The sequence below is a fragment of the Streptomyces sp. NBC_01635 genome (genome assembly GCF_045209715.1).
Classification (GTDB): Bacteria; Actinomycetota; Actinomycetes; order Streptomycetales; family Streptomycetaceae; genus Streptomyces; species Streptomyces hirsutus.
Window position 1 is genome coordinate 57672 of the sequence record NZ_CP109277.1, and the last position, 229833, is coordinate 287504.

The window sequence follows — 229833 nt, forward strand, 5'->3', positions numbered from 1 at the left end:
AGACGTTCGTTGCGGTCGCTGTTGCGGCACGTTCCACGCGTTCTGGTGAAGGACGTTATGGCTGCTTGCAACTCCGCAAGTGTGTGAGGTAGTTGTGTGAACTGACGAAGTGCCGGGGGTGGGCAACGGGGGAGCAGTTCACATGGTCGAGGTCGCGTCCGTGCACTTGGTGGTGCTGGAGGCGTGGAACATCACACGTTTTCTCTCCGTGACTAACAAGCGCCGGGAGATCGCGGGCGCCTCCGAGTTGATCACGTATCTCGACCGGCGGTGGGTGGGTGAGGCGTTGGAGCGTCTTCACCCGGGTTTCACCAAGGAGTGGCGGATCGAGACGCACCCGGTCGAGGTGCTGGAGACCGGCGCCGGCACCGCCAAGATCCTGGTGCGGAGTGCGGAGCAGGCGCGTGTTCTGGTGGCCGATGTGACGCTGGCGGCGCTGCGGCAGGCCCCGGGGCTGGAGGTGACCGGGGTAGTCGGGGAGCCTTTCGACTGGGACGTGCCCGGTGCGCTGCACGAGGCGTTGCGTGAGGCCCAGAGTGAGCTGGAGCCGGTCCGTACTTCTCTGCCGGGTCCGGACGCCCGGTTCCTGCGGCTGCCGATGGTCGACGAGTGTGCCTCCACCGGACTGCCCGCCGCCTCTCTCAGTCGTCTGCATCCTGGTGAGCGGGAGCCGCGTTCGGCGGAGAGCCTCGCCAAGTTGCGGGCGTACGGCAAGGTGGACGAGGGTGATGGGCTGGGCCGGCTCGCGGCGTTGGCGGGTATCGAGCCGCAGGCGCTCAAGAGTGTCGTACGGCATCTGGCGGAGAAGGCGGAGTGGGTGGGTGTCGTCTACGCGGACGGCAACGGCCTCGGGGATGTTTTCGGCTGTCTGGACGCCTGCGTCACCGATCCCGGCAACCGCTGCTATGCCGACACTCTCCGTTCGTTCTCCGCGGCCGTGCAGGACGCCGCACGGGCGGCGTTCACGGAGGCGGTGAACGGCCTGCGCGGGCAAGGGGCGGGCCTAGGGCAGGAGGCCGAGGGGCCGGTACCGGTGCTGCCGCTGATCCTGGGGGGCGACGACCTGGTGGCGATCTGCGAAGGCGCGTGGGCGCTGCCGTTCACCGCCGCGTATCTCCGTGCGTTCGAACGCTACACGGCCCGTTCCCCGCAGATCGCCGACGCGCTGGCACGTAGAAGGAAGGGGCCGGGGCTGTCGGCCTGCGCGGGGGTGGCGATCGTCAAGGCGCACTTCCCGTTCGCCGTCGCCCACACTCTCGCCTACGACCTGATGACCAAGGAGGCCAAGCAGGTCAAGGAGCGGGTGCCTGGGGTATCGTGCTCGGCGCTCTCCTTCCATGTGCTGTACGACAGTTCGAGCGCCGACCTGGCCCGTATCCGTCTGCGACAGACCGTTCCCGGTCCCGAGGAGGTGCGTCTGACCGCTCAGCCGTACGTGGTCAGCGACCTTGGGCCAGAGCAGGCGTGGGTGGAGGGCCGGCACTGGCGCGATCTGCTGCGCCGGGTGGGCGCGGTGGCGGCCCGGAACGAGGAAGGGGAGCGGTTGCTACCGGGGTCCCAGCTCCATGACCTGCGGGAGGCGCTCTTCCAGGGGCGCGAGGTGGCGGACGGCCGCCTGGGCAATCTGCGTGCCCGCTACGGCCGGCGGGGAGTCGACGGCCTTCTGAGTGGCCGGGGCAGCCTGTTCTGGCGTCCTTCGGAGGAGGACCCCTGGACGACAGGGCTGCTGGACGCGACGGACGCTGAGCAGTTCCTTCCCGCCGAAGCGTACGAAGCGTCTGGGGTGTCCGAGGCATCCGGAGTGAGTAGATGACCGGGCTGACCGTTACCGTGACCATGCTCGGTGACTGGCACGTCGGGACCGGGGCCGGACGCCACGGACTGGTGGACCGGAGCGTGCAGCGCGACGCCGACGGCCTGCCGTACATCCCGGCCAAGACTCTCGCCGGTGTCTGGCGCGACGGCTGTGAGGCCGCAGCCCACGCGCTGGATGGCGGTACACCGGGACCGTGGCACGCCTGGGTGGAATATCTCTTCGGCAGCCAACCGGCGTTGGAGGCACGAGGAGTGCTCCCTCCGTCCGGGGACGGCGCCCCGCGGTCGGCGGCCTTGCAGGTCGACAGCCTGCACTATTCACCCGCCGTCGTTGCCGCCCTCCGTGGGCCGGTACGGCACGGGCTGCGCGCGGCGGCGGTCTTCCTCAAGCCCGGCGTGGCTCTCGACCCGCACACCGGGCACGTGAGGGAGGGGATGCTGCGTTTCGAGGAGATGGCGCGTGGCGGCGTGCGCCTTGTGGGCCGAGCCGAGCTCACCGGCTTCGAGGATCTGGACGCACACCGGCGTGGCTGCGCCGCCGCCCTGCTGGCGGCCGGCGCCCGGCTGGTGGAGGGCCTGGGCGGCAAGCGGCGGCGCGGCGCGGGCCGCTGTCGGATCGACTTCACCGGAGTCGACGTCGACCTGGACCTGCTCGGCGAACCCGACCCGCCGTCGCCGTCCGGCCCCGCTGCGTCGCCCGCTCCTGCGCCCCTCGGGCAGCAGGGTGCCGCCGAGGCCGTCACCGAGTGGGAGGTGGCCGGCCTGCGGTTCGTCCTGCGCCGCCCGCTGATCGCTCACGCACGGACCGTGGGCAACACCGTACGCAGCTCCGGCCAGGTCCCCGGCGGCACCCTGCTGCCCGAGGTACTGCGTCGGCTCGGCGGCCCGCGCACTGCCCGGGCGGCCCGCGACGGAGACTTGATCGTCACGGACGCCACCGTGGAAGTGGCCGGACAGCGCGGACTGCCGGTGCCCCTGGTCCTCACCCACACCAAAGCGGACCGCACCCGTGCCACCAACCGCCTCCTCGACCCGGAAGCCTCCGGCGGCCTCCCTTACGAAGAACAGTGGGCCGCCCCGTACACGCCCGGGGCCGCGCTGGCGGTCGCCGGCTGCCCTCGCAGCGAGCACACTCACAACACGATCCTGGACGAGCACCAGCGCCCCACCGAAGAGGTCGGCGGCCTGTACGTGTACGAGGCGATCGCCGCCGGCGCCGTGCTGCGCGCCGAGGTCCGTGTGCCGCGCGGACTGCTGCCGCAGGGCTGGGAACGCCGCCTGGAGGGGGAGTGGCGGCTTGGACGCGCCCGCAAGGACGGCTACGGCCTCACGGACGTGACCGCCCACCGCACCATCGTGCCCCCGGCACCCGCGACCCGACCCGCTCCGGAGGGTCGGCTGCGGGTGTGGCTGCTCTCCCCGGTCCTGGTCCCCGACAGCAGGCTGCGCCCCAGCACCGACCCGGCGGACCTCGCCGCAGTGCTCGGGCGAACGCTGGGGGCCGAGCTGCGCCCCGTACCGGATGAGCGGGCGACCGAACCACAGCGGTCCGACCCCTGGCACAGCCGCTGGGGACTGCCGCGTGCCAGCCTGCTCGGGCTGCGGGCCGGAAGCTGCCTGACCTTCACCGTGACGGCCGGCACCGTCACCGCCGAGGCCGTACGCCGGGTCGAGCTCTCCGGCATCGGACTGCGTCGAGCAGAGGGCTTCGGCCAGCTCCGTATCGACGACCCCCTCCTGCACACACCGGAACTGGAGACCGTGGATCACGGAACCTCCCCGGATACAGGCTTGGCATCCGAGGACGCCTCGGGCGTGGACCTGGCGTCCGGCACGGCCTCGGCCTCCCCGGACATCGCGCTCACGGCCGAGGACGACACGGTCCTGGCGGTTGTCGAGGAGGGCGCCTGGCGCGCTGCGATCCGCCGCCACTGCGAGACCCTGGCCGCCGACCCGAGGAGCCGCACGGCAGTCCTGGGCGCAGGCCACGCGTCCGTACCCGCCACCCAGCTCGGCGCGTTGCTCACCCTCGTCACCGACCTCGACGAACCCGGCGGCGTACGGGTGGGGCACTGGCTCGCACGGCTGAAGCGGATGCGCGGAATCGAACGCAGGAAGCCCTGGCCGACCGCCGTGACCGAAGCGGTCGAAAAGCTCCTGACCACGCCCGACCGCGTCTGGGACCTTCTCGCCCTTCCCGAAGGGGAGCTGACCGCGCACACGGGCCAGACGGCGCACAGGAAGCGGAGGGCCGCACTGCGCGAACGGCTGTGGGGCGAGGCCGTCCGCACCCTGGTGGAGGACTGCCTCACCGCCCACCGCCGTGCCGCCGAGGACAAGGAGGGGCCCGCGTGACCCGGCCCACGACCCACCGGCTGCGGGTACGCGGCTGGCTCCAGGCCCTCGCCCCGCTCCGCGTGGGCGGCGCCGGAGGCGACCCAAACGGCGCTCTCACGGTCGCCGTCGACGGACAGGGCCGCCCCTACGTCCCCGGGACGAGCCTCGCCGGCGCCCTGCGGACCCTCCTCCACCCCGTGTCCGGACCGGATGGCGGACCTGGCGGCGAGCGGGCCAACAGCCTGTGGGGCTACGCCGAAACCGGCACCCAGGAAGGAACGGTCAGCCGCTTCGTCGTCCACGACGGTCTCCTCGCCACCACCACCGACCTCACCGACGACGCACAGGCCGCCGCGCCCCTGCCGACCGGCCGCCTGGAAAAGCGCCACTCTGTGGGCATCGACCGCCACACCGGCATCGCAGCCCCCGGCATCCTCCACAGCCGCACCGTCGTCCCCCAGGGAACCTTCCTGAGACTGGAGCTGGACCTCGGGTCCACCACGACGCAACTGGCCGACGACCGGGCGGTCGTTCGGCGCCTCCTGGCGCTCCTGCGCGACGGACAGCTGCGCATCGGGGCCGCCAGGACCCGTGGCCTGGGTCGGCTGACCCTGGTCGAGGACCACACCGACGTCCACGAACAGGACCACTCCACCCCGGACGGTCTCCTCCGGGCCCTGACCGCGCCGGGAGGCGGCACCCTTTGGCCCCGCGGCGACTGGGCGAGGGAGGAAGCACCGGCCGACGGGCTGCTGCACATCCGTGTCGACTGGAGCCCGTCCGCCCCCGTCATGGTGCGCTCTGGCATCGACGGGTTCACCGTGGACGCCGTCCCCCTCGCCACGGCCACCACACCCGACCGGGTCGCGCTCGCCCTGCCGGGCTCCGCCCTCAAGGGAGCCCTGCGCTCCCACGCCGAACGGATCGAACGCACCGCCCGCGCCCTGGACGCCCCCACCGCCGGACCGGAAGGCGGCATCCCCGACCAGACAGCAGCCTTCCGTCGGCAGCTCGACCAACTCCCCGCGATCCGCCTGCTGTTCGGTACTGCACCCGCCACCGGACCGGGCGGCATCGGCGCGCTGACCGTCGACGACTGCACCACCGAGCAGACCGTTCCCGCCGCCGACTGGCAGCGGGTCTACGACCCACCCGGCGAGGACGGCTCCGCCGAACACCTGACGGCCCTGCGGCCGTACGGGCTGGAACGCGCCGACCACGTGGCCGTCGACCGCTGGGCCGGAGGTGCCGCCGACGGACGCCTCTACAGTGTCCTGGAACCCCACGGCCTGACCTGGCAGCCCCTCACCCTCACCGTCGACCTCGGCCGCCTCACCCTACGCGACGCCGAGCGCGAGGACGCCGCCCAGGCCCTGCTCCTGCTCCTGCTGCGCGACCTGGAAGCCGGCCGTATCCCGCTCGGCTACGCCACCAACCGCGGACTCGGCGACATCACCGTCCACCGCATCACCCTCACGTTCCCCACCGAACCCGGCCCCGTGGAACTCGCCGACTTCCTCACCGGCCCCCGCGCCAAGGAGCTCACCCGCGCATGGCGCGCCTACCTCGACGGGACGCTGTGATGACCACGCTCCACGCCCGCGCCGCACAGGGCGTCACCCTGCCCGAGGCCCTCGCCGCCACCGCCTTCCCCACGGGAATCGCCCTGCTCTCCGCCCCACACGCACACACCGTCGCCCGCGTCACCGACGGCCACTGCCGGACCCGGGAGGCCGACCCGTACGACCTGTCCGCCGTCTTCGAGGCGCGCGTCTTCGACGGCGAACGGGAACTGCGCTGGCTGTGCGACACCGGCGATCGTGGACGCGCGGTCCTCCTCACCGAGGACGAGACCCTTCTCCCTGCCACCTTCCCCGAACCCGTCACCCCTCTGTCGGCCACAGCCGCCCTCACGGCCCACTACCTGCTGTGGGGCCGCCCCGCAGGCGGCGACGAGGAGTGGACCGTGCTGCACACCCCCCGAATCGGCACCCTCACCGTCCCCCACCCCCGGCCCGGCCCCGAACTCCGGCTGCGTCTCGTCGCCCGCGAATACATCTCCACCGACCCACGCCACGGCAACTCCCACGTCAGCGAGGAACGCCTCCTGCGCATCGAAACCGTGCCGGCGGATCCGCAGGAGGACACCCATGTCTGAGGGACAGAACCGCACCGGAACCCTGACCTGGAACGCCGACACGGGCAGGCTGACCGTGGCCGTCGAGGAGGAGAAGGGCCGTCGCCGCCGGGTGAGACTCCCCCACGACCTGGCCGACGAGCTCCGCGATCGCGAGCCCGCTCAACTCGACGGCATGCGCGTGGAATTCCTCTGGCACAAGAGCAATATCCGCGACCTGCGCCCGTACGGTGCACCCCCGGCACCGCCCCCACCGAAGAAGGTCGCCAAGCGCCAGTTCATCAACCCCTACACCTTCCTCCCCGCCACCCCCCGCAACACGGCCGATCCCCACCTGGGCGACCGCACACCGACGGGCCACGACCGCCTCCGCCCCGGACACTGGACGGGCACCCTGCGGGTACGCCTCACCACCGTCACCCCGCTGCTCCTGCTCGACCCCTCCCGCGCCGAACCGGTCCCGGGAACGAACGACCACTTCAGCCACCCCGTCCTGCTGCGCTCCGGTACCGTCCACCTCCCCGCCACCTCGGTCAAAGGCATGCTCCGCGCCGCCTACGAGGCCGTCACCAACTCCCGCATGGGAGTCTTCACCGGTCACCGCGACCGCCTCGGCCACCGCATGCCGGCCAGCGCGAGCCAGAAGATGGTGCCCGCCCGGATCTCCGACGACGGCACCCACGTGATCCTCCTGCCGGGCGACACACCCCCCGGCAGCGGGGCAAAACCCGCCAGGGGGCCGCTCCACGCGGCCTGGCTGCCCCGCTACCTCACACAGGCCGTCTCCTACCCCGACGGAACAGCACCGTCCCACGGAGACGAGGTCACCGCCCTGGTCGAACGCGTGGAGCATTACACCGGAGGCGGAAGCCACACCTTCGACTTCTGGCAGGTCCGCACGATCACCCGCGCCGGCACCCCGCTCCCACAGTTGCCGCCCTCGTCCTGCCCCCAGCCAGAAACGGCTCGGCACAAGCCCACCGGCGAGACGAAGACGATCCGCGGCTGGGTGTGCATCACCAACCAGAACATCAACAACAAACACGACGAACGCGTCTTCTTTGCCGACCGCGAGGCCCCCCGCCCTCACCCCCTCAGACCCGAACTCGCCGACCAATGGCACCAGGTCATCGCCGACTACCGTGCCGCCCACCGGCACACCGACATCCACGAGCGACGCAACAAGCAAGGCGACAAGGCAGCGCCGCACGACTACCTCGGCCCGAAGATCGGCGACACGGCCTGGAGCCCCCACCAGTACGACGACTCCTACCTCGAACTGGGACCGAACGCCCTGTGCTACGCCTGGGTGGAGAACGGGACGAGGATCAAGGGCCTCTACCCGGTACAGATCGCCCGCGACCTCTTCGCCGCCGGCCCCGAACAGCTCCTCCACCCCACCCTGCGCCCCGCCCCCGCACGGGACACCCTCTCCCCGGCCGACCGCGTCTTCGGCTGGGTCGCCCCCGCCGGCCCCGGAGCCCACCGAGGACAGCTGCGCATCGGCCCGGTCACCCCCGAAGGCGAGGTGACACCCGAGGACTTCGGAAACCCCGGCCTTCCCCTGCCGATCCTCGGCCGGCCCAACCCCCAGCAGGGCCGCTTCTACCTCGGCACCCACGAGAAGGACGGACCCGCCGAGCTGCAGGAGGGCCTGGAACGCGCCCGCTGGTACACCCCCGGCCAGACGCTGCGCGGACGCAAGGCGTACTGGCATCACCGCGGCCTTCCGGACACCTACTGGGACGACCCCCTCAAGGACAACACCCAGAAACCGGACCCGACCGGCCGCTTCCAGGAATACCGTCGCCCCGACAAGGACGGCAAACCGCAGCGCGACAACCAGAACCGCAGCGTCCGCGGCTGGATCCCGCCCGGCTCCGCCTTCACCTTCACCATCGGCGTCACCAACCTCACCGACACCGAACTCGGCGCCCTCCTCTGGCTCCTCCGCCTCCCCGAGGGCCACCACCGCCTCGGCTACGGCAAGCCCCTCGGTTTCGGCAGCGTCCGCCTGGAACTCGCCGGACCCGACGCCACCGACCTGCGTGACGGCGCCCGATGGAGCGAGACCTACCGCGACCTCGACCCCGCCGCCGACGCCGCTCCAACCGGCCAGGACGAGACGCTGGAACGCGCCATCCGCGCCTTCGAGGACGCCGTGGCACAGACCGGCACCGGCGAACACCTCACGGCATTCCATGAAGTCGCCCAGGGGAACGAGGAAGCAGCCGTGCACTACCCGCGGGTGTACGACGAGGACCATCACGATGCCGGCACACCCGTTCCCCCCGACCCCGAGGGAAAGTCCTACGCCTGGTTCGTCTCCAACGAACAGGAGGAAGACCGGAAGATCAGGCCCGGCCGGGGACGCAGCCTCCCCCTGTGGAACAGCCCCCTGCTCCCCCTCCACCCCGACAAGAAGAGCGACAGGGGCCGCCCCACGCAGCAGCCCCCGTACCGAAAGGGCACCCGCCGATGACGGCCGCCGCCGAACCGTCTCCCACCCCCTCGCCCATTCCCCGGCGACAGGACGAGGAGGACCTTGTCGAACTGCGCGCGGCAGCCCGCATCGCCCACAACCAGGCCGACGCCATCCGCCTGAACCGGACCATCGGGACGATCGGACTCGCCGTCCTGGCCCCCGTGTTCACCCTCATCCTCCCCGGCGCGAGCGTGCCCCTCGCCGTCGTTGCCGCACTCTGGCTCATCGTCGCGCGCATCTATCTCAAGGGCCGGGAAAAGACCCAGCGTGCGAAGGCGACCGCCTACCAGGAGCTGTACGACACCCAGCTCTTCGACCTTCCCTGGGACACGGTCCTGGTCGGAGACCGGCAAGCGGTCCAGCAGGAGATCGACGACGCCGCCCCACGCCCCCGCGTCGACCGCGACTACAAGTGGTACGAGAACGTCCCCGCCGTCCCCTGGCCGGTCGACGCCCTCGCCTGCCAGGCCCAGAACCTCCTCTGGGGACGCAAAAACCACCAGGGCTACGCGCGCTTCCTCACCGGTCTGCTCGTCGCCCTGATCGCCCTGGCGCTCCTGGAGGGCTACCTGATGGACCTCTCGCTCGCCGACTTCGCCCTCCAACTGTTCGCCCCCCTGGTCCCCGCACTCCTGGACCTGGCCGAACTGCCCCAGGCACACCGCGCCGCACAGAAGAACAAGAACGAGCTGGAACACACCATCCAGACACTCATCCGGAACCACGTGACCGGCCGCCCAGCTGGCCGAGAAGACTGCCGAAGCGTCCAGGACAAGATCTTCGAACTCCGCAACAACGATCCGACCGTCCCCACCTGGTTCCACACGATCCGCCGCACCACGACCTCCCGGCACAACGCGGAGGCGATGGAGGACCTGAAGACCACCGTCAACGCCCTTCCCCGACCCCGCTCCCCGCAGGACCAGGACTCATAACCCCCGATGCCCACGCTCTGGCACCTCACCCTCCGCGCCGCACACCCCGTACGCCGCCAGGTCACCCCCGCCCAACTCCACGGCCTGGCCTCCACCCTCCTGGAGGAACCAGGGCACAACCACCACACGGCGGACAAACCCTGGTCGGTCTCCCCGCTCTTCGCGGCCCCCGAACCGCAGACCGCCGTCCTGCGCATCGGCTGGCTCGACGACACACACCACCTGCAGGACGTCTTCAAGGAAGGCCGGGAACTCCGCCTCGGCACCCAGCACTTCGTCCTCACCGAAGCCACAGCCGAACACGCTCCCTACGAAGCCCTCCTCGCCGCAGGCCCCGCCACCCACGCCGAACTCCACGCCGTCACCCCCACCTACTTCTCCCGCAACGGCACCCAATACCCCCTCCCCGACCCCCACCTCCTCTACGGCAGCCTCGCCCGCCGCTGGAACACCCACGCCCCCCAGCACCTGAACATTCCCGACACCGCCCTACGCGAGATGCGCACCCACCTCGCCCTCAGCTCCCACGACATCGCCACCCAACCCGTCCACCTGACCACCACCGCCCTCCGCACCGGCTACACGGGCCACTGCACCTTCACTCTCACCGGCACCCCACCCCCCGCCGTCTTCGCCACCTTCACCGCCCTCAGCCTCTACGCCCACACCGCCGGCATCGGCGCCCAGACCACCCACGGCTGCGGCCACACCCAAGTCGCCGTCACTGCCCAGCCACGCCGACCACCCCGGCTCCCGATTCCCGCGCGACGCGTTTCCCCAGGTCAACGACAGGAGGAAGATGCTGAGTGACCCGCGCCACACCTCTTTCGAACCGCTGGCGCCCGATCCTGCGCAACGTGCATCATCACGGCAGGTCAGGAACGCCAGCCTGAGAGAAGAGTTCCGAGGGAAAGCCCGACACGAGGGCATGGAAACGCTCAATCCGAGCCACTAGGTTTTTTTTTAAGTTTCGAGGTAAAGCCCGACATGAGGGCATGGAAACGCGACCGCCTCACCTCAGTGCCACAACTCGCGCTCCAGCAGAAAGCCCGACATGAGGGCATGGAAACATCGCACGACCGAAGCAGTATCCCTTGCACGTTCCGAGGAAAAGCCCGACACGAGGGCATGGAAACGTCCTACCCTTGGGGGCATTCCAGATGATGCTTCGTTCCGAGGTAAGGCCCGACACGAGGGCATGGAAACTCAGAGCCTTGACGTCGTTCTGGATGAACGCGTCCACGTTTCGAGGAAAAGCCCGACGCGAGGGCATGGGCTCAGGCGGGGAGGAGGAACTCAGCCCAGTAGTGGACGACGTACGGCTCGTTGACGACCCGGATCGACAGTTGATCTTCCTCGGGTCGGACGTGGACGATGCCCAGGGAGTGCTCGGAGAGGCCGCCGATCTTGCAGCATGCAAGGAAGACCGCGGTCCCCAGCTGCGCCTGCTCAGGGTGACGGGCTGCGGGGATAGGGGGCGCTTGGCCGCTTTCCCCGAGGAGTGTGCAGAGGGCCTGGTGGGATTCGCCGGTGCTGCGGCGGCGGTCTTCGGTGAAGGCCAGGGCGGCCAGAGGGGGCATGATCGCTTTTCCGCGCCGGACCGGCCCTCGGCGGCGAGCGCTTTGTACGGTGGTCCTGTCGGTGTGGTGCGAGCGGTGAGACTTCTGGCCGGTCCTCGGCGAAGGAGCTGTGGGGGCTTCTTCCATCGCGCGGCCGGGCGTTCACGTTGCCCAAGCTGATGACATCGGGAGCCCGGCGTCCAGTCAAGGAGGCGCAACGGCCGGTGCCTGTACCGCTCGGAAAGTCATCGCTGCAGGTGCGTACCCATGTCCTGGAGCGTCGGTAGCAGCTGGGATGCTGTCGTGGTGATCGTCTCGCTGCTGTACAGGGTGACCCGGAAGCTGCTGGCCGTCCCCGGCATACTGCTGCGCCGCGACACCACGAAGGAAGCTGAACTGTTCGTGCTGCGGCACGAGAACACGGTCCTGCGCCGCCAACTCGCAGGACCGGTGCGCTACGAGTTGGCCGACCGGTTCTGGTTTGCTGCCCTGTCCTCGCTGATACCGCGCCGTCGCTGGGCGCAGGTCTTCCAGGTCCAGCCCGGCACCGTACTGGCCTGGCACCGCAGGCTGATCGCGAAGAAGTGGGACTATTCCAAGCGCCGCGGCCGCACCGGCCGACCCCCGACCCCGGCCGCGCTGAAGAAGCTCGTCCTGCGCCTGGCCGAGGAGAATCCGAGGTGGGGCCATCGCCGGATTCAGGGCGAGCTGGCCCGGCTGGGGCACCCGATCTCACCGGCCACCGTCTGGCAGATCCTCAATGCTGCGGGCATCGACCCGGCCCCACGCCGCTCCGGCCCCGGCTGGCGCGCGTTCCTCACTGCCCAGGCCGAGGGGATCATTGCCGCGGACTTCTTCCACCTCGACACCGTCCTGGGCAAGCGCCTGTATGTGCCGGCGTTCCTCGAGCACGGCACCCGGCGCCTGCACCTGACCGGCGTTACCGCCCACCCGACCGGCCAGTGGGCGGTGCAGCAGGCGCGCAACCTCGCCGCTGACTTCGGCACACGGATGGAGTCCCTGCGTTTCATGCTGCGTGACCGCGACACCAAGTACACCGAGACCTTCGACGCCGTCTTCCAGTCAGAGGACGTGGACGTGCTGCTCAGCGCGCCCCGGGCGCCGCGAATGAACGCCCACTGCGAGCGCGTGATCGGCACGATCCGCCGGGAAGCCCTGGACCACGTGCTGATCGTGAACGAGGCCCATGCGCGTCGCGTCCTCGGCCGGTACCAAGATCACTACAACGGGCACCGGCCTCACCAGGCCCGGGACCAACTCCCGCCCGACGTGAGCGAGGAACCCGCCGCCGAACGCCAGCACGGCCATCCCGGCAAACTCCTACGCACCCGCATCCTCGGCGGAGCGATCAACGAGTACCGATATGCGGCTTGACCAGCAGCGATGACTTTCCAAGCGGCACAGGCACGATGAGAACCCGCCCGGGCGACAGGACCGGGCGGAGGCGGTCACGCGCGGCCGGACTCCGGCCCTTCGGCCGTGTCCGGCCGCGCGGTGTCTCCTCGTATCACCGCGTACCGCACCGCGTCCCGCCACTGCCCGTCGCGGAACCCCACGGCGCGCATCACGCCTTCGCGGGTGAACCCGGCCTTCTCCAGGGATCGTTGCTCGGCGACGTTGCCAGTCTCGGTGTCCGCTTCGAGCCGTACGACGGGAGAGTGCGCGAATAGGTAGTCGACCAGGAGGCGCTGCGCGGCGGTGCCGATGCCCCGGCCGCGCGACGGCCGCAGTTGCGCGCCGACGTTCCAGTACGGGGTGCGCCCCGCGCTGGTCCGGCGCCAGGCGACGACGCCGAGCGCGCCGCCGCTGAACATGCCGGCACCTCAGAAGATCTGAATAGATGTGATGTTCGGTGGCCGGTTGGGGTAGGTCACGATGTTCCAGCGACTGATCCTGATGGGAGTGCCGTTGGCGTCGTTCATCTGGATGTCGTTGTTCCCAGTGGAGATCTTGTCCACCCAGGCGCCAGCTCCGAGTCCCATGGTTCCCGCGTTGGCGGCGCAGAATTCGAAGGGCCCGGAAGGGCCGACAATGAGCGGACGACTGTAATGGCCCCACATGTGCAACAAGTCGCCAGTAGTGCAAGGTGTCTGATTCATGGCGAGCGCGGTATTCGCCGGAGTTGCAAGGTTGAGGCCTGCGGTCAGTAACGCTACAGCGAACAGGCGCTGGGCGGTTTTCCTGATGGTGGGCACGATGTGATATCTCCTTGAGGGTTGGGGCCACACTGCGTGAGCCAGGGTTGCTTCCGAACGATGAGGCAACTGCCCGGTCGGGCCTGGCAGTCGGCCCTTCTGCGTTTCAATCCTGGCGCAGCGCTGTGTCGGCCAGGAACGACGCGCGGGGTTTGTTGTCTTCCCGTTACACGGACCCTGTGCCGCTCGAAAAGTCATCGTCGCCGGTCAAGCGATATAGCGGTACTCGCTGGTCACGCCGCCGAGGATCCTGGTCCGCAGCACTCGGCGGGCGTTGAGGTCGTGCACTGTGGCATCGGGCCGTTCCTTGGCATCAGGCGGTAGTTGCTGTCGGGCTTGGTGAGGTCGGTGGGTGTTGTAGTGCCGCCGGTAGGCGGCCAGGACCTGGCGGGCGTGGGCCTCGTTCACGATCAGGACGTGGTCGAGCATCTCGCGCCGGATGCTGCCAATGATCCTCTCGCAGTGGGCGTTCATCCGAGGAACCCGCGGGGCACTCAAGATCACCTCCAGCTCCTCGGCCTCGAAGACCGCGTCGAACGCCGCACCGTACTTGCCGTCGCGGTCACGCAGCAGGAACCGCAGAGACTCCATGCGCATGCCCAGGTCGGCGGCGAGATTCCGCGCCTGCTGCACGGCCCACTCCCGGGTGGGCTGGGCGGTGACCTGCGGTGATGTGCAGGCGCCTCGTGCCGTGCTCGAGGAACACCAGTGCGGACAGCCTCGTGCCGAGCGCGGTGCCGGTGGTGGAAGAAGTCCGCCGCGATGATCCCCTCGGCCTGGGCGGCCAGGAATTCGCGCCAAGTCGGACCGGCACGACGCGGCGCCGGGCCGGTGCCCGCGGCGTTGAGGATCTCCCAGACCGTCGAGGCAGCGATCCGATGCCCGAGTCGAGCCAACTCCCCTTGGATCCGCCTGTGCCCCCATCGCGGGTTCTCCTGGGCCAGCCGCAGAACGAGCGTCTTGATCGCCGCTCGGGTGGGCGGGCGTCCGGTGCGTCGGCGTGCGGTGTAATCCCACCTGACAGCGACGAACCTGCGGTGCCAGGCGAGCAAGGTGCCTGGGGTGACCGGGAAGACCTCGTGCCAGCGTCGCCGGGGTATCAGCCCGGAGAGGGCAGCGAACCAGAACCAGTCGGCCGGCTCGTAGCGAACCGGGCCGGCAATCTGCCGGCGCAGGACTGCGTTCTCATGCCGCAGCACGAGCAGCTCGGCGTCCTTCGCGGTGTCACGGCGCAGCAGCACCGACGGGACGGACAGCAGCCTCCGGGCCACCCTGTACAGCAGAGACACGATCACGCGGACATGATCCCAGGGCCGAACCGCATCACTCCCACCTGCGCCGATGACTTTTCGAGCGGCACAGGACCAGGACGGCACCGTGCTGGACATCCTGGTGCGGTCCCGGCGCAACGCGACGGCCGCGAAGCGGCTCCTGGCCAAGCCGATGAAGAAGCAATGCCGGGTGCTCCGGGTGCTGGTCACCTACAGGCTCCGCACTTACGGCCTCGCCCACCGGGAGCTGATGCCCTTGGTCGGACACCGGCAGTCGAAGTACCTCAACAACCGGGCGGAGAACTCCCGCCAGCCCACCCGGCAGCGCGAACGCCCGATGAAGGGCTTTCTGCTCCGCCACCGGGACACGGCGGTTCCTGTCCGTGTTCGGCGTGATCTCACCGCACTTCAGGCCCCGACGCCACCGCCTCACCGCCCCTCAGTACCGCGCCGAGATGCACCGCCGCTTCGAGACCTGGAACCAGATCACCGGTAGCACCGGCCTGCCCACCGAGACCTGACCCGGCCCCGGCACCCGGCTCACCACACCCTGACATCCCATCAGCCAGACACGTCATGGACAACTTGACAACGCCGCTCAGCTGTCTGGGCCTACTGCCGTGCGGGCTGCCTGCTGCGGCTCCACCGCCCTCCTCGGCACCAAGACGGCAAGGGTGCTGCGTGCTTCACGCCGCAGCGTGCGGCGCCGAGCAAAGGTCGCAGTCAGAGCGAGGATCGAGACCGTACCCCCGTAGAACACAGCAGCAATCGTGGAGAGGAGCCCGACCGTCATCGGGCACGCACCTTTCTTCCCCCGTTCGGCCCGCCCGGCTCACAGCCCGGGGTGGGCGTTGATGCGTTTCCTCCCCACCATACGTGAGCCGTCAACTCTCCCTGCGTCCAAACTCATCACTGTCCGGGAGCCGTCTATGGCTACGGCCGCGTGCCGATTCCCGCCGAGGGGCGCGTCGGGCGGACGCCTCTCGGCGGCGCTGGCGGCGAATCGTCAGAGCTGGCCGGACTCGGCGATAGTGATCTTCGCGGAGGTACGGCCGCTGGAGGAGCCAAGGGCCTCGATCTTCTTGACGAGGTCCATGCTCTCGGTGTCGGCGACCTCGCCGAACACCACGTGCTTGCCGTCCAGCCAGCCCGTCACGATGGTCGTGATGAAGAACTGCGAGCCGTTGCTGTTCGGGCCCGCGTTGGCCATGGACAGCAGGCCCGGCCGGTCGTGCTTGAGGGTGAGGTTCTCGTCGGCGAACTTCTCGCCGTAGATGCTCCTGCCTCCGGTGCCGTTGCCCCGGGTGAAGTCGCCGCCCTGGAGCATGAAATCGGGGATGACACGGTGGAACGACGAGCCCGCGTAGCCGAAGCCCTTCTCGCCGGTCGCGAGGGCGCGGAAGTTCTCCGCCGTCTTGGGAACCACGTCGTCGAACAGGTTGAAGACGATCCGCCCGGCGGGCTCGTCGTTGATGGTGATATCGAAGTAAACCTTGGTCGTCATGCCCCCATCCTGACATTCCGCCGGGTACCGCTCGCCTACTACCCTGCCGTCGCCCGGGCCCGGCGGTAAGACCGCTGTGCAGACCTGTGCAGTGGCCCTGACCCGGTGTACAGCATGAGCGCATCAGTCACCGAACGAGCGCGGACACGCCCGCTGGCCCGTCGCCGACCCGCGCTGCCCGGTCTGCTCCCAGGCCGTCCTGCCCGGCAGGGCGTGCGGGAACAGGCTGTGCACCGTGCCGGTCGAGCAAAGGGGCTTCTCCCGCGTCGACACCGTAGCCGTGTACTCCGGAGCCCTCCGCGACAAGATCCACCGACTCAAGTACGCCGGGGCATACGGCTGGGCGATCATCTTCGGCCGGCTCCTCGTCGGCTGGATGGAGACCCCCGAGCAGATGGAGGGTGTCGACCACGTCGTCGGCAACCCGACCCAAGCCGGCCGCCAACCCTTCCAGCACACCGAGGTGATCATGGACGCGGCCTACACCAAGAACGTCCCCCGAGCATTTCCGCTCAGCCCGCCGGGCGCGCATCGCCTGGTCAAGCAGACCGAGACGCTGCCCCTGCCGAAAACCTCATCCACCCTGGTGGGAGACGGTGCGCGGGGTCTCGCGCGCGGGCGCTGGAGGGGGTGCTCTCGCGTACCTGGTGGTTGTCCCGACATGATGGTCGGTCGTGCTGCTGCGACTGGCTTACCCGACCGGACCCAAGCGTTCGCCATGGTCCGCCTGTTACCGATGAGCGACCGGGACAAGGACGCGGAGCTCCTCGCCCTGCGCCATCAGATCACGGTGCTTCAGCGTCAACTCGGCAAAGACAGGGTGCGGTTCGCCCCGGGCGACCGGGCGTTCCTGGCGGCGTTGCTGCACCGGCTGCCGCCGGAGGTGCTGCGCCGGATACGGCTGGTGGTGCGGCCGGATACGGTGTTGTGCCGGCACCGCGATCTGGGCGCACGCCGCCACGCTGCCGCTTCCCGGCCGAAGCGCTCGGGAAGGCCGCGGACCGTGCGCTCCATCCGGCTCTTGGTGTTGCGGCTTGCGCGGGAGAATCCTGGTTGGGGGTATCGCCGCATCCACGGCGAACTCCTCGTTCTCGGGATCAAGGTGGCCGCCTCCACCGTCTGGGAGATCCTCCAGGAAGCTGGGATCGACCCGGCACCAAAACGTGCTTCCCGCACGTGGGCGGACTTCCTGCGCTCCCAGGCCGACGCCCTGCCGGCGTGCGACTTCCTGGAGACGGTCACGCTGTCCGGGGCGCGCCTGTACGTGTTCGCGGTGATCGAGCATGCCGGCCGACGGATCCGGATCCTCGGCGCCACCGCGCACCCGAGCGCCTCCTGGGTGACGCAGACCGCGAAGAATCTCGTCATGGACCTCGAAGACGCCCGCTGCCGGGCACGGTTCCTGATCCGGGACCGCGACGGGAAGCTCCCCTCGCTGTTCGACGCGGTCCTCGCTGAGGTGGGGATTGAGGTGGTGCCCAGCGGGGTGCGGATGCCGCGCATGAACTCGATCATGGAACGGGGGGATGCAGACCTGTCGGCGCGAGCTGCTGGACCGCATGTTGAGCTGGAACCAGCGGCATCTGCTGCACGCGCTACGCGAGCTCGAGGACTTCTCCAACTCCCATCGGCTCCATCAGGACATCGACAACGCCCGCCCTCTGCACCCGTTGCCGGTCCCGGACAGCGATCCGGAGCAGATCGCTCGCCTCGGCATACGGAGACGTGAACGGCTCGGCGGCATCCTCCACGCGTACCAATATGCCGCATGACCTGCGCGGATGAGGTTTTCGGCAGGCGCACGGCCGGCTCGTAGCGGATCGGGCCGGTCGGCTGCCGGCGCAGCACGGCGTGCTCGTGCCGCAGCACGAGCGGCTCGGCGTCCTTGGTGGTGTCGCGGCGCGGCAGCACCGACGGGACAAAGAGCGGCTTCCGGACCATCGTGTCCGTCGGTGAGACGATCACGCGGACATGCTCCCAGCGGCCGACCCACACCACTCCCACCTGGGGCAATGACTTTTCGAGCGGCACAGGCTGGACGTGGCAAGAGGCCCGGCTGACGCCGGGCCCCTCGTTCTCGTAGCGGGGACAGGATTTGAACCTGCGACCTCTGGGTTATGAGCCCAGCGAGCTACCGAGCTGCTCCACCCCGCGTCGGTGATGCCACTCTACACAGTCACTCTCGCGGGGCAGTGCGCAGTTGCCTTCGTCAGCCGCGCACGATGTTCTCGGCCTGGGGACCCTTCTGGCCCTGGGCCACGTCGAAGGTGACCGGCTCACCCTCGACCAGCTCCCGGTAGCCGTTGCCGGTGATGTTGGAGTAGTGGGCGAAGACGTCCGGGCCGCCGCCGTCCTGGGCGATGAACCCGAAGCCCTTTTCGGCGTTGAACCACTTCACGGTGCCGCTGGCCATGCTGCTTGTCCTTCGATATCGCCGAGAGGTCCCGGCTGGTCTGTGGGCAGGGCCGTCCGTAGCCGAAAGGCACCCGGCGTCCGTTCTACCCCGTCGGCGCGCGGTTATCCGACCTCTCCGCCGGTCACAGCGTGCCGGGTGCCAGCGCCCGGGACGGTGCAGCGCGCCACGACGGGCGGCACGACCCTCACCAGGCCTGCGCCGGCACCTTCTCGGTCTCCTCGGCGCCGGCCGTCTCGGTCGTCGGGGACGCTTCTGCGGCTGCGTCGTCCGCGGCGGGCGCGGACTCGGTCACGGCGGTGTACAGCACGGTGTTCTTCTGCTTCATCCGCTCGACGCGGCTCTTGGCGACCAGCCGCTCCAGGGTGTTGCGCACGGTGTTGATGTCCCGGGCCCGCTCGGGGTACTCCCGCTCCAGGTCGCCGGCGACCTCGCCCGCGGTGCGCGGCTGCCCCGCCTGCTTGCCGAGAACGGTCAACAGCAGCTCACCCAGGGCCGGTTCACCGGCCTTGGACGCCGTCGTCTTCTTCGCCGCAGGCGCCTGCTTCGCTGCTGTCTTCTTCGCCCCCGGCTTTTTCGCCGTGGCCTTCTTGGCCGTCGTCTTCTTCGCGGCCGTCTTCTTGGCCGTGGTCTTCTTCGCGGGTGCCTCGGCCGGCTTGTCCTGCCGCTGCTTCGGCACAGCCGCGGAAGCCTCAACATCGGTCGCTTCGGACGGCTCGGCCAACTCGGCCGCTTCCGCCGGCTCGGTGGGCCCGGACGTGTTGTCCTGCGGCGGTGCCGGCTCGCCCTCGGGCGCCTGGGCGCCGGCACCGGCCTCGGCCGGGGCGGACACCGTCTCCAGCGCCTTGATCAGCCAGGCTTCGTCCGCCTCGAGCTGCTCAAGACGCTTGCGCAGACGGGCCTGTTCCTCCCGATTGTCCGCGAGGTGGTCGGCGAACTGGGCCGCGTACTGGCTCTGCAGGCTCTGGGTGGTGGGCTCTTCCGGCTCGGCGGCCACGCGGCACGCTCCTTCATACGGGGGTTGTTGCTGCCGGATGCTACTCACCCAAACGGGACCGTCGCCGCTGTCCCGGGCAAACATCACCCTTGCGGACAGCCGCCCATGGCCTGCCGCACCTCCCGGCACCGGTCCGCAGGAAGGGACACCGGACGCGAAACCACCTCACCGGCTCCCGCCCCACGGTCCGCCCGGATCCGGCCCGCACAGACGCCCTGCCCACGCAGGCGACACTGCCGTGACCGCCGGTACGCGCCGTTTCGTGCCGCCGCGACGCACAGGCTGAGGTGGGAAAGAGCTTGAGATCGGAGTGGTCGTGATGCGTGAGGCGTACGACGGGTACCAAGCAGCGGGTCGGCTGAAGGCGCCGGTTGCGGCCTGGCGGTGGGCGGTGGCCTCGAACCTGGTCCCGGCCACCGAAGCCGGAGTGGGTCTGTGGGCGCGCGCAGTCGTCGAAGCCACAAATGCCGAGGCGATGCGGGCGGCGCTGCGGAGACCGGCCGTTAGCCTGTCGGTATGTCAGAGCGTGTCATCCCGGGCCGCACGGGCGGCCTGATCACTCTGGGCGCCGCGGACGCTTTGTGGGCCGGCTTGACGGCCAGCAGCGCTGTGCCGACGGCTTCTGCGGCGTTCACCTGCTCTCTTGCCAATGCCCAGGCGGGCTACGTCCTGCTCGGCGGCTATGTGGTGGCGACGGTGAAGGTAGGCGGCGGCCAGTGGAGTGTTCCGGAGACTGGGGTGCGCCAGGCGGCAGCGGAACTGAACGCGGTTGAGATGGACCGCCAGGACCTGGTCCGCATCGGTCCGTTCCGTGACGGGTCGAAGCAGGAGCACAACGAGAACACGCCGCTGCGATGGCGCCAGCGCATCGCCCGGGAACTGCAGGAACTGGACGAGCCCGAGCGGGCAGCACGATGTGATGGCGGCCGGCCGTACCATCTGGCGGGGATCGACTGGCGGCGGATCCTCGTGGAGAACACCCGCGACCGGACGGCGCGGACCTGGTGGCTGCCGCGCGCCGTGGTCAGGCTGCTGGATGTGGCCGAGCACACCGAAACGCGGTGGCTGAAAGCCGCGCGGACCTGCCAGGCAAGCGCAACCGTCACCGAGCCGCCCTCCCACCACCGGCAGGCCCGAGCCGCCGACGGCCCGCAGACGACGAGCCCCGACTGCCCAACCGCCCCACTGCGCCCGTACAACGAGGAACTGAAAGGCCACTTGTACTCGGTACTCAGCAGGAAACCCGGCACCTCCCGCAAGGTGGCCGGGTGGACGTGCGCCATCTGCCGCACCGCACCCGCCGCCGTACTCGACCATTGCCACGAACATGGCTACGTCCGCGCCCCCGTCTGCCACTCCTGCAACACACAAGAACGACCCGACCACCTCTACAGCAACGACATCCGCGTGGCCAACCACTACACACGTCTCTTCCACACCCACACCGCCGACTGGCTCCGCCACTGGCACCGCTGCCCCGGCTGCCGCACCCGCACCACCCTGCCACTACCCCACCTCGCCGCATGGACCGCCCACATAGCCTGCCGATCACTGCGCCCGACCCACCGCGACCCCAGCGGCTCCCGCGGGCGCACACCCTGCGGTGCGCTGCGCGTGTCCTGGACCGGCAGCCACCATGCGCCCGGTTCCTGCCTGCTCACTGTCGCCGTCGACCTGTGCCCCTCCGGCGAGCACCGTGTCCTGGCGCAAGTCCCCTACCGCGAAGCCGCCGAGCGGTTCCGTACCTGGCTGGCCGAGACCGCCCCCGCCGTGGCCGCCGCGGCCGGACCCGACCGCCTGGACGGCCTCCCAGCCCGGTCCCGGCCAGTCATCGCGGACACCAGCGGTGAGGGCCTGGCGCTTTTCTGAGCGAACAGCGAGAGACCCGACACCAACGCCGACCGGATGATGACGAGATGACGAGTGCCATGATGACAAAGCCGAAGGGCAGGGCTGTCAGGCGCCGACGCAGAGCGGCGCTGTCGGCGGCTGGTAGAAAATCCCCACGCACGGCCGGCTCGATTCCCCCTCTGGCAGTCACACTCAGTAGCCTCGGTGCCGGCTCGCGGACCTGGCGTATGAAGGGGTTGTGATCGTGGCACGTACCTGGCTGTCCATCCGGGTGGAGTTGGTCTCCGGGCACGGTGCGGACCTGTGGCCGCGCCCCGGCCGGATCTTCGCCGCCGCGCGATCGCACTCCTTCGCCCAGTTCGCCACGGCCATCGATCTCGCCTTCGGCCGTTGGGACCTGGCCCACCTGCACCTGTTCACGTTGTCCGACGGCACCCGGGTCAGCCCCCTGGACTGGTGGGACGACGAGGCCCCGGACGGCACCGTGGACGGCCATGCCACCAAGCTGAGCAGGCTGCAGGCCGGCGAGCAGTTCGCCTATGTCTTCGACATGGGCGACGACTGGGCCCACCTGTGCACGGTGGCGGACAAGCGCATCGACCCCCTCGACGAACTCGGCGAGGCACCCGGCCGCCCGGTTCCCTACTGGGGCTGGGGCAGCCTCCCGGACCAGTACGCACGCCGCTGGGACGGGGACGACGGGGAGTCGTCGATGCCCAAGCGGCCGGCGCGCGGGCTCAGCGACCTGCCTCCGCTCCTGCCGTGGTGGGGCGAGCACCGCCGAGGATGATCTCACGCTGCGTACACGAAGTGGCCGCCAGCGGGGAATCGAGGTGGCCACAGTGGGGAGCGGAAGTGGCCACGAGCGGGGAAATCTAACATGCCGCTGACAGTCGGCCTTCGCTTCGGCCATGGTGCTATCCACCCCGACCGTTCGGGAGCCCTAAGGGCCTGTGCGAGGGCACGTCCCCCGTCGTGGCGGACAGCCGGGTGCCGGTTCTTCGAACTCAGCGGCCGACCGGGGCCGGGTCGGGACGGCTTCGGTGTACTGGCTGGAGGGGCCTTCCCTCAAGGCCGGGTAGTTAGCGTTTCTGCAGGTCACGCAAGGGGCGTTGAGGGGTTCTTGACGTGGAGCAACGGAGCTCGTTGGTACAGGCAGTCGTCCAAGACAGTTTGTCCCGCAAGAAGCTCCGTTGCCCGTTCATTGTGTCTCGCCGTCGGCGCTGACGGCCATCACCCGTACGGTGACTGTGGCCGCGGGCCGGTTTGCTCCCGGACATCTGGGAGAACTGACGCCGTTCGAGCTGGTCGACGCGGTCTTGTCCGAGACCAGGACCGTGCAGCGACGGTTGCGTGATCTGCCCTCGCGGGTCGGCGTCTACTTCCTGGTGGCGATGTGCCTGTTTCCCGAGATCGGCTACCGACTGGTCTGGGACAAGCTGACCGCCGGCCTGTCGGGGATGCCGATCGTCTGCCCGAGCACGAAAGCGCTCCGTGATCTGCGCCGCAGAATCGGCAGCGCGCCGGTGCGGGCGTTGTTCGAGGTGCTGGCCGGGCCGTTGGCCCAACCGACCACGCCGGGGGTGCGCTTCGGCCCGTATCGGACGGTGTCGTTCGACGGCTGCAGCTCGATCAAGGTGCCCGACAGCGAGCGCAACCGGGGCCGGCTGGGGCGGTGCCCGCACAGCGGCTATCCCCAGGTCGAGCTGATGACACTGGTCGAGACCGGAACCCGGGCCGTGATCTGAGCGGTCTTCGGCCCCACCCGGGAGGGCGAAACCTCCTACGCCACCAGGCGGCACTGTCACGTTGGCTGATCGGGTGGGATGGTCTTCGGGTTGATCACGGTGTAGGGGGTTGTCCGTGAGCAGTACGCCGTCGTACCAGGGGCACCGGTACCCGGCCGAGGTGATCTCCCACTGCGTGTGGCGGTACTTCCACTTCCCGTTGTCATTCCGTGAGGTCGAGGAGCTGATGCTCGAGCGCGGCGTCATCGTGTCCTACGAGACGATCCGCCGCTGGTGCGCGAAGTTCGGGCAGGTCTACGCCAACGCGCTGCGTCGCCGTCGGCCCCGGCCCGGTGATAAGTGGTACCTGGACGAGGTCTTCATCAAGATCAACGGCGAGCTGAAGTATCTGTGGCGGGCCGTGGACGCCGACGGCACCGTGCTGGACATCCTCGTGCAGAACCGGCGGGACACCACTGCGGCCCGGCGGTTCTTCCGCACACTGCTCAAGAAGACCTGCTCGGTGCCGAGGGCGGTGGTCACCGACAAACTGCGCTCCTACGGCGCGGCCCACCGCGAGGTCATGCCCTCGGTCGAGCACCGCTCCCACAAGGGCCTGAACAACCGGGCCGAGAACAGCCACCAGCCCACCCGGCAACGCGAACGCGCCATGAAAGGCTTCCGTTCCGTCGGCGGAGCCCAGCGGTTCCTGTCCGCGTTCAGCGGCATCTCGCCCCACTTCCGGCCTCACCGCCACCAGATGACCGCCTCCGACCACCGCGCCGAGATGACCATCCGCTTCGCGATCTGGGAGCAGATCACCGGCGTCGCCGGCCTGTCTGCCGCGGCCTGAGCACGGAGCGGAAGCTGGCCCCACCACACCCGACACACCGTCAGGCACTCACACCCTCAACAACGTGACAACGCCGTCCGTTCGCATAGGCCTGGCCGAACTTCATACACCAGCGGCGGACCGTCTCGTGGGAGACGATGACGCCGCGCTGCAGCATCAGCTCCTCCACCTCACGGAACGACAACGGGAAGCGGAAGTACAGCCACACGCAGTGGGAGATCACCTCGACCGGGTACCGGTGCCCCTTGTACGACGGCAACGCGGACGACACGAGCGACCCCCTCCCCGGCACGACCAACTCCAAGATCATCCCAGGCTAGTCAGCCAACGTGACAATGTCTCTCCGACAACGACGCCGGCAAGCAGCTCCTCACCCGCATCGCCGCCGACCACCCCACGATCAGCAAGGCCTGGGTCGACACCGGCTACAAGAAACAGGCGATCGAGCACGGTGCCGTCCTGGGCATAGACGTTGACGTTGTCCCTCGGAATTCGCAGGTCAAGGGCTTCTCGGTGATCCCGCGCCGCTGGGTGGTCGAGCGTAGCTTCGGCTGGATCATGATGCACCGTCGCCTTGCTCGCGACTACGAGACCAAACCCGCCCACTCCGAAAGCATGATCCGCCTCGCGATGATCTCCAACCTCGCGAAACGAGCCACCGGAGAAACAGTCATAACCTGGCACAAACCATGAACTACCACTTCTTCAATCCGAACGTCCTCTGAGAGCACGACGAAGCCCCCTACGGTCACCTGGGATTCCTGGGCGGTCGTAGGGGGCTTCCTGGCGTTTGGCGGAGCCGCGCCTACGGCTTCATGTCGCGCACGGCCGTGCCGATATCCCGCCCGGCTTCGGCGTACCGGGCAACCGTGCCGTCAGCGTTCACGGCTCGCATGGCAATGGGCAGCACTTCGCCCAGCGCTTCCACCACGCGCGCCAACACGAAGTTGGCTTCGTCTGCGCTGAGTTGGGGACCGTCGGTCATGGCTCCGGCAAGCGTGTGCCACACGGTGGCAGTCTCCAGCGCTGCGACGTCGGCCATGGCGTCGAGGAAGCCGCCTGGCTCCGTGCGCGCGTATGCCGTCTTGCCGGTTGCAGCGTCGTACCCCAGTCGGCGAAATCCAGCGTTCATGCCGCACGCCCCTGGGGACCGTACGGGTAGTCAATGCCGAACGTTGCGAGTGCTGCCGCTGTGCGCCGTTCCCGCTGCCGTTCCCGTTCCCGCTGCCGTTCGTGCGCGATGACGAAGGGGCGTACGAGGGGAAGCCGGTCAGCGTCGATCACGTCGGCCGGTCGGGGCGCCCTGGGCGTCGGCAGTGGGCGGGGAACACGGCGGACGACAGGGGTCGGCGTAGCGCGGCGCTTTCCACGGGCGGGCAGGAACCACGCAATGAGCGCAGCGATAAGGTTCCGCATTAGGTCGACTCCTAGTCAGTCGGCTCAGCCCCAGGTGTCGACCCTTGCCCGGTCGCCCTGGGGCGCTTTCGTCCCGGCAGGATTGCCGGGCCACCCAGGTTACGCGACCTTGCTATAGCTCGCTATCCCTAGCAGTACTTTGCCGCAGCGCGGAGCATTGATCTTGTGGAGCTAGACCCGACCCGCGCGAAGTGGGTACAGATCAGCGCTGAGATTGAGCGGCGCATTGACGCTGGCGTGTACCCGACGGGGTCGAAGCTGCCCGGCATCCTGGCGTTGTGCGCTGAGTTCGGCGTAGCCCAGGTGACCGCGCGAAAGGCGCTAGCTGATCTACGTGAGCGCGGACTGATCCGCATTGAGAACGGCATCGGGTCGTTCGTTGCCGACGGCGCCAACTGACGCTTACTGTACGGGAGTTGAGGAATTGGGCGAAGCTGCCGCGCACCCGCTGACCTGGGAGTATCCTCAGAACTGCTAGTCTTCTGAGTCAGGAATTCTGTTCAGATAGCCGGCGAGGCGTTCGAGGATCTCGTCCGCGGTCTTGGTCCACACGTAGGGCTTGGGATCGGTGTTCCAGGCGGCGATCCAGGTACGGATGTCCTTCTCCAGCGCCTGGACGCTCTTGTGGAGGCCTCGCCGTATCTGCTTGTTGGTCAGCTCGGCGAACCACCGCTCGACCAGGTTCAGCCAGGACGAGCCGGTGGGGGTGAAGTGCAGGTGGAAGCGGGGATGGGCGACCAGCCAGGTCTTGATGGCCGGCGTCTTGTGGGTGGCGTAGTTGTCCAGCACCAGATGCACGTCCAGGCCCGCCGGCACCTCCCGGTCGAGTTTGATCAGGAACTTCTTGAACTCCTCGGCCCGGTGCCGGCGGTGCAGCGAGCCGATCACCTTGCCGGTGGCCACCTCCAGGGCGGCGAACAAGGTGGTGGTGCCCGCCCGCACGTAGTCGTGGGTGATCCGCTGCGGGACGCCGGGCATCATCGGCAGCACCGGCTGGGAGCGGTCCAGGGCCTGGATCTGGCTCTTCTCGTCCATGCAGAACACCAGGGCCCGCTCGGGCGGGTCCAGGTAGAGGCCGACCACGTCGTGGACCTTGTCGACGAAGTACAGGTCCGTCGACAGCTTGAACGTCTCGGTGCGGTGCGGTTGCAGGCCGAACGCCCGCCAGATCCGCGACACGGTCGACTGCGACAGGCCCATCTCCTGGGCCATCGCCCGCGTCGACCAGTGCGTGGCGTTCTTCGGCGTCGACTCCAGCGTCTTGGTGACCACCGCGGCCACCTGCTCGTCGGTGACCGTCCGGGGGCCACCCGGGCGCGGCATGTCGCCCAGCCCGGCGATCCGGTGCTCGACGAGCCGCTTCCGCCACCGGCCCACCGCATGCGGTGTGGAGCCCAACTGCGCCGCCACGTCCTTGTTCGACGCGCCGGTGGCGCAGGCCAGGATGATCCGGCAGCGCAGCGCCCAGGCCTGCGGCGTGGAACGGCGTCGCACCCATCCCTCCAGCGCAGCCCGTTCCTCGTCCGACAGGATCAACTCGGCCTTCGGCCGCCCAGTACGTGCCACCAGGCAACCCTACACATCTGAACGGAATTCCTGACTCAGAAGACTAGGGTCCGTCTTCAAACGGATCTTGCCCAGAGCAGGAACGATGCGAGTGTGACCGCCGCTTCGTAGGAGGTGGCGGTCTTCTCGTATCTCGTGGCGATGCCGCGGAAGCCCTTGAGCTGGTTGAAGCAGCGTTCGACGGTGTTGCGCCGACGGTAGGTCTGCCGGTCGAACCCGGGTGGCCTGCCGCCCCGGCGGCCGCGGTTCAGCCGGTGGCGCTGCTAGTCGACCTTCTCCGGGATGGTGTGTGCGATGCCGCGTTTGCGCAGGTAGGCGCGGAGGCCGCGGGATCTGTAGGCCTTGTCGGCGATGACCTGGTCGGGTCTGCAGCGCGGCCGGCCGAGGCCGGCGCGGGGGACGCGGATACGTTCGAGCAGGGTCTGTGCGCAGATGCTGTCATGGCGTTGGCCTGGGGTCAGCAGGATCGCGAGGGGGCGGCCGCGGCCGTCGCAGGCGAGGTGGATCTTGGTGGTCAGTCCGCCTCGGGATCGGCCGAGGGCGTGATCGTCCGGTTCGTCCGACCGGTGCCGCCCCCTTTTCGCCCGGTCGCGGCGGCGTGCTGGTGGGCGCGGACGACGGTGGAGTCGATCTGCACCAGCCAGTCGATGTCCCCGGCCGCGTCCGCCCGAGCCTGAATCTGCTGCAGGGCCCGGGTGAACACGCCGTCCAGGGCGTAGCGGCGGAAACGGGTGTAGACCGTCTGCCACGGCCCGTAGCGTTCCGGCAGGTCGCGCCACGAGATCCCGGTCCGGATCTTGTAGACCATGCTGTTGACGACCTGCCGGTCGTCCACGCGTGGCCGGCCCGTGGCGGCTCTCGGTATCAGCGGAGCGAGCAATTCCCACTCCTGATCGGTGAGTTCATGACGACGTACCACCCTGCCATGATCCACCACCTGCTGATCTTTGAAGACGGACCCTAGCGCCGGGTCAGGCGTCAGCCAGCCGTCATGCCCGCGTCGACCGGCAGGGCGTGCCCGGTGACGTGCTTCGACACGTCGGAGGCCAGGTACAGGAACGTCTGGGCGACGTCCTCGGGATTGATCAGCACACCGGTCGGGTGCAGCGCGGCCGCCTCCGGTTCGGTGAACATGCCGGCGTTGATTGCCTGGTCGAGCAGCGCGGTGCGGACGACACCCGGGCACACGGCGTTGATGCGGATGCCCTGCTTGACGTACTCGATGGCCGCCGTGCGCGTCAGCGCGACCACGCCACCCTTGGCCGCCGAGTAGTCAGCGATGCCCAGCGGCAGGCCGACCATCCCGGCGATGGAAGCCATGTTTACGATCGTGCCCCCGCCCTGGGCCAGCATCTGGGTGATCTCGGCCTTCATGGACAGCCAGACGCCCTTGAGGTTCACCGAAACCGACTTGTCCCACGCCTCTTCGGTGAGCTCGTGCAGCGGCGCGCCGCCCTGTTCCTCGATGCCCGCGTTGTTGATCGCGATGTCCAGCCTGCCGTAGGCGGCAACGGTGGCCCGGACCGCCGCCTCGAGGTCGGCCGCCGAGGTGACGTCGGCCCGAACGAACTGCGCTTCCCCGCTGTCCTTGGTGATCGTGGCGGCCGTTTCCTTCCCGCCGTCCTCGTTGATGTCGGCGATCACGACCTTGGCGCCCTGCGCGGCGAACAACTGTGCGATCGCGGCGCCGATGCCCTGCGCCGCACCGGTGATGAGCGCGCTCTTGCCCGCCAGCAATGAATCCACCATGTGCCCTTCGCCTCCTTGTCGGGGATGAGGGGCACCTCGCATACCCCTCTGGAAGAGAGAAATTCCGGTCAGCGAACCGGACGCGCCACCGGCCGGGGGCGCGCGTATCCACGAAGGTAACCTCGCCACTGACCATCCTGCGCCTCCAAGCCCGTGACGTGGCAACAGAGTTGGGACTTTCACGCAAGCCACCGCAGGTCAGGCCAGGGGGTAACAGTCACGCCGGGTAGAGCATGAACGCCTCCCCGCGCCGAGTACGCACCACAGTGAAGTGGCGCTGGTCGAGCGTGGCGACGCGCAGCGTCTTGACCGGCGCTGTCACGTTGGTTGACCGGGTGGGATGCTCTTCGGGTTGATCATGCTGGGAGGGGTCGTCCGTGGAGGGCACGTCGCCGTCGTACAGGGGGCACCGGTACCCGGTCGAGGTGATCTCCCACTGCGTGTGGCTGTACCACCGATCCCGCTCAGCTTCCGTGAGGTCGAGGAGCTCATGCTCCAGCGCGGCGTCATCGTCTCCTGCGAGACCATCCGTCGCTGGTGCGCCAAGTTCGGCCAAGCCTACGCGAACGGACTACGTCGTCACCGGCCCCGGACCGGCGACAAATGGCACCTGGACGAAGTCTTCATCAAGATCAACAGTGGGCTGAAGTACCTGTGGCGGGCCGTCGACCAGGACGGCAACGTCCTGGACATCCTCGTCCAGTCCCGGCGCGATGCCAGGGTCGCGAAGCGGTTCCTGGCCAGGCTGATGAAGAAACAGCGCCGGGTCCCGCGAGTGATGGTCACCGACAAGCTGAAGAGCTACGGCACCGCCCATCGCACACTGATGCCCTCGGTCGAGCACCGCTCCCCCAAGGGCCTCAACAACCGGGCGGAGAACTCCCACCGGCCCACACGACAGCGCGAACGCGCCAGGAAGGGCTTCCGGTCGCCTCGGGCAGCCCAGCGGTTCCTGGCCGCGTTCAGCGGCATCTCACCGCACTTCCGGCCCGTCGGCACCTGATGACCGCCCCCGAGTACCGCACGGAAATGCACCACCGCTTCGCCACCTGGAACGAGACCACCGGCACGACCGCCATGCCCACCACGGCCTGACCCGGGGCCGGCAACCGCCCCCACCACACCCCGCCACCCGCTCAGCCAGCCATCCTCAGACAACTTGACAACGCCGCCCCACTCCCCCACCCACTCCGTGAGCTTGTCGCGCGCCGTCGCCTCCGACGCCCACCATCCGTGCATCGCCGCACGGCCAGCCGTAGTGAGGGTGAGGTGGTAGCGGTCGGGGTTCATACGGCCAGCCGGCCGGGCGCTCGGGGTTCGGCGATCGCGTCAGACCATCGCCACTGGGCACCCGGAGGCGCGTCAGGTGGGGCCGTCCGGAGTCTTACCGCCTCGCGATGGTCTGCCTACTGGACGCCCGCCAGTCGCTGCGACAGAGCAGCGAACAGCCCCGCACCCCCAGGATGCCAGACCAGACCTACGGTGCGGGTTCATATTCGACGGTCTGCCCGTCGCAGTCGGCGGCCAACTCCTCGAGGGCGATCCGTTCCGTGTCGTCGACGGTGAGCTGCCAGCGAAGCTTCGTCGCGACCCAGTCGACGGCGTAAGTGCAGTGGGCTCCGGCAGCCGGCGGCAACCACTCGGCCGGGTCCTGGTCTGACTTGGACCGGTTGGTGCGGGCGGTGACCGCGACCAGGCTGCGCTCGGCGGTGAGGTCGTTGGCATAAGCCTCCCTGCGCTCGGGCGTCCAGGCGGAGGCGCCGGAGTCCCACGATTCAGCGAGCGGGACCATGTGGTCGATGTCCAAGCCGCCCGGCTCGATAACGGTCACCTCGTCGTAGTACGACCACCACTCCCCCGCCGTCACCCGACATCCAGCTTCGACGGTCGGCTCGACCAGGGACTCGGCGATCAGTACCTCCATGCGGGTGTTGCAGGAGTCGCGGTCGGCGTCCACCCAGTGCCGGAACGCGACGCGGGTGTAGCCGTCGCGGGACTCCACTCCGGCCGGCAGGGCAGCGACCGCGTCGGCGAGCGGCAGCACCTCTGCGGGGGCGGCGGCGGCCGGCGTAGTGAGGGGCAGGGCGAAGAGGGCAGCGGCGAGTAGACCGCGCAGAGTTGGTTTGATCACGCCCTGGTGATACCGGAGCCCGGCATGTCTGCGGGCTCGAACTGCGGGTGGGTCACTCGGCTGCCGGAATCCTCACACCGGGGCCGCGATCAGACGTTCCGTCACGGTTTCACATTTCCTTTACATGCGGCTATGGTCGGCGCTTCCGCGATCATCCACAGGGGGGCACCATGACCAACCCGTACATCCCGCCCGCAGCCAACCCCGCGCCGAAGTGGGCGCGCAAGAGGTTCGTCCTGCCAGCGATCGGCCTGGCGTTCATCATCGGCCTCGGGTCCGGATCCGGCGACAGTCAGCCCCCGAAGGACGACGCCAAGCCCGCCGCTGCCAGCGCGCTGCCGTCCGCCACGGTCACCGAAACCGTGACCGCCACCCCCGAGCCGGCGCCCACCGTCACCAAGACCAAGGAAGTCGAAGTCGAGGTAACCAAGACCAAGGAAGTCGAGGTGGAGGTGACGAAGACCGTCACCGCGCAGCCCGCTGGCGGTAGCGGCGGCGGTGGGGGCAGCGTCTACTACCAGAACTGTGCCGCCGCCCGAGCCGCAGGAGCCGCGCCCGTCCACCGCGGCGAACCCGGTTACGGCAGCCACCTCGACCGCGACAACGACGGCACCGGCTGCGACTGGGGATAGAAGCCCACCGCCGCTGCCTTGGACACGCGAGCGTCCGGCCGACAGGAACTCGGCCGGGCGCTCGCCGCGGTCAGGCACCCCGCAGGCAGGGTGCCTGACCTACAACCTCAGCGGAGCCCTTAGCGGTGCGCTTCCCGGCGGATCCACGCCGCATGCTGGCCGGCGCGCTCCGCCCGTTCCCGAGCCTTGCCCATCAGGTGGTCCGGGACGGGCTTCGGTTCGCCATTCGGCTTCAGCAGCAGATCGGCTTTGAGGGTGAGCGGCAGGATGTTCGCGCCGTCGTAGCAGTCCGTCCAACCGATGCTGTGACCCGACGGCGGGCACTGCGGGTGCCGATAAATCATCCGCTCAGGCCACGGCCTTGATCGGCCTTCTCTGATGCGACGTCGGCCGCCCCGCTGTCTTCACCTGGGCAGGGGAAGACGGCATCATGACCGGTCGTGCTGCTGCGCCTGGCCTACCTCGCCACGACCAACACCCTGGCACTCCTGCGCCTGCTGCCGATGAGCGACCGCGACAAGGACATCGAAATCCTTGCGCTCCGACACCAACTGCTGGTCCTGCAACGCCAGGTTGGCAAGCCCGCCTTCACCGACACCGATCGCGCCATCCTCGCCGGCCTGCTCCACCACCTCCCAAGGGAGAAGCTGCGCCACCTCCTGCTGCTGGTACGCCCGGACACGATCCTGCGGTGGCACCGCAACCTGCTCAAGCGACGCCACGCCGCGACCTGTGCGCCGAAGCGGCGTGGGCGCCCGCCCACCGTCCGCTCGATCCGCGTCCTGGTCCTGCGTCTGGCCAGGGAGAACGCGTCGTGGGGGTATCGCCGGATCCACGGCGAGCTCGCGGCTCTCGGTATCGAGGTCGCCGCCTCGACCGTCTGGGAGATCCTCCGCGAGCACGGCATCCCACCCTCACCCGAACGGCAGAGCACCATCTGGGCCGAGTTCCTGCGCAGCCAGGCGGCCGCACTGCTCGCCTGCGACCTCTTCGAGACCCGCACCCTGACCGGGGCGCGCCTGTACGTCTTCGCCGTCATCGAGCACTCCAGCCGGCGCGTCCGGATCCTGGGCGCCACCGCGCACCCGACCGCGGAGTGGATCGTGCAGCTCGGCCGCAACCTCGCCATGGACCTGGAGGACGCGGGCAGCAGGGCCAGGTTCCTGATCCGGGACCGAGGGACCTGTCCCCGAGTGGTGGACACCTCTGATACCGGCCCCGGCAGGGGCCGGGCAGGAGGTATCTTTTATGGTGATGAAGGTCTACTCGCCCGAGTTCAAGGCGGACGCGGTCGCGCTGTACCTGTCGGACCCGAGCCACACCCTCGAGGGCATCGGCAAGGATCTGGGGATCAGCCGGGAGACGCTGCGCAACTGGGTGCGGGCCGAGCGGGCCCGCCGCGGTGAAAGCGGCACGACGAACGGCAACACGAAGGACATCCCGGTGAGCGAGGCCACCAAGCAGGAGCTGGAGGGCGAGATCGCGGCTCTGCGCGCGGAGCTGAAGGCGGTGCGCAAGGAGAACCAGAAGCTCGCGGTCGAGCGGGACATCCTGCGCAAGGCGACGAAGTTTTTCGCCGCCGAGATGAACTAGGGCGTGTTGCGAAAGTGCTGGTCACAGCCACTCATTGATGGCTGCGACCAGCACGGTCGCTTCGTAGCGGACGGCGAGTTTCTCGTACCGGGTGGCCACGGCTCGGTGGCGCTTGAGGCGATTGATCCCGCACTCCACCGCGTGGCGCTCCTTGTAATCGGCCTTGTCGAACTTCGGCGGACGGCCGCCGCGAGAGCCGAGCTTCTTGCGGTTGCGGACCTGGTCAGCCTTCTCCGGGATGGTGCAGCCGATGCCACGTCTGCGCAGATAGGCGCGGTTCCCGCGGGAGCCGTACGCCTTGTCGGCGCGGACCTTGTCCGGCCGGGTTCGCGGCCGGCCCCGACCGATGCGGGGCACCCGGATGCCCTCCAGGACCGGCTGGAACTGCGGACTGTCGTGTCGCTGGCCGGCGGTGACAAGCAGCGACAGCGGCTTTTGCCCCTGCTCGACCGCCAGGTGCAGTTTGGTGGTCAACCCGCCGCGCGAGCGTCCGAGGCCATGGTCGTCGGGTTCGGTGTCGACGCCGCCGGGAGGCTCCTTCTGCAGTGCCCCTTTTTACGCGCCCCGGCGGCATGCTGGTGGGCCCGGGCGGTTGTGGAGTCCACGCTGACGTCCCACGTGATCAGGCCCTTCGCGTCGGCCTCGGCCTGCAGCTGCTCGAAGATCCGCTTCCAGGTGCCGTCGCGCTGCCAGCGCCGGAACAGGTCGTAGGCCCGGTCCCACGGTCCGTACCGCTCCGGCACGTCGCGCCACGGGGCACCGGTCCTGGTCCGCCACCGTATGCCGTCTATCAACTGCCGCCGGGTCCACACCGGCGGACGGCCCGGCTTTTTGCCCAGTGGCAGCAACGGTTCAAGCCGGGCCCACTGGTCGTTTGTCAGATCACCACGCCCCACGGCAGGTGATCATTCACGATCAAGATCGACTTTCGCAACACGCCCTAATACTCCAGCCGGACTTCTGTATTTACCCTGGTCAACGGCCTGGCAGCGGGGAGTGTAGCGGGTGCGCTGTGGTCGTGGGACGGTCTTGCCGGGGCCGTCCCACCAACGTGTGCCCGCGCCGCATGTAATGACAGCGCGACGAGCAGTCCGTTGTCGTGATCCACGACGTACCGACGAACGCCTGGGACCTGGAACTCGAAGAACTCTTCCTGCGGATCGGTGGACGCTTCTCCCGTGTGGAACCACGCCGGCGGATGCGGGACTACGTCCGCGGGCTGCTCGGCCCGGTCGGCCGCAAGAACAGCTGGCAGCTCGCCGAGTACGCCGGCCACGCCACCCCACACGGCCTGCAGCACCTGCTCTCCCACAGCCGGTGGGACGCCGACGGCCTGCGCGACGACCTGCAAACCTACGTCGCCGAACAACTCGGCATGCCAGGCGGTGTGTTGATTGTCGACGACACCGGATTCGTGAAGAAGGGCACCACCTCTGCCGGAGTGCAGCGCCAATATTCCGGCACAGCCGGCCGCACCGAAAACTGCCAGATCGGGGTGTTTGCCGCCTATGCCACCACCCGCGGCCACGCCCTGGTCGACCGCGAGCTCTACCTGCCCAAGTCCTGGACCGGTGACCGCGAGCGCTGCCGAGCGGCCCGCGTCCCCGACGACCGCACCTTCGCCACCAAGGGCGACCTCGCCCGCGACATGATCGAGCGCGCCCTGGCCTCTCCGCTCCCTTTCACCTGGGTCACCGCCGATTCCGCCTACGGCCAGGACTCCCACTTCCGTCGTTTCCTGGAAGACCGCGGCCTCTTCTACGTCGTGGCCGTGCCCAAGTCCCAGCAGGTGAACGGCCCGCGCATCGACCATCTCATCGAGCAGGCCCCGCTCGAGGCGTGGCAGCGTCTGTCGGCGGGGCAGGGAGCCAAGGGCGAGCGCTCCTACGACTGGGCCGCCGCCCGTCTGCCCGCCGTGGCCGAGCCCGACGGCGGCGAGCCGACCCGGCAGCGATGGATGCTGGCCCGCCGCAGCATCAGCAAACCCGACGAGATCGCCTACTACCTCGCCTGCGCCCCGCTCGAGGCCACCGCCGCCGACCTGGTCCGCGTCGCCGGTTGCCGCTGGAAGATAGAGGAGTGTTTCCAGAGCGCGAAGAACGAGTGCGGCCTGGACCAGTACGAGGTCCGCCGCTACGTGGGCTGGTACCGGCACATCACGCTCGCCATGCTCGCCCACGCGTTCCTCGCGGCGATGGCCGCCCAGGAACGCGAAAAGGGTGACACGGCCGACACGCCCGACCTCGTGGACCTCACACCGGCTGAAATCCGCCGTCTGCTGGCAACTGAACCCCGCCGCTATCCTGCAGGCCGCGACCACGCGGTGAACTGGTCCCGCTGGAGACGCCGCCACCAAGCACGAGCCCGACGCTGTCATTACATGCGGCGCGGGCACCCGTTGGTGGGACGGCCCCGGCAAGACCGTCCCACGACCACAGCGCACCCGCTACACTCCCCGCTGCCAGGCCGTTGACCAGGGTAAATACAGAAGTCCGGCTGGAGTACTAATACTCCAGTCAGAATTCGTGTCCTGAGCTGGTTCTTCTTCGATAGTGACATCGTCGGGCGGTGGCTTGGTGGCGTCGTCGCCAGCGGGACCAGGTCAGGGCATGCCGGTGACGGTCGAGTTCGGGGCGGGGGTGGGGCAGGAGAGTGTCCAACAGTCGCCGGATCTCCGCCACGGTGAGAGGAACGATGCTGGTCGGTTCGTTTCTGCGGTTTCCCGGTGGGAGGCTTGGACGGCCAGAACGGTGAGGAAGGCATGGGCGAGCATGGCCAGGGTGATGTGCCGGTACCAGCCGATGTAGCGGCGGACCTCGTACTCGTCCAGGCCGCATTCGTTCTTCGCGGCCTGGAAGCATTCCTCGATCGCCCACCGGCTGCCCGCGATCCGGGCCAGTTCGTCGATCTCGACGCCGACGGGTGCGTGGGCGAGGTAGTAGGCGATCTCGGAAGGGTCGGACAGGCTGCGGCGGGCCATCACCCAGCGGTGATGGGTCGGCGGATCCGGGTCGAAGACGAGGTTGGCGGGCAGTTTGGCCGCGGCCCAGTCGTAGACGCGCGGTCCCTTGGCGCCGTCGCCGCAGGACAGTCGCTGCCAGGCGTCGGCGGGGGCTTCGTCGATGAGCTGGTCGATGCGCCAGGCGCCGGCCAGGGACTTGATCTGCTGGGACTTGGGCACCGCCACCACGTAACCGAGGCCGAGTTGCTCGAGCAGGCGGCGGAAGTTCCAGTCCTGCCCGTAGGCCTCGTCCGCGGTGACCCAGGCGGCCGGCAGGCCGGCGGCCAGGCAGCGGCGCACGATCTCCCGGGCCGGCTCGCCCTTGGTCGCAAAGCCGCGTTCGTCAGGGATTTTCGCCGTCCGGCACCGCTCGCGGTCGGACGTCCAGGCTTTCGGCAGGTAGAGCTCCCGGTCGACCAGGGCCCGGCCCGAACTGGTGGCGTAGGCGGCGAACACACCGATCTGACAATTGTCGATCTTCCCCGAGGTGCCGGTGTACTGCCGGCCCACCCCGGCCGAGGCGGTGCCTTTCTTGACGAACCCGGTGTCGTCGATGATCAGCACACCGCCCGGGCCGAGCCGTTCGGCGGCGTAGTCCCGCACGTCGTCGCGGACCGCGTCGGCGTCCCAGCGGGCGCCGTTCAGCAGGTGCTGCAGGCCCGCCGGGTCACGGTGGCCGGCCCATTCGGCCAGCTGCCAGCCGTTCTTCCGCCCGACCGGCGCCAGCAGGCCGCGGACGTAGTCACGCATCCGCCACCGCAGATCCGCCCGAGCGAACCGGCCCGCCACCCGAGCGAACACCGACTCCAACTCGGCCTTCCAGTAATCGACTTCAGGTATCGCGTCCATACCCGGACAACGACAACCAGCAGCTCAGGACACGAATTCTGACTGGAGTATTAGTACTCCAGCCGGACTTCTGTATTTACCCTGGTCAACGGCCTGGCAGCGGGGAGTGTAGCGGGTGCGCTGTGGTCGTGGGACGGTCTTGCCGGGGCCGTCCCACCAACGGGTGCCCGCGCCGCATGTAATGACAGCGTCGGGCTCGTGCTTGGTGGCGGCGTCTCCAGCGGGACCAGTTCACCGCGTGGTCGCGGCCTGCAGGATAGCGGCGGGGTTCAGTTGCCAGCAGACGGCGGATTTCAGCCGGTGTGAGGTCCACGAGGTCGGGCGTGTCGGCCGTGTCACCCTTTTCGCGTTCCTGGGCGGCCATCGCCGCGAGGAACGCGTGGGCGAGCATGGCGAGCGTGATGTGCCGGTACCAGCCCACGTAGCGGCGGACCTCGTACTGGTCCAGGCCGCACTCGTTCTTCGCGCTCTGGAAACACTCCTCTATCTTCCAGCGGCAACCGGCGACGCGGACCAGGTCGGCGGCGGTGGCCTCGAGCGGGGCGCAGGCGAGGTAGTAGGCGATCTCGTCGGGTTTGCTGATGCTGCGGCGGGCCAGCATCCATCGCTGCCGGGTCGGCTCGCCGCCGTCGGGCTCGGCCACGGCGGGCAGACGGGCGGCGGCCCAGTCGTAGGAGCGCTCGCCCTTGGCTCCCTGCCCCGCCGACAGACGCTGCCACGCCTCGAGCGGGGCCTGCTCGATGAGATGGTCGATGCGCGGGCCGTTCACCTGCTGGGACTTGGGCACGGCCACGACGTAGAAGAGGCCGCGGTCTTCCAGGAAACGACGGAAGTGGGAGTCCTGGCCGTAGGCGGAATCGGCGGTGACCCAGGTGAAAGGGAGCGGAGAGGCCAGGGCGCGCTCGATCATGTCGCGGGCGAGGTCGCCCTTGGTGGCGAAGGTGCGGTCGTCGGGGACGCGGGCCGCTCGGCAGCGCTCGCGGTCACCGGTCCAGGACTTGGGCAGGTAGAGCTCGCGGTCGACCAGGGCGTGGCCGCGGGTGGTGGCATAGGCGGCAAACACCCCGATCTGGCAGTTTTCGGTGCGGCCGGCTGTGCCGGAATATTGGCGCTGCACTCCGGCAGAGGTGGTGCCCTTCTTCACGAATCCGGTGTCGTCGACAATCAACACACCGCCTGGCATGCCGAGTTGTTCGGCGACGTAGGTTTGCAGGTCGTCGCGCAGGCCGTCGGCGTCCCACCGGCTGTGGGAGAGCAGGTGCTGCAGGCCGTGTGGGGTGGCGTGGCCGGCGTACTCGGCGAGCTGCCAGCTGTTCTTGCGGCCGACCGGGCCGAGCAGCCCGCGGACGTAGTCCCGCATCCGCCGGCGTGGTTCCACACGGGAGAAGCGTCCACCGATCCGCAGGAAGAGTTCTTCGAGTTCCAGGTCCCAGGCGTTCGTCGGTACGTCGTGGATCACGACAACGGACTGCTCGTCGCGCTGTCATTACATGCGGCGCGGGCACACGTTGGTGGGACGGCCCCGGCAAGACCGTCCCACGACCACAGCGCACCCGCTACACTCCCCGCTGCCAGGCCGTTGACCAGGGTAAATACAGAAGTCCGGCTGGAGTACTAATACTCCAGCTGTAGATCGTGATCTTCATGTCTGATTCACGGCTTGTCGGCGGTAATGGCCGGCCCGGGCTCGGGCCTGATGGCGGCGCCGCCAGTCGGACCAGCGAAGCCGGTGGGCCACGTCGCGCATGGGCCGGACGAATGCTGTGAACAGTCGCTGGATCTCGTTGCAGGTGAGCGGGATCAGACTGTCCGGGGCGGGCCGGCGAGTGTGTTCGTCGGCGCGGACAACGGCGAGAAAGGCGTGAGCGAGCATGGCCAGGGTGACCCAGCGAGACCACGAGGTGAAGCGGCGGACCTGGTGCTCGTCCAGTCCGGCCAGGCCCTTTCCGGACTGGAAGGTCTCCTCCACCCGCCACCGCGATCCGGCGACGCGGACCAGCGTGGCCAGCGGCACCGAGGCGGGCGACCAACAGCGGTAGTAGGCGAGTTCACCGGTGGTGCGGTTCCGGCGGATCAGCAGCCGGTGGCTGCCGGACCTGGGTTCGGCCAGGTCAATGACGGCCCAGTCGTAGAAGCGATGCCCCCTGGCGCCGGCCCCCGCCGACAGCTTCTGCCAGGCCCGCTTCGGCACCTTCGCAGCCAGGATATCCGCGCGGAACTTCCCGGCACTGGTGCTGACTTCGGCCGAGCAGGCGATGGCGAGCACGTAGCCGATCCCGCGCTCTTCCAGCGCGGACCGCAGCTTCGGATTGCCGCCGTAGACCTCGTCGCCGGCGACCCAGCCCACGCGGTGCCCGGCGTCCAGGTACCGGCCGATCATGCGGGCGGCCAGCTCCGGCTTGGTCGCGAAAGCGGTGTCCTCGCCCAGGCCCGCGGCCCGGCAGCGGTCCGGGTCGCACGTCCAGGAGCGCGGGACGTACAGCTCACGGTCGACCGCCGCATGCCCGCGCAGTCCCGCGTAGACCAGGTAGACGGCGACCTAGGCACTGTTTCTCGGATCATGTGCGGAGCCAGATGGCGAGGGCTGCGAGTGTGACGGTGCCGAGGTAGATGTAGGCGCGTTTCTCGTAGCGGGTGGCGACGGCGCGGAAGCCTTTGAGGCGGTTGATGGTGCGCTCGACGGTGTTGCGTTTCTTGTAGCGCTCGCTGTCGAAGCCGGTGGGACGACCACCTCGGGAACCTCGGTTCTTGCGATGTCTCTGCTGGTCGAGACGTTCGGGGATGGTGTGCCGGATTCCGCGCCGTCGCAGGTAGCGGCGGTTCGTCCGGGACGTGTAGGCCTTGTCCGCCAGGACACGGTCGGGCCGCGTGCGAGGCCGGCCGACCCCGGTGCGAGGCACAGAAATCAGCTCCAGCACCCGCTCGAGCTGGGGCCCGTCACCGTAGTGTCCGGGTGTCAGGGTGAGGGCGAGGGGCCGGCATCGCCCCTCGGCTGCGAGATGGATCTTGGTGGTGAAGCCGCCGCGGGACCGTCCCAGGCATTCGCCGATCTGACCACCTCCTCCAGCCGGACGACCAGTTTCCGCAGTACCGGATCGACCTGGTTCGTCCCCCGCCCGGCCCCCCTTTGAGGAACGGCGGCCGGGGGCGCCTTCCTCGCGCCGGCGGCGTGCTGGTGGGCCCGCACGGCTGTCGAGTCCACCGATACCTCCCAGTCGATCCGGCCCGCGGCATCCTCGGCTGCCTGGATGCGAGACAGCAGCATCTTCCAGGTTCCATCTGCTGACCAGCGACGATGCCGTTTATAGACCGTCTCCCACGGCCCGAACCGCTCCGGCAGGTCCCGCCACTGCACACCGGTCCGCACCCGGTAGAGGACCCCGTTGATCACCCGACGGTGATCGCTCCACCGACCTCCACGCGCACCACCGGGAGGTAAGAACGACTCCAGCCGATCCCACTCCGCATTCGTCAGATCCCCACGTCCCATGACGCCAGCCTGCCCCCAACACCCCGCTCAGGTCAGGAGATCCGAGAAACAGTGCCTAGTGGCGGACTTCGGAACGTGCGGCGCGGATCGCCGTCAGCGCCTTCCCGTCCGAGGCGGCGAGGGTGCCGATCAGGCGGGAGACCGTCGGGTCGGAGGCGACCGGCCCGAACACGGCCGGCTCCGACCGCAGCAGGGCGATGTCGGCGAGGCAGTCCCCGCCGAGCGCGACCGCCTGTGCGAGGTCCACGAGGATCTTGCCGGGATCGTGGACGGCCCGCGACTTCCGCCACGGGGCCAGGGCCGCGGATATGGCCCGGTCAAGACCGGTCTTGCGGACGGTCTCGATCAGCAGGACCGAACCGGCCTGTGAGACCACGGCCCGGCCGTCCCCCTGGACGCGGACATGGGGGTAGGAGCCGGTAGGCTGCTTCACCTGGAAAGTGCCTCTGGATTCAGTGGGAACAAGGACCTAGACAATCCTCATTCTTGCTGGTCAGAGCAATGCCGGTGATTTAGGGCGTTTCCGCAGGTGAGGGCAGGTATCCCGGGTTCCGCGTGACTATGAGTGAGTAGCTGACGCGGCTGGGCGGGCGGGGCTCGTCCCGGCGTTTGGCTTCGAACGTGTTCCGCGGTGGTTTCTTCAGTCGCTGGCAGCGGCGGTCGCGGCGCGGGGGCAGGCGGTCGTTGAGGAGTTCCTGGACGACTTCGAGGCGGACGGCGTGCAGGGCCTGCGGGTTCGCTGCGGTCTGTCCAGCGGTGGTGAGCCGGGCGAGCCGCACGGTCGTGGTGAAGGAGATCCGGTCAGGATCGATCTTGCCCTGTTCGGCTGCGTGGACTTTGAGCGCGCACAGTGCCTGGCAGACGGTGAGCAGTGCGTAGATTTCCTGGCAGATGAGCTCGGGGGTCTTGGAACGCAGGATGAAGCCGGCGCCGCGCAGGCGGTTTTTGAGTTCGGCGAAGCCGTTCTCGATCTCCCAGCGCTGGTGGTAGAGCTGGGCCAACTGCCGTGCGGGTGCTTGCCGGTGGTCGAGCAGGCTGGTCGCGAGGCGGAACTTCTCCACCTGCACCGGCCCGTGCTGGGGCCGGACCGTGACGGTGTAGTCGATGATGCGCACGAGGTGTCCGTCGGGCAGCCCTGTCGGGGTGCGGCCCTGGAAGCGGGCGTTGCCCAGGCGCTGGCCCTCGGCGGGGGTGGGCATGACGGACACGTACGAGCCGTCGGGCAGGACCCACAGCGGCGGCAGGACGAGGTTCTTCTTGATCCGCCAGGCGAGGTGGCAGCCGGTCGCCTCGACCAGGCCCCACAGCTCGTGGCCGGCGAAGTTGCGGTCGGCCAGCAGCAGTATGCCGGGCCGCAGGGAGGCGAGCAGGCGGCGGGCAAGCTTGTGCTCGCTGAACCTGGCGATCGAGTCGAAGGCCGCGTCGATGACGGCGTGGGTGCCGCACTCGATCAGAGCCATCAGTCTGACCTGCGGATTTCCGCTCTTGTTGGTGCCGTCGCGGCCGGTGAATCCGAACGTGGCGGCGTTCTCGGGGCTGTCCGGAACGTCCAGCGCGGTGCCGTCCCAGGCGACCAGCCGCAAACCGAAGGCGAATGCTCCCGGGGTCGTGGGTGTCGCCTGTGCGCCGCACCGGCGTTCGAAGAGGGCCTGCAACGGCTTGTCTCCCAGGCGCTGGCGGGCTCGGGTGAGGGCCGAACTGGTGGGCAGGCGCTGCACGAGCCCGCCCGGCAGGTGCCGCAGTTTCTCGGTCAGGGTCCGCAGGACCGCCCGGTATCCCGGCGGCCCGGCGCTGTCGGAGCTGCTGAACAGGCACAGGGCCAGGACGAAGTAGACCACCGCGCGGGCCGGAAGAAGCCTGCGGCGGCGCTCGATCCTTCCGGTCAACTCCAGTACTTCGTCGACTACTTCGGGTGTGATCTCCTCGGTGAGTACACCGAGCCGGATCCGGTCGCCGAACTGCGGCTGCGACCGCCTTCGGGGACTTCGGGATGGCACCGGACGGATTGCCGTGGTGACGGCTGGGGCAACAGCGATGGCAGACTGAGCGCCCAACGGGGCTCCCTCGCAGGCAGTCGGATCTTGGTCGATCTCCTGTCCTACCGGGAGCCCCGTTGCCCTGTCCCGAGATCACCTGGCGCATCATCAGTCCGTGGCGGACCGCCTGTGCATCCCAGGGTTCTACTCACCCAGAACACTCGTCATCGCGCGCTCTACCTGCACTGATGCCCTAAATCACCGGCATTGCTGGTCAGAGGCACTTTCTGCTTACCTGACCGCCTGTCGGACAGCCCGCTTCATGAAAGCGCGAGGCTAGAAGAACAACGCCCCGGGCAAAGGCTCCGGGGCGTTGTGACGACAGGTTCTGACTGAGGCGCGCAAGCCAGTTTTAGGGCCCGGACCGCGCCCGCGGGGGACGCGGGCCGGAACCCTCAATGGCCGTCGGTCACCTGTCGATGATCCTCCAGAGCTGGTTGTCCGAGTCGTCGCAAGTGAATTGGGCAGCCTGCGCGCCATTCGCGGTACTGGCTCCCGAGATTCCCAGGCACAGCTTGCTCTTGCTATTCTTCAGCGCATACCACCCGCTGGGGTAAGAAGACTTCGTAATGAACTGCCAGTCCTGATTGGCGTCGCCGGCCGGATTCGCTTGGATGGCTGCTGCGCCGACGGCGGTGCTGGCGCCGTCGATACCGAGATTCTTGTGTGAGAGAGAGTTCTCAAAGCTGGTGAGGTCGCCGCCCGAATTGAAAGCGTTCCAGTTCTGGACGGCTGAATAGTCACTACCTGACAGGGATTCGGACTGCTGGACAATTTTGGCACCGTTGGCGGTGCTGGCACCTGCGGGCTGCAGGAACTTCTTGGACTTGTAGTTCTGAACCCCGTACTTGCCGTCGCCCACGGCCAGTATGCTCGCCACCGGCAAGGGCACGTCATCGCTCTTCGGCGACTGAGCGTGAGCGATCGCCGGACTGGCCACCGCTATCAGCGCTCCGGTCAGAACTGCCGCGACGGTGTTCCTGGTGCGTGCGCGCATGGTGTATCTCCTGACGTTTGATGTGACGTTTGGTGCGGTTGGTGTCGCTGGGAATACCCAAGCAGGTCGCTGGGGGGATCAGCTAGATCATGCAAGCACTTTGACCTGAGGAGCGTTCTTGACAGGGCCATGGTGGTCTGCTGTCAGAACGCAGGTGTACCTGGATCGCCGTAAATACCGAACGAAGTCGGTCTGGACCACCAGCAAGTACTCCAGCACTTGGCCCGATATCGGCAGATCGCCCTGGCCATGCCGTAACTCACCCGACCGCCGTCCGGACGTCACCAGCGAAAGGGCCGCAGAACCTATGCGGTCACGGAGCGTTTTCCAACCTGCCGGTCGAGTTGGATGGTTGGGCCGACAGATAGGTGAAGCCCCTGGTTGAAGCTTCCCCTTGATCGTGGACACCTGGAGACTGGGATCTTGAGGTTCCAGAGGAAGTAGCACCAGGTGGGAAGCAAGTACACGAAGCGGTACACCTGGGCATACCCGCCATCCGCTCGAGGCGCGGTCCCCGCAGACGCCGCCCCGGCAGGCTCCGCGCCGACAAGGCGTACCACTCCGCCGAGAGGCTGAAGTGGCTGCGCGAGCGGGGCGTCGTCCCGCGCATCGCCAGGCCCGGCATCGAGTCCAGCAAGCGTCTCGGCCGGCACCGCTGGAAGATCGAACGGTCGATCTCCTGGCTCTTCGGCTACCGCCGCCTGACCGTCCGATACGAGCGAAAGGGCAGCCACTTCCTGGCCTTTCTCGGACTCGCGGCGGCCCTGACCTGCTACAAGAAGCTCGCAAAACTCACCACGTGAGACATCCTCTTCATCTCCTGGGTTCCTGAAGGCAGTTCCAGGCGAAAGAACTTCCGCCTGCGACCTCGGCCCACACCGGACAACAGCTGCGACGCGTGGAGCTGGAGTTGCGGGTGTCGGGCGATCTGCAAGACGACCTCGAAACCGCGCTCAAGGCCGCCGCGGTCCCCGCCAGATCACCCCTTGAGGGTGAAGGCACAAGCTGGCTGGTGTCGAGCCACAGTTACTCGTACACCGACAACGAGCGGCCGCTCGTATACACCCACCGACTAGCCTCGCGCTTTCACGAGGTGGGGTGTCCGATACTTGATCAAATATGCGGAAAGTGCTCCTGACCTGCAACGATGGGACTTGTCTAAGAACGCCTAACACAATGAGGTGGATCAGTCCTGGTGGTCGTGTCCGGTCGGTGGGTTAGGCGTTGTCCGTGCCATGGGGGCTTCGCCATGGATCGTGTCGGATGACCTGTGGGAGCGGATCGAGCCGCTCCTGCCGAAGAGGGAGAGGCGGTTCAGGTACCCGGGCCGCAAGCCGGTCCCGGACCGGCAGGTGCTGTGCGGAATCTTGTTCGTACTGCATACCGGGATCCAGTGGGAGCACCTGCCACAGAACCTCGGGTTCGGGTCCGGTATGACGTGCTGGCGTCGGCTGCGGGACTGGAACGAGGCCGGAGTCTGGCAACAGCTGCACGAGGTGCTGCTGGCCGAGCTGAACGCCGCTGCCCGCCTCGACTGGTCGAGAGCGGTTGTCGACTCCAGCCACGTCAGGGCGCTAAAAGGGGGCTCCAGACAGGCCCGTCGCCGGTCGACCGGGGACGGGCCGGCTCCAAGCATCACCTGATCACCGACGGTCACGGCACCCCGCTCGCGGTCATTCTCACCGGCGGCAACCGCAACGATGTCACCCAGCTCATGCCCCTGCTCGACGCCGTCCCACCAGTCCGAGGCAGGCCGGGACGGCCTCGCCGCAAGCCCGATTCGGTATTCGCCGACCGCGGCTACGACCACGACGTCTACCGCGCCCAGGTCCGGGCCCGCCGGATCCTCCCCGTCATCGCCCGACGCGGCACCCCCCACGGCAGCGGTCTGGGCGTCTACAGGTGGGTGGTCGAGCGCACCTTCGCTTGGCTCCACGGCTTCAAACGCCTCCGCGTCCGCTGGGAACGACGGGCTGACATCCACGAAGCCTTCCTCAGTCTCGCTTGCTGCCTGATCACGCATCGACAGGTGCTGTCCTTGACCTGACCGGCACTCACCCCACGTCTATAGACCGACCCGGCAGACTGATCGCATGAACCGAGACGCCCTGCAATCCGCTCTGTCCCAGGATGGCTGCGTCTCTGCACGCGCAGCTCTGGCCGAGCTGGAGGCAGGCGCGGACTTCGAGGTCCACATAAACCAAACGGCTTCTGCGCAACAGCTCTGGGACATCTGGTCCTGGCGGCACGAAGTCATGCTCGACACGGGCGTGACACCTCGGCCCGGACTTGCCGAAGCCATCGCCGGACTCCAAGCTGCAGGAACAGCTCGGGTCTACATGGCGACAGTCACCGGATCGCAGAGACGTTTCACGATCTTCCTGTCGGAAGACCTCACCCAGTGTGTCGCCTGCTGGTGACACCACCTCATTGTGTTAGGACCTCTAATACTCCAGCCGGACTTCTGTATTTACCCTGGTCAACGGCCTGGCAGCGGGGAGTGTAGCGGGTGCGCTGTGGTCGTGGGACGGTCTTGCCGGGGCCGTCCCACCAACGGGTGCCCGCGCCGCATGTAATGACAGCGTCGGGCTCGTGCTTGGTGGCGGCGTCTCCAGCGGGACCAGTTCACCGCGTGGTCGCGGCCTGCAGGATAGCGGCGGGGTTCAGTTGCCAGCAGACGGCGGATTTCAGCCGGTGTGAGGTCCACGAGGTCGGGCGTGTCGGCCGTGTCACCCTTTTCGCGTTCCTGGGCGGCCATCGCCGCGAGGAACGCGTGGGCGAGCATGGCGAGCGTGATGTGCCGGTACCAGCCCACGTAGCGGCGGACCTCGTACTGGTCCAGGCCGCACTCGTTCTTCGCGCTCTGGAAACACTCCTCTATCTTCCAGCGGCAACCGGCGACGCGGACCAGGTCGGCGGCGGTGGCCTCGAGCGGGGCGCAGGCGAGGTAGTAGGCGATCTCGTCGGGTTTGCTGATGCTGCGGCGGGCCAGCATCCATCGCTGCCGGGTCGGCTCGCCGCCGTCGGGCTCGGCCACGGCGGGCAGACGGGCGGCGGCCCAGTCGTAGGAGCGCTCGCCCTTGGCTCCCTGCCCCGCCGACAGACGCTGCCACGCCTCGAGCGGGGCCTGCTCGATGAGATGGTCGATGCGCGGGCCGTTCACCTGCTGGGACTTGGGCACGGCCACGACGTAGAAGAGGCCGCGGTCTTCCAGGAAACGACGGAAGTGGGAGTCCTGGCCGTAGGCGGAATCGGCGGTGACCCAGGTGAAAGGGAGCGGAGAGGCCAGGGCGCGCTCGATCATGTCGCGGGCGAGGTCGCCCTTGGTGGCGAAGGTGCGGTCGTCGGGGACGCGGGCCGCTCGGCAGCGCTCGCGGTCACCGGTCCAGGACTTGGGCAGGTAGAGCTCGCGGTCGACCAGGGCGTGGCCGCGGGTGGTGGCATAGGCGGCAAACACCCCGATCTGGCAGTTTTCGGTGCGGCCGGCTGTGCCGGAATATTGGCGCTGCACTCCGGCAGAGGTGGTGCCCTTCTTCACGAATCCGGTGTCGTCGACAATCAACACACCGCCTGGCATGCCGAGTTGTTCGGCGACGTAGGTTTGCAGGTCGTCGCGCAGGCCGTCGGCGTCCCACCGGCTGTGGGAGAGCAGGTGCTGCAGGCCGTGTGGGGTGGCGTGGCCGGCGTACTCGGCGAGCTGCCAGCTGTTCTTGCGGCCGACCGGGCCGAGCAGCCCGCGGACGTAGTCCCGCATCCGCCGGCGTGGTTCCACACGGGAGAAGCGTCCACCGATCCGCAGGAAGAGTTCTTCGAGTTCCAGGTCCCAGGCGTTCGTCGGTACGTCGTGGATCACGACAACGGACTGCTCGTCGCGCTGTCATTACATGCGGCGCGGGCACACGTTGGTGGGACGGCCCCGGCAAGACCGTCCCACGACCACAGCGCACCCGCTACACTCCCCGCTGCCAGGCCGTTGACCAGGGTAAATACAGAAGTCCGGCTGGAGTACTAAGCCTCATCGGTCTGGGGCGTCGTGTGCTGCGGTATGGGTCCTCGTCACGGTGGCTGAACGCGGCGTGCCAGCTTCCGTCCCCATGCCTGGCCCGGCGCTTCGATGTAACGGTAGGTCAGTACACACAGGGGAAGCAGCACGGCATAAAAAGCGACTTCCAGCATGGGGTTGTCCTGCCGCCACCGGCCGATGGTGCCGTCGGTCACCGCCAGCAGCACCGGATGCACCAGATAAACCGAGTAGCTGATCGTTCCGAGCCCGGTCAGCCACCGCGGAATGCGTCGCCGACGCAACACCAGTCCGATACCGAAGGTGAGCACGGCCAGCAGAAATGCCAAGATCCAGCCACGCCGAGTGAAGTGGGACCCGTCGCCGTACCGGTACGCACTCCCCACAGCGCAGGCCACCACGACGGCGGCAGTGCAGGCCGCATACCGCCAGGTGCTCTGACCGCTTTCGGCCCGGTAGACGGCAGTGCCGAGGAACATCACGGCAAGGATCACCAGGCCCTCCCACATGGGGACCGTGCCGTTGAAAGCGACCAGTGCGAGCGCCAGCGCCCCGCCCAGCATCGCCCCGAACACGCGGCGCACAGGTGACCTGGCACTCGCACAGTAGATGGCGACCACCATGGTGATCGCGGCGACGGCTACCAGCGGGCCGGTCCCGATCGCGCCGGAAAGGGCGGAAACGGGCAGCACGGTCCCTACCGCTACGCTCCCAGCGGCGAGCGCTGCCAGGGTGATGGCGACCGTCGCTGACCGCTGATGGAGCCGGACCGAGAACAGAGCGACGACCAGCAGGTAGAAGGCCATCTCATAGGAGAGTGTCCACAGGACAAGAAGGAGATTGGGCGTTCCCAGCAGCTCTTGGAGCGAGGTGACGTGGGCGACGGCTACCGTCGCAACGCTCTGTCCACCGAAGTCGCGAATCTCAGCAAATCCCAGCAGGCCGGCCGCAAGGACCGCGGTGACAACAGCCCCCCACAGCGGGTAGATGCGGAAGAGACGCCCGACCCAGAAGGTCCGGACGCATCCTCGCCGCTCGAGCGAGGCGGGGATGATGTAGCCGCTCACGAGGAAGAACACCATGATGCCGTACCGACTGGTGTTGAATTCCGGCATCAGCTCCCGCCGGAACTCCGCCATAAAAGCGTACGACGAGTGGTCGAAGACCACGACGAGTGCCGCGATGCCACGCAACGCGTCCAGCCATCCCAGCCGCGATGGACGGGCCGACGCCCCGGATGCGGGTAGTCGTGTCGGCGCAGAAGGTAATTGCCGCAGCGCAGGCTCGGCGCGGTGGGGGGCTTCCATACTCATCTTCACGTTCAGTGCCTCGCCGATGTTCAACCGCACACCGATCATCCATTGATGCGCACGATTCGATGAAGCGGGCCGACAGAGCGTTGGGAGGCTGACGGTGCCGTGGTTGGCGTGTGCCGCTTGGAAAGTCATCGCTGCTGGTCAAGCCGCATATCGATACTCGTTGATCGCTCCGCCGAGGATGCGGGTGCGTAGGAGTTTGCCGGGATGGCCGTGCTGGCGTTCGGCGGCGGGTTCCTCGCTCACGTCGGGCGGGAGTTGGTCCCGGGCCTGGTGAGGCCGGTACCCGTTGTAGTGATCTTGGTACCGGCCGAGAACGCGACGCGCATGGGCCCCGTTCACGATCAGCACGCGGTCCAGGGCTTCCCGGCGGATCGTGCCGATCACGCGCTCGCAGTGGGCGTTCATTCGCGGCGCCCGGGGCGCGCTGAGCAGCACGTCCACGTCCTCTGACTGGAAGACGGCATCGAAGGCCTCGGTGTACTTGGTGTCGCGGTCACGCAGCATGAAACGCAGGGACTCCATCCGTGTGCCGAAGTCAGCGGCGAGGTTGCGCGCCTGCTGCACCGCCCACTGGCCGGTCGGGTGGGCGGTAACGCCGGTCAGGTGCAGGCGCCGGGTGCCGTGCTCGAGGAACGCCGGCACATACAGGCGCTTGCCCAGGACGGTGTCGAGGTGGAAGAAGTCCGCGGCAATGATCCCCTCGGCCTGGGCAGTGAGGAACGCGCGCCAGCCGGGGCCGGAGCGGCGTGGGGCCGGGTCGATGCCCGCAGCATTGAGGATCTGCCAGACGGTGGCCGGTGAGATCGGGTGCCCCAGCCGGGCCAGCTCGCCCTGAATCCGGCGATGGCCCCACCTCGGATTCTCCTCGGCCAGGCGCAGGACGAGCTTCTTCAGCGCGGCCGGGGTCGGGGGTCGGCCGGTGCGGCCGCGGCGCTTGGAATAGTCCCACTTCTTCGCGATCAGCCTGCGGTGCCAGGCCAGTACGGTGCCGGGCTGGACCTGGAAGACCTGCGCCCAGCGACGGCGCGGTATCAGCGAGGACAGGGCAGCAAACCAGAACCGGTCGGCCGGCTCGTAGCGCACCGGTCCTGCGAGTTGGCGGCGCAGGACCGTGTTCTCGTGCCGCAGCACGAACAGTTCAGCTTCCTTCGTGGTGTCGCGGCGCAGCAGTATGCCGGGGACGGCCAGCAGCTTCCGGGTCACCCTGTACAGCAGCGAGACGATCACCACGACAGCATCCCAGCTGCTACCGACGCTCCAGGACATGGGTACGCACCTGCAGCGATGACTTTCCGAGCGGTACAGGATACGACAGGGCGTCTTCGCCCGGCTCAACCAGATCGCGCTGGAGTCCTACGACCGGATCGTCGGCCTCGTCCTCGACCAGATCGCCGTCGACGGCTCCATCACCAAGGCGCCCGGAGGCGGCGAGGTGGCCGGTCGCTCCCCGGTCGACCGCGGCAAACAGGGCCTGAAACGCTCGGGCATGACCGACGGATACGGCATTCCACTGGGCCGCGTCCTGGCCGGCGCCAACCGCCACGACTCCCCGCTGCTCGCCCCGACCCTGGACCGCCTGAATGACCTGGGCCCGCTGCCCGACGACATCACCGTGCACCTGGACGCCGGCTACGACTCGGACACCAACCGCACTCTGCTCAACGAACGCGGTCTGCGCGGCCGCATCGCGCACAAGGGCGAGAAGGCACCCATCCAGGCCAGCCAGCGCTGGCACGTGGAGCGCACCCACGCCTGGCAGAACTCCTTCCACCGGCTCGCCCGCTGCTACGAGCGGCGTGCCACCGTCGTCAACGCCTTCTTCGACCTCGCCGACACGATCATCACCGTGCGCAGCCTGATCCGGCGGGCATGGACGACTCACCGCTGGGACGAACGCCCGAACCGCCGGCCATGACCGCACCATCATCCGCGCCACATCTAAACGTCGCGCACCGCGAGCAGTTCGACCGCCGCCCCAGACGACTCCAGCAGTGGTGCAGCGGCAGAACGCCGGGGATCCGCCCGGTAGGCAGCGAGATCCTCGTTGGTGGGAAAGGTTATGAGGTGGGCCTCGACCTGATCGTCCAGAGTGCGCAGTCGGCGCTCAAGCCGCCCTCCATACTCGGCAAGGAGGGGCAGGACAGCGCCTTCATAAGCGTCGAAGGCGCCCAAGCCCCCTTCAGGTAGCCGCGCGAGCATCAAGTAGGTGACGGCCATGGCCCCCCTCATAGCGGTCTGTAACCGGTGATCTTCTGAGCCTAGCTGGAGTACACGCCCTCAACGCCGCCTATCTGCGCGACCTCTAAGATGCACATCCTGTCGGATTGGAATGGACCACGCTGGCTGGGCGGGTATCTGTAGAGCATGGTCGTGCTGCTGGTGCGACGACCGGTGTAGGCCCTTGCGTAAACCACTCACAGCGGGTGACGAAGGCTTGCCAACCAGCCTGCTGCACCTTTGCCAACTACGCAGCTACACATCCTTCGGACCAGCGACTGACGTGCACTGGTTCAGTTCGAGTGAGCATCCACGGAAAGCCTGCCTATATGCCGCCCACCCCGGGTCGGGGCTGGGAATCACCACCCGGAGGGCTTCACGGTTCCCATGACGCGGCTGACGGTGATCTCGATGACGACCCGGTTCGGGTTGACCCGCGGGGTCTTGTACCGCTCGGCGTACCGGCGCTCGGCATCGGCGACGGAGGCGGGATCGTCCTTGATCACGGCTGTGCCTTCGAGAGTGCACCAGCGCCGGCCTTCGACCTGCCCCACGGACACGCGTGCCTCGGTGCCGACGGCCAGGGCGGCGCGGACGTTGCGCGCCTTCTTGCTGCCGCCGTCGGTGATGACGCGGGCAATCCGTGCCTCGGGGTCGTACGTGACGCCGACTGGGGTGAGGTGCGGCGTGCCGTCAGGCCTGAGCGTGGTCAGGAAGCACGTGCGGCGCTCCCGCCAGAACACGTCGTCCCCCTCAGCAGGCTGCGGTGCCCTGATGTCCAACGTCGGTCTCCTCGGTGCAAACGGCTCAGCGCGACGTCCACGAGCCCGAAGAGGCGGGGAGGCCGACGGTTCAACCGTAACGGGCCGCCCCGGCCGGGCCCCGCTTCCCCCGGCCCGCCCGGACACAGGCCAGCAGATGGCCAAGGCCGAGGGAGATTCCCGCCCGCTGCACCCACCGAGCCACACCCAGCCCCACCACCACAACCCTGACCAGCAACAACACACTCCATGCTGTACCGACCGGCAACAAACCGACCAGGCAAGATACCAAAAACGTCTGCGCTAAATCGGCATCCGTGTCACCACCCGAAACCCCCACCACAGCACACCGAACAGCAGAAACCCGATACCAACCGCACTGACATCACCATGCCAAACCACCACCGACAAAAACATACAGATCATCAGAGGCGGTGGACTGAAACTACCGCCTCGCGGGGCCGCCGGATCCGGTACTGGTGGCCAATGCGCGGTGGCTGGCCGGTTACCGGCACTGCGGGTGCCGATAAATCATCCGCTCAGGCCACGGCCTTGATCGGCCTTCTCTGATGCGACGTCGGCCGCCCCGCTGTCTTCACCTGGGCAGGGGAAGACGGCATCATGACCGGTCGTGCTGCTGCGCCTGGCCTACCTCGCCACGACCAACACCCTGGCACTCCTGCGCCTGCTGCCGATGAGCGACCGCGACAAGGACATCGAAATCCTTGCGCTCCGACACCAACTGCTGGTCCTGCAACGCCAGGTTGGCAAGCCCGCCTTCACCGACACCGATCGCGCCATCCTCGCCGGCCTGCTCCACCACCTCCCAAGGAGAAGCTGCGCCACCTCCTGCTGCTGGTACGCCCGGACACGATCCTGCGGTGGCACCGCAACCTGCTCAAGCGACGCCACGCCGCGACCTGTGCGCCGAAGCGGCGTGGGCGCCCGCCCACCGTCCGCTCGATCCGCGTCCTGGTCCTGCGTCTGGCCAGGGAGAACGCGTCGTGGGGGTATCGCCGGATCCACGGCGAGCTCGCGGCTCTCGGTATCGAGGTCGCCGCCTCGACCGTCTGGGAGATCCTCCGCGAGCACGGCATCCCACCCTCACCCGAACGGCAGAGCACCATCTGGGCCGAGTTCCTGCGCAGCCAGGCGGCCGCACTGCTCGCCTGCGATCTCTTCGAGACCCGCACCTTGACCGGGGCGCGCCTGTACGTCTTCGCCGTCATCGAGCACTCCAGCCGGCGCGTCCGGATCCTGGGCGCCACCGCGCACCCGACCGCGGAGTGGATCGTGCAGCTCGGCCGCAACCTCGCCATGGACCTGGAGGACGCGGGCAGCAGGGCCAGGTTCCTGATCCGGGACCGAGACGCGAAGTTCACAGCCGCCTTCGACGCCCTGCTGGCCGACGCCGGCCTGAAGGTCGTCACCACCGGCATCCGGATACCCCGGATGAACTCCCTCATGGAGCGCTGGATACAGACCTGCCGGCGCGAGCTCCTCGACCGCACGTTGATCTGGAACCAGAGCCACCTCCTGCACGCGCTCCGCGAGTTCGAAACCTTCTACAACGAGCACCGCCCGCACCGAGCCCTGGGGCAAGCGGCTCCGCTCCGCCAACTCCCCGAACCGATCGCCGATCCCAGACAGATCAACCCCCTGGAAGTCCATCGACGAGATCGACTCGGCGGACCCCTTCACGAGTACCAACATGCTGCGTGACCAGGATGGATGAATAATCGGCACCCGCAGTGTTCGGGGTGGGGTGCTGCAAGGGGACCCCGGCCCGATTCCAGCGGGCCGGGGGCTTCATGGTGTGCCGGGGTGGCGGTTCGGTCAGCGTCCGCCGTGTTCGTTGTTTCCGCCGTGTCCGCGGAAGTGGTGGATGACTCGGAAGCTGCCGACCACTCCGTTCTTGACGAAGACGCCGCCCTCGACGTGGCGGGGGTGCACGCCGTCACTTGAGCTGTGCGGTCCGACGGTGGCGATGGGGGCGCCGTTGTCGCAGGTGGCTCCGCGGAAGACCTCGACGCTCCTGCGGCTGTCGTTGCGGATGTTGAGACTTCGGGAGCCCAGGCCGCTCACGACGGTGACGCAGCCGCCCGGGTCGTCCGAGTAGGAACGCTCGTTGATGTGGATCCGGCCTTCGTGGTCCTTGCCTTCGCTGTCCTTGCCGAAGTCGCCGCCCTCGTTGTCCTTGCCTTCGCTGTCCTTGCCGGAATCGCCGCCCTCGTTGTCCTTGCCTTCGCTGTCCTTGCCGGAATCGCCGCCCTCGTTGTCCTTGCCTTCGCTGTCCTTGCCGGAATCGCCGCCCTCGTTGTCCTTGCCTTCGCTGTCCTTGCCGGAATCGCCGCCCTCGTTGTCCTTGCCTTCGCTGTCCTTGCCGGAATCGCCGCCTGTGGGGGCCGAGACGGGGGCGGCTGCCTGCTGGACCGCGGGAGCGGCCTGGGCCGGCTCGTAGGCGGACGCCGAGGCGTAGGTGATACCGGTGGCGGCCAGGGCCGCGACGGCCGCGACGGCCGCGGTAACGACGTTGGGACGGGTCTTCATCACGCGCTTCTCCTGTCTCGGGAAATCGGCCGGCCAGCCGACTCGTGATGAACGTACTGACAGATTCCTATATCCGCCATCTCGGGACATAAGGGAAAGTCTGCAAATTGACTCCAATCGAGTTATAGGGGGGCACCTATGTGCCGTGTCACGGCGCGCTGACGGGTAACCAGATGATTTTTCCTGTAGTGGCCTTTATTTCCCGATACGCTGTCCGGGGGACTTTTTTGGCGCCTGCTCACCCGCAGTCGCGGCGTGCCGTTCGTTGACACATCAGGTGAAACCTGTATTCCCGTTGTGCTGCCGGGCGGTGGGTGGGGCGCGCGGGCGGGCCTGTGACGTGACGTGGTGTCGTCCGCAGGGTTCGGCAGTCCCGACTTGCCGATGGGGTGAGCTGGCGAGCCGAAGTGATGGGCAGGATTTGGCTCTGTCCGTTGTCCGCCGTCGGGGCCGCACCGCGTGCCCTGGTTGGTCACCGGTTGGTCGGGGCAGCCGGTGAAGGCTTCGATGAGGGTCCAGATGGCCAGTGCGGCCATGCAGGCGCCGCCGATGCGCTGCACGGTCTTCAGGGGTACGCGTTTGGCGATGAACTTGCCGACGAGGAGGACGAGGGCAGAAACGGACATCAGGGCGGCGGGGCCGATGGCGGTGGGGAGCCAGCCGTTGGTGGCGGCGAGGTTGGCGGTGGTGATCTGGGTGAGGTCGCCCCATTCGCTGATGAAGACGGCCATGAAGGCGGTGGTGTAGACGGGCCAGAAGCCGGTGACGGTCTTGGTGCCGGCTTCGTCGTCCTCGTCGTCGCTTCCGCTGCGCAGGAGAACGAAGGCGCCGAAGGCGAACAGGGCGGCCGAGACGAGTTTGACGGCCAGGTCAGGCAGGAGGCCGAGGAGGCTGCCGGCGCCGACGGCGATGGCGACGTGGACGATGAATGCGGTGGCGGCTTCCCAGGCGGGCTGACGGCCTGCAGGAAAGCGGCCCGGGAGCAGGGGCGGTTTGCCCAGGGCGGCGAGGAGGTCGTGGGCGAGGCCGGTTTCGCTGGTGGTGCCCGCGCCGGGGCGCAGGGTGATCCGGCCGGACGGCGGATGGTGGGCGGCCAGGGCGGGGTGGGTGTGGATCGCGTCGTCGCCTGGGTCGAGGACCACAGTGACGGACGGCGGTAGCACGGTAAGCGGCATGGCGGTGGGGCGGTGGGGCGGTCAGCCAAGGCGTGTCCCGCTCGGAAATACGATTCGGGTTTGGCCTGCAGCTTCTCCGTGTGGGGCAAGGGCCTCCGCGGCGCCTGGGATGATCCTTCGATGCCACCGTCGATCGTCACCGCGCTGGTCCGGAATCTGATCAAGGTGCCCGCTGCCGTGCTGCGCAGTCAGGTGGCCAAAGATGCGGAGGTGCTGGCGCTGCGACACGAGAACGCGGTGCTGCGCCGCCAGATCGCCCGGGTCTGCTATGAGTCCGCCGACCGGATCTGGCTGGCCGTCCTTCCCCGGCTGGTCCCGCGGGAACGCTGGCGTCAGGTCTTCGCAGTCACGCCGACCACGCTGCTGGCCTGTCACCGACGCCTGGTCTCCCGGAAGTGAACATTCACCGAGCGCCGCCACCCGGGACGGCCCCCGACTGCGCCCACCGTCAAGCAGCTCATCCTGCGTCTGGCGCGCGAGAACAGCACCTGGGGCCACCGCCGCATACAGGGCGAGCTCGCCCGCCTCGGCTACTCCATCGCCCCGTCCACCGTATGGGAGGTCCTGCAGTCCTCGGGAGTTGACCCCGCCCCGCATCGCTCCGGCCCTACCTGGCGCCAGTTCCTCACCACCCAGGCCCACGGCATCATCGCCGCCGACTTCCTGCACCTCGACACCGTGGCGCTGGGGCGCCTGTACGCCCTGATCTTCATCAAGCACGGCACTCGCCGATTACACCTCGCCGGCGTCACCGTCCACCCCACCGCGCAGTGGACCATCCAGCAGGCGAGGAATCTCGCCATGACGTTGGGGTGCCGGATGGACTTGCTGCGCTTTCTGCTGCGGGACCGGGATGCGAAGTACACCGACGCCTTCGACGCCGTCTTCCAGGCCGACGACGTACAGATCCTGCTCGGCCCGCCGCAGGCACCGAGAGCGAACGCGATCGGCGAGAGAGCCGTGGGCACCCTCCGGCGCGAACTCCTCGACCGGATCCTGATCTACAACGAGGCCCACGCTCAAGCGGTCCTGGCCGAGTACATCCGGCACTACAACCAGCACCGCCCCCACCAGTCCCGACGGCAACTGCCCCCGGACAGCACCAAACCGCCCGCTCCAGCCACCGTCACCGACCTCCAGGCCCAGCGAATCCGGCGACACCCCCTCCTCGGCGGCCTGATCAACCAGTACCGGAGAACCGCCTGACCGAACGGCCTCTCCGCAGCTCACAGCACCGAATCGCATTTTCGAGCGACACAGGGTGTGCCGACTTAACGGCTGATCTTGGTTTTTGACCTCGATCTTGCATGAGGGTCTCGATCTCGCATGAGGGTCTCGATCTCGCATGAGGGTCCGGCAGCTTGCTGACGGACCCCTTCTGCTCGCTCAGGGCGGAGATTTCTGCGTGTGGGCAGGGTGATGGTCCGGCTGTCGCGTCGGGTGGGCGCCAGGTTCCACGGCTCGGGTTCTGGTGGTGCTGCTCGTAGGGACCACATGCTGCCGGCCAGCCGGGGCTCGGGAGAGTGTCGAGCCGGTCGAGGGCGTCTGTGATGATGCCGGTCCAAGGCCATTGGGCCGCGAGGCGGAGGATGCGGCACCGTCCGGTGATCACGATCTGGGCGGCGGCGGAGAACAGCCGCAGACGGCGGGGCTCCCACAGCCGGGAGCCGCCGGTGAGAGCGAGCATCGGCATCCAGGCCAGCAGGTCCATGCCGATCTGGACGATCTCCAGCCAGACCTGGTTCTGCGCGGTGTCGTGCAGGGGGAGGTTGCGCAGTCCGGTGGCGCGGGCGGCACGGATGCGTCCTCGGCGCGGGCCCGCTGGCGGTGTCGCAGTTCCAGCTCGGCGATCGGGGTGTTCTTGCTGTTCGTGGCGAAGCAGGTCGAGCGCATTCCGTCGGCGTCGGTGAAGCACAGTTGGGCGCCGAGGTGCGGGCATTCCTTGCGGACGATCAGCCGTATCCCCTTCGACCGGCCGGTCAGGCAGTCGCTGTCGACGTCGAGCTCGGCGACCTAAGCGCCGTCACGGACCACCTGCCGCCACCCGAGTTCCGAATTCATCTTGCGCGCTGCACTGCCAACTGGACCGCCTGGCCTGCGCAGCACAAGCGGCGAGTTCAGCCCGTGCATCGCTCGCGCCATCCCACTCAGCGCCGAGCAAGCCCTCCCCCGCCACGGGCCGAACGCGCCGCCCAGTGCAGCGGAGCAACGGCAGGCCGCGATCAAGATCAATGAGTCGGTACCTCATGGGGACCGGCTGGTGTCGATGTATCAAAGAGCCTGCGTAGCCGCAGGTGCAGTCGCTGTTCGCACTGGTACGCATACGTGGTCAGGTCCAGCTCAGTCGCGACGGTGGGAGCTCCGGGGAGGGGTTGAGCCTCCGACCGCCCCTGCTTCAGCACAGCCCGACGCAGAAGCCTGGGCTGCTTCCGGCCTTGGCCGCAGCGAACAGCTTTGGTGCCCAGCCAGGGCTGGAACGGTGCGCGGCGGCCGGGTCGGTGCACGAGAGGAGTGGGTCCACCGGCGAGATCGCAGCGAGCACGATGATCGCCTCACGCCCATGCACCGTGTCCGGGAGACGGGCCGGGCGGGCGAGCGCTACCGCGGGCACTCCCGCAGACGGGGTCCGCTCCGGCCGAGGGCTGGTGGGGTCAGCTGCGTTGTGGGGTGTGGCGGGTGGTGGGGTCGATGCGGCTGAGTACCCAGCGGATGAGGTCCTTGCTGAGGGTGAGGTCGGGGTTCTCCTCGAGTGCGTCGTGGAGGAGGAGGGTGATCCTTGCCCAGTTCCGGAACGATCCGTGGCCGGCCATGTCGTCGGTGTAGAGGATCAGTTCGGGCTGCGCCCCGGCCCAGGTCCGCTGGTAGGCGGGGATGATGGCCTGGACTTCGGTCGGTGTGAGAGGGCTGAACTGGTACCAGTCGAGGATCCTGGAGTGCAGGGCCGGGTTGTTGAGGATCTTCTGCCGGGCGTTGCCGCTGCCGACGAAGATGATGGCCGCTCGGCGGGCGTCGTCGCCCCACAGCGTGCGGAAGTACTCCAGTGCCTTCGTCCCGAGTCCTTGCACTTCGTCGACGAGCAGGACGCGTGGCTCTGCTTCGAGTGCGTCTTGGATTTGCTGGTCGCAGGGGCCGACGGACTGCGGCGGTTCTCCCGGCAGGTCGAGGCGGCGCCAGAGCTGAGTTCGGATTTCGTTCATGTTGGCGCCGTTGTTGTAGCGCAGCCGCACGGTGATTTCGGGGGCGCGGCGGCGTAGGACGGTGTGGACGGCGAAGGTTTTGCCGAGGCCGACGTGGCCGTGGATGCAGACCATGGCGTTGTGTTTGATGGCCTTGAGGATGCGGGCTTCGGTTTCGGCTACGGCTTTGGTGGCCATGGCGTTGGCTCCGGTGAGACCTAGGTAGTGGTCCTGGCTGGGTGGCGGGAGCTGGCTGGGGCGGGGCGAGGGGGTGGGGGTGCTCACGGCTGGTCCTTGGGGTGTGTCGGAGGCTGGGGTGAGGGTGCGGTGTTGGGGTTGAGGGGCAGGGTCCATTCGGCGTCGGGTTCGGGCAGTTGGATGAGGTCGGGCAGTGCTTCTGCGGCCGGGTCGAAGCCGTCGAGGGCGCGCAGGTGCTCGAGGGCTTCTTCCTCGGGCATCACGTCCAGGGGTTCGGGCGGGGCGGGGCGGGTTGCGGCCGCGTAGCGGGTGTTGCGGTTTTTCTCGGCCTTCTTCAGCTGGGCGCGCAGGCGGTCGGCTTCGCGGCGCCGGGCTCGTTTGAGGCTGAGGGCCTGTTCCCGGGTGGCTTGTTGGGCCATGACTGCGGCGCCGAGGTGGCGGCCGGTGTGCGGGTCGTAGAGCTCGACGCGGTGATCGTGGTGCGGGAGGTAGCGCAGGTTCACCTTTTCGCCGACGCGGCCGTGCATCCAGTCGGCGATGTAGTTGCGCTTGCGCCAGCGGACACCGCCGTTGTTGATGGTCAGGGGCTTTCCGTGGCGTTCGAGGGTGTAGGTGTGGAGGTCTTCGGCGGTGACGGTGTCGATGAGCGCGGGGTCGGCGTCCCAGGCTTCGCAGGGAGTCCGGCCTTTCAGGCTCTTGGGGGTGTTCTCGTGGTTCCAGTGGTGGACCCATTCGAGGACCCGGTCGACGAACGCTTCGAAGTGGAGCAGTGGTTGGTCGGGGTCGACGGGTTTGCCGCCGTGGAGGGTGGGGGCGTGGGTGTAGCCGGGCATGCCGGGGAACAGGGTCTTTTTGATGGCTCCGTTGACTGCTTCGACGTTGCCTTTACCTTCGGGGTCGAAGGGGGGCAGTTCGATGATTTCGGATCCCAGGGCGCCGAGTGCTTCCTTGACCGTGGGGCACAGGAATTCTCTGCCGCCGTCGACGCGCACGTACGTGGGGATGCCGCCGAACGGTCCGTGGTGTTCGTCGATCAGGATGGCGTCGCGGATGGCGACGAGGACGCCTTCGCGGCTGGGGCGTTGCGGGCTGATGGCGAGGCCGCAGATGGCTGAGGTGGCGCAGTCGATGAAGAAGGTGATCCATGGTTTGCGGATGTGGCCTTCGATGCGGACTTTGACGCTGGCTTCGACGTGGTCGGTTTCCCAGGCGTAGTTGCGGTGGTGGCGTTCGCGTTCACCGGCCACGTCGAAGCGTCGGCGGGCCTTCTCGCCGCCGCGGAGGCCGGCCCGTATCCCGGGTGTGAGGGCTCTGTTGGCGGCGCGGTGGAAGGTGGGGAGGGACGGGACGGGGTGGCCTTCGGCGCGTAGTTCCCTCCACGCGGCGGTGGCGTTGCCGCGCCAGCGGGCCACCGCGTCGAGCATGTGGGGGGTGAGGACGAAGCAGGGGCGGCCCTGGGGTTGGTAGGTGCCGTTGTTGGCTCGGGCGTTGGCGAGCCAGCGGTCGACGGTGCGGGGGTCGACGCCGAAGGCGTCGGCAACGCCGATGATCCGGGAGCGGGTGAGCCGTTCTGACTGTTCGAGGGTGTAGAGGCGGTGGATGGCGGCGGCGCGCAGGGCGTTCTGGTCAGGGCTTTGTGTCGTCACGGTTGTGTTTTCTGGTTGGGGTCAGGCGGGGGCGAGTGAGAGAAGGCCGGCTCCGTAGGTTTTTGCTTTGCCGATGCCGGTCTTCAGTGCGTGGGTGAGGAGGCCGGTGTCGGTGATACGGGCGAGGCCGTCGAACTGGGTCAGCGTGAAGTAGGGGGCCGAGCGTGCGAGGCGGGTGCGGGGGAAGGGACGGGGGAGGCCGGAGACGGTGACGGGTTCGAGTCCGACGGCCGCGGCGCGGCGTTGCCACCAGGCGATGGCGTCGTCGCCGGTGAGGTGGGTGATCTTGCCGCGGCGTTTTCCGGTGACGGGGTGGCGGGTGGGATTGCCTGCGGAGCGTGCGACGGTGGGGGCGGCGGTGATGCGGTAGCGCATGGTGCGCCCGGGGGTGAGGGAGTTGAGCAGGGGGGTGAGGTCGAGGGTCCGGGCTGTGCCGTAGTGGGTGGGCAGGGCGGTGAGGTCGGGCGTGGGGGCCGTCTGCACGAGCAGGGTGGGGTCGGGTCCGGGTTCGGTGCGGAACAGCAGGCCGGCGGTGGCCCGGGGGGTGGGGCCGATGTGGTCGGGGACCAGGCGCATGAGGGTCTTGTGGAGACTGTCGACGTCGGCGAGGTCGGCTCTGGCCGCTGCGTTGTGGGGGTTGAGAACGATGCGGGTGAGGCTAGTCATGCGGGTTCTCCGTGCACGTACGCGGTGAGGGCGTCGATCGGTCGGGGTCCCGCATGGAGGTGGGCGGGCAGGTGTTCGGTGGTCATCCACAGAGGGCGTGGCAGGTGACGTCGGGCGTGACGGGTGAGGTTGACAGGTTCGCTGGTGCTTTCCCGGTCGGGCGGAGTGCTGGGGTCGGTGTCGGGGGGTGGGTGTTCCCAGACGAATGTGGTGGGCAGGTGCGTGTCGGTGGGGGCGGGGGGCCGGTTGCGGGTGAGGGGGGTGCGGGTGAGGAGTTCGTCGACGGGGTCGGGGCTGCCCGCGGTGAGGACGAGGGGTTCGTCGGGCAGGCAGACGCGGCGGCCGAGGAACAGTCCGAAGCGGGGGCGTTCCAGGGTTTCGGCTATGTGGTTGATGAGGGAGGCGGGGCCTTGGACGGCGATGGTGAAGACGGCGCCGGTCAGGTAGTCGCGGTGGGAGACGAGCGTGGCCTTTGCGCGTTCTCGTCGGGTGCCCTTGCCGGTGAGGAGGCCTTGTTCGCGGGGGTAGCCGCCGCCGACGGTGTGGAAGTCGCGGTAGAGGGTGCCGGGCTGGTCGATGCGGATGGTGAAGGTCAGATCGCGGTGGCTGGGGGCGGTGGTGTCATCGGGTGACTGCAGGTGGGGGTAGGGGTCGAGGGCGTGTTCGCGGGGACGGCCCTGGGCCGCGGCGAACATGCCGATGAGTGAGGAGCGGGTGGGGAAGGCGCACGTGTCGCGGTAGTGGAAGACGCCGCGTTCGCCGGAGGACTGGAGAAGGCCTGCCAGGCGCAGGACAAGCCCGGTCACGGCCGGCCCGCGGGGGTGAGGGCGTTGGTTGCTGCGGTGGCGCAGGCGGCGGCGAGGTCGTCGAAGGACGTGTGGTGGGTGCCGAGGGCCTTGATGGGCTTGGTGGTGGTGGTGTGTCCGTGGGCGACGAGGTGGCGGGTACCGAGCAGGCGGCTGATGGTGGCGGCATAGTCGGTGAGCGCCTGGCGGGCAGGGTCGGTGTAACCGCCCTGGGGGGCTGCTTTGACGGGCTGTTCGAAGGCGGCGCCGTAGGAGACGGAGCGGCGGTCGCGGACGGCGTAGTGGACGAGGTCGGGGACGGTGTGCGGTGCGGTGGACGTCTTCTTGCCGCCCGGCATGCTCAGGATGAAGTGCCGAACGAAGAGCTCGACGAGATCGTTGACCGTGCCGGCGGGGGCGCCGGATCCGAGGTTGTGGTGGAGGTCGGTGATGTTGATGGTCGCGAAACGGTAGAAGACGCTGGTGGTCAGAAACGCGGTCTGGAGATGGGCGCTGCCAGGGTCTCCGTCCTGGGGCAGGTCTTCCACCGCGGTGAAGAAATCGGGCTGCGGATCACTTTGGTGTACGGAGAAGGCGGGGGCCATCTGCACGGCTGCTTCGACGTGGCCGGCGGGAAGTTCGGCGAACATCCGCCCGAACAGGTTGATGCTCGCGGTGCGGCGGGTCAGGTGCGCGGCGAGGTCTTTGGCGGGCAGAACGGAGTCGATCTTCTTCTTGGGGGTGTGGGCGGCGAGTGCTTCTTCGAGTTCGGTGCGGTGCTTTTCGCACAGGGCGACGAGGTCGTCGATGACGTCCGTCGGGAGGTAGAGCATGGCTTGGGTGCGGTAGCCCTCCTTGGCGTTGTGCTGCAGGCCGCCCTTCTTGGCCGAGTGGACGATCTGTGCCGAGGCGAACGCGGCGAGGGCCGCGGGCCACTGGGCTTCTTGCAGTTTCCGGGCGACGAGGGGCGGCACCATGCGGGTGCGGGCGGCGTGCTCGCCCAGGTCCTGTTCGACGTTGAGGCGGATGGGGCGCTTCCATGCCTGGGGCGAGACGAGGGCCCGGATCGCGTTCCCGAAGGAGATGGTCTTGGGGTCGTTGTCCGCGTCGCGGTTGAGGTTCGCGGCAGTGACGGGGTGGAGGATGTGCAGGTCGAGGAAGCGTGCCGGGGTGTGCATGAGTGTGCTTCTTTCACTGGGGCGGCGGGCATGCCGGTGATACGGCCCGCGGGGTACGGGGTGCCGTGGGCTGCGGGAAGGGTCGGGATCGGTCTGTACCGCCGGCCGGTCTGGGCGGTCGGGCGGGGGCCCAGGTGCGCCGGACGGTTCCGGGACGTGAGCTGCCGGGCGACCTGCCCCGAGGTGGTGTCCCGGTGGGGAGCGCCGGCAGGGAGGGGCGGAGCCGGTTGGGGCGGGGGTGTCAGGGGCGCCGGGGCTCGGGGGTGGCGAGGTAGAAGGCGTCGCGCCAGCGCAAGCCGACCTGGTCACGCTGGTGGGGGCGTTGCACCAGGTCGTGGAGGAGGACACCCCAGTCGGGGGTGATGCCGTCCTTCAGGAGCCGTGTGACAGGTGCGGGCAGGCGGCGGTGCAACTGGTCATCGCTGAGGCGGGTCAGGACGCTCAGGAGGTCCTCGGTGCGCTCCGCTCCGTGGCCGGCTTTGCGTACGGCGGTGGCGAGGGTGGCGCCGAGGTTCGGCCGGGCGAACCAGGCCGCCGGATCCGGCGGTGATGGGGCGGGGTCGGCGGGGGCGACGAGGAGGAGGCCGGGATCGTCTTCCAGGCTGAGGAGGCTGGTGTGGTCGTTCGGGTCGGGGCGCACGCCCGGGGTGTGGGCCTGGGGCCCGGCCGCCGCGATGAGGCTCGCGACGGTGTAGTAGGCGCGGCGCCCGGTGCGGTGCGCGGTGCGCCGGGACAGGTAGCGGTCCATGGGGGCGCATTCCTCGACGGGCCGGCCCCGTCCTCGGCTGAGGCGGGCGCGGACGCCCGGCTCGGCGCACAGGAGGTGGATGTGGGCGACGAACGCGTCGCAGGAGGCGCGGTGTTCGGCTGCGGTGGGCATCAGGCGGCCTTCCGGGGTGCTGAGGGCCGGCGGTAGAGGTCTTTGACGGCATGGGCGACGGCGCGGGCTGCGGAGGTGTGGCGGATCCGGGCGGCTTCGGTGACCTCGCGCAGGGCGGATGCGGCCGCGTCCGCGAACGCGGTGGGTGCACCGGTGTCGGGTTCGTCCAGGAGCCGCCAGAACACCGTTTCGGCCTTCGGCCAGTACCGGGTCAGGGCCTTGCCGGTCCAGGGGGGCCGCTGACTCTTGGCGGGGCTACTGCCGGTGGCGGCCTTCCAGGCCGCCTTGGCGACGGTCGCCAGCCGGCGCGCGGCCCCTTCGGCCTCGCGGCAGCACTCGGCGATGCGCTGGGCTTTGACCGGGTCGTGTTCCTGGGTCCAGTTCAGCAGCGGCGGGGTGAGGGCGGTGTACCACTGCCGGTCGATGACCTTGCCGTCCTGGTCGAATCCGTGAACGCGGATCCGCAGGCTGCGCCGCACGGATTCGGGAAGGTCGTTGAGGGTGTCGAAGATGGCCGGCCGGCGGTGCGTGCCGTGTTCGTCCGGGGCCAGGAGCAGCGTCTCCAGGTCGCGCCACCAGGCGCGGGACGCATCGGCACGGTGGGTAGTGCGGCGCCGAGCGACGTTCTTGCGTTCGGGGATGAAGCGGTAGGCGAGGTAGGGGTCGGTGGTGAGCGGCTTGGGCTGCTGGGCGGCCCAGGTGATGTAGGCGTCGGTGACGGTGGCGCCGCCCTGGCCGGGCACGAGGAGGATCGCGTGCCGGCTCAGCCCGGTCAGCTGTCGGCCGGGCCAGGTCAGCGGGCGGGGCGGGGCCTGCGGGTCGGGTGGTGCGGGTTCTTCCCAGGGGCAGGCGTCGGTGCCGGGGGGCTGTTCGTCGCCGGTGAAGGCAGGCACACCGGTGAGGAGCGTTTCGTGCAGGGTGCGGCCCAGGGGGTGGAAGGAGACGCTGGAGCGCAGGGGCCCGCTGGTCTGCTTCATGCTGGTGGCGCCGTCGATGGTGCGGGGGGTGCCTCTGCCGGAGCGCCCGTAGTAGTGGTGGATGAGCAGGATCTGCAGAGCCTCGGCGGTGGGCACGGGTTCGGTGGTGTGGTGGCTGTGCGGGCTGAACCAGGCCAGGTTGTTGCCGGCGGGGCGGCCGGTCACGAAGGCGTTGATGCCGGTGCTGTGGGGGCACTGGGTGCTCAGCGAGGGTGCCTGCAGCCAGGGTCTGATCGGGTCGAAGACGGCCCATGCGTGCTGGTCGAAGTAGGCGTGGACGGCGTCCGGGGCGAAGCGGCCCTGGTTGAGGCAGGCGCGGCGCAGGGTGTTCCACTGGGAGGCGGTGAGCTCGGGGTCGTCGAGGCCGGTGATCCGGGCGGTGATGGCGACCGCGATCCGCAGGAGTGCCGAGGCTGCCGGCGGGTGGGGCAGGGCGAGGTCGTCGATGCGGTGAGCGTCCAGGAACAGGGTTCGCAGGCCCACGTGGTCGTAGTGGGGGCCGGTGCGGATGTCGATCCAGGGGCTGTCGGCTGCGCTGAACGTGGCGGGCGGGGATAACGAAGGCAAGGGGATGGTTCTTTCGGGACTGGGGAGGGGCGTGCGGAGGTGCCCGGGGTGCGGGCAAGGCGTGGCCGGGGCGGTGTTCTCGGGCGGTTTGTTGCTGTGGGGCAAGGCGGCGGCCGGGGCCGGCAGAGTGCGGCCAGTGCTGCGCAGGGGACATCGCCGCGCCCTTGTGGGGCGGAGCGGTGTGCGATGTGCGGCCAGGCGTTCGGTGGTGTGCGGGCACAGCGAATCATGTCGCCGCGGCGCTTCACGACCGGTGAGAAAGTCTGACTATCGAAGGGTGGCGTGATGCTTTCGGCCCTGAGCTTTACGTGCAGTGATCGCTAGTGGTCTTTGCGGTGCAGGAGGCCGAGTTCTTCGTCCATGCGGAGCCAGTGATGGCCAAAACACTGTTCACTCTTCCGTGTTGAAGAATCAGTGGGCAGCAGCACGGTGTCGGCGAGAAGGGGGTGCTGTTTCCAGCTTGCGGGCGGATGATGCCGGGCGGAAGCGCGGGCGACCCAGGCGGCCGGGACGGGCAGCGTGTGTTCCAGGATGTTGCGCAGGTGGCGCGGGCTGAGGTGTTCCTGGTCCGGGAGCGGGAGAAGGCCGGCTTCGTCGAGGGTCAGGGTGCCGTCGGGGCTGCGGTAGCAGGGCAGCAGGCGGCGGGGCAGGACACCGGGCCGGGTGGCCGCCTGGGCGGTGGTGAGGTGCTGGCGGTGCAGGTCGGCCAGGGAGGAGACCCGTTTCGCCGGGGGTATCAGGTGGATCGCGCTGAGCTGCTGCTGACGGCCGGTGCGGGCCTGGTGGGTGGCAGCCATCTGCTGCAGGCGCGTCGTTTCTGCCGCGAAACCGGAGGTGACGCCGTGGACCCGTTCGACGAGGGCCTGGACATCATCGGGTACAACAAGGGGTTCTTCCTCCAGGGCCGGGAGGAGCCGGGCGGTTTCGTGGAGGGTGACGGCGGGCTCGACCGTCCCCCACCCGGGCGGTAGGGCGGTCGCGCCGCGGGAGTTGACCGGGTGCAGCACCGTCAGCGTCGGGCTATTGTCACGCTCCCACCAGGCGGGGCGGCGGTCCTGCCCGGCCCACAGGCGGGTGAAGCGGCCCAGGCGCCCCAGGCGCTGCAGCAGCCGGGGCAGAGAAGCGAGATCGCTGACCATCAGGTCGACGTCGATGTCCAGGCTCGTATCGAGGAGGCTGGTGGTGACGAAGACGAGGCGGGCCGGACGCGGGCCGGTGGGCCCCAGCCGGTGGCGAAGGTCGCCCAGCGTGTTCTGCCGTCGCCGCCCCCGGACCCGGGCGTGGACGAGGACCAGGTCGTGGGGTGGGCCGGTCCACGTGCGGCGCAGGTACTGGTAGGTGTCCTGTGCCTCAGCGACGGTCGCGCACACCACGGCCGCGCATCCGCCGTGGCGGGCCACCGGCTGGAGCGTGTCGGCGATCACGGCCAGGCGCTCCCCCGCCTCGACGCTGCGGCCGGCCTGTCCCAGGCGCCGGTAGGTAACCGGGCGGATGCGGATGCGAGCGGTCCTGCGCTGGGCGGCCCGTTGCCGGTCCTGGGCCGGTTCGGACATGCGGTGGGCGGTGGCGGTTGCCGCGTCCGCGAACAGCCACCCCGGGTAGCCGGGGGCGAACGAGGCATCGTGGAGACCGGTGCGTCCGGCTCCGGACAGGTAGGCCCGCACCAGCTCGGTGGCGGTGGACGCGGGCATCGTCGCCGACAGCAGGACGACCGGACAGTTCAGGGCACCCAGCCAGTGCAGCAGGCGCAGCAACTGGATCTGGCTGAACGGGTCCAGTGCGTGGGCCTCGTCGACCACGACGGTCTTGCCCGACAGGGCCAGCATGCGCTGCGCGCTGTTACGGACGGGAAGGACGGCCATCTGCGCCTGATCGGTGGTGGAGACGGTGTACTGGGCCAGGAGCGCCTTGTCCCCTCCGTGCAGCCACCGGTCAGGGCCGGCGGTGCCCGGGCCGCACTCCGTCTCGTCGTCCGAGAGGTCGTACGGGTCGTCAGTGAACGGGGCGTCGGATGGTCCGTCCCGGACGGACGTGTCCGCCGGGGACAGGCGCCGGCCGGTGTAGGCCTCGTTGAGTTCGCTGTGGTGGTGCACCAGCGCCACGAGGGCGTACTCGGGCTGGTGGGCGCGCACGTACCGGTCCAGGACCTCGTAGGCCTGGTCGGCGGCGGCCGTGGCCGGCAGCAGCCACATCACCCCCTGAGTACCGCAGTGCTCGTTGAAGATCCGCGCCATCTCCAGGGCGGCCACGCTCTTGCCCGCCCCCATGGCATCCGTGACCACCGCGATGCCACTCCCCCGCTCGGCGACCAGGTGCGGCAACTCCTCCATCACGGAAGCTTGAAGAGCGTTGGGTTCCTTAAGTCCCGGGTGAGCGATGGTGAACGGGACCTGGTTCAGTGCGAAGCGGGCCAGTCCGAGCCGCTCGACTTCCTCCTCGGCCTGCCAGCGGGCGTGACTGTGGTGCTCTGCGGCGCCGAAGGACGGAGTGTCCGCGTTGGGCACCCAGTACCGGCGCTGGCTGGCGACCCGGTCGGCGACCATCGTCAGCCCCGTGATCAGCACCGCAGCCTCGGCCGACACCCGCTTGGGAGCCTCGTCGACGCCGAACAGGTGCCACAGCAGCCGGGTGTAGCGGCGGCGCAGGTCCTGCCACGCGGGTCCGCCCAGGGTGGCCTGCACCCGCTGGGCGGATGCCGCCCCGTCCACGTCGAGTTGCAGGAACCGGCCATGGTGCCCGCCCAGAGACTGAGCGGCGCGTACGGCGGGGCTGTCGTTCCCGCCGACGGCGAATCCCAGCTCGCCCAACAGATGCAGCCCCGCATGCATCGACGCACGCGCGTGCGGCACGTGCACCACCGGGCCCGCATCCGCCAGCAGGTCCTCCCCCAGCCGTATGTACGCTGAGGGCTCAAAGGACTGCCAGTACGGGATCAGCTTCCCGATGTCATGCATGGCAGCCAGGAAACACACCAGCGAACGCGCCTGCTCCTGCGAGACGTCGAGCCCGGCGCTAATGACCTTGCGTTGACTCGGGGTCAGGAACCGGTCCCACAGCACCCCGGCCACCGCACCCACGTCGATCAAGTGGAACAGCAGCGAATACACCCTCAGCGGCGTACGATCGAACTTCCCGTACGGACGAAGGTCAACACCGCCGTTCCGGGCATCCTCAACAGCTCCCATCCCCCCCACACTGCCACCCGCGAAACTTGCGAGAGCTTGATTGCCCAGAAGGCAGCGCAACCAGCCTTGCACGCACTAAAATCCACGCTCTGTACATCGATCCCCTACAGACTCAACCGCTGATGTGACATCATTTCCCTAGCCGGTCGCGAGCAAATGACAGGCAAAGCCAATCAGAATGACCAGGTCAGAGAGGGTAGAGCCCGCGCGAGCGGGAGTGACTCGTTCTCGTACATCCGGCGTGCCTTGATCCTGTCGTAGAGCCCGCGCGAGCGGGAGTGACTCGGCCTCCTCCAGTTGCGCGCACCAGCGGTGCACGTAGAGCCCGCGCGAGCGGGAGTGACTCGGTCTTCAGGATGACCTCACCGGCCTCGCTGTCGTAAGAGCCCGCGCGAGCGGGAGTGACTCGTCGTCGATCGGTTTAGGGTGCAGCACACGCGAGCGACGGTCGCCAGTGCTATACGCATCGGCCATCGGACAGCCTGTTGATAGGCCTGCGAGTTCGGGCGGTACACGCGGTCAGCATGGAGCCGTGTGGAGGTCACCTCACTGAACACCTTCAGGGTGAAACAGCAGGTCACAGCCATCTTCGTATTGTGATTCTCAGTGGAATGAACAGGCAATTCTCAGATGCCTGCATCAACAGTTCTCATTTCATGTCTGAAGCAATCCCGTGTCTCTCCTGCATCTAGCGGGCCATGGAGCCATCTCATATGACATCGGAATGATGATCGCCTATGGCAGGGAGGTGAGAGTCAGCACACAGCCGGGTTCCGCGAACCGTGGACCACGGAGGGCGGAGTACCCGGAGTTGAACTGGGTGCTGACCGAGTGCTGCCCTGGGGCAGCGGATGTAACGCAAACGAACCCGGTTGGCTGATGACCGGACCGAACCCCGACCAATGGCCTGTGATCGTCTGGAGAGGGCACGGCAATCCCCGCTGGGCCCTGTTCAACTGTGGTAGGGCCGAGTTCCTGCGGCGCCTCGTGACTGCTGAATTCGACGCGTGCCCCCTGAGCGACCTCTCGCTGTGGGGACGAGTGGGCGCCTTCGTCCATCACGAGGAGCAGGAACGCCGGTTCCACGCGGGCCTGGATCCGATGACTGGCGAACCGGACCCCTACGCGGGCATGTTCGACTGACAGACAGCCAGTATCTTCACTCAAGAAGACAGGTCCTAGACGTCTGCGGTCGACCCAGGCGGACCGGTCCCTTGCCGGGCCCTGGAGGGGCGGCGGAGTCCGGGCCAGCTGCTCGTCGCTGCGAGTCACCGTGAGGGTGAGGGCGGTGCCGTCGATGAGTGCGGCGGCGAGAACCCCGTGGCCACGACGCGCCAGGCAAAAGGACACAAGGCGACGGACAAACCGTCTGTCCGGGCCACCGAGTTACGCCGGGACACGAGAGCACGGGGACGCCCACCGGGAGCAGCAGCACCGTCGACCACGACCTGTTCTGGCAACGCTTGACCACCCGCTGACACACACCGCCGCCGTTCGCGGCCCCAGCACACCGGCCGACAACCTCCGCGTGCCTACACGCGCATCACCCACACTGTGCAAAAGCCGCCGCCTCGCTCAGCTCATTGCGCAGCACGAACGGCCAGCTCAGCCCACATGGCACCGCTCGCCCACGCCTCCGCGCCGCGTGACCCTCCCCCGGGGAACAGAAATACCGCCCAGTACAGCTGAGTAACAGCAGGTCACAACCAAGATCAATACGCAAGTGCAACAGCCACATCACAGCCGGGGGCAAGCTCGCGGGTGATCTCGCCCATCGCGGCGGAGAGCACATGACCGATCGCCGTGAACGTCTTCGCTCCGGTGACGACAGCGGAGAACGCGATCAGCAGTACTGCCACGAACGGGTGACGCTTCCCGCGTCGGCGCCGCAGATCGGCCGTGTCAGCGGCCGCTCGGCCAGCGGACCGGTCGCGCGGTGCCGATGAGTGGGCGACTTGACCAGGCAGATGGTGGAAGACTGACGGCACATCGAAGCTCCTTTGAGCGAAGGGGACTCGGGAAGGTCACCTCCGCAACGGAGCTTCATTGCGTACGGTTGCGCACCCACCCGGCATCGTCACACCGCCATGACCTGCACACCTACATGATCGCTCCGGCTTTGAAATCGCCCTGAGTGCGCCGGCGTGGTGGGGCTGGGCCGGCAGGGCTTCGTTGTCCGGATTTGTGATGAGGTGCCCGGGCGGGTGCGTGAAAGCGGGGTGTCCGGGGTGGGATGTTACGGGGGACCCCGGCCCGATTCCAGCGGGCCGGGGTCTTCATGTTGTGCTGGGGTGGCGGCTTGGTCAGCGTCCGTTGTTTCCGCCGTGTCCGTTGTTTCCGCCGTGTCCGTTGTTTCCGCCGTGTCCGCCGAAGTAGTGGTCGATGACCCGGAAGCTGCCTACCACTCCGTTCTTGACGAAGACGCCGCCCTGGACGTGGCCGGGGTGCACGCCGGTGCTGGAGCTGTGCGGTCCGACGGTGGCGATGGGGGCGCCGTTGTCGCAGGTGGCTCCGCGGAAGACCTCGACGCTCCTGCGGCTGTCGTTGCGGATGTTGAGGCTTCGGGAGCCCAGGCCGCTCACGATGGTGATGCAGCCGCCCGGGTCGTCCGAGTAGGAACGCTCGTTGATGTGGATCCGGCCTTCGAAGCCTCGGTCTTCGTGGTCCCTGCCTTCGTTGCCCCTGCCTTCGTTGCCCCTGCCTTCGTTGCCCTTGCCGGAGTCGCCGCCCATGAGGGCCGAGGCGGGGGCGGCCGCCTGCTGGAATGCGGGGGCAGCCGCCTGCTGGACTGCCGGGGCGGCCGCCTGCTGGACTGCGGGGGCAGCCTGGGCCGACCCGTAGACAGACGCCGAGGCATAGGTGATACCGGCAACGGCCAGGCCCGCGGCGGCCGCGACGGCCACGGTAACGACGGTGGGACGGGCATTCATCACGCGCTTCTCCTGTCTCGGGAGGTCGGCTGGCCAGCCGACTCGTGATGAACGTACTGACCGATTCCCATGTCTGCCATATCGAGAGATAAAGGGAAGTCGGCAGATTGACCCCAATCGGGTACAGAGGCGACTTGCATGCTGTTTCATGGCGCACTGATGGACAATCAGATTGCTTTTCCTGTAATGGGCTTGATACCCCGATACGCTGTCCGGGGGACTTTGCCGGTGCCTGTTCACCCGCGGCCGCAGCGTGTCGTTCGTTGACACGGCAGGTGAAACCGGTATTCCCGTTGCGCTGCTGGGCGGCGGGTGGGGCCTTCGAGCACGTGGGCGGGCCGGTGACGTGGCGTCTTGCCGTCCGCGGGGTGCAGTTTCTGCAGAGCGTCTCGATGAGGGCGAGGACCTGACGTTGGCCCAGGTCCTCATCACTGTGCACCTGCGGCCGGCGGGTCCACGTGAGCGTCCTGGACGCGTGCCCGCCGCCCGCGACGGGCTGTGGTTCATGGTGACGGGGGCGGCTCGTCGGGCGAACCGGAACCCGGGTCGTCGGGCCGGAGGCCGGGTGTCACCGACTTCGCCTCCTGGACGAGGTGGCCCGGCCGTAGCGGGGCGGGCCCGCTCAGCGCCACGGCGGCCATGACGACGACGATGCCCTGGATGACCAACGAGCAGACGCCCAGGGGTTCCAGCCAGTTGCCGTAGTCGTCCTCGTCGGTGGGAACGGGCGTGGCACGGGTGATGATGTAGCCGATGGTGGTCAGCAACGCGGTGAGCCCTCCCACGACCCAGCCCAGCCGCGGTCCGCGGGTCAGAAGAAGAAGGGCGCCCGTAGCGGTGCCGACCGCGGTGGCGATGAAACCGCCGATGAGGAAGGGCACGTCCGCGTCGATGGCCTCGTAGGCGTGGATCCCGGCATCGGCCAGGAGAAGGACTGCGGCCACAACGCGCGCCCCGCCGTGCTCCGCACGGCCTCGCGGGGTGGAGGCGGGACTGTCCAGCATGATCCATCCCGTGTTCGAGTCCTGGGTCAACAGGTCCCACGCGCCACCGCGCGAGCAGGCCAAGGACATGATGCCTGTCGCCGCGGGCGAATCGCGGACACACGGGGTCGGCGTGTCCGGTGCCGGGCCCCTTTCACGCTTGCCTGCTCACCCGTCCGCCCCCCTTCGCCGGCCTCTGCACCGGCCGGCGAGTGGACGGCGTGGACATGCCGCCCTCCACGCCGTCGACTGCAGGCGGCACGCTGTCGTAGGTCTTGGTGAGCGGCCGCAGAAGCCGCCCACCGACCTCCTCACCGAAGCCTGGAGCACCAGACCCGCCGTACCCACGCCCAGGCCGGAGCCGACCCCGACCGCCGATCCGGCCGGCACCACCACCGCGGCGACGTCGCCGGCGAACGCGGCCCCGGCCGGCGACGACCAGGCGGTAGGGCTGCGCGAGGCCCACGAACACCACCTGCGAAGTGCCGTCACCTTTCGTCGAGATTCACGAGGCGAGTGATCACCAATTGCCTCCAAAACCTACCGACCACCGCGCCGAGACGACCATCCGCTTCGCCCTCTGGGACCAGGCCACCGGAGCCGCCGGCCGGCCCGCCGAGGCCTGAGCACCGGCCCGGAACCCGGCCCCGCCGCACCTCGATGCGCCGGCAGGGACCCACGCCCTCAACCACGTGAGAGCGCCGCCGCAAGCCCTCGAGCAGAGGCGGCCCGACCGCGCATGCGCGGTCGGGCCGCCTCTGCTCGAGGGTCCGGGTGGGTGGCGCAGGCGAAGTTCACCGCCTGGTGCAGGATCCGCTGGTGGCAGGAGAGGAGCCAAAACGCCCGCTTTCCGAGCTCGTCGAAGCCGTCGTCGATGAACAGTCGGCTCAGGCGCGCGTTGAGCCTGTGGTAGACGGAGATCTGTTCCCCGCCGGTCTGCGTCACCGCGCCGGACACCGGCCCCGGCCGGCCGCGTGCGGCCACCACGCGGTCGGCGACGGGCTGGGCTGGAACGGCCTCGTCCACGATCGCCAGCAGCGCATCCTCGGCCACCCGTAGGACAGGGCGATCGCGGCCCGTCGCGGCAGCCCCGGAGGGGCGGCGGTGCGCGGTGAGAAATGCCCGGCAGCGGGCACGCGCACGGTTCCTCCTGGTCGTGTGCACGACCAGGGGCCGCCGGCGGCGTCCGCCGCGGTGCGCGCCGAGCCCCATCACCGGCGCGCTCGGCGCGCACTTCCCGGGTGCCGCCCGGGCCGATCGGCACGATCCGCCCGGACGGATCAGCACGCCGCCACCTCGCTCACCTGACGTAGGCAAGCCGGCTCACCCATTGGGACAGCGTCAGCGAGGCGGCCAGGGCCCCCCGGGCCGCACCGTGCCGACGGCCCCGGTGCCGCGAACCATGGCGGCACCCGAAGCCGGGCAGGTAGGACGGCTGCCGCCGGCCGGGGTCGTGCGCCAGGGCCGTGCGCAGAGCGGACAGGTGGGCGGCCACGACCGCGAGGCAGTGATGCTCGTCCCGGCAGTCGGGGCAGGTCACCAGGTGGGCGCGGACCGCGCTCGCCTCGCCGGGGTCCAGGACGTTGAGGGCGTGTCCTTCGAGCAGGTCGCCGATGGTGCGGCAATCCTGGGAGGCAGTGAACATGGCGGGTCCCTTCGTGCGGGGTGAGAATCGCGCCGTCGACGGGGCCGGTGTACGGCTGGTGCACCGGTACACGGCTCCGTTTCCTGACCCCACCATCGCCCGGGAACGGCCCCTTGCGCGTCGTCCCCGCGCAGCAATTCCCGGATACCACGGCCGCGGTATCCGGCAGGCCGGCCTACGACAGGGCCACGACGCGCCCCGCGGCCACGCCGGCCTTCACCCGGCCCCCGGGGGACGAGTCGCCGGCGTCGCCGGGCTGACCACGCCGCACTGGTAGGCGATGACCACCAGCTGGGCCCGGTCGCGGGCGGCCAGCTTGCTCATCGCCCGGTTGACGTGGGTCTTGGCCGTCAGCGGGCTGACGAACAGACGCTCGGCGATCTCGTCGTTCGACAGCCCCAGCGCGACAAGCCCCAGGACATCGCGTTCCCGCCGCGTCAGGCATTCCAGCCGCTCGTGCACGGCTGCCGTGCACGGTTTTGGCTGCGCCAGGAAGCGCCTGATCAGCCCCCGGGTCGCCGAGGGGGACAGCAGCGCGTCTCCTGCGGCGACCGTGCGGACGGCGTCGAGCAGCTCCTCGGGCCGGGCGCCCTTGCCGAGAAAGCCGCTCGCACCTGCCCGCAGGGCCTCCGCGACGTACTCGTCGTTCTCGAAGGTGGTCAGGATCAGGACCTTCACCGCCGAGAGGTCCTCGGCCTCGCCGATCAGCCGCGTGGCGACGAGGCCGTCCATCTCAGGCATGCGGATGTCCATCAGGATCACATCGGGCTGCTGCGTCCTCGCCAGCTCCACCGCCTCGCGGCCGTTGGACGCCTCGCCCACGGTTTCCATGTCGTCGGCGGAATCGAACAGCATCCTGAAGGTGCCCCGCAGCAGGGCCTGGTCATCGGCGAGCAGTACGCGGATCGTCATGCCCATCTCTCCTCGGCGTCCCGCCCGATCGGTGCCACGATTGCCGCGCCCGGCCGCAGCGGCAGTTCGGCGGTCACGGTGAAGCCCCCGTCGGGGCGCGCCGCGGCCTCCAGCTTTCCCCCGACGCTGGCCGCACGCTCGCGCATCCCGATCAGCCCGTGGCCGGTCCCGGGGCGGGGCTTGTGCGGTCGGGCGCGCCCGTCGTCCTCGACCGTGATCGTCAGCCATTGGGGCCGGTAGTGCAGGTAGAGGCGGGCGTGATCGGCCCCGGCGTGCTTGCGTACATTCGTCAGGGCCTCCTGCACGATGCGGTATGCGGCCAGGTCCACCGCCGGCGCCAGCGGCTCGGCCATGCCGTGCCGCATGTGCCTGACGGACAGGCCGACACGCTCGAAGGACACCAGAAGCTCCGGGACCTGCGCCAGGCCCGGCATCGGATCCCGCGGCGCTTTTGGATCATCGGACTGCCGCAGGAGGCCCACGGTCACCCGGAGTTCCTCCAGCGCGGACCGACTGGTGTCCCGGATGCCCTCCAGAGCGGTGACCAACTGCTCCGGCCGCCGCTCCACCAGGTGAACAGCGACACCGGCCTGCGCGTTGATCAAGGCGATGTGGTGCGCGACCACATCGTGCAACTCGCGCGCGATCCGGATCCGCTCGGCCGCCACCCGCTGCCGTGCCTCCTGCTCACGGGTCCGCTCCGCGTACTCCGCCCGTTCCTCCACGGCCGCCACATACGCGCGGCGTGAGCGCACCCCGTCCCCCACGGCGGCGGGCAGGGCCGTCCAGGCCAGCATCGCCACGTTGTCCCGGATGAGCCATGAGCCGGAGCCGGAGCCGAACACCACGGTTGCCCCGACCAGCAGGGCGGCCGAGGCCAACGCCACCATCCATGCAGTGCGCCGGTCGGTCCGGACGGCCACGGTGTAGATGGACACGATGACCGGACTCGTCACCAACGGACTCTCCCGAACCCCGAGCATCTGGAAGACCACCCCGCAGGCGAGGGCGGTGACCAGGACGCCGAACGGGTGGCGATGACGCCACAGCAACGCGAAACAGCAGACCCCCGCCAGCATCACGACAGGCGGGCGGACCCAGATCCGGTGCTCGTGCGGGATGACGGAGGCGGCCACGACCGACAGCACGAACAGCACAACCGGCCCCAGCACGTCCAGCATGCCGGCCCGGGCGCCCACCCCCCGCCGCCAACCGTTGATCACTGCCATGCCACCACCGTAGGGCCGACACCCGAGTACCGCTGGCCTGCCCTCGCTGGCCACCACCGCGGAGGCGTCCGATCGGGCGATGGCCCACCGCCGCCCGCTGGGCACCGGACTTGTCCTTGCCGAGCCGCCTCACGCAAAAGGCAGCCCGCCCCCGGCACCACGCGCCCGGCTCGCCGCAGAGCGCCTTTCCGTCGCCGTCCCGGCCACCACGGAGCCGGCGCCCACGCCCCCGCGTCCGGCCGGACGCCGCACCCTGGGCGCCGGCCCTCCCCCTTCCCTCCCCGTGTTCCCTCCCCGCGTTCCGGGCGCCTCAGCGGCCGGGTGAGCGCGGCGGCCCCGCCGACGCGCAGCACCCGAGCCCAAGCGCAACGTGCCGCAGCCAGCGGCGTCGGTCCCGGGGCGGCCGAGCACGGCACCGCCGGCCCAAGGCGGTGCCGTGCTCGGCCGCCCCGGCCTTCCGTCGGCGCCGGGGCCGGTCAGGGACGACGCAGGGTTGGAACGGCGGTGCGGGCTGGGGAATGGCCGCGCGGTCCGGGGCCGGGGTCAGGGCCGCCAGGACGCGCTGCAGATCCTCGATGTGGACGGTGCGTTCGTCCAGGCGCACCTTGAGGCGCCAGGCCTGTGCCTCGGCGAGTTGACGGGCGTTGCGTTCCCCGGCGAGCGCCGGGGCGTACTGGTGGCGCAGCCGCTCCAACTCGGTCCGCAGGCGGTGGACCAGCAGATTCCGCCCGCACTTACACCATCGGGCGACCACAGAACCACTCAACGATTCGCGAACCGCTCTCTGGAATCCCTCTTGGCCTGAACTGGGAATGCTGGTGGTGACAAGGCAAGTGAGCCCCGCACTCAAGATGCCCGGCGGAGTCGCTCATTGCCCACTGCACGCGCAGGTGAGTAGCGGCCGTGCCACGGAGCGGTCCTGGCGGGCGGGGAACGGCGCGCCCCGTGTGCCGCCGCGAGGGCGGGCAGCGGAACTGCAACCGTGCGGCGTGGGGGTCGACGGCCATTGCACGTGGCCGTCGGCCCCTTGACCCGCGTCGGTAATTCTTCTGCCGTGTTGTCAGTTCTCGTCGACCAGGTCGTGTGCCGGTACGGTCACCGTCCGTTTACCCGGCTTGCCACCGAGCACGATCTTCCGCAGAGCGCTGTTGTTGTCGACGCTGGTCTCCTTCAGCCGCTTCTCCGGGTTGGCCAGCACCTGGATGTAGTACGTGCCGTTGGGCACGTCTGTGATGTCGAAGGACTGGCCCGGCAGGTCCTGTGAGTACGTGTCACCGGAGCCGACGTCCAACACCTCCCGGACGGAGATCGAGTTCTCCGCACCGCAGGCGGTGGACAGATCGGTGTTGAACGGATGCCAGTTGGCGTTCTTTACCGTGTAGTCGATCGCGTCGGTGTTCGCGAGGCAGAAGGCCTCCTTGCCGCTGCGCACGGCCTCCTTCTTGTTCGCCTTCAGCAGCCGGTAGCTGGCGAAGTCCGTGAAGTGCCAGTGCATATGGCCCGGACGCGGGTCCCATTCCATGGTGCCGGTCGGGGTGTAGCCGACCTGCTTGCCCTTGGCGTCGTAGAAGTACTGGTAGGCGTCCATCTTGGCCTTGCCGGGCGACCGGAAGCCGTCCACCACCAGCTGCGCCGGGCCGGCGTTCCACACGTTGGCGCTGAAGGCCAGATAGTCCTTGCCGGGGATGTCCTTCTCACCGTCGCTGACGACGATGCCGTAGGCCGGCAGCGAGCGCAGGTCGGGCTTGGGGACGTTGGGGACGGTGGGCTTGCCGGCGGGCCGCTTCGACAGCGGCTGAAGCGCCGGCGCCTTGCGCGAGCCGTCGGTCTGGCCGCCCGTGTCGCCGACCCGCATCGAGCGCGCGGCCTGCTGCTTCTTCAGCGCCCACGGCAGGGCGGGGGGCGCCGCCTTCAGCGGCCCGTGGCCCACGTTGTAGGAGGGGCCCGCGCCGCTCGTGACCGGCGCGGGCCCCTGGGCGGGCGTCGGGGCGTGTCCCGGCCCGTGGCCCGTATGCGCGGTCGGCGCCTGGTGGGCGGCTTTGTGGCCTGTGTGCTCGCCTGAGGCGGAGGACCGGGACGCCGGCCCGGTGGCGCTCTGCTCGTCCTCGTAGCTCCGCTCCTGCACCGTCACCTTGACGGTGGCCGGCTTGTTGGCGATGCCGAACAGGTCACGGTACTTCTTGGCGACCCCGACCTTGGCGGTGTAGGTGCCGGCTGCCAGCATGACCGGTTCGGTGTAGGAACCCGCGTAGGTGTTGGCCGCCCAGCCCTTCTCGACGCCCCATACCGAACCGAGGGTGAACGGGTTGGTGGGGCAGCTCTCCGGATACTTCGAGGTGGCGGGCGCGTCGGGTCGCACCCGGCCGCTGGCGTTGTTCGGGCAGAAGTCCTCGCTACGGCTGAGGACCTTCTTGCCCGCCTTGTCCGTGACCGTGATCTCCGCGAAGTCCCGCAGTCCGGAGAAGTCCTTCACTGTGCCTTTGGGCAGCACCTTGGCCTTGGCCTTGCCGCCCTCGTACACGGTCTGGGTGATGGTCACCGGGTCCTTGTAGGACTTCCGGGTCACCTTCAGCTCCAGCGGCGTCCCCTCGGCGGTGAGGTAGGTGCCGAGGTCGAGGTAGACGCCCGGCTCCTCCTTCCAGGAGGTGAGCGTGATCGAAGTGGTCGCGGCGACAAGGCTCAGTTTGGGCCCTGCCGCTGCTTTCGCCGGCTCCGCAGTGGCGGCCACGAGCCCCGCCGTCACGGCCATGGCGGCGACCGCCGTGGTGCCGGCGAGCAGGGGACGCCGCGGCCGGGTGTTGTGCGTTCTGGTCATCGATCCCTCGTCCTTCGGATGCTGTGGAAAGGAAGCAGGCGGTCGGCGGCTCGGCTTGTCGGCCAGGCCGGGAAAGCCGCCGCGCAGGCAGAGTGACGGGCGCTTGTCGTGCCCGCGTTGTGAGAGGAACGGACCGGACGCCCGGTTGTCCGGAGGGTGGAAAACCATGGGGGGTTGGCCGGATCGTTGCATTGCAGACGAAATCAGGCCGAAGTTTCGGGTGCGGTTCACCCGGTGGTGAGCCCTTTGACCGGAACTGCCCGATGGTCCAGGTCGAGGCGGGCAGGTGCATGGCCGGCACTGTCACGTTGGCCGACCGGTGGGACGGTCCTCTGGTTGATCGGGCTGGGAGGGGTCGTTCGTGGGGGGGCTTGTCTCTGTCGTACAACGCGACGGTCTCCTATGGGACGGTGCGGCGGTGGTGCGGGAAGTTCGGGCAGCAGTACGCCGACGCGCTGCGCCGCCGGCAGCCCCGGCCTGGGGACACGTGGCATCCGGACGAGGTCTTCATCAAGACCAGCAGCGAGCAGCGGTACCGGTGGCGGGCCGTCGACCAGGACGGCAACGTGCTGGACATCCTGGTGCAGAACCGTCGGGACAGGGCCGCGGCCCGGCGCTTCTTCCGCCGCGTGCTGAGGACGACCCGCACGATGCCGAGGGTGAGCGTCACGGACAAGCTGCGCTCCCGCGGGGCGGCCCACCGCGAGGTGATGCCCTCGGTCGAGCATCGCTGTCACAAGGGCCTGAACAGCCGGGCCGAGAACTCCCAGCAGCCGACGAGGCGGCGTGAACGCGCGATGAAGGGCTTTCGCGGTGTCGGAGGAGCCCGGCGGTTCCTGTCCGCGTTCGGCGGCATCTCACCCCGCTTCCGGCCACGCAGCCACCGGATGACCGCCGCCCACTGCCGCACGGAGACGACCGTCCGCTTCGTGATCCGGGATCAGGTCACCGGCGCTGCCGCCGTGCCCACCACGGCCTGACTCGGACCTGCCACCCGGCCCCACCACACCCTGACATGCCATCAGCTGGTCACAGCCCCGCCCCCGTGACGACGCCGGTCGTGCGGCCGGCTCATACGTCACGGTCCGGTCCGGGCGGCCGGCCGCCGCCTCGCGCAGGTCTGCCGCCTCGGCTTCATCGGCCGTCAGGCTCCGGCGGAGCTGCGTGGCGATCCACTCGGCAGCGTATCGGCTCGGCAACGTATCGGCTCGGCAACGTATCGGCCATCACGCGACACGACACCGCCCCTCCCCCGTGTGCCCGCGGACGGATACCGTCCTCCCTCTGGCAGACGCGCGTAGATATCCGCCATGATCTGCGTGCACCACCTGCACAGCCGAAGGAAACCCGGCCCCCGGCAGGAAGGGTTCGCACATGAAGGCCGTGAAGGCTCTGAGATTCCCGAGGATCCGCTCGGTCCTGATCGCTCTCGCTCTGGTCATCGCCCCCGGCGCCGCCGTCATCGGCACGGCGGGCGAGGCGTCCGCCGCCACGAAGATCAGCCACGCCACCGCGACCTCGATGTTCCGCGAGGCGGGCATCACCTGGTCGTCCTCCGGCAACTGCTCGAACCGCAACACCCCGACATGCACGTCGTTCGAACAGCTCAACCTCGCCGGCGCCCAGGGCGCCCAGACCCTCAAGCGGGCCAGCGGCTGCGCGCTGAACATCACCGGCGGCACCGAGACGGGCCACGCCTTTGGGACGTACTCGCACTGGAACGGCTACAAGCTCGACTACAGCAAGTACACGTGCCTCGGGAACTACATCAAGAACAACTTCGCCTCCATCGGAGTGCGCGGCGACGGCGCCGGGCAGTGGCGTTCCGGTTCCGGCAACATCTACGCCGAAGAGGGCAACCACTGGGACGTCACGTACTACAACTGCGGCGGCTGCTGAGCCCTACCCCGCACACCCCGCGGCCACCGTTCGGCCCGTCGAGGGCGGGCCGAACGGTGGGCCCGGGCCACACCGGCCGTATGGCTCGTCCCCCGGCCGCCCGCGGCCCCTGCCGGTCGAGGCCGGGTCCCGGGACGGCTGCACCCGCAGCAGCTTCCGCCGCTGAAACGCCGGCGACGACCCCGCCGACGGCCGCAGCACCCGCGCCGAGGCCCTTCTCCTCGAAGCCGTCGGGGCTGCGCTTGCCGAAAACCTCCTTTGTGCAGATCACGCGGCATGTCCGTACTCGTGGATCGAGTTCACCGAGAAGCAGAAGCCGGCCCGCAAGCCGCTCGACAAGGCGATGAATCAGGTGAGCGAGGCCGTCGCCCGGCAGGAGGGGCGGGCCGTCCGGACGGCCCGCTCCGCGGCCCGGGGCGAGGTGAACAGGCTCATGGACGAGCCGACCCGGCAAGAGCAAAGGAAGCGGTGAAAGGACGAGCCGCGCCTCCTTTCAGGCGAAGCGCAGAAGCGGCTTCAGCCGAAGTAGCTGCCCCGTCCGGGGCCGTGCCGCACTGGCGTTGGCCCGCTGCGCATCTCCCCGTCGCTCGCCCGGTGCGCCGGCGCAAGCGGTGCCGGCAGCTGGTGGACCGCCAGGGCCCCGCGGCACGACTGCCGTTCTCCCGCGTCGGGGCCGGCAACGCTGCTGCGCCCCGCCCGGGACGGGGTCGGGATCGCGTTCGACGGTCGGGTCGCCCAGGGCGACAATGCCCGCAGCCTGCCCGTTGCCGACGGCCGGCGGGCGGCGCAGTGCCTTGCCACGCGTCAGCTGCACCGCACGGTCGACGTCGTCCTCAAAAGGGAGTACATGGCCTGGTCGTTGCGGGCGGTGGACGAGAAGGCCGGACGGTTTCGCCCGATGCCGTCCTGGGTCTGCTCAAAGGCGCGCGGCGGCCGAAGTGCCCGGCCCGCAGGGTCACGCCCGTCGGCGCGGGCGGCGTCCGCCGAACTTCTCCAGGTGCCGGGCCGCCACAACAGCGCCGGCGCCGCTGACCACAGCTGTCGCCTCGGGCGGCGGGCCGTCCCCGAAATCGGTCACGACAACGGCCCCTACAGCGCCGGAGTCGATGGTCACCAGCAGGGTGCGCGCTCCGCCGGGGTCGGGCAGGGTGATCTCCAGTGAGGTGTCCGGCTGGGACCTGGCCACGGCGGCGAACCAGACCGCGGCCGTGGCCAGGTCCCAGCCGCCGGGTGCCTCGACGGACACGGTGGTCTCCGCACCCCGCAGTGGCCGCCAGTCCTTGGGGCGGGCACCGCGCTCCCCGGCCGCACGCCACAGCGTGTCCAGGTCCGCCGCGTGCGTGGTGCGGCCGACCCGGTCGCTGAGCAGGTATCCCGCGGACAGCCAGGAGCGGACCCGCAGTCCGCACCCGCCGTCCAGGAGCCGGTCGGTGCTCGCCGCCCGGGCGGCGAGCACCGACCGGGTGGGCGGGGCCAGGATGTCCTCCCAGCGGGGTACGGAACGTCCCGCGCCGCAGGCTCCGCACATCGTGGCTCCCTCTCCTCTCAGTGCCTCACGGCATGACGTCGCCGCTGTTGGGGCCGAGAGTCTGCCCCACGTACAGGTTGCCGCCCGGATCACTGGCCAGCAGTACGGCGGTGGGGGCGACCTCCGCCGGGACGCCGAACCGGCCCAGGGGCAGTTCGGCCTGCTTGGCCTTCTTCCAGTCCGCGCTGATGCCGTCCACCAGCGGGGTGAACACCGGGCCGGGCGCGATCGCGTTGACCAGCACGCCGCTCGGGCCGACCTCCCTGGCCAGCGCCTTGGTCAGGCCGATGACGCCGGCCTTGGCGGCCGAGTAGTGGACCAGTCCCTCGCCGCCCTTGATGCCCAGCTGGCTGGCGATGTTGATGACCCGCCCGCTGCCGCGGGCGACCATGTGGGGAACCGTCCACCGGCAGCACAGGAAGACGCTGCGGAGGTCGATCGCGATCATCTGGTCCCAGGTCTCGACGTCCATGTCGATCAGGGGCACCTCGGTCAGGATCCCCGCGGAGTTGACCAGGATGTCGGGCACGCCCAGCGTGGACACGCAACTCTCCACCATCTGGCGGGTCTGCTGCGCGTCGGCCACATCGACGACGGCGGTGGCCACCTCCGTGCCCTGTGCCGTGTAGCGCTCGGCCAGGGCGGTGAGCCGGTCGGCGTCGCGGTCGGCCAGGAAGAGCCGCGCGCCCTGGGCCGCGTACGCGTCGGCGATCGCCGACCCGATGCCGCTCGCCGCGCCCGTCACCAGTGCGACCTGTTGTTGGAGAACTCCCATGCCGTTCGCCTTTCTCGCCGCGGCGCTGTCCGCTGCCGCCGCGTTCACTGCTCTCTGGTGTGCTGCCGGTCGGTCTTTCGCCGCTCAGGTTGCCTCCGCTGGGTCACTTTGGCCATCGGACCGTGAGGCCACCGTCCACGATCAGCTCCTGGCCGGTGATGTACGCGGCGTCGTCGCTGGTGAGGAAGCGGATCGCACGGGCCACCTCGTCGGCGTGGCCCACCCGGCCCGCCGGGATGCTCCGGCCGGCCCGCTCCAGCCCCGCCGGGCCCAGGGAGTTGGTTTCATCGAGCGACTGCGGGGTCTCGATGAGTCCGGGGATGACGGTGTTGACCCGGATGCCGCGCGGGGCGAGTTCGGTCGCGAGCGACCGGCACAGTCCCAGTACCCCGCTCTTGGCGGCGGCGTAGTGGGCGTGGTCGTCCCAGCCGTACACCCCGCCGGCGATGGAGGAGACCGCCACCATGGAGCCGGGGCCGGACATCACGGCGGCGGCGGAGCGGAAGGTGCGCAGCACGCCGGTCAGGTCGACCGAGAGCATGTCGTTCCAGGCGTCGTCGTCGAGCTGCGCCAGGGCGGCCCGGCGCAGTACACCGGCTCCGGCGACGGCGATGTCCAGCCGTCCGTACGCCTCGACGGCCGCCCGGGCGAGGGCGTCGACCTGCCCGCTGTCGCGGACGTCGACCGCGACCGGGGTGCAGCGGCCGCCGGCGGCCTCGACCAGCCGGACCGTCTCGTCGGCGCTGTGCGGGTCCTTGGGGTAGAAGCCGACGACGCTGTCGGCCCCGGCACGGGCGTACGCCACGGCCAGGGCGCGGCCGATGCCGCTCGCGCCGCCGGTGATGACGGCGACCTTGCCGGCCAGCCCGTCGTCGCGGGCCGGTGCGGTGGGTTCGTTGGAAGACATGTCCTGCCTTTCATGGGCTTCCCGGCGCGTGGCGGGGCACGGGGCACGGGGCATGCCACGCGCCGGGAGCAAGGGGGGAGGGACGGCTCAGTGCGCCGCGGCCGGGGGGACGAGCTCGTCGTCGGTGTCCTGGCCGACCTTGTGGGCGCCGAGCATCAGCACGCCGGAGATGAACATCCCCAGGGCGCCCGCGACGAACGCGGCGGTGGTGGCGTTCGCCCCGAGGCCGATGACGGCGCTGAGCAGTGCCGAGCCGACGATCGCGCCCATGGGGCCCATCACGTGGGCGGTGTTGGAGCCGATGCCCCGCACCCGGGCCGGGAACGACTCGCCCATGTAGAACACCATGGCGGAGTACGGGCCGAGGAGGAAGAAGAGCCCCAGCGCGTACATCGGGATGACGTACGCGGCGTTGTCCGGGCCGAAGAGCATCGCCGTCATCACGATGCCGCCGATGGTCCAGCCGACGATGATGGTCGTCCGCCGGCCGATCCGGTCACCGAGGTACCCGTGGAAGAGGTAGCCGAGGAAGCCGGCCATGTTGGCCAGGATCAGCACGACCAGTGCGCTGGAGAACGAGACGCCCTTGCCGTCGGTGAGGATGGTGGTGCCCAGCACCGAGAAGACCTGGATGCCCATCCAGTTGAACAGCCACGCTCCGGACAGGCACAGGGTGTGCCGGCGCAGGTCCGGGGCGAAGAGCTGGCGCAGGCCGGACTCGTTGTCCCGGCTGATGTCGAGGTCGTAGAGCTTTGCCAGCCGGGCCGCCTCGGCGTCGCGTCCGTCCTTGCGCAGTTCCCGTGTCCGCTTGAGGGCGACGAAGGAGGGCGACTCACGGAGCTTGGAGCCGGCGATGAGGATGACGATGACCGGGAAGGTGGCGAGGAGGAAGATCCAGCGCCAGCTCATGATCGGCAGCAGCACGGCGGCGAACGCCGCGGCCAGCAGGGCGCCGACCGGCCAGCCGCTCTGCACGAGGCTGAACATGAAGCCGCGGCGCCGGCTCTTGCCGTACATCTCGTTGAGGTAGACGCCGTTGACGACCTCCTCGGAGTAGCCGAGGCCGGAGATGGCCCGGGCTCCGATCAGCGAGCCGGCGCCGCCGACCAGCGCGGTGAGGCCGGAGGAGAGCGCCGCGCCCGCCGTGGTGACGATCAGGCTCGGCTTGCGGCCCCATCGGTCCAGCATCGGACCGACCAGCAGGGAGACGACGAAGGTGCCGACGGTCACGCCGGTGGCGATCGCCGTGGCCTGCCCGGTGCTCCAGCCGAACGTCTCGGAGATCTTCGGCAGCAGGGTGCCGAAGAGCACGAAGTCGTAGACGGAGAAGACCCAGGCCAGGAAACAGACCATGGTGGTGGTCGTGATGGTGCGCCGGCTGAGCGTCGGGGGGCCCTTGAGGAGGACCTCGTCCGAGGGTGCTCCGCTGCGCGGCCATTCGTTCTCGTGGGCTATGTCCCCTTGCTGGACGGTGGTCATCTGCTGTCACCCTTCTGGCGCGGGTTGCGGGCGGCGAAGTCGTCCGCGATCTGGTCGAAGGTCACCCAGCGGACGCCTTCGTGGGAGTTGATGTGATCGATCAGCCGCTCCAGCATCAGCAGCACCTGGGGGCGGCCGGCCACGTCGGGGTGGATGGTCATGGTGAAGGCCGCCTGGTCCATCTCCCGGTAGACCCAGTCGAACTGGTCGCGCCACATCTGCTCGATGTCACGGGGGCTGACGAAGCCGTGGCTGTTCGGGCTGGCCTTGATGAACATCATCGGAGGCAGGTCGTCGAGGTACCAGTTGGCCGGGATCTCGATCAGGTCCGTCTCCTGGCCGCGCACCAGGGGCTTCATCCAGGTCTCGGCGGGCGCGCTGTAGTCGATCTTCGTCCAGGTGTCGCCGACCCGGACGTAGTACGGCTCGAAGTCCCGGTGCATCAGCGAGTGGTCGTACTTGATGCCCCGCTCCAGCAGGAGTTCGTTGGTGACGGGGCTGAACTCCCACCAGGGCGCCACGTAGCCGGTCGGACGGCGGCCGGAGCGGGTCTCGATCAGCTCGATGCAGTGGTCCAGGACCGCGGCCTCCTGCTCACGGTTCATGGCGATCGGGTTCTCGTGGCTGTAGCCGTGCACGCCGATCTCGTGGCCGGCGGCGACGCAGGCGTCGAACTCCTTCGGGAAGGTCTCGACGGAGTGGCCGGGCCAGAAGAACGTCTGGGTCAGGCCGCGGCGTCGGAACAGCTCCAGCAGGCGGGGCACGCCGACTTCGCCCGCGAACAGGCCGCGGGAGATGTCGTCGGGCGAGTCCTCGCCTCCGTAGGAGCCGAGCCAGCCGCCGACTGCGTCGACGTCCACTCCGAAGCCGACGAGAATTTCCTTGGGCATCGACATCTCCTTTGATGACTGTGGTGAGGGCGGTGCAGGTGGTGAGGGCGGTGAGGGTGGGTCAGTAAGCCGGTGGGGGCGCGGGCGGGGGGCGGTCGGTGGTGATCAGGCTCCGGAGCCGGACAGCGGGTCGTCTCCGGCGAGCCAGGCGCGGACGAGTGCCTCCGGCGACCGGCCGGGGACAGCGCTCGCGACGGCCAGCAGCAGCCGGGCCTGCCAGGGGCTGAGGTCGCCGGCGAACACGGCGCCGACCCGTTGCAGTTCGGCGCCGCCGCCCGCGTAGAGGGGGGCGACGGGACCGGAGTGCACCCGTGAGCAGATGAGCACCGGGTGGCCCGCGGCCACCGCTTCGGCGACCGCCTCGACCAGCTCCGGCCCCGCGTTGCCCGCGCCGACCGCCTCCACCACGACTCCCGCGGCGCCGGCCGCCAGGCTGGAGCGGATGAACAGCCCGTCCGCACCGGGGTAGACCGGCACCACGTCCACCCGGGGCAGCCGGGGAAGGTCGAGATCGAGGGGGAACCGGGGACTGGGGCTCGGCCGCCACAGCGGTGTGACGAGCCGGTCCGTCACGCGCAGCGCCGGTCCGCGCCCGGGCACGGTGAAGGCATGCGCCGACATGGTGTCGCTCTTGCGGACCCCGCGGGCGGGGAACGCGAAGCCGTCGAAGACGAGCAGGGGGCCGTGCCCGCGGGCCGCGTCGGCGGCGGCCACGGCCAGGGCGTCGCCCAGGTTGGCCGGGCCGTCGGCGGCACGGTCGTCGAACGGGCGCTGCGCACCGGTCAGCACGATCGGCCGCGGGTCGCCGAACGCCAGATCGAACAGGAAGGCGGTCTCCTCCATCGTGTCGGTGCCGTGCGTCATCACCACCGCGTCGGCCCCCTCACGCAGGGCGCCACGCACCTCGCGGGCCAGCGCCAGCAGGTCCGCGGTGTCGAAGGCGTAGCTGCCCCGGGTGAGAACGTCCCGCGCGCTCACCTCGGCGTCTGCCGGCAGCGGACCGACCGACGCGAGCAGTTCCTTCGCGAGCACGGTCGCCCGGCGGCCCTCCGCCCCGGCCCGGCTTGCGATGGTGCCGCCGGTGGCCACGACCTGGATTCGGCGCATGAACCCTCTCTCCGCCTCTTCGCAAACGATTGCGGTGAGGCTACGCAAACGATTGCGCTTTGGTCAATGGTTGTGGGACACCCGCCTGGCCCAGGGCTCGGGAGTATGCGAGGCTCGGCAACGCAACGACGGTAAACAGCTGTCGAATTCGAGCAGAACCGGCCAGGACCCAACAGGACCCGAAGAGCCGAGCGGATTCGAGAAGAGGGGTAGCGGGAGTGGATCGCCAGGGAGCACGGGCGGGCGCCGGTGCACAGACCGGTCGCGCCCCGGTCACGCTCGCCCAGATAGCCCGGCAGGCGGGCGTCCACGTCTCCACGGTGTCACGGGCGCTGAGCCCGGACGACGACGTGCGGGACGGAGTGGCCGCCGAGACCGCCGCACTCATCCAGGGACTGGCCGAGGAACTCGGCTACCAGCGGGACCCGGCCGGAGCGGCGCTGCGCACCGGCCGCTCCCGGATGCTCGGCGTGCTCGTCCCGCGGCTGACCGACATCGTGCTGGCCACCATCTACGAAGGCATCGACGCCGCCGCGTCGGCCGCCGGCTACCACACCGTGGTCGCCAACACCGGCGACGACCCCGAGATGCAACAGCGCCGGGCGCACGCACTGCTCGCCCGGCGCGTCGACGGCCTGGTGCTCGGCGACGCCCGCTCCGACTGCGGCCTCGTGGCCGAACTGGCCCGCCGGCGCATCCCCCTGGTGCTGGTGTCACGCAGACTGCCCGGCCGGGTGTCGGTGACCACCGACGACGCCCTCGGCGGACGGCTGGCCGGGGAGCATCTGCTGGGCCTGGGCCACCGGCGGGTCGCGGTGGTGGCCGGCGAACCCTACGCCAGCACCGGCGTGGAACGCACCCAGGGCTTCCTGGACGCCTTCGCCCAGGCAGGCCTCCCCGTACCGAAGAGCCATGTCATCGGCTCCGCCTTCGACGTGCCGGGCGGCCGTGCGGCGACCGACCACCTGCTGGGCCTGCGTCCGCGTCCCACGGCCGTCTTCGCGGTCAACGACTTCGCGGCGATCGGCGCGATGGCAGCCGTCCGGGACGCCGGCCTCACCGTCGGCCAGGACGTGGCGGTCGTCGGCTACAACGACGTCCCGCTCGCGGCAGCCCTCCCGGTACCACTGACCTCGATACGCTCCCCGATGTACCGGATGGGCGAAACCGCCGCCACGACCCTGGTGAACATGCTGAACGGCAAACCGGGCCGCTCCCGCCGCCTGCGCCCCGCCCTGATGGCCCGCGCCTCGACCCTCGGCGACCCACCACCCCACCCAAACCACTGAACCGACCCGACCCGCCGAAACCACCCGACCGACCCGCCCGCCGAAACCACCGGACGACCCCACACCCACCACACCACCAAAACGAACCGGACACCCACCCCCACACAAACGACCCCCCACCCTGGGGCACCAGGAGTTACGGGTGTCTCGTGAGACATGCTGACGCGGGGAGGGGGCCTCGGGGTGTCAGCCGGGTCTGTCGGTGGCTGTGGCTCGTTCCCGGGCGAGTTGGTCTCGTTCGTCGGCGGTGAGGCCGCCCCAGATGCCGTCTCGGTAGTCGTTGCGGATGGCGCAGGCGGCACAGGCTCCACGGACTGGGCACTGGGCGTAAAGGGCTTTGGCCTTGGCGGCGTCTTCCTCGTGCGGGGTGGCGCGGCTGCTGCCGACGAACAGGTGTGGTCTCTCGCGGCACGGGATCTCGGGCCACAGGCCGGGAACGGCGTCGAGGAAGTGCGGGAGGGGGCTCACCGTTCCTCAGTAGCTCGACGCGGACGTGTCCGGACGGTGCCTGTGCTGGTCACGGCGGGTGTGCTGCCGATGTCCAGGATGGGTGCCCGCCCGTGTCCGGACGCGGGCGTGTCCGTGTCCGTGTCCGGATGGGAAACGGTGGCTTCGATCACTTCTTTCGGTTCTGGCTCAACTTCTGTGATGTCTCCGGTCACGCCGGGTTCAGGGCGATGCCGTGCCTGGCGTCTCGCAGGTCAGGCAGGTGGAGCGGGTTGCTGGAGGAGGCACTCCTTCTCCGCACCACAGAAGTTGAGCCAGAACCGAGTTTCGACAGCAGTTGTTCACTGTCATGGGAGGCAGCCGGATCGGCCCTGGGGCGATGTCCATGAGGACTGAAGACACCGGATGGTCCGGCCTTCTTGAGACCGCCGTGATCCACCCATGGCTCCCGAGTCACGGCCCTTCCGCCAGCCGCTGGGCTGTCCGCCAGCGGGGGGCGTCGTCATCAGGGATGTCCGGAGAAGCGAAGTAGAACGGCACACCAAGGTGGCTGGCGAGCGCTTGGCCGGCCTTGGCTGCGGCACCGCCAGGGGGAGCACCGTCCGGGCGGTGGTAGACGGTCGCCAGGTGGCCCTCCCCGTCCGGGGCGTCTAAAACCGCGACCAGGAGCACGAACCAGTCGTGCACGGTATCGCCGTCCCACAGCGCTTCCACCGCTGCCACACAACCCGGGAGAACCGCGGCGCGGGCTGCAAGTGAGGAAAGGTCGAGCGGATCTGGCGGCGTGCGCTGCACTCGGTCGCCGAGGGCCTCGTATCGCGCGTGGACCACCCGCTCGGCCTCGTACAGGCCCACCCCCAACGGACGCAGCGCCTCCCACATGGACCTGACCGCCGACAGCCGACGATCGCGCAGCACGTCGGCATCGACCTCTCGGCAGGTCCGTTCCTCCAGATAGGCCCACCAGCCGCTCACCGGGCCACCAACCGGGATTTCAGGGCGTGTCATAGGCCCGAACGTACGTCAGGACACGACGCGCCCCCAGCCGCTCCTGGCAGTGCCTGCCTCGTTGGGGCTCCGCGCCGTCGGGCACGAGCTCAAGCGGACGGCGTGACCGGGGACCGCAGGCCGAGCCACTGCTCGGCGTCCCATGCCTGGAACCGCTCTGCCTCGGTGAACCCCAGCTTTGCGGCGAGGCGCATCGAGCCGACGTTGGCGGTCTGGGTGGTGAGCACCACCGGCTCGCCGGGAAGGACGGCGGCGAACCAGTCGAGTGCCGCCACGCACGCCTCGGAGGCGTACCCGAATCCCCACACCCGCGGCAGGAACAGGTAGCCGAGATCGACCTTCCCCGCGGCAGCCGGGCGACGGTGCTCCGTTGCTCTCCTGAGCAGGATCTGGCCGATCATCGACCCGTCGAGATCGACGACGAAACTCCCGGGCCACCGCTCGGGCGCCCCGGGCATCTCGCGCTCAAGCTCGTCTCGCGGCCGGGGGCCGCCGAGGTAGGTGTGCACCTCTGGCGACGCCAGCAGCTCGATGAACGCCGCACGGTCCCGGGCCTCGGGCTCACGGAGCACGAGCCGCTCGGTCCTGATCGGGGCAGGTGGCCAGGCGACGGGTCCAAGTTCAGTCATGCCGACCAACCAATCAGCAGGCTCGGCAGCGATCAAGGTGACCGATCAGCCCAACGGCCCGGGCCCCACACTCACCAACGGCGCCGTGCAGGCCCGATCCGGTCCATCCGCCACCGAAGGGCTCACCCACCTGAACCACGAGACAGCGTGAACAGCTGCTGATCCACAGTTTTTGACTGTTGCTCCCGTTCTCACCCTGGGACCACACAACGGCGGATGCCCTTTCCTGACTGCATGACCACAGCTATGTGCGACATTCGCCAAGCGACTACAAGGCGTCCAGCACCCGCCGCACCACTGTGCAGGAGTCTGCGTGCGGATTGGCGGCCACTGACCGGAACCAGCGCTGTCCGTCAATATCCGCCGTGCTGACCCAGGCTGCGTCCAATCGGCCGTGTACTGCTTCGGTGTTACGGTCAGTCGGCCGCCAGTTGACGACTCCGGTGCGCGGAGGCCGCCACAGGGTGAGGCGGGGTTCGGCGGTGACCAAATCCGCGAGGGAGTCCGCGGTGGTCAGACAGGCGTCGATGCGTTCGGTGATCCCCCGGGTGCCCCAGGCGAGCAGTGTGACGGCGAGGGGAAGAACCGAGGCTCCTCTGGAACCCAGCAGTCCGACGTTCGGCGCAGCCAGGTACCCCCCGCCGAAACTGAGCACTCGCTGCGCTTCGGCGGCTCTGGCGAAGAGCACCATGGCGCTGCCCTTGGGCTGAAAGAACCACTTGTGCAGTGAGATGCCGACCGAGTCGGCCAGGTCCATCCCTTCCAGCACCTCGGCACGCGAGGAGAAACGCAGTGCCCCGGCCCATGCAGCGTCCACGTGACGCCAGGCCGCGCCCCGGCCGGCGGTCAGCGCGTCCACTGCGCCGGTGGCGACCGTCCCGGCGGTCAGCACCAGCACGCTGCGCGACAGATCGCCGGGGAGCAAGTCCTCGCGCAGGCTCTGCCGATCGTCGACGGGCACCTGGAGATAATCCATGCCCAGGATATGGGCGGCTTTGGCAACGCTCAGATGCGCGGCCGAGGAGGCAATCACTTGTGTTGCGTCCGTGAGCTCCCTGGCCGCCCAAAGCGCGGTGAGGTTGGCGATGGTGGAGCCCGGGACGAAGTGGCCCCCGTCCATGCCGTATGCGGAGGCCATCCACCGCATCACCCGCTCCTCCAGCGCACGCGCTGCGGGGGCGGTGTCCGGGTGCAGGAGATTCTGGTTGGTCGCCGCCGCCCACATCACGGCTGCCCAGGCGTGCCACGGCGTGGGAGGGTCCATGTGTGCGAAGAAGCCCGGGTGGTCGAGGCGGCTGGCCTTCTCGAACGCCGTGGCCGACAGCGCGTCGAGCGCGGCGTGGCCGCCGATGCCGTCCCGGGGCAGTTCATCCGGCAGGTCAGCTGTTGTGTCCGGGGAAGCGTGCGGTACCCCCGGATTCCGCAGCTCGTGCAGCAGTCTGTGCACTGCATGGGTCAGTCCCGATTCGTCCGGGAGGAAATCGCTGTCGAAGTTCATGGTCACCCTGCTCCCTTTCCTGGTGGAGTCGGTCGGTCCGGCCCGCTCCGCGCCCTTGGGTGCGGGCCGGCCTGTTTCAGGAACCGTCCCGCGGGACAGGCTCGGGCATGACCTCGACCACTTCGACCGATCCACCCGAGCGGTCGCCGTGTCGATGCCGAGTACCAGCGCGACCGCATGGGTCCCCTGGACGATCATCGATCCCGGACGGCCACTGACTTCGATCGACGACAGAATCGGCTGGACAGACAGCCTGTCGCACATGGCGAGCAGCTCTCTCGTGACGCGCGCCGCGCCATGAGCGGACGGACCGGTGGACGGGCTGGCGTGGTCGGGTAGTAGTACCACGTCGGACGTAAGGAGGTCCTGAAGCTCGCTTTCGTCACCGAAGGTCAGGGGTGTGGGTACTCGCTCCGTGAGCAGTCGCTGCACTTTACAGTCGATGCCGAACGCGGGCCGGTGGGTGCGCACGCGCTGCCGCGTACGCGTTGTCACGGCCCCTGCCTCCCTCTCGGAGCACCTGAGCACGCGGGAAAGATCCTTGGTAGACAGATTCAAGAGGCACGCCCCGACGAAGGCGATGCGCTCCTGCTCTGTCAGATCGCTCCAGTGCGCTGCGCAGGTGTCCACAGTCGTCATGAACGGCGCTTCGTGCGCCATCGGGAGCATCCCCGCGGGCGCGGGGAGCATCCTGACGAGAAGAAGCGCTTGATGTCGTCGACGCACCGGTTCAGCAAGGACTTCTCTTTGATGCGGTCCCGCAGCACGCGGCGGGTGCGGGACCGGCGTCCACCTCTGCGTGAGCGGCGCCCATCGCCCCCTCACAAGTCCAGGAGATCCTCGTAGAATCCGCCGAAGCCGCCACGTCGATCGATCAGGTGGATCTCCAGGATCCAGTGGCAGACCCGGCCCGAGCGGTCCCGTCGGCGCAGCGGCAGGTCGTTGCCGGGCGTGATGTACGAGTGGACAAGCTCGTCCTTGATGCGCTCGTGCGGGAATTCCCCCACCAGGTGCCCGGCATGCCAGCCGCCCAGCTCCCACCCGGAATCCCGGGCCAGACGCTCGATCTCCGCGTACAGACGCGCTGCCGTCAGCTCCGGGCGGCTGTCAAAGAAGCGCTTGCCCTCGGCGAACAGACCGGGAAGGGCATCGCGGAGTCGCAACCGGGTGACGTCGTCGCCGAGCACGTATGTGCGTCCGAAGTCGGCTTCCCACTGGTCGAAGATCGGCCCGAAGTCCACGAAGGCAATGTCGTCGGCACCGATCACTCGGTCGGGCGGATTGTCCTCGTACGGCCTGAGGGTGTTCGGCCCACACCGCACGATCCGCTTGTGCCAGTACCGCGTAGTGCCGAACAGATCGTGCGCCAGGTCCCGGACCTCGTCGCTGGCGGTGCGCTCCCGTTTGCCAGGCGTGATCAGCCCTCGGGCGCTCACCTCGGTGAACAGTTCGACGGCCTGCGCCCGGGCTTCCAGCAGTCGTGCCGCACGGACGGACTCATCGAGCATGGGTGTCCTCACAGGTTTCGGCTAGAACGACGGATCGGGGAACAGCACGCGCTCCAGGTCGGCGGCCGGCGGTCGGCCGACCCGGGCGGCGAGGTCGGTCCGGGAGCCTGTCTCCCCCGCGAGGATTCCACCGAGCAGGGCTCCCGTGTCCCGGCGCAAAAAGACTTTGGCGTAGCGGGAGACGTTTTCTCGGAAGGTCATCTCAACGGCACTGCCGTCCTCATCCGACGTGCTTCCGAACGTCGCCACATGCACGCCGAGCAGTTTCAGCTCGGTGGAAGTGTCCATGGCGTCGAGCGGCTCGCTGGGACGGCCTGTCAGCTGACGGGCGACGCTCTGCGCCATCCGGTATCCCGGCGCGACCAAGCCATGGCAGCGTCCCAGCACGGCCGCGCACTCTCCGACGGCCCAGACGCGGTCGTCCGAGGTCCGGCAGAGGGCGTCCGTGAGGTATCCGCCACGGTCACCGAGCCGCAGAGCCGGAGCGACCGGCAGGTCGTCCCGAGGGCGCACCCCGGCGGCGAAGACGACCAGGTCGGTATCGAGCACGGTGCCATCGCCGAGGGTGACGGACCGCACCGTGCCGTGCGACCCGGCGTTCACTGCCGTGACCGTGGTATCGCAGTGCAGTTGCAGGCCCAGGCGATTGGCCCCGTGCTGCAGGACGTGTGCCGCCTCCGCGTCGAGCTGGGTCGGCATCAGATGGGGCGCGGCCTCCACGAGATGGGGTCGCATGCCCAACAACTGCAGTCCCTGCGCCGCCTCCAGCCCCAGCAGGCCGCCGCCGACGACGACCGCAGGCCGTCCCGGCCGGACCGCGGCACGCAACGCATCGGTGTCCTCCAGCGTCCGCTGGACGAAACAGTCGTCGAGTTCCCGGCCGGGCACAGGCGGGACGAACGGACGCGAACCGGTGGCCAGCACCAATGCGTCGTACGGGAGCACGTTGCCGTCGGCCGTCCGTACCGTGCGCGCCCGCCGATCGACATGGACCGCCGGCGTTCCGGAGCGCACTTCGATCCGTGGATCCGCCAGGAACTCGAATGCGACGAGGCTGAGCTCTGCCCGGCTGCGCCCTCCGAGGTAGGCGGACAGCCGCACACGGTCGTAGGCCGGCTCCCGTTCCTCACCCAGCACGACTACGCGCCACCGGCGATCCCGGTCCAGCTCGCGGAGTGTGTCCACGAGCCGATGACCGACCATCCCGTGCCCGATCACGACCAGGGTGGCTGTCATGGTGTCGGCTCCAGTTCCCGTCCGGAGACATCTGTCCAGCCCGCGCAGAGCGTTTCCACCCGCTCGGTGCAACTGCCGCAGCCTGTGGTGGCACGGGTGGCCCGAACCAGAGCGGGAACTGTCCGAGCGCCGAGTTCCCAGGCGCCGGCGAGCTGTCGCTGGGAGACGTGGTTGCATAGACACACCATGGAGTCCGTCCGATCGTCGTCCTCGGCTGGGGGGAAGTGCGACCGGATGCCGAGAAGGAGGCTCAGCCGGTCGGAGGGGACGGGCAGGCCGCGCCGGTGTAGATGGCTGACAGTGGCGATCGCATCTGGCAGGCCGAGCAGCACGGCGGCGGCGATCCGGTCACCGTCCAGCGCCAGCCGCGCGTAGCGCCGGCCCACCGGGTCGAACAGGCCGACGGTCCGGATGCCGCTCCGCCGGAAGGCGGCGAGTGGCCCGACACACGCCACGTCCACGGCATGAGTGCGCAGGCGCAAAACAGCGGGAGTGGGCCGGTGCGTCACCTCACGGCCCGTCAGCACCGCGGCCAGGGTGTCGGCCTGCGCGAGCGCGGACTCATGGCCCGCCACGGTGCGTCCCGCGTGCTCGGCACAGTCCCCGATGGCGTAGACGCGGCTGTCACTGCTGCGCAGTGCGTCGTCTACGACGATCCCGTGGTGCACCCTGATACCGGCCGCGCGGGCGAGCCGGACCTCGGGTTCCACGCCGGTGCACAGCACCAGGCTGTCGGCCGCCGCCTCGGTGCCGTCGTCGAGCAGCAGGCGGCCCGGCTCGCGGCGTACGGCCCTGCGCCCGCCAAGGACATCGACCCCGGCCTCCCTCAGTCGTGCGGTCAGCAGTGCCGCGCCGGTGCCGCCGAGCCGTTCGTGCAGTGGGTGGGGGCCGGAGCAGACCAGGGTGGTCACGGTGCCCCGCAGGGCCAGCGCGCTCGCCGTCTCCACGCCGAGCGGTCCGCCTCCGAGTACCGTCACGGCTGTGCCCTGTATGCGGTCGCAGTCGGTGACCTCGCGCAGCGTGGTGACGCCCGGTGCGAGCCGCCCGGTCCGGTCGCTCGCCCCGGGGAGCGGGGGTATCACCGGGCGGGCGCCGCAGGCGAGTACGAGGACGTCGTAGGGGTGTGCGGTGACGGTGTCACCTTGCCGGGCGTGCACCACGCGGCGGGCGGTGTCGACGGCGGTCGCGACGGCTCCGGTCAGTACACGGGCGCCGGGCTCGGGTTCCGGGCAGAGCATGTCGGCCTCGAGCCGGCCCTGCAGCACGGTGGTCAGTAACGGACGGTGCTGGACAGGGCGGTACTCCGCGGAGAGCACGGTCACGGTTCCGTCGTGCCCGTGGCGCCGCAACCCGCGCAGCAGTCGGTGAGTGGCAGGACCATGGCCGAGGACGAGGATGTGGCTCACGGCGTCACTCCGGGAGGGGGGCGAGCCGGACGGCGCTGACCTTGAATTCGGGCATGCCGCTACGGGGGTCCAGAGCAGGGTTGGTGAAGAGATTGGCCCGGCCGTCCCCGCCGAAGTGAAAGGGGACGAACACGGTGTCCGGTCGCAGCGTGGGATCGAGCCGGACCCGGGCGGTCATGCCGCCTCGGGCCGAGGTCACCCGTGCCAGGGCTCCGTCGGCCAGGCCGTGACGGGCCGCTGTGTCCGGGTGGACCTCCACGAATGCTTCGGAGGCAACCGCAGCGAGTTCGGTCACGCGACGGGTCTGCGCACCTGACTGGTAGTGGGCGAGGATCCGGCCGGTGGTGGCGTGCACGGGGTACTCCGCGTCGGTGTCCTCGGCCGGTCCGTCGTGCTCGACGTCGGCGAAACGCGCGCGTCCGTCGGGGTGGGCGAATGTGTCGAGGAACAGGCGGGGGGTGCCCGGGTGAGGGGTGTCGGTGTCCGGGCACGGCCAGTACAGAGCCTCGCCCGCGTCCAGCCGGTCGTAGGTGATGCCTGAGTAGTCCGCACGTCCGCCCCTGGAAGCGGCGCGCAGTTCCTCGAAGACCTCACGGGGCTCCGTCGGATAGTGTTCGGCCGGTTCACCGAGCCGTACGGCGATGCCGTGCAGGATCTCCAGGTCGCTGCGGACCAGCGGCGGGGGACTGAGCAGGGCACGCCGTCGCAGGACCCGGCCCTCCAGACTGGTCAGGGTGCCCTCCTCCTCCGCCCACTGGGTGACCGGCAGAACGACATCGGCTGCCCGCGCCGTCTCCGAGGGGACGAAGTCGGCCACGACCAGCAGGTCCAGTGAGGCGAGACGCGCCGCGATCCGCGCCGCGTGCGGGGCGGAGACCACCGGGTTGGAGCCCAGGACGAGCAGCGCGCGGGGCCCCTGATCCTCACCGAGTGCGTCGAGCAGTTCGTACGCCCGCAGTCCGGGGCCGGGCAGCCGGTCGGGTGGCACCCCCCAGACACCGGCGACGTGGGCGCGGTCCGCGGGGTCGGTCAGCAAACGATAACCGGGCAGTTGGTCGGTCTTCTGTCCGTGCTCGCGTCCGCCCTGGCCGTTGCCCTGGCCGGTGAGACAGCCGTAGCCGCCGCCCGGAGTGCCCGGCAGGCCGAGGGCCAGCGCGAGGTTGATGAATGCCGCCGCAGTCGCCGTGCCCTGCCGGTGTTGCTCGACACCGCGGCCGGTCAGGATGTAGCTGTCGCGGCTTTCGGCGAGCAGACGGACGGCCGTGCGCTGGGCGTGCGTGGAGATGCCGGTGACGGCCTCGGTACGCTCGGGCCACCACGCGGCGGCGCGAGCCGCTATCGTCTCGAACCCGCGGGTGCGTTGGTCGACGTACGTCTTGTCGACCCACCCGTCGGTGATGGCCAGGTGCAGCAGTCCCAGCGCGAGGGCCAGGTCGGTGCCGGGCGCGGGCTGCAGGTGCAGTGCGGCACGGCGGGCGGTGGCGCTGTGGCGCGGGTCCACGACGACCAGCCGGGCCTTGTCGAGATGTTGCATCAGGGGAGGCATGGTCTCGGCGACGTTGGCCCCGGCCAGCAGCACGGTCTGCGCCCGCGCGAGGTCGGTGACGGGGAAGGGCAGGCCCCGGTCCACGCCGAAGGCGTCGTTGCCGGCCGCAGCTGCGGACGACATGCAGAAGCGGCCGTTGTAGTCGATGTTGCTCGTGCCCAAGGCCAACCGGGCGAACTTGCCGAGCAGGTAGGCCTTCTCGTTGGTCAGGCCGCCCCCGCCGAAGACGGCCAACGCGTCCGGGCCGTACCGGGCCCGGACGCGGTCCAGGCCATCGGCGACGGTGTCCAGAGCGCTGCCCCATGAAGCGGTCAGGAGCCTGCCGTCACGGCCCCGCACGAGAGGAGTCGTCAGCCGGTCGGGGGCGGTGAGGACCTCTTGCGCGGTCCAGCCCTTTTGGCAGAGCCGACCGCGGTTGACCGGGAAATCGGCGGGCTCGACCGTCACGGCCTCGGCACGACGGCCGGTGATCCGAGTGCCGCACTGCAAAGCGCAGTACGGGCAGTGTGTCCGCGTCACGGCAAGGGCGTCAGGCACGGCTGGCCTCCCGTATCCCGTCCGGCGCGGTCGAGGCCCGGGGCGCCTCCTGGCGGAGGTAGACGGACCGGATGATCAGGACGCACACGCTGTAGTAGGCGAGGAAGGACAGGAAGGCGGGTGTTCCGGAGCCGGAACCGTCCGCGTAGGAGACAGTGAAGGCGACGTTGATGGCCGCGCCACCCAGGGCTCCCACGGCGCCGGCGATGGCGATGGCCGCGCCGGACAGCCGGCGGGCCCGCGCGAAGGCCTGGGCGGCGTCGGCGCCACCGGTCACCGCGACCTCTGCGCGCCGGGCGAAGACGCCGGGAATCATCTTGTAGGTGGAGCCGTTGCCCAGGCCGCTGAGGACGAAGAGCGCGGTGAATCCGCCGACGAACAGCCCGAAGGAACCGGTGAGGGAGGCGACGACGAGCAGCGTGGTTCCGGTGGCCATGCCGAGGAAGTTCCAGAGGGTCACGCGTGCCCCGCCCAGCCGGTCGGCCAGCCGGCCGCCCAGTGGCCGGGAGAGGGAACCGAGGAGCGGGCCGAGGAAGGTGTACCCCATCGCCTGCACGGGTGAGGTGCCGAACTCGTACTGAAGCACCAGTCCGAAGGCGAAGCCGAACCCGATGAATGAACCGAAGGTGCCGATGTAGAGCAGGGAAATCCACCAGGTGTCTGGGCACCGAGCGGCCTCGCGCTGAACCTTGGGGGCCGTGCGGACGGCGTCCACGTTGTCCATCAACCGTGCTGCCAGGACTGCGACCACGATGATGAGCGGCAGGTAGGCGGCCGCGACGTACTCCGGATGGTCACGCCCGGTGGTGTGGATCACCGCGAGGCCGATCAGCTGTACTGCCGCGACCCCGAGGTTGCCGCCTCCGGCGTTGAGTCCCAGGGCCCAGCCCTGGTGCCGTTGCGGGAAGAAGGCGGTGATGTTCGTCATGGACGAGGCGAAAGTGCCGCCGCCCACCCCGCTGAGGGCGCCGATGAGCAGGAACACCCACAGCGGTGTGCCGGGTTGTCGCACAAAGTACAGGGCGAGCGCGGCGGGGACGAGCAGGATCAGCGTGGCGAACACGGTCCAGTCGCGCCCGCCGAAACGGGTGACCGCGTAGCTGTAGGGCAGCCTCAACAGGGCTCCGGCGATCGTGGGAGTGGCCACCAGCAGGAACTTCTCGCCGGGCGCGAACGCCAGCCCGGTTTCGGGGGTCATGAAGAGCACGAGGACGGACCACAGGGTCCACACCGAGAAGCCGATGTGTTCACTGAGGACGGACAGGACGAGATTGCGGTGGGCCACGCGACGGCCGCCCTGGTGCCAGGCGTCCTCGTCCTCGGGGTCCCAGCCGGTGAGCCATGTGCGCTTCGAGTTCTTCTCAGCCATGGTGTGAGTACTCCGGACCGCGCCTATGAGTCCGGCGCGGACATGGGGCTGCGGGGGGGGGGCGGGACGACGGTGTCCGAGCGCGGGCAACGGTGGTTCGGTTGTCGCTGGGCGGTGCGGTCAGACGCGCGCGACCAGGGCCTTGCGGAACTGCTCGATGACGCCGTCCAGCAGGCCCGCGCTCTCGGGCCGGATGTCCAGGCCGTCGTCGAGCCGGGTCAGGTGCGTGTCGAGCAGGAAGAAGCTCTGTACGACGTGCCGGGCGTCGAGCGAGTGCGCCACTGGGCGCAGTGCGTAGTCCAGTACCAGCACGTGTGCGGTGCTGCCGCCGGTGGCCAGCGGCAGGACGACCTTGTGCGCGAAGCCGTGCTGGGGCAGCAGATCGAGGAACATCTTCAGCAGTCCGGAGAAGCTCGCCTTGTAGGTCGGCGTGGCCAGCACGATGCCGTCGGCCAGGGCGACCTGCTCCAGGGCCTCGGCGATCCGTGGGTCCGCGATGTCTGCCCTGAGTAGCGGTTCCGCCGGGAGGTCGCGCACTTTCAGATGCCCGGCGTGCCATTCGTCCTCGGCCAGCCGCCGTGCTACGTAGTCACCGACGAGTTCGGTCCGGGAGGTCGGGGAGGGGCTCCCCGAGATCACCAGCACGTGAGACATGGTCACTCCCATGGAGGGGCGGGTTGACATCGTCTGCGGTCCGGGAGGGGCCCCGTACGGGGCCCCTCCCGCCGCGGTTCAGGACGGCCAGCCGAAAGCGCTGACGGTGTCACGGGCGCGCTGCGGCTCGGGGTCGTTGAAGACGAAGCAGCGCGTGTTGGAGACGTTGCCGCCGGCCGCCTGCGCCGTGGAGAAGATCAGCACCGGCTTCGGGGCGCCGTCCCGGGTGAGGAAGTTCGCCCGGAAGTTGATGATCGGCGAGTCCTCGTCCCAGCGGGAGAGGAAGTCGTCCAGCAGGCCCTGGTCTTCGTAGATCTTGCGGATGTGGTGGCCGACGTACTCCGCCGGCTGTCCGCTGTACTCGACCAGGGCGACGTCGGCCGGGTTGGCGTGCATGACCTGGCCGTTGACGCCGATCAGGTGGATGGCCACCGGCGCGACCTCGTAGAACTCGCGCAGCACCGACTCGTGTTCCTTGGTCGGGGCCAGGACGGGGTTGCTCCGTTCGTCGACCGTGCGGATCCAGGCGGCAGCGTCGGAGGTGGGGTCCTCGTCGCTGGTGCTGGGGATCGGCAGCCGCTCGCCGAGTTCCGGCCGGCTGACCCAGTGGATCCTGGTGTCGTCACCTGCGCCGGCGACTACGGCGTTCACCGCGGAGGCACGCTCCTGCGTGCTGTCGGCGCTGAGGTAGGTGACTCGGACGTTCTCGATGCGGCCGTTCTCGTCCAGGTCTGCCAGCAGCTCCGGAAGCACGTCCCTGCCCGCGGCCCTGATCCGGCCGCCGAGGTGGTCGGCTTCCCCGTGCATGAGGACGGACTGCGCCTTGTTGTGCAGCAGGACGGCACCGGAGCGGTCGGTGATCGTGATGCCTACGGAGCTGTTACCGACCACGTCGATCAGCTGCTCGATGGTGGGTGCGTTGGGGTGCTCGACTGTCATGTCCGACTCCTTCATAGGGGTGGCGAGGCGGGTAGGGGGTCGCAGCGGCCGTCCACCAGGTCGGTGAGGACTGTGGCGACGGCAGCCCGGCTGGAGAGGTAGTAGTCGTGTCCGCCGGGAAAGGTGAACGTTCCGAGGAGCGGGCCGGTGGTGAAGGAGGCCCATGGGGCCATGTCGGCGGACCGGGCGAAGGGATCGTCCGTTCCGCAGAACAGCGCGATCGGTGCGTGGACCGGCCGGTGAGTGACGCGGTGTTCCCGGCGCATCCGCACGTCCCGTGCCAGCCATGTACCGTCCGGGTCGTTCTCCTGGCCGGTGGTGTGCTGCAGTGCCGCGAACGCCGCGGCCACGGCGGTGCGCGGGGTGTGGCCGGGCTCCCGAGCGCCGGAGACGGACAAGCTGCGAACGGCGTACCGGGGGTGGGCCTCGAGCCGGATGACCAGTTCGTAGGCGGACAGCGCGCCGAGGCTGTGTCCGAAGAGGTGCAGTCGCCGTCCGTGCGGCAGCAGTGCGGTGATGTCGTCCAGCCAGCGATCGACGGCGGCCGTCACGGATCCGGGTTCCTCCTGGCCGGCCAGTCGGCCGCGTCCGGGCATTTCGCAGTGAAGGGCGGGCAAGGTGTCCGGCAGGTACTCCCCCATCGAGAGGTAAGGCGACTCGACACTTCCCGCGGGCGGAAGAAACAGCACGGCATCGGTCGTTCCCTGAAGGCTGCCCTGTATCACGACGGCCCGTTCTTCCACTAGGTCACCTCCTCGCATCGCGGTATGACTGTTCTCGCCTATACGGAGAGAAAGTTTTTTTCGATGTCCTTGAGCGTGCGGAAGGAGTCGAGGTCGACGGCCGCGAACTCCATCATTTCGCCGCGTAGCTCTTCGATGTGCAGGACGAGTTCCACGAATTGCAGAGAATCTACGATCCGTGACTCGATGATGTCGGTCTCCGAATCCACGTCGTCCTCGGTGAGTTCGGGATTGCGGTGGAGGATCCAGGCACGTACGTCCCGCCAGGTGGCCGCCATCACAGACTCTCCGAGCCGACCGTTTGCGTGACGAAGGCGTTGAACGCCGCGACCCGGTCGGCCACCTCCGAGATGAGTGCCAGGTCCGAGGGACTGATCGGGCCACGCCGGTGCCCCTCGCCGCGCAGCGCGATCAGATGGCCCCCGTACACCCCCCGGTAGGTCATGGGCAGGGCCACAGCCGACTCCGCCTGCCACTGGTGCAGCCGCGTCAGATGCCCCGGGTCGGTCTGCTTCACCAGGCCTTCGTGCGCGCTGATCACGATCTTCTCGGTGCCGTTCACGGAGAGAAGGCACCGTACCCCCTCCAGTGCCGTGGAGTACCCGGTCGGTGACTGGACGACGAGCTGGGAGTGGGTGGCCAGGGCCCCCAGGGAGATGGCGGAGGCGAAGAACGGGACGCAGGCCTTGGCCACCGCCGGCACGACCTCCTTGAGCTGAGGAGTCTGCTGCACGGTTGCACTGATGTGGGCGAGGAATCCGAGAGATTCCTCGGCGGCTTTGCGACCCGCGATGTAGCGCAATGCGGTGTTCCAGTTTTCGGTCGAGGTTTTCTGGTCGTTCTCAGGCATGAATATCCCTCGGTGACGGAGGTGCTGGGGCGGTCGCAGTGCGGGATTTCGGAGAATATATCCACACAGTCGCCGGCGGTGGAGAGTTCCAGCCGTACTGACTTTTCCGCGCTTTGACGCTAGCAGTGGAATTCGCGCACTGCAATACCTTTCCCTTCCCTGCGTCATCATCAGGAATAGGGTCGACAAAGGAGTGCGCGCATATCCGGGAAAACGGCCCTGTCGGTATTCCGTGACGGAACTGAGCGAACCGTGGGGTGATGGGTGTGCCGCAGTGGGTCGGTGGCGGCCCACCAGGGTCAGACGAAGCGGACGTTCGGGTCGAGCAGGCACAACTGCCCGTCGGCGAGGTGCAGCCGGTCGTTGCTGTAGTTGAGCGCGGCGGACCGCAGGTCCCGCAGGCTCTTCTCCAGCCGTGTCGGCGAGTCCCGCAGATAACCGTGGCGCAGACCCACGGCGTCCACCAACTCGTCGACGGCCCGGTAGCACTCCTCGGAAGCGGTGATCTTCAGGCTGTTCAACAGGAGCTGACTGCTCGCACCGGACAGGTCGGCGCCGCTCGCCACCAAGGCCTCGGTGCGGCGGAGCAGGGCGTGGACGGTGTCGAGCCGCTGCCTCACCCGGGAGAGCCGGGTCATCAGCAGTTCCGAGCTCAGGTTGAAGCGTTTGCGGCCGGCCGGGTCGCGCAGCAAGCGCAGGACTCGGGACAGGGCCCCGGCCGCGGTGCCCAGCCACACCGCTGACCAGCCGATGTGGGCGAGCGGCCCGAACACGGACTGCGCGATCTGGTGGAAGGCACCGTGCTCACCGATCACCTGGTGTGCGGGGATGGATCCGGTGAGCGTCAGGGGCAGGCTGTGGCTGGCGCGCATCCCCATCGGGCACCATTCGCCGGTGCCCTCGATCCGCAGCTGATGCCGGTGGGCGTAGACGAGGGAGACGTGGTGGTCGGCGGTCGCGTGCGGGCTGCGCATGGTGATGAGGAACCCGTCCGCCGCGGCGCCACCCGTCACGATCGGCGCGACCCGGTCGACCATCAGGGTGTCGTCGCTCTCCTGCAAGGGCGCGTACGAGCGGAACAGATGACCGCCCTTGCCTGGTTCGGTGGTCACCGAGGCCAGGTAGAGGTCGCCGACGGAGAGCTGGGCGAGCAGTTCTTCACGCAGTGGCGAGGCGGCATACCGGACGATCGCCTCGGACTGCTGGCAGTGCATCGCGAAGATCATCCCGACGGACATGTCGACACGGCCGAGGGCCATGCCGGCGTCCACCAAGTCGGTGAGGGTGCCCGAGCAGCCGCCGTGTTCGGCGGGTACGAGCAGCCCGAGCAGCCCGGTGCGGCGCATCTGCGCGAGAGCCTGCTCGGGGAAGACGGCGTCGCGGTCGGTGGCCTCCAGGTGCTCCTCGGCCACCCGGGCCACGGAGGCGACGCGCTCGGCGAGACTCGTCGCTGCCCCCTCCTGGGCCGGCACGGACGTCTGCGATGGTGCGGTCTTCGCCGAAGTGGTCGTCACGATGCCTCATTCCGGTGGACGGCGGACGTGTGCAGCGACCGGTGGTCGATCTTTCCGTTGTGGGTCAGGGGCAGTGCGTCCCACTCCCGCCAGCGCCTGGGCACCATCGCGGCCGGCAACTGCGCGCTCAGCGCCTCTTGCAGTGCCGCCGCGGAGACCGGGGCGCGTACGCTGTAGTGGGCGACCAGTTCGCCGTGCTCGCCCTCGCCAGAAACGACGACCGCGCACTGGTCCACAGCCGGATGCCGGCTCAGCACCACCTCGATCTCGCCCAGTTCCATCCGGACACCGGACACCTTCACCTGGCGGTCACTGCGGCCGAGGTAGTACACGACGCCGCTGTCGACGCGGGCCAGGTCGCCCGTCCGGTACAGACGGCCGGTGGCGGAGGCGGCGTCGAAGGGGTCGCGGAAGAAGGCTCGGTCCGTGGTGTCGGGGTCGTTGAGATAGCCCAGGCCCACGCCTGTGCCGCCGACGAACAACTCACCGCTCTCGCCCGGTTCCGCCGCCCGCCACCGGCCGCTCTCGGTCTCCTCGACCAGTATGTACAGCGCGGTGTTGGCGACGGGGGTGCCGACGGGCAGCCGGGCACCGGCCAGGTCAGCGGCCGTCACGACGTGATGGGTCACGTCGTCCGAGCACTCCGTGGGACCGTAGGCGTTGACTACGGACACATGGGGCAGGACTCCCAGAGCACGTTCGGCGACCGCCGGATACAGCTCCTCCCCGGTGGACAGCAGCCAGCGCAGTGAGGGCAGTCCCCTCTCGCCGCCGACGCGGCTCAGGTGGTCAGCGAGCCAGCCGATGACGGTGGGGACGAGTTCCACGACGGTGACGGCCGCGGTGCCGAGGGCACCGATGAGCCAGCGGGGCAGGCGCATGGCATCGTCGCCCACCACGACCAGCCGTCCGCCGACCAGCAGCGGGCACAGCATCTGCCAGACGGAGATGTCGAAGACCAGTGGAGCGGTGAACGCGACCGCGTCGTCCGGGCCCAGGTCCAGGTCGGTCGCCTTGGCCCACAAGTGGTTGAGCATGCCTTGGTGCTCGACCGTGGCCCCCTTGGGCCGACCGGTGGTGCCGGAGGTGAAGATCGTGTACCGGATCTCGTGGGAGCGGTCGCCGCTGCGGCTCGGCAGTGTGGCGGCCCGGGCGTCTGACTCCGGCAGGAGCAGGATGTCGGTTTTCCCGGTCACCGCGGCCGCCCGCGCGGCGTGCGCGGTGCCGCCGCTGTAGTCCACCAGCAGCCTGGCCCGGCTGCGACCGAGCACGTCCCGGACACGAACTTCGGGCCAGTTCTGGTCAAGCGGCAGATACGAGGCGCCCAGAGCCTCCAGCGCGAGGAAGACGACCGGGGTGTGGACGCTGCGGCTTCCGACGGTGGCCACGACGTCGCCGGGCCGCACCCCTACGGTACTCAGCGCGTCCCGCGTCACCGCGACGCGGCCCAGTAACTCTTGGTAGCTCACGGTTCGGTCACCGTCGACGACGGCCGGACGGTCGGGGCCGCGTTCGGCGTGACCGATGACATGGTCCAGCAGGGCGGTCCCGGTATCGAGTGCACGGGTGTGGCGCAGGGCGAGCTTTCGCGCTCGGTCAACGGTGTCGGGCGCCAGGGGAAGTTCGGCCCGCACCGGGGTCGAGGTCGTGTGCGAGGGGAGGAAAGTCATCACCGGACCCCTTCCGAACGCGGGGCACTGTGCCGGTCGAGGTCGTGGAAGAACCCGTCGACCGGCCTCAACCGGCCGCCTTCCTGGGCGCGGGCGTGCACATGCTCCCCGACCGTCAAATCCAGAACGCCGAGCCCGAACGGCGAGAAGACCACCGTGCGGTCGGCCGGTGCCTTCAGAGCCCCGGTGAGTACGTCGTACAGAGTGCCGTCCAGGAAGTCCCGCCCACCGGTGCGCTGTTCGGCGAGGTGGACCGATGTGCCCGCCTTGAGGACGTGCTCGACGTCATCCACCACGTTGAAGCTGTCCAGGATGACGTCCGTGCCCAGGTCGCGCAGCGACACATGCAGCACCAGTGGGTGGTGGGCGAACCATGACCGCTCGAGCAGGTGTGGTGTGGCTGCGGTGGTCGCGCAGACGATGACGTCGCTGGAGCGGACCAGTTCCTCCGCGGAGTCCAGCGCATAAACCGGCGCGCCGTCCTTGGTGGTGCGCAGGTGGTCGGCGAATGAGTGCGCGTACTCGGTGGACCGGTCGTGGACGGCGTACTCGCGCGGGGCCCGGCCCAGTGCGGCCAGGTAAGAATGCACATGCCGCGCGATGAGTCCGGTCCCGAGGTAGCCGACGCGCCCGGACGCGGGCCGGTTCTCGCCGAGGGCGCGGGCCGCGACGGCGGCGGAGGCGGCCGTCCGCACGGCACTGATGATCGAGCTTTCCAGGCAGGCGTACGGATAGCCGGTAGCGGGGTCGTTGAGGATCAGGACGGCGGATGCGCGAGGGATGCCGTGGTCGAGGTTGGAAGGGAAGCTGGAGATCCATTTGATGCCGTCGACCGGCCGGCCGCCACCGACCGACGCGGGCAGGGCGATGATGCGGGCTGTGGGCCGGTCGGGGAACCTGAGGAAGTACGACGGAGGGTTGACCGTGTGTCCCTCCCCGTGCAGGCGGTAAGCGGCCTCGACGAGGTCGATGACCTCCGTCTGCCGTCCGTCGAGCACCTCGTGCACGGTGTTTCCCGGGACCACGCAGAACTGGGGGACTTTGGTCTGCTCGCTCACGATGTCTCCAGGATCTTGTCCAGGTCGTCCTGGCTGTAGTAATGGCCGACCCATGTGTCGTTGTAGATGGTGTTGAGGTAGCGCTCCCCCAGGTCAGGCGCTATGGCCACAGCCGTGCGCGTGGCGCCCCCGTGGTGCGCGAACCACTGCGCGGCGGCAGTGATCACCGTTCCGGAGGAGCCTCCGAGGAGAAGTCCGCGGGCGGCGAGCCTGCGGCAGGTGTGGATGGTGTCCACCTCGTGGATGCGGATGACCTCGTCCACGAGCGCAGGGTCGATCAACGGCATGGGCGCACTGGCGCCAAGCCCCGGGATGTGGCGCGGCCCGGGGGCGCCCGCGAAGCTCACCGAGCCCATGCTGTCGACGGCGATGATGCGGATCTCCGGCCGGTGCTCGCGGAAGTAGCGAGCGCAGCCCATCAGGGTTCCCCCGGTGCCTGTTCCGATGAAGAGGGTGTCGAGATCGGGGAAGTCCTTGGCAAGGAGGGCCGCGGTGTTCTCGTAGTGGGCGATCCAGTTGGCCGGGTTCTCGTACTGGTTGAGCCAGACGTGATGCGGATTGCGTGCGCAGCTGCTGCGCACGTACGCCTTGCGGGCAGCGAGGTAGCTGCCGGAGGCATCGGGGTCGTCCACGACGACGACCTCGGCCCCGAAAGCTCGGATCAGTGCCGTGGTGGCCGGGTTGCAGTGCGGGTCGGTGACGCAGATGAACTTCATCCCCTTGGAAGCCGCGATCACGGCGAGCGCCACACCGAGATTCCCGGAGGAGGACTCGATCAGGACCGAGTCCGGCCCGATCAGCCCGTCGCGCTGGGCTGCCTCGACCATCCGGACGGCGGGTTGGATTTTGATGGAGCCTGCGAAGTTGAACCCCTCACACTTGAGATGCAGCGGAAGCCCCAGGCTGGTCCGCAGGTCGATGTACACATCGCCGTCGAGGAGTTCGTGTGCTGCGGAGATGACGGTCATGAATGGTCTTCACTTCCGTTCATCGACACGGTCCGGTGGCGGGCCGCGCCGAGGGGGTGGGGAACCGACGAAGCGGATGGCGCAAGGTACCGGCAGCGGTCCCTCGCGGATCGGCTCCGTGTCATGGGCGCGAGGTCCGGAGCCACGGGTGTACAGGTGCGGGGAAACACGGGTGTCGACCGGGCCGGGAGATCCGGCGCCGAGCCGGTGGGAGATACCCTCCAGGCAGCCACATGCATCCCTTCGAACAGGCTGAGCTCGGTCGGCAGAGACAGGGCACGCACTCGCCGCGGCCGTGAGGACGCGGAGCGGGTAGGCACGGTGCCTCGCCTCTGACGTCACACTGACACTGGTGTGTCGAGATCTACGACGAGAAACGTTCAAGAGCCAGGTGGCACTTGGTACGGGCATTGCCGGAAAGCGCCCCATCGCGCCGCCCAGCCCTGACCGATCGCTCTGTCACGTCTGTGGCCATAGCGGACGCTCATCGGGCTGGGGTACTCGCACCTGCCCTGCCCGACCCGTGCGCCGAAACGCGACCGGCCCCGGGGGTCAATGCAGACGTAGCCGCACTGGTGCCGGCTTCCAGGAAAAGCGGAACTCGCAACCGACAGCGGCCTCTTATTTCGACGAGGCTCCATTCGCACTGAGCGCGAGAGCCATATGTGCGCTCTTGTGCGAGTTCAGTATCGTGCCCTGCAGTTGCTGCAACGGGTAACCCGGTTCAATTCCGATCTCATCTATGAGCCGGGTACGCAGGCGGGCGAACACCTCGAGGGCCGCAGCGCGGCGCCCGTTGAGAGCCAAAGCGCGCATGTACTGGGCATGCAGTCCCTCATGATAGGAGTGCTCGCTCGTCAGTGAGGCGAGTTCGGCGATCACCTGCTGGTGCAGGCCGGCCTCGATGCGGGCGTCGATCAGTGCCTCGATCGTGTCCAGCCGGGACTCCTCCAGCATGAGCCTGCGCGCCTCCAGCACGGCTCCGTTGGGCACGTCCGTGAGGACGCTGCCGCGCCACATGCCCAGCGCCTGCTCCAGTTCCCTGATGCCGGTGTGACTGTCACCCTCGCCGAGGGCCCTGCGCCCCTGGTCAGCCAGCCGCATGAAGTCCAGCCAGTCCAGGTGCAGATCGGAGCTGTGCAGGCGGTAGCCGTTCTTCTGGGTGACCAGCAGTTGGTCCGCGACGTCCTCAGGCCTGAGCTCGGTGATGTTGGCGAGCACCTTGCGGATGTTGAGGACGTACGTCTGCAGGGTCCGCAGGGCGGTCACGGGTGGCTGCTCTGGCCACAGCTCGCGGGTCAGCGTGGAGACGGGCACCACCTGGTCCGGGTGCATGGTGAGCATTGCGAGGACCGTCCGTACTTTGGGTGCTACACTTACCCGTTCCTGGGCGTCCTCGGCATGAAGGCGCATCGGACCCAACAGTCCGATCCTCGCCCGGGCCTGCTTTCGAGTGTCCATGGACCCGACTGCGGCACCGTACATCTGACCTACCGCACACATGCTGACGCGCATACCGTCTCCTCCTGGTCGTCAAGCGTTCGACAGTCATCGTGCATATGCACGGGGACTGCTGCGCCAACATACGTACCGGAAGTCCGGCGCAACCAGAAGGAAATCAAGCCGCTTGGCTTTTTTCCGTCCGTTCCGAACTGGCCATAAGAAGTGTGCTGGGTATCGTCGTGACGGCATGAGAAAGCGATGGCTCCGTACCGCCATGCGCTGTCCGGAGCCATCTGCGGTTGTTTCTCGTCAACTCGCCCGAAAGGCGAGCGACCACATCTCTCACATCTCGAGATGTCCGAGCGAGACCATTTGCGATGTCTTTACTTACGCCTCTGAGCCGATGCGACGCAGCAACAGAGGATTCTCATGCCCTTCATGTCACTCACTCCCTGCCGTCACGCGGGTCGGGCTCGGCGTCCGGAAGGGCGGTGAGCGCAGCCACCTCGCCGTGGCACAGCATCACGACGGCGTTGCAGCTGCACTTGCAGTACTCGACCTCACCATTCGACGTCGAGTGGGCGGACAAGAGGCGCCAAGTCGGCGTGTCGGTGGAGGACGTGCAGCCCCAGGCCAACAGCGGACACTTCTCCGCGGCCGGTAGAAGCGCCGCATCACCGGCCCCTGTGCCCGACCGGAGAGAAGGTTCCGATTCCTCAGCGGAGACCGGGCTGGACGGGAGAGTGTTCGGCATCGGCGTCTTCCCCCTTCGGTGTCGTGCTGCCGGAGGACGGCACGGCGGGTTCGGGCAGGGTGTGGAACAGGAGCCAGGCAAGGAGGGGCATCAGGATGAGTGGGGCCAGAGCGGTCTGCAGCGACGTCCGGTCGGCGAGGGTTCCGATGACCGGGCTGATCAGACCGCCGATGCTCACGGTGAGACCGAGGGTGATACCGCTGGCGGTGCCGATCCGAGAGGGCAGGTAGTCCTGACCGAGCGTGACCTGGAGCGAGAACGGAATGTACAGACCGGCGGAGGTCAGGATGACGAACAGGTAGAAAGCCGGGCCCGGGACGAAGACCAGACCGGCGATCGATCCGGCCGTCAGCAGGTACGACCAGCGCGAAACCCGGACCCGGTCCCAGCGGTTCGCCAGCGCACCGCCCAACACGCTGCCCACCGCGCCGCCCAGGTACAAGAGGAACAGTGCGGCCGTGCCGGCGGCCTTGCTGCCGTCCATGCGCTCGGTGGCGTACAGGGAGACGAACGTGCTCAGGCCGATGAAGGCGATGGAGCGGCACACCACGGCCAGCGAGAGCCGCACGAAGGACGCCTTGTCATCTTTCGCCATCACGGGCGACGCGGCCGCGTCGGACAACCGGGTCTCCAGCACGCGAAGCACGGGCAGGCACAGCGCGGCCCCGACCACGGCCGGCAGCACGAGCAGCGGAGTGAGGCCCAGTCCCCCAAGGGCAACCACGGCGGCGACCATGACCGGGGCCAGCGCGAAGCCGAGGTTGCCGCCCAGCGAGAACCATCCCATCGCACTATGGCTGCCGTCGCTGGCGACCCTGGCCACCCGTGCGGACTCCGGGTGGTACGCGGCCACACCGACCCCGGACACCGCGACGACCGCCAGTGTCACCGCGTAGGAGTCGCTCACTCCGCTCAGCGCGATGCCCACCCCTGCGAGCAGGGTGCTGACCGGCAGCAGCCAGGGCATCGCCCGGCGGTCGGTCAGCACGCCGAAGACCGGTTGAGCCACCGATGACAGCAACGAGGCAGCGAGCACGATGCCCGAGACGGCGGCATAGCTGTACGCGCGCTCGACAACGAAGAAGGGCACGAGAGAGGCGACGGCACCCTGGTAGACGTCGACGCAGCCGTGCCCGACGGATAAGAGCGTGATCGAGAGTTTTCTTCGCACCTCGCTATCGTGGACGGTTCCCGACGTGTCGCGCTTCCGATAAACTGCCAGACGATGACGAAAGTCCGCCACACGCCCGTAGCTCCCACCCGCACCCAGCGACTGGCGTCCGGAGCGGAGATCGACGCGCACCGGCACGACGACCACCAGATCGTCTACGCGGGCCGGGGTGTGCTGTCCGTGACCACGAGCGCCGGTTCCTGGGTCGCTCCGGCAACCCGCGCCATCTGGGTTCCCGCCGACACCGTCCACGCCCACCAGGCACACGGCGATCTCGAACTGCACCTCGTGGGGCTGCCCGCGTGGGAAAATCCCCTGCGTCTGGACGCCCCCACCGTACTTTCCGTAAGTCTGCTGCTGCGCGAACTGATCATCGCCTACACCCGTACGGAGGATGACGACAGCCCGGAACGGATGAGGCTGCATGCAGTACTGCTCGACCAGCTACGGATCTCGGTGCAGCAACCCATGCACCTGCCCACACCGAGCAACCCCCTGCTGCGGACGGTCTGTGACCTCCTGAGGGCCGACCCCTCGGACAACCGCACACTCACCGAACTGGGGCGGGAGGTCGGAGCGAGCGACCGCACGCTCTCCCGGCTGTTCAACAAAGACCTCGGCATGACGTTCCCCCAGTGGCGCACCCAGCTGCGACTCCACCGCGCACTGGTCCTGCTGGCCGAGCAGACACCGGTGACCAAGGTCGCGAACCAGTGCGGCTGGTCGTCCACCAGTGCCTTCATCGATGTGTTCCGCCGTGCGTTCGGTCATACGCCGGGGACGCACTCCCGATGACCGGACCGGTTCAGCCGGCAGGCCGCAGCGCTCCAGCGCGGGGGCTGTGAACCGCTCGGTGGAGGCAGGGTCACTCAGTGATGTGCGGTCTCGTCCGGCCGGTCGGCATCGGAGACGGGTGTGCCGCGCCGAATGAGCCAGGTGATCGTCCACAGGACCACACCGATCAGCAGCAGGACCCCTGCGATGTGGTACTGGTCGGCGGGGCGTCCGGAGGACCAGGGCAAGACCAGGTAGAGACAAGTGATCGTACCCACCACGGGCAGCAGACGGCCTGCTCTGAAGTGCCGCGTGTCGACCCTGTCCCGGCGCAGCACGAGAACCGAAAGGTTGACGCCCGCGAATACCGTGAGCAGGAGCAGCGACGTCGTCCCGCCCAGCAAGGCCACGACCGGGCTGTCGGGTTTGAGTGAGACGAAGGTGATGAGACCGAAGGCGATGGCGGTGGTGAACAGGATCGCCACCTGTGGAGTGCGTCGTACGGCATGCACCTTGGACAGAGAGGGCGGCAGCACCCCCTGCTTGCTCATGCCGTACAACAGGCGGCTGGCCATCAGCATGTTGATCAGCGCGGAGTTGGCCACCGCGAACATGGAGATGAACGGCAGCAGGTCAGCGATGGGGAAGTCGGGCGCGGCCGTCTGCACCACCGTGGCCAACGGAGTCTCGCTGGAGGCGAGCCGGCCGACGGGGACCACAGCGACAGCGCAGACGGACACCAGGACGTAGATCAGTCCGGCGATGCCCAGACCGGTGAGCATCACGCGGGGAAAGACGCGCGCCGGGTCCCTCGTCTCTTCCGCCATGTTGACCGAGTCCTCGAAGCCGACCATCGCGAAGAAAGCCAGCGACGTCGCGGTGCTCACCGCCAGGAACACGCCCTTGTCGGAGGCGGTCTCGAAGGCGACGACACGGGAGAAGTCCGCGTTCCCTCCCGCGATGAAATAGCCGCTGATCAGGACGACGAGGAGCAGGCCGGAAAGCTCCACCGCGGTCAGCAGCACATTGATCTTGAGGCTCTCGGCGACACCGCGGAGATTGACCAGCAGCACCAGGCACATGAAACCGAGGGCGATCAGCAGGACGAGGACGTTCCCCGCATCGATCCCGAAGCCCGTCACCAGATTCGCCGCGAAGGCCCGCGAGGCCGCTGACGCCGAGGTGATACCGGAGCACATCACGGTGAAGCACACCAGGAAGGTCAGGAAGTGCTTGCCGAACGCCTTGTGCACGTACAGGGCGGCACCAGCAGCCTGCGGGTACTTGGTGACCAGCTCCAGGTAGGAGCAGGCGGTGACGAGTGCGACGGCGAACGCGATGACGAACGGCAGCCATGCCGCGCCTCCGACCTCCCCCGCGACCTGTCCGGTCAACGCATAGATTCCGGTCCCGAGTATGTCGCCGATGATGAACAGCAACAGCAGGCCCGGGCCCATCACCCGCTTCAGTTCGGGTTGGCCATCGGTACTCGGTGCGGATGAACTCGGTAAGTCCGTTCGAGACATGGTGCACTCCTTATCGCGGTGGCGGTCGTGGGACTGCGTTGCTCATGGGCATTTTTGCTCAACTGACTTACCCCGATGCAGGCGATATCGACCTTGACCAGATCGTCCTCGGTCGACAGGTGCTCGCGTCGGTCGTACGACGGAACTGCGAGATCGAAGAAGTAGGCCAGGTCGTAGCCTGCTCCCCGTCGGCGCAGCTCGCCGACCGTCTCGTTCCACAGATGTGTCGGCCTTCCCTCCGGAAGGGACCGTCCCGTGCCGAAACAATGGGGGAAGCGGACGTCCGCTCTCGTCCGGTCGGCCATAGTGGCCAGGCCAGAGCTCAACCCCGCGCAAGGGCCCGACGACGGTAGACCACGGCACCGACTTCGAGATCGACATGCTGGAGATCCGCGGCCCCTCCCCCCGTCCTCGGGGAATCGAGGAAGCGCAGCGGGGCCGGCGCCCGGCGCTGCCGCAGACCGCACTTTTGGAGCACGCTGCGGCGTACAGCCTGCGTACGGTCATGCCCTTCCACCAGAAGATCGAGGAAGCCGCCGCGTTCGCGGAGAAGCTGCCGCAGACGGCAGCCGAGCTGTACGTCAACGACGCCTCCGCCGGCGACCTGCCACGGCAGAGAAGCTGCCGAAGTCAGGGACTGCGGACCAACCGTCAACCTTGTTGCGGGACGTCGATATGGAGGCGGATGGTGGTGCCCTGGTCTCGGGTGGAGCGGATTTCGACCAGGTCGCAGAGCTGGTGGGCAAGCCAGAGGCCGCGGCCGCCGATCTGCTCGGTGGTGGGGCGGGTGCGGCCGGCCATCACGTCGGAGATGTAGCCGGCGTCGCGGAACTCGCACAGGAACGTCGCGTCCTGGGCCCAGGTGCGCAGGGTCCCGCGGCCCCCGCCGTGCCGGATGCTGTTCGTGGCGATCTCTGTGACGGCGACGGCCAGCTTGCGCTGCTGATCGTCCGGGACGCCCGCGTCCGATGCGCACTGGGCGACCTTCGAGCGGATCGCGGTCAGGTCACCGTGTGTGTAGCTCAACTCCTGGAAGGGGTCGCACGGGGGGTGCAGGGCCTCGAAGGGATATTCCTCGGCGGTGAGGTAGCCCTCGTTGCGAACGCAGTGGCCGTCCTGGAGGATCAGGGGGTGACAGCGGGACAAGGACTGCAGGGCGCTCTGGTCCTCGTCGGCGTCGTCGTAGGGGCACAGCATCGACCAGGCGGAGCTGCGGGCGAAGGCCCGGTTCAAGAGCCACTCGTGATAGCGCAGCTCAGAGAGGTGCGCGGCGTTGCGGGCCTCACGCCAGGCCGTCTCTCCGATGCCGCGTACCGGCCTGTCACCCTCACCGTGCTCGTTCATCCAGTCCACCCAGGCGCCGACGAGCCGGCCGGGGTTGGGTCCGAGCGTCGTGGTGTCGACGAAAGTGACGGCGGGCTCGTCGGCGAGTTCGCCGCGCAGGAGTGACGCCTTGTCCGGGGGGACGGCGACGACTACGGCCTCGTCGCCTTCCAGTGCCTCATGGATGTAACCCAGTGTTCCGGACAGGAATTGCGCGTCCCCGCGGTAGGGGTAGAGCTCGTGGCGGAACGAGGGTTGGGCCTGGCCGGACGGATGCGAGGGCGAGATCGCGGTCATGCGGCCATCACCACCGGCACGCCGGCGGTCGCGTAGCCGGCGAGTTCCCAGCACAGGCGTACGGTCTCGTTGGCGCCTTCCACGACGATCCGGCGGTCCGGCAGGTGACGGGCGGCGTCAACGAGTGCGTGCATGCCTGCGGCGTCGATCATGTCCAGGGCGTCGAAGCGCATCTTCACTTTGGATGAGCGCCTGATCGCTGCGCGTGCCGCGGTGTTGAAGGCGTCCGCGCACTCCGAGTCGATCACTCCGTCAACGCTCCAGCTGTCGGCACCCGTGCTGTACATCCGGAAGGCCGGATGTACAGCGCGTATGCCCATCTCGTGCGGGTGCACACATGCCACATGTTCCAGCGTAGGCGCATCCCACTGCGACGGCCTGAAAGCGCACACCACGATGGCGTTGTTCTCCGAGGCGAACTCATCGAGCTTCAGCTCCTGGGCCACCAGTTCCTCGGTCCCGCTGAGCGCTGCCGCAGGCACCCGCTCGGTGAGTACGCGCACCGACCGGTAGCCCTCCCTGGCTGCGGTACGCGCTTCCCGGCGCACCGCAGCCAGGACAGAGTCGGGGTCCGCAACGCGCGGAAAGTCGAGAATCACCGAGGCCGATGGCACATCATCACGGGCAAGGCCGGAGGCGGCGCCGGTGGAGCCGACCACCACGATCTTGTCGCCGTACAGAGCGCCGTCAGCCACGTAGGCGAGCACATCTGCGGGGGAGGTAGCGGCTGAGTCCGCGTGCCAGCAGATGTGGTCACCGAGATCGACGTCGTCGAACGTAGCCAACGTCCGCGCCACTCTCACCTGGTCCCCTTTCCGATCTTCCAACCCGTCCTGGGATACAGAGGGTACTGGGCCAGCCGGGAGATCGTTAAGCCGAATGGAGATCGGCCAGGTGAGCGTGCGCCGGCAGGAGGATCTGTCGCCTGCGTATCAGCTGGGACAGCCGCTCAGTGGTCTGCTCCAGGCCACGCGGGCGAACCTGTACGGCTTCGGCCGGCGGGAACACCGGCCGAGGGCGCGAATGAACGGCGTGGTCTCGAAGCGCGGACACCTTTGCGACACGGGGCTTTGCGCGCTTCGCGAGGGATGCGGCGCGACTCCCGCCAGGAGTGATCCTGCCTGCGCACTGAAGGTGGAAGGCCAAGAGGCAGGAGATCGAGTCGGCACAGAAGGCGCCCACGGCCACCAACGTCGTCGGTCTCGTGTCGGTCCTGCAAGGCAGCATCGACAAGGCTACGCCGCGAGAAGAGCGCCGCCTGGACCCGGCATCCGTACCACGCCCCATGACGTGGACGGGCTTGTTACCCCTCCCTCACTCTTCCGGGACGGCCGGCAGCAGGACCGACAAAAACTTGCGACGGCCTCGACGTGCGGTTCGCCGAGCAAGAGGGAACTTCCAGCGCGGAAGTCTTACGCGGAAGATACGGAAAAACAGCAGGATGACTTCGCCATGTCGCGAACGCGCCGGACCCTCGACAGAGACACGCCAAGGGGTGCCATGACCGGCCAGGAGAGTCAGCTGGCGTAGGCGATGGCCAGGACGGTGAGACTCCTCGTCTGCCCGCCGGTGCTCATGGGGCGGGCGGACATGAGCCGAGCAGGCCGAGAGTCCGCCGGACCGGCGGCTTGCGCCGCGTGGTGACGGACTACGCCTCGTGCCCCGTACCGCTGCACCGAGGGTGTTACAGGTGGTGCTGGTCGTGCCAGGAGCGGCGCAGGGCAGCGATCCCCTCCCGCCAGGTCTCGCACCCTGGTCATCACGTACGGCGCCAGGACTCCCCTCGGCGGGTCGGTGTCCATTGACGACCTCGGCATACGGACCAGATTTCTTGCAGGAGCGCCCGGTAGTCCTCGCCCTAGGCGGTCACGGCGGCGTAGACCGCGTCCAGGGCCGCTTGGAGGGGGTCGGCTTCGGCGGCGCCGAGCAGCGCGGGCAGAGCCATGTGGGGCTGGGACATCCGCAGGGACGGATCCGGCTCGCCGAGCGTGGCTTCCATCGTGTACGACGTCGCTTCCTCTGGCTGCGGCGCCGGCGGTGCGGGAGGCTCGGCGGCTTCACCATGGCGGCCGCGGGGCCCACGGTCCGCGGGACCGACGCGGGCTTGGGCATCGGTGCGTGCGCGTCGTCACGGGCGGGCGCCTGAAAGGGGGCCGCTTGGGCGGGACGGCCCGGCTGACGGTTCTGTCGGGGACACACGGGTCGGATGCCAGGGCCCGCCACGTGTGGGCCGAGTCGTCGAGGGGTGGCGGCAGCGGGCGGCCCTCGGCCAGGGCGGTGAGTCCTGCGGCGATCCAGTCCAACTCGGTGAGACCGGCCGCCTCACAGGCGCGGCGAATGGAGCAGGCTTCAGGGGAAGGCGTTGCTTCTGGGCATCACAGAAGTTGAGCCGGAACCACGGCTCACATATGCAGCCAGGCACCGCTCTTTCGATGTGGTGCCGTATTGCCTGTTCCAACCCTCCCGGAGGCTGTAGCGATGCACCACCGTGCCCACCGTTTCCCCCGGCCGGCTGTTCCGCAGGCAGCGGGTCGGCGTCCGCCGGAACCACGACTGCTCAGCGGCGTCTACGGGCTCGTCCTGGCCAGTGCGCTGGCGGCCGCCCTCGACTCCCCCGGCGAGAAGACCGACCCTGGATCGGACGCGGCGTGGGTCCTGCTCACCGCCCTCGCCTCTGCGGCCGCCCACGGCTATGCCCACGTTCTCGCGCATCGGCTGTCGGCGGACCACAGCGGTGCCGGGGTGGGGCTGCGCGCCATGCTCGCCGAGTGGCCCGTCGTCGCGGCGGCTGTTCCCACCGTCGTGCTGCTGCTGATCGCGGTGCCCTCCTGGTGGACGGAGGCCGAGTTGGTGAACACCGCGCTGGTGTTCAACACCTTGCTCCTCGCCGGTTTGGGAGCGTGGACCGCGCGACGCGCGGGCCGCGGGTGGGGGGCTTCGCTCCGGGCCGGAACCGGCGACATGCTGATCGGCCTGGTGATCATCGTAGCCAACGCCCTGATCAAGTAGCGGCTGTGGTCGTCGGCGTGCAGGCCGCCGCCGGACGCATCCCCTGGACAGACGTCACTGCGGTCCGTCGTCCCGCTGGCTCAGAAGAATCTGCTCCATGTCCCCTCCGGTGTCCTGGGACGGGCTGCCCTGCAGGGACTGCTCGGCCCGGATGACCTTGCCCCGGTGGGTGTAGCGGGTGCCCCAGCGCTCGGCGAACTGGGCGACCAGGAAGAGCCCCCACGTTCTCCCTGGTCCGTCGCCGCCTCCAGCCGCAGATGCGGTGAGGTGCTGCTGCCGTCGAACACTTCGCAGATCAAGGACCGGTCGTGCACCAGCCGTACGCGTACGGGCGGGGCACCGTAGCGGATCGCGTTCGTGATCAGCTCGCTGAGGATCAGCTCCGTGGCGAAGCCTATGTCTTCCAGTCCCCAGTCCTGCAGCCTACGGCCGCACTGTGCGCGGACGACCGAGACGACGGCGGGATCGAAGGGGACATCCCACTCGGCGGCCTGGTCACCTGCCAGGCGGTTCGTCCGTGCCGCCACCAGGGCGATGTCGTCCCGCGCCCGCGAGGTGACCATGGCGTCGAAGACAGCCCGACAGGTTTCCTCCGGGGTCGCGCCGCGGACCTCGCTCAGGTTATGACGCAGCAGGCCGAGGCCGGTGCCGATGTCCCGGTCACGGTCCTCGACGAGCCCGTCGGTGAACAGCACCGGGCACACCCCCTCGGACGCCCCAGTTCTGCTGCCCCGAAGGGGTGCCCGCCCGCCCCCAGCGGCAGTGACGCCGGCACCTCGGGGAACTCGCCCCTGCCGTCGGGACACACAAGGGCGGGCCCCGGGTGTTCACTGCCGGCAGCCGATCGCTGGTCATCCGAACCGTGTCGGTGACGGCCCGGCCGGACAGAAGCAGTTAGAGATCCTAACAGAGTGCTCGGACGCGCCGGTGCAGGATGAGGCAGACCGCCAACTGCAGGAAGGCGTCATGAATGTCGTCCCGGCGCTCCCAACGGATCCTCAGGTGCCGGAAACCGTGCAGCCATGACAGCCCACGCTCGACCACCCACCGGTGAATGCCCAGGCCCGAGCGTGCACCTGTCCGCGGCGGGCGATGACCGGGGTGATGCCCAGGGTGCGGACCACGCGGCGGTAGCGGTCGTGGTCGTAGCCGCGATCCGCATACAGCCGGCGCGGCCGGAACCGGGGGCGCCCGCGATGGCCGCGGACCGCGGGGATCGCCCGGAACAGCGGCATCAGCCGGGTGACGTCGTTGCGGTTGCCGCCGGTGAGCGAGACCGCCGACGGAGTGCCGCGCGCGTCGGTGATCAGGTGGTGTTTCGAGCCCGGCCGGGCGCGGTCGACCGGACTCGGCCCGGTTTTGGGCCGCCTCGCAGGGCGCGGACGTGGGTGGGGGTGCCCCCGGCGAAGCCAGGGGGAGCGTCGATGGCGGCGCGGGAGAAGTCCAGCGCCCACTTCTGCCGACGAATCTCCGGCGCAGGACACTAGCGCGCCACGCGGTGGCGGAGGTAGACGACTCCCGAGCCGAAGGCGCGGGTCTCGACGAGTTCAAGATCCACCCGGCGCTCGCGCTGGGGAAAGAACGGGATGCCGCCGCCGACCAGCACCGGGTAGACCCTGGCCCGGTACTCGTCGATCAGACCCGACGCGGCCGCCTCGGCGGCGAGGGTCGCGCCGCCGATCGCGATGTCGCCCTCCCCCGGCTCGGCCCGCAACCGCTCGATCTCCTCCGCCAGGCCGCCGGAGGCCAGGCGGGCGTTTCCCCGCACCGCGGACAGCGTGGTGGAGAACACCACCTTGGGGAGCTGCCTCCAGAGCGCGGCGAATTCGAGCGTTGAGTAGTCGAGCGATGGGTTCTGGTCGACGGTCTCCCAGTACAGCATCGTCTCGTACAGCCGTCGTCCCAGCAGGTGGACGCCGGCCTTGCGCACCTCGTCGGTGGCGAGGCGAAAGACCTCCTCGTCGGGCGGCGTCCAGTCGAAGCCGCCGTCCGGCCCGACGATGTAGCCGTCCAGTGAGACGCTCATCGAATAGGTCACGCTGCGCATCAAAAGTCCTCCTCGGTGACGGGTTCGACCGTACGACCGCCGGACGCAGTGGACCTTCGGGTCGCCGAGCCCGGTGATGTCGTCTATCCACTGCTCCGCGCGCTTCCCCTGCGTCCCTCCCAAGACGGGCGGGACGTGCCTGGAGCGAGCCGGGACTCTACTCTTCGGAAGCCTCGTCCACACCGAGATCGTTGCGCATGGCAGCCCTCAGGTCGGACAGCAGCGCCCATGACATCTCCGTCTCGACTTCCAGGACATCGAGTTCGCTGTCGTCGGGATGGCCGCCTGCCACCATCCTCTTCATCAGGCCGTAGGTGTTGTTGAGTTGATGGTTCACCGCCCGGGCATCTGTCAGCACGGCAGCGGGCACGATCATCTGCGCTTCGGCGTAGCTGTCGCGAAGGACCAGGCGCCGTTCCTCGAGTTGTTCGGCGCACGCCTGGGTCTCTGCGTCGTCCCGGGCGCGCAGGGCATGCATGAGGTTGATCTGCGCACTCTGGTACTGACGTGCCGTGGTGTTGAGCAAGATGTAGCAGGTCCGTCGCAGATCGGTCAGTTCACGTCGTGCCGCGATGCGTGCTTCTTGCTGCCGGACTTGTTCGGCGTGGGCACGGTCCTCGCACTGTTGGCGGGCGGTCGCTTCCAGCTCATGGCGCTTGAGTCGGTCGGCTCTGCTCTGTGTCAGCAGGGCCGCGCCCAGGGTGCCGACGACACCGACGACGGCCACAGCGAGCGCACCCCAGGTCTGCCCCACGGCCCCTACCTCACATCGGGCAAGTGGGACGCTGGGCATGCTGCGTCTCCGCCCCGCCTGCATCAATGGTGAGGATCATAGAGTGCAGCTTTGCACAGTGGCCCACCGCCCGGCTGTACGGCGACGGCACCTTGCAGGCCGGGGCCTTGACCGTCATTCACATGTGGACGGCCTCTTCTCCCAGTCGGAGTGAGGTGCGGAGGACAGGGGCTGGTTTGGTGCAGCGTGCCCGGGACCAAGCGCAGGGCGGTGTGTTCGTCGGGTTCCGGGTCGCCCGGGTCGAGGCAATGGGGCTGAAGAGTGCCGAGAACCGTGCACAGCCCGTCGCGGCCGGCGGCGGAGGCGAACACCAGCCCGTCGACGGGTCGTTCCCGGTGGAGGAACATCAGCACCGAGTTCTACCAGGGATACGGACGTGAACCGAATGTGGTGGAGGGCGAGCTGATGCGCATCTGTACCGTCACCGACGCCTCCGCCATCGTCGTCACCGCTACCGCCAGGGGCAGCGCGCCTTCACCGAAGAGGCCCGCGGCATCCTGGCCGCCACCGTGCGCAGCCGGCCCGAGCCGGCGCCGGGGAACCGCCATCCCTCACGGCCGGATGCCCCTATGGCAGTTCTGGCCGATAAAGCAATGTATGAGCCAGCGCTCAGATCGGAGAACGTGATCAACCGGCACAGTTTGAGGCAGGTGAACCCCGCATGCCTGCCCCACCCGGCGGCGGCGTGGACTGTGGTCCGCGAGAGGAGCAGAGCGAGCGGAACAGCGATATCCCGGGTGAAGACCAGAGCGGCGGCCGCGCGACAGGTGCGGACACTGCTGGGAGAGGGGGAACTGGTCTCGGACATAGGTGGGTGGGATCACCATTCGGGCCCAGACAGAGGGAGGCGGCCGGCCCGCCAGGCGACTGACCGTATGGGAGCCGCCCGGCTGCCGCGCTGTGGCACATGCATTGCCACATGCGCACTCTGGCGGCGCCACACCCCGGACGGGTGCATGTCCTTTCAGCCAAGAGCGTTGTCAGCAATTGGAGTTGGGTGGTCAGCAAACCCTGACATCGCCTCTGCCCAACGTTGTTGCCGGCCGGGGGAAGGAACCCCAAGGCTGTGAGCGTGAATGGCAGCGATGTGCGAGGAAGGGGGACATGCGGAGACCGCAAGTCCGGGTGGCGGTGCACTCCCGCTCCAAGACGTGTGGAAGCGCAAGATCCTCACCCGACGGCGCCTCGGTGTCAAAGCGCCGCACCGGAAGTCGTCATCGGCCGCCTGAACGAGCTCTTTCCCGGCCACGCCGGTACCGCCGGCCTGTACTTCGTCGAGCACGAGTACCTCGACAGCCCAGTCCCCCGCTCCTCGCCCCGGCCGAAATCAGCGCCTGGAACGAAGCCCTGGAGCGCCCAGCCCTCTGGCCGATCCAGCCACCGCCACCAGGCAGCGCCCCTCCCGCCGCTGCCACGCCTCCGCGACCGCGACCGCGGGGACAAGACCACGAACGGGTGACACACCGCGTTCGAGTGCACCTCCGCCCTTCCAGAACCGGCAGGAGTGGCCACCAGCCGCCAATAGAACTTCCGTCCACGACCTGCCCCCGCCAAGCCCGTTACGGACCCCTTTCGGGGGCGTTCTTAGAGCATCAGTACCTCTCGCGCGCCCAGATGGAGGACGCTATGAATCCTGCGCTCGCCCTCGCGCATCAGCCTCTTGGATTCGAACAGCGGCGGCTCGTTGCGGGCCCTCTCACCTTCCATGCCCAGCAGGTTGACGTCGTCGCCCGCCGCTCAGCACGCCCGGATACGGGGTGGGCAGCATGAGCGAGCCCACTGATGCACCAGCCGAGAGTGTCCCGGGGCCACGCACCACCCCGCAAGCGCTCCCCTCCCTGCCACCTGCCGGACCGCAGAACCAACCGGACGACTGCGAAACCGAGCCGGATACCGCCTCGGACACGACCGCTCCAGAGCCGCAGATGCGGTACGTCGACCTGACCGGCAGCCGTGAAGCAGCCGGCCGCTCCATCCGGATGCGCGACATGGCACGGCGCCTGCCGCAGTTGGTGCGCCGCTCCCTGGCTCTCGCCTGGCGGGTCGACCGACGCGCGACCGTCGGCCTTCTGCTGTGCCAGGCCGTCGCCGGCGTGATGCAGGCTCTCGGCCTGGTCGCCATCGCCGGCACCCTGTCCGCCCTGCTGAGCAACGGAGATGTCTACCAACGGCTTTGGGAGGCGTGGCCGTCTGTGGCCCTGCTCGCCGGTGCCGCCGGTGTGCGCGCGCTCCTGGGGATCACCGTTAGTTGGCTGTCCTCCCGGCTGGGCCCGCTGATGTCGCGCGAGGCCGAGCAGATGCTGCTCACCGGCTGCGCCGAGGTCGAACTGTGTGCCTACGACGAGCCCGACTTCAACCGCGACCGCGAGGCCGCCGACCGCGGCGCCCAGGTCACCGGTGACCTGATCGACGAGGGCCAGGACCTGATCGCCTCGGGCGCCAGCTTCCTCGCCGGTGCCGTCGTGCTGGCCGGCGTGCACTGGGTCCTCCTCCCGCTCCTGGTGGCGGCCAGCCTCCCGCAAGCCCTGGCCCAGGTCAGCGTCGCCCGGGTGCGCTACCTGGCGAACCTGCGCAGTAACGGCGACCAGCGGATGTTGTCGGTGCTGCGCTGGCACATCTACACCAAGGACGCCGCCGACCAGATCCGTCCCGGCACCATGGGCACGTTCCTGTCCGGCCGGTACCGGCAGACGGTCGCCCGGATCAACCGCGAGGACCGGGCCGCGGCCGACCAGGGCGCCCGTATGTCTCTGATCGGCGCGCTGTGCGGCGGTCTGGGGTCCGCGATGGTGTGGGCGGCGGTCGTATGGCTGCTGGCAGGCGGCCGTATCAGTGTTGGCCACGCGGGAACAGCGGTCTTTGCTCTGCAGACGGCCGGGCAGTCGGTCCGCGGGCTGGTGGCCGTGGGGGCGCGCGCCGTACGCACCGGCCTGTACATGGACGACTGGAGCGGCTTTTTGGACAAGGCGGGCGGGTTCCGTATGCGGCGGGGCCCACGCCGGCCGGCGCCGCCGACGAGGATCGAGATCAAGTCGGTCACCCACCGCTACGCGGGCAAGGACCGCGACGCGCTGTCCGACGTGTCGCTCACCTTGCGCCGCGGTGAGGTCACCGCCCTGGTCGGCTTCAACGGTTCGGGAAAGTCGACGTTGTCGAAGCTGGTCAGCGGCCTGTACCTGCCCACCGACGGGCAGGTGCTGTGGGACGGCGTTCCCACCGGCAACGCGGACCCGCAGACGCTGTGGCAGCAGGTCGCCCTGGTGCCACAGAACTACGCGCACTGGCCCCTGACCGTACGCGAGAACGTGACCTTGGGGCAGCCCACGGCGCGCGGGGACGCGGCGGTGCGTGAGGCGTGCGCGGCCGCCGGGGCCGATGAGGTCGTCGACAGGCTCGGCGCCGGCCTGGACACGCTGCTGGCCCGCGAGTGGCTCAACGGGGAGGAACTGAGCGGCGGGCAGTGGCAGCGCATCGCCCTCGCCAGGGCGTTCTTCCGCGAGGCCGGACTGCTGGTCCTCGACGAGCCGACCGCGAACCTCGATCCTCGCGCCGAGTACCGGATCTTCCAGCGGCTGCGGGGCCTGGCCCGGGACCGGGTGGTGCTGCTGGTGACCCACCGCATCACCAACGTGGCTGTGGCCGATCGGATCGTCGTCCTCGACGAAGGCAGGATCGTCCAGGAGGGCACGTACCGACAGCTCGCCCAACAGCCTGGTCTGTTTCAGCAGTTGCTCTCCTACCAGGTCACCTCCGAGCCGGACGGCGAGAAGCACGGGACGCGCACATGAGCTGTCCCGATGCCGCATCGGATGCCCGAGCCGGCATGGGCTCGCCCACGGCCCCGTACTTCCTCGACCACCCCACGCACTCCCCAGGTGATGACGTGCTGCCCACCCGCTCCCACATCCGCGCGACCACCGAGGGGTATCTGGCCCGGTGTCCGGAGGAGCGGGAGGTGCTGGCCGGGCTGCTGTCCGTCCTCGACGACGCCGACAATCCGTCCAGCCGTGCCACACTGCCCGGCCACGTCACCTGTAGCGCGGCCGTCATCGACCGTCATCGACGTGTGCTGCACATCGGCCACAAGGTCACGGGACTGCTGCTCGCGCCGGGCGGCCACGTCGAGGACGACCGGACCCTCCTGGCGGCGGCCCTGCGGGAAGTGTGTGAGGAGACCGGGGATCCGCCCCGGGAACCTGTGCCTGCCCCCTCAGTTCCTCGGTGCGCCGATCGACATCGACGTCCACGCCATCGACGCCAACCCGGCCAAGGGCGAAGGCGCGCACCGGCACTTCGACTTCCGTTTCGCCTTCTACCTCGTAACCGAGGAGCCGCTTCCGCTCGCGCTGCAGGACTCGGCAGCCGACGTCGCGCCGCCGGGTGCGGCCGCAGATCCGGCTGCCGCACGGGCAGTAATGGTCGCTCAGGTGGAGGAGGAAGGGACTCTGGGGCCGGGCCCGGTCCGTGACGCCCTGCTGGTGCTGCCTCGTGAGGTACTGATGCCGCAGGCTTATGTACGGCGCAGCGCCTCGGGCGAGACGCCGCCGCGGTGGGGCCTGCTGGACTGGGCGGCGGTGCCAGTGTGCTCGTCCAGCACGACGGGGAACCGCTCCTGGGCCGGGCGCGCGGATCACGGTCGGGGGCGTCCATCACGTCGATGTCCACCGTGATGGGCCTGACCGCCGAGCTGTTGGAGGAGCTGGATCTACGACCTGGTCACCGGGTGCTGGGCGTCGGCACGGGCGCGGGGGTGACCGCGGCGGTGGCCTGTCCGGTCTGCGGCGACCGCGGGTGGAAGATTCCGCCGACTTCTTGGAGCTGATCGACCTCGAGCGCAGCGAGCCCGGGCCCGCCGTACGGGATCTGGTCCGCCTGTCCGACGCCTGGGCCGGCCGCCCTCCACGGACCCCTCGCACTGCCATGACGCCGCCTTCATTCACAAGCAAGGAGCGATCTGTGGGATACACCCGGACCGACTGGTCCGAGCACTACAACGACGGGCGCGGCTTCCGGCGGCTCGGGGACGAGGAGAGGGACCTGCTTGTTGAGCACACACCGGCGCCCGAGGGCGGCCGTGCGCTCGACGCCTGCTGCGGCACCGGTGAGACGGCCGCGTACCTCGCTTCGCTCGGGTACACCGTCGACGGCGTCGACTTCGCCGAGGGGGCGCTGGAACGTGCCCGTACGGAGCACGCCGAAGTAGAGGGGGTGCGCTGGCTGTGCATGGACGTGGAGCACGACGACTTGGCCGGGCTTGCTGAGGACGGCTACGACCTGGTCGTCATTCGGCTGTCCATCGCCTTCGTCCGTGATCGCGCCCGGGTGCTGCGTCGGCTGTCCGCGCGGCTGCGCGAGGGCGGAACGCTCGTCGTCATCACGCCGGTCGCGGAGAACACCCCTGAAGAGCGTCGCCACATCGCGCTGGACGAGAACGAACTCGACGCGCTCATCGACGGGTTCAGCACGTGCGAGCGGTTCGACGCGAAAGGTCTGGCGGTGCTGGTCCTGCGCGGCCCGGGCGGGTCGTTCAGCGCAGAGGAGGAGCCGCGGCCCGATCCGCAGGCTGTTTTCGGTGCCGCAGTGGTGGTCACCGACGCGTTCGGGCGGGTCCTGCTGGGCCGCTCGCCCCGGGGCCTGTGGGAGCTGCCGGGCGGCCGGATCGAGAAAAACGAAACCGCGCCGGCTGCCGCCGTGCGGGAGTTGGCCGAGGAGAGCGGGCTGACGGCGCGCGTTGAGAATGCTCATGTCGTTACCGTGATGCACGATGACCGGCTGGACGTGCGCCGTGTCACCGCTGTCGTTCGCCTCACCAGCTGGGACGGTGAACTGGGTCTGCCCGAGCCGCACCATTTCTTGCGCTGGGAGTGGCACGACCTGAACACTTTAGCCACCCTGGGGCGGATCTTCACGCCCAGCGCGCAGGCCTTGACCGAGGTGTGGCCCGGGGTGCTGCCGGGGCTGCCGCTTGTTCACTCCTACGCGTGCGCCACCGCCGTCCCACCGGTGCCCGGTGAGCCGGCAGAGGCGGTCCGGCTGCGCGAGCGGATGGCGAACATCGTGATCGGCAAGGGATGGGCGCCCTCCGCGCGGGTCCAGGCCGCGCTGCACGAGGTCCCCCGGCACCGGTTCGTTCCCGAGGCCCCGTTGGAGACGGCCTACCACGACGACCTCGCCGTGGTAACGGTCCGGGAGTCGCCCGAGACCGCCGTCAGCTCCGTCTCAGCAACCTGGCTGCAGGCCGACATGGTTGAGCAACTCCGGTTGGAGCGGGGGATGACTGTGCTGGAAGTCGGATCGGGCGGCTACAACGCAGAGCTCCTCGCACACGTGCTCGGGGAGCGTGGCCGCGTGGTGACCGTGGACGTCGACCCGTATGTCGTGCACCGCACACAGCGACTGTGCGCGGAAGCCGGCAGCGGCCGGATCACCGCCGTTCTCGGCGACGGCGGCCTCGGCGCACCCCACCACGTCCCGGCCTGCGGGTTCGACGGCGTGGTGATCACGCACAACGCGTACGACATCGCCCCGGCCTGGCGTGAACAACTCGCCGAGGGCGCGCGGTTGGTCGTGCCGCTGGAGATGGGCGGCTACACCCGCTCCCTCACCCTGGTCCAGCACGGTGACGTGCTGCACACCGAGAACTGGACGTACTGCGGGTTCGTACGGGACCGCGGCGCCGCGGCCCGCACCGCCCCCGCCGCCCGCCTGGCCGACGGTGCCGTCACCGTGCGGTGGGAAGACGGCGCTCCCGGCGACGTCACCGGGCTCGAAGAGGCTCTGCGGGGGCCCCGGCACGAGCTCCCCACCGGCCTCATCGTCCAAGGCGTTTTCCATTTCGAGACTTTGCAGATCTACGCCGCGACCACGCTGCACGGGTTCTGCCGTCTGGCCGTGCCGGAAGGGTCCACGCTCGTGGCGCAGCGGGACGCGGCCGCGATGGTGGCGGACGGCTCCCTCGCCTACCTGACCCACGTCAAGGTCAAGGACGCCCCGGATCCAGCCGACCGTCTCACCGAGTTCTTCATCCACGCTTACGGCCCAGCCGCCGAAGAGCTGGCGGAGCGCTTCGCCGAGTGCGTGCGCACCTGGGACCGGAAGGTGCGCGAGAGCGGCTACCCGCCGATGACCGTCCACCCGGCAGGCACTCCCGACGAGCAGCTGCCGGCTGGTGACGTGCTCGACAAGCCGTCCGTCCGGCTCGTCTTCCAGTGGCCGGGCCGAACCCCTGCCGGTGCGCAGGACCTGCTTGCGGCAGGCGGACAGCGTGCCTGACTTCGACGAGCTGATCCCCGCGAAACCCGGGCCGGACAAGGCTGACGAGGCCGTCACCGGCCGGCCGCCGATCTCGTTCTCGCTGCGCGCCCACCCCTCGTTCGCCGCGTACCTGACCGGGGAGGCGGCGAGTCTGCTGGGAACGTCGGCGCACGCCGTGGCGCTGCCCGCCCTCGCGGTTCTCGTTCTGCACGCGAACCCCGGTCAGATCGCCACCCTCGCGGTCCTCTCCCAAGCCCCCGCGTTCGTGCTGGCTTTGCCGGCCGGGGCGTATGTCGACCAGCACCCGAAACGGCCGGTCCTGATCGGCTCCGACCTGGTTGCCGCGGCGGCCGTCGCCGCGATCCCTCTCACCGCGCTCGGCGGGATGCTGTCCTTCCCCGTGCTGTACGCCGTCGCGCTGATCGTGGGATCGGCGACGGTGCTCCACTTAGCGGTCGCGATCGCCGTGGTACCTGAGTTGGTGCCCGCACCCCTGCTCCACGAGGCCAACTCCCGGGTCGGCAGTGCGTTCAGCCTCGCGGACACCCTGGGCGCTTACGCCGGCGCCGGGGTAGTGGCGGCACTCGGCGCGGTCCACGCGTTCTGGCTGGACGCGCTGTCGTACGCCCTCTCCGCCTGGTGCGCGACACGCATCCGCCTCGAGCACCGTGCCCGTCCCGCACAGGAGCGGGAGCGGCTGGGCTCGGCCATGTGGACGGGCCTGGTCTTCGTCGCGCACACCCCCGTGGTCCGCCCACTGGTGCTGAGCCTGTCCCTGACCGGCGTCGGCGCAACCCTGATCGAGGTGTACCGCGCGTACTACCTGCTCACCGTGCTGGACGCGGGCGCGCTCGGGCTGGGCATCGTCACAGGCGTCTGCGGCATCGGAGGCGTCATCGGCGCGCTGAAGGCCCCGCGGCTCGCGGGGCGGTTCGGGCCGGGCCCGGTGATGCTGGCGGCCTTCGGGCTCTACCCGGTGTTGGGTGTCCCCCTGCTCCTTGCCCGGCCCGGCCCCGGGTGGCTGGCGGTGCTCGCCCTCACCGGCGCCGTGCAGATGGCGGCCGCGACCTGTGCGGGAACGACGCAGCGTTCGGTACGCCAACAGCTGACGCCGGCCAAGTTGCAGGGGCGAGCTCAGCAGACCTCGACCTGGCTGGTCTCCGGCACCCGGCCATTCGCCTCGGCCGGCGCCGGGGTCCTGGCCGGCGCCTTCTCGGTCCCTACGGCGATGTGGACCGGCACCGCGATCCTGTGCCTACCGCCCCTCCTGCTGTTGGTGAGCCGGGTCGGCCGCCTGACGGCCATGCCCCTGGCCGTCGTTTCGCCCATCCAGGAGGCAGCGTGACGCCGCGAGTGGACGTGGTCGTGCTGACCATGAACGACCGCCCCAAGGAGGAAACCTTCGCGCAAAAGACACTGCAGGCCCAGACCGGCGTCGAGGTGCGCGATCCTCGCGCATCGCAGCGAAGCCGCTCGTGAGCGCTCCCTGCCCGGCCTCCTCGCCCGTCTCCCTGAGCAGGAGCGTCGCAGGATTATCGAGACCGAGTACTTCACCCGCCTCACGCCCGGCCCCGTCCCGGGTGACCGGCACCGGCTCACCGTCTGACCACGCCGCCGTGCTCCCTGCCCCCATGCTCCCGTTCCCGTTTTGGAGAGACATGACAACGAGCGAGGCCCCTGCCCCCGACGAGCTTCCGGGCTCTGCGTTGACCGATGAGGAGTACGGGGCCCTGCGCGCCTCGGCCGCGTTGTGGACCGGCGCCTCTGTGCTGATCACGAACCAGCACGGCGAGGTGCTGGTCCAGCATGTCGACTACCGCGACACCTGCCTCCTGCCGGGTGGCGCCGTCGACAAGGGCGAATCCCCCTCTCGCGCCGCCGCCCGAGAACTGCGCGAGGAGCTCGGCGTCATGGCACGCGTCGACCGCGGCCTCGCCGTCGACTGGGTATCCCCGGGCAGCGTCAGCATCCCTGCCGCCATGCGGTTCCCCGGCGAGATCCTCCACGTCTACGACGGCGGCACCTGGACCGACGAAAAGATCGCGTCCGTGCGGCTGCCCGACAGCGAGATCACCGGCATCGAGTTCGTCGAGCCCGCCCGTCTGCCTGCCCTGATGTCCCCCAGCGACGCCCGGCGTGCCCTGTCCGCGCTCCGTGCCCGCGTCAACGCCGCCGGCGCCGTACTCCTCGAGAACGGCGCCCCGATCGCCCCCACCCTCCTCGACCACAGCCAAGTCCTGTGCACCGCACGCGCCGAGCGCCGCTGCACCTTCCTCCCAGGCCAGAACCCGCGGGGCCGGGCAGTACGCGGCTGGCAGGGATGGCTGTTCACGCCGGACGGCCGCGTCGTCATCCTCCTCCAGCCCAACACCGGGAACGCCCGCCTCCCCGCCGGCCCAGTCCAGTCCCGGGAAGACAACCCTGTGAACGCTCTGATCCACGGAGTGAGCCAAGAGACCGCCGTCCGGATCGGTGAACCGCTGCTCCACGGCCACCTCAACGACCCCTACACCTCGCACGCGTACGCCCGATACGCCGCCGCCATCACCGGCGTCGAACCCATGCCGACCGGCAGCAGCGCCCGTGCCCTGGCCACACCCGAACAAGCCCTGGAACTCCTCGGCTCAGAATCACCCGCAGGTGTCCAACTTGCCGCCGTCCACCAGGCACGCAAGCAACTCGGCATCCCCAGGGCCGCACCCCAGCCCTTCATCGAACTCACCGCCCCCGGCACCGGGTAGACGCGTCCGCGTGCAAGCCTCAGCGGCTCCATGCGGACAAAGAATACGACGTGCCCCGTCTACGGAAATGACTGCGGGGGAAAGCACATTGGTGGGCGCATCGCCCGCAAGGGAGTCGAGTCCCGCGAACGTCTCGGCCGCCGCAGATAGGGGATCGAACGGACCATGTCCTGGCTATCGGGCTACCGGCCCATCAGCCCTCGCTACGAGGGAAACCCTCGCAACCACCTGGCCTTCCTCGGCCTCACCGCAGCCCTCTGCCGCTATAAACGACTCGTCCGTCCCACCGCATAGAAAACGGTCCAGTCGGAAGATTTGACACCCACAGTCACTCTTACGAGGGATGGTGAGGGTTCTCGTGGTGTGCCACGGTGGGTTCATACAACACCCGGCGCTCCTCTTTGCATTACCCCACGCTCTCCGCCCACAACAGGGTGGGCGGCAACGGGAGAGGAGCCCAGCATGCAAAGAGACGACCGAACCCCAGTTCCCCGTGAGATGCTCAACCCTTGCGGGAGGGAGAAGGAGGAGAGTTGCCATGTAGAAGAGCTCGCGCCGGACGAGCCCGACGACACCTCTACCAATGATGCAACCTGCAACAGGCCCAAGCGTCGATGGTTGAGTTTGAAGAACTCATACCGCACCACCAGTCGCGTCACCGGCCCCATTTTTTCAACACTCACCGTTGTTAACTACTTCTTCCCTAATTTCCGTGATGCGATCATCGAATTTTTGAAGATCTGCATGCACTTCGTTCTGGAAATTATTTAAGGGACAGCGTCGCCCCGGCCGTTGGGGCGACGCTACTTGCCTGTCAGGTCCAGACGGGTCTCGGTCCGCCGAACTTCCGGTCGAGAGCGTGCCGCCTGACGGCCCTCGACGCGGACGCGGCGCGAGGAATGCGCCTTGCGCCGTCGTTCGTAGATCTCCTCCGACCGCGTTTGAGGTTTGCCATCTCCTTTGGCTGAATTGGTCGTTGAGCCCGCCGTGACCGGTACTGGGGGTATCCGTCGGACCTGACCGATGAGCGGTGGAGGCTGGTGGAGCTGTTGCTCCCGCCGCCACGGACTGGGCCGAAGGGCGGGCGACACGAGAAGCTGTGCCGTTCGGAAACCCATCGCTGCTGCTCAAAGTGGGGCCGGCACGCCACGACGGCTTACCGAAACCCTGTCCGGGCGGTTGCCTCACCGATGCACCAAGTGGCACGGAAGGTACTCGCGGTCCCGGCGGTGCCGCTGCGCCGGGACACGGCCAAAGACGCCGAACCGCTGGTGCCGCAACCGGCGACGATGTCGGGGCGCGCGGGCCGCTGGCCGAACTCCCGCATCCTCACCGGCGGTGGACACTGACGGCATAGCCGCCGCCGTCGTAAGGGGCGGCGTCCCAGGTAGCGAAGCGGTCGACGAGGGTGAGGCCGGCTACGGCGCAGCAGTCGTCGTACGCTGACAGCGTGATGCTGGGCGGCACGGGCAGGTGGGCTTCGTCCAGGCCGAAGCCGGCGACCATCAGACCGCCCGGACGCAAGGCTGCGGCCAGGCGCTTGACCACCGTGGCCTCGGTGCCGGCGGCGAGCAACGGGAAAACGTTGCCTGCAGCGACCACGAGATCGAAGTCCGCTGCGATGCCGAGCAGGTCCGGCTCGAACCCGGCCAGATCGGCCTGGAACCAGGGCAGTTCCGGCGCCTGCTGCTGCGCCACTGCCAGCATCGACGCGTCGAGATCCACCCCGACACAGTCGTACCCGAGCTCCGCAAGCCGGATCATGACCCGTCCGGTACCGCACCCGGCGTCCAGCACTCGCGCTCCGGCAGGCACGAGAGCTGCGCAGAAGCGTGCCTCACCGTGCACTTCCTTCCCGCTACGGGCCAGGGCCGCGAACCGTGCAGCGTAGTCCTCTCCGGACGTCTCCCCGGTCAACTCTCTCCAACGGCTCATGAGGCCAACTATAGGTCGACCGTGTGCCACTCGAAGAAGTGCCCGAACTCGCGGCGCTGAAGGCAGCAGCAGCGGGAACATTCTGGCGGGCCGCCTCGTTGCCTCTGGACCCGTCCACGTCGTCACCCCTGGGAGCACCATGCCCGAAACCACGCACGCCACCTCCACTGTTCTCCCCGCACTTCCGGCTCTGAGCGCGCAGGCCGAGCGACTGATCGAACTGGGGGTGCACGAAATCATCGGGCTGTCCACCGCCGAGCTTCGCACCTTCGCCGGTGCCACCGAAGCCCCCGCGGGCGGCGACGGCACCCTGCTCGCCGTTCACCCGAACCAGGCCCCCGCCTCCGCCCTCGCGCCGCTGCTCCGCCGCGACGGCAAGCAGGGCTTCGTCGTCACCGACATGTCCGACATCGATCTCTTCGCTCCGCTCGACAAGATCACGCTGCCCGACGCCCCGCTCTACCTCCTCACCGGCCTCGACCGCGGCGACCGGATGGCCAACTGGAGCCCGAACGAGGCACTGCCCGCCCTCACCGCAGAAGCCCGCACCCCGTTGCTGCTCACCGAGGGCATCCACTGGGTGCTACAGCAGCCCGCCGTCCTGGAGCGCAACCACTGCTTCATGACCATCGGCTCCCGGCTGTGCAAAGCCCATGGCACGTTGGACGCCCGCACGCCGGCGATCTGGATCAGCAACGGCACCGGACGGGACGGCCGCGAGCGCCGCAACGCCCCCAAGGTGGGCTGGTGCTGGGCGGGCAACCGGCACACCTGGCTGGGCATCGCCTCCGCGACAGGCCGCCGGACCCAGGACCGGTAGGAAGTCGTGATCAGGCGGACCAAAACCACAGGGCCAGCTGACACCGAGTGCGATCTCTCGGCTTCATGTCAGCAGACCGCCTGGGGATCTATCGCCTCATGACGGTGAAATCCGATGCCCGTGTCAGCGGCGGACCGTCATGTGCCTCCACGGTGACCAGCGAGAAGATGACCGGCAGCGGCCGACGGAGACTGCCGGCCACCGGCACTGACACGAAGCCGGCACATCGCAGCCTGGGTCGTCGACCAACTGCCCTCGCGCCATGACCGCTGCCCATGCAGTTCTCCGGGCCATACCGGCTCGACCATGGTCCGTCCGCCTACCCTCAGCCGACCACGCTCCGGGGAGATTCAGCTCGGCCAGCGGGAGGGGTCGGATGCTCAGGCGCAGGACCAGGCCGACATTCCCTGGAGACGGGCCAGGCGTTTGGCCACGGCGATCTGTTCCTTGCGGGTGGCCAGGTCCGCGCGCGGGGCGTACTGGAGCCCGCCGGCCGCTTTCCAGCTCGACTGCGTGAACTGCAGACCGCCGTAGTGGCCGTTTCCGGTGTTCGCCTGCCAGTCGCCGCTGGATTCGCATGCGGCGATGGCGTCCCAGTCCGGCCCCGAGACGATCGACGGAGAGGCCACGGCTTGGGTGGGCGAGCCGAGGGCAGCCGCGGTGGCCAGGACCATCAGGACGGTGCGGATCCGGCTGTCGTGAGCCCTGCGCCCGCTGCCCGCATGAGCGTTTCGTCTGCTAGTCATAGAGAGACTGATACTCCACGTGACAGGGGGACGGCATGTCGGCTGCCATTTCCTTGGGCCGGACGGACGATACTGCACCCCTCCTGTGTTACTCGGAGTGAACCGCTCCGGGATCGGTGGAGGCTCTATGCGTTGACTCCAGCCGCCGGTTGGGGCTGGTGTTGAGCGTGGTGGTTGGTCTCGTACTCGTGGGGCGGGATATCGCCGGGCGCGCTGTGGAGCCGTTGGTCGTTGAACCGGTCGACCCGTTCCGCGGTAGCGAGTTCGACGTCGGCCAGGCCGTGCCATGCCCGACGGGACCGAGATCAAGCTCGGCATCTGGTGCAGCAACACCAAGGCCAGGCGCCGCAAACTCACCCAGGAGCAGTTGGACACACTCGCGGAGCTGGGCAGGGAAGGGGCATAACGGCGATCGCAGGGCGACCCGCCGGTGCTGACAGGTTGCCTCTGGTGGTGTCAAAAGCAGGCGGCCTCGTCAGTCCTGCCCCTTCGGGGTGCCCACCGCATCACCTGCCGATGCGGGTAGTCGAAGGACTCGGGGCACAGGTGGACCTGCATGGTGTAGCCGCGGCCGATCAGCGGCGCCAACTCAGCGAAGGGGGCGGCGATATCGATGGGCCGGGGGCGGTACGGGACACAGAGGCGAGACCAGCACCCGGGCCCGGGCCCGACAGTGCCCGGGCCTACTAGGCATGGCCGGCACCTCGGCCGCGCCTTCCTCGCCCGGAGGCCATCTCCAGCGGTAACGCCGGGAATGGCCGCTGCTGTCCACCGATCAGCAAGAACGGCTGCCGGGCCGGGTCGTCCCGGGGCCGCAAAGCCGCGCGCTGGTGCCGGTGGCTCTCGGCGCTGGTTCTCGAGGCGCATTTCCAGGTGAACTCAGCCGTCCGACCCGGCCTCCCGTTTACGCCGCCGCAGCACGTGATCGCTGAAGAGGTGCCGGCTGCGGTCGAGCAACTCACCCACCTCCGCGTCTCCGCGCCGCACCTCCGCCGACGGATGCCCGTGCTGCACGGACTGCCCGGCCCAGGTACGCAGCTTCACGTCCGGGTCCTCCAGCAGCCTGACCGCCGCTCGCAGCGCCGCGACCCCGCTGTGCGTGTCGAGGAGCCGGAACGCGGCGACCCGGACATGCCGCGGCCGCTCGGGCCCGGTGCGCTCCAGCAGCCAGTCGACGGGCAGTTGCTTCGCCGACGGCAGCAGGGCGGCGGTCGTCTCGCGGACGACCGCCGGGGCTGGGTCGTCGAGCAGCGGCCGCAGCCGTTCCGCGTCCGCGAGGTCCAGCTTCCGCAGCCCGGCCACCGCCCGTGCTCGCACCCCGGCCACCGAGTGTGCGAGCAGCGGCCACAGCAGACCGGCGTCCGCGCGGTTTCCGCACTCGGCCAGCCCGATGACCGCACCGGGCGGCAGCCCGGGGTCATCCGGTGCCGCACACCGCTCCCGGTACCAGGGCGCCGGATCGCCTCCGTGCTGCCGCACCACGTAGCGGGCGCAGGCACGTACCAGGGCGGAGCAGTCGACGAGGAACGGCTCCGCCTGCTTCGGCCGTCCCGCCTGCCGCAGCGCGGTGACGCCGGCCGAACGGGTGCGTGGGCTGTGCGCGGTCAGCAGTGGTGTGAGCACCTCGTCGTAGCCGCCCTCCTCGTCCCGCAGGGATGTGAGTGCCGCGGTGGCGCACAGGTCCTGGACCACCGTGTCCTGGTCCCGGGCCCAAGCCGCTGGTGATCGACTTCGCGAGCCGTGGGACCATCCTCGGTGAACTCGAAGGAGGAGCCAGTGCAGTTACGCAACGTACGGCCGGACGATATCGATGCCTATGTCCGCATGCGGTGCGATCCCGTCATGATGGCCGACCTCGGCGGGCCTCTGCCGCGCGAGGGGATGGCAGACACGGTCCGTCGGGATGCCCAGCAGGCAGCAGCCGACCTTGCGTGGGTCAAGGTGATCGTTCCCGATCCGGTTGCCCCCGACGTGGTGGCAGGGACGGTGACCATCCGGTTCCGTGACATCGGTGAGGGACCGGTCTCCGAGATCGGCTGGATGGTTCTGCCCGAATTCCAGGGGCAAGGGGTGGGCAAGCGTGCGGTCCGCGCACTCCTGGAGCAGGCCCGGGATCAAGACCGCTGGGGAGTCGTGCATGCCTTCCCGGCAATAGACAACGCAGCGTCGAACGGCATCTGCCGCTCTGTCGGCTTCCGGTTCCTCTCAGAGGTCGACGTGACCTTCGCAGGCCGGGTTTTCAGGACCAATCACTGGGCCATGGACCCGGGGACGGATCTGACCTGATGACGCCGGTCTCAAAGCCCTGTTCGGTTTCCTGCGGGGTCAGTCGACCGCAGCGTGCTACGCCTGCGCCTCGGTGCGGGCGAGTCGGTAGGACTCGGTGCCGGTCTGGATGATGGCGCCGTTGAAGGTGAGGCGGTCGACGACGGCCGCGCAGAGCCGGGGATCGGTGAAGGTCTTCGTCCAGCCGCTGAAGGACTCGCTGGAGGCGATGGCGTCGCTGTTCTTCTCCTCCCGTTCGGTCAGCACCTGGAACAGCAGCTCAGCACCCCGCCGGTCCAGTTCCATAGAGCCGAGTTCGTCGATGCAGAGGAGGCCGACGCTTCCGTAGCGGGCGATCGTCTTCGACAGTTGTTTCTCGTCCGCGGCCTCGACCAGTTCGTCGCCGGGGTCGAGGACTACGGTGGCTGGGGGTGGGTTGTCGCAGCTGAGCATGGTCAGACCGGCTGCCGGGTGAACAGTTTGCTGTAGAGGTCCAGCGCAGCAGTTCCTCATCCACCCGTTTGCGGCCGGTTTCCCTCAGGCCGGTGGTGAGGTGGTGGGTGATCTTCGCCCAGTCCCGGAAGTTTCCGTGCGCGGCTTCCTGGTCGCAGACCGCGATGAGATCGGGGTCCCCCTCCGCCCATACGGAAGGGAAAGCGGGAATGACGGTGAGGACCTCGTCCAAGGGCATGCGGCCGGCCTCCTGCCGGGCGTAGACCCGGGATTCGAGCATCGGCTCGCTGTGCAGCATCTCGAAGCAGCCGTTGCCGCCGGTGAACACGATGGTGAGGTCGGATGCGGTGTCGTCCCAGAGGTGGCGCAGGCACTCGAAGCACAGCTTCGGCAGCCACTGCGCCTCGTCACACACCAGCACGCGCGGCTCCTCCAGCGCTCCGCGCAGCATGCGGTCGCACTCGATCGCGTGCGACGGCGGTCGGCCCGGCCGGCCGAGGGCGTGGAAGAGTTCATGGCGCAGGTCCCGGATGGAGGGGCAGGAGCGGAACTGGATCCGGCGGGTCAGCGCCGGACGGTCTCGTGGGAGACGAGCGCACCGCGCCCGGGCATCAGCTCCTCGACCTCGCGGGACGACAACGGGAAGCGGAAGTACAGCCACGCACAGTGCGCGATGATCTCCACCGGGTACCGGTGCCCCTGGCACGACGGCGGCGCGCTGCCCACGGGCGCCCCCTCCCGGCATGACCAATCAGAAGATCATCCCACCTGGTCAGTCGACGTGAAGTGCCGTGTCGAAGTTTCGGCCGATGCGTAATCATTTTCAACTTATTGCCCCGGAACGCCATCCAAGTCCCGCCCTGAGACGTATCCCATGTGTAGCAAGTCTCAGGAGGAACGCAATGGCTATCTTCAGCAATCTGATTCCTGCCCATCGCCGGGACCGCAACAACGACACGTCGCGCCGCGACGACTTCTCGGGGCATGGTCACGGGCACGACCACGGGCACGGCGACCGCAATGGGCACGGCGACCGCCACGGGCACGGCGACCGCCACGGCCACGGTTACGGCCACTAGTGACCACACCACGGAGGCTGAGCGGACCGGAGACCGAAAGGTCCTGGTCCGCTCCGTCCGTCCGTCCCTCCACGAGGAACGCATGCCATGGTGCATGTCCTGCGGCGTCTGCTGTCGGCGGGTGAGGCTTCCGGTGTGGTGGCGGCCGCGCCCCCGGTGTCTCCGCGCGAGGTGTTCCGGCGGTTCTGGCCCTATACCCGCGGCGGTCGGCGCTGGTTCGCTCCCGTCGTCCTCTTCAGCCTGATCGGCCCCGCCCTCGATGCCACGGAGATCTGGCTCTTCAAGATCGTGGTGGACGATGTGCTCGTTCCCCGCGACGTCGGACCGCTCCTGTGGATCGCACCGACCTATCTGGGGCTCATCATCGGCTCCGGCATTCTGGGGTTCGCCGACGACGTGACGTCCACGTGGGTCAGCGAACGCTTCCTGCTGACGCTTCGCTCCGATGTGTTCCGGCACGTCCAGAGCCTGTCGCTCGGATTCTTCGAACGCCGACGGCTCGGGGACGTGTTGTCGCGTGTGACGGGCGATGTCGACGCGGTCGAGACATTCCTGCTCTCGGGAGTGGCAGACGCCCTCTACTATGTGATCCGCCTGGGTGTCTTCCTCGGTCTGCTGTTCTATCTGCAGTGGGATCTGACCCTCCTCGCCCTCGTCATCGTGCCGCTGTTCTGGGGCGTCGCCCGGCGCTTCTCGCGGCTGATCAAGGAGGCGTCCCGGGAGCGCAGGCGCCGCAGCGGTTCGATCAGCGCGATCGCCGAGGAGTCGCTGGGCAACGTCGCCCTGGTGCAGGCGTACAACCGGCAGAGGTGGGAAGAGCGCCGGTTCGAGCGTGAGAACGTCGGCAGGTTCCGGGCCACGATGGCCTCGACGCGGATCCGCGCCGTCTACGGATCCGTCGTCGAGGTCATCGAAGTGTCCGGCGTCCTCGCGGTCATGAGCCTGGGCACTTGGAAGCTGGCCCAGGAACAGCTCACGCTGGGCGGACTGCTGGTCTTCCTGACGCTGATCGGCAGCCTCTACAGCCCGGTCCGCGGTCTGTCCCACCTCGGCACCACCTTCTACGCGGCGTCCGCCTCGGCCGAACGGATCATCGAGTTGCTGGACCAGCGGCCGCAGGTCGTCGAGGCCGCCGGCGCCCGCCGGATCGGCCGTGCGCGGGGTGACGTGGAGTTCGACGGCGTCTCCTTCCGCTATCCCGGTACGCCGTCCTGGGCACTGTCGGACGTGTCGTTCCACGTGGCGGCCGGAGAGACGTTGGCGCTGGTCGGGGCCAGCGGGGCCGGCAAGTCGACGGTCGCGAAGCTGCAGCTGCGCTTCTACGACCCCGACCGGGGCGCGGTCCGCCTCGACGGGACGGATCTGCGGGACCTGCGCCTGTCCGACCTGCGGGAGAGCGTCGCGGTGGTCCTGCAGGAGACGCTCGTCTTCCACGGCACCGTGCGGGACAACATCGCCTACGGCCGGCCGGAGGCGACGCAGGCGGACATCGTCGCGGCGGCACGCGCCGCGGACGCGCACGAGTTCATCGAACTGCTCCCGGAGGGCTACGACACGATGGTCGGCCAGCGCGGCCGGACGCTCTCCGGCGGGCAGCGCCAGCGCCTGGCGATCGCCCGCGCGATGATCAGGGACGCGCCCGTGCTCCTCCTCGACGAACCGACCACCGGCCTCGATGTGCGGTCCGGCCGTCGGATCATGGACCCGCTGCGCCGGCTCATGGCCGGGCGGACGACCGTCGTCATCTCCCACAACCTGCTGACCGTCCGAGACGCCACGCGCATCGTGGTTCTCGACCAGGGCAGGATTGCCGAGTGCGGCACCCACGACGACCTGCTCGAGCGCGGCGGGACGTACGCCCGACTGCACCGGCTGAACGCCCCGGTCGGTGCCGCACCAGCCGGGTCCTCGGCCCCCGGGACGGTGCTGCCGTGAGTGTCCCGGCGGTGCGGGCCGCCCCGCCCCTGGCACCCGGCACGAGACCGGTCCCGGGCTACGAGGTCCTGGCGCATCTGGCGCGCACCGGCTGGCTCGACGTCTACGACGTCTGGAGCGAGGAACGGGACTGCCGCTGTGTGATCAAGGCCGTGCGCCCCGACCGCCGGGACCAGGAGCAGCTGCGCGACCAACTGCTGCGTGAGGGGCGGTGGCTGGGGGCCTTCACCCATCCGCACCTGGTCCGCGCGTACGAGACGTTCGAGTCGCCGGTGCCGCTCGTCGTGCTGGAGACGCTGACCGGCGAAACGCTGTCCCACCTCGTCCACCGGTTGCGGCGCCGTCCGTCCGCCGCCGACGTGGCGCTTCTCGGGGTGCAGCTGTGTTCCGCGATCCACTACCTCCACGGTCAGGGTCTGCTGCACCTGGACCTCAAGCCGTCGAACGTGGTGGTGGACTGCGGTCACGCGAAGGTGCTGGACCTGAGCATCGCGCGGCCGCCCGGGCCCGCGCCCGCGGGGGTGGGCACGTTCTGCTACCTCGCTCCCGAGCAGGCCCGCGGCGGGCCGCTGTCGGCAGCCGCGGACGTGTGGGGCATCGGCATCACGTTGTACGAGGTCGCCTCCGGGGACGTGCCGTTCGGCCGCGAGGATTCCCACGAGGTTCCTCCCCGTGGGGAGAAAGGGGACGAGCCCTACGACGGCAGCGTCACGGGCGGCCGGGACGACTGGTATCCGCAGCTGGAAGGCACCGCCCCGCCGATCGGCTCGCGGCGGCGTCTGCCCGGGGGGCTCGCGGCGGTCATCGACGGCTGCCTTCGGACCGATCCGTCGTCCCGGCCCTCGGTTGCCGAACTGGCCACCGCACTCGACGCGACGCTGCCTGGCCCGGGACGCCGCACCGCCCGCCCTTGAGGCCATGGCGGGGCGCCGATTTCACGCGCTTCAACCGGTCTCGAAGTCGCCGGTGGCGAGGACGGTGCCGTCGGAGGCGGTCAGGCGGGCGCCGGAGAGCGCCGCGGGGTCGACCGGGGCCGCCGCGCCCCAGTCACCACGTCCGTTGCTCAGGGTGAAGGTGCCCACGCGGATCGTGGTGCCGTCCGTGCGCTCCAGGAGGCAGACGACCTTGCCGCTGTACGGAGTGCCGACGGCGGCAAGGTCGACGGTCATGTAGATCCAACCGGGTTTCCCCGGGTCTCCGGGGTGGGCGTAGACGTCGCCGACCGACGACCCGAGGCCCGAGGCCGAGGTCAGCTCTCCCTCCATCAAAGGTGTCTGGATCTCCACGGCAGGAGAGCTCGAGGCCGTGACACTCTCGATGGCGGTGCCGACCGCCCAGCCGGTGAACCCACATGCGAGTGCGAACGCGGCCGCGGCGGATGCGACCCGCAGCCGGACGCGGCGTGCGCGACTGCGGACCGCCTTGTGCGCGAGGTCGGGCGCCCGCGTGTGGGGGTCCCCCTCGTGCGTCGTCACCTCCTGGGGCAGTCCGCGCGCCACCCGGGTCTCGAACCCGAGCGGCGGCTCGCTGCCCGGCACCAGCCCGATCAGTCCGTCTCCCACCAGGGTCATGTGCTCGATGTACTCCCGACAGGCCGCGCACCGGTCCAGATGCGCGGCCGCCACCGCCCGCTCACGGCCGGGCAGCACGCCCAGTGCCATCTCGGCGCCGATCTCCCGCAACTTCTCGCAGGTCACGTCACTGACCATGGTCCCCTCGATCCGGAGAGGCGAGTGTGTTCCGCAGCTTGCCCATCGCTGTCCTGATACGCGTCTTTGCGGTGCCCAGCGGGATCTTCTCCCAGTCGGCGATCTGCTGGGCCGTCATTCCGTAGATGCCCGCCATCACCAGGGCACGACCCTGGTCCCGCGGCAGCTGCGCCACGGCGGCCCGCAGCTGGGACGAGGCCTCGTCGGCCAGAGCCCACTGCTCGGGGGTCTCGGTCACGACATCGAGGAGCGCGTCGAGGTCCTCGGGTGCCACCGGCTCCGTCCGCCGCGCACGGACGGCGTCGATGGCGAGATTGTGCGCGATGGTCGTCAGCCAGGTCGTCACCGACCCGCGGCGCGAGTCGTAGATCTGCGCATGACGCCACGCACGCTCGAACGTCTGCTGGGCGATGTCCTCGGCAAGTTGCCGATCTCCGGTGACGGCGATGGCGACACCGAAGACCGCGCGCTGGAACCTCCGTACGAAGGTGACCGCGAGTTCCGGATCACCGGCGGCCAGCCCGGACAGCAGAGCCTCGTCCGGGAGACGGCTAACGGGAACCGGAAGCTCGGCACACTTATATATACGGTCCGTCCCCACCAAGGGATTGCCCGGCCGCTGCGGAAGATCACATTCCCATTCTGCACCGGTTTCCCCGGCTGTACGAACTGCTCGCAGCGCGGTCAGTGACCGTTCTGCGCCAGCCGCAGCAAGTGACCCGCCAAGGCCTGGCCCCCGGTCGGATCCCGGGCATTGCTGCAGGTTCGACTTGCCCCAATGACCGTAGAAGCGCGGGGCGAAGCCCTCCACGACCGAGGCGTGATCACGAGTCCACTGGGCTGGCTGCTGTCGCAACTTCCGCAAGTCACGCACCGCCCAGACTGCGGATATACCTTTTGGGGTCCACCTTCGGTTGCTGCGCTTCAATATGGGCGAGACCGCCTGAAGGTCCCCACCGACAGGATGCTCGGACCGACGCAGCACCGCCTGACCCCGCTGGAGGCTTTCTGCGACGAGTTGCTCGCCGAACTGCTGACCGTCGACGGTGACGACGACGTGGCCATGGTGGCCGTACGGCTGCCCGCCGCTCCCTGACGCCCGCGCCGTCGTCGTCACCCCTGCCGCCGTGACCCCGGCCCGGGGTCAGGCCCCGGGAGTCGCCGTCGGCGTCACGGTCGCCGTGAACGCGCAAGCCTCGTTCTGCACCGCCGTGACGCACACCGGTGCCGCACCAGGGCCGTCGTCCACGGGTTCACGGCCGTCGCCGGGCAGGCCGCCGTCACCGCGGCCGGAGTCCTTGCCGGACGGCCCGGTGTGGATCCAGCAGGGCGCGTCGAGTTCCACGTACTGGGCGAACTCCGCCTCCATGGCCGTGGCGATCACCGGCCACGGGTGGGCCTGGGCGTGGGTGGCCTGTCGGGCCGCTTCGAGCAGGAGCATGCCCGGGGCGTGGTCGACCGGGTGGTCGAAGAGCGCCGGGTGAGTGAGGTCGACGCGCAGCTGATGGAGCGCGGGGCAGGTGGTCGGGGACAGCACGACGTCTGCGAACCCGGTCCGGGCGACCGAGGCCGGCGCGGTCGGCGGAGCAAGAGGGATGGCGCGCCGGTAGGCCTCGTCGATGTCGGCGTAGAGGCCGCGCAGCCGTGGGTAGACGGCCGGCGACAGGTCGGCGAAGCGGGTGAACGCGGTGCCCAGCGGGCGGCCGTCGACGGACAGGTGGACCCGCATGTCGACGGAGACCAGCCGGCCGGCGCGACGGACCACCTCCGGGCAGGTGACCCGCATTTCCACCTCGGCCGGGGCGTCCGACACCGCCAGCGCGGCCGGGTCGATCTCGTACCGGAAGCGGCTCCACACCTGCCGGTGGCCGAAGGGGACGTCGTAGGCGACGTGGCTCAGCAGCGGCACGCACTGGCGGACCGACTCCGCCACGAGCATCGGGGCGTGGAAGCCTCCCACCGGCCCGTAGAAGGGGTGGGTGAGCGGCCACCGGGCGGTGACGCGGTGGCAGTCCGGTCCGGCGGGGCTCCAGCCGGTCGGCAGGACCTCGGACTGCGCCGACTTGTGCACGTACTCGCGAGGAACCGCGATGGCGGACGAGATATGTGTCGCCGGGTTCGAGGCGGTGATCGACATGTGGAATCCCCCAAGGAAGTGTGTGCTGTGCACCGTTGTGGCGTGCATACAGGCGTTCGTCCCTAGGAAGAAAATAAAGAGTGCTCGTTTTGTTTTAGGTTTTCCCGCAGCAAAGGAACGGTCAGCGATGAGTAAAAAGGCGAGGAGGGAGTGCGAAGTGTCCGTTCATCACGGGCAAGCGGGAGCCGACGTTCCGATGCGGCTGGCCTAGTGGCGATCAGGCAGGTAACATAGGGAACGTTCTGTTTCTTTGGGGGTTCCGATGGCTCAGCAGCCGAAGCAAGAGCGTGCTGTCCAGACCCGTGAGTCGCTGCTCCGCGCGGCTGCGGACGTCTTCGACGAGGTGGGTTTCGCCGGCGCCAGCATCAGCCGCATCCTCAAGAGGGCCGGACTGACCGCCGGGGCCCTCTACTTCCACTTCGACTCGAAGGAGGACCTGGCGCGCGCGGTCATGAACGCGCAGCCCCGGTCGATCGTCCCGTGGCTGGAGTCCGAGGGACTGCAGCGGCTCGTCGACATCACCATGGTCTGGGCGTACCAGCTCCGGGTGGACCCGCTGCTGCGGGCGGGCGTGCGCCTCACCAGCGAGCAGGGCTCGTTCGGCGTGAAGGACGCCGCTCCGTACCAGGAGTGGAGCCAGATCATGACCGAGTGCCTCGAATCGGCCCGCGAGAGGGGCGAGTTGCAGGCCGGCGTCGAGCCCGCCGAGCTGGCCGAGTTCGTGGTCGAGGCGTGCACCGGCATGCAGACATACTCGGCCGTCGCCAGCGAGGCGCGGGCGGACCTCTCCGACCGCGCGGTACGGATGTGGCGGTTGCTGCTGCCCGGGGTCGCCGTCCCGGCCGTCGTCGCCCGCACCGAGGTGAACCCGGACCGGATCCGGGCCCTGCTCCGGGCGGCGAGCACCGCGAGCACCGCCGCGAACGGGCAGGCCCGGGAGGGCGTCGAGGAATCCGTGGACGGGGAGAGAACCGGCGCGGCCGGCTGAGGCCGCGCTTCCGGCACCGCGGCCGAGCCCGCGGTCTCACCGAGGGGGATCACATGAGTCAGGGGCTGGCGCATCTGCGCCTGGGCGCGGTGAACATCGACGGCGTCATGCTGAACGACACCTTCAGTCCGGTCATCCACCACTTCCTGGTGAGCCGCGGCTGCGTGTACACCGCCGAACTGGAGCGCACGATCTTCTCCCAGCCCCGCGCGGTCGCGGGGCGGCTGCTCGCCGAGGCCGGGGGGAACTCGATGAGCGGCGAGGAAGCGCTGGAGGCGTACTTCGAGGAACGGGCGCGGTATCTGAGGACCTGTCCGGTGCGGGTGAACGAGGGCGCCGTCGCCCTCGTGGAGCTGCTGCGCGGCCTGGGGTTGCGCACCGTCTGTTACGGCGGTCTGGGCAAGGACCACTTCGACGCCTTCCTCGGCGAGCACGCGGCACTGTTCGACGCGCCCGGCTACATCTGCACCGACTCCTTCCGGCCGGGCCTGCACGAGATCGCCACCGAGTACTTCGGTGTCGAGCACGACGAGGTTCTGATCGTCGACGACGTCGCCCGGGTCGCCGAGGAGGCGCGGCTGCTCGGCATGCCGTTCATCGGCCACCCGAGCCGCTTCGAGCACAGCTTCCAGCGGCAGTTGATGCGCGAGGCCGGGGTACGTCACCTGGTGGACTCGCTGCACGCGATCGACGAGGACCTGCTACGGACGCTCGACAGCGAGGCGGCGGCCGGCACGGCTTGGGCCGTCTGACGGCCGTCACCGCGTTCCACGAGGCACACGGCGAGGTCCGCGTCCCGCGCGGGCGCGGACCTCACGCGCACGCAACCGACTTCACGACGGCAAGGGGGCACAGTGGGCATGAGTGGTGCAGGGCGACTGCTGGACGGCAAGGTGGCCATGATCACCGGGGCGTCCAGCGGCATCGGGGCGGCGGCCGCCCGGCTGTTCGCCGAGGAGGGGGCCGCGGTGGTGGTCGTGGCCCGGCGCAAGGACAAGCTGGAGGACCTCGTCGCGGAAATCCGCGCAGGCGGGGGGCGGGCCGTCGCGGCGGCCGGTGACGTGACAAACCCGGACGACGCCGAACGGGCGGTGGCGGTCGCCGTCGACGCTTTCGGCACCCTGAACGCGGCGTTCAACAACGCCGGTTAAGCCACCGCGGGGACGCCGCTGCACGAGATCGACGACGCGACGTACGAGCGCACCGTCGACGTCAATCTGCGCGGTGTGTGGAACTGTCTGCGGCACCAGATACCGGCGATGCTCGCGGGTTCGGGGGGCTCCGTGGTGAACACGTCCAGCGTGGCCGGGACGAAGGCCACCGGCGCCTCGGCCGCCTATGTCGCCGCCAAGCACGCGGTGATCGGACTGACCAGGGCGGCCGCGCTGGACTACGGGCAGCGGGGCATCCGCTGCAACGCGCTGGTCGTGGGCAGCACCCGCACCGAGATGATGGAGGACGTGCTGCAGACGTGCCCGGAGCTCGAGGAGGTCTTCAGGGCCGACTCGGTACAGCGGCGGATCTCCGCGCCGGCCGAGGTGGCGCAGGCCGCGGCCTGGCTGTGCAGTGACCGTTCCTCGTTCGTCACCGGCACGGCGATGGCCGTCGACGGCGGTTCGACCGCGGTGTAGCCGTGCGCCGCCGTGCGGGAGCCCGGCCGCAGGCGCACGGCGGCGCACCGGCGCCCTCGGATCCCGAAGAGCCCCTGTCTCGGGACGGCCGCGTCTCCTTCCCATGAAAGAATAGCGAACGATCGCTTTTTTTCATCGGAAAAGCGGGGACGACTCCGGCGGGCCCACACGGTCCGGCCGGGGCTCGACCCCGAGGGAGGAACGAGGAGATGGTTGTTCAGAAGAGGGCGGTGCGCACACGCAGGGGGCTCGTCCAGGCCGCCGCCCTGGAGATCGACCGGGTCGGCTACGAAGGAGCCCGGCTGTCCCGGATCTGCGCGTCGGCATCCGTCTCGATGGGGGCGCTGACCTTTCACTTTCCTTCCAAGGCCGCTCTGGCCGACGCGATCCAGGAGGAGGGCCGGGCGATCGCCCGGACGCTCGTGGGCCGGGTCCTGGAGTCACGCGAGCCCACGCTGCGCGCGGTGGCCGAACTCACTGTCGGGCTCGTCGGGCTGCTGGAGGAGAGCGTCGTCGCGCGCTCGGCCGCGCGGCTCGCCAGGGAGCGGCCGGAGGAGCCGGACCGGTGGACGCAGGTCTGACTGCCGGCCGTACAGGACCTGCTGGAACGCGCCCGCGAGGACGGTCGGCCACGGCTCACGGTCCACTCCGAGGCGGTGACCTCCCTCGTCAGGTACCTGCTGACGGGCGCCGAGGCGCAGATACGCGGCGCCGGAGCGCCGGCGGTCGGCGCGGGTGCCGGGAGGGTGGCCGACCAGGTGGAGGGGATCTGGCGGCTGGTCCTCGACGGCACGGCGGCCCAGGGCGACTGACTCGGCTCCCGATCGTTCTGTTTCGGCAAGGAACGACGCAACATAGAAAAACATAGCGATCGTTCTGTACGATTTTCTGGCGTGGGGGCAAGCGCCGCCCTCACGCCACGCATAGACAGGTACGCGTCAATCGATGCAGGGGGAGCGTGAGATGCCAGCAGTCGTGAGCGCCGTCGGCCGGCCCGCCGAGGCGGCGGTGGACATCGCAGTCGTGGGCGCGGGGCCCGCCGGGCTGTACTCCGCGTACTACGCCGGGTTCCGCGGCCTGTCGGCGGTGGTCGTCGACGCGCTCGACGAGCCCGGCGGCCAAGTGGCCGCTCTCTATCCGGAGAAGCTGCTGTACGACGTGGCCGGCCACCCCGCCCTCAAGGGACGGCAGTTGATCGACAATTTGCTGGAGCAGGCTGCCCCGTTCGGTACGCGGTACCTGCTCGGCCGGACGGTGGTCGGCCTCGCCCGCCGAACCGGAGGCTGGACCCTGAGCACCGACGACGGCGGCAGAGTGGACGCCGGAGCCGTGGTGATCGCCGCCGGGCTCGGCAGGTTCGTGCCCCGCAGGCTGCCCTGCTCTGTGCCGTACGAGGGCAGGGGCGTCGCCTACCACGTCCCGCGCCCGGAGGCGCACGCAGAACGGGACGTGGTCGTGGTCGGCGGCGGCGACAGTGCCGTGGACTGGGCACTGGCCCTGGCCCCGCTGGCCCGCAGCACGACCCTCGTCCACCGGCGGGGCGCCTTCCGCGCCCACGAGTACAGCGTGCGGCAGCTGTACGCCTCCGCCGTCCGGGTCGTCACCGACGCCGAGGTGGTCGCCTGCCACGGTACCCAGCGGCTCGAACGGGTCGAGATCCGGCGAGGCGACGAGGTGTTCGCCCTGCCGGCGCAGGCGCTGGTCGCCGCTCTCGGCTTCACCTCCGGCCTCGGTCCCGTCGCCGAGTGGGGAATCGACCTGGAGCACCGCAGGATCCGGGTCGACCGGTCCATGAGCACCAACCTGCCCGGCGTCCACGCGGTCGGCGACGTGTGCGCCTACCCGGGCCGCGTCCCGCTGATCACCGTCGGCTTCGGCGAGGCCGGCACCGCCGTGAACCACACGGCCGTGCCCCTGCGCCCCGGCGTACGGCTCGCGCCCGAGCACTCCTCCGACGCGTTCCCCGGTGCACGCGACCGCGCAGCCGTCCCGTCCTCGTCGGCCGCGTAGCACCGGCGCCTCGGTCACCGCATCGCATCCCGCGCGCCGGGATGCCCGACCCGCCTCAAGGGGGCCGCACAGCAATGCCGCTCAACAAGCTCACCCTCATGCCCGACAGGGTGGAGATCCTGCTGCCCGAGGGCTCCTGCCTCACGGACATCGAGTACGAGAGGCCGGAACAGCTGATCCCGTTCGGCTGCCGCTCAGGGGCCTGCGGCGCCTGCGTCATCGAAGTCCTCGACGGCTCCGCGTCGCTCGGGGAGGCCGATCCCGACGAGACGGACTTCCTCGAGGACCTCGGCCGGGCCGACGGGAACCACCGGCTCGCCTGCCAGTGCCGCCTCCTGGGCGCCGCGACCGTCCGCGTCGCGCAGCAGTGAGCGCGGGCCGGTACGACACCGCCTCGTCTCGCCACCTCCGTGGAGGAATGCCATGCACCAGCACACCATGATCCCCGGCGTCGTGGACGGCACGGTCACGTCCTGTGTGGACGCCGAGGGCAACGTCTCGTTCCGGATCGCGATCCGCGAGACCGGCCTCCGGCCCGAGAAGGCCGACCACATCGAGGTCGTCCTCACCCGGCAGGACGCCCGTGCCCTCATGTCGGCCCCCGACCGGTCCGCGCCCGTCGCCTGCTCCGTCGGCGTCCGGCTGAACAGCGCGCCCTCCCCCGCTCTCTCCTCCCTCTAGGAGCACCGATGGCACTGCTCGACCAGCAAGGCACCTCCGCTCCGGCCACCGGCATCCCGCCCGCCGCCGCGGCCCGTGATCCGCGCGAGTCCATGACCGTGCTCCCGGGATTCCTCCAGTTCCCGCTGACGATCCTCACGGGCAAGGCGCTGCCCGGCCAGCGGTCCCCGGGCTGGACGCCCACCTTCCACCTGGTGACGGCCACGGTGTCGATGGCCGCCGGTGTCCTCGTCAGCACGCTGGCCTACGTCCTCGGCGGGCCGTTCCTGCTGCTGCTCGCGGCCGGCTGGGCGGTGACGCTGCACGGGATGCGCAACCTGCGGATGATGATCTACCACCAGTGCTCGCACCGGAACATGTACCGCCGCCGCGAGCCGGACCGGGCCATAGGCCACGCCGTGTCCAGCCTCCTGATCATCCAGAACTTCCAGCGCTACAGCCGCGAACACGTCAGCGACCACCACGCGCTCGACCACATGACGCTGAAGGACCCCACGGTCCAGGCCTTCCTGGTCAGCCTGGGCCTGCACCCGGGCATGACCCGCCGCCGGATGTGGCGCCGGCTCCTCGCCAAGCTGGTCTTCCCGCGCTTCCACTTCGCCTTCGCCGTCTCCCGTGTGCGCTCCTTCTGGAGCGAGTCGGCGCGCACCGAGAAGGTGGCGGCCGTCACCCTCTACGGCACGCTCGCCCTGGTCACGGCGGCGACCGGAACCTGGCCGGCCCTGCTCGTCGTCTGGTTCGTGCCGCTCGTCCCGCTGTTCCAGGTCAGCAACACCCTGCGGCTGTGCGTCAAGCACACCTTCCCCGAGCCCGGCCTCGAGGACCGGCGCAGCCGGGCGTACTTCGCCTCGCTGACCAACGCCATCTTCCTCGGCGACCCGGCCCCCGCGCCGCAGATGCCCGCCGGGCGCCGCGCCCTGGCATGGATGCGCTGGATCCTGCGGCTGCTGTTCGTGCACGCCCCGTCCCGCTACCTCGTGCTGACCGGCGACACCGTGGTCCACGACTTCCACCACCGTCACCCGCGCGCCGCGGACTGGCCGAACTACGTCTTCGCCCGCCAGGAGGACGCCGAACGCCTCGCGCCGGAGCAGCCGCCGTACCACGAGGTCTGGGGTCTGGTGCCCGCGATCAGCCACGTCTTCGACTCGCTGGCCGCCGCCGACCCCGAGGAGTTCGACGTCGACCGGCTGAGGTCCGTGAGCAAGCGGGAGCTCTTCGCCGCCTTCGACGACTGACCGCCCAGCCACCCGCACCCCACCAACGACCCCGAACCAGGAAGCTCGATGCGTACTCCGTCGAACCAGCACTGCGCACCCCGTACGGTCGTCCTCGGCGTGGCGGCCAGCGACAGCCACCCGGTCGCCAACCACCTCATCGCCCACTCCCTGCGCGGCCTCGGCTACCACGTCGTCAACCTCGGCACCTGCACGGCCGTCGAGGAGTTCGCCGAAGCCTGTGAGCGGTACCCGCACGCCGAGGCCGTCGTCATCGGCAGCCTCAACAGCCATGTCCACGAGGACCTGCGCAGTCTCGACCAGGCCAAGCGGTCGGGCCGGATCACCTGCCCGGTCGTCGTCGGCGGCAACCTTTCCGTGGGCAGCCACAAGGACGCCTCGGCCCACGACCGCCTGTACGCCGCCGGGGTGGACCACATCCTGTCCGACGCCGCCGAACTGCCCTGCCTGCTCGACCGGTTACGGCTCGACGGCCGCGGTGCCCGGCTCACCGACCTGGCGGCGTCATGAGCGTCACGTCCGTCCCGTCCGCCGGCGCCCGCTCCGTCACCGTCCCACTGGCCTGCGCGACCTCGCTGCCCACGCCGTCCCAGTCCGCCGCGTACATCACCTCGCTCGGCAAGCCCACCGCCGCCGAGATCCTCCAGGACTGCAAGGACCGGGGCCGGGTGGCCCTGCAGCCGCGCTGCGGCGTCGGCGGCCACGAGGAGATGAAGCGGCTTCTGGCGACCTTGGAGGAGGAAGCCCGCCCCGACATCCTGACGCTGACCATCGACTCCCACACCCGTCTCAAGCGGTTCGGCGAGGCCCGCCGCACCCTGCACCTGCGGCCGGCCGACCTCAACGGCTACCCGCTGGTCGCCCACGGCTGGCAGCGCGGCCGTGAACTGAACGAACTGGTCGACGCGCCGCTGGAGATCCGGCACGGATCCCCCGACGCCCGCCTCCTCTTCGACGTCTCCGTCGCCTCCGGCATCACCTCGTTCGAGGGCGGCGGCATCTCGTACAACCTGCCCTACTCCAAGGCCGTGCCGCTCGCCGAGTCCCTGACGGCCTGGCAGGACGTGGACCGCGCCTGCGGCGAACTCGCCGAGCACGGGGTGATCGTCGACCGGGAGCTGTTCGGCACCCTGACCGCGGTGCTCGTGCCGCCGTCGATCAGCCTCGCCGTCAGCGTGCTGGAGGCGGTGCTCGCCACCCGGGCCGGTGTCCGCTGTGTGTCCGTGGCCTACCCGCAGGGCGGACACCTCGTCCAGGACGTCGCGGCCCTGCGCAGCATCCCGGTCCTCGCCGAGCGCTACCTCCCGGCCGGCGTCCAGGTCCACGCGGTGCTGCACGAGTTCATGGGCGTCTTCCCCCGCAAGCGCGACAACGCCGAGGACCTCATCCTCTACGGGGCGCTGGCGGCCCGGCTCGGCGGGGCCTCCAAGCTGATCACCAAGACGTACCAGGAGGCGTACGGCATCCCTGACACCGCGGCCAACGTGGCCGGTCTGCGGCTGGCCGACCGGGCCAACTCGCCGCTGCTGGAATTCGTCGCCGTCGACGACGGCCAGGTCACCGAGGAGCAGGGGTGGATCCTCGATGAGGTCGCCGATCTCGTCGAGCCGCTGCTGCAGCGCCCCGACCTGATCGAGGCGGTCGTCGAGGCGTTCGCCGAGGGGCGGCTGGACATACCGTTCAGCGCCAGCCGTTCCGCCCGCTCCGACGTCATCCCGCGGCGCGACGCCACCGGCGCCATCCGCTACCGGACCGTCGGCGCCCTGCCGTTCGCCCCGGCCCGGCTGCGCCGCAACGAGGAGCTGCTGCGCGCCGTGGACGGCCCCGGCGAACCGGGCATCGACACCCTGATGGCGGGCCTCACCGGCGACATCAACTACTTCCGCGGGCTCTTCCGCGAGTCCGAGCCGCACACCGGCGCCCACGGGCCCGAGCGGTCCCGGAACGCGACGGCCGCCACCCCCACCGCACCCGGCGAATCGAGGAACTGATGCGTGCCCTGCAGGTGAGCCGCCCCGGCGGACCCGACGCCCTCGTTGTCACCGACCTGCCCCGTCCCCAGGCCACGCCCGGCCAGGTCGTGGTCCGCAACGAGGCCGTCGGCCTCAACTTCATCGACGTCTACTTCCGCGACGGCACCTACCCGACGGCCTACCCGTTCGTCCCCGGGCAGGAGGCCGCCGGAGTGGTCACCGCCGTGGGCGACGGCGTCACGGACTTCACCCCGGGCGACCGGGTCGCGTACGCCACCCAGCTCGGCGCCTACGCCGAGTACACCGCCGTTCCGGAGGCCAAGCTGGTGCCCGTTCCCGACGGCGTTACGCTGCGCGACGCGGCAGCGGTCCTGCTCCAGGGACTCGCCGCGCTGTACCTCAGCGGTACCACTCACCCCGTGGCGGCCGGCGAGACCGTGGTGGTACTGGCCGCCGCCGGGGGGCTGGGGCAGCTCCTGGTGCGGCTGGCCGCACAGCGCGGCGCGCGGGTCGTCGCCGTCGCCTCCACCAAGGAGAAGCGAGAGGCCGCCCTGGCCGCGGGCGCCCACCACGCCCTGCCCTACGGGGACTTCTCGGCCGGGGTGCGCGAACTCACCGACGGCGAGGGCGCGCACGCGGTCTACGACTCGGTGGGCGCGGCCACGTTCGAGGAGAGCGTCAGGGCACTGCGCCGCCGGGGCACCCTCGCCGTGTGCGGGCTGTCCAGCGGCCCGGTCCCGCCGGTCGACGTCGAACTGCTGCGCACGGCGGGCTCCCTGTACCTGACCCGGCCCACTCTCGCCGACCACGTCCCGGACGCGGCCTCCCTCAGGGCGGCGGCCGCCGAGCTCTTCGCGCACGTCGTCAGCGGCGTGGTCCGTCCCGGCGTCGGCGAACGGCTGCCGCTGGCCGAGGCGGCGCGGGCACACACCCTGCTGGAGGGCCGGGCCACCACCGGCAAGGTCCTCCTCACGCCGTGACGCACCGACCGGACCCCGCCACCAGCCGTACCCCGAGCCGTACCCACAGCCGCTCCCGAAGCGGAGGAAGGACGACGTCATGAGCGTCGATGTAGGCGCCGAGGTGACCGATGCCCCGTTCGGCGGCACCGCCCGCCGGGGCATCGGGGCGGTCCCGGCTCCGGTGCTGATGCTGGTCGGGATGGTGAGCACCCAGCTCGGGGCCGCCTTCGCCAAGCAGCTGTTCGGCACCGTGGGACCCGCCGCGATGACCGTGCTGCGGCTCGGCTTCGCCGCGGTGGTGCTGCTGCTGTTCTGGCGGCCGTCGCCGCGCCTGGACCGGCGCACGGCGGGTGCGGTCGCCGTCCTCGGCATCGCCATCGCCGGCATGAATCTGTGCTTCTACCTGGCCATGGCCCGGATGCCCGTCGGGGTCGCGCTGACCGTCGGGATGGCGGGGCCACTCACCGTCGCGGCCCTGTCCTCACGTCGGGCCCGCGACCGGCTGTGGGCGGTGCTCGCCGGGTGCGGCATCGCTCTGCTCGGCTGGCAGGGCGGCGCCGCCGGGATCACCGGGCTGCTCATCGCCCTGGCCTGCGCGGTGTTCTGGGGCGCGTACGTGCCGCTGTCGACCCGGGTCGGCGCGCTGCTGCCCGGCGGGGGCGGACTCGCGCTCGCGATGGCCTTCGGCACGCTGTGCGCGCTGCCGGCCGGGCTGTCCGAGGGCGGCTCCGCGCTGGCCGACCCGGCGGTGCTCGCCTTCGGCTTCGGCGTCGCGATGCTGTCGTCCCTGGTGCCGTACACCTGCGAGATGGAGACGCTGCGCCGGGTTTCCGCGCTCATCTTCGGGGTGCTGCTCAGCCTGGAACCGGCGATCGGCGCCCTGGTCGCCCTGCTCGTCCTGCACGAGACCATCTCGCCGCTGCAGACGCTGGGCCTCGCGGCCGTCGTCGTCGCGTCGATCGGCGTCATCCGCGGCACGCGCGGCGCCCCCGTCGAGCGGGACGCCACTTCACGAGACATACCGGACTCACGAGAGCAAGGACTCCGCCGATGATCGACACGGGCAGGAACGCGGCGCTGGCCGGCCGGCCGGAAGGCCTCGAACAGCTGAGGACGCTGGTGGACTTTGCGCTCGGCGCGCTCCACGACGCCTCTCTGAAGCGGGGCGGGCCGGTCGTGGCCGGCGGCCCCGGGGCGGCGGCCGCCGCGATGGGCCGCTTCCTCGACGGAGGAGCGTTCCTCGCCGAGAGCCCGAGCCCCCGGCGAGTGACCGAGCTGTTCGAGGCGTACGCCGCCGGGGCGACCGACCTCGCGCACCCGGCGGCCGTGTCCCGCATGCAGTGCGCGCCCACGGCCGCCTCCGTAGCCGCCGAGCTGCTCGCCGCCGCCCTCAACCAGTCCCTGCACTCCTGGGAGAGCGGTCCCTTCGCCCTGCATCTGGAGCGGCGGCTGATCGCGGAGATGGCGTCGTGGGCCGGCTTCGGCGCCGGGGCGTCGGGCACCCTCACACCGGGCGGCAGCATCTCCAACCTGATGGGCCTGCTGGTCGCCAGGGAGCACGCGCTGCGGGAGAGCGGCGAGGTGTCCCGCTCGGGCCTGACGGGTCTGCGGGTCGGGCCGAGGATCCTGTGCTCGGCGGCCGCCCACTTCTCCGTGGCCCGCGCGGCCGGCTTCCTCGGGCTCGGCCGGGACGCCGTGGTGCCCGTGCCGGTGGACGACCTCGGCCGGATGCGGGTGGCCGAAGCGCGCCGCGTCCTCGACCGGTTCGGCCTTGACGAGCTCCCGCTGGCCCTGGTCGCGACGGCGGGCACGACGGACCGCGGTTCCTTCGACCCGTTGCCCGACCTGGCCGCCGAGCGGGACGTGTGGTTGCACGTCGACGCGGCGTACGGCATCGGGGCGCTGTTCTCCCCCTCGCTCGCCCCGCTCCTCACCGGACTGGACCGCGCCGACTCCGTCGCCTTCGACCTGCACAAGTTCGGCTGGACACCGGCCTCGTCGAGCGTGCTCCTGGTCCGCGACGAGCAGCACCTGCGGTGCCTGGACCAGCAGGCCGTGTACCTCAACCCGGCGGACGACGAGGCGGCCGGTTTCACCGCGCTGCTGGGCACCTCGATGCAGACCACACGTCGCTCGGACGCCTTCAAGATGGCCGCGTCCCTGCTGACGCTGGGCCGGGAGGGCATGGGCGCCTGGGTGGACCGGTGCCACGGCCTGGCCCGGTACGCGGCGGCCCGCATCACGGCCGGCACGGACCTGGACCTGCTGGCCGAGCCGCTGCTCAGCACGGTGATCTTCCGCTGTCGGCCGCCCGCGCGGGGCGTGGCCGACGAGAACGCATGGAACGCCGCGGTCCGGCGCACGCTCATGGCGCGGGGACGCGCGCTCGTGGCCCGCACCAAGGTGGCCGGCCCCGACGGCGAGCCCCGGGTCCACCTCAAGCTCGTCTTCCTCAACCCGGCGACGACCGAGGCGGAGATCGACGAACTGCTGGCGGACATCGCCGCCGTCGCCCGGGAACTGGCCGAGGCCGGCCCCGACGAGGGCGGCAACGGGAGCACGTACGGCGACTGACCGGCAGGCGGCGCGACTTCAACCCCGGAGGACCACGTGGACATCCGCCAGCTCACAACCTTTCAGAAGGCTGCCACCCTGCTCAGCTTCAGCCGGGCGGCAGCGGAACTCAACTACGCCCAGTCCAGCGTCACGGGCCAGATCAGGGGCCTGGAGAACACCCTCGGCGTCGAGTTGTTCGAGCGGCTCTCGGGCCGCAGCGTCCGGCTCACCCGGGCCGGGGAACGGTTCCTGCCGTACGCCGAGCAGTTGCTCTCCCTGGCCGATGAGGCCCGCAGTGCGACCAGGGGCGGCAGTGAGCCGGCCGGCCGGGTCCTCGTCGGAACCATGGAGAGTATCGCGACCTACCACATGCCGCCGATGCTGGAGTTCTTCCATCACCGCCACCCGGGACTGCAAGTGGTGCTGCGGCCGGGTTCCGGCGAGGAGACCGTCCAGGCACTCGGCCGGGGCGCCCTCGACCTCGGGCTGGTGATGGACGTGGAGACCCGGCACGCCGGCATGGAGGGCATCGTGCTGCGCAGCCTCGCCGACGGCACCGTCCGCCGGGTCGAGCTGCGTCGGCGCCTCCCGAAGGACGGCAGGAAGAACTGGGAGCCCTTCGACGGCGTGCTCGGTGTCGGCTGGGTGCGGCACCCGGTGATCCGCAGCGGTGCCGAGTCCGGCTTCTCCGCCCTCCTCGACCGCCACCCGCTGTACTTCATCGACCACGGCGAGGACCGCTACACGCACGACGCGTACGGCATCCACCTCGGCCAGGAGGACCGGCTGACCTTCGTCGGCCCCCGTGACCAGGAGGTCACCCTCCATCTGATCGACACCCGCGTCGACTCGCCCACCTACGGAGCCGACGTCTCGTTCACCCTCTTCCCGGACCCGGAGCGATACCTGCTCATCCCGCCCGGTGTGGGACACGCCTTCGAGCACCTGGAGAACGTCTACACGATCAACCGACCCCGCACACTGCTCCCCGAGGACGGCGGCGAGTACCTGCCGGGCAACGACGTCATCGACTGGCCCGTCGACCAGCGCCCGATGCCCTCCCTGCGGGCCAACGCGGTGCCCGCGAGCCGGGAGTACTACGAGGAGCGGGTCGCCGACCAGAAGAAGCTCCGCGCGATGCCGCCCACCCACTCCGCCCCCTCCGTGATGATGATCACCGGCGAGAACGGCCGGCAGATACGGATCGCGCTCAGGAAGAAGGTCCCGGCAGCCTCCTGACCCTGCGGAAGGCGGCAACGCTCCCGGGCCTCCGCCCCTCCGCCACAGCCCTTCCGCTTCCCCGGCCGTGCGTGCGGCCACCGTGACCCGGTGGCCGCACGCACGGCGTCCGCCGTACCCACGCCCCCGAGAACCCGCAGAGTTGGGAATCCCGATGAAGTCCCTGACCAAACCCTTGGTGCCGCTGCGGCACCGTGACTACCGCCTGCTGTTCGTCTCCTACCTCATCAGCATGGTGGGCGACGGCGTCTGGCTGGTCGCCCTGCCGTGGGTGGCCATCGAGCTGGGCGCCGACAACTCGGGGCTGGCCATGGTGGTCGGTGCCGAGTCGGTGGGCCTGATCAGTTGCGTCCTGATCGGCGGAGCCCTGGCCGACCGCTATCCCCGCAAGCAGGTCATCGGCTGGTCGCACGCGGTGGGCTTCGCGGTGCTGGCGGCGCTCGCCGTCGTCCACCTGAGCGGGTATCTGGAGGTCTGGCACCTGGTCGGGGGCGCCTTCGTGCTGGGTGCCGCCGCCGCCGTCAGCGGGCCGGCGGCCGACGCCTTCACCCCGGACCTGGTCCCTGAGGACGACCTGCACGCGGCGAACGCGCTGGAGTCGATCGTGCGGTCACTCGCCGTCCGGATGGTCGGCCCGGGTGTCGGGGGCCTGCTCATCGCGCTGGTCGGCTCGCTCGCCGTCATCACCCTCAACGCGCTCAGCTTCGCCGTCGCCGCCCTGTGCGTCGCCGCGATCTCCTTCCGCCCCGCCTGCTCGGCCGGTGGCAGCGAGGAGACCGCGGGGAACAGCGAGCAGGAGAACGCCAAGGAACCGGTCCGGTACCGGGAGGCCCTGCGGTACCTCTTCGGGGAACGCTGGCTGTGGGTGCTCATCGTGTGGTCCGGCGTGGTCCTGCTGCTCCAGTCGGGCCCCCGGCAGGTCCTGCTGCCGTTCCTGATCCACGACGACCTCGGTGGCGACGCCCGCGGCTACGGACTGCTCGTCGCCGTCACCGGTGTGGCCGCCGTGGTGAGTTCGTTCGTCCTGGCCGCCCGCAAGCCGCCCGCCGACTACGCCCGCCGCATGCTCCTCGCCTGGACGATCGGCGCGGCCCCGCTCGCCCTGATGGTCTTCTCACCGTCCCTGTGGCTGCTGCTCCCGCTGGGCGCGGTGTACGGCTTCTTCTCCACGGCCGGCAACGTCTACTGGTCGACGCTGGTGCAGACGTCCGTTCCCAACGCGGTCCGCGGCCGGGTCATCAGCATCGACTGGCTCGGCTCGCTGGCCCTGGTCCCGCTGTCCGCGGCTCTGGCGGGCGTCGGTTCCAGCCGGGAGTTCATGGTCTGGGTCTTCGTCCTCGGCGGCACGCTGCCCGTCCTGCTGACCCTGATCACCCTGCGGTGGGTGGACCTGCGGGGGCTCGGGACGAAGCAGGCCTCCGACACCGCCTCGCCGGCCTTGGTGGAGCAGGCGGAACCGGCGGCGCTGGACGTCCCCCGGGAGGTCCACGGCGGTCTCTCCGCCGAGCCGGCACCGGCCCGGACGGGCGGGTGACGGGAGCCGGGATCATCCTGAAGGCCGTGTGCCGTTCGGAAACCCATCGCTGCTGCTCAAAGTGGGGCCGGCACGCCACGACGGCTTACCGAAACCCTGTCCGGGCGGTTGCCTCACTGATGCACCAAGTGGCACGGAAGGTACTCGCGGTCCCGGCGGTGCCGCTGCGCCGGGACACGGCCAAAGACGCCGAACCGCTGGTGCCGCGACATGAGAACGCGGTACCGCACAGGCAGCCCACGAACCCGGTGCGACACCAGTGCACGGACCGGCTGCGGCTCACGGCGCCGTCCCCGCTGATCCCCCGACGCCGACGGGCCCAGGTGTTTTCGGCGACGCCCAAGACCTTGCCTGTGAGGCACCCCAGGCCGATCACCCAAAAACGGGACCACCACACGCACCCGAGCAAGCCCGGAAGGCCACCCACGGCGCGCGGTGAAGACGCTGGTACTGCGACCGGCCAAAGACAATCCGCGCCAAGGCCGCCGCCGGATCCAGGGAAAGCTTGCCCGCCCGGGCCACTCGGCCGGTGCGAGAACGGTCCGGGAGATCCAGACAGCGGCCGGCAGTGAACCGGCCCCACGTCACGCCGCGCCGCGCCGGCCCGACATGGCGGGAGTCCCCACCCGCGCAAGCCGAGAACATCATCACCTGCGACTTCCTCCACCTCAACCCGATCAACCTGGTCGACCTGCGCCGGGTGTACGCCGCTCGCGCCGCCTCCGGCGGGTCTGTCGAACGAACGACCCCGTCTCACATTCGGTGGTAGCGGAGGGTGACACCGGGGCGTGTTGCGAAAGTGCGTGCGGCGGTGGACGGGGCGTAGTACCCCTGGACCGTGCTGGATCCGTGTCTGTTCTCATCTGGAGTCGTCGATGGCCGTTCGTCGTGTCATGCCCATCATCCAGTCAGAGGCTGCGCAGGAGAGTCGGGAGTTCTATGGCCTGCTGGGCTTCGAGGAAGTCATGAATCTCGGCTGGATCATGACGCTTGCCTCGCCGTCCAGCCCGACGGCGCAAGTCAGCGTTATGACCGTCGACAAAACCGCCCCAGTCACCCCCGATATGAGCATCGAAGTCGACGACGTGGAGGCGGCTCATGCGTGACAGCGGCGCGGAGATCGTTCACCCCCTGCGGGACGAGGAATGAGGAGTACGGCGGTTCTTCGTCCGCGACCCCAACGGCCGCGTGGTCAACGTTGTGAGCCACCTCTGACCTTCACGCGCCAGGAGGACGGCGCTGGTCACAGCCACTCGTTGAGGACTGCGCCCAGCACGGTCGCCTCGTAGCGGGCGGCGAGTTTTCCCTATCTCGTAGCGACCGTGCGGTGGCGCTCGAGCCGGTTGATGCCGCATTCGGCCGCGTGCCGCAGCTTGTAGTCGGTCTTGTCGAATCCGGGTGGCCGACCGCCGCGGGAGCCGAGCTTCTGCCGGTTGCGGACCCGGTCCGCAGGCACCGGGATCGTGGCTTTGATTTCCCGCCTGCGCAGGTAGGCCCGGCTGGCCCGGGAGGCGTACGCCTTTGTCCGCACGCACTCGGTGCGGTCGCTTGCGCGGCCGTTCCCAGCCAGTTCCAGGTACCCGGATCGCTTCCAGCAACAGCTCGAACTGCGGGGCGCCCCGCTGCCCGGCCGCGATCACGATCGCCAACGGAACCGATACGCCGGCCGAGGCGGCCACTCGAGCGACTCGGCGGACGGATTCCCGTGTTACCCCGCTCAGGAATCCGCTAACTCGTGCGCTTCCGCGTTCGACCTGTTGCAGCTGTCCGGGACAAACACGACCGCTTGGCCGTACCGGCGGCGCCGGGCCGCGCTGGAGCCCGTGCGGCCCGGCGCCGCCACCGTCGCCACCCCGGTGCTCGGCGTGCTCACCCTCGTCCCCACCGACATCGGCCTTTGACCGCAGCCACTGTTGGCTTTGGCCGAGTCGGGCAGGCAGGACTTGGCAGGTAATCCGCCGAGTGGGACAGCCAGGAAAGACTGGTCGTCACGCTGGTGGAACCGGAGCTGACGGTGGAAGCCGGCGTCGACGACGCCCGCGACGCCTCCCGGCCGGTGGCGGCACACCGGCACCGTGCCCATCCCGACCTCTCCCCCGCCGAGCTTCCCCGCCTGACAGCGCAACATCTGTCGCAAGGGTGGTGCCCCGGTCAGCGGTCCACTGCGGGCAGATGGGCCAGGCCGGTGTCGAACATGATGCGCTCGACGATCTCCTGCAGGGCGCTGTCGGCACCGATGACGGTCTCGAGCCCATCGGGCAGCAGATCGCGTTCCCGGTACCAGTCGCGCAGTTGCGTCTCGTTGACGTCATCGGCGATCGGCTTGGTGGCATGCCGGGCGAGGGTTTCGGCGAACGGCACGTCCAGGTAGTAGCCGTGGGTCGGGCCAAGGTGGTCGGCGCGCAGTTGGGCGAGCATGTCGCCGTAGCGGTCGGCGTAGAGGATTCCTTCGACCACGACGTGATACCCGGCGTTAAGGGCGTAGCGGGTCGTCAGGTCGATCAGGCCGATGTTCGCGGCTCCCGGCCGGTCCCGCTCGCGCAGCACGATGCGGCGCAGGTTGTCCTGGCCGACCAGGGCCAGGCCACGGCCGAACCGCTCGCGGAGACCGGCCGCTACGGACGACTTCCCCGAGGCGCTGTTGCCGCGCAGCACGACCAGCCGGGTTTCTTCGGTTCCCACCATCACGGCGGTCACGCTACCGACAGCCGCTGACACCGCCCGGGGCGTTCTGAGGCCGACGCTCCCCTACGGTTGTTGCGTGAGGGAGCATCGTCGTCTCCGGCAGGTCTGCCCTGCCCCATAAGTTGACGATCTCCCGCAGATCATGCACCCGCGCCGCTGTGCCGGGGCCGGTCCGCTTGGCTCGCCAGGCGGTGAAGACCGGTTCGTTCAGAGCCCAGCGGGGGTCGGAGACATCACTGCGGTATGGGCGACGAGCGTTCACGCCTCGTCCAACGACAGCCAACACCGGCAGTCATAAAATCATCCGGAACTACCAACTGCATAGATCGGATGCCTTCAAGCAAGGGCTGGAGACCGTCTGCGCGCGATACGGCGAAAAGTCCTTCGTTCCATACCCTCGTCCACGCCCGACCCCGCCCTGGAGCCGCCTCAAGCGCCGGCGGCCCCGCGTGCGACAAAGAAGCCCCAGCAAGGCGCGGCAGGTGTACCAGCGCGGCCTGACAAGCTCTCGCCCAGCGGGTGGAGCGGAGTGGCCGCCGGTTCCGGCACTCCGTCGACCGCCTGGGCTGCACGGCGCCCCTGTCCGCCGGCCCTGTGCGACCCGTTCGGCAGGCCGCTCACCCAGGACTGCCACCGGCAGGGGTCCTCACGCGTGCCCATGGCACGCGGCGGCAGGCCCCCGGAGGCCGGGTACCGGACCGTCCGCCACATCGGCTCTTGACCTGGAGCGCGCTCCAGATTCGAGGATGAGCGGCATGTACACCACCAACCCCCAGATCGTCCTCGGGACGATGGACTTCGGCACCCGCGTCGCCCCTGAGCGGGCCTTCGCGATCCTCGACTCCTTCGTTGACGGCGGCGGTGTTTGGCTCGACACCGCGAACTGCTACTCCTTCTGGAGCGACCCCAGTGGTGTCGGCGGCTCCAGCGAGCGCCTCATCGGCGCGTGGCTTCGGGCCCGCCCGGGCGCGCGCGACGCGGTGCGGATCGCGACGAAAGTCCGGCAGAACCCGCTCGTTGCGCACTCCTGGCCGGAAAGCGCCGAAGGACTCTCCGCCCGCGCCGTCCACACCGGTGCGGAGGAGAGCCTGGGGCGTCTCGGGGTCGATCACGTCGATCTGCTCTGGGCCCACGCCGAGGACCGTACCGTGCCGCTGGAGGAGACGGTCGGCGCCTTCGGCGAGCTGGTCGCGAAGGGAGTGGCCCTACGGGTCGGGGCGGCGAACCATGCCGCCTGGCGCGTCGAGCGCGCCCGGTCGCTCGCGCGGAAGCAGGGCGTGGAACCGTGGACGTCCCTGCAACTGCGCCACTCACTCCTCCAGCCGCGCCCGTTCACCCCCCTCGCGGAGGCCGGCCACCGCATGCTCACCGCCGAGGACCTGGACCTCGCGCGGTCGGAAGGGCTCGCCGTGTGGTCGTACAGCTCGCTGATGTGGGGTTCCTACGTACGCGCGGACAAGCCGCTTCCGCCAACCTATGATCATCCAGGGACCCCCCGGGTGCTCGCGGTCCTGGACGATGTCGCCGGCGAGCTCTCGGCCACGAGGAACCAGGTCGTCCTCGCATGGCTGATGCTGCAGGGAATCGATCCCATCGTCGGCGCGAGCCGGGTGGAACAGATCGAGGAGGCACTCGCCGCGCGCCATGTGCGGCTCGACGACAAGCACTTGGCGCGCTTCGCCGAAGCGCGGTAGCGGCGGTCACAAAAGGAGCCCCATGACCACCCTCACCCCGGCAGCGGCCGCCGCCCGCACCGGCGTCTCCATCGACACGCTGCGGTACTACGAGCGTGAAGGGCTCATCGGCCCGATCCGGCGCTCCGCCGGCGGGCGCCGGGAGTACACCGAGGACGACGTCTTCTGGATCGGCCTGGTCACCTGTTTCCGCGAGGCCGGCCTTGGCATTGCGGACCTGCGGGGGTTCGTCGCCATTCTGCGCGCCGAGCACCCTCCGCAGGCCCGAGTCGCCTTCCTCCGCGAGCGCCGTGCCGCCTTGGAGCAGCAAGTGGCGGCCCTGCACCGGGCCATGAAGGTCCTCGATGAGAAAATCACCTACTACAGCTGAGCGCCGGGAGCCCCGCACTCAGCTCGCGCCCGGCCCACCGCACATCGCCGCACGATCCCGAACTCCTCGGCGTCTGGAGCCGCCAGCGGCACAACGTCTGCCACTGGCTCAGGCGGTCAGGCAGCAGTCCCCGGGGAATCGGCAGCCGCCCGGTCGAAGATGTACCTGGACGACAGCAACCTCTCACCCCGGTCGACCATCCTGACAAGCTATCCCGTGGAGACCGCACGAACGCGTATGGCACAACTGCGCCGAGCAATCGACGCATGTGACCGGTTCAACTACAGCAGTATCTACGGCAAGTCGTCCGTCACGACCGAGACCCTCTCCGTACCGAACCTCGGAGAGGAGGCTCTGCGGTACCGCACGCCGGCCCGGCTCGACAGCAAAGGCTTCCCCTACTCGTTGGTGACCGCCGTACGGGTCGGAGGCGTCATCGCAACGGTGCAGACCGGCGACGTCCTGGGCCCCCTTCCACCCGACAAGCTCACGGAGTTCAAGCCCGAGCCCAGCACCGACGAAAGTGTCATCGCGACTCTCATCGAGAACGTCATCGACGCCGAGAGCGCCTAGTAGCGCTTTGCCCGCATAGGTTCGCCGGGGATGGACGATCAAGACCATGATGAGGAGCGATTGGTCTCCCCAAATTCCTTGCCCACTATGGACCTTGACCGGTCCGCTTCGTCGGCACGGCAGTAGGGTGAAACGGTGACCTCCTTACCGGAAGACTCGCCGCCGCTGATCGGCGAAGACGACCGCGATACGGCCGTGCAGCGCCTGCAGGGGGCGTACGCCGAAGGGCTCATCTCTCACGAGGAGTTGGACGAACGCCTCCACCAGGTGCTCACCGCCAAGGCACACAGCGAGCTCGTGTCGGCTCTGACCTCACTCCCGGAGGAGCACCCGGGCACCACGTCAACGATCGCCGCCGCCAGCGGGCGGATCCAGCGGCGAGGCGCATGGCGGGTACCTCGGATCCTCAAGGTCGAGTCCGCATACGGAAGGGTGCGCCTGGATCTGTCCCGGGCGATCATCGAGCATCCGGTCGTCGGCATCGAGCTGCAACTCGGAACCGGCGGGGCCAGAATCACGGTGCCTCGCGACGCGGTCGTCGACGTCGAGGGTTTGCGCACTGCGTGGAAGGACCTGCGCTACAAGGCTCCGCGGCGTTCCCGCCCTGGCGGGCCGACGATCCGCATCTCTGGGACCATGGGATTCGGACGATTGAAGATCCGCCACGCCCGGCGTTGAGGCTCCATCCGGCACTGGGATCACACATCCGGCACTTCGCCCCCGCCGGCTGCGGGGCCGTGGCGGCATAGTTTCGCCGGGTTGGTCAGGCGACGGCATCGAGAGGGCGCCCGCCCCAGCGGATGCCCTTCTCGCTCTGGACCGCATCCGGATGCCCCGATCGGCCACGGGCCGACCCCGTACCCGGCCCGCCGCGTCCGCGCCGACAGGACGTACCCGTCCTGGAAGAACTGCGCCTACCTGCGCAGACGCGGGATCCGCTGCACCATCCCGAGCAAGGTCGACCAGCTGGCCGACCGCCGCAAGTTCGGCTACCGCGGCGGTCGGCCACCGACGTTCGACAAGGCCGACTACCGCGAGCGCCACGCCGTCGAATGCGGTATCAATCGCCTCAAGCGCCACCGCGCCGTGGCAACCAGATACGACAAGCTCGCGGTGCGCTATGAGACGACGGTTCTTGTGGCGGCCATCAACGAGTGGCTGTGAACAGCACACCCAGGGTCTTGTTCGTGCCCGGCAATTCACCCGTCAGGCAGCGTTGGCTGCCGCGGCCAAGATCCGGGCCAGCTCGGCAGGCTGGGTGACCATGGGCCAGTGGCCTGAGTCGATGTCGGCAAAGTCGACGTGCTCGGCCCGGGCGAGCTCCGGGACGTCGCCGGCGTTGATCCACTCCTGCGCTTGCGCAGGAGTGAACTCCGGACATACGACCACGACCGGGACGCCGAACCTCCGTTCGTCTGCCAGCCGCACCACTCCCTTGGCCACGCCTGCGGGCACGGGAATCGCGGCAGCCTCCCACGCTCGTCTGGCCCCGTCGTCGAGGTCGTCAGCGTCCGGCCCCTCGAACGCGCCCCAGCCGGGGAAGGGCATGACGTCTTCTCTCACCTCGAAAAAATCGGCGTACGGCTGACCGTCGGCGGTCGGGAAACCGCCGATGAGGGCGACCTTGGCAAGCCGCTCCGGTCGCCGGTCGGCGGCCAGCCAGGCCAGCGTGCAGGCGGCGGAATGCCCCACCACCATGGGTTTGCCGGGTGCCGCGTCCACTGCGGCGAGCACCGTCGCCAACTGGTCGTCGAGCGTGGCGGACGCGGAGCCGTCTCCCTGGCCCGGGAGGGTGAGCGGCATGGGGCGATGGCCAAGAGGCTCCAGCGCGGACGCGACGCGGCCCCACACGGATCCGTTCAGCCACAGGCCGCCGATGAGCATTATGTCCATGGTCAGTTCCCCTTCTCCGGCTTCATGAATGTCACCGTAGGAGGAGATCCGGACAATCCGCTGCCGGTTTGTCCGGCGACCACCCAAGCGCCCTGGGCGAAGTTCGGCGGCGGTCCACGTAGGGAAACCAGACCCGGTCTCCCTCGCCTTACAGGTCCGGGGCGAAGCCCCGGCCTCCTTTGACCGTGGAGCTCGACAGAGCGGACTAGCCTGCTCCCGTGTCGAACGATCTCAGCCCCACCGCGCGGGCGCTGCGCACCCTGGAAATCCTCCAGACCCGCCCCGGTACGACGGCCGGCGAACTCGCCGTGCGGCTGAGCGTCACGGAGCGAGCCGCGCGCCGGTACGTCGGGATCCTCCGAGAGGCTGGCATCCCCGTGGAGTCGGCCCGGGGGCCGCACGGCGGGTACCGACTGGGGCGCGGGACGAGGTTGCCCCCGGTGCACTTCACGCAGTCCGAGGCCCTCGGCCTGGTGATGGCGGTGCTCGGCGGCCAGCCGACCGCGGCTGACGCCGACGACCTGGTCGGCACCGCCCTGGGCAAGGTCGTCAAGGCGCTGCCGGAAAGCCTCGGCCGGCAGGCGGCGATGCTGCGGGAATACGCGTCGGCCGCGCCGGACCCGTACTCGGCCCGCCCGGATCCGGCCGTGACCAGCGAACTCGTCGACGCCGTCGCGGCCCGGCGCCGCGTGTTGGTCACGTACCGCAGCGAGGCCGACAGCGAGTGGGAGGCGGAGGTGGATCCCTGGTCCCTCGTCGTCCGCTACGGGCGCTGGTACTTGCTGTGTCACTCCCATCGTGCGGACGCAATCCGCACCTACCGGGTCGACCGGGTCCGTGCGGTCCGGCCGACCGGGCACGGGTTTGAGCCGCCCAAGGGCCTCGATCCGGTGGCGGTACTGGAGGAGAACCTGGGCCTCGGATGGGAGTTCTCCACCCGCGTGGTGTTCGACGCTCCGCTGACCGAGGTGGCCCCGTGGATCCGGCCGCCCATGGGGCGGCTTGAGCCCTTGGGGGACGGATGCGTACTGGTCGGCAGCACTCGCAATCCGGTCATGTACGCGCAGGAATGGCTGGCGAGGGTGCCGTTCGCCTTCCGCGTCGACGGCGGGGAGGAACTGCGTGCCGCGGTTGCGGCGCTCGTGGCGCGCTTCACCGCCGCCGTGGCGGACCAGTCCTGACCGTGCCCTTGGGAACTGGCCATCTGCGCAGGCTCGCGATCCCGCTACGAGGCAAGCGTCCTCTTCGCGGTCATCGAGGAGTGGCCGTGACCAACACTTTCGACACAAGCCCCAGTGCCCGCAGTGGGGCATGCTCCTGGTTGAACCGAGCGTACGTCTCGGGTAGTTCGCGGCCGTAGCAGGGGACTCGGAAAGTGGCACCGGCTCCGCGGTAGGCACGGTCGGCGAGCACCAGGACCTGCCTGGTCAGGCATGGATCACACCGTGCGCGCGGGCCGAGGTCAGGTTATGCGTACGGCCGGGCAGTGCCCGTGAGAGCCCCTCCCCAAGCTCTGCGAGCAGGGGACACCCCATGTGGTGTCCTGTCCAGGGCGGCCACGACCTGCACGTTCATTCCATGACGGCAGTGCCTCATCGAGTAGTATGGCTCGTCCGCTGCGATGTGGTCGGTGGCGATCAGAGTGCCGCCGAGGATGGCTAGCCCCTCCGCGACAGCTCGCGCAGAGCCTCGCGCAGGCTCGGAGCACGCCCGGCGAGGAGCTCGCCCGTATCGGTCCCACGTGCTGGCCGACGGTGGCGGCGGAGACGCCGAACCCTGCGGCGCCCTGGGCCAGGCTCTCGTTCTCGCGCAGGTGCACCAGGTCGAGCAGGGCCTGCCGGAGACAGCCCAGCTTGCGCCAGCGGGAGTTCAGCTCACCTCTTCGGGCGTAGATGAGCCAGGAACATGCTCAACGACCTCATGCGGGACGTCGAGCATGGCTCGATACGGGACCGACAAGGCTCCTGTGTCGGAACGTTGATGAGTGAGATCACCAGCGGCAACAACCAGGAGCCCTGCCGTGTCACAAGGACCTCCACCAGCCCTTCGCCAGCAGCCTCGAACCAGAGGACGAGAAGGGTTCACTGACCCCTCGTTCGTCAGGTCGGAGAAAACTCTTGGCCACGGATCAGAGCGCACCCCGAAGCGCCTGCTCAAAGTGCCCGCCTGCATCCAGTCCCGCAGTCGGCGCCAGCACGTCACTCCCGAACAGCCCACCACCTGCGCGGGCACGTCGCGCCAGGCAACTCGCTTGCGCAATGCACGGACGATGCCTGTGAGAGCCATACGGTCCGTCCCGGGCAGACGCCCTGGATGACGGACTCTGCGCGCGGAACGCGGAGGAAGGAGCGGCTCGATCCGCTCCCAGAAAGCATCAGGGACAGGATCAGCGGACACAGCCCAGCCCTGTCCACTCATGCACGCCGATATGGCGCCGGAAGCCGCTGGTACACCACGTGCGCGTGGCGACGGCGGTGAGCTACTGACCCGCCACCAGCTTGCGTACGTTCTCCACGCTGCCGCAGTCGGTCTCCAGGTACCTTGCGCGCGCTTCACGGAACGCCGTCCCGAGCTGAGCGCGGCGATCGTCGGCTACGTTTTCGCGGGCGTCGTTGAGCAGGGTTCGCTCTTCCTCGTCCACGTGGTGATTGACCTCCGTGACAAGCTCTTCGAGCTTGTCCTCCCACTCCTGCGAAGTGGTGTCTTCCACTTCCAGCAGAGCAAGCAGTGCCTCGTTTCCCTCCTCGTGTTCGTGCACGCTGTGGTCGACATCGTCGCCGTCCACGTTCTTGTAGCGCAGTAGGGCCGGATAGACCTTGTCCTCCTCGGCCGAGGCGTGCGCGATGAGCAGGTTCGCGAACTCCGCGAGAGCGGTGGCGCGGTCGGCCTCGACGTTGCGCATGGTGCGGAAGAGGTCCTCCATGCGGCGATGGTCCCGCAGGATGAGTTCGACGACGTCATGGGACGGCACAGTGACTCCTCACCTGTGAGCGTTGATGTTCCGGTCTCGCGGCTACCCCCGTTTTCGCTGGTGAGACATTTCTTGTTCCGTCTGCCGCTCGTAGCTGGACTCAGCTCTCCGGCGTGGCGAGGCCGTGAACGGTGGTCAGGTCGACAAGCCCTGAAATGTTCAGGACCGGGGCCAGCATCGGGGTGGCGATGAGTTCGATGCGGTCGCTGTGAGTGAACAGCACGCTCAGGCCGGCGCTGTCGAGGTATTCGACGGCCGTGAGGTCGATGACGAGAGGGCCGTCGGTGGCCTCGATGGCCGTGGCCAGGGTATCGGTGTTGCTCATGTCGATTTCGCCGACGACCGTCAGCAGCGTTGCGCCATCGGGACGCCGGCTGAGGGTGAGAGTGAGCGGGGTGGTCATCAGGCGATCCTCGTATGCATGTCGACAGTGGTCCCGGCCGCGCCGGAGGTGATGGTGACCTGTTGCATCAGAGCGCGCATCAGGGCCACGCCTCGCCCACGATGGGTGTTGAGGTCGGGCCGGGGCGTCTTCCACCGGCCGGTGTCGGCGACGGTCAGGTGAAGATCGTCGACGAGGGCTTCGGCGCGTAGCCGGATAGTGCCTCCGGGAGCGTCGCGGTGCCCGTGCTCAATGGCATTGGCGCAGGCTTCGCCCGCCGCCACCAGGATGTTCTGGACGGTACGAGGGGAAAGCTCGCACTGGTCGAGCCAGCTACGCAGGGCCTTGCGGACCGGCGCAAGCTGTGACGACTCCGCCGGGAAAGCCACGTCCAGCGGTGCCGGGTGCCGGTAAAGCAGAAGAGCCACGTCGTCGTCGTAGCCGTCGGTGGGTGCAAGCCGTGTCATGACCTGGGTGGCGAGGTCGTCGATGGCTGCGTTGCGACCCTCCTGGATGGCCTCGCTGGCCTGGTCGATGCCGGCGGTCAGCGGGCGGCGCCGACGTTCCACGAGGCCGTCGGTATACAGCAGGAGAGTGGCGCGTGCGGGCATGGTGCAGGTGCCTTCGGGGCGGTGCTTGCCCGGGCGTACGGCCAGGGGAACGGACCGTCCTTCGTCCAGGAGCAGGGTGGTGCCGTCGAGATGGGTGAGGATGCCGGGCGGGTGTCCGGCGCTGGAGTAGGTGAGGTGGCCGGTGTCGGGGTCGAGGACCCCGCAGAAGACTGTGGTGCACATCGCGCCGGGGATGCCTGCGGCGAAGCGGTCCAGGGCCATGAGGGTCTGAGCGGGGCTGGCGTCCTGAAGGAGCAGGGCGCGGCAGGCGCTGCGCAGTTGGCCCATGACGGTGGCGGCTGCGAGACCGCGTCCGACGCAGTCGCCGACGACGATGCCGATGCGTCCGTCCTGGAGCCGGACGGTGTCGTACCAGTCGCCCCCGACTTCCAGGGGTTGGGTGGCGGGTTCGTAGCGGACGGCGAAGCCGTCGGGCAGGTCGGACGGGCCGAGGATGGCTCGTTGCAGGGCGATGGCCGTCTCGCGCTGCTGGTCGATCTGATGGGCGCGGGCCAGCCCCTGGGCGAGCTGACCGGCCAGCAGGGACAGCAGCAGTTGGTCCTCATCGGTGAAGGAACGATGGCCCCCGAAGTCGATCCACACCACCATGGCCCCTTCGGGGTGGTTGACGGCGATGACCGCACCCGTGTCGTCGTCGACCGGAGTGAGCGGGGGCTGGTCGAGCCAAGCGGTGAGCTTGTCCCGGCGGTCGGCGGGCAGGTCCTGCCAGCGCAGCTCGGCATCGGTCGCGGTCACGGACGCTTCCTGACCGACTGCGGCGACGGCCGCCAGTACGCTTTGGGCACGCCACAGTTGCTTCAGCTCAGCCAGGACTCCTGCCAGCGCTTCCGGCAGGCTGGCCGCCTGGGTGAGCCGCATGCTCAGGGCGGCCTGGGCGCTCTTGCGCTGGATTGCGTAGTGCTCGGCGGTGACGTCGCGGAAGGTTCCGACGGTGACCTGGCGTCCGGTGTCGGGGTCGTGGGCCTGGTTGAAGGTGGCGCTCACCCACAACCGGTGCCCGTCTCGATGGCTGACCGGGATGGTGCAGGAGCCCTTGGGATTGCCCAGCAGCTGAGCGAAAGCGTCAAAGACCTGGTGGTGCGCTTCAGGGTCGGTTTCGGCGTCCGGCCACCAAGGGTGGATCGGCGAGTAGGGCAGGCCCTCGGGACCGTAGCCGAGGATGTCGGTGAAGGCCGTGTTGATCTCGATGACGGCACCGTTCTCGTCGCAGACGAAGAAAGCCTCCTGGAGGGAGTCGATCAGCGCGGTGCGCCAGCGCGCCTGGTGATTGCGCAGCCGCGCCAGCTCGACGTTGGCCCGCACCCGTGCGAGGAGTTCGGCCGCGGCGAACGGCTTGACGAGATAATCGTCGGCGCCCGCCTGGAGCCCTTCGATGGACGCCTCCTGCCCGGCCCTGGCGGACAGCAGCAGCACGGGAACGGAGGAGGTCCGCGGGTCGGTGCGCAGCGCCGTCACCAATGTGAGGCCGTCGAGGCCGGGCATCATGACGTCGCTGATCACCAGATCGGGAGCGTCCGCTCGGACGGCCTGCAGGGCCGCCAGACCGTCGTTGACGGTGTCGACCCGGTATCCGCCGCCGTGCAGGAGGCGGGTGAGGTACTCGCGCATGTCGGCGTTGTCGTCGGCGATCAGAACCCGCGCCGCAACCGGACCGGAGGTGTGTCCCGACGCTCCGGCGTCAGCCACTGTTGCGGTTGTCTGCTCGTCGGCGCCGGCCGCCTCGCCCGGCAGCCAGCGCAGCGCTTCCAGCAGATAGGGGTCGGCGGCAGACGCCCCACCACGGCTGCCCTTGGCCGGCACGAGAGCATCGAGGGGGAGGTGAGCCGCGCCGAACGGCATGCGGACGGTGAAGCAGGTGCCCTCGCCCTCGGCGCTGTCGGCGGTGATCGTGCCGCCGTGCAGGGCGACCAGTTCCTTGACCAGGGCCAGCCCGATGCCGCTGCCCTCGGTGGAGCGGGAGCGGGCGGTCTCGATCCGGTGGAATCGCTCGAACAGCCGGGGCATCTCCTCCGCCGGCACGCCGATGCCGGTGTCGGCGACCTCGACGACCGCGTGGGTGTCCTCAGTGTGGACGGTGACGCGGATCGAGCCGTTGAAGGTGAACTTCAGTGCGTTGCTGAGCAGGTTGAGCATCACCTTTTCCCACATGCCGCGGTCGATGTACACCTCTCCCGCCGGCGCGGAGCATGCGATGTCGAATTCCAGACCGGCCTTGTCGATGGCGGATCGGAACACGCTGGCCAGCTCCGCTGTGACCTCGGCCAAGTCGACCGGTTCGTAGCGCGCCTGCATCCGTCCGGCCTCGATACGGGAGAAGTCCAGCAGCGAGTTGACGAGCTTGCCCAGCCGCAGCGCGTTGTGGTGGATCGCGTCCAGTTCCTCTCGCACCGGCGCGTCGGCGTCTGCCAGACGAGTGCGCAGTTCCTCCACCGGTCCCGTGATCAGGGTGAGCGGTGTGCGGAACTCGTGGCTGATGTTGGAGAAGAAGGCGGTCTTGGCCCGGTCCAGCTCGGCCAGGTCCTCCGCCCGCCGCTGCTGCTCCTCGTAGCTGCGGGCACTGGCGATCCCGGCCGAGAGGTGACCGGCGACCAGCTCGACGAATCCGCGGTAGCCCTCGTCCAGCACGCGGTACCGGTTCAGTCCGGTCACCAGAAATCCGTACGGTGCGCTGCCCGACTGCTGCAACGGCACCACCAGCGCCTGTGCGGGCGGCTCAGACCAGTTTCCTGTCGGCAGGTCCATGAACGAGGTGCCATCGAGCGGCACGAGCACGGACTCCCCACGAGCCGGCTCTTCCACCGGCCAGACGTCGCCGGAACCGGAACCGGGCAAGGTGGCGGGGGCGGTTGCGTGTCCGCTGGATATCCCGGTCGTGCCCGCGAGCTTCGCGGAGTCGTCGGGCTGGAACAGGTAGGTCAGCGTGAACGGCAGATCCTGCAGGTTGCGGCCCAGTTGCTGGTCCACGAAGGTCAGCATTTCCTGTTCGGTGCGGACCACACTCGGATCGGATCCCAGGTCGCGCAGCGTCGCCATCCGCCGCTCGCCGATGACCCGCTCGGTCTCCTCACTGACCACGCACAGCATGCCGACCACCGCGTCGTCGTCGTCACGCAGCGGACTGTACGAGAAGGTGTGGTAGCTCTCCTCCGTGTAACCGGACCGCTCCAGGAACAGGAGCAGGCCTTCGTCCCAGGTCGCCCGTCCCGTGGTCATCACGGTGTCGATCCGGGGGCCGATGTCGTCCCAGATCTCCGCCCACACCTCACTCGCCGGCCGGCCCAGCGCCCAGGGGTACTTGCGGCCCAGCGTGTCCCGTCGGTAGGCCGCGTTGCAGAAGAACGTCAGCTCCGGACCCCATGCCATCCACATGGAGAACCGCGACGACAGCAAGATGCTGACCGCCGTCTGCAGACTTTGCGGCCACTGGGCCGGAGGGCCCAGCGGGGTCGACGTCCAGTCCACCTCGGCGAGGTCCCGGCCGACCTCCGCCTCGGCGGCGAACACACCGGAACCGGCCGTCACCGCCGGCTCGTGTTCAGCGTCTTGTGAACGCGTCACTGGACACCCTTCCCCTCCCGCCCTCACCACACCGTCGCACCGGCTTGCCACGCCTGATGACGGACAGCACTCGCGTCGTCTCGGAATACAGCACGTACGGACACAGGCGGACGACCTTGTTCCACGAGGTCATTGCTGCCGACTTGCCCGCGGGCACCGACAGCTTCGTAGGATAAGACCAGACGGCCCCAGGCGCCTCGCCGCAGGCGGTATCACGACGGACGCACAGCAGGGAGCAGTAAGGGTGGCAGCGAGTCCTTTGCAGGTCCCCCTGCCACGAGCGTCCGACGAGGGAAGGCGTCTCGACGCGGTCCGGCGCTACCAGATCCTGGACACGCCGCCGGACGGCGCGTTCGACCGGATCGCGGGCCTGGCTGCCCGGATATTCGACGCGCCCATGGCCACGGTGGCGATCGTGGACACCGACCGAGTGTGGTTCAAGGCCGCCCACGGACTGACCGGCGTCACGCAGATACGCCGCGATCCGGGCCTGTGTTCCTCCGCCATCCTCCACGGCGAACCTTATGTGGTCGCCGACGCCGCGGCCGATGCCCGCGCGCTCGCCGACCCTCTCGTCCAGGGCGACATCGGCGTCCGCTTCTACGCCGCCGCGCCCATCACCACGGCCGACGGGCAGCGTCTGGGCACGGTCGACGTCCTCGACACCCGCCCGCGCAAGCCGACCGATGTCCAACTCGACGCCCTGCAGGATCTGGCCGCGTTGGTCATGGACGAACTCGAGCTGCGCCTGTCGGCCATCCGCACCGTCGCCGCCGAACGCGACCGGCGTACTGAAGCCGAGCACCTCGCCCGGACTCTGCAGCGCACCCTGCTGCCCCCGGCCCTGCCGACGGTCCCCGGCCTGCAGGCGGCAGCCGCCTACCACACGGCCTCCCCGCACGAGGTCGGCGGTGACTTCTACGATCTGTTCCCCCTCGACGACGGCCGCTGGGCCTTTTTCCTCGGGGACGTGTGCGGCAAGGGCGCCGAGGCCGCCGCGCTGACCTCTCTGACCCGCTACACCCTGCGCGCCGCCGCCATTTACAACCCTGACCCGTGCGCCGCGCTGTCCACTCTCGACAGCGTCCTCAAGGGCGAGCACCAAGGCAGCGACCCCCGCTACTGCACGGCGGTCTTCGGCGTGCTGCAGCCCCTTGCCGACGGTTCCTTCACCGTCACTCTCGCCGGCGGCGGGCACCCCTCGGCCCTCGCAGTACGCGTCGGCAAAAGAGTGGAGCCGATCTCCACCGCCGGCGGCCAACTCGTGGGCATGCTGCCCAACCCCCAGTTCGTACAGACCACCACGCGGTTGTCACCGGGTGAGAGCCTCCTGCTCTACACGGACGGTCTCACCGAGGCACGCACCCCGGATGGCACCATGCTCGACGAGGACGGGCTCACCCAGCATCTGCTCTCCACGTACGTCCACGCCGAGGACCGCTCCGCCGACGGATTGCTGGGCTCCGTCGAAGCGCTCCTGCACCGTCTGGGCGACGGCGTCAGCGACGACACCGCGCTGCTCGCCCTGTCCGTACCCATCCAGCCCGAACCTCGCACTCAGGAGAAACGGTGACCGAACCCGAGCACCTGTTGACCGTCACCCCGCTACACACCCCCGCCGGTCCCTTCGTACTGGAGGTGACGGGTGAGTTGGACCACCACAGTGCCCCACTCCTGGCCCAGGCCGTCAAAGAAGCCCCCTTCGACAGCCATGGCGTGATCATCGACCTGTCCGGGCTGGCCTACTGCGACTCCACTGGAATCACGGTGCTCCTCACCGCCTACCAGCGATCACAGGCGGCCGGCTCACCGCTCAGCTTCGCCGGCGTCCACCCGGACCAGATGCGCGTCTTCCAGGTGGTCGGGCTCGACCAGGTCTTCACCTTCCACGCCACCGCCCAGGAGGCCGTCTCCGCCCTGCAACGCTGACCCCGCCCCGCTGTCCACACGCTCGGCCTCCAGTCGACTACCGACCGCCGTATCGCGGTGCCCCGACAGTGAAGAAAGTGTCCGGTACACGGTTGTCCGGTCATGTGGGGAACACGGCACGGGGATGCCCGAGTAGGCCGGATCTACAGGGGAGGGCCGGCGGCCGGGGTGATCACGTATGAGGGTGCGGACCGCCAGGTCCAGGACATGGATCATGGTGATCACTTGTGTCTGGCGTTCACCGACGACGCCGAGTGGTGACGGTGTATCTGGCGTCCGGCCTGCACCGCGGTGAACGGGTCATGTACTTCGCCGACCAGCTCACCCCTCAAGAGGTCCTCGGCTGGCTGACCGCGTCCGGTACCGACCCCCGCCCGGCTCTGGAAAAGGGCCAGCTCGTGGTGACCACGGCGGACGACAGCTATCTGGCGACAGGCTCGTTCGACGCCGACGGCATGGTGGCTGCCCTGCGGCAGGAAGTCAGGTAGTCCCTGACGGCCGGTTATACCGGGTTCCGCGTAAGCGGCGAGATGGGCTGGGCACTTCCCCGGGTACCCGGGGCCGATCGGCTCGCCGATTACGAGACCAAGGTCAACCAGGTGTTCGCCGGCCAGCGGGCCTCTGCCGTCTGCCAGTACGACGCCCGCCGCTTCACCCTCGACCGGTTGGGCCGCCTGCACGGCTGCCATCCGGGGGCGGTCGAGCCCGAGCCGTTCTATCACGACAGCACGCTGCGGCTCGTGTCCTCCTTCCGGGGAGGACGCTGCGGTCTGCGCGTGGTGGGCAGCGTGGACCACCGCACCACGGACGCCTTCGCCGATGCCCTGGAAACAGCGCTGACCTGGCCGGGCGACATCCAGGTGGACATGCAGGCGCTGGAGTTCATCGACCTGAGCGGCGTAAGGGCGTTGGCCCGCGCCGCCGCGCGGCTGGAGGACGACCGCCGACTGCACGTCGTGGAGCTCGCGCCCCTGCTCTGCCAAGTGATCAGCATGGTCGGCTTCGACAAGACCCCTGCCCTGGTCGTCACCGCCCAGGAGGTCCCCTCGTGACCGACCGCCTCACCGCACCATCCCGGCCGCACCGAGGCAGTGGCCTGAGCCACCAGGGGCTCATCTACGGCAGCGGCCAGGAATTCCTGGCCACCACGGTCCCTTTCTGCCTCGAAGGACTCGAGCAGCGGGACGCCGTGCCGGCGGTGACCACCCCCGCCAACATCGACCTGCTGCGACAAGCACTCGGGGACGCGTCCGGGCAGGTCGAGTTCATCGACGCCGGCGAGTGGTACCGGACACCCGGACGCACCCTCGGCGCCTCCTACCGGTACGTCGACCAGCGCACCGGCACGGGGCGGCACCAGCGGGTACGCGTCATCGGCGAGCCGGTCTGGCACGGCAGGGACACGCTGGAGACGACTGAGTGGACCCGCTACGAATCCGCGATCAACGTCGCCTTCGCCCACTGCCCGGCCTGGATCATCTGCCCGTGCGACGCCCGGCGTACTCATCCGCACCTGGCCGTGGCGGCATCCGCCCGCCCCAGCGACCGCTGTGCGGACCCCGCCACCGACAACGGCCGGCACCGGCCGCTCGCGCCCGTGGCCGGGGAAGGAGAGGAAGCCTTCATGCGCTTCGGAGCCGATCTTTCAGCAGTGCGTTCCACAGTCGTCGAAACTGCTGCCGAGATGGGTCTGTCCGCCGACGGTGCCCAGCGTCTCGTGTTCGCGGTCAACGAGGTCGCCACCAACGCCGTCCAGCACGGCGGAGGCACGGGGCACATAGTGGTCCGCCGCGCGGGCCGGCGCATCGTGTGCGACGTCGCCAGCACCGGCCGCAACAAGACGGACTGGTACCTGGGCCACCTCCCGCCCGACCCGCAGCAGCAACGCGGGCACGGCATGTGGGTGGTGCGTCAGCTGTGCGACCTGCTCGAAGTCCACACCGGTCAGGACAGTACGACGGTACGCCTCCACGTCAGCCTCGCCTGAACGGAGAACACCGGCGTTCCGCCCCGTACCACCTACCGTGGCGTCGGCCGCTCACCGGGCTGGGCCACCTGACACCCCGCACGGACCGACTCGTCCAGCGAGATGCGCGCGGTAATACGCTTGCCGGTCGGTTCTCGCTGGACATCGACGTCCTGGCTCAGCGCCGCGACGATCTCCAGACCGTGCTGGCCGACCCGGCGCGGGTCGGCAGACCGGTGCCTCGGCAGCATCGTTTCACCGTCCCGAACAGTGACGGACAACGTGTCCTCAGCAAGAACCAACGACAACTCTATAGGCCCGGAACCGTACTTGATCGCGTTGGTGACCAGCTCGCTCACCACCAACTGCGTCGCCTCCACCACGCGCGCTGGCAGCCTCGATTCCCTGCCATTCTGCGAACCGGCGAGGAACTGGAGCGCGGAGTCACGCGCGTCGGCGACGCGGAATGCATGTCGCTCGAAAGTTACGGAAAGCACCCGCGAACTGTCGCCAGCAGGTACCTGCCGGAATCGTGAATCATTCAGCTCGAACTCACCATCCCGCACAACCGTCGCGTGACTCCCCCGTGGAGCACGGAACACTGACCCATCTCTCATGACCAGAACACCTGGCGACCCGATGATAGTTCCCGCGTATACCCGGCCTCCGTCAGCACAGTCGTCGCAGAGCCGATCGGACGGTTCAGTGGCTGGTGAGCATGCCTTCCCGCAGGCGGGCCAGCAGACGCGAGATCAGCCGGGACACATGCATCTGGGAGACGCCGAGGCGCTCGCCGATGTCCTTCTGGGTGAGCTCCTCGACGAACCGCCAGTGGATGATCTGCCGGTCGCGTTCGTCCAGCTCGGCGATCACCGGGGCCAGGGCGTGGAAGTCCTCCACGAGCGCCAGAGCGGCGTCGTCCGTACCGAGGAAGTCCGCCAGCGCCGACTCGCCGTCCTCGCTGCCGTTGATGGTCGCGTCCAGGGAGGCGGAGTTGTAGGCGTTGGCCGCCAGCCGGGCTTCGACGACCTCGTCCTCCGGGAGGCTCATCAGCTCGGACAGTTCGTTGGTGGTGGGGTTACGGCCCAGCCGGCTGCGCAGTTCCTCGGTGGCCCGGGCCAGCTGGACACGGGCCTCCTGAAGCCGCCGGGGCACGTGCACGGCCCACGAGGTGTCACGGAAGAACCGTTTGATCTCGCCGACGATGTACGGCACGGCGAAGGAGGTGAACTCGACCTCGCGGGTCAGCTCGAACCGGTCGATGGCCTTGATCAGGCCGATCATGCCGACCTGGACGATGTCCTCCCTTTCCTCCGGTCCACGGCTGCGGAACCGGCCGGCCGCGAAGCGGACCAGGGACATGTTCATCTCGATCAGCGTATTGCGCGCGTACTGGTATTCGGACGTACCCTCCTCGAGCATCGTCAGCCGTTCGAAGAACAGCTTCGACAGTTCCCGCGCGTCCTTGGGCGCCACCTTCGACGGGTCCGCAATCTCCGGCATGTCCGTGGTGGTGTGCTCGGTGGTCTGTGCGGTCGTCGTCATCATGATGTGCCCTCCCGGTCAATCGGCCTTGCCTCTGCCCATCTCGTCGGCCGACGATCGAACGGCTACCCCGAACGATGGGGCGCATGCCTCGATCTTGCCTGGCGGGCCATCGAACCCAACGGGTCTGTGCCCAGCACGTCCTGACCTTCGTCCGCTCCCCCAGGGCGCGCCGCCCCGGGACGCACCGGCGTTCCGGCGTCCCAGGGATGCGTCAGCCGACGTGCTCGTCCACGGCCTAGGGCTGCGATCCCGCACGCAGGCAGGTCTGCGCCCTGCGGTCGGCGCGGCAGTTGGGCACGAGCCTGCCGTGGACACGGACGAGAAGCCGCTGAACAAGACCATCGCCCGCTACGGCCCCGTTGACCTGCTCGTGATCCCGCCCTCCAGGGCAGACTCCAGCAGCCGCTTGGTCGGCTGCTGCACAGCCCGCCCTCTCCGGTCAGCTGCAGCGCCTCGGCCTGGGTCGGCCCGCCAACTCGTCGATCAGCTGGTCGTCCACAGTCTTCGCCGACACCCCCGCTGCCGGTACCACGGTCTCGTGCTCGGTCACGTTCTCCCCGGTCATCGATGCATCCTCCATGATCGGGGGTTACACCGAACGTCTCACCACCCCGCCCGGGCTGCAACAGCGCCCGGGGCCTCGTGCTGCGTCCCGGCCGCTCCCCTGGTCGGGTGAGCTCTTCATCCGGTCTGGGAGCCAAGATCGATTGTCAGTGGTGGGTGAGACGGTAGGAGCATCGAGTCGGAAAGAGGGGGAGCTTCCATGTCCGGAAACCAGAACTACATCAATCACGTTGCTCTTGTGCTGGATGCCAGTTCGTCCATGTCGCACCTGAGCCGCAAGGTCGTCGAAGTCGCCGACCAGCAGATTGCATATCTTGCCCGCAGATCGAGGGAACTGGACCAGGAAACCCGCGTCACGGTGTACGTCTTCGCAGACAAGGTGGAGTGCGTCATCTACGACAAGGACGTGCTGCGGATGCCGTCGCTGAAGCAGCTGTATCGGGTCGGGGGGATGACGGCTCTGCTGGCGGCCGCGCTGAAGTCCCAGCGGGAGCTGGCGCAGACAGCTCAACTGTACGGAGACCACAGCTTCCTGACCTTCGTACTCACCGACGGGCAGGAGAACGCAAGTCATCGCTGCCCGGATGCCCCCACCAGGGACCCGCGTGAACTGGTCGAGGCCGTGACCGAGATGATCGAGACGCAGGAGGACAACTGGACGCTTGCTGTCCTCGTGCCGGACCAGATGGGCAAGCGCGAGGCCATGCAGTGCGGGTTCCCGAAGGACAACATCGCCATCTGGGACGCCACGAGCACACAGGGGCTGCAGGAGGCCGGACAGGTCATCCAGCAAGCCACCGAGAAGTTCATGGTGGGCCGCGCTCAGGGCATCCGGGGATCACGGGCGGTGTTCTCCATGGGTGCGGAGGCGGTCAACGAGGACACCATCAAGGCGGCCGGCCTCACCCCGGTGGATCCGTCGAAGTACCAGCTGATCCCGGTGGTTCGTGACACGGCGATCCGGAACTGGGTCATCGAATGCGGGCACACCTACCGTACCGGTGGTGCGTTCTACCAGCTGAGCAAGTCGGAGAAGATCCAGGCGCAGAAGCAGATTTCGGTGCTGGAGAAGAAGACGGACCGGGTGTACACGGGGCCCGAGGCCCGAGCCCTGCTCGGTCTGCCGGACGTGGAAGTTCGAGTCAAGCCGGACCACAACGCCGACTTCACCATCTTCGTGCAGAGCACCAGCGTGAACCGGAAGCTCGTACCGAACACGCGGCTGCTGCTTATGCTCTGACGCCTTGAATCCCCATCGGGTTCCGAAGGCTTCGTCCTCCCGGTGCCCACCAGCAACAGAGTCGGCGGCTGCGGGCGCGGCGTAGGAGTACGCGGTGCTGAGGCCGCCGCCTTCACGCCGATCGTCCCAGCGCGGTCTGCGGCACCGATGGAACCCCACACCGCCACCCCTACCGGGCCGTGCCCCGGCCCCGTACAGCCGCGACCTGCCGGTGCGTGGGCGCCGCCAGTCCATCCGGCGCGGTCCCCCACATAGCCCACGCACCACCCGACGGCCTGAGCTCCGCCGAGGTCAGGCCATCGCCGTGGCTGACCGAGCAAAGCGAGCTCACCTGTTGGCGCCGCTGGACGCGACGTTCCAGGCCGGAGATCCTCGTGCACCAGGGCGAGGTCGACTGGTGTCCTGCCCGGACTCAAGCGATCGTCGCCGTACAGATCCGCGCCTTGGGGGGAAGTACTGGTGAAAGAGTCCGTTTGTGTTCTCGTTGGTGCCCCGCTGCCAGGGGCTGTGCGGGTCGGCGGAGTAGACCTGCAGCCCGGTGTCGATGCAGAGTTGGGCATGCCGGACCGACTCCTTGCCGCAGCCCCAGGTCAGCGAGCGGCGTAGGCGCTCGGGCAGTGTGGTGATCGTGTGTTTCACTGCCTCGGTGCCACGGCCGGTGACGGACCGTTCTTCACCCGCGGCTCGACGCCGTACCCATCCATCCGGGGCAGGTGCAGCAGCATGGTGAATCGGGTTGTGCGCTCCACGAGTGTGCCGATCGCGGACCGGTTGATGCCGATGACGAGGTCACCCTCCCCGTGGCCCGGCCCTGGGCCGCCCTGTCCTCGGCCTCGGCGGGCCGTTGACTGATCACGACGTCGGTGGTGACGTGGCCGACGGCACGGTTGCGCGAGCGTGCTCGCGGGACGCACAGTGCCTGCCCGGTGCGCAGACAGGCGGCCGGCTCACGTTTGAGTGCTCCGCGGCCCTGGATGTAGAGGGCCTGGTGGATCGCCTCGTGCGAGATGCGCATCGACTCATCCTCGGGGAAATCGGCCTTGAGCCGGTTCGTGATCTGCTGCGTACTCCACGACATCGCCCACAACCGGTCCTGCCGACGGGGCGTAGAGCGCAAAGGGGGCAACTGCCCGGGGCGGCCGACGCGACCCCGGACAGGGGTACGCAGACGGCGGCGGCCGTGAGGCCGGCGGGGGTGGCCCAGCGCGCGGTGTTCCGCGTGGTGTGCATCCTTCCGCTCGTTTCGACAAGTCGCCGGCTCATAAGCGGTCGATGTCGAACCGGCGAGCGGGAGTCCGCCCTACGGGCTTCAGCAACAGTGCGTGTTGCATCAGTGGCGGCAGGTCATGGAAGGTGTGGGCGGGAACCCGGGGTAACTGCACGGCCACCGTGTGCGCGAAGTGGCCAGATACCCGAAGCGGCGCTGCTCCATAACAGGCCTGAAGCATTTCGATTCCGCTGTCGGCAGACCGTTCCGCGACCCCTTGCGTTCATGAAAATGCCGAGTAATCGTCATTACATGATTACGGCACAGCAGCGAGAGCAACTGAAGGGCTGGTTCACCGGCCGGCTCCCCGACGATCTCTTCGAGGAACTGGCCGAGGTCACGGTCGACCGCGAGGAGATCACGGTGATCGGACGCATTCCCGGGCCCAGGCCGGTCGAGGACGCCTCTCCGGCCGAGCGGGAAGCGGCGGTCGAAGGCCGGATCCAGGAGTTCCGGGAACGCACCCGGGACGCCCGGATCGCAGTCGCCCGGGACGCCGAGCACCGCTTCGACCGGAAGGTCTCCTGGGGGGTGGAGTGCGACGGGCGGCGCGCCCTGTTCACCCATGTCGCCGCGCCCGTCATGACCCGGCTGCGCCAGCCGGAGCGCCTGGTCCTCGACACACTGATCGCCGGCGGGGTGGCCCGCAGCCGCAGCGAGGCGCTGGCCTGGTGCGTGCGCCTGGTCCAGCGGCACACCGACGACTGGCTCACCGAACTACGTGAGTCCCTGGAGCACGTCCAGCGGGTGCGGGCCCAGGGACCGGACGGCGAACAGGAGGAGGACGAGCCCACCGCCGACGGTGAGTGAACGGCGCGCTGTTACTGATCGTTTCAGAATCAGAGCCTCGGAGGAGCCTCGAAGGCGGCCTGCGGGCGCAGTTGGCCCGGCGCGTGGTAGGCATGAGCGGTGATGGGTCGCCTCCCGCTCGACGAGCAGCTCACCGTCCTGAAGTCCGTGCTCTCCCGCAACGAGGTCCTGCTGGAGGTGCTGCACCGCACGGCGGCACTGGAGGTGCCCGGCTGGTACGTGACCGCGGGTTGCCTCTTCCAGACTGTGTGGAACGTGGTCACGGACAAACACCCAACCAGTGGGATCAAGGACTACGACGTCTTCTACTTCGACGGCCGTGACCTGTCGTGGGAGGCGGAGGACGCAGTGATCAAGGCCGCCGACGAAGCCTTCGCCGGACTGCCGGCGGAGGTCGAGATCCGCAACGAGGCCCGCGTCCACCTCTGGTACGAGCAGAAGTTCGGCATCGCGTGCGCTCCCCATGCCTCCACCGAGGCGGAAATCGACAGCTTTGCGGCGACCACCTGCTGCCTGGGCGTGCGCCTCGAGCCGGGCGGGCGATGGCGCATCTACGCGCCGCACGGGCTCTCCGATGTGTTCAATCTGGTGGTGCGTCCCAATCCTGTGCTCGCCCCGCGAGAGGTGTACGAAACCAAGACCGCACGCTGGCAACAGCAGTGGCCCGAGCTGAACGTACTCGACTGGCCCTCGGCGCCCGCCGTGCCCACCTGCTCCTGATGCGTGGAGCCGACGCAAGCAGATGACGCTGCAAGCGAGTTGGATCTGAAACGATCATTTGAGTCATGTGGTCGATGCCGGGATCCCGGACGATCAAGCCGTCTGAGCACCAGAAGTAGCAGTCGCCTGAAGGGTGCTGCAGAAGGCCGTGATCTCGCAGGTCGGAGCTCTGATCACGGCCTTCTGCAACACGTTTTAGCACTCCACAGGCACCGCCCGACGCAGCTGGTGTTCCGGGAGAGGGCTGGGTCACCTGGGCGCGGGCCTGATCCGGCGCGTGTTCTCCCGGCCGCAGGCCACGCAGACGATCCACTCGCACAGCCAGTCGTCGTAGACGAAGGCCTCGCTCGCGCGGTTGCAGTCCTCCTCGCCGCAAAAGACGCACTCCCCGTACTCGCCGGTGAGGCGCCGGAACGGGTGAAGGATCGGCCGGTCCCCGAGGTCCGGACGTCCCAGCCACCCGCAGCCCGGACAGTTCCACCATTCCTTGGTCTTTCTCCAGGGCCCGGACCCGGACCGGGTGGTCTCCTGCACCAGGTCCTGCCCGCATCGCGGGCAGGACCGCGGGAGAGCGCCGCCTGGACGATCGACATGCTCGACTCCCACGACGCGCCGCCTCCCCCGGATTCGTCTACGCCTTCAACCTATGTCGGCGCAGGCGGCAGAGAGTGGAAAGCGGACGCGGCCAGCGCAGCAAACGGGGGGACCGACTGATCACAAACGGGCCGAGGGAAAGGAGCACACTCAGGGATGGCGGCCCGATCGCTCAGGGAAGCCGTGGGCTCGTGCCAATCGCCGACGTTGATACCCGCGGGCTGTTGATGTCCACGATCCGCGGTTGACTATTTTCCCCGGAAGCTGAACACCGACGCGTGCTCCCCGCCATGCGCACGGCGGGGAGCACGCGTCGGTGACTATGGGTGAGGGCCGGCATGTACGACGACCCTCACCAGCATGTGCAGTGCCGCAACGGTCTATGGGTGGCTCAGGCCGTCATGGCAGGGTCCATTTCTGGTTGGGTCCGGTGTGGCAGGTCCACAGGTGGACGGGGGTGCCGTCGTTCCAGGTGCCGCCGGACGCGTCGAGACATCTGGCGGACTGGGGGTTGCGGACCGTGCCGTCGGACTGGGGCGCCCATTTCTGCGCACCGGTTCCGTTGCAGGTCCAGAGTTGAACCTTGGTGCCATCGGCGCTCGCGCCGCCGGAGACGTCGAGGCATTTGCCCAGGGCCCGGAAGGTACCGTCGCCGGCCAGGGTCCACGTCTGGGCGCCGCTCCCGTTACAGGTCCACAGCTGGACCTTGGTACCGTCCGCACTGCCGCCACCGTCCACGTCCAGACACTTGCCGTTGACTCCCTTGACCGAGCCCGACCGGGGGCCCGGCTGCGTGTCGCCCGATGTCTTGATCCGAACGTTGCGGAAGGCGACGTCGTCGCCGTCGCCGTGGTTCTGGATGCCGATGTGGCCCTGCTGGAGACTGCGCGCGGGGTCGGTACTGGTGAAGTCGTTGATCTTGCGCCCGTTGAGGAAGATCTCCAGTCGTTCGCCGGTGACGCGGAGCTCGTAGGTGTTCCACTCGCCGGGCGGGTTCAGTGCGGCGTCACGTGCGACGATGTCGGCGGACTTGAACCCGTACACGGCACCCGTGGTGCGGTCGGCCGCATCGGTCGCGTCGATCTGGATTTCATAGCCGCTGTTCACCGCGGACCAGGGGTCGTCGGAGGCGGGGAAGCCGATGAAGACGCCCGAGTTGTCATCGCCGGCGGCCTTCCAGTCGAGCTTGAGGGAGTAGTCGCCGGTGAACTCCTTGGCGGAGTACCAGAGCATCCCGAGCCCGCCGTACGAGGTGAGGGTGCTGTCGGCGAGGGTGAACCCGCCGGGACCGGCCTGTTTCCAGCCGGTCGTGGCGGAGCCGTCGAACAGGGGCGTGTAGCCGGTCTCGGGGCGGCAGTCCGCCTCGGTCATGCCGGCCGCCCAGCGGATGCCGCCGAGGAGATGCCGGCGGAACGCGGGCTCGGCGTAGGACTCGTCGGTGTGGCCGCCGCCGGTGTAGAAAGCCCGGCCGCCCTGGTAGTCCTTGCACCAGGCGATCGGGTGGTCGCCGGACATGTTCCCGCCCGAGTAGCTGGACTCGTCGAGGGAGGCCAGCACGTGGGCGGTGGTGCGGGGGTTGGTGCGGTAGTTGTACCACTCGTCGGTGCGCTGCCAGGTTGTGCCGAGATGGGCGGTGGCGTCGTGGGCGCGGTCCTCGACCTCGACGGTGGCGGACTGGATGGCCGGATGGGAGTGGAAGAGAGCGCCGGCCAGTCCCTCGTAGAAGGGCCAGTCGTACTCGGTGTCGGCCGCCGCGTGGATGCCGACGTACCCGCCGCCCTCCTTGATGTACTGCTCGAAGGCGGCCTGCTGTGCGGTGCCGAGCACGTCACCGGTCGTGGAGAGGAAGACGACCGCCTCGTAGCGGGCGAGATTTCCGGTGGTGAAGACCTGGGGGTCTTCGGACGCGTCCACGGTGAAGTTGTTGGCCGTACCAAGGGCCCGCAGTGCCGCGATGCCGTCGTCGATGGAGGAGTGCCGGAAGCCGGCGGTCCTGGAGAAGACCAGGACCTCGTAGGCGGGATCGGCAGCCGGCGCGGGGCGTGGGGCCGCCTCCGCCCGTGGGGACACGCTGGTCGGCTGGTCACCGACACCAGACGCGGCCATCGCCTGTGGTGTCATACAGAGCGCGATACCGGCGAACAGGCCGAGAGCCGCCTTGAGTCGAGTGTGCATGGACGGTCGCCTCCTTCCTACGGAAGAGTCCATTTCTGGTTGGGTCCGGTGTGGCAGGTCCACAGGTGGACGGGGGTGCCGTCGTTCCAGGTGCCGCCGGACGCGTCGAGACATCTGGCGGACTGGGGGTTGCGGACCGTGCCGTCGGACTGGGGCGCCCATTTCTGCGCACCGGTTCCGTTGCAGGTCCAGAGTTGAACCTTGGTGCCATCGGCGCTCGCGCCGCCGGAGACGTCGAGGCATTTGCCCAGGGCCCGGAAGGTACCGTCGCCGGCCAGGGTCCACGTCTGGGCGCCGCTCCCGTTACAGGTCCACAGCTGGACCTTGGTACCGTCCGCACTGCCGCCACCGTCCACGTCCAGACACTTGCCGTTGACTCCCTTGACCGAGCCCGACCGGGTTCCGCTGCCGGAGATGGTGAAGGAGTACTCGTCGACATCGAACAGCGAGCCGGCGCCGCCCTTGAAGACCAGGAACAGCGTCGTGGAACCGGCGGGCTGACGGGACAGGTCAGCGGTCACGTCCTGGAAGACCTCCCAGCCGCCGGTCACCGGCACGGTCGCCGTGCCGAGCACGGTGCCGGTCGGGGACCCGGCGCGTACCTCGATGGTGCCGCCCGCGCCTGCGGAGGAGACCCGGGCCGTGAACTTGGTGGTGTTGTCGAGGGCGTACGGGGTGAAGGAGATCCAGTCGCCGTTGTCGATGTGGCCGACGGTCTTGCCGCCATGGGCAGGGCTGTGGTTGACGACCTGGACACCGGCGGAGTCGCCGTAGTGCTCGGCCTGCCGGTGGGTGGGCTGGCTGATGTGCTGGTCGTGTGTGGTCAGCGCGGGCTGGCCGTTCGCGCCCTTGTCGGTGTACTCGGCGTCGATGACACCGAAGATGTTGGCGTTGGGGTCGTGTTCGCCGTCGGCCAGGGTCTGCAGCGTGCCGGTGCAGCCGGTGGTCGAAGTCTGCGGGTGGCCGTGGCTGTCGTGCCCGACGATGAACGAGACCTTCACCTTGGAGCAGTCGACGGTGCCGTCCTCAGGGTCGGTCACCGTCACTGCGAACGGGATCGCGGCGCCGAAGTCGTAGATGCGTCCGTCCGCAGGGAGGTCGATCCTCACTGTGGGGGCGGTGTTCCCGACGGTGATCTGCACGGAGGCCGTAGCGGTCTTGCCGGTGGTGTCCGTGACCTTCAGTGTGGCCGTGTACTGGCCGTTGGCCGAGTAGGTGTGGGAGGTATTGGCGGCGGTGGAGGTCGCGCCGTCGCCGAAGGCCCACGAGTAGCCGAGGGCGTCTCCGTCCGGGTCCGAACTGCCGGCCGAGGAGAAGGAGACGGTCAGAGGTGCCGTGCCGGAGGTGACGTTCGCCTTGGCCTGCGCGATCGGGGCGCGGCCGCCGGTGACGTGTTCGATGCGGTACAGGGCGGAGTTTTCGTCGCCGTTGAAGTAGCCGGTGCCGTAGTCGAGGACGTAGAGGGCGCCGTCCGGGCCGAAAGCCATGTCCATCACCTGGGTGCCGCTCCAGGGGAAGGGGTTGATGGACTGCACGGTGCCGTCGTCGGCCGCTTCGATGCGCTTGATCCAGCGGCGGCCGAACTCGCCGGCGAAGAAGTCGCCGTCGAACTCCTGCGGGAACTTGACCTCGGAGGTGGAGCCGGCGTCGTAGCGGTAGACGGGGCCGCCCATGGGAGACTCGGAGCCGCCGCCGAACTCCGGTACGGAGGTGCCGTTGTAGGGGATCCAGGAGGGTTGGGCAGGCGGCAGGTCGGTCAGGCCGGTGTTGTGCGGCGAGGTGTTCTTGGGTGCCGAGCAGTCGAAGGTGGTGCCCGGAGTTCCGGTGGCGAAGTTGTAATCGGTGTAGGCGTCGTTCTTGCCGGTGCAGTACGGCCAGCCGTAGTTGCCTGCCTTGGTGATGCGGTTGAACTCGACCTGGCCCTCGGGCCCTCGATCGGGCTTCGCGGTTCCTGAGTCGGGACCGTAGTCGCCGAGGTAGACGGTGCCTGTGGCCTTGTCGACGCTCATCCGGAACGGATTGCGAAAGCCCATCGCGTAGATCTCGGGCCGGGTCCTGGCGGTACCGGGCGGGAAGAGGTTGCCACTGGGTGTCGAGTACGTTCCGTCGGCGTTGACCTTGATGCGCAGGACCTTTCCGCGCAGGTCGTTGGTGTTGCCGGAGGAACGCTGGGCGTCATAGGCGGGGTTGCGGGTCGCACGCTCGTCGATCGGGGTGTAGCCGTCGGAGGCGAACGGGTTGGTGTCGTCGCCGGTCGACAGGTAGAGGTTGCCCGCCGCGTCGAAGTCGATGTCGCCGCCGACGTGACAGCAGATGCCGCGGGACGCCGGGACGTCGAGGATCTTTTTCTCGCTGGCCGGATCCAGGGTGCCGTCGGTCTTCAGGACGAACCGGGAGAGCCGGTTGACACCGTCGAACGGCGTGAAGTCGGAGGCCGATCCGTCGGAGGGGGCGTCACCGCTCGGAGTGCTCAGTTTGGGGGCGTAGTACAGGTAGACGAAGCGGTTGGAGGCGAAGGCCGGGTCCACCGCGACGCCTTGCAGGCCTTCTTCGTCATGGCTGTAGACGTCGAGTTTGCCCGCCACCTTCGTGTTTCCGGCTCCGTCCGTGAGCCGGACGGTGCCGTCGCGCGAGGTGTGCAGTACCGAACGGTCCGGCAGCACGGTCAGGGTCATGGGCTCGCCCGTTTCGGTCACCCCCTTGGCAAGCGTGACCTGCTGGAACTCCGCGACCGCTGCCCTGGGGCCGTCGGCTGGGTCCGGTGGTGCGGCAGCCGCTGCTCCCGGTGTCAAGCAGCCGGTGGCACACACCACCGCCAGCGCTAACGAGCGGACGAGTCTGGGTCTGAGCAGTTTTGTGCGCACAGACGTCTCCCGAGGTGTGGGGTAGACAACAGGACATGATCAGTCCTGTCGAGGGGAGCACCGGCGCGCGCCGTCGCGCCGTCGAGCCAGGCTTCAGGTGCATGAACGGTTCGATTCAAGGAAGTTAGCGGCCTTGGTTCCGGCGCGTAACCCCTTTCGCGAGAGATCTCTCGACTTTCTCCTTGATCGGGACAAAGCCCGCGGGGTGTCGGATGTGGGGCGTTGTCGCATGGGCTGACCGGCCTGGGACGATCTTGGAGTTGACCGTGCCGGGGAGGGGATCGCTCGTGTCGTCCGCGTCGCCGCCGTACAAGGACTACCGGTGCCTGGTGGAGATCGTCGCGCACTGTGTGCGGCTGCACTTCCGCTTTCCGCTCGGCTTCCGCGAGGTCGAGGAGCCGATGCTCGAGCGCGGCGTGCTCGTCTCCCACGAGGGCCGGGGAGGCAGCCCGTGGCGGCCCGCTCGATCAGATGCGCGGCCGTATGCAGCCCGTCGCGTGCCCGGATCGTCTCACCGGCCTCGGTGAGGGTGCGCCGCAGAGTCGTATCGCCGAGCAGACGGCCGATCGAGCCGTGGAGTTGGGCGTCGGTGAAGCGGTGCGGGCCGAGCCGGACGCCGTAACCCAGTTCGGCCATGCGCTGGGCGTTGTCGTACTGGTCCCAGAACAGCGGCAGCAGGATCATGGGCTTGCCGAAGTGGAGGGCCTCGGTCGTCGTGTTGTTGCCGCCGTGCGTGATTCTGCCTGCTTCTCGCCAGTCGCACCTCCACCCAGGTACAGGACAAAGAACCAACGAGGCTCATGTGCTGATGAGTTGAGAGGTCGAACATCTCCCTCGACGGCACAGGAGCCTCGTACGCTGCGGGGACCGGCCTTGTCACCCGGTCAGTGGCTACTCCGAGAACGCTCAATGAGCCCCCTTTGTCACTCCTGCCCCAGCCGTGGGCCGCTGGTCCCCCTGCGGAGTGTCTCGCGCATGTCGCGCAGGCGCCGCAGTTGCCGGCCGCCCTGCCACGTCAGCAACGGCAGGAGGACCGCGCCGAGCAGACCGCAGACCAGCGCCTGCCGTACATGGCCCAAGAGGAGCGGGGCGGTGACGAGCAGCGCGTACATCAGGTAGAGAACCACCAAGGCGGAGCCCCGGTGCCGGGTGCGGTGCAGCCGCTGCTCCACCAGGTTCAGCATGGTCTTCTGGTCGATGAGGGAAGAGGGAATCCCTCCTCGGCGCAGTTGCCGGTCCAGGATCACCAGGCGGTCGGCCGAGCCGTGGGCCGTGCGCTTCTCCCTTGCCCGCAGCACCAGCAGGACGGCCACCGCCCCCGCCGACGTCACGGCGGCTCGCGTCAGCACCACGAGGGGCGGCTCACCCGGCGACATCAGCATGATCACCGCCCAGCCGAGGAGGACGGTGAGCAGCACCTGGGCCCACACGTGGCGGCCGAAAAAGGTGTTGATCCGTTCCACCGTCGCTCCCCTACCGCCCGGACTGGACGTTCCCGCGCCGGACGCCCACCGTCCGGGCGGTCAGTGCGGCCGCCAGCAGTGCGCAGGTCACCACGCTGTACGCCCATCCAGTCGTATCGCGCATCACGCCGACGATGCTCCATACCGCCCACAGTGCGAGCACCACGCACAGTGCTGTCGAAGCGATGTCAGCGACGCGTGCACGTAACCGGGCACGCTGACGTGTGCCCGGTTCGAGGTCACCGAGTTCCCGGCCGCCGTGCGCTTGGCGTACTCCCATGGCCCGTCTCTTTTCGGACTTTCGCCTTGTTCACCCCATGGGGCATACCGGTTACCCCCGGTCGGAGGCGTCAAGCAGCAAACAAATCGGGGGAGTTGGGGCGCCGCGGTCCGTTGCCGCCTCGTGCCGGGGACACCGGGCGCGCCGCCCTTGCGGTTGCCTCCGAGGTAGAGACGTGCCCGACGACTGTCGTGTCGTAACCGTCGCCGTTCAGATCGCCCAGGGCCGGATTGCGAGGAAAGGGGAGGAACGGGGGGAGGACGGGAGCGCTGTGCGGCTCCCGTCCTCCGGGGTGCGGTCCGGTCCGGCCGGTGCGCGGGTCAGACCGAGACGGGGGTCTCGTCGCGCGTCTCCACGGCCAGCTGCCGGTTCAGCTTCTCGCCCTCGATGTCGAGGTCGGGCAGGACCTTGTCGACGGGCTTGGGCAGCCACCAGGCGGCACGGCCGAGCAGCGACATCACCGCCGGAACCAGCGCCATACGGACGACGAAGGCGTCGATGACCACGCCGACGGCGAGGGCGAACCCGATGGATTTGATGATCGGGTCGTCCATCAGGACGAAACCACCGAACACGGACGTCATGATGAGCGCGGCGGCCGTGACGACGCGGGCGTTGTGGCCCATGCCGCTGACCATGGCCTCCTGCGGGTCGGCGCCGTGGACGAAGTCCTCACGCATGCGGGAGACGAGGAAGACCTCGTAGTCCATGGCGAGGCCGAACAGGATGCCGATGAGCAGGATCGGCAGGAAGCTCACCAGCGGGCCGGGGGTGTCGACGCCCACCAGGCCGGCGAGGTGGCCCTCCTGGAAGATGGCGACGGTGATGCCGAAGGTCGCGCCCACGGTGAGCAGGAAGCCCAGGGCTGCCTTCAGCGGTACCAGGAGCGACCGGAAGACCAGCATGAGCAACAGGATGGACAGGCCCACCACCAGGAGCAGATACACCGGCAGGGCGTCGGCGAGCTTCTCCGAGACGTCGATGCCCAGGGCGGTCGCGCCGGTGAGGGCGATGTCGGCGCCCTCGATGTCCGCGACCCGGTCGCGGATGTCGTGGACGGCGTCCTCGGTGGCGACGGCGGTCGGGCCGGCCTCGGGGATGATGGCCAGCAGGGCGGTGGTGCCCTGCTCGTTCAACTGCGGTGGGGCCACGGTCAGGATGCCGTCGGTGTCCTTGATGAGAGCGGTGGCCTTCTCGGCGGCCGCCCCGGTGGACTGCGCGTCCTCACCGTTGACGACGGCGACGAGACGGCCGTTGAAGCCCTCGCCGAAGCCCTCGGACGTCAGGTCGTACGCCTCGCGTGCGGGGGAGCCCTCGGCGGCGGTGCCCGCGTCCGGCAGGGCTATACGCATGTCCTGGGCCGGGAGGGTGAGCGCGCCCAGCCCGAGGATGCCGATGACCAGGAGCGGGATGCGCAGCTTGGTGACGAGCCGGCCCCAGGTGAAGCCGAAGCCCTCGGCGACGGGGCCGTCCTCGGCGGTGTGCCCACCCCCACCCGCGTGACGCTGCTTGCGCGGCAGGATCTTCTTGCCGGCGAAGGAGAGGAAGGCCGGCAGCAGGGTGAGGGCGACCAGCACGGCGACAGCGACGGTGCCCGCCGCGGCCAGGCCCATCACACTCAGGAAGGGGATGCCGACGACGGAGAGGCCGGCCAGGGCGATGACGACGGTGGCACCGGCGAAGACGACGGCGGAGCCGGCGGTGCCGGTCGCGCGGCCGGCGGCCTCCTCGGGCTGGAGGCCCTCGGCGAGGTACTGGCGGTAGCGGGAGGTGATGAAGAGCGAGTAGTCGATGCCGACGGCCAGGCCCAGCATCAGCGCCAGGACGGGGGCGGTGGAGGTCAGTTCGATGACACCGGTCAGGGAGAAGAGGCCGGCCATGCCGACCGCGACGCCGATCAGCGCGTTCAGCAGGGTCATGCCGGCGGCGACCAGCGAGCCGAAGGTGACGACCAGGACCACCGCGGCGACCAGGACGCCGAGCGCCTCGGTGGAGCCGATCTCCACCTCACCGCCCATGACCTCGCCGCCGTGCTCGACCCGCAGGCCCTCGACGTCGGCGCCGACGGCCTCGTAGGCCGACTTCTGCGCGTCGGTGACCTCGTCGGCGGCCTTGTCGAACTGCACCTGGATGAGGGCATAGCGGCCGTCCTGGGAGACGGCGCCGGTCTGGAACGGGTCCATGGCGGCGGTGACGCCGTCGGTCTCGGAGGCTTCCTTCACCACGGGTGCCACCGCGGCGGGGTCCAGTTCCTCGCCTTCGGGCGCGGCGACGACGATGGTGCCGGTGGCTCCGCCGGCCTGCGGGAACTGCCGGTCGAGGTCGTCCAGCGCCCGCTGGGACTCGGTGCCCGGCATGGAGAACTTGTCACTGGTCGGGCCCATCAGGGTGGCGGCTCCGACACCCAGCAGGGTCAGCAGGAGCAGCCAGACCGCGGCTATTCGGCCACTTCTGCGGAAGGAGAACCGCCCGAGCCGGTACAGCAAGGTCGCCATGGAGGAGGGGTCTTTCCGTTAGGGGGTCAACTGGGGGTGTGGTCAAGCGTCCGCAGCGCACTGCGGATCATTTCGGCGCGCAGCACCTCGTCCGGCGCCACCTCGTCATCGGTGGCACTGGTGATGAAGACGGCGCCCAGCACCATCCACGCCGCCACCCGGGCCGGTGCCTGCCGCGAGCGGCCGGCCAGCGCGTCCAGCAGCCCGTCCGCCAACTCCATGACGTTGAGGTCCTGGTGGCAGGACATCTCGGCGATGTCCTCGAAGAGAAGCCGGATCTCGCGGCGGAACCGCAGCGTCAGGTCGACGTATCCGACGACGGTCTCCTCCACCAGCCGGCCGCCCTCCAGCCCGGCCACGCGGTCGAGCAGCGTGGCGAGGGCGTCCTGAGCCGGGGTCAGCAGCTCGGTGAGGATCTTTTCCTTGCCGGCGAAGTGGTAGAGGAGTGACGCCTTCGAGCAGCCCGCGTCGGAGGCGATGTCCTGCAATGAGGTGCCGCGGAAGCCATGCACGGCGAACAGTCGCAGTGCCGACTCCAGGATCTGACCGCGCATGGCGGAGGTGGAGCGTGCCATGCGCCAAACATAACTGTCCGATCGGTCAGAACTGACCGATCGGACAGCGTGCTGCTGTGGCTTGCATCACGCTTCCTGCCAGAGGCTTGTGCGTGGCGCACGCGGCCGACTTCGTCGGCTCGCGCCCGTAAGCACCGGTCCTCGGAGAGTGCGACGCTGCGGGGCGGGCATCTCGCCGCGTCAGCACCCGTGGGCCGGCGTCGCCGTCGGCAGCGCCTGGCGCGCGGCCGTCCTCGTGCACGCCGGTATCCGACTGCGCTCGTTCCCGGCCCGCAACGCGCTGTACGGCGCCGCGATCGTTGTGTCGCACATGGGGCGCTGGGGGAAGGCCGCCGACCCGCCGTACGGTGCGCTGGTCCCTCTGCACCGACACCCCCGCGGGTGTCTGGCCGTGCGGGCGCAGGCACCGCCGCTCAGGCGATCACGGCAGCGGTCTGCCGACCAGTTCCGGTGTAGCGCCGGTCCGGCCGCGGGCCCGGGTGGTCGTGGTCGGCGTCGTAGGCCCGGCGGCGCAGCACCTGCTCGTCATCACGGCCCATCCGTTCAGCCTCGCAGCCGCCGCTGACAGCGCCGACCTGGCTGTGCCAGGTGCGGAAGAAGGGCCTGGCGGGGTTGCGGGCGCGCACGGCTCGGGGTGGGTGCGGTTTCCGGCCCTCACCCGGGAGGGGTCTTTTCCGCAGGTACGGCCCCGGGCCGCAGGCTGCCCTCGGGAAATGCGGTGAGGGCCGTGGCCGACGGCCTGGTCCGGAACGACGGGCAATCCCTTGGAGGCATCGACATCGGGTCAACCTCTGCGACTGCACGACGCAGCAGCGGCTCGCAAGGGCCGTTCTCCCGTCAACGTGCAGATCTCTAAAGGGAGATGAGCAACAGAGCCTCCCTGTTATGGTGCGCCTGTGTCATCGATCAAGCAGTTCCAAGTCACCTTCGACTGCGCGGAACCTGAGCGTCTCGCTCGCTTTTGGTGCGAGGTGTTGGGGTACGTCGTACCCCCGCCACCGGCGGAGTTCGCCACTTGGGACGATTTCAACCGCTCCCAGGCTCCCGAGGATCAGGGTTCATGGTTCGCCTGCGGTGATCCCTCAGGGGTGGGCCCACGACTGTACTTTCAGCGCGTTCCCGAAGGCAAGGCTTCCAAGAATCGGCTGCATCTTGACGTGAGAGTCGGTACCGGACTCGTGGGGGAAGAGCGCCTGGCCGCGCTCGAGGCCGAATGCGCACGGCTGATCCCGCTCGGCGCGGTACGCGTACGGCTCCTGTATGACGGCACCGATTCGTGCATCGTGATGCAGGACATCGAGGGCAACGAGTTCTGTCTCGACTGAGTATCCTCCGAGCCGGCGAGGTGGGGAGCCGCCTCCCTTGGACCTCTCTGGCCTCGTAGGGGGCGGGATTTGTCCCGTAAGGGCGAAGCTGTGCAGCCGGTCGATGCCGAGCATTGCTGTGTGAACGCCGTCGCCCTTCAGACGGCAGTCGCGAAGGATCTTCCAGGTCTTCATCCGCGCGAAGACGTGCTCGCCCCAAGCCCGGACCTTGCGGTGGGAGGAGTTGCGCTCCTCCTTCCAAACAGGCAGTTCGGTCTGGCCGCGTTCGCGGCGGCGCGGGATGACCAGGCCGGTGCCCCAATAACCGCCGTCCGCGATGACCGTGGCCCAGCCGACGGCGGCCTTCGCGCCAGACAGTTCCCACGCCTTGCAAGCGTTGCGGTTGCCGGTAACCGGCCGGCCGACCGCGACGACTAATCGGAGGTCGGCGTCGATAACGACCTGGTGGTCGGTCGAGTACTGGTAGTTCTTCGACTGCTCGGCAACCGCACGATCCCGCGTGGGGACCAAGGTGCCGTCGACGATCAGCACGACGTCCTCACGGAACCGCTGAGGAGGCTGGAGCGCGAGCCACAATCCGAGGTGACCGGCAATGCGGTCAGCGGCCGACTTCGACACCCCGAACAGCGGGGCGAACTGCCGCGGCGTCAATTCATTACGCCAGTAGGCCGCTAATGGCAGGATCCAGTCCTCCAGGGGCAGGCTCTACAGCCTCCCCTTGTATACCGGGTTCGCACTCTCGCGCCGCATCGCAGTGACCAGCTTGCCGAACTGCCGCGGGCTCAACCCGGTGAACGGGGCTGTCCAGGAACGCTCCGACGCCGTGATCACACCAGCCACCACAAGATCATCTCATCCTTGACCAGCAGTTACGGGACACCCCTTGGTCAGGCATGCGCGTGACGTGGTGCAGTCGCCCTCCGTGATGCGGCGTGGTGTGCAGGAGTGTCTGAACCTGCGGCCGTCAAGCGCTGCAGCCACAGGGAGGCCGTGAGCAAGAGGCCCGTGAAGACGGCCAGGAGGAGGGCGGACACCCACATCTGCCGGCTCCCGGGAGACTGCCAGCCAGTCCAGGCAGTCGATGCCGCCCACAGCAGGACGCCCGCCATGTAGAAGGCGCGGACCCGGCGCAGCTGCCGCACGGCTCGCAGGGACATGACGCGATCAGTCTTGGATGCCATGCCGACCCGTATACCCCCATGCGCGCTGTCCAGCGGTTCGGGTTCGTCCTGCTGTTTCGCTGGTTCGGTCGCCTTGGCTCTTGTTGCTGGGGCGCCCTTCGAAGTCGCGTCGTACTGCCGCACCTCGGTCTTCGATGAGCCCTGCACCGTCGGGAAAGTCCAGAACGGCATCGCAGTGCCTGCACAGTTTCCCGTCTTCGGCCGGCGTACCGCACGCCTTGCAGAACCGGTTGCCCTTCTCGTTTTCAGTCTTCTCTGCCATGACTCTCCGGGACAGGGTGAGTGACGTTTTCTCAGCGAAATGATCTACGCGAAGCGGCATGAACCGCTCCATGCGTGAGCAGGCCGGACGGACTGGGCCCGGCCGTGGACAGACGTAAAGCCCCTGGTAGGACAGGTCTCACCACAAGATCATGTCCGTAACCACCAGAGGCTTCACGTTGGTCACCTATGTTGCCACGCTCGATGTCCCGCGCCACGTCGTGGACCACCTCTCGCGTCTGCTCGCCGCCCACCGCCGCCGAATCGGCACTCCGCGAGGCAGCCGGGCGCTCGGCCCGTTCCGCCAGGCCGTGCTGGTGCTGCGTTGGTTCCGCGAACGCGGCTGCGTGCACTGCCTGGCCCGCGACGCGGGCGTCTCTCAGGCCACCGGCTACCGCTACCTGCACGAGGGCATCGACGTCCTCGCCGCCCAGGCCCCGGACCTGCACGCGGTCCTGGACCACTGCCGACGCGCGGGGATGACCCACGTGATCCTCGACGGCACACTGATCGAATCGGACCGCCTCGCCGGCGTCCGCGACAACGGCAACGACTGGTGGTTCAGCCAGAAACACAAGGCGTTCGGCGGCAACGTGCAGTTCCTGGCCGCTCCGGACGGCACCCCGCTGTGGGTCTCCGACGTCGAACCCGGCTCCACCCCCGACGTCACCGCCGCCCGCATCCACGCCCTGCCCGCCCTCTACAAGGCGGCGGCCGACGGGCTGCCGACCCTGGCCGACAAGGGCTACATCGGCGCCGGCATCGGCATCCTCATTCCCGTCCGCCGCCCCAACAACCAGTCCGAGCAGGCACTTTGCGCGGACACCCGTGCCTTCAACACCCTCGTGCGGAGCGTTCGGGCCCTGGGCGAGCGCACCGCTGCCGAGCTCAAGCAGCGCTGGCGCACGCTGCAGCACGTCACCCTCAGCCCCAGCCGGATCGGCGACATCGCCCGCGCCGCCCTCGTCCTCAACGGAATCTGGAAGTGACCATCGTTGAGAAAACCTCAGTGGTGAGGGATACGAAGTACCCATGACGTCGGTGTTGATGCGCCAAGGGCTTGCAGATCATCAACGTGTTGCTTCCCGTTCCGGAGCTCGTTGACGTGGTATGTGCATCCCAGACGAGATCTGCGGCTAACTCGCCGCGAAGTCCGCGGTGTTGTTCCCGCATCTGGACAAGCGGCAGGACGACTGTCCATGGCTGCCGAAGCCCGGGTGCTGGGGCATGGCGGTGTCAGGGCAGTCGCGCGGACGGCTGCGGTGAGCGAGACGACGGTCCGCAAAGGTGTGTTCGAGCTGGAGGCCGGAGAGGAACCGTCGGGCCGGGTGCGGCGGCCGGGCGGGGGCCGAAAGCGGGGCGCGGATCTAAGAAATCGCGTAGATAGGCACGATGGGGCACCTCGGAAGCAAGACGGGCACAGGGCCTGGTGATTATGGAGTTGCGACGCTCTGTGATCACCGGGAGACCTGTGCCTGCCTTGCCGTCATGGCTGACCGAACCACTCTGGAACCAATTCGCGGCGCTGCTGCCCCAGCGGCCCACCTACGATCCAGCCCACCCGCTGGGCTGTCACCGCCCGCGGATCAGCGACCGGACCATCTTCGACAAGCTCCTGAAACTCCTTCGCTTTGGCTGCTCCTACGAAGCCATAGCGGACACCACTTGCTCGGCCACCACGATCCGCAACCGCCGCGACGAGTGGATCCGGCTCGGCGTCTTCACCCGGCTCCGGCACATCGCCTTGCAGGCGTACGATCGCATCATCGGCCTGGTGTTGGACCAGATCGCCGTCGACGGGTCGATCACCAAAGCGCCCGGAGGCGGAGAAGTCGCCGGACGCTCCCCCGTCGAACGCGGCAAGCAGGGACTCAAGCGCTCAGGCATGACCGACGAGTACGGAATCCCGCTGGGCCGCGTCCTGGCCGGAGCGAACTGCCACGACTCGGCGCTGCTCGCCCCCACCCTGGACCTGCTGGATGGCCTCGGTCCTCTGCCCGACGCCATCACTGTGCACCTGGACGCCGGCTACGACTCGGCCAGGACCCGCACCACCCTTGACGAACGCGGACTACGCGGCTGGATCGCGTACCGCTGGGACGACCGCCCCACCCGGCGACCATGACCCCACACCCATCTGCGCGAGTTCTCACCAGCTCCAGCGAGGCACCAAAGGAGAACGGGCTCTATCCCTTGAGCAACGAGGGCCTCTCACCCGAGAGCCTATCGGCCGTCGGCGGCGGGTTGTGGCATTGCCGCGAATGCCTCCCGGTGATCGCGCGCCCACTGCTCGAACGTGCCCGCCGGTCGGCCGAGCACCCGCGGCACGTGGTCGGTGACGTAGGCCGCGCCGCCAGCGCGCGCCCAGCCGATGCCAGTGATCATCCCGGCTGGCAACTGGTCGAGCGTGCTCGCATCGGTGATCTTGACCCGCCGTTCCAGCACGCGCTCCAGGATCGCCGCCTGGTCTGTGAACGTCAGCAGCTTTGGCCCTGTCAGGTCGTACCGCTGCCCGTTGTGCGCATCGCTGGTCATGGCGACAACGGCGACCGCGGCCACGTCCCTCGGGTCGACGATGGCCTGCCGGGAATCGCCGGTCATGTTCGGGATCGGTTCTCCGGTCTGGATCAGCGCCCGGTAGCGCAGGAAGTTCGACGCGAAGCTCGGCGGGCGGAGTATCGTCCACACGAACCCGCTGGCCTCGATCGCCTCCTCTGCAGCGAGGTGCCACGCGCCGACGGTCGCCCCCTCGAACCGCTCGCCGCTGCCGATCGCGGACAGCTTCACGATCTTACGGACGCCCGCCGCCCGTGCGGCCGTCATCAGGGCGATGTCGTGGTCAGCGGTCGGCGCGGGCGGCGCGGTCACCAGGAAGACCGTGTCGACGCCGGCCACCGCGTCCGCCAGCGACGCCGGGTCGGCGAAGTCGGCCCGCACTCCGCCGGGCCGCTCACGGCGGGACATCGCCCGAAACGGCACGCCCCGCTCGGTGAGCAGACGGACGACATGACTACCTATGGTGCCGGTGGCACCGGTAACAAGGATCATGTCCCGACGATGACAGCGCCCTCACGCCGCGTGATAGGAAGTTTCGGCACTATCGTGGACCGCGTGAGCTCTCTTGTCGTGCCGCCTGCCCTTCTGCGTTGGGTGGCCGGGATCGATGTCGCTGCGGCGGCCGGTTCGCCGGCGGTCGATGTACCCGATCACGCCATCACGCTTCTCCTGCGCAGCGACAAGCGTGAGTTGATGGTCATGGGCCCCCGTACCAGGGCCGGCTATCACGTCAGCGCGCCCGGTCATTCGTGCGTGCGGGTTCGCATGCGGCCGGGGCGCGCCCAAGCCCTCCTTGGCCGTCCGCTGCGTGATCTCGCCGACCGGGCCCTGCCGCTCCGCGAATTACCGGGCCTGGACGTTGACCAGTTCGCCGCTGATCCGGTCGCCGCTCTCGAAGGAGCATTGGCCGACCGCCCGGAGCCCCCGGAGCGGCTCGAAGAGGCGGCACGCCTAATGGCCCGCGCCACCGTCGCCACAACCGCGGCCCGGTTGCACATCAGTGAGCGCCGCCTGTACACCTTGTTCACCGAAGGCACCGGCTTGTCCCCCAAGCACTTCGCACGCATTGACCGCGTTCGCACTGTGCTCGTGACTGATGCCGGCCGATGGTCTGACATCGCCGCGACGGCGGGTTACTACGACCAGTCCCACATGACGGCCGAGTTCCGCCACTTCATGGGTGTCCCGCCGGCCGCGTTCACCGCAGGTCGGCGTCCCGCCGCGACTCCGTGCACTGCCTGAGTTCCACGACCGGCAAAAGAGGAGTTTCAGGAGCTTGTCGAAGATGGTCCGGTCGCTGATCCGCGGGCGGTGACAGCCCAGCGGGTGGGCTGGATCGTAGGTGGGCCGCTGGGGCAGCAGCGCCGCGAATTGGTTCCAGAGTGGTTCGGTCAGCCATGACGGCAAGGCAGGCACAGGTCTCCCGGTGATCACAGAGCGTCGCAACTCCATAATCACCCGGCCCTGTGCCCGTCTTGCTTCCGAGGTGCCCCATCGTGCCTACCTGCGCGATTTCTAAAGCGTGTTGCAGAGCGGTCCGAAAGATCACGCCGCGCCTCGTGCGCAAGATCGACATGCACTGCCAGTTGATAGGAAACCGGACAAAAGTAAGCCATCGACGCGTCGGTTCATGACGGGAAGCCAGCGCTGAACCCGTTCTGCGACAGGCTTCAGGTCGTGCCCTTCTCCTTGGGTCGGGCGGTCAGTTGATCGGACATGCCTGCCCGATCAGCACTCCAGCCGCATTCGCGACCTGTCATAGGGTAAGGCGGTGAGGGTGGGGGGGCCGTTTACGGCTGGAAGTACTCCGACATCAGGCGGCTGACCCATTCCGGCTGCTTGATGTTCACCGCGCAGAACTCCTCCATCGTCGGTTTCAGGTCAATGACCGGGGTGCCGGAGACCGCGTCGAGGCCCACCACCGTCAGTTCGCGGCCGTGGACGGATTCGATGGCGCAGCACGTTACCCCGATGCGGTTCGGTCTGCGGGGGCCACGGCCTGCGAAGACACCAACGGGCGGGAGGTCGGAGCGGCCGCGGTAGGGGCGGGGTTCGCGGTAGTCGTCGTGTTCCGGGAACTGGTCGAAGATGAAGAGGATCTCCACGTGGGAGAAGCCCTCCAGACCCTGGAGGCACGCCTCGCCGAAGCGCTCGTCGATGGTGATCGTGCTGCGGACGGCGCCCCAGTTGTCCGTGTGCTGGACGTCCGTTCGATTGTTCCGGACTGTACCTATCGGTGTGACCTCGAAACTTGGCATGGCAAGGTTCTATCGCTTTGGTCAGCCTCGTGCCCAGACGAGGATGGCGGCGAGGTGGAGTGCGGCCTGGTAGGCGAGGGCGAGTTTGTCGCACTGTGTGGCCAGGCCGCCCACTGCTTGAGACGGTTGATGCAGCGTTCGATGGTGGTGCGCTGCTTGTATGCCTCGGCGTCGAAACCCGGTGGGCGCCCGAGCCAGACGCACGCCACCGGCCACGCAGGCCACGCAGGCAGCGCCGGCCACCGACGCCTCGAGCGACTGCGCCAGCAGGTCAGATCCCGTTCACAGGCCAGGTCCCCGCAGGACCACCCGCCAGGCCCCGACGACGGCACCCGCCTCCCGTCGTACCGCATCCGTCATACAAGCCATGCGCCTGTGGGCGCCCCGCGGTGATCGTTCCTCACGCCAGCGGGCTGTCGGCCAGAAACGCGAGCAGCTGGGCGGGGTCGTCGTAGACCGCCCGCGCGCCCGCCTCCTCCAGGTCGGCGCGCGGGATCCCCCCGCACAGCACGCCGATGCAGTGCACTCCGGCCCTGCTGCCCGCCTTCATGTCCCACACGGTGTCACCGACGAACACCGCGCGCTCGGCGGGCACCCCCGCAAGCTCCAGGGCGTGTTCGACGGGTTCGGCGGCCGGTTTGCCCTGCTCCACGTCGTCGGCGCTGGCCGTGGCCTTGATCGCGTCGTCCGCGTCGATCGCCCGGCGCAGCGCGGACAGCTCCGCGCCCCCGGCGGAGGTGGCGAGCACCACCGTCCAGCCACCCTGGTCGAGACGGCGCAGCAGCCGACCGGCGTCCCGCAGCGCGGGCAGCCGGTCGAAATACTGCCCGTAGAGGGCCTTGTGGGCGGCGCTCAGCTCCTCGTCCAGGTCCTTGTCCCGGTCGTCTCCGAGCAGATGGGCGACGAGGTCCTCGGAGCCGAGCCCGACGGTCCGGTGGATCGCGTGCATCGGCACCTGGTGGCCCGCCTGCCGGAACGCCTCCCACCAGGTGGTCACGTGGAGGTGGTTGGTGTCGACGAGAGTTCCGTCGACGTCGAACAGGGCAGCTCGTTCCATGCGCCGGTCCCTTCCTCCCTGTCGTCGTGCGCCGCGGACATATGCCGTCCCGTTCCGCGGACGTCCGCGTCGGTACGGGTTCCACGTCAAGGGCTTGTCACTCCGGCCGGAATGCAACGTGGCACGGCGGCCAGGAGACGGCTGCTCAACGTCTGTACGCGGACTCTGTCCATAAGCCCGCGCCCCGAGCATCGCTCGTGAGGCCACCGCGATCAGCCTGGGGCTTTCCCGGTGTCGGGCGTCCCGGATGCCGATCGAGCCAGAGGCAGAAGGGTCCGCAAGCCGAAATGGCCCGCCCCTTGTAACCCGTGGTTGAGACAGGCCTGCGAGCCTGCCGGTGACCGGTGGCTCTGGACGACGTCGAACCGGTGCCAGGACTATTCCGGTACCGGCACCTCGCCGGAGACCGCAACGCCGGCCTGGCGGAAGTCGTCCAGAGCGGCAGCCGTCGTGTGCGGGGCAACCCCGACCGAGTAATCCAGGCGTACACGCGTACGAAAGCCCGCCGCGACGGCATCCAGAGCGGTCGCACGCACACAGTGGTCCGTCGCGATGCCCACCACATCGACGTCTTCGACCCCGCGGGTGATCAGCCACTGTGCCAGAGAGGTTCCCTCCGCGTCCGCGCCTTCGAAGCCGCTCTTGGAGGCGCTGTGGGCGCCCTTGAAGAAAACGGCGTGCACCTTGCCGTCCGTGATGACAGGCGCGAAGTGGGGATGGAACTCAGATCCTTCGCCTCCTGCCACGCAGTGGACGGGAAAGCTGTCCTGGAAGTCCGGGTTTTCGGAGAAGTGACTGCCCGGATCGATGTGATGATCCCGGGTGGCCACCACGTAGCGGTAGTCACGCCCCGCGCTCTGCTCGACCAGTTCCGCGATCGCCGAGGCGATCCGCGCGCCTCCCGCCACGGGAACGCTGCCCCCTTCGCAGAAATCGTTCTGCACATCCACCACGATCAGGCTCCGGCTCATCACGAACACCTTCCAGAACGGTGGAACATAGGAAAGAACTGCTTCGGAAACTCTTCCGACAGTGGTCGAGCACAGCCGGCAGCGCCCGACCTGTTACGCCGAACGGGTGCCCCCGTGCCGGGCACCCTCGTGTACTGGCTTGGCAACCAGGACGGGCGACCACTGCAGCCGGCCCGCTCGGCGGAGATCCAGGCAGCAACGCTGCCTTACGCCGGGCCGGCCCGGGACTTTGGTCCTGCGGTCGGCAGTCGCAGTCGCAGTCGCAGTCGCCCAGCATCCGGCAAGCGCTGCTCGGAAGGCGAGGGCGGTGTCGGCGTCCGCGGCTGCGGCATCGACCACGATCAGTCCCCGGCTCTACGAGGTGTTCGTCCCTGATCGGCTTCATGCCCTGGCCGACGTCTCAGACGTCGACGCCGGTTCGTCGGACCCGAAGCCATGGGCGGTGACGGTGTGCAGAGCTTCGTGTTGCCGCGGCCGTTGCCGGTGCACATCGGGAGGTGCGCCGGGTGCGGCGCATACGTCCTTCGAGGCGTCTCCGGTCCCTCAGTCGGAGGGCTCTTTTCGGGGCTCGGCCGCACCACGCATGATGGCCGGTACTGCGATCATGCCTATACCCGCCAGCACCCAGATCGTGAACCCTGACTTTCACCAGACTTTCACCAGCAAATGAAGAACGGACAAACGGCTGCGCATCCCATCAACGCTGCCGTGGCGACTTGAATCCTTGCCGTCCCTTTCGAGGGCGGCACGTTTTTCTTCTCTCAGGTCGACCGGGATGGGGCCGCCGAGTGCTGTGCCGGCTGCCAGTGCACCTGACGTGAGACTGCCGCCTGCCACATCTTGACACGCCATCAGCCGACCGCACCCCCACCCACGTGACGACGCCCCGGCGGACCACAGCCGGCAGCCAGTCAGGAAACGTGCCACGCGAAGGCGTAGGGCTGCGGGAAGCGGGTGATGCGGTGAGCGTGGACGATGACCGCGACGTCTCCGGTGGGGATGTCGTCCCACTGGACCTGTTCGACGTTGTTGGTGCGGTCGAACTCGACGGACGTGCCCACGTTGCCGTGGCGCTCACGGCCGTCGGCGGTCCGGACGACGAGGTCGAGATCGTTCTGCAGGGCCGCGCCGGGAGGGTCCGTCCAGACCAGTGTGACTTTGAACGTCGGCTCCGGACCGCCGTCCCGCTCCGGGATCCCTATGCGCAGCAGCTCCTGTTCGCCCTGGTCCAGCGGGCCGCCCTCGTGGAAGCCCACATGTTCGTCGTCTCCGGGGAGGGCCACCGAGCGGGAGAGGTCCACGCGGCCGAAGCCGGAGTCGTTGTTGGGCGACGGGCCCGCCTCCGAGGGGTTGTACTGGCCAGGGAGTTCGACCGCACCGTTGATCAGCATGGCTTTGATGAGCGCCGCGCTCGGCTGGGGGGTGCCGTTCTTCACCAGGGTCTCGCGCAGGACCGCCACGCAACCGGCGACCAGGGGCGTGGCCATGCTGGTGCCGCTCAAGAAGAAGAACTTCGGGTCCGCGGAGGCGCCGAAGGGGTTACCGGGGATACTCGCCGCGGCACGTGACAGCGTGGAGAGGATCGAGGTGCCCGGGCCGACGACGTCCGGCTTGATCCGGCCTTCCCGGGTCGGCCCGCGGTTGCTGAAGGCCGCCATTCCGTCCGGGTTGTCCGCCTGACGATCGTCGCGGATCGGGTTGACGGGGAAGTCCCGGCCCCAGAGTTGGCCGTAGGTGGAGCGGATTCCCGGGCGACCGTTCTCGCTGGCCCCGACGGTAATGCAGTTCTTGGCCGTCCCTTCCGATCCGACGTCCCCCAGGTTGACGCGACCGTCACGGTCCCGGTCATTGCCGTCGTTGCCCGCCGCGAAACAGATGACGAGGTCCTGGTTGCGCCAGACCACGTCGTCGATCTCGAACGCGCTCCTGTCGTACGGCAGCCCCGGCACGGTCGAGCCCCAGGAGTTGGTGTGCACGCGCGCGCCGTCGTTGTCGTAGGGAGGTGTGAAGAGGTCGCGCAGGTCCACGGGGATTCCGCCGAGCCTCCCGTTGCGGTCCAGGAGCGACTGCAGCACCAGGGTGGCCCGGGGCGCGGTGCCCTGGACGGCCCCACCCATCGCGGCGGACGCGGCGTCGCCGAGCACGGAGCCCGCGACGTGGGTGCCGTGCCCGTCGGGGTCGTCCGTCCGGGTGGGCCGGCCGAGGGCGTACAGACGGGCGATCCGGCCCGTGAAGGCGCTGTGCACATTCGTGGTGGAGCCCAGGTCGAAGCCGGTGTCGGCCACCGCCACGACCTGCCCCTCACCCTGCTGCGGCGTGCCGTCCACGACCACGTCGGCGTGCATGATCGGTCGGGCGACGCTGTTGTACAGACTCCGCTCGGGGACTTCCTCGACCTGCCGCACCTCGTCCACGGCCGTGAGCGCGGCCAGGGACTCCTCCGGCACCGCCACACGGAATTTGCCGCGGGCCGGACGCAGGTCGTCGGGGCCGAGTCCGGCCGCCACCGCGATCCGCTGCCGCACTTCGTACGAGCCCGAGTCGACATCCTCATGAAGGACGATGTCGACGGTGCGCGTCCCTGGAACCAGGGCGTCGGCGGGTGCCCGAAGGACCGAGATGTCCGGCCGCATCCCTTCCCCGCGCAGCGAAGAAGCGATCTTGAAACCATCGAGATACACATCCGCCCAGGTCACGAAGGGCAGGTCGCGTACCGCGTCCAGGTCGGACGGCTGGTAACCGCACAGATACGTGTTCTCCGGCACGTACTCGTGGATCACCGCGCCCAGCTGAGTCAGCTGCGCCTTCTCCTCGGCAGAGAGCACGTGGTCGGTCTGGACGAGCAAGTAGTTGGACCGGGAGGCGTCCTCGGCGATCAGGGAGGCGTCGGCCAGCTCGTTTCTCTGGGCCAGCGGGTCGACCGTCACCCCGTTGATGGTGATGCGAGCCATGCTTGCGCTCCGTATTCCGTAGATTCTGCCTTTCAGGGGTTTTCAGGCGATGGTGAAGTCCATGACAAGGGGACAGTGGTCGGACGCCTTGGGCTTGTCTGTGCCGACGCCCGGGAACCGCGGCCCGGTGTAACGGGCCGCTCGCAGCGGCATGCCCTTGCGGAGGATTTCGGGCACCGACTCCGCGGACGCCGCGGCGACGGAGACCGAGGGGAGCAGGTAGTCAAGTTGCCGGTATTCCTTGCCCTCCTGAAAGAAGTGGGTCCACTGGTCGGCCTCGGGAAGCCGGGTCACCACGTTCTCGACCTGGTCCCATTCGACGAGACCGTCGATACCGGAGCTGCCGTCCGGCCCGAGGTAGTCGTTGAGGTCGCCGAGGATGACGAACGAATGGTCTCCGGGCGAGGCTGATCCGAAGCGCCCCGTGACGAGCTCCTCCACCTTCGCGGCCTGGCGCTGCCTCTTTCCCCGGGTTTCGGGGCGCCCACCCTTCATGGACTTGAAGTGGTTGACGAAGAGCGTCACGGTCGTGCTCTTCGATTCGCTCTCCCTCACCTCGACATCGACCTCGAGGCAGTCCCGCGAGAACAGCGCCGCGGTCGGACTCACGGGGTCCATCAGGTGCTGGTGCGAGCGGATGCGGGTGATGGGCAGCTTGGACAGCACGGCGACGTCGATGAGGCGTGGATCATTGCCGTCCACTCCCGCGACATAGGGGTACTCGGCGCGCCCGCCGAGGGCCTGTGCCCGGAAGTGCTTCAGGGTATCGACGTTCTCGACCTCCTGGAGAGCGAGCACATCCGCGCGGATCTCACGCACCGCTGCACCCGTGATGGCCTTGTCGTCGACACCCAGCTCCTCGAACTGGGTCTGCTCGACGACCCAACCGCGTGTGTTCGCGGTAGCGGGGACGACACCGTCTTTGAACCGCCATCGGGCGAAGAGGTTCTCGACGTTGAAAGTCGCCAATCGCACAGTGGTGGACATGGGCCCTCCCACGACCGGATCACAGCCCGGCGCCGCCGGAACCAGCGGTGGAGGACATACCCGTACCGGGGGCATCCGAGGCTTTGGACCGCCCTCGGCTCCGGTCCACGGGTAAGCCCGCGGGGCATACGACCAGTGTCCGCCTGGCCTGGGGCCGCGGCAACTCAGGGACGTTCCGTCAGCTCCCCCAACTTTCCCCACGACCACCGCGCTCTGATTTTCCGTCACGAATGGTCGTGATCACGGTGGCAGTTCCGCAGGCACTTCAAGGCGATTCTTTTGGATCGCTCTCGCCGGCCGAGGTGGTCGTCGACGATGTCCGTGTGACCGACAAGCTCGTGCACTGGTTGGAGGTGGCGTCTCGAGGCAGTGGTCGTTGACCATGATGTGTGCGGTGGGGAACCGGGCACGCGCGCAGCAGTCATTCGAAGCCGGCGGATCACAGGGCTGACGCCCGATGTGATCGCCGAACTCATCTTTGAGACAGGGCCGTTGCCGCAAGAGCGGCACCAGGCCACGCCGGCGTCACGCCCTCGCCGCCGGGCCGTCGGCGCGGGGCGAAACACAAGCCGGTCTTCGTCGACCGCCTGTTGGCTCTCCTCGTCCACCCCGGCGGCCACGCTCATCCGTCTGCGGCACGGCCTCCCGCACGCTGCGGACCGATGCCCTGCGATCCGGTTCTCTTCGGTGAAGACGCCGAAGGCGGGCCCCGGAGCGGCGATGGTGTCATCGTCGGCGGCTGGAGGGTGGCGACGAAGTCGTCGGTGGTTGTACATAGTTCAAACACCGCCCGCCTCGCGGTGCCCTCAAGAGGGCTCGTCGAGCGAGTGACCCTGTCCTTGCGACCGGTCGGCGACGTCGTGCGGTTCGGCCCGGTTCAGGAGGGCACCGATTCACCGGCCGCGACACCCGCCCATACGGACGGACCTCACCTTCACAAGATCACTCCGCAACCCGGTCCGCACGTCCACGCTCTCGACCACAACTTGATGAACCTTCTCAAACCTGCACTATCTACTCCTTTACACATGTACCCCCCATCTGCAAGCATCGGTAGCAGAAAGCACTTTACGAACAGCAGTGCGCCGTACATCATCCGCGCGCATCCCCGGCAGAGCCGACGCCTTCCCCCGAACGCCGTCCCGCCTGCCTCAGAAGAACCGTGTCTCAGACACCACCGCCACAATCAGACCAGGCCAGGAGGCTGATCATGGTCACGGCGGAGCTCGCTTCCGAACGAAAGTCGGACTATCTGTCGCAACTGACGATGGCCGCGGCACGCTATGCGAACCGAACCGAACAGCGGGAGAAAAACCAATCCGTTCTCGAGACCCATGGCCCGCTGTACGCGGACGCCCCCGAGCGAGTCGAAAAGCGACTGGCACGTCTCGGCGCCGACTGGGCCATGGCCCGGGCGATCGAGCGGACGCCGACGGAACCCGCCAGCAGCGCGGGAAGCACCCTGCAGCTGCCCCCAGAGGCCTTCACCAGTGAAGTGCTGGGACTGGAACGCCTCATCGGACGCAACAACCTCACCCCCATCGCGTTCCTGGAGGAAGGCGTTCAGGTCTCCCGCTCGGTCGGCCGGATCACCATCAGCGGACCGGGGGGCGGACACGGCACCGGCTTCATGGTGTCCCCCTCCCTGCTGCTCACCAACAACCACGTGCTGCGCGGCACGGAGGAAGCGAGCCGCAGCAAGGTCGCGTTCGCGTTCCAGGACGGCATCGACGGGAGCCCACTCGTGCCGGCGGTCTTCCAGCTGGAACCGCTCCGGTTCTTCGTCACCGACCGGGCGCTGGACTACAGCCTCGTCGCGGTGGCCCCGCACGGTGTTCAGGGCGAGGCGCTGTCCTCGTTCGGCCGGTTGGTCCTCAGCGAGGCCGAGGGGAAGGTCGTCGTCGGGGAGTTCGTCAACATCATCCAGCATCCCCGGGGTGAGCCCAAGCAGATCGCGCTGCGCGAGAACCAGATCGTCGACGTGCTGGAGCGGTTCCTGCACTACGAGTCCGACACCCGTGAGGGTTCGTCGGGTTCTGCGGTTTTCAACGATCAGTGGGAGGTAGTCGCACTGCACCACTCGGCTGTCCCGAAGACCGATGCCGAGGGCCGGCCACTGAGCATCGACGGCACGGTGTGGCGGCCGGAGATGGGCGAACAGCAACTGGCCTGGCGGGCCAACGAGGGGGTGCGGATCAGCCGCGTGCTGCGGGCTCTGCACGAGGCGCCGCTGTCCGGCGAGGCGGCCCGGCTGCGGGACGAGGTGTTCACCACAGGGCTCACTTCGTCCCCTGCGGAGAGCGCTCCTCCGATGCCCTCCCCCAACGGCAAGTCCACCCGGCCGGGGGCCAACGGCTCACCAGCGCAGGCACAAGAACAAATGCACGCGACTGACGGCGCCGCCCAGTTCACCATCCCGCTGCGGATCACCCTCGGCTTCGATACACCCTTGTCTTCGCAGTCCGCTCTCTTCGCCCCGCTGCCCGCGCTCGCACCGATGCCGAAGACCCCACCGCAGCCACCCCCGACCGGACGACCGGGCGTCGTGTCAGCGGTCGAGAAGGACGTCGACGCGGCCCTGATCAATCACCGGCTCGCTCAGGAACGTCCCTACTACGACCGGACCGCGGACTTCGCCGCGCGCGACGCGTACTACGCAAATGTCGGCACCGGCGACGGTGACGCGCTGCGCCGCGCGCTGACCACGCTGCTGACGGAGACCCACGAGCCGCAGCCCAGGTACAAGCCGATGAGGCTGGTCTACCCATGGGTCGACCTGCACAAGGACGGTCGGCTGCGCAGCATCTACTCGGGCAGGGACTTCTCCGCCGAGGAGCTCATACTGGCCGACGCGGCCGTGGCGGAGGCCCGGCTGGCCCGGGTGCAGGAACTCCTGTTGCAGGAGAGCACGGCGGGGCCGGCCGAGTTCGAGGCGGAGTTCGATGCCCTGGAGGCATCCATGCCGTTCAACTGCGAGCACGTGGTGCCGCAGTCGTGGTTCGCCAAGAAGGAGCCGATGCGGGGCGACCTGCATCATCTGTTCGCGTGCGAGGTGGGCTGCAATAGTTTCCGCAGCAACTTCCCGTACTTCGACTTCCCCGACTTCGACGAAGCGGTCCGGGACGCCTGTGGGATGCGGGAGAGCGTGGGATTCGAACCGCAGGAGGGCAAGGGCGTGGTCGCCCGTTCCACCCTGTACTTCCTGCTCCGCTATCCGGGCCAGGTCGGCGACGCGGCGCGCGAGTTCCCCGCGGACCGGCTGCCGGTCCTGCTGCGGTGGCACGAGAGCGAGGCGGTCACCGAGTACGAACTGCACCGCAATGCGGCCATCGCGGAGATCCAGGGCAACCGGAATCCGCTGATAGACCATCCCGGGTGGGCACGCGAGATCGACTTCACCGGCGTCTGGCCCTGAAGCCTGTGCCGAGCCCGGCTGATCCCTCACATCCGCGGCGACTGAACACGGAGAGCCACGTCACAGCCGGGAGAACGGCAGCGCCCCAGGTCGCGGCACGGAGTGGTTCGCGCCGCGACCTGCCACGACAGGCGGAGCGACGGATCGAAGGGCCGGCTTCGACGAAGCCGTGAGAAGAGAACCTTGCCGGCCCGCGAGTCCCCCTGACCGCCCGCTGGTTCTCCTCCGCGTACGCGCCTTCGGCCAATCCTTGAACGCAAGTGATCGGACAAGCCGGTTTCCCGAAGGGGGAACCTTCTCCGGAAAGGTCCTCTTCCCGTGTGGATCCGGGTGCTTCCGGGTGGCGGTTCGATGGCTGGAGCCTTGGAGGAAGAGCCGAAGAACACCGGCGATCACCGGAACCATCCTCGAAGGCAGTCCCGGCCCCGTGGCGTGATCCGCGCCGGTAGTCCCTCGGGGAGCATCCGGGCGAACCGCGGCGAGGGCGCGACGCCCAGTTCCTCGTTCAACAACCTGCAGAACGCGTCATAGTGGCGCACCGCTTCGCTGATGTTGCCCTCCGCGAGATGCGTCGACACGATGGCCCGATGCGCACTCTCCCGTAAGGGCTCCGCGCGTACGCCTGCCCAGGCGGCCTCCATCGCCAGGGCCGGTCGGCCCTGCCGTATCAGGGTCTCGGCCAGCATGTCGAGCGCGTGCAGTCGCAGTTGCCGCAGGCGTTCACGCTCCACCATTACCCAGTCCTCGTCCCACCCCGGCAGTAGGTCCTCTCCGGTCAGGAGTCCCAGTGGTGGCTGGGCGTGGAAGGGCGGGCCGCGGTCCTCCACGACGTCGAGCGCCGTTTGCGTGAGGATGTGGACGTCAACGCGCAGGGTCGGGGCGACCAGCAGTGAGTCCCCGCAGCACCCGATCAGAGGTGGCCCCCCGTGCGGCAGCTTCCACAAGGTGGTGCGCAGGCTGCCCCGGGCGTGTTCCTCGGTGACCTCGGGCCACAACGTGCCGGCGAGGATCGTGCGGGACACCCGGCCCCGCAACCCCATGAACGCCAGCAACCGCTGGCCATTGCGGCACAGTTCGACGGTCTCGGTACCGAGTTCCAGCCGGAACTGGCCGAGCAACCGCAACTGGGGAGGAGACACCAACCTCATCGCCTCGCTCACAGTGTGTTGCGTGAGCGCACCTCTGAAGGCTGTCCGGCCTCGCCGACAAGGCGTCGCCGCCGTCGGTCCTCCGGTGCGCCCCCGAGGAGGCAGTCATTACCAGTTTCAGTCCCTCGTCCGCACTGTGCAACCCCGCTTGACGAGCAGCACACCCGGCTTCTCATGACCATCGGACACCACCGTCCCCGAGCACACCTCTTGAGCCGATGACGTCAGGATGACGTCGCGCTGACAGTGATTCCGTAGCGTCGGATACGGCGGCTGCATCGGCGACATTCGATTCCCGCAGCCTCACAAACAGCTCTCTGATCGCAGTGGAGATGCCATGACCGCCACGGCGACCATCGAAGAGGCCGTATGCCTGCGGTCGGTGGCATCGACCGATTTCGATCTCCCGGCAGTGATCCGCGACCCGTTCCGGTTCGGCCACCGACTGCCGGGCGTCGGCCTCGTCCATCAGCCCAGCGGCATCGGCAGTGTGGGCCAGATGGTCCAGGGCGCCCTCGATGGGACTCCGGACGACCTCCATGCCGTCGGCACGGTGTCGTCCGAACCGGACAACCCGCCGGGGCCCTGTGGAACCACGGCCGAGACCGGCGCGGAAAACCGGATCGCCGTGGGAAGCACGGTTCTCCTGGACGGTTCCCAGGCCCCCTTTCCGTGGGACCGCGAAGGAGTCGATTCCGCGTCGGCCGAGAAAGGACGCCACTGCGGTGAATGCCGCGCGATGCCCTGCGGCAGCCGCCCCGGCAGGACCGCGGCCAACCGTGATCGGCAGGGGGAGCCGCACGATGGCCGACCCGCCCGAAGCACACGTCCGTCTCCCCTTGGTGGACGATCCACGCTACGACGACTTCCACAACTGGAGGCCGTCCATCCTGGGCCAGGCGCCGGGCGGGCACATTCCCCATGCCCTCACCGACCATCCGGCGGCCTGGCTTCCGGACATCGGTGCGTACTGAGCCGGTGAGGATCGTATGTCCACGCCCCAGAAACTCCCCCTCGTCTACGTCCGGGGGTTCGCCGGCGACACGGCAGGCATCAACAAGGCCGTGATGGATCCCTTCTACGGATTCAACGAGGGCTCCACGCACATCCGTATCGGACCGGACAACGAGCCGGACTTCTACCAGTTCGAAAGTCCGCTGCTGCGCCTGCATCTGGACGAGGGCTACCAGATCCTGGTCGACGGCAGTCAGGCGATCTACCTGAATTCCCATGCCACGATCCCACCCGAAAGCATCTGGATACACCGCTTCTACGATGTGTCCGCGAGCACGTGGAGCGGTAGGCCGAAGGAATTCCGCATGGAGACGGCTGCGGAGGACCTGCTGACGCTGATCGACACGATCAGGGAGAAATCCGGGGCACCGCGCGTCCATCTGGTCGCGCACTCCATGGGCGGCCTGGTATGCCGCTGCCTGATCCAGAAGATCCTTCCGGACCTCGGCCGCGACCCCGCCGAGTGCGTCGGGAAGCTCTTCACGTACGGTACACCGCACGGTGGCATCACCTTCGACTTCGGCTTCGGCATGCTGGAGAGGTTGCGCGACACCATCGGCATCAACGGCGCGCAGATCTTCGGTCCCGAGCAGATGTACGAGTATCTGACGCCTGAGTCCGTCGCCGATCCGAACGGCCCGCCGGAGGGCTGGGATCCCCGCGAGATGCCCCTGGAGCGGCCGTTCGCCTTCCCCCGCGAGCGGGTCTTCTGCCTGATCGGCACCAACCCGGCCGACTACGACGTGGCACACGGTCTTTCCGCTGCCGCGGTCGGGCCCCGCAGCGACGGTCTGGTACAGATCGACAACGCATACGTCCCCGGTGCCCATCAGGCGTACGTGCACCGCAGCCACAGCGGACGTTACGGGGTCGTCAACTCCGAGGAGGGCTACCAGAACCTGCGGCGCTTCCTGTTCGGCGACCGCGAAGTGAAGGCCGCGCTCGTCGGTCACCGGCTGCCGCAGCGCAAGGACACGGCCTGGCAGGCCGAGGTCGCTCTGTCGGTACGCGGCCTCCAGATCGTGATGCACGAGCGGACGAGCGCCCAGTGGTGCCCGATCCAACTGCGGGACCGCACGCGGAACCCTACTCCTGAAGGCCCGGCGGAAACCGCCACGGACACCGCCGGAGCCGTACCACTGGTGGACACCTTCCTGTGCAGCGGCTTGGCCCATCCCGGAGATACCGGCACCATGCGGTATGCGCTGCATCTGCGGATCCTGTCGCTGCGTGAACGCGACGGCCTGCTGAATTTCGGCGACCACTTGGAGCAGACCGCCGACTTCGACGACATCCTCGTCGTCGACGTCGGCGCCGACGGTGCGACCTCCGTGCCCGCCCTCTCGGCCGTCTGGAACTCGGCCATCGCCGGTTCCATCAGGGACCACCGCCCGGGCGGCCATGCCCGCGGCGACGAGAATCCGGGCCCCGACATCTGGGTCAACCACATCGAACTGCCTGACACCGCCGCCCCGATCGTGGGTGCGGACGCCCGGCTTCGGCTCACAGTGACGCCCTGGCAATAACGAGAGGACGCGAGTCCGTCATGGTCGCTTTGTCCAACGTCCAGTTCGGCAAGAAGAACAAGGACGTACGCGTCGTGCAGAAAGCACTCATCGCCCGTGGCCGCAAGATCCCGGATGGAGCCACCGGCTTCTTCGGTGAGCAGACCAAGGCCGCCTACCGGACCGAACAACTCGCTCAGGGATTCAAGGGAACCGACGCCGACGGCATCCCCGGCTGCACCTCACTCACCACCCTCGGCCGCCATGCCGGCTTCGCCGTCGACTGCAAGGGCGCCGCACCCACCAACAGGCAGGGAGGCACTTCCGGCAAGGGACGTGTGCCGTCACCCGTCCCCGGCCACAAGGTCACCTTCGGCTTCTTCTCCCGCGGGCCCTACGCATGGAAGCCGGACGGTGTCGGCCGGCACACCGGACAAGATTTCGCCGCCGACTCCGGCACCCCCGTGGTCGCGGTGCGCAAGGGCACCATCGCCTGGTCGAACGGCAAGGGGGGAGCGTACGGCCAGTGGATCGGTCTGCGTGCGGACAACGACCATGTCTACACCTATTGCCACCTGTCGCAGCGACAGGTGAGGACCGGGCAGAAGGTCACCGCCGGACAACGGCTCGGCGCGGTCGGCAGGACGGGCAACTCCACCGGACCGCACCTCCATTTCGAAATGTCCAGGCACTCCACCTGGTCCTACGGCAACGTGGCGAAGCCCATCTGGTGAGCGAGCGAAGGAGCCCCCGTGCCCCAGCACAATTCCTACCCGGTCCCGGACGAGCCCGAGGTCTTCGTACCGGTCGAGGTCGAGGGCCGGCAGGACGGCTGCGACGCGGGCATCAGCTCACCACCGAACGTCCCTCCGACACCGTGTGTCCGCACCCCTGACCGTATGGACGCCTGGGCTGAGGGCGCCGCATCGGGCAACGCCGATGGGCGGAAAGAGGGCTGGCGCCGGGCGTACTTCGACGGAGCCGCCCAGCCCGATCCCGGGGATGCGAGCGGTCCGTACGAGCCGCAGGACAGCGGCGAAGGCAGACCGGAGCACGGCGGGGCCTTCACCCAGAGCTGGACATGCGCGGGCGAGTTGCCGCTTCCGGTGATGCCGGCGCAGTTCACCCCCGGAGAACGCGGCGGGGACGGCCTCACGGACGGGCTGCTCCCCCGGGCCCGGGCGGACAAAGGCGTCAGGCGGCTGTACCTGCCGGTGAGCGTGCTCTCCTCCGGAGCCGCTCAGGAAGGGACCGGTGATCCGCTCGCCGGCGCGGGTCACTGGCACGGCCCGGTCCACGCATCCCTGAGCGAGGCCACCCCTGAGGCAATCGACCATGTGACCGTTTCGACCCACCCGCCGGAGGAACATCATGACGGACCTGGCTGAGGAGAGGGCACCCACTTTCATCCAGCATGCCGCGGAATCGGTCCGCGCCCACCTGGCCGCTTCGCGGCCGTTGAGCAGCTTCCTCGAGGGCGCGGGCACTCTGACTCTGGAGGAGCGCCGCATCATCGTCGATCAGGCACTCGTCCTGCTGGATCAGAACTATGTCCACCTGCCGCTCAAGACCGCGATGCACGCCGTGAATCCTGTCCAGCGCCTGCGGGTGCTGCGCCGGCGTCTGGAGCGGCAGACACAGCAGACCATGCCTCCGGAGTGGCTCTTCCACGCCGAGATGTCGGAGGTCTTCCACTCGGTCAGAGATCTCCACACCAACTACCTGCTCCCCGAGCCTTTTACGGGCAGGATCGCCTTCCTGCCGTTCCTCATCGAGCAGTACACGGACGCGCAGGGCACCCACTTCATGGTCACTCACGTGGCCCAGGGGTTCTCCGCACCCGGTTTCGCACCCGGCGTCGAGATCACCCACTGGAGTGGCATCCCCATCTCGGCAGCCGTCGACCTGAACGCGGCCCGGTTCGCCGGCAGCAACGCCCCCGCCCGGCGCAGCCGAGGCGTCCAGTCGCTGACCGTGCGACCGTTGCTCATCCACCTGCCTCCCTTCGAGGAGTGGGTGACCGTGAGCTACATCGACGAGAGCGGCACGCAGCGTGAGCTGCGCGAGAACTGGCGGATTGTGGAGAACCTACCGCCCATGGTGGACGCGGACGCGATCAGCACCGCCGCCCTGGCTCAGGGTCTGGACCTCGATGCGGACGAGGCAAGCCGGGCCAAGGTGCTGTTGTTCGCCCCCCGGGTCGTCGCCCAGGTACAAGCCGTCCGGGCCGGCGAACCGGCGCCCGGGCTACGCCGGAGCGAAGTCGCCACGACGATGCCGAAGGTGTTCAGGACCCAGCATGTGGAGACGTCGTCCGGGCGGTTCGGCCACATCCGTATCTTCACGTTCAACGTGAACGACCCGATGGCTTTCGTCCGGGAGTTCGTCCGCCTCATCGGGCAGCTGCCACAGGACGGGCTCATCGTGGACGTCCGGGACAACGGCGGCGGTCACCTCCACGCCGCCGAGTTCGCCTTGCAGGTCCTCACCCCCCGCCGAATCGCCCCCGAGCCGGTGCAGTTCATCAACACCCCGCTCAACCTGCGCATCTGCCGCAGGCACCAGGACTCCTCCGGCATTGACCTGGGCGCTTGGGTCCCCTCCCTGGAGCAGGCCGTCGAGACCGGCGCCACCTTCTCGGGTGCTTTCCCCCTCACCCCCGAGGACGGTGCAAACGCCATCGGGCAGCAGTACTTCGGGCCAGTGGTTCTCATCACCAACGCCCGCTGCTACTCGGCTACCGACATCTTCGCCGCCGGTTTCCAGGACCACCGGATCGGCCCCGTGCTCGGTACCGACGAGAACACCGGCGCCGGCGGTGCCAATGTCTGGACCCACGAACTTCTCTCCGACCTCCTCCGAGGTGACCGAGCCACACCGTACGTACCGCTGCCGAAGGGAGCCGGCATGCGCGTATCCATCCGCCGCACCCTCCGGGTCGGTGCCCTGTCCGGCACTCCTGTGGAGGACCTGGGTGTCGTCCCCGACGAGCTGCACCGGATGACTCGCCGGGACCTTCTGGAGGACAACGCCGACCTCTTCGACCGGGCGGGCCTGCTCCTCAAGGCCCGGGAGCCGCACACCGTGTCCGTCACGGACGCCGTTTCCGTCAACGGCTCCTTGAAACTCAAGGTGAAGGCGGCGAACGTCGATCGCGTGGACGTCTACGTCGACCAACGACCGTACGCATCGGCCGATCTCACCGACGGTCAAGCCGATGTGACGGTGCCCGTCGCAGCAGCCGCTCGGGCAGCCCGCATCGATGGCTTCGAGGCCGGCCGGTTGGTCGCCAGCAAAACGGAACAGCTCTCCTGATACTCCCGCCGGACTTCTGTATTCCTGCTGGCCAACGGCCTGGCGGTGGGAAGTCCAGCGAGGGTGCGGCATGCGTGGGACGGTCTTGGGCCGACCACTTCACACTCGTGTGCCCGCGCCGCGTGCAGTGACAGCGTCGGGCGCGTGCCTGGTGGCGGCACCGCCATCGACACCGGTTCACCGCGTGGTCGCGGTATGCAGGAGAACAACGGAGTTGAGCTGCCGGCAGACGACGGGTTTCGGCCGGTGTGAGGTCCACAAGGCCGGGTGTGATGGATTTGCCACCTCCGGATCAGCGGCAGAGAATGAAAGAAGAACGAGACGTGGAGCCACCGAAGGTCCGACTCTGCGCCGCCCCGACAGGCATCGGACAAAAGGGGCTGACCCGGTGGAGAACGCATTGCAGATCCTCCTTTCCGAGGAAGGATCGGACGCCGAACACGTTGCGCGGAGAACCCGCAATCTGCGCGAGGAACTGCTCCAACTCGATGTGGAGGACGTACGCTCGGCCCCGGCCGGGGAGGTCCCGCCCGGAGCGCGGGCCGTCGATGTCGCGATGGTCGGTTCCCTGCTGGTGGACCTGGGCAGTGCGGCCGCCGGGCTGGGCCAGGTGGTCGCCGTGATCCGCGACTGGTGGGGCCGGTGCCATGACACGCGCCCGTCGCTGCGCCTCACCCTGGACGGCGACGTCCTGGAGCTGTCCGAAGCGACCGACGATCAGGTCACGGAGGCCTTCGACCTGTTCGTCCGGCGCCACGCCACGGCGGTGACCTGACCATGGGCGAGGAATCCCGGCATGCGCTGATCATCGCCAACGACAGCTACGAGAACCCCGGTCTGAAGAAACTGCGGGCACCCGCTCAGGACGCCGTCGCTCTCGCCGAGGTCTTGGGCGACCCTCAGATCGGCGGCTTCGACGTACGGGTGATGCGCAACGAACCGGCGCACGTCATCAGCATGCAGGTCGACGACTTCTTCTCCGACCGGAAGCCCGGCGACACCCTCGTGCTGCACTTCTCCTGCCACGGGTTGAAGAGCGAGACCGGCGAGCTGTTCTTCGCCGCGCCCAACACCCTCCCCCGGCGGCTGGCGTCGACCGCCGTCGCGGCCAACTTCGTACGCCGCTGCATGGCCTCCACCCGGGCCCGCAGCATCGCGCTGCTGCTGGACTGCTGTTACGGCGGAGCCTTCTCCCAAGGGCCGGCTTCCGTCCGCGCCGGAGGGGACGCGCACGTGCTCGACTCCTTCGCGGGGGACAAGCTCGGCGGCGGACGCGGCTGGGCGGTGATCACGGCCTCCAACTCCATGGAGTACGCCTTCGAGGGCACCGACCTCGCCGAAGACTCCGCACCACAGCCGTCGGTGTTCACCCACGCGGTGGTGCAGGGTCTGGCGACCGGCGAGGCGGATCTCGACGAGGACGGCCGGGTCTCCCTCGACGAGCTGTACGAGTACGTCTTCGACCATGTACGCCGACAGAACCCCCACCAGACCCCGGGGCGCACCGTCGACATGCAGGGGGACATGTACCTGGCGCGCAGCCATCGCCGCCGCATCCTTCCGTCGCCGGTGCCGGACGATGTCCGGGCAGCCATGCGCAGCCCGGACCTCTACACCCGGCGCGGGGCCATCGCCGAGCTGCGCGCCCGGATGGAGAACAGAGATCTGTCCGTTGCCGTGGGGGCGCGCGAGGCACTGGAGGAGATGGCGCACCGGGACATCCACGCGGTTGCGGAGGAAGCTTCCCGAGCCCTGAGCGAGATGGGCATCAACCCGCACCCGACCCGCCTCGACTTCGGTCCGGTACGGCAGCACACGAGTCCGCCCCACCGGGCCGTACGCCTGCTCGGCCCGCCCCTGGCCCGCAGTTGCACACCGCACGTCAAGGAACCGAGGCTACGGGCCCAGGAGTCGGGGGACGGCCTGGACATCTGGATCGACACGGTGTCGACGGGGCCCGTGCACGGGGACATCGTGCTGAAGGGGATCGTGGGGGAGGCGCTCCTGCACGTGGAGGGAAAGGTGGTGCCCGCGGAAGAGGCCACGTCGTCGCCGCAGGACCGGACCGCATCGCCGTCGGCCTCGGCCTCGCCCGCCTCGCCGTCCGCTCACGCGACGTCGCCGGCAGCCGGACCGACATCTCGGCCTGCCGAGCCGGAGCCTCCGCCGAGCGTGACCGCACCGGCATCCCAACAGGCAGGCTCCCCGGCCCCGCCCTCCACACACCGCACGCCACCCTCCCCCGGGACCAGGCCCCCGGCGCCCCGGGAGACAACCGGCGCCACGGCCCGGCCCCGAGTCCCACCGCCGCCGCTCTCGCCACGCCCCCGGCGGTACGGCACCCACGAACAACCGACCCGCTCCAACACCGCACCGTCCTCGCCGCCGGAGAGCGGCGCAGCGGCCTCCCCGGACGCACACGTCCGCCGCACCCCCACATCGTCCAGGTCCCTCCGCGCACTCACCCTGGCCGGAGCCGGACTCGCCCTCGCCGCGCTCGCCGGCGGCGCGGTGATCAAGGCCGGAGTCAAGGCGGCAGAGATCGCGAGGAGCGCGGAGAACGTCGGGACCTCCATCAAGGATCATGTCGAGCAGGCCGGCATACTCACGCCGCTCGTCATCTGCTTGTTGTCCGCGGTGACCGGCCTCGTCCTCACCGCGCTTGCCCGTCACGAGGCGAAGGCGCGGCCCGAGCGCTGCACGCCGTCCGCCGCCGTCGCCACCAGTCTCCTGATGGCAACGGCGAAGTGGCTGGCAGTGCCCACCTTGATCCTGGCCGCACTGATGCTCATCGCCTTCCTCGTCCTGCAAGCGTGGTAGACCCGGCGCCGGTTCGGTCGTCTCACCGTCCGGGAACCGACGAAAACGCTGGTCAGGTCTGAGCTCGGACGGCCAGAGATCGTGTTCCCGCGCAGATCGGGACCCTTTCCCACGCCCCTGATCACCGTGGCTGTCCTGCCAAGGCATCCGGCTCAGGGCAAGGCTTCCCCGACTCTCTGCGGCGCCGCCTGGATGCCGACCGGGTCCTGCTTGCGCAGTGGCACAGCATCCGCGCCTTGGCCAGGCCCCGATACCGGTATTGCCGCAAGCCGAAGGCTCGACCGCTTTGGGAGAGGGCGTCTTCGACACCGGCCCGGTGCGCCTACTGCTCTCTCCATCCAAGTCGGACATTCATCATTACGATCTTCACCGGGATGCGGCCTGTCCATCCCTTGCTCGACCGACCGCATGAGCTCGCGGTGGGCGGCGGCGTAGCTGCGGAGCTTGTCGGTGATCAGCAGCCATTCGCGCGTTACCGAACGGGTCATGGCAGCCGCTTCGTCACAGCCTGGTAACCCGTGCACACGACTCCCCCACAAGTGCTCTACCGTGATCCGCCTGTACTGACATCACTCGGGGGAATCTGTGCGAATCCGCATCATCACCACTGCCCTGCTCTGCGCGGTCGTCGGTAGCGTCACTGCCTGCCAGCCGGCCGACGACAAGCACGCGAGCGATGTCGGCGCCCCGGCCACTGCGCCCCCGGCTTCCTCGAGCAGCACGCCGGCCGACGACGCCAAGGCGGACGAACCCGAGAAGGCGACCGTGCCGGACTTCGTCGGCATGGGCCTGCAGTCGGCACAGGACAAGGCGCAGGAGGTCGGCTTCTACGGCCTCACTTCGCACGACGCGCTCGGCCGGGACCGTATGCAAGCCTTCGACCGGAACTGGAAGGTCTGCAGCCAGAACATCAAGGCCGGCACATCGGCGTCGACGGACACCGAGTTGGACTTCGGCACAGTGAAGCTCGAGGAATCCTGCCCTGTGAAGGATGACGCGCCGCCGTCTGCTGCCGGCGGAAAGATGCCGGACTTCAGGGGGGAGTCGGTGAAGGCGGCCCGCGGGGCCCTGGACTCGAGCACGTCGATCACGGTGAATGATGCGTCGGCCGATGACCGGATGGTGTTGATGGAGTCCAACTGGCAGGTCTGCTCCCAGACGCCGGCCGCGGGTACGGCCCTGGACGGGCAACCGGTGGAGCTCACCGCGGTCAAGTTCGAGGAGAGCTGCCCGTAGGGGCGGCAATCCCTGACCGACAGCATTCCGATGTTCCACCTGGGGGATCCATGCGCGTTCGCGCTACTGGGGCCACGGCCGCCCTACTCCTGACCGCACTCACCGCATGCGGCGGTGGCAGCAGTTCCACACGGCATCCAAACCGAAGCCGGGAGCGTCCGAGTCAGACACCCTTGACTGCACCGAGCAGACGCTCGACCAGGCCGAATGGATGGGGCTCTGCTCCGACGAGACCGGCACTGGCGGTGACGGCACCGAGGGGCAGGTGACGGGCCTGACGTTCGGAGAGTCGTACACGTGGCCGGACGGGCTGAAGGTCACGGTCGTCGCTGCGCGGGTGTTCACTGACTACGACCCGGAACTGCTGGAGTCGGCGGAACCTGGCAGTACGGGCTTCCGGGTGACGCTGAAGCTGGAGAACGGCGGCAAGCCAGCGGTGGACCTCGACGATCTGTCGGTCAGCGTGGAGGGTGCGGCGAACGGCGGCGAGGCCGCGTTCACGATGTTCGAGAAGGGGTCGCAGCCGCTCGAGGGGCGTCTAGCGTCGGGTGTGGCGGCGACGAAGACCAACGACAACGTCCTCGAGACGAAGTACGGGTGGAAGATCGTGGTCACGGTGCAGCGGAGCAGCGAGAACTTCGACCTCGACTTCCCCGAGTTCGACTTCCCCGAGTTCGAGGGCGAGATCGCCGACTGGCGTCGGACATGACGGAGCGTCCCCACTCCCCCGCCGTGGCGGAAGGAAGGGGGCGCTGTGGTTCACAGCGCCAGGTCGTGGCTGTGGAAGCGTCCGGGGGCGAAGGTGGCCGGCCCGCAGGTGTCAGGTACGAGGATGTACGTGGCGTGGGCCGCGGCGTCGAGTTCGACCGGGCGGCCGGGGTGGGACGCGGTGGCGTCGATAGCAAGCCGCTCAACCTGCGAAGGACTGAAGTTCCCCTGGTCGTGGACAGCGGGTGGTTACGCTGCGGGGGCGAGGTCTTGCGTCGTCAGTGCCCTGGTTTCGAGCGGGGTGATGTACCCGTGGACGGGGTGCTCGCGCAGATGGGTGCGGTGGTACTCGACCTCGATGAAGCGGAAGACGCCTGCTCGGGCAGCCTCAATCGATCTCCCCGGCCGTGGTGCTCCGGTCGCCGTGGTCGGGGATGCGGCAGAGACTGAAGTCAGGATTTTGTCCAGGAACACAACCGGAGTGCAGGAGAGTGGGACCCACCCGCGCGTTACCGCCCCGCGAAAGACGGTGGCTTCGATGGCTGCCCCTCGCGCTGATCCTCGGCGTGTTCGTCCTCGACCTTCTCACCCCGCGAGGTGTGAGGGTGTTCCCTCTGCTGGCGGCCGTCCCCGTGCTGGTCGCGCCCTGGTTCTCCCTGGCCGGGACGGTCGCCACCGGCGGGGCGGCGTTCCTCGCCGCGGTTCTCCTGCCGCTGGTGAAAGGCAGGCTGCCGTTCAGCGTCGACGACGTCGTCCCGTTCTCCACCTTCGTCACCCTGACCCTCCTGGCCGCGGTCTTCAACCGGCTGCTGGCCCGTGAGCGGCGGCAGCTGAAGAACGCCCGCGAGGTCGCCGAAGCCGTCCAGCGCGCGGTGCTTCCCTCCCCGCCCGGACAAATCGGGCCGCTGGCCGTGGCCGTCCGGTACGAGGCCGCCGCGCGGGAAGCCGCCATCGGGGGCGACCTGTACGCGATCCGCCCCACTCCCCATGGCGTCCGGCTGATGATCGCCGATGTCCGGGGCAAGGGCCTGGGCGCGATCCAAACCGTCAACGCGCTGCTGGGCACCTTCCACGAGGCCGCCCTTCGCGCTCCGGACCTGCCCAGCGTGGTCTGCTGGCTGGAGGATCGGGTGCAGGAGGCCAACGTCGCCGAGGGCGGGACAGGACTCGAGACGTTCGCCACCGCCGTCATCGCCGAGTTGTCCGCCGACGGCTTCACCCTGCGCATGGCCAATCGGGGACACCCGGCGCCGCTGCTGGTCCACTGCGGCCGGACCCGCCCGCTGGAGCCGGGCATGCCTTCACTGCCGCTGGGGCTGGCCGACCTCGACATCCCGAACGTCCTCCCGGACATCCCCGTCGACCAGTACGCCCTGCCCGAGGGGGCGGTCCTGGTGCTGTTCACCGATGGCGTCGTCGAGGCCCGCGACCACCGCGGGGACTTCTACGACCCTGTCCCGCGGCTGTCTCGCCCCCTCCCGCCGGATCCGGACCACGTGCTGGACGCCCTGCTCGCCGACCTGTACCGGTACACCGCAGGGCACCTCGACGACGATGTCGCGCTCCTCGCCATCGGCCTGACCCGCGACGCGAACGACGGCCCCGGCAAGGCCCCGGACGTCCACCGGAGGGAAGCAGACGACGGCCGGCGCGTTTGAGGAAACCCACGACTTTGCTGCGCACTTCCTCAGGGCCGCGGGACCGCACTCCGCGACCTGCGGCAACGTGGCCACGCTGGGCGCTCTGAGCGACTGCTCCTATAGGCCTGGCGAATTTCGCAGCGCAGTCACCCACGGGGCACCGGCCAGGCGGGACAGGCGAACCATGGAGCGAAGGTGCGATATCTCGGCCTCATGTCAGTGAACCTCATGAGGTATGCCGCGCCGTGGCAGTGCTGACTCCTTGCCGTTGGCGGGTGGTGCTGGTCACCAGTGAGCCAGGTACGGTTTTTCGCCGGGATGGGTGCTTCTCGGGGTTGTAAATAGGGGCATGGAACGAGGAGCGCCGAGCCCGGCTGGTCAGCAGGTGATCCGTAAACGCGCTGTGCGCGGGTGCTGGTGACCGCGAGCCAGTGGGAGAGCTGGAGGCGGGCCGGGTTGCTGCCGCGGCACCAGCACCGGGGGCTCGGGCGAGGGTCGGCGTGTTCGGCAGGAGCGTGATCGTCCGGTTCGTCCAGCCGGCACATCCCCCTTTTCGGCCGGTGGCGGCGGCACGCTGGTGAGCTCACACGATGGTGAAGTCGATCTGAACGAGCCAGTCGATGTCGCCGTCCGCATCAGCTTGAGCCTGGGTCTGCTGGAGGTCCTGGGTGAATATGCCGCCCAACACCCAGCGGCGGAAGCAAGTGCAGACCGTTTGCCACGGCCCGTAGCGGTCAGGCAGGTCACGCCACGGCATGCCCGTGCGGATCTTGCAGACCATCCCGTTGTTGACCTGCCGATCGTCCGCGCAAGGCCAGACCACTGCGAGAAAGGAAGAAGCCTCGCACCGGCCAGGTGGCCGGTGCGAGGCTGATCGTCTTGTGTGGTGGAGAGCGGTCGCCCACGGGGCGAAAGGCTCTACAGTGTTTCAGCCGAACCATCGTCCCTGCAGGCAACAGGTGAGGCCCGGGGACACTGTCCTCTCCACAACCACACCTCGCACCACCACGCCCACCCGCGGGTTGTTCCCTGCCCTTCCTCCACGGTGCTGGGCAGCCGCTCATCCGCGGTGGGCACCCTGCGTCCCGGCTCGGGGACACGGAACGCAGGGGCCACGTCCATCCTTCTCCGCCCGGGCGTCAAGCGGATGCACTACGCCGCGGGGCGGCATCCCCTCGGGGTCTTCCCGGCGGTCGGCCGGGACCGGTTCAGACGATCGTGCATCTCGTCAGGGTGGCTACCTGGAGAGAAGGAGTGAGGGTCCGATGAGTGCGGTGCAGATGAGTGCCTGTTTCCCATCTCCCGGTGTTGCACCGGTCTTGAAACACGCCGTGTTGTCAGCACGTTGAGCTAGTGCCGCATCAGGCAACGCTCGCCCTGTGGTGACGCGTCACTCGATTGCTGCGCTGGGCGGCACCGAGGTGTTGACCGGACTCAGGGGCGACGCGCTGAAGAGGACTGCGTCACCTGCTTGGTCCAGCCGATCCGCCTGCCGCGTTGGAGGCAGGTGGCCGAAGGTGTCGGGGCGGTGCCCAGGCTGGTCTTCGACGAAGCGGGGCCGGCGGTGCAGCCGACTCACCGGTTCCTCATCGGCTTCGTCGCCCGGGACAACCGGCCGGGCAGCGTTCGCAGCTGTGCCTCCACTGGCAACGCTGATCCGCGGCATCAGCGAGCGCCGAGCTCACCGCTCACCGGCCATCGCGACGACGCCTCCGCTCACGGCGTGCCGGGGCCCCCGGCGCACAGTGCGTGGTCGATCAGGGCGCTGGCCGCGTTCTCCTGGGCCAGGATGTGCTCCGGGGTGTCGCCGCGTGCCTCGGACATGGAGACCACGGCGCTCCGCCTGCCGTCGTCGGTGACGCCGTTGAGGGTGATGTAGCCACCGTCCCCGCCCTCGTGGCTCCAGTAGGTTCCTCCTCAGCTCAGGGGGCGTTCAACCAGGCCAAGCCCGTATCGGCCGCCGGGCCACAGCTGCTGAACCTCCGCGCTCACGGGGACGGTCTGCTTCATCTCGGCCAGCTGCCGCGTCGGCAGCAGGCGGCCCGCGAGCAGCGCGCGAAGGAAGCCGTTCTCGTCCCGCGTGGTCGTGACGAATGAAAGGTTCTCGTAGTCCACCGGTATCTGGTCGGTGACGTCCACACGGGAACCGGGGCCGAAGAGCTGGTAGGCCTGGGCGTGCGGCCGGGGCAGGGTGGGCGAGGTGCCCATCCACCGGGTCTGGTCGAGGCCGAGGGGGCGCAGGATGCGGTCTTCGATCTCCTGGTGGGCGGGTTGACCGGTGGCCTTCTGGATGATTACGCCAAGCAGGACGTAGCCGGTGTTGGAGTACTCCCAGCCCTCGCCGGGCGGGAAGTCCGGCGCGTGGGCCATGGCACGGGTAACCAGCTGCTCGGGGTGGTAGACGTCGTGGCGCTGCTGGTAGTACTCCTCCGGCGTGGTGTATCCGGGCAGATCGTCGTGGATGCCGCTGGTGTGCTGGAGCAGTTGGCGGATGGTGATCCGGCTGCCGTCATTACCGTTACCCTGCACCATTCCCGGCAGCCATTGGTCGACCGTGTCGGCCAGGGACAGCCTGCCCTCGGCCTCCAGTTGGAGGACCACGGTGGCGACCAGCGTCTTGGACGTGCTGGCCATGCGGAAGTAGCCGTCGGAAGGGACCGGGCGGCCGGTGTTCAGGTCGGCGGTGCCGCTGGTGGCGACCGACTGCCGACCGTCAGGCGCTATCACGCGGGCCTGCACACCGCTGACACCGAGGGCGTGGATCGCCTCGGTGTCCTGACGTAACTGCTCCGCAGGGGAGGGACCTGCGGGCTGGGCACCGGCGGTGGCCACCACGGCGGCGAACAGCGTAGCGACACCGAGCGCCATGGCAAGGTGCTTTCGCACAGTCGAAGTCATGGCCGAACGCTAGTTTCGCCCCCAACGGGGCACGATCCGGCGCACCCCAGGATCGGCCTGGGGATATCCCCCCAGCGTGGGCCATCACCAGTCTGGCGTCGACCTGGCGGCGGGCCCAGATGGTCCTGCTGTCCGCCCAGGCACAATGCCACGAAGCTTAAGTTGATCTTGATGTTGTGGGAGGGGTGCCGAGGAAAGCGAACTTGCCTATGGGTGGACCTGCATGGCGGATGCCGGCGTCTGTCGCCCTCTTCACCCGATAGGAGTTGTGGCGCGCGCGTTTCACGACGCGTGGGTAACTGCGTTGGCTCCATTCGGGGTTGCAGTTTCGGTGTGCCGCGAGCATCGCGAGGATCTCGGCTGTCACGGCGTCCCACCGCTCAGGGGGGAAAGGCCGCCGTCCCGGTGGCGGTGCGGCGGACGACGTTGAGGGTCCTCAGGAAGCTGATCCGGTCCGGGTCGATGCCGGCGCCGGTCGCGGCCTGGCAGGTCAGGGAGTTGATCGCATAGTGGACCAGCAGGTAGGCCCAGATCTCCTGGTGGACCAGGTCTGGACTCTTGGACCGCAAGACCTTCCCCGGCCCGCGTAGAATGCTCTTGAGCTGCCCGTTTGCGGTCTCCTCCTCCCATCTTTGGTGGTAGGCGCCGGCGAGTTCGGCGGCCGTCGCGGCGTCGGGGTCGGTGATGCTGGTGATCAGGCAGATCAGTTCCTTCCCGTCGCGGTCGGGGACGTCGTACTCCACGACCCGCACCACGTGGGCGGCAGCAGGGTCTGGCTTCGCCCCCGACCTTGTTTCCTCCAGCAGTTCCTCGCGCTGTCGGCCGCGGATCGCGGGGTCGATCAGTGCTGACAAGTACGTGCCGTCCGACAGAACCTTCAGGATCGGCAGCAACAGCTGCGTGGGCGGCCGCCAGCACAGGGCGGCCCCGGTCTGCGCGGCGGCGCTGAACGTGGCGAAGCTGTAGAAGCCGCGATCGGCCAGCAGCAGCCAGTCGCTGGAGATCGAGGGCAGCAGTGAGACGGCCATCGCCTTCTCGCTGCGGTTCCACGGGCCGACCTCGGCGTCCATGAACGCGTGGGAGCCGCACTCGACCACGGCCACGACCCGGGCCTTGGGGAAGGTCGAGCGGGACTGGTCGTTGCCCGCATAGCCGAACTCGGCCGCATTCTCGGCCGTGTCGGGCAGGTCCAGGTCGAAGCCGTCGATGGCCATCAGGCGCCACCGCCGCAGCCAGGCGCCCCGGGTCTCGTCGGTGGCCACCGGCTCGGCGACCCGGTAGAACGTCTCGCGGAGCACGTCGCGGCCCAGCCGCTTGCGCGCCTGAGTGATCCCCGAGGACGTCGGCGGCTCCCAGGCGGCGTTCCAGACGCCGAACTCCGACAGCGAACCGGTGACCTTCTGCGCGACCTCCTCGGCCCCGTCATCGGCGAAAAGGCACAGAGCCATCGTCAGGTACGCGGTGACATGCGAAGGAAGCTTCCCGCC

At 69.0% G+C, this 229833-nt stretch carries 187 protein-coding genes, 1 tRNA gene and 43 pseudogenes (2 of these 231 running past the window's edge); 102 read left to right on the top strand and 129 right to left on the bottom strand.

Annotated features, from left to right (window positions below):
* The 8 genes in view from OHB56_RS00260 to cas6 are tightly spaced (at most 50 nt apart) and all read left to right on the top strand, a layout consistent with a single transcriptional unit that may run on beyond the window.
* Positions 1–92: the 3' portion of a DUF317 domain-containing protein gene (locus tag OHB56_RS00260; protein WP_406358864.1), read on the top strand. Its footprint begins 325 nt before the window's first position; only the last 92 of its 417 coding nucleotides appear in the window; its start codon lies off the left edge, out of view; its stop codon occupies positions 90–92.
* 50 nt (positions 93–142) lie between these two features.
* Positions 143–1813: a Cas10/Cmr2 second palm domain-containing protein gene (locus OHB56_RS00265; protein WP_406350943.1), complete on the top strand. Its 1671-nt coding sequence runs from the start codon at positions 143–145 to the stop codon at positions 1811–1813.
* On the top strand, positions 1810–4170 hold the full coding sequence (locus OHB56_RS00270; protein WP_406350944.1) for an RAMP superfamily CRISPR-associated protein: 2361 nt from the start codon (positions 1810–1812) through the stop codon (positions 4168–4170). Before OHB56_RS00265 ends, OHB56_RS00270 begins: the two co-directional genes overlap by 4 nt.
* On the top strand, positions 4167–5735 hold the full coding sequence (locus tag OHB56_RS00275; RefSeq protein WP_406350946.1) for an RAMP superfamily CRISPR-associated protein: 1569 nt from the start codon (positions 4167–4169) through the stop codon (positions 5733–5735). Before OHB56_RS00270 ends, OHB56_RS00275 begins: the two co-directional genes overlap by 4 nt.
* Complete coding sequence (csx19, locus tag OHB56_RS00280) at positions 5735–6310, top strand: CRISPR-associated protein Csx19 (RefSeq protein WP_406350948.1); 576 nt, start codon at positions 5735–5737, stop codon at positions 6308–6310. Before OHB56_RS00275 ends, csx19 begins: the two co-directional genes overlap by 1 nt.
* Positions 6303–8771, top strand: coding sequence for a TIGR03986 family CRISPR-associated RAMP protein (locus OHB56_RS00285; RefSeq protein ID WP_406350950.1), 2469 nt, complete (start codon positions 6303–6305; stop codon positions 8769–8771). The genes csx19 and OHB56_RS00285 overlap by 8 nt, the downstream gene beginning before the upstream one ends.
* The gene (locus OHB56_RS00290; protein ID WP_406350952.1) at positions 8768–9709 is read left to right on the top strand and encodes an S-4TM family putative pore-forming effector; all 942 of its coding nucleotides are present in this window, start codon (positions 8768–8770) and stop codon (positions 9707–9709) included. Before OHB56_RS00285 ends, OHB56_RS00290 begins: the two co-directional genes overlap by 4 nt.
* Before the next feature lie 6 nt (positions 9710–9715).
* Complete coding sequence (cas6, locus tag OHB56_RS00295; protein ID WP_406350954.1) at positions 9716–10519, top strand: CRISPR system precrRNA processing endoribonuclease RAMP protein Cas6; 804 nt, start codon at positions 9716–9718, stop codon at positions 10517–10519.
* 467 nt (positions 10520–10986) lie between these two features.
* Here the strand turns inward: cas6 and OHB56_RS00300 are convergent, their stop codons facing one another.
* The gene (locus OHB56_RS00300; protein WP_406350956.1) at positions 10987–11289 is read right to left on the bottom strand and encodes a hypothetical protein; all 303 of its coding nucleotides are present in this window, start codon (positions 11287–11289) and stop codon (positions 10987–10989) included.
* Positions 11290–11535: 246 nt separating this feature from the next.
* Between OHB56_RS00300 and OHB56_RS00305 the strand changes: the two genes are divergently transcribed.
* Complete coding sequence (locus OHB56_RS00305) at positions 11536–12663, top strand: integrase core domain-containing protein (protein WP_406350957.1); 1128 nt, start codon at positions 11536–11538, stop codon at positions 12661–12663.
* A 74-nt stretch (positions 12664–12737) separates the two neighbouring features.
* On the opposite strand, the gene OHB56_RS00310 is transcribed toward OHB56_RS00305, so the two are convergent.
* From OHB56_RS00310 to OHB56_RS00320, 3 genes and pseudogenes are all read right to left on the bottom strand, one after another.
* Positions 12738–13103: a GNAT family N-acetyltransferase gene (locus OHB56_RS00310; protein ID WP_055598170.1), complete on the bottom strand. Its 366-nt coding sequence runs from the start codon at positions 13101–13103 to the stop codon at positions 12738–12740.
* Positions 13104–13112: 9 nt separating this feature from the next.
* Positions 13113–13484, bottom strand: a complete 372-nt coding sequence (locus OHB56_RS00315) for a beta/gamma crystallin domain-containing protein (RefSeq protein ID WP_406350960.1) — start codon at positions 13482–13484, stop codon at positions 13113–13115.
* A 207-nt stretch (positions 13485–13691) separates the two neighbouring features.
* Positions 13692–14779, bottom strand: a pseudogene (locus OHB56_RS00320) (integrase core domain-containing protein).
* A gap of 61 nt (positions 14780–14840) precedes the next feature.
* Here OHB56_RS00320 and OHB56_RS00325 point away from each other — a divergent pair.
* A pseudogene (locus OHB56_RS00325) lies at positions 14841–15276 on the top strand (DDE-type integrase/transposase/recombinase); the annotation flags it as partial.
* A gap of 485 nt (positions 15277–15761) precedes the next feature.
* Here the strand turns inward: OHB56_RS00325 and OHB56_RS00330 are convergent.
* On the bottom strand, positions 15762–16259 hold the full coding sequence (locus tag OHB56_RS00330; protein WP_055593223.1) for a peptidylprolyl isomerase: 498 nt from the start codon (positions 16257–16259) through the stop codon (positions 15762–15764).
* A 674-nt stretch (positions 16260–16933) separates the two neighbouring features.
* Here OHB56_RS00330 and OHB56_RS00335 point away from each other — a divergent pair.
* Positions 16934–18031, top strand: a pseudogene (locus OHB56_RS00335) (integrase).
* A gap of 308 nt (positions 18032–18339) precedes the next feature.
* Here OHB56_RS00335 and OHB56_RS00340 read toward each other — a convergent pair.
* The 3 genes from OHB56_RS00340 to OHB56_RS00350 form a co-directional block, all read right to left on the bottom strand.
* Positions 18340–18413 (bottom strand) — tRNA-Met (locus OHB56_RS00340).
* Between the two features lie 55 nt (positions 18414–18468).
* The gene (locus OHB56_RS00345) at positions 18469–18672 is read right to left on the bottom strand and encodes a cold-shock protein (protein WP_055628868.1); all 204 of its coding nucleotides are present in this window, start codon (positions 18670–18672) and stop codon (positions 18469–18471) included.
* Between the two features lie 187 nt (positions 18673–18859).
* Positions 18860–19669: a BlaI/MecI/CopY family transcriptional regulator gene (locus OHB56_RS00350; protein ID WP_406350962.1), complete on the bottom strand. Its 810-nt coding sequence runs from the start codon at positions 19667–19669 to the stop codon at positions 18860–18862.
* Between the two features lie 516 nt (positions 19670–20185).
* On the opposite strand from OHB56_RS00350, the gene OHB56_RS00355 reads away from it, so the two are divergent.
* The 4 genes and pseudogenes from OHB56_RS00355 (at position 20186) to OHB56_RS00370 (ending at position 24100) form a co-directional block, all read left to right on the top strand.
* Positions 20186–21538, top strand: a complete 1353-nt coding sequence (locus OHB56_RS00355; RefSeq protein ID WP_406350964.1) for an endonuclease domain-containing protein — start codon at positions 20186–20188, stop codon at positions 21536–21538.
* Positions 21539–21764: 226 nt separating this feature from the next.
* Positions 21765–22310, top strand: coding sequence for an IS1096 element passenger TnpR family protein (locus OHB56_RS00360; RefSeq protein WP_055593228.1), 546 nt, complete (start codon positions 21765–21767; stop codon positions 22308–22310).
* Between the two features lie 403 nt (positions 22311–22713).
* Positions 22714–23265: pseudogene (locus OHB56_RS00365) on the top strand (transposase domain-containing protein); the annotation flags it as partial.
* A gap of 112 nt (positions 23266–23377) precedes the next feature.
* Entirely contained in the window at positions 23378–24100 is a 723-nt protein-coding gene (locus OHB56_RS00370) for an IS6 family transposase (RefSeq protein ID WP_406350966.1), read from the top strand.
* 94 nt (positions 24101–24194) lie between these two features.
* Here OHB56_RS00370 and OHB56_RS00375 read toward each other — a convergent pair.
* A pseudogene (locus tag OHB56_RS00375) lies at positions 24195–24410 on the bottom strand (IS6 family transposase); the annotation flags it as partial.
* A gap of 29 nt (positions 24411–24439) precedes the next feature.
* Here OHB56_RS00375 and OHB56_RS00380 point away from each other — a divergent pair.
* Positions 24440–24793 (top strand): annotated as a pseudogene (locus tag OHB56_RS00380) (transposase); the annotation flags it as partial.
* 112 nt (positions 24794–24905) lie between these two features.
* Here OHB56_RS00380 and OHB56_RS00385 read toward each other — a convergent pair.
* Entirely contained in the window at positions 24906–25232 is a 327-nt protein-coding gene (locus OHB56_RS00385) for a hypothetical protein (RefSeq protein WP_406350967.1), read from the bottom strand.
* A gap of 449 nt (positions 25233–25681) precedes the next feature.
* On the opposite strand from OHB56_RS00385, the gene OHB56_RS00390 reads away from it, so the two are divergent.
* Positions 25682–25915: a GntR family transcriptional regulator gene (locus OHB56_RS00390; RefSeq protein ID WP_406350969.1), complete on the top strand. Its 234-nt coding sequence runs from the start codon at positions 25682–25684 to the stop codon at positions 25913–25915.
* Between the two features lie 75 nt (positions 25916–25990).
* Here the strand turns inward: OHB56_RS00390 and OHB56_RS00395 are convergent, their stop codons facing one another.
* The 3 genes and pseudogenes from OHB56_RS00395 to OHB56_RS00405 form a co-directional block, all read right to left on the bottom strand.
* A complete protein-coding gene (locus tag OHB56_RS00395; protein WP_406350971.1) occupies positions 25991–27082 on the bottom strand; it encodes an IS630 family transposase in 1092 nt (363 codons plus the stop codon).
* Positions 27083–27138: 56 nt separating this feature from the next.
* Positions 27139–28001: pseudogene (locus tag OHB56_RS00400) on the bottom strand (IS5 family transposase).
* Positions 28002–28060: 59 nt separating this feature from the next.
* Positions 28061–28831 (bottom strand): glucose 1-dehydrogenase, encoded by a 771-nt coding sequence (locus OHB56_RS00405; protein ID WP_351129555.1) that lies wholly within the window; start codon positions 28829–28831, stop codon positions 28061–28063.
* Positions 28832–29208: 377 nt separating this feature from the next.
* Between OHB56_RS00405 and OHB56_RS00410 the strand changes: the two are divergent.
* Positions 29209–29926: pseudogene (locus tag OHB56_RS00410) on the top strand (IS6 family transposase).
* Between the two features lie 382 nt (positions 29927–30308).
* Here the strand turns inward: OHB56_RS00410 and OHB56_RS00415 are convergent.
* Positions 30309–30962 (bottom strand): HNH endonuclease family protein, encoded by a 654-nt coding sequence (locus tag OHB56_RS00415; protein WP_406350973.1) that lies wholly within the window; start codon positions 30960–30962, stop codon positions 30309–30311.
* Positions 30963–31132: 170 nt separating this feature from the next.
* On the opposite strand from OHB56_RS00415, the gene OHB56_RS00420 reads away from it, so the two are divergent.
* The gene (locus tag OHB56_RS00420; RefSeq protein ID WP_406350974.1) at positions 31133–31594 is read left to right on the top strand and encodes an excalibur calcium-binding domain-containing protein; all 462 of its coding nucleotides are present in this window, start codon (positions 31133–31135) and stop codon (positions 31592–31594) included.
* 119 nt (positions 31595–31713) lie between these two features.
* On the opposite strand, the gene OHB56_RS00425 is transcribed toward OHB56_RS00420, so the two are convergent.
* Positions 31714–31938: a hypothetical protein gene (locus OHB56_RS00425; protein WP_406350976.1), complete on the bottom strand. Its 225-nt coding sequence runs from the start codon at positions 31936–31938 to the stop codon at positions 31714–31716.
* 96 nt (positions 31939–32034) lie between these two features.
* On the opposite strand from OHB56_RS00425, the pseudogene OHB56_RS00430 reads away from it, so the two are divergent.
* Together OHB56_RS00430 and OHB56_RS00435 are read left to right on the top strand one after the other, a co-directional pair.
* A pseudogene (locus tag OHB56_RS00430) lies at positions 32035–32772 on the top strand (integrase); the annotation flags it as partial.
* A gap of 70 nt (positions 32773–32842) precedes the next feature.
* Complete coding sequence (locus tag OHB56_RS00435; RefSeq protein ID WP_406350978.1) at positions 32843–33187, top strand: transposase; 345 nt, start codon at positions 32843–32845, stop codon at positions 33185–33187.
* Positions 33188–33208: 21 nt separating this feature from the next.
* On the opposite strand, the gene OHB56_RS00440 is transcribed toward OHB56_RS00435, so the two are convergent.
* A protein-coding gene (locus tag OHB56_RS00440; protein ID WP_406350980.1) for an IS5 family transposase occupies positions 33209–34083 on the bottom strand; the annotation gives its coding sequence in 2 pieces (ribosomal slippage) (positions 33209–33736 and positions 33739–34083; 873 coding nt in all).
* A 302-nt stretch (positions 34084–34385) separates the two neighbouring features.
* On the opposite strand from OHB56_RS00440, the pseudogene OHB56_RS00445 reads away from it, so the two are divergent.
* A pseudogene (locus OHB56_RS00445) lies at positions 34386–35414 on the top strand (IS701 family transposase); the annotation flags it as partial.
* 375 nt (positions 35415–35789) lie between these two features.
* Here the strand turns inward: OHB56_RS00445 and OHB56_RS00450 are convergent.
* From OHB56_RS00450 to OHB56_RS00480, 7 genes and pseudogenes are all read right to left on the bottom strand, one after another.
* Positions 35790–37037, bottom strand: coding sequence for an IS701 family transposase (locus tag OHB56_RS00450; RefSeq protein WP_406350982.1), 1248 nt, complete (start codon positions 37035–37037; stop codon positions 35790–35792).
* 331 nt (positions 37038–37368) lie between these two features.
* Positions 37369–38397: pseudogene (locus OHB56_RS00455) on the bottom strand (IS701 family transposase); the annotation flags it as partial.
* Between the two features lie 282 nt (positions 38398–38679).
* Positions 38680–39576: pseudogene (locus OHB56_RS00460) on the bottom strand (IS701 family transposase); the annotation flags it as partial.
* 19 nt (positions 39577–39595) lie between these two features.
* Positions 39596–40527, bottom strand: a pseudogene (locus OHB56_RS00465) (IS5 family transposase).
* Positions 40528–40588: 61 nt separating this feature from the next.
* Positions 40589–40960 (bottom strand): annotated as a pseudogene (locus tag OHB56_RS00470) (transposase); the annotation flags it as partial.
* Between the two features lie 79 nt (positions 40961–41039).
* Positions 41040–42524: an IS4 family transposase gene (locus OHB56_RS00475; RefSeq protein WP_406350984.1), complete on the bottom strand. Its 1485-nt coding sequence runs from the start codon at positions 42522–42524 to the stop codon at positions 41040–41042.
* A 448-nt stretch (positions 42525–42972) separates the two neighbouring features.
* A complete protein-coding gene (locus OHB56_RS00480; protein ID WP_406350986.1) occupies positions 42973–43560 on the bottom strand; it encodes an RICIN domain-containing protein in 588 nt (195 codons plus the stop codon).
* 494 nt (positions 43561–44054) lie between these two features.
* Here OHB56_RS00480 and OHB56_RS00485 point away from each other — a divergent pair, with 494 nt between their 5' ends.
* The 3 genes and pseudogenes from OHB56_RS00485 (at position 44055) to OHB56_RS00495 (ending at position 45980) form a co-directional block, all read left to right on the top strand.
* Complete coding sequence (locus tag OHB56_RS00485; protein ID WP_406358866.1) at positions 44055–44363, top strand: transposase; 309 nt, start codon at positions 44055–44057, stop codon at positions 44361–44363.
* 432 nt (positions 44364–44795) lie between these two features.
* A pseudogene (locus OHB56_RS00490) lies at positions 44796–45607 on the top strand (IS5 family transposase).
* A gap of 46 nt (positions 45608–45653) precedes the next feature.
* Positions 45654–45980 (top strand): hypothetical protein, encoded by a 327-nt coding sequence (locus OHB56_RS00495; protein ID WP_406350988.1) that lies wholly within the window; start codon positions 45654–45656, stop codon positions 45978–45980.
* A gap of 305 nt (positions 45981–46285) precedes the next feature.
* On the opposite strand, the pseudogene OHB56_RS00500 reads toward OHB56_RS00495, so the two are convergent.
* From OHB56_RS00500 to OHB56_RS00510, 3 genes and pseudogenes are all read right to left on the bottom strand, one after another.
* Positions 46286–47314 (bottom strand): annotated as a pseudogene (locus OHB56_RS00500) (IS701 family transposase); the annotation flags it as partial.
* A 302-nt stretch (positions 47315–47616) separates the two neighbouring features.
* Positions 47617–48930 (bottom strand): acyltransferase family protein, encoded by a 1314-nt coding sequence (locus OHB56_RS00505; RefSeq protein ID WP_406350990.1) that lies wholly within the window; start codon positions 48928–48930, stop codon positions 47617–47619.
* Between the two features lie 108 nt (positions 48931–49038).
* On the bottom strand, positions 49039–50166 hold the full coding sequence (locus OHB56_RS00510) for an integrase core domain-containing protein (protein WP_406350991.1): 1128 nt from the start codon (positions 50164–50166) through the stop codon (positions 49039–49041).
* A gap of 40 nt (positions 50167–50206) precedes the next feature.
* Here OHB56_RS00510 and OHB56_RS00515 point away from each other — a divergent pair.
* Positions 50207–50815, top strand: a pseudogene (locus OHB56_RS00515) (IS5 family transposase); the annotation flags it as partial.
* Between the two features lie 23 nt (positions 50816–50838).
* Here the strand turns inward: OHB56_RS00515 and OHB56_RS00520 are convergent.
* From OHB56_RS00520 to OHB56_RS00530, 3 genes are all read right to left on the bottom strand, one after another.
* Positions 50839–51117, bottom strand: coding sequence for a hypothetical protein (locus OHB56_RS00520; RefSeq protein ID WP_406350993.1), 279 nt, complete (start codon positions 51115–51117; stop codon positions 50839–50841).
* 359 nt (positions 51118–51476) lie between these two features.
* Positions 51477–51899 (bottom strand): PPOX class F420-dependent oxidoreductase, encoded by a 423-nt coding sequence (locus OHB56_RS00525; RefSeq protein ID WP_406350995.1) that lies wholly within the window; start codon positions 51897–51899, stop codon positions 51477–51479.
* A 598-nt stretch (positions 51900–52497) separates the two neighbouring features.
* Entirely contained in the window at positions 52498–52701 is a 204-nt protein-coding gene (locus OHB56_RS00530) for a hypothetical protein (RefSeq protein ID WP_406359317.1), read from the bottom strand.
* On the opposite strand from OHB56_RS00530, the pseudogene OHB56_RS00535 reads away from it, so the two are divergent.
* Positions 52690–53600 (top strand): annotated as a pseudogene (locus OHB56_RS00535) (integrase core domain-containing protein). The gene OHB56_RS00530 and the pseudogene OHB56_RS00535 sit on opposite strands and share 12 nt — an antisense overlap.
* A gap of 114 nt (positions 53601–53714) precedes the next feature.
* Here OHB56_RS00535 and OHB56_RS00540 read toward each other — a convergent pair.
* Positions 53715–54428: a hypothetical protein gene (locus tag OHB56_RS00540; protein WP_406350996.1), complete on the bottom strand. Its 714-nt coding sequence runs from the start codon at positions 54426–54428 to the stop codon at positions 53715–53717.
* Between the two features lie 491 nt (positions 54429–54919).
* Positions 54920–55366, bottom strand: a pseudogene (locus OHB56_RS00545) (TMEM165/GDT1 family protein); the annotation flags it as partial.
* 357 nt (positions 55367–55723) lie between these two features.
* Here OHB56_RS00545 and OHB56_RS00550 point away from each other — a divergent pair.
* Positions 55724–56809: pseudogene (locus OHB56_RS00550) on the top strand (integrase core domain-containing protein).
* 301 nt (positions 56810–57110) lie between these two features.
* On the opposite strand, the pseudogene OHB56_RS00555 reads toward OHB56_RS00550, so the two are convergent.
* From OHB56_RS00555 to OHB56_RS00595, 9 genes and pseudogenes are all read right to left on the bottom strand, one after another.
* Positions 57111–57775, bottom strand: a pseudogene (locus tag OHB56_RS00555) (transposase); the annotation flags it as partial.
* Positions 57776–58254: 479 nt separating this feature from the next.
* Positions 58255–59064, bottom strand: a complete 810-nt coding sequence (locus tag OHB56_RS00560) for an AAA family ATPase (protein WP_406350998.1) — start codon at positions 59062–59064, stop codon at positions 58255–58257.
* Positions 59061–60623, bottom strand: coding sequence for a Mu transposase C-terminal domain-containing protein (locus OHB56_RS00565; protein ID WP_406351000.1), 1563 nt, complete (start codon positions 60621–60623; stop codon positions 59061–59063). The genes OHB56_RS00560 and OHB56_RS00565 overlap by 4 nt, the downstream gene beginning before the upstream one ends.
* A 21-nt stretch (positions 60624–60644) precedes the next feature.
* A complete protein-coding gene (gene cas6e, locus OHB56_RS00570; protein WP_406351002.1) occupies positions 60645–61289 on the bottom strand; it encodes a type I-E CRISPR-associated protein Cas6/Cse3/CasE in 645 nt (214 codons plus the stop codon).
* Complete coding sequence (gene cas5e, locus OHB56_RS00575) at positions 61286–62095, bottom strand: type I-E CRISPR-associated protein Cas5/CasD (protein WP_406351004.1); 810 nt, start codon at positions 62093–62095, stop codon at positions 61286–61288. The genes cas6e and cas5e overlap by 4 nt, the downstream gene beginning before the upstream one ends.
* Entirely contained in the window at positions 62092–63252 is a 1161-nt protein-coding gene (gene cas7e / locus OHB56_RS00580) for a type I-E CRISPR-associated protein Cas7/Cse4/CasC (RefSeq protein ID WP_406351006.1), read from the bottom strand. Before cas7e ends, cas5e begins: the two co-directional genes overlap by 4 nt.
* 241 nt (positions 63253–63493) lie before the next feature.
* The gene (gene casB / locus OHB56_RS00585; protein WP_406351008.1) at positions 63494–64132 is read right to left on the bottom strand and encodes a type I-E CRISPR-associated protein Cse2/CasB; all 639 of its coding nucleotides are present in this window, start codon (positions 64130–64132) and stop codon (positions 63494–63496) included.
* A complete protein-coding gene (casA, locus tag OHB56_RS00590) occupies positions 64132–65676 on the bottom strand; it encodes a type I-E CRISPR-associated protein Cse1/CasA (protein ID WP_406351010.1) in 1545 nt (514 codons plus the stop codon). The genes casB and casA overlap by 1 nt, the downstream gene beginning before the upstream one ends.
* Before the next feature lie 320 nt (positions 65677–65996).
* Positions 65997–68861: a CRISPR-associated endonuclease Cas3'' gene (locus OHB56_RS00595; RefSeq protein ID WP_406351012.1), complete on the bottom strand. Its 2865-nt coding sequence runs from the start codon at positions 68859–68861 to the stop codon at positions 65997–65999.
* 909 nt (positions 68862–69770) lie between these two features.
* Between OHB56_RS00595 and OHB56_RS00600 the strand changes: the two genes are divergently transcribed.
* On the top strand, positions 69771–70004 hold the full coding sequence (locus OHB56_RS00600; RefSeq protein ID WP_406351014.1) for a hypothetical protein: 234 nt from the start codon (positions 69771–69773) through the stop codon (positions 70002–70004).
* A 569-nt stretch (positions 70005–70573) separates the two neighbouring features.
* Here OHB56_RS00600 and OHB56_RS00605 read toward each other — a convergent pair.
* From OHB56_RS00605 to OHB56_RS00650, 10 genes are all read right to left on the bottom strand, one after another.
* A complete protein-coding gene (locus OHB56_RS00605) occupies positions 70574–70720 on the bottom strand; it encodes a hypothetical protein (protein WP_326750659.1) in 147 nt (48 codons plus the stop codon).
* Entirely contained in the window at positions 70705–70851 is a 147-nt protein-coding gene (locus tag OHB56_RS00610; RefSeq protein ID WP_406351016.1) for a hypothetical protein, read from the bottom strand. The genes OHB56_RS00605 and OHB56_RS00610 overlap by 16 nt, the downstream gene beginning before the upstream one ends.
* Positions 70852–71164: 313 nt before the next feature.
* Positions 71165–71791 carry a hypothetical protein gene (locus OHB56_RS00615; protein ID WP_406351018.1) on the bottom strand — a complete coding sequence of 209 codons (627 nt, stop codon included), beginning with the start codon at positions 71789–71791 and terminating at the stop codon, positions 71165–71167.
* Between the two features lie 503 nt (positions 71792–72294).
* Entirely contained in the window at positions 72295–72795 is a 501-nt protein-coding gene (locus OHB56_RS00620) for a hypothetical protein (protein WP_406351020.1), read from the bottom strand.
* A gap of 663 nt (positions 72796–73458) precedes the next feature.
* Positions 73459–73827: a hypothetical protein gene (locus tag OHB56_RS00625; protein ID WP_326750662.1), complete on the bottom strand. Its 369-nt coding sequence runs from the start codon at positions 73825–73827 to the stop codon at positions 73459–73461.
* 247 nt (positions 73828–74074) lie between these two features.
* Positions 74075–74419, bottom strand: a complete 345-nt coding sequence (locus tag OHB56_RS00630; RefSeq protein WP_406351021.1) for a zf-HC2 domain-containing protein — start codon at positions 74417–74419, stop codon at positions 74075–74077.
* A gap of 216 nt (positions 74420–74635) precedes the next feature.
* On the bottom strand, positions 74636–75331 hold the full coding sequence (locus OHB56_RS00635) for a response regulator (RefSeq protein WP_406351022.1): 696 nt from the start codon (positions 75329–75331) through the stop codon (positions 74636–74638).
* A complete protein-coding gene (locus OHB56_RS00640; RefSeq protein WP_326750665.1) occupies positions 75328–76560 on the bottom strand; it encodes a sensor histidine kinase in 1233 nt (410 codons plus the stop codon). The genes OHB56_RS00635 and OHB56_RS00640 overlap by 4 nt, the downstream gene beginning before the upstream one ends.
* 310 nt (positions 76561–76870) lie before the next feature.
* Positions 76871–77314 carry a hypothetical protein gene (locus OHB56_RS00645; protein WP_326750666.1) on the bottom strand — a complete coding sequence of 148 codons (444 nt, stop codon included), beginning with the start codon at positions 77312–77314 and terminating at the stop codon, positions 76871–76873.
* Between the two features lie 306 nt (positions 77315–77620).
* A complete protein-coding gene (locus OHB56_RS00650; protein WP_326750667.1) occupies positions 77621–79375 on the bottom strand; it encodes a lysyl oxidase family protein in 1755 nt (584 codons plus the stop codon).
* Positions 79376–79746: 371 nt separating this feature from the next.
* Between OHB56_RS00650 and OHB56_RS00655 the strand changes: the two genes are divergently transcribed.
* Positions 79747–80355, top strand: a complete 609-nt coding sequence (locus OHB56_RS00655) for an IS6 family transposase (RefSeq protein WP_326750668.1) — start codon at positions 79747–79749, stop codon at positions 80353–80355.
* Positions 80356–80749: 394 nt separating this feature from the next.
* Positions 80750–81274 (top strand): hypothetical protein, encoded by a 525-nt coding sequence (locus OHB56_RS00660; RefSeq protein ID WP_326750669.1) that lies wholly within the window; start codon positions 80750–80752, stop codon positions 81272–81274.
* A 955-nt stretch (positions 81275–82229) separates the two neighbouring features.
* On the opposite strand, the gene OHB56_RS00665 is transcribed toward OHB56_RS00660, so the two are convergent.
* From OHB56_RS00665 to OHB56_RS00690, 6 genes are all read right to left on the bottom strand, one after another.
* Positions 82230–82802 (bottom strand): hypothetical protein, encoded by a 573-nt coding sequence (locus OHB56_RS00665; RefSeq protein ID WP_406351026.1) that lies wholly within the window; start codon positions 82800–82802, stop codon positions 82230–82232.
* A 25-nt stretch (positions 82803–82827) separates the two neighbouring features.
* On the bottom strand, positions 82828–83577 hold the full coding sequence (locus OHB56_RS00670; protein ID WP_326750671.1) for an SDR family NAD(P)-dependent oxidoreductase: 750 nt from the start codon (positions 83575–83577) through the stop codon (positions 82828–82830).
* Between the two features lie 103 nt (positions 83578–83680).
* A complete protein-coding gene (locus tag OHB56_RS00675; RefSeq protein ID WP_326750672.1) occupies positions 83681–84484 on the bottom strand; it encodes an SDR family oxidoreductase in 804 nt (267 codons plus the stop codon).
* An 87-nt stretch (positions 84485–84571) separates the two neighbouring features.
* Complete coding sequence (locus OHB56_RS00680; protein ID WP_406351028.1) at positions 84572–85963, bottom strand: MFS transporter; 1392 nt, start codon at positions 85961–85963, stop codon at positions 84572–84574.
* Positions 85960–86853: a polysaccharide deacetylase gene (locus OHB56_RS00685; RefSeq protein WP_326750674.1), complete on the bottom strand. Its 894-nt coding sequence runs from the start codon at positions 86851–86853 to the stop codon at positions 85960–85962. The genes OHB56_RS00680 and OHB56_RS00685 overlap by 4 nt, the downstream gene beginning before the upstream one ends.
* A gap of 105 nt (positions 86854–86958) precedes the next feature.
* Positions 86959–87960, bottom strand: coding sequence for an asparaginase (locus OHB56_RS00690; RefSeq protein WP_406351031.1), 1002 nt, complete (start codon positions 87958–87960; stop codon positions 86959–86961).
* 218 nt (positions 87961–88178) lie between these two features.
* Between OHB56_RS00690 and OHB56_RS00695 the strand changes: the two genes are divergently transcribed.
* A complete protein-coding gene (locus tag OHB56_RS00695; protein ID WP_326750676.1) occupies positions 88179–89249 on the top strand; it encodes a substrate-binding domain-containing protein in 1071 nt (356 codons plus the stop codon).
* Positions 89250–89435: 186 nt separating this feature from the next.
* On the opposite strand, the gene OHB56_RS00700 is transcribed toward OHB56_RS00695, so the two are convergent.
* From OHB56_RS00700 to OHB56_RS00795, 20 genes are all read right to left on the bottom strand, one after another.
* Positions 89436–89717, bottom strand: coding sequence for a WhiB family transcriptional regulator (locus OHB56_RS00700; RefSeq protein ID WP_406351033.1), 282 nt, complete (start codon positions 89715–89717; stop codon positions 89436–89438).
* A 432-nt stretch (positions 89718–90149) separates the two neighbouring features.
* Positions 90150–90704: a hypothetical protein gene (locus OHB56_RS00705; protein ID WP_406351035.1), complete on the bottom strand. Its 555-nt coding sequence runs from the start codon at positions 90702–90704 to the stop codon at positions 90150–90152.
* 89 nt (positions 90705–90793) lie between these two features.
* Positions 90794–91333 carry a GNAT family N-acetyltransferase gene (locus OHB56_RS00710; protein ID WP_406351037.1) on the bottom strand — a complete coding sequence of 180 codons (540 nt, stop codon included), beginning with the start codon at positions 91331–91333 and terminating at the stop codon, positions 90794–90796.
* A gap of 268 nt (positions 91334–91601) precedes the next feature.
* Positions 91602–93491, bottom strand: a complete 1890-nt coding sequence (locus tag OHB56_RS00715; RefSeq protein ID WP_406351039.1) for a pyridoxal phosphate-dependent decarboxylase family protein — start codon at positions 93489–93491, stop codon at positions 91602–91604.
* Between the two features lie 161 nt (positions 93492–93652).
* On the bottom strand, positions 93653–94339 hold the full coding sequence (locus tag OHB56_RS00720; protein ID WP_406351041.1) for a M24 family metallopeptidase: 687 nt from the start codon (positions 94337–94339) through the stop codon (positions 93653–93655).
* Between the two features lie 21 nt (positions 94340–94360).
* Positions 94361–95575, bottom strand: a complete 1215-nt coding sequence (locus OHB56_RS00725; protein ID WP_406351043.1) for an NAD(P)/FAD-dependent oxidoreductase — start codon at positions 95573–95575, stop codon at positions 94361–94363.
* Positions 95572–96981, bottom strand: a complete 1410-nt coding sequence (locus OHB56_RS00730) for an FAD-dependent oxidoreductase (protein ID WP_406351044.1) — start codon at positions 96979–96981, stop codon at positions 95572–95574. Before OHB56_RS00730 ends, OHB56_RS00725 begins: the two co-directional genes overlap by 4 nt.
* Positions 96982–96985: 4 nt before the next feature.
* Positions 96986–99064, bottom strand: a complete 2079-nt coding sequence (locus OHB56_RS00735; RefSeq protein WP_406351046.1) for a molybdopterin oxidoreductase family protein — start codon at positions 99062–99064, stop codon at positions 96986–96988.
* Complete coding sequence (locus OHB56_RS00740; RefSeq protein WP_406351048.1) at positions 99057–100433, bottom strand: nitrate/nitrite transporter; 1377 nt, start codon at positions 100431–100433, stop codon at positions 99057–99059. Before OHB56_RS00740 ends, OHB56_RS00735 begins: the two co-directional genes overlap by 8 nt.
* Before the next feature lie 120 nt (positions 100434–100553).
* Complete coding sequence (ssuE, locus tag OHB56_RS00745) at positions 100554–101087, bottom strand: NADPH-dependent FMN reductase (RefSeq protein WP_326750685.1); 534 nt, start codon at positions 101085–101087, stop codon at positions 100554–100556.
* Positions 101088–101165: 78 nt separating this feature from the next.
* Positions 101166–102026, bottom strand: coding sequence for a PAS domain-containing protein (locus OHB56_RS00750; RefSeq protein ID WP_326750686.1), 861 nt, complete (start codon positions 102024–102026; stop codon positions 101166–101168).
* An 11-nt stretch (positions 102027–102037) separates the two neighbouring features.
* On the bottom strand, positions 102038–102787 hold the full coding sequence (locus OHB56_RS00755; protein ID WP_406351050.1) for a thioesterase II family protein: 750 nt from the start codon (positions 102785–102787) through the stop codon (positions 102038–102040).
* Between the two features lie 20 nt (positions 102788–102807).
* Positions 102808–103047 carry a hypothetical protein gene (locus tag OHB56_RS00760; protein WP_055594927.1) on the bottom strand — a complete coding sequence of 80 codons (240 nt, stop codon included), beginning with the start codon at positions 103045–103047 and terminating at the stop codon, positions 102808–102810.
* Positions 103047–103619, bottom strand: coding sequence for a hypothetical protein (locus tag OHB56_RS00765; protein WP_406351052.1), 573 nt, complete (start codon positions 103617–103619; stop codon positions 103047–103049). Before OHB56_RS00765 ends, OHB56_RS00760 begins: the two co-directional genes overlap by 1 nt.
* A 299-nt stretch (positions 103620–103918) precedes the next feature.
* Positions 103919–105133, bottom strand: a complete 1215-nt coding sequence (locus OHB56_RS00770; protein WP_326750688.1) for an acyl-CoA dehydrogenase family protein — start codon at positions 105131–105133, stop codon at positions 103919–103921.
* Positions 105130–106803: an amino acid adenylation domain-containing protein gene (locus tag OHB56_RS00775; RefSeq protein WP_406351055.1), complete on the bottom strand. Its 1674-nt coding sequence runs from the start codon at positions 106801–106803 to the stop codon at positions 105130–105132. The genes OHB56_RS00770 and OHB56_RS00775 overlap by 4 nt, the downstream gene beginning before the upstream one ends.
* Positions 106803–107861: a 2,3-diaminopropionate biosynthesis protein SbnB gene (gene sbnB, locus OHB56_RS00780; RefSeq protein WP_406351056.1), complete on the bottom strand. Its 1059-nt coding sequence runs from the start codon at positions 107859–107861 to the stop codon at positions 106803–106805. The genes OHB56_RS00775 and sbnB overlap by 1 nt, the downstream gene beginning before the upstream one ends.
* On the bottom strand, positions 107858–108829 hold the full coding sequence (gene sbnA, locus OHB56_RS00785) for a 2,3-diaminopropionate biosynthesis protein SbnA (RefSeq protein ID WP_326750691.1): 972 nt from the start codon (positions 108827–108829) through the stop codon (positions 107858–107860). The genes sbnB and sbnA overlap by 4 nt, the downstream gene beginning before the upstream one ends.
* A gap of 621 nt (positions 108830–109450) precedes the next feature.
* Positions 109451–110344 carry an AfsR/SARP family transcriptional regulator gene (locus OHB56_RS00790; RefSeq protein WP_326750692.1) on the bottom strand — a complete coding sequence of 298 codons (894 nt, stop codon included), beginning with the start codon at positions 110342–110344 and terminating at the stop codon, positions 109451–109453.
* 644 nt (positions 110345–110988) lie between these two features.
* Positions 110989–112197 carry an MFS transporter gene (locus tag OHB56_RS00795; RefSeq protein WP_406358868.1) on the bottom strand — a complete coding sequence of 403 codons (1209 nt, stop codon included), beginning with the start codon at positions 112195–112197 and terminating at the stop codon, positions 110989–110991.
* Positions 112198–112251: 54 nt separating this feature from the next.
* Between OHB56_RS00795 and OHB56_RS00800 the strand changes: the two genes are divergently transcribed.
* The gene (locus OHB56_RS00800) at positions 112252–112992 is read left to right on the top strand and encodes a helix-turn-helix transcriptional regulator (protein ID WP_326750695.1); all 741 of its coding nucleotides are present in this window, start codon (positions 112252–112254) and stop codon (positions 112990–112992) included.
* Between the two features lie 74 nt (positions 112993–113066).
* On the opposite strand, the gene OHB56_RS00805 is transcribed toward OHB56_RS00800, so the two are convergent.
* Positions 113067–114497 (bottom strand): APC family permease, encoded by a 1431-nt coding sequence (locus tag OHB56_RS00805; protein WP_406351058.1) that lies wholly within the window; start codon positions 114495–114497, stop codon positions 113067–113069.
* Between the two features lie 367 nt (positions 114498–114864).
* On the opposite strand from OHB56_RS00805, the pseudogene OHB56_RS00810 reads away from it, so the two are divergent.
* Positions 114865–115130: pseudogene (locus OHB56_RS00810) on the top strand (helicase); the annotation flags it as partial.
* 18 nt (positions 115131–115148) lie between these two features.
* On the opposite strand, the gene OHB56_RS00815 reads toward OHB56_RS00810, so the two are convergent.
* The 3 genes from OHB56_RS00815 to OHB56_RS00825 form a co-directional block, all read right to left on the bottom strand.
* Positions 115149–116117 (bottom strand): sensor histidine kinase, encoded by a 969-nt coding sequence (locus tag OHB56_RS00815; protein ID WP_326750697.1) that lies wholly within the window; start codon positions 116115–116117, stop codon positions 115149–115151.
* Complete coding sequence (locus OHB56_RS00820; RefSeq protein ID WP_326750698.1) at positions 116114–116902, bottom strand: MEDS domain-containing protein; 789 nt, start codon at positions 116900–116902, stop codon at positions 116114–116116. Before OHB56_RS00820 ends, OHB56_RS00815 begins: the two co-directional genes overlap by 4 nt.
* Positions 116903–117975: 1073 nt before the next feature.
* Entirely contained in the window at positions 117976–118116 is a 141-nt protein-coding gene (locus tag OHB56_RS00825; protein ID WP_406351061.1) for a hypothetical protein, read from the bottom strand.
* 479 nt (positions 118117–118595) lie between these two features.
* On the opposite strand from OHB56_RS00825, the gene OHB56_RS00830 reads away from it, so the two are divergent.
* Entirely contained in the window at positions 118596–119126 is a 531-nt protein-coding gene (locus tag OHB56_RS00830; protein WP_326750700.1) for a hypothetical protein, read from the top strand.
* 54 nt (positions 119127–119180) lie between these two features.
* Here OHB56_RS00830 and OHB56_RS00835 read toward each other — a convergent pair.
* From OHB56_RS00835 to OHB56_RS00855, 5 genes and pseudogenes are all read right to left on the bottom strand, one after another.
* Positions 119181–119970 (bottom strand): annotated as a pseudogene (locus tag OHB56_RS00835) (SpoIIE family protein phosphatase); the annotation flags it as partial.
* A gap of 59 nt (positions 119971–120029) precedes the next feature.
* Positions 120030–120573 (bottom strand): annotated as a pseudogene (locus OHB56_RS00840) (IS5 family transposase); the annotation flags it as partial.
* 36 nt (positions 120574–120609) lie between these two features.
* Positions 120610–121173, bottom strand: a complete 564-nt coding sequence (locus tag OHB56_RS00845; protein WP_326750701.1) for a dihydrofolate reductase family protein — start codon at positions 121171–121173, stop codon at positions 120610–120612.
* 157 nt (positions 121174–121330) lie between these two features.
* Complete coding sequence (locus OHB56_RS00850; RefSeq protein ID WP_326750702.1) at positions 121331–121927, bottom strand: hypothetical protein; 597 nt, start codon at positions 121925–121927, stop codon at positions 121331–121333.
* A gap of 1623 nt (positions 121928–123550) precedes the next feature.
* Entirely contained in the window at positions 123551–123673 is a 123-nt protein-coding gene (locus tag OHB56_RS00855; RefSeq protein ID WP_326750703.1) for a hypothetical protein, read from the bottom strand.
* 218 nt (positions 123674–123891) lie between these two features.
* Between OHB56_RS00855 and OHB56_RS00860 the strand changes: the two genes are divergently transcribed.
* The 11 genes and pseudogenes from OHB56_RS00860 (at position 123892) to OHB56_RS00910 (ending at position 133310) form a co-directional block, all read left to right on the top strand.
* Entirely contained in the window at positions 123892–125754 is a 1863-nt protein-coding gene (locus tag OHB56_RS00860; protein WP_406351063.1) for an ABC transporter ATP-binding protein, read from the top strand.
* 35 nt (positions 125755–125789) lie between these two features.
* Positions 125790–126101, top strand: a pseudogene (locus OHB56_RS00865) (NUDIX hydrolase); the annotation flags it as partial.
* A gap of 31 nt (positions 126102–126132) precedes the next feature.
* Positions 126133–126636 carry a hypothetical protein gene (locus OHB56_RS00870; protein WP_406359318.1) on the top strand — a complete coding sequence of 168 codons (504 nt, stop codon included), beginning with the start codon at positions 126133–126135 and terminating at the stop codon, positions 126634–126636.
* Positions 126636–126788, top strand: coding sequence for a hypothetical protein (locus tag OHB56_RS00875; protein WP_406358870.1), 153 nt, complete (start codon positions 126636–126638; stop codon positions 126786–126788). The genes OHB56_RS00870 and OHB56_RS00875 overlap by 1 nt, the downstream gene beginning before the upstream one ends.
* A gap of 134 nt (positions 126789–126922) precedes the next feature.
* Positions 126923–129238, top strand: a complete 2316-nt coding sequence (fxlM, locus tag OHB56_RS00880; RefSeq protein ID WP_406351065.1) for a methyltransferase, FxLD system — start codon at positions 126923–126925, stop codon at positions 129236–129238.
* Positions 129231–130565 (top strand): MFS transporter, encoded by a 1335-nt coding sequence (locus tag OHB56_RS00885; RefSeq protein WP_406351067.1) that lies wholly within the window; start codon positions 129231–129233, stop codon positions 130563–130565. Before fxlM ends, OHB56_RS00885 begins: the two co-directional genes overlap by 8 nt.
* Complete coding sequence (locus OHB56_RS00890; protein WP_326750708.1) at positions 130562–130699, top strand: hypothetical protein; 138 nt, start codon at positions 130562–130564, stop codon at positions 130697–130699. The genes OHB56_RS00885 and OHB56_RS00890 overlap by 4 nt, the downstream gene beginning before the upstream one ends.
* Before the next feature lie 179 nt (positions 130700–130878).
* Entirely contained in the window at positions 130879–131961 is a 1083-nt protein-coding gene (locus tag OHB56_RS00895; protein WP_326750709.1) for an NUDIX hydrolase, read from the top strand.
* Positions 131898–132255, top strand: a pseudogene (locus tag OHB56_RS00900) (transposase); the annotation flags it as partial. The gene OHB56_RS00895 and the pseudogene OHB56_RS00900, both read left to right, overlap by 64 nt.
* A gap of 168 nt (positions 132256–132423) precedes the next feature.
* Positions 132424–132732, top strand: coding sequence for a hypothetical protein (locus OHB56_RS00905; protein ID WP_326750710.1), 309 nt, complete (start codon positions 132424–132426; stop codon positions 132730–132732).
* Positions 132733–133160: 428 nt separating this feature from the next.
* Positions 133161–133310 carry a hypothetical protein gene (locus OHB56_RS00910; RefSeq protein WP_406351070.1) on the top strand — a complete coding sequence of 50 codons (150 nt, stop codon included), beginning with the start codon at positions 133161–133163 and terminating at the stop codon, positions 133308–133310.
* Here the strand turns inward: OHB56_RS00910 and OHB56_RS00915 are convergent.
* Complete coding sequence (locus OHB56_RS00915) at positions 133291–133896, bottom strand: class I SAM-dependent methyltransferase (protein ID WP_388222905.1); 606 nt, start codon at positions 133894–133896, stop codon at positions 133291–133293. The genes OHB56_RS00910 and OHB56_RS00915 overlap by 20 nt on opposite strands.
* Before the next feature lie 139 nt (positions 133897–134035).
* Here OHB56_RS00915 and OHB56_RS00920 point away from each other — a divergent pair, with 139 nt between their 5' ends.
* Positions 134036–134716, top strand: coding sequence for a DUF5701 family protein (locus OHB56_RS00920; RefSeq protein WP_326750712.1), 681 nt, complete (start codon positions 134036–134038; stop codon positions 134714–134716).
* Positions 134717–135096: 380 nt separating this feature from the next.
* On the opposite strand, the gene OHB56_RS00925 is transcribed toward OHB56_RS00920, so the two are convergent.
* Positions 135097–135462, bottom strand: a complete 366-nt coding sequence (locus OHB56_RS00925; protein WP_326750713.1) for a transglycosylase family protein — start codon at positions 135460–135462, stop codon at positions 135097–135099.
* Positions 135463–135748: 286 nt separating this feature from the next.
* Here OHB56_RS00925 and OHB56_RS00930 point away from each other — a divergent pair, with 286 nt between their 5' ends.
* Positions 135749–135868, top strand: a complete 120-nt coding sequence (locus OHB56_RS00930; protein ID WP_326750714.1) for a helicase associated domain-containing protein — start codon at positions 135749–135751, stop codon at positions 135866–135868.
* A gap of 473 nt (positions 135869–136341) precedes the next feature.
* Here the strand turns inward: OHB56_RS00930 and OHB56_RS00935 are convergent.
* Positions 136342–137178, bottom strand: a pseudogene (locus OHB56_RS00935) (HEAT repeat domain-containing protein); the annotation flags it as partial.
* A gap of 60 nt (positions 137179–137238) precedes the next feature.
* On the opposite strand from OHB56_RS00935, the gene OHB56_RS00940 reads away from it, so the two are divergent.
* On the top strand, positions 137239–137748 hold the full coding sequence (locus OHB56_RS00940; protein WP_326750715.1) for a GNAT family N-acetyltransferase: 510 nt from the start codon (positions 137239–137241) through the stop codon (positions 137746–137748).
* A 57-nt stretch (positions 137749–137805) separates the two neighbouring features.
* On the opposite strand, the pseudogene OHB56_RS00945 reads toward OHB56_RS00940, so the two are convergent.
* The 3 pseudogenes from OHB56_RS00945 to OHB56_RS00955 all read right to left on the bottom strand — a co-directional run.
* Positions 137806–138129: pseudogene (locus tag OHB56_RS00945) on the bottom strand (ATP-binding protein); the annotation flags it as partial.
* Positions 138130–138484: 355 nt separating this feature from the next.
* A pseudogene (locus OHB56_RS00950) lies at positions 138485–138748 on the bottom strand (ATP-binding protein); the annotation flags it as partial.
* A pseudogene (locus OHB56_RS00955) lies at positions 138748–138906 on the bottom strand (IS6 family transposase); the annotation flags it as partial. The pseudogenes OHB56_RS00955 and OHB56_RS00950, both read right to left, overlap by 1 nt.
* 176 nt (positions 138907–139082) lie before the next feature.
* On the opposite strand from OHB56_RS00955, the gene OHB56_RS00960 reads away from it, so the two are divergent.
* The 3 genes from OHB56_RS00960 (at position 139083) to OHB56_RS00970 (ending at position 142108) form a co-directional block, all read left to right on the top strand.
* The gene (locus OHB56_RS00960; protein ID WP_326750716.1) at positions 139083–139259 is read left to right on the top strand and encodes a hypothetical protein; all 177 of its coding nucleotides are present in this window, start codon (positions 139083–139085) and stop codon (positions 139257–139259) included.
* 87 nt (positions 139260–139346) lie between these two features.
* Entirely contained in the window at positions 139347–141194 is a 1848-nt protein-coding gene (locus tag OHB56_RS00965) for an ABC transporter ATP-binding protein (protein WP_326750717.1), read from the top strand.
* Positions 141191–142108, top strand: a complete 918-nt coding sequence (locus OHB56_RS00970) for a serine/threonine-protein kinase (RefSeq protein ID WP_406351074.1) — start codon at positions 141191–141193, stop codon at positions 142106–142108. Before OHB56_RS00965 ends, OHB56_RS00970 begins: the two co-directional genes overlap by 4 nt.
* Before the next feature lie 30 nt (positions 142109–142138).
* Here OHB56_RS00970 and OHB56_RS00975 read toward each other — a convergent pair whose 3' ends face one another.
* Positions 142139–142903, bottom strand: a complete 765-nt coding sequence (locus OHB56_RS00975; RefSeq protein ID WP_406351076.1) for a hypothetical protein — start codon at positions 142901–142903, stop codon at positions 142139–142141.
* Positions 142893–143504, bottom strand: a complete 612-nt coding sequence (locus tag OHB56_RS00980) for an RNA polymerase sigma factor (RefSeq protein ID WP_326750720.1) — start codon at positions 143502–143504, stop codon at positions 142893–142895. The genes OHB56_RS00975 and OHB56_RS00980 overlap by 11 nt, the downstream gene beginning before the upstream one ends.
* A gap of 363 nt (positions 143505–143867) precedes the next feature.
* Here OHB56_RS00980 and OHB56_RS00985 point away from each other — a divergent pair, with 363 nt between their 5' ends.
* Positions 143868–143999, top strand: a complete 132-nt coding sequence (locus OHB56_RS00985; RefSeq protein WP_326750721.1) for a hypothetical protein — start codon at positions 143868–143870, stop codon at positions 143997–143999.
* A gap of 48 nt (positions 144000–144047) precedes the next feature.
* On the opposite strand, the gene OHB56_RS00990 is transcribed toward OHB56_RS00985, so the two are convergent.
* Positions 144048–145040, bottom strand: a complete 993-nt coding sequence (locus OHB56_RS00990) for a ScbA/BarX family gamma-butyrolactone biosynthesis protein (protein WP_406351078.1) — start codon at positions 145038–145040, stop codon at positions 144048–144050.
* Positions 145041–145302: 262 nt separating this feature from the next.
* On the opposite strand from OHB56_RS00990, the gene OHB56_RS00995 reads away from it, so the two are divergent.
* The 17 genes and pseudogenes from OHB56_RS00995 (at position 145303) to OHB56_RS01075 (ending at position 161067) form a co-directional block, all read left to right on the top strand.
* Positions 145303–146028, top strand: coding sequence for a ScbR family autoregulator-binding transcription factor (locus OHB56_RS00995; RefSeq protein WP_326750723.1), 726 nt, complete (start codon positions 145303–145305; stop codon positions 146026–146028).
* A gap of 53 nt (positions 146029–146081) precedes the next feature.
* Complete coding sequence (locus tag OHB56_RS01000) at positions 146082–146780, top strand: HAD family phosphatase (protein ID WP_406351080.1); 699 nt, start codon at positions 146082–146084, stop codon at positions 146778–146780.
* Between the two features lie 147 nt (positions 146781–146927).
* Positions 146928–147659 (top strand): annotated as a pseudogene (locus tag OHB56_RS01005) (SDR family NAD(P)-dependent oxidoreductase).
* A gap of 209 nt (positions 147660–147868) precedes the next feature.
* Positions 147869–148240 (top strand): TetR family transcriptional regulator, encoded by a 372-nt coding sequence (locus OHB56_RS01010; protein ID WP_406351082.1) that lies wholly within the window; start codon positions 147869–147871, stop codon positions 148238–148240.
* Between the two features lie 75 nt (positions 148241–148315).
* The gene (locus tag OHB56_RS01015) at positions 148316–148471 is read left to right on the top strand and encodes a hypothetical protein (RefSeq protein WP_406351084.1); all 156 of its coding nucleotides are present in this window, start codon (positions 148316–148318) and stop codon (positions 148469–148471) included.
* A 151-nt stretch (positions 148472–148622) separates the two neighbouring features.
* Positions 148623–149669: an NAD(P)/FAD-dependent oxidoreductase gene (locus OHB56_RS01020; RefSeq protein WP_406351086.1), complete on the top strand. Its 1047-nt coding sequence runs from the start codon at positions 148623–148625 to the stop codon at positions 149667–149669.
* Between the two features lie 74 nt (positions 149670–149743).
* The gene (locus OHB56_RS01025; RefSeq protein WP_326750727.1) at positions 149744–150040 is read left to right on the top strand and encodes a 2Fe-2S iron-sulfur cluster-binding protein; all 297 of its coding nucleotides are present in this window, start codon (positions 149744–149746) and stop codon (positions 150038–150040) included.
* A 52-nt stretch (positions 150041–150092) separates the two neighbouring features.
* Positions 150093–150350 carry a hypothetical protein gene (locus OHB56_RS01030; protein ID WP_326750728.1) on the top strand — a complete coding sequence of 86 codons (258 nt, stop codon included), beginning with the start codon at positions 150093–150095 and terminating at the stop codon, positions 150348–150350.
* A gap of 8 nt (positions 150351–150358) precedes the next feature.
* Positions 150359–151588 carry a fatty acid desaturase gene (locus OHB56_RS01035; protein ID WP_406351088.1) on the top strand — a complete coding sequence of 410 codons (1230 nt, stop codon included), beginning with the start codon at positions 150359–150361 and terminating at the stop codon, positions 151586–151588.
* Positions 151589–151636: 48 nt separating this feature from the next.
* Entirely contained in the window at positions 151637–152098 is a 462-nt protein-coding gene (locus OHB56_RS01040; RefSeq protein ID WP_406351090.1) for a cobalamin-dependent protein, read from the top strand.
* Positions 152095–153579, top strand: a complete 1485-nt coding sequence (locus tag OHB56_RS01045) for a methylaspartate mutase (protein WP_326750732.1) — start codon at positions 152095–152097, stop codon at positions 153577–153579. Before OHB56_RS01040 ends, OHB56_RS01045 begins: the two co-directional genes overlap by 4 nt.
* Positions 153579–154541 (top strand): quinone oxidoreductase, encoded by a 963-nt coding sequence (locus tag OHB56_RS01050; protein WP_326750733.1) that lies wholly within the window; start codon positions 153579–153581, stop codon positions 154539–154541. The genes OHB56_RS01045 and OHB56_RS01050 overlap by 1 nt, the downstream gene beginning before the upstream one ends.
* Before the next feature lie 79 nt (positions 154542–154620).
* Complete coding sequence (locus OHB56_RS01055) at positions 154621–155577, top strand: EamA family transporter (protein ID WP_326750734.1); 957 nt, start codon at positions 154621–154623, stop codon at positions 155575–155577.
* Positions 155574–157097, top strand: coding sequence for a pyridoxal phosphate-dependent decarboxylase family protein (locus tag OHB56_RS01060; protein ID WP_406351093.1), 1524 nt, complete (start codon positions 155574–155576; stop codon positions 157095–157097). The genes OHB56_RS01055 and OHB56_RS01060 overlap by 4 nt, the downstream gene beginning before the upstream one ends.
* Positions 157098–157133: 36 nt before the next feature.
* Positions 157134–158318 carry a LysR family transcriptional regulator gene (locus OHB56_RS01065; protein ID WP_406351094.1) on the top strand — a complete coding sequence of 395 codons (1185 nt, stop codon included), beginning with the start codon at positions 157134–157136 and terminating at the stop codon, positions 158316–158318.
* A 154-nt stretch (positions 158319–158472) separates the two neighbouring features.
* Positions 158473–159852, top strand: coding sequence for an MFS transporter (locus tag OHB56_RS01070; protein ID WP_326750737.1), 1380 nt, complete (start codon positions 158473–158475; stop codon positions 159850–159852).
* An 875-nt stretch (positions 159853–160727) separates the two neighbouring features.
* Positions 160728–161067 (top strand): annotated as a pseudogene (locus OHB56_RS01075) (glyoxalase).
* 91 nt (positions 161068–161158) lie between these two features.
* On the opposite strand, the gene OHB56_RS01080 reads toward OHB56_RS01075, so the two are convergent.
* Entirely contained in the window at positions 161159–161383 is a 225-nt protein-coding gene (locus tag OHB56_RS01080; RefSeq protein WP_406351097.1) for a hypothetical protein, read from the bottom strand.
* 226 nt (positions 161384–161609) lie between these two features.
* Between OHB56_RS01080 and OHB56_RS01085 the strand changes: the two genes are divergently transcribed.
* Positions 161610–161753: a hypothetical protein gene (locus OHB56_RS01085; RefSeq protein ID WP_406351099.1), complete on the top strand. Its 144-nt coding sequence runs from the start codon at positions 161610–161612 to the stop codon at positions 161751–161753.
* 250 nt (positions 161754–162003) lie between these two features.
* Here OHB56_RS01085 and OHB56_RS01090 read toward each other — a convergent pair whose 3' ends face one another.
* Positions 162004–162537: an AAA family ATPase gene (locus OHB56_RS01090; RefSeq protein ID WP_406358871.1), complete on the bottom strand. Its 534-nt coding sequence runs from the start codon at positions 162535–162537 to the stop codon at positions 162004–162006.
* 755 nt (positions 162538–163292) lie between these two features.
* On the opposite strand from OHB56_RS01090, the gene OHB56_RS01095 reads away from it, so the two are divergent.
* The 5 genes from OHB56_RS01095 (at position 163293) to OHB56_RS01115 (ending at position 166338) form a co-directional block, all read left to right on the top strand.
* Positions 163293–164231 carry an aldo/keto reductase gene (locus OHB56_RS01095; RefSeq protein ID WP_406351101.1) on the top strand — a complete coding sequence of 313 codons (939 nt, stop codon included), beginning with the start codon at positions 163293–163295 and terminating at the stop codon, positions 164229–164231.
* 22 nt (positions 164232–164253) lie between these two features.
* The gene (locus OHB56_RS01100) at positions 164254–164601 is read left to right on the top strand and encodes a MerR family transcriptional regulator (RefSeq protein WP_326750744.1); all 348 of its coding nucleotides are present in this window, start codon (positions 164254–164256) and stop codon (positions 164599–164601) included.
* Positions 164602–164817: 216 nt separating this feature from the next.
* Complete coding sequence (locus tag OHB56_RS01105; protein ID WP_326750745.1) at positions 164818–165174, top strand: hypothetical protein; 357 nt, start codon at positions 164818–164820, stop codon at positions 165172–165174.
* Positions 165175–165309: 135 nt separating this feature from the next.
* Positions 165310–165852 (top strand): DUF1707 domain-containing protein, encoded by a 543-nt coding sequence (locus OHB56_RS01110; RefSeq protein WP_406351103.1) that lies wholly within the window; start codon positions 165310–165312, stop codon positions 165850–165852.
* A gap of 81 nt (positions 165853–165933) precedes the next feature.
* Positions 165934–166338: a hypothetical protein gene (locus tag OHB56_RS01115; protein WP_406351105.1), complete on the top strand. Its 405-nt coding sequence runs from the start codon at positions 165934–165936 to the stop codon at positions 166336–166338.
* A gap of 42 nt (positions 166339–166380) precedes the next feature.
* On the opposite strand, the gene OHB56_RS01120 is transcribed toward OHB56_RS01115, so the two are convergent.
* On the bottom strand, positions 166381–167067 hold the full coding sequence (locus OHB56_RS01120) for an alpha/beta fold hydrolase (RefSeq protein ID WP_406351107.1): 687 nt from the start codon (positions 167065–167067) through the stop codon (positions 166381–166383).
* Positions 167068–167285: 218 nt separating this feature from the next.
* Between OHB56_RS01120 and OHB56_RS01125 the strand changes: the two genes are divergently transcribed.
* Positions 167286–168248: a WYL domain-containing protein gene (locus OHB56_RS01125; RefSeq protein WP_326750748.1), complete on the top strand. Its 963-nt coding sequence runs from the start codon at positions 167286–167288 to the stop codon at positions 168246–168248.
* A 115-nt stretch (positions 168249–168363) separates the two neighbouring features.
* Here the strand turns inward: OHB56_RS01125 and OHB56_RS01130 are convergent.
* From OHB56_RS01130 to OHB56_RS01150, 5 genes and pseudogenes are all read right to left on the bottom strand, one after another.
* Positions 168364–169005 (bottom strand): annotated as a pseudogene (locus OHB56_RS01130) (transposase family protein); the annotation flags it as partial.
* A gap of 222 nt (positions 169006–169227) precedes the next feature.
* Positions 169228–169485 (bottom strand): annotated as a pseudogene (locus tag OHB56_RS01135) (transposase); the annotation flags it as partial.
* Positions 169486–169546: 61 nt separating this feature from the next.
* Positions 169547–170038, bottom strand: coding sequence for a hemerythrin domain-containing protein (locus OHB56_RS01140; RefSeq protein WP_326750749.1), 492 nt, complete (start codon positions 170036–170038; stop codon positions 169547–169549).
* 100 nt (positions 170039–170138) lie between these two features.
* Positions 170139–170441, bottom strand: coding sequence for an STAS domain-containing protein (locus OHB56_RS01145; RefSeq protein ID WP_326750750.1), 303 nt, complete (start codon positions 170439–170441; stop codon positions 170139–170141).
* On the bottom strand, positions 170441–174610 hold the full coding sequence (locus OHB56_RS01150; protein ID WP_406351109.1) for a SpoIIE family protein phosphatase: 4170 nt from the start codon (positions 174608–174610) through the stop codon (positions 170441–170443). Before OHB56_RS01150 ends, OHB56_RS01145 begins: the two co-directional genes overlap by 1 nt.
* A gap of 244 nt (positions 174611–174854) precedes the next feature.
* On the opposite strand from OHB56_RS01150, the gene OHB56_RS01155 reads away from it, so the two are divergent.
* From OHB56_RS01155 to OHB56_RS01175, 5 genes and pseudogenes are all read left to right on the top strand, one after another.
* A complete protein-coding gene (locus OHB56_RS01155; RefSeq protein WP_326750752.1) occupies positions 174855–176183 on the top strand; it encodes a GAF domain-containing SpoIIE family protein phosphatase in 1329 nt (442 codons plus the stop codon).
* Positions 176180–176539 carry an STAS domain-containing protein gene (locus OHB56_RS01160; protein WP_326750753.1) on the top strand — a complete coding sequence of 120 codons (360 nt, stop codon included), beginning with the start codon at positions 176180–176182 and terminating at the stop codon, positions 176537–176539. Before OHB56_RS01155 ends, OHB56_RS01160 begins: the two co-directional genes overlap by 4 nt.
* A 257-nt stretch (positions 176540–176796) precedes the next feature.
* Positions 176797–177219: pseudogene (locus OHB56_RS01165) on the top strand (MEDS domain-containing protein); the annotation flags it as partial.
* Positions 177220–177315: 96 nt separating this feature from the next.
* Complete coding sequence (locus OHB56_RS01170; protein ID WP_326756872.1) at positions 177316–177591, top strand: STAS domain-containing protein; 276 nt, start codon at positions 177316–177318, stop codon at positions 177589–177591.
* A complete protein-coding gene (locus OHB56_RS01175) occupies positions 177588–178526 on the top strand; it encodes an anti-sigma factor RsbA family regulatory protein (protein WP_406351112.1) in 939 nt (312 codons plus the stop codon). The genes OHB56_RS01170 and OHB56_RS01175 overlap by 4 nt, the downstream gene beginning before the upstream one ends.
* Positions 178527–178558: 32 nt before the next feature.
* On the opposite strand, the gene OHB56_RS01180 is transcribed toward OHB56_RS01175, so the two are convergent.
* The 3 genes from OHB56_RS01180 to OHB56_RS01190 form a co-directional block, all read right to left on the bottom strand.
* The gene (locus tag OHB56_RS01180) at positions 178559–179002 is read right to left on the bottom strand and encodes an ATP-binding protein (RefSeq protein WP_406351113.1); all 444 of its coding nucleotides are present in this window, start codon (positions 179000–179002) and stop codon (positions 178559–178561) included.
* A gap of 205 nt (positions 179003–179207) precedes the next feature.
* Positions 179208–180053, bottom strand: coding sequence for an RNA polymerase sigma factor SigF (locus OHB56_RS01185; protein WP_406351114.1), 846 nt, complete (start codon positions 180051–180053; stop codon positions 179208–179210).
* Between the two features lie 439 nt (positions 180054–180492).
* Positions 180493–180618 carry a hypothetical protein gene (locus OHB56_RS01190; protein ID WP_326750758.1) on the bottom strand — a complete coding sequence of 42 codons (126 nt, stop codon included), beginning with the start codon at positions 180616–180618 and terminating at the stop codon, positions 180493–180495.
* Positions 180619–180816: 198 nt separating this feature from the next.
* Here OHB56_RS01190 and OHB56_RS01195 point away from each other — a divergent pair, with 198 nt between their 5' ends.
* Positions 180817–181857, top strand: a complete 1041-nt coding sequence (locus tag OHB56_RS01195; RefSeq protein ID WP_326750759.1) for a vWA domain-containing protein — start codon at positions 180817–180819, stop codon at positions 181855–181857.
* A gap of 447 nt (positions 181858–182304) precedes the next feature.
* On the opposite strand, the pseudogene OHB56_RS01200 reads toward OHB56_RS01195, so the two are convergent.
* Positions 182305–183103: pseudogene (locus OHB56_RS01200) on the bottom strand (IS30 family transposase); the annotation flags it as partial.
* A gap of 273 nt (positions 183104–183376) precedes the next feature.
* Between OHB56_RS01200 and OHB56_RS01205 the strand changes: the two are divergent.
* Positions 183377–183934 carry a hypothetical protein gene (locus OHB56_RS01205; protein ID WP_326750760.1) on the top strand — a complete coding sequence of 186 codons (558 nt, stop codon included), beginning with the start codon at positions 183377–183379 and terminating at the stop codon, positions 183932–183934.
* 99 nt (positions 183935–184033) lie between these two features.
* Positions 184034–184654 carry a nucleotidyltransferase family protein gene (locus OHB56_RS01210; protein ID WP_326750761.1) on the top strand — a complete coding sequence of 207 codons (621 nt, stop codon included), beginning with the start codon at positions 184034–184036 and terminating at the stop codon, positions 184652–184654.
* A 249-nt stretch (positions 184655–184903) separates the two neighbouring features.
* Here the strand turns inward: OHB56_RS01210 and OHB56_RS01215 are convergent, their stop codons facing one another.
* The 3 genes from OHB56_RS01215 to OHB56_RS01225 form a co-directional block, all read right to left on the bottom strand.
* Positions 184904–185188 carry a hypothetical protein gene (locus OHB56_RS01215; RefSeq protein WP_326750762.1) on the bottom strand — a complete coding sequence of 95 codons (285 nt, stop codon included), beginning with the start codon at positions 185186–185188 and terminating at the stop codon, positions 184904–184906.
* Positions 185189–185647: 459 nt separating this feature from the next.
* Entirely contained in the window at positions 185648–187423 is a 1776-nt protein-coding gene (locus tag OHB56_RS01220; RefSeq protein WP_406351117.1) for a ThuA domain-containing protein, read from the bottom strand.
* A gap of 17 nt (positions 187424–187440) precedes the next feature.
* Positions 187441–190287 carry a PQQ-dependent sugar dehydrogenase gene (locus OHB56_RS01225; protein ID WP_406351119.1) on the bottom strand — a complete coding sequence of 949 codons (2847 nt, stop codon included), beginning with the start codon at positions 190285–190287 and terminating at the stop codon, positions 187441–187443.
* 287 nt (positions 190288–190574) lie between these two features.
* On the opposite strand from OHB56_RS01225, the pseudogene OHB56_RS01230 reads away from it, so the two are divergent.
* A pseudogene (locus OHB56_RS01230) lies at positions 190575–190721 on the top strand (IS6 family transposase); the annotation flags it as partial.
* Between the two features lie 103 nt (positions 190722–190824).
* Here the strand turns inward: OHB56_RS01230 and OHB56_RS01235 are convergent.
* The 6 genes and pseudogenes from OHB56_RS01235 to OHB56_RS01260 form a co-directional block, all read right to left on the bottom strand.
* Positions 190825–191079, bottom strand: a pseudogene (locus tag OHB56_RS01235) (glycosyltransferase); the annotation flags it as partial.
* Positions 191080–191210: 131 nt separating this feature from the next.
* Complete coding sequence (locus OHB56_RS01240) at positions 191211–191750, bottom strand: hypothetical protein (protein WP_326750765.1); 540 nt, start codon at positions 191748–191750, stop codon at positions 191211–191213.
* A gap of 10 nt (positions 191751–191760) precedes the next feature.
* Complete coding sequence (locus tag OHB56_RS01245) at positions 191761–192030, bottom strand: hypothetical protein (protein ID WP_326750766.1); 270 nt, start codon at positions 192028–192030, stop codon at positions 191761–191763.
* A gap of 320 nt (positions 192031–192350) precedes the next feature.
* The gene (locus OHB56_RS01250; protein ID WP_326750767.1) at positions 192351–194525 is read right to left on the bottom strand and encodes an MMPL family transporter; all 2175 of its coding nucleotides are present in this window, start codon (positions 194523–194525) and stop codon (positions 192351–192353) included.
* A 26-nt stretch (positions 194526–194551) separates the two neighbouring features.
* On the bottom strand, positions 194552–195100 hold the full coding sequence (locus OHB56_RS01255) for a TetR family transcriptional regulator (RefSeq protein WP_326750768.1): 549 nt from the start codon (positions 195098–195100) through the stop codon (positions 194552–194554).
* 413 nt (positions 195101–195513) lie between these two features.
* Positions 195514–195639, bottom strand: coding sequence for a hypothetical protein (locus OHB56_RS01260; RefSeq protein ID WP_326750769.1), 126 nt, complete (start codon positions 195637–195639; stop codon positions 195514–195516).
* Between the two features lie 357 nt (positions 195640–195996).
* On the opposite strand from OHB56_RS01260, the gene OHB56_RS01265 reads away from it, so the two are divergent.
* Entirely contained in the window at positions 195997–196425 is a 429-nt protein-coding gene (locus OHB56_RS01265; protein ID WP_406351122.1) for a VOC family protein, read from the top strand.
* Between the two features lie 72 nt (positions 196426–196497).
* Here the strand turns inward: OHB56_RS01265 and OHB56_RS01270 are convergent.
* Positions 196498–197265: pseudogene (locus OHB56_RS01270) on the bottom strand (transposase); the annotation flags it as partial.
* Between the two features lie 781 nt (positions 197266–198046).
* Between OHB56_RS01270 and OHB56_RS01275 the strand changes: the two are divergent.
* From OHB56_RS01275 to OHB56_RS01285, 3 genes and pseudogenes are all read left to right on the top strand, one after another.
* Complete coding sequence (locus tag OHB56_RS01275) at positions 198047–198856, top strand: transposase family protein (RefSeq protein ID WP_326757295.1); 810 nt, start codon at positions 198047–198049, stop codon at positions 198854–198856.
* A 169-nt stretch (positions 198857–199025) separates the two neighbouring features.
* Positions 199026–199237: pseudogene (locus OHB56_RS01280) on the top strand (ISAzo13 family transposase); the annotation flags it as partial.
* 101 nt (positions 199238–199338) lie between these two features.
* Positions 199339–199956: pseudogene (locus OHB56_RS01285) on the top strand (IS5 family transposase); the annotation flags it as partial.
* 134 nt (positions 199957–200090) lie between these two features.
* On the opposite strand, the gene OHB56_RS01290 reads toward OHB56_RS01285, so the two are convergent.
* Positions 200091–200915 (bottom strand): NAD(P)H-binding protein, encoded by an 825-nt coding sequence (locus OHB56_RS01290; RefSeq protein WP_406351124.1) that lies wholly within the window; start codon positions 200913–200915, stop codon positions 200091–200093.
* A 63-nt stretch (positions 200916–200978) separates the two neighbouring features.
* Between OHB56_RS01290 and OHB56_RS01295 the strand changes: the two genes are divergently transcribed.
* A complete protein-coding gene (locus tag OHB56_RS01295; RefSeq protein WP_406351126.1) occupies positions 200979–201665 on the top strand; it encodes a helix-turn-helix domain-containing protein in 687 nt (228 codons plus the stop codon).
* Positions 201666–201683: 18 nt separating this feature from the next.
* On the opposite strand, the pseudogene OHB56_RS01300 reads toward OHB56_RS01295, so the two are convergent.
* The 8 genes and pseudogenes from OHB56_RS01300 to OHB56_RS01335 all read right to left on the bottom strand — a co-directional run.
* Positions 201684–201839, bottom strand: a pseudogene (locus OHB56_RS01300) (IS5/IS1182 family transposase); the annotation flags it as partial.
* Positions 201840–202213: 374 nt separating this feature from the next.
* Positions 202214–202681, bottom strand: coding sequence for an SAM-dependent methyltransferase (locus OHB56_RS01305; RefSeq protein WP_406351128.1), 468 nt, complete (start codon positions 202679–202681; stop codon positions 202214–202216).
* A 21-nt stretch (positions 202682–202702) separates the two neighbouring features.
* Positions 202703–202872: pseudogene (locus OHB56_RS01310) on the bottom strand (transposase); the annotation flags it as partial.
* A gap of 209 nt (positions 202873–203081) precedes the next feature.
* Complete coding sequence (locus OHB56_RS01315) at positions 203082–203738, bottom strand: HAD family hydrolase (RefSeq protein WP_326750774.1); 657 nt, start codon at positions 203736–203738, stop codon at positions 203082–203084.
* 377 nt (positions 203739–204115) lie between these two features.
* On the bottom strand, positions 204116–204709 hold the full coding sequence (locus OHB56_RS01320; RefSeq protein WP_326750775.1) for an isochorismatase family protein: 594 nt from the start codon (positions 204707–204709) through the stop codon (positions 204116–204118).
* A 93-nt stretch (positions 204710–204802) separates the two neighbouring features.
* A complete protein-coding gene (locus OHB56_RS01325; RefSeq protein WP_406351130.1) occupies positions 204803–205048 on the bottom strand; it encodes a DUF6207 family protein in 246 nt (81 codons plus the stop codon).
* Between the two features lie 572 nt (positions 205049–205620).
* Positions 205621–207660: a S8 family serine peptidase gene (locus OHB56_RS01330; RefSeq protein WP_406351131.1), complete on the bottom strand. Its 2040-nt coding sequence runs from the start codon at positions 207658–207660 to the stop codon at positions 205621–205623.
* Positions 207661–207702: 42 nt separating this feature from the next.
* Positions 207703–208647: an endonuclease/exonuclease/phosphatase family protein gene (locus OHB56_RS01335; RefSeq protein ID WP_406351133.1), complete on the bottom strand. Its 945-nt coding sequence runs from the start codon at positions 208645–208647 to the stop codon at positions 207703–207705.
* Positions 208648–209857: 1210 nt separating this feature from the next.
* Here OHB56_RS01335 and OHB56_RS01340 point away from each other — a divergent pair.
* Complete coding sequence (locus tag OHB56_RS01340) at positions 209858–212062, top strand: endonuclease (protein ID WP_406351134.1); 2205 nt, start codon at positions 209858–209860, stop codon at positions 212060–212062.
* A gap of 392 nt (positions 212063–212454) precedes the next feature.
* Here the strand turns inward: OHB56_RS01340 and OHB56_RS01345 are convergent, their stop codons facing one another.
* A complete protein-coding gene (locus OHB56_RS01345; protein WP_406351136.1) occupies positions 212455–213210 on the bottom strand; it encodes a BTAD domain-containing putative transcriptional regulator in 756 nt (251 codons plus the stop codon).
* Between the two features lie 803 nt (positions 213211–214013).
* Here OHB56_RS01345 and OHB56_RS01350 point away from each other — a divergent pair.
* The 10 genes from OHB56_RS01350 (at position 214014) to OHB56_RS01395 (ending at position 225466) form a co-directional block, all read left to right on the top strand.
* Entirely contained in the window at positions 214014–214184 is a 171-nt protein-coding gene (locus OHB56_RS01350) for a hypothetical protein (RefSeq protein ID WP_326750781.1), read from the top strand.
* A gap of 15 nt (positions 214185–214199) precedes the next feature.
* Positions 214200–215750: an esterase/lipase family protein gene (locus OHB56_RS01355; protein ID WP_406351137.1), complete on the top strand. Its 1551-nt coding sequence runs from the start codon at positions 214200–214202 to the stop codon at positions 215748–215750.
* A gap of 20 nt (positions 215751–215770) precedes the next feature.
* Positions 215771–216463: a peptidoglycan DD-metalloendopeptidase family protein gene (locus OHB56_RS01360; protein WP_406351139.1), complete on the top strand. Its 693-nt coding sequence runs from the start codon at positions 215771–215773 to the stop codon at positions 216461–216463.
* A gap of 18 nt (positions 216464–216481) precedes the next feature.
* Positions 216482–217117 (top strand): hypothetical protein, encoded by a 636-nt coding sequence (locus tag OHB56_RS01365; RefSeq protein WP_406351140.1) that lies wholly within the window; start codon positions 216482–216484, stop codon positions 217115–217117.
* On the top strand, positions 217101–219044 hold the full coding sequence (locus OHB56_RS01370) for a S41 family peptidase (protein WP_406351142.1): 1944 nt from the start codon (positions 217101–217103) through the stop codon (positions 219042–219044). Before OHB56_RS01365 ends, OHB56_RS01370 begins: the two co-directional genes overlap by 17 nt.
* A 388-nt stretch (positions 219045–219432) precedes the next feature.
* Positions 219433–219819: a hypothetical protein gene (locus tag OHB56_RS01375; protein WP_326750786.1), complete on the top strand. Its 387-nt coding sequence runs from the start codon at positions 219433–219435 to the stop codon at positions 219817–219819.
* 2 nt (positions 219820–219821) lie between these two features.
* A complete protein-coding gene (locus tag OHB56_RS01380) occupies positions 219822–221864 on the top strand; it encodes a caspase, EACC1-associated type (protein ID WP_406351144.1) in 2043 nt (680 codons plus the stop codon).
* 585 nt (positions 221865–222449) lie between these two features.
* A complete protein-coding gene (locus tag OHB56_RS01385) occupies positions 222450–223100 on the top strand; it encodes a hypothetical protein (RefSeq protein WP_326750788.1) in 651 nt (216 codons plus the stop codon).
* A gap of 106 nt (positions 223101–223206) precedes the next feature.
* Positions 223207–223809 (top strand): hypothetical protein, encoded by a 603-nt coding sequence (locus OHB56_RS01390; RefSeq protein WP_406351145.1) that lies wholly within the window; start codon positions 223207–223209, stop codon positions 223807–223809.
* Positions 223810–224413: 604 nt separating this feature from the next.
* A complete protein-coding gene (locus OHB56_RS01395; RefSeq protein WP_406351146.1) occupies positions 224414–225466 on the top strand; it encodes a PP2C family protein-serine/threonine phosphatase in 1053 nt (350 codons plus the stop codon).
* A gap of 565 nt (positions 225467–226031) precedes the next feature.
* Here OHB56_RS01395 and OHB56_RS01400 read toward each other — a convergent pair.
* The 3 genes from OHB56_RS01400 to OHB56_RS01410 all read right to left on the bottom strand — a co-directional run.
* Positions 226032–226271, bottom strand: a complete 240-nt coding sequence (locus tag OHB56_RS01400) for a transposase (RefSeq protein WP_406351147.1) — start codon at positions 226269–226271, stop codon at positions 226032–226034.
* Between the two features lie 1094 nt (positions 226272–227365).
* On the bottom strand, positions 227366–228346 hold the full coding sequence (locus OHB56_RS01405) for a serine hydrolase domain-containing protein (protein WP_406351149.1): 981 nt from the start codon (positions 228344–228346) through the stop codon (positions 227366–227368).
* Positions 228347–228726: 380 nt separating this feature from the next.
* A protein-coding gene (locus OHB56_RS01410; protein ID WP_406351151.1) for an IS4 family transposase crosses the window boundary here: on the bottom strand, positions 228727–229833 show its 3' portion. It continues 138 nt past the right edge of the window; only the last 1107 of its 1245 coding nucleotides appear in the window; its start codon lies off the right edge, out of view; the stop codon is at positions 228727–228729.

What these genes read in the sequence shown, in the direction of transcription:
- OHB56_RS00930 (WP_326750714.1), top strand. Translation starts at nt 135,749, where the DNA reads ATGCCCGACGGGACCGAGATCAAGCTCGGCATCTGGTGCAGCAACACC.
- OHB56_RS00760 (WP_055594927.1), bottom strand. Translation starts at nt 103,047, where the DNA reads ATGGCGGCCACCTGGCGGGACGTACGTGCCTGGATCCTCCACCGCAAT.
- OHB56_RS00985 (WP_326750721.1), top strand. Translation starts at nt 143,868, where the DNA reads ATGCTCGGACCGACGCAGCACCGCCTGACCCCGCTGGAGGCTTTCTGC.
- OHB56_RS01345 (WP_406351136.1), bottom strand. Translation starts at nt 213,210, where the DNA reads ATGAGGTTGGTGTCTCCTCCCCAGTTGCGGTTGCTCGGCCAGTTCCGG.
- OHB56_RS00660 (WP_326750669.1), top strand. Translation starts at nt 80,750, where the DNA reads ATGAAGGCCGTGAAGGCTCTGAGATTCCCGAGGATCCGCTCGGTCCTG.
- OHB56_RS01045 (WP_326750732.1), top strand. Translation starts at nt 152,095, where the DNA reads ATGAGCGTCACGTCCGTCCCGTCCGCCGGCGCCCGCTCCGTCACCGTC.
- OHB56_RS00755 (WP_406351050.1), bottom strand. Translation starts at nt 102,787, where the DNA reads ATGCGAGGAGGTGACCTAGTGGAAGAACGGGCCGTCGTGATACAGGGC.
- OHB56_RS00680 (WP_406351028.1), bottom strand. Translation starts at nt 85,963, where the DNA reads ATGACCACCGTCCAGCAAGGGGACATAGCCCACGAGAACGAATGGCCG.
- OHB56_RS01305 (WP_406351128.1), bottom strand. Translation starts at nt 202,681, where the DNA reads ATGCCAAGTTTCGAGGTCACACCGATAGGTACAGTCCGGAACAATCGA.
- OHB56_RS01060 (WP_406351093.1), top strand. Translation starts at nt 155,574, where the DNA reads ATGATCGACACGGGCAGGAACGCGGCGCTGGCCGGCCGGCCGGAAGGC.
- OHB56_RS01000 (WP_406351080.1), top strand. Translation starts at nt 146,082, where the DNA reads ATGAGTCAGGGGCTGGCGCATCTGCGCCTGGGCGCGGTGAACATCGAC.
- OHB56_RS00615 (WP_406351018.1), bottom strand. Translation starts at nt 71,791, where the DNA reads ATGAATGCCCGTCCCACCGTCGTTACCGTGGCCGTCGCGGCCGCCGCG.
- OHB56_RS00650 (WP_326750667.1), bottom strand. Translation starts at nt 79,375, where the DNA reads ATGACCAGAACGCACAACACCCGGCCGCGGCGTCCCCTGCTCGCCGGC.
- OHB56_RS01370 (WP_406351142.1), top strand. Translation starts at nt 217,101, where the DNA reads ATGACGGACCTGGCTGAGGAGAGGGCACCCACTTTCATCCAGCATGCC.
- OHB56_RS00620 (WP_406351020.1), bottom strand. Translation starts at nt 72,795, where the DNA reads ATGCTGGACAGTCCCGCCTCCACCCCGCGAGGCCGTGCGGAGCACGGC.
- OHB56_RS00310 (WP_055598170.1), bottom strand. Translation starts at nt 13,103, where the DNA reads ATGTTCAGCGGCGGCGCGCTCGGCGTCGTCGCCTGGCGCCGGACCAGC.
- OHB56_RS01010 (WP_406351082.1), top strand. Translation starts at nt 147,869, where the DNA reads ATGGTTGTTCAGAAGAGGGCGGTGCGCACACGCAGGGGGCTCGTCCAG.
- OHB56_RS01030 (WP_326750728.1), top strand. Translation starts at nt 150,093, where the DNA reads ATGCACCAGCACACCATGATCCCCGGCGTCGTGGACGGCACGGTCACG.
- OHB56_RS01025 (WP_326750727.1), top strand. Translation starts at nt 149,744, where the DNA reads ATGCCGCTCAACAAGCTCACCCTCATGCCCGACAGGGTGGAGATCCTG.
- OHB56_RS00990 (WP_406351078.1), bottom strand. Translation starts at nt 145,040, where the DNA reads ATGTCGATCACCGCCTCGAACCCGGCGACACATATCTCGTCCGCCATC.
- OHB56_RS01380 (WP_406351144.1), top strand. Translation starts at nt 219,822, where the DNA reads ATGGGCGAGGAATCCCGGCATGCGCTGATCATCGCCAACGACAGCTAC.
- OHB56_RS01290 (WP_406351124.1), bottom strand. Translation starts at nt 200,915, where the DNA reads ATGATCCTTGTTACCGGTGCCACCGGCACCATAGGTAGTCATGTCGTC.
- OHB56_RS00995 (WP_326750723.1), top strand. Translation starts at nt 145,303, where the DNA reads ATGGCTCAGCAGCCGAAGCAAGAGCGTGCTGTCCAGACCCGTGAGTCG.
- OHB56_RS00750 (WP_326750686.1), bottom strand. Translation starts at nt 102,026, where the DNA reads ATGACAGTCGAGCACCCCAACGCACCCACCATCGAGCAGCTGATCGAC.
- OHB56_RS01095 (WP_406351101.1), top strand. Translation starts at nt 163,293, where the DNA reads ATGTACACCACCAACCCCCAGATCGTCCTCGGGACGATGGACTTCGGC.
- OHB56_RS00540 (WP_406350996.1), bottom strand. Translation starts at nt 54,428, where the DNA reads ATGAAGACCCGTCCCAACGTCGTTACCGCGGCCGTCGCGGCCGTCGCG.
- OHB56_RS01190 (WP_326750758.1), bottom strand. Translation starts at nt 180,618, where the DNA reads ATGACCGGGGAGAACGTGACCGAGCACGAGACCGTGGTACCGGCAGCG.
- casB (WP_406351008.1), bottom strand. Translation starts at nt 64,132, where the DNA reads ATGCCCACCGCAGCCGAACACCGCGCCTCCTGCGACGCGTTCGTCGCC.
- OHB56_RS00285 (WP_406350950.1), top strand. Translation starts at nt 6,303, where the DNA reads ATGTCTGAGGGACAGAACCGCACCGGAACCCTGACCTGGAACGCCGAC.
- OHB56_RS01355 (WP_406351137.1), top strand. Translation starts at nt 214,200, where the DNA reads ATGTCCACGCCCCAGAAACTCCCCCTCGTCTACGTCCGGGGGTTCGCC.
- OHB56_RS01245 (WP_326750766.1), bottom strand. Translation starts at nt 192,030, where the DNA reads ATGGGAGTACGCCAAGCGCACGGCGGCCGGGAACTCGGTGACCTCGAA.
- OHB56_RS00630 (WP_406351021.1), bottom strand. Translation starts at nt 74,419, where the DNA reads ATGTTCACTGCCTCCCAGGATTGCCGCACCATCGGCGACCTGCTCGAA.
- OHB56_RS01360 (WP_406351139.1), top strand. Translation starts at nt 215,771, where the DNA reads ATGGTCGCTTTGTCCAACGTCCAGTTCGGCAAGAAGAACAAGGACGTA.
- OHB56_RS01335 (WP_406351133.1), bottom strand. Translation starts at nt 208,647, where the DNA reads ATGTCCACCACTGTGCGATTGGCGACTTTCAACGTCGAGAACCTCTTC.
- OHB56_RS00610 (WP_406351016.1), bottom strand. Translation starts at nt 70,851, where the DNA reads ATGTGCCGTCAGTCTTCCACCATCTGCCTGGTCAAGTCGCCCACTCAT.
- OHB56_RS00925 (WP_326750713.1), bottom strand. Translation starts at nt 135,462, where the DNA reads ATGACTAGCAGACGAAACGCTCATGCGGGCAGCGGGCGCAGGGCTCAC.
- OHB56_RS00450 (WP_406350982.1), bottom strand. Translation starts at nt 37,037, where the DNA reads ATGGACGCGATACCTGAAGTCGATTACTGGAAGGCCGAGTTGGAGTCG.
- OHB56_RS01350 (WP_326750781.1), top strand. Translation starts at nt 214,014, where the DNA reads ATGGCCGACCCGCCCGAAGCACACGTCCGTCTCCCCTTGGTGGACGAT.
- OHB56_RS01070 (WP_326750737.1), top strand. Translation starts at nt 158,473, where the DNA reads ATGAAGTCCCTGACCAAACCCTTGGTGCCGCTGCGGCACCGTGACTAC.
- OHB56_RS00845 (WP_326750701.1), bottom strand. Translation starts at nt 121,173, where the DNA reads ATGCGCAGCGTGACCTATTCGATGAGCGTCTCACTGGACGGCTACATC.
- OHB56_RS00425 (WP_406350976.1), bottom strand. Translation starts at nt 31,938, where the DNA reads ATGATTTATCGGCACCCGCAGTGCCCGCCGTCGGGTCACAGCATCGGT.
- OHB56_RS00305 (WP_406350957.1), top strand. Translation starts at nt 11,536, where the DNA reads ATGTCCTGGAGCGTCGGTAGCAGCTGGGATGCTGTCGTGGTGATCGTC.
- OHB56_RS00685 (WP_326750674.1), bottom strand. Translation starts at nt 86,853, where the DNA reads ATGCCCAAGGAAATTCTCGTCGGCTTCGGAGTGGACGTCGACGCAGTC.
- OHB56_RS00480 (WP_406350986.1), bottom strand. Translation starts at nt 43,560, where the DNA reads ATGCGCGCACGCACCAGGAACACCGTCGCGGCAGTTCTGACCGGAGCG.
- OHB56_RS00690 (WP_406351031.1), bottom strand. Translation starts at nt 87,960, where the DNA reads ATGCGCCGAATCCAGGTCGTGGCCACCGGCGGCACCATCGCAAGCCGG.
- OHB56_RS01340 (WP_406351134.1), top strand. Translation starts at nt 209,858, where the DNA reads ATGGTCACGGCGGAGCTCGCTTCCGAACGAAAGTCGGACTATCTGTCG.
- OHB56_RS00825 (WP_406351061.1), bottom strand. Translation starts at nt 118,116, where the DNA reads ATGGAAGCCACGCTCGGCGAGCCGGATCCGTCCCTGCGGATGTCCCAG.
- OHB56_RS01120 (WP_406351107.1), bottom strand. Translation starts at nt 167,067, where the DNA reads ATGGACATAATGCTCATCGGCGGCCTGTGGCTGAACGGATCCGTGTGG.
- OHB56_RS01050 (WP_326750733.1), top strand. Translation starts at nt 153,579, where the DNA reads ATGCGTGCCCTGCAGGTGAGCCGCCCCGGCGGACCCGACGCCCTCGTT.
- OHB56_RS00345 (WP_055628868.1), bottom strand. Translation starts at nt 18,672, where the DNA reads ATGGCCAGCGGCACCGTGAAGTGGTTCAACGCCGAAAAGGGCTTCGGG.
- OHB56_RS00710 (WP_406351037.1), bottom strand. Translation starts at nt 91,333, where the DNA reads ATGACTGAACTTGGACCCGTCGCCTGGCCACCTGCCCCGATCAGGACC.
- OHB56_RS00975 (WP_406351076.1), bottom strand. Translation starts at nt 142,903, where the DNA reads ATGGTCAGTGACGTGACCTGCGAGAAGTTGCGGGAGATCGGCGCCGAG.
- OHB56_RS00510 (WP_406350991.1), bottom strand. Translation starts at nt 50,166, where the DNA reads ATGTCCTGGAGCGTCGGTAGCAGCTGGGATGCTGTCGTGGTGATCGTC.
- OHB56_RS00715 (WP_406351039.1), bottom strand. Translation starts at nt 93,491, where the DNA reads ATGGCGCACGAAGCGCCGTTCATGACGACTGTGGACACCTGCGCAGCG.
- OHB56_RS00725 (WP_406351043.1), bottom strand. Translation starts at nt 95,575, where the DNA reads ATGACAGCCACCCTGGTCGTGATCGGGCACGGGATGGTCGGTCATCGG.
- OHB56_RS00805 (WP_406351058.1), bottom strand. Translation starts at nt 114,497, where the DNA reads ATGTCTCGAACGGACTTACCGAGTTCATCCGCACCGAGTACCGATGGC.
- OHB56_RS00860 (WP_406351063.1), top strand. Translation starts at nt 123,892, where the DNA reads ATGCGGTACGTCGACCTGACCGGCAGCCGTGAAGCAGCCGGCCGCTCC.
- OHB56_RS00675 (WP_326750672.1), bottom strand. Translation starts at nt 84,484, where the DNA reads ATGTCTTCCAACGAACCCACCGCACCGGCCCGCGACGACGGGCTGGCC.
- OHB56_RS01220 (WP_406351117.1), bottom strand. Translation starts at nt 187,423, where the DNA reads ATGCACACTCGACTCAAGGCGGCTCTCGGCCTGTTCGCCGGTATCGCG.
- OHB56_RS00595 (WP_406351012.1), bottom strand. Translation starts at nt 68,861, where the DNA reads ATGGGAGCTGTTGAGGATGCCCGGAACGGCGGTGTTGACCTTCGTCCG.
- OHB56_RS01205 (WP_326750760.1), top strand. Translation starts at nt 183,377, where the DNA reads ATGATTACGGCACAGCAGCGAGAGCAACTGAAGGGCTGGTTCACCGGC.
- OHB56_RS00355 (WP_406350964.1), top strand. Translation starts at nt 20,186, where the DNA reads ATGTCAGAGCGTGTCATCCCGGGCCGCACGGGCGGCCTGATCACTCTG.
- OHB56_RS00435 (WP_406350978.1), top strand. Translation starts at nt 32,843, where the DNA reads ATGGTGATGAAGGTCTACTCGCCCGAGTTCAAGGCGGACGCGGTCGCG.
- cas6 (WP_406350954.1), top strand. Translation starts at nt 9,716, where the DNA reads ATGCCCACGCTCTGGCACCTCACCCTCCGCGCCGCACACCCCGTACGC.
- OHB56_RS01100 (WP_326750744.1), top strand. Translation starts at nt 164,254, where the DNA reads ATGACCACCCTCACCCCGGCAGCGGCCGCCGCCCGCACCGGCGTCTCC.
- OHB56_RS01090 (WP_406358871.1), bottom strand. Translation starts at nt 162,537, where the DNA reads ATGGTGGGAACCGAAGAAACCCGGCTGGTCGTGCTGCGCGGCAACAGC.
- OHB56_RS01405 (WP_406351149.1), bottom strand. Translation starts at nt 228,346, where the DNA reads ATGACTTCGACTGTGCGAAAGCACCTTGCCATGGCGCTCGGTGTCGCT.
- OHB56_RS00800 (WP_326750695.1), top strand. Translation starts at nt 112,252, where the DNA reads ATGACGAAAGTCCGCCACACGCCCGTAGCTCCCACCCGCACCCAGCGA.
- OHB56_RS00405 (WP_351129555.1), bottom strand. Translation starts at nt 28,831, where the DNA reads ATGGTGGATTCATTGCTGGCGGGCAAGAGCGCGCTCATCACCGGTGCG.
- OHB56_RS01330 (WP_406351131.1), bottom strand. Translation starts at nt 207,660, where the DNA reads ATGGCTCGCATCACCATCAACGGGGTGACGGTCGACCCGCTGGCCCAG.
- cas7e (WP_406351006.1), bottom strand. Translation starts at nt 63,252, where the DNA reads ATGCACACCCCGGCACGCTTCCTCGACCTGCACATCCTCCACCCCGTC.
- OHB56_RS00920 (WP_326750712.1), top strand. Translation starts at nt 134,036, where the DNA reads ATGCCCGAAACCACGCACGCCACCTCCACTGTTCTCCCCGCACTTCCG.
- OHB56_RS00640 (WP_326750665.1), bottom strand. Translation starts at nt 76,560, where the DNA reads ATGGCAGTGATCAACGGTTGGCGGCGGGGGGTGGGCGCCCGGGCCGGC.
- OHB56_RS00905 (WP_326750710.1), top strand. Translation starts at nt 132,424, where the DNA reads ATGCAAAGAGACGACCGAACCCCAGTTCCCCGTGAGATGCTCAACCCT.
- OHB56_RS00420 (WP_406350974.1), top strand. Translation starts at nt 31,133, where the DNA reads ATGACCAACCCGTACATCCCGCCCGCAGCCAACCCCGCGCCGAAGTGG.
- OHB56_RS00765 (WP_406351052.1), bottom strand. Translation starts at nt 103,619, where the DNA reads ATGCCTGAGAACGACCAGAAAACCTCGACCGAAAACTGGAACACCGCA.
- OHB56_RS00270 (WP_406350944.1), top strand. Translation starts at nt 1,810, where the DNA reads ATGACCGGGCTGACCGTTACCGTGACCATGCTCGGTGACTGGCACGTC.
- OHB56_RS00965 (WP_326750717.1), top strand. Translation starts at nt 139,347, where the DNA reads ATGGTGCATGTCCTGCGGCGTCTGCTGTCGGCGGGTGAGGCTTCCGGT.
- OHB56_RS00875 (WP_406358870.1), top strand. Translation starts at nt 126,636, where the DNA reads ATGGGCCTGACCGCCGAGCTGTTGGAGGAGCTGGATCTACGACCTGGT.
- OHB56_RS01145 (WP_326750750.1), bottom strand. Translation starts at nt 170,441, where the DNA reads ATGACCACCCCGCTCACTCTCACCCTCAGCCGGCGTCCCGATGGCGCA.
- OHB56_RS01315 (WP_326750774.1), bottom strand. Translation starts at nt 203,738, where the DNA reads ATGGAACGAGCTGCCCTGTTCGACGTCGACGGAACTCTCGTCGACACC.
- OHB56_RS01055 (WP_326750734.1), top strand. Translation starts at nt 154,621, where the DNA reads ATGAGCGTCGATGTAGGCGCCGAGGTGACCGATGCCCCGTTCGGCGGC.
- cas6e (WP_406351002.1), bottom strand. Translation starts at nt 61,289, where the DNA reads ATGACTAGCCTCACCCGCATCGTTCTCAACCCCCACAACGCAGCGGCC.
- OHB56_RS00290 (WP_406350952.1), top strand. Translation starts at nt 8,768, where the DNA reads ATGACGGCCGCCGCCGAACCGTCTCCCACCCCCTCGCCCATTCCCCGG.
- OHB56_RS00855 (WP_326750703.1), bottom strand. Translation starts at nt 123,673, where the DNA reads ATGGAAGGTGAGAGGGCCCGCAACGAGCCGCCGCTGTTCGAATCCAAG.
- OHB56_RS01320 (WP_326750775.1), bottom strand. Translation starts at nt 204,709, where the DNA reads ATGAGCCGGAGCCTGATCGTGGTGGATGTGCAGAACGATTTCTGCGAA.
- OHB56_RS00670 (WP_326750671.1), bottom strand. Translation starts at nt 83,577, where the DNA reads ATGGGAGTTCTCCAACAACAGGTCGCACTGGTGACGGGCGCGGCGAGC.
- OHB56_RS01035 (WP_406351088.1), top strand. Translation starts at nt 150,359, where the DNA reads ATGGCACTGCTCGACCAGCAAGGCACCTCCGCTCCGGCCACCGGCATC.
- OHB56_RS01390 (WP_406351145.1), top strand. Translation starts at nt 223,207, where the DNA reads ATGCGGCGGTGGCAGCAGTTCCACACGGCATCCAAACCGAAGCCGGGA.
- OHB56_RS00790 (WP_326750692.1), bottom strand. Translation starts at nt 110,344, where the DNA reads ATGCGCGTCAGCATGTGTGCGGTAGGTCAGATGTACGGTGCCGCAGTC.
- OHB56_RS01250 (WP_326750767.1), bottom strand. Translation starts at nt 194,525, where the DNA reads ATGGCGACCTTGCTGTACCGGCTCGGGCGGTTCTCCTTCCGCAGAAGT.
- OHB56_RS01255 (WP_326750768.1), bottom strand. Translation starts at nt 195,100, where the DNA reads ATGGCACGCTCCACCTCCGCCATGCGCGGTCAGATCCTGGAGTCGGCA.
- sbnA (WP_326750691.1), bottom strand. Translation starts at nt 108,829, where the DNA reads ATGACCGTCATCTCCGCAGCACACGAACTCCTCGACGGCGATGTGTAC.
- OHB56_RS00495 (WP_406350988.1), top strand. Translation starts at nt 45,654, where the DNA reads ATGAACCGAGACGCCCTGCAATCCGCTCTGTCCCAGGATGGCTGCGTC.
- OHB56_RS01185 (WP_406351114.1), bottom strand. Translation starts at nt 180,053, where the DNA reads ATGATGACGACGACCGCACAGACCACCGAGCACACCACCACGGACATG.
- OHB56_RS00720 (WP_406351041.1), bottom strand. Translation starts at nt 94,339, where the DNA reads ATGCTCGATGAGTCCGTCCGTGCGGCACGACTGCTGGAAGCCCGGGCG.
- OHB56_RS00740 (WP_406351048.1), bottom strand. Translation starts at nt 100,433, where the DNA reads ATGGCTGAGAAGAACTCGAAGCGCACATGGCTCACCGGCTGGGACCCC.
- OHB56_RS00265 (WP_406350943.1), top strand. Translation starts at nt 143, where the DNA reads ATGGTCGAGGTCGCGTCCGTGCACTTGGTGGTGCTGGAGGCGTGGAAC.
- OHB56_RS00960 (WP_326750716.1), top strand. Translation starts at nt 139,083, where the DNA reads ATGGCTATCTTCAGCAATCTGATTCCTGCCCATCGCCGGGACCGCAAC.
- csx19 (WP_406350948.1), top strand. Translation starts at nt 5,735, where the DNA reads ATGACCACGCTCCACGCCCGCGCCGCACAGGGCGTCACCCTGCCCGAG.
- OHB56_RS01040 (WP_406351090.1), top strand. Translation starts at nt 151,637, where the DNA reads ATGCGTACTCCGTCGAACCAGCACTGCGCACCCCGTACGGTCGTCCTC.
- OHB56_RS00300 (WP_406350956.1), bottom strand. Translation starts at nt 11,289, where the DNA reads ATGCCCCCTCTGGCCGCCCTGGCCTTCACCGAAGACCGCCGCCGCAGC.
- OHB56_RS00385 (WP_406350967.1), bottom strand. Translation starts at nt 25,232, where the DNA reads ATGAACGCTGGATTTCGCCGACTGGGGTACGACGCTGCAACCGGCAAG.
- OHB56_RS00330 (WP_055593223.1), bottom strand. Translation starts at nt 16,259, where the DNA reads ATGACGACCAAGGTTTACTTCGATATCACCATCAACGACGAGCCCGCC.
- OHB56_RS00830 (WP_326750700.1), top strand. Translation starts at nt 118,596, where the DNA reads ATGCACCACCGTGCCCACCGTTTCCCCCGGCCGGCTGTTCCGCAGGCA.
- OHB56_RS00520 (WP_406350993.1), bottom strand. Translation starts at nt 51,117, where the DNA reads ATGGCCGTCACCTACTTGATGCTCGCGCGGCTACCTGAAGGGGGCTTG.
- OHB56_RS01195 (WP_326750759.1), top strand. Translation starts at nt 180,817, where the DNA reads ATGTCCGGAAACCAGAACTACATCAATCACGTTGCTCTTGTGCTGGAT.
- OHB56_RS01260 (WP_326750769.1), bottom strand. Translation starts at nt 195,639, where the DNA reads ATGGGCCGTGATGACGAGCAGGTGCTGCGCCGCCGGGCCTACGACGCC.
- OHB56_RS00775 (WP_406351055.1), bottom strand. Translation starts at nt 106,803, where the DNA reads ATGACTTTCCTCCCCTCGCACACGACCTCGACCCCGGTGCGGGCCGAA.
- OHB56_RS01020 (WP_406351086.1), top strand. Translation starts at nt 148,623, where the DNA reads ATGCCAGCAGTCGTGAGCGCCGTCGGCCGGCCCGCCGAGGCGGCGGTG.
- OHB56_RS00915 (WP_388222905.1), bottom strand. Translation starts at nt 133,896, where the DNA reads ATGAGCCGTTGGAGAGAGTTGACCGGGGAGACGTCCGGAGAGGACTAC.
- OHB56_RS00635 (WP_406351022.1), bottom strand. Translation starts at nt 75,331, where the DNA reads ATGACGATCCGCGTACTGCTCGCCGATGACCAGGCCCTGCTGCGGGGC.
- ssuE (WP_326750685.1), bottom strand. Translation starts at nt 101,087, where the DNA reads ATGTCTCACGTGCTGGTGATCTCGGGGAGCCCCTCCCCGACCTCCCGG.
- OHB56_RS00665 (WP_406351026.1), bottom strand. Translation starts at nt 82,802, where the DNA reads ATGTGCGGAGCCTGCGGCGCGGGACGTTCCGTACCCCGCTGGGAGGAC.
- OHB56_RS00815 (WP_326750697.1), bottom strand. Translation starts at nt 116,117, where the DNA reads ATGACCGCGATCTCGCCCTCGCATCCGTCCGGCCAGGCCCAACCCTCG.
- OHB56_RS00895 (WP_326750709.1), top strand. Translation starts at nt 130,879, where the DNA reads ATGACAACGAGCGAGGCCCCTGCCCCCGACGAGCTTCCGGGCTCTGCG.
- OHB56_RS00705 (WP_406351035.1), bottom strand. Translation starts at nt 90,704, where the DNA reads ATGACACGCCCTGAAATCCCGGTTGGTGGCCCGGTGAGCGGCTGGTGG.